This window comes from Arthrobacter sp. W4I7, from assembly GCF_030816215.1.
Lineage (GTDB): Bacteria > Actinomycetota > Actinomycetes > Actinomycetales > Micrococcaceae > Arthrobacter > Arthrobacter siccitolerans_A.
Genome location: NZ_JAUSXU010000001.1, coordinates 285032 through 515717, shown reverse-complemented (window position 1 = coordinate 515717; position 230686 = coordinate 285032). Strand labels below are relative to the sequence as shown.

The window sequence follows — 230686 nt, the reverse complement described above, 5'->3', positions numbered from 1 at the left end:
GCCGCGTTGACCAAGGCGCCGCTCCTTTTCCTCACGGCCAGGTCCGAGAACGACGACGTGCTGGCAGGCGTGGCCTCCGGCGCCGCCGCCTACCTCACCAAACCCTTCCGTCCCGGGGAACTGCGGGATCTGGCCGAACAGCTGTGTCCCGCTCCCGCTCCTCTTTCACAGCTTCCACACATACCCGGCAAATCCCTCTGCTAGTTTGCCTGCCTAGAAATGAGGCATGACTCCTCAGCAGAACAAACCCCGTAAAGGCAGCCGTTTCCGGCGTGCCGTGGTAGCAGGGGCCGTTGCCCTCACCCTTTCAGCCGGCGGCGCCACCGCCTGGGCCCTGGACCGTTTCGTCGTCCAGCATGTGGAGATCTCCGACGTCTCCGCCTACGAAGCCAGCCAGACGGGCACCTCCACGGGAACGTCCGCGGGCACTTCCACCAGCACGACGGCGGACACGGCCTCCGCCAGCGCCGTCACCACGGATACCTCCTTCGTATCCGGTTCCTCCAATATCAACATCTCCAAGGTGACCACCGGCAGCGGCAACAGCACCGTCAGCTACTATGTGGCCGACGTCGTGCTCGATGACGCCACCGCCCTGCAGTCAGCCTTCGCGAACGACAGTTTTGGTGAGAACATCACCGAAACCACCTCCGCCATCGCCGAAGCCCACAACGCGGTTTTCGCGATCAACGGCGACTATTACGGCTTCCGCGATACCGGCATCGTGATCCGCAACGGCGTGGTGTTCCGGGATGAGGGCGCCCGCCAGGGCCTGGCGTTCTACCGCGACGGAAGGGTGTTGGTCTACGACGAAACCACCACCACCGCCGAACAGCTGCTGGCCGACGGCGTCTGGAACACCCTCTCCTTCGGCCCCTCCCTGCTGGACAACGGCGGGGTGGCCGAGGGCATCGAGGACGTTGAGGTGGACACCAACTTCGGCAACCACTCCATCCAGGGCGAACAGCCGCGCACCGCCGTCGGAATCATTGATGAAAACCACCTGGTGTTCGTGGTGGTGGATGGCCGCAGCCCCGGTTACAGCGCCGGCGTCACCATGACAGGCCTCGCCGAAATCATGCAGGGCCTTGGTGCCACCACTGCCTACAACATCGACGGCGGCGGCTCGTCCACCATGTACTTCAACGGCGGCCTGGTGAACAACCCGCTGGGTGAAAACAAGGAACGCGGCACCTCCGACATCCTGTACATAGCGGAGTAGGAAAGGCCATGATCATCCTGATCCCGGCCTACGAGCCGGACCAGCAGCTGCCGGCTTTGATCCGCAGCATCCGCGACGCAGAACCGTGGGTTCCCATCCTGGTGGTGGACGACGGAAGCGGCCCGCAGTACCGGGACGTGTTCGACGGCGTCAGGGCACTGGGGTGCCATGTCATCAGTTACGGGCGCAACCGCGGAAAGGGCTTTGCCCTCAAGACCGGCTTTTGCTTTATCGCGGACAACCTCCCGGGCCATGATGTGGTCTGCGCCGACAGCGACGGCCAGCACACAGTGGTGGACATCCTACGGGTGGCGGAAACCCTCCGCCAGAACCGGGCAGGACAGCGTTGGGCCACCATGGTCCTGGGCAGCCGGTCCTTCACCGGCAACGTCCCCGCACTGAGCCGGCTCGGCAACAGCGCCACCAGGTCACTCTTCACCCTCGCCACCGGCGAGCGCATCCCCGATACCCAGACGGGCCTCCGCGGCTACCCCGGAGCAATGATCCCCTGGTTAAGGTCGGTCCGTGGCGACCGCTACGAGTATGAGCTGAACCTGCTGCTCGAAGCAAAGACCGGCGGCTATTCCATCCAGTCGGTGGAGATCTCCACTGTCTACCTGGACCACAACTCGGGCTCGCATTTCCGGCCCTTTGCGGATTCAGTGCGCATCTATGCTCCGCTGCTGAAGTTCCTTGCTTCCTCCTTTACGGCCTTCCTGCTGGACACCGTCCTGTTCCTGCTGCTCACGCTGGCCGTCGATTCGCTGCTCCTGGCAGTGCTGGGGGCCCGCGCCGTGAGCTCCGTCGTGAATTTCCTGGTCAACCGGAACGTTGTTTTCGAACACGGCAGGGACAAACCGGCCAGTGCTGCCGTGGTCCGCTATTTCAGCCTGGCTGCCGTGCTGCTGGCCGCGAATTTCGGCGTGATCTGGCTGCTCGAAGCCGCCGGGCTGCCCGCCCTGCCGGCCAAGATCCTGGCTGAGGTCCTCCTGCTGGCGGCCACCTTCGCCGCACAGCAGCGCTGGCTCTTCGCCGGCAAAACTTCCCTTGGGAAGGCCGGCAGCACGTCCAGCGAAGCACCAGCCCGCACTCATATATCCGGCTAGGTCTCCGCACAGCACCTGCACAGCTTGGGGCCCGAAAGTAAAGACAAGCCCACCGAAAACATCCCGGAGAATCCCATGAACTCACTGATCTTCATCCTCGCCGACCTGGCGGCCATCAGCATCCTGACCTTCGCCCTGTACCTCCGCCGGCACCGCCGCCGCGACCTGGTGGTGTCCTACCTGGGCATGAACGTCGGCGTCCTGGCAGTGGCCACCGCGTTGTCCGGGTCAGCTGCCAGCCTGGGACTTGGGCTGGGGCTCTTCGGCGTCCTGTCCATCATCCGGCTCCGCTCCACCGAGCTGGCCCAGCACGAAGTGGCCTACTACTTCTCAGCCCTGGCCCTGGGCCTCATCGCCGGCCTGGGCATCGAGCCCCTCTGGCTGACGGTATCCCTCATGGCCCTGATCCTGCTGGTGATGTTCGTGGGAGACCATCCCCGGGTCCTGCCGGCACACCGCCACCAGACCGTGATCCTGGACCGGGCAGTGGCCGAAGACGGCGAACTCTACGCCCGGCTGGAGGAAGTCCTGCACGGCAAGGTCCACTCCGCAACCATCCAGCAACTGGACCTGGTCAACGACAAAACCATCGTTGACGTCCGGTACGCCTACTCCCCCGCAGCTTTCCCCGCCCGGCTGGCCATCCCCGCGGTACCCGCACCGGCACCCCGGCCCGCCGAACCCATGCCCACCGAACACGCACACGCTGAGCCCGCTTCGATGGCCCACTCGCAGGCAGGTGCCGCATGAGCACCACCGGAACAGACGCCGTCGGCAACCTTCGCCACCTTCCACCCGTAGGCCTCGAAGAGCTCAACAACGAAGCCGCACTCCAGACCCGGGTTGACCGGAAGTACGTGGTTCCCGCAGGGCTCGCCCGCCAACTCCTGGGCTCGTTCAGTAAAGGCGTGCGGGTGCTCGAGATGGACGGCTCCCGCAGCTTCGCCTACGACTCCGTCTACTTCGACACCGCCAACCTCGACAGCTACCTGCTGGCCGCCCACGGCCGCCGGCGCCGCTACAAGATCCGCACCAGGACCTACGTGGACAGCGCCGTGAGCTTCCTGGAGGTCAAGACTGAAGGCGCCCGCGAGGCAACCGTCAAGGAACGGATCCCGTACCACCTCTCTGACCGAGCCCGCCTGACGGAGGAAGGCCTGGACTACGTCCGCGAAACGCTGACGGCATCCGTCGGCGCAATGCCTTCCGGCCGCCTCGAGCCGGTGCTGGAAACCAGGTACAACCGGAGCACCTTGTTCCTCCCGGAATCCGGCAGCCGGGCCACGATCGACACTGACGTGACCTGGCAGCGGCCCGGCCATCCGCCCTGGGTGCTGGACGAAGCGGTGATCCTGGAAACCAAGTCCGGCTCCACCGCCGGCCCGCTCGACCGGCATCTCTGGACCCACGGAGTCCGGCCCTCCCGGATCTCAAAATTCGCCACCGGGATGGCGGCGCTGTGCCCGGACCTGCCCGCCAACCGTTGGAACCGCACCCTGCGGCACAGCCTGTCACTTCGCCCCGCTGCCTGATCTCAGCCGCTCCGCTCAACTCCTTCCCGGTATTCCCCCACCAAAGCTTTCCAACTCCTTCAAAGGACCACTTGCCATGAAAAACCTCCGCACCTACCTCTCCGTCGCCGCCCTGGCCACCGCACTCGGACTCGCCGGCTGCTCCGTTGCCAGCACCACCCCCACCGGCGTTTCAGCCATCAGCAGCACCTCCTCCGCTGCCAGCTCGTCCTCTGCTGCCAGTTCGGGCGTCGCTTCCAGCACCACGCAGGCAGTTTCCCTGGACACGCTGGCCGAGGACACGCATTACGACGCCGACGACCTCACCTGGGATGCCGCCTCCGAAGTAGCCGTGACGCTGGCGGACGGTGCCAGCAAAGCCGCCACCGGCACGTCGTCGGACGCTGTAAAGGTCGACGGCGGTACCGTCACTATCACCGCCGCGGGCACCTACCGCCTCAGCGGGTCACTCTCCGACGGCCAGGTGGTGGTCGCCGCCGGCGAAGAGGACGTAGTGAGGATCATCCTGGACGGTGCCAGCATAACCAGCTCAACCGGTTCCCCGTTTGTGGTGCAGAGCGCCAACGAGGCCATCGTCTATCTCGAGGACGGCACCACCAACACCCTGGGCGATGCGGCCACGTATGCGGACCAGGGGACGGACGCGGCGAACGCAGCCCTGTACTCAATGGCTGACCTGACCATCGCCGGCAGCGGATCGTTGACCGTGGACGGCAACTACAACGACGGCATCTCCTCAAAGGACGGCCTGGTCCTCGCCGCGGGCACGGTGACCGTGGACGCCGCTGATGACGGCATCGTGGGCAAGGACTACGCCGTGCTGCTGTCCGGCGCGTACCAGGTGACCGCGGCCGGCGACGGCTTCAAGTCGGACAACGACGCGGACGAGGGCCGCGGCTGGCTCCTGATCAACGGCGGTACCATCAACGTCAGCGCCGGCGATGACGGCATCAAGGCGTACAACACGCTAAAAATCGCCGCAGGCACGGCCACGGTGGAGGAATCGGAGGAGGGCCTTGAGGCCCAGCACATCCTGATTGCCGGCGGAACCGCCACCGTCACCTCCAACGACGACGGCGTGAACGCGTCGGGCGGCAGCTCCACCTCCACCTCACAGGGCGGGGGCATGGGCGGCGGCAGCATGGCCGTCGGCGACTACACCGTGGAGGTCACGGGCGGCCTGCTGACGATCAATTCGAAGGGCGACGGCCTGGATTCCAACGGCAACGCCAGCATCTCGGGCGGCACCGTGGTGGTCAACGGGCCAACAGACAACGGCAACGGCGCACTGGATGTTAACGGCGAGCTCGCCGTCACCGGCGGAACCGTGGCCGCGGCCGGCAGCGCCGGCATGGCGGTCACCCCGTCCGATACCTCCACACAGTCCGGTGTCCAGGTGACCCTGGGCTCATCGGTTCCCGCCGGTACGGTCATCCAGGTCGCCGACCCGGCCGGCAAGGTAGTGGCGGCGTTTGTCACCACCAAGGCCACTGCATCCCTGGTGTTCTCCTCCGCAGCCGTCACCGACGGAGAGGAATACACGGTGTACACCGGAGGCACTGCTACTGTCAGCGCCGGGCTGGGCGAAGGCTCACTGGACGGCGCCAAGGAACAAGGCACCGTCACAGCCGGCGAGTACACCGCGGCGCAGGGTCCCGGAGGCGGCGGCGGACCGCGCTGGTAACCCCCGACGCCCCATCACTTAACGCAACGTTTGACCCAACGCCCCATCACTTTTCGCACCTTTCCCCGAAACGCCCCATCACTTCCGGCGACGGCGGACTCCCGCCGTCGCCGAAAGTTTTGCGTGAAGGGGGGCTACTTGGCGAGGAAACGCAGCAGCGCTTCGTTGACCTCAGCGGCGTGGGTCAGCAGCAGGCCGTGCGGCGCGCCCTCGATCTCCACGTACTCGGCGCCGGGCAACGCCTTGGTGAACTGCCGTCCCGTGGAATCGATGGGAAGGATGTTGTCGGCGGTGCCATGGAGGATCAGTGCAGGGACGTCGATCTTCGGGATGTCCCCGCGGAAGTCAGTGATCCAGGTTGCCTGCGCCGCAACGGATGCTGTGGCGCCGGCGCTGGAGGCTGTGTTCCAGCTGGCGTTGATGGCCTCCTGGCTGAGGCGGGGCGTACCGAGGAAAGTGTCGCTGTTGTAGAAGTTCTTGAAGAACTCGGTGAAGAAGGCGTACCGGTCTGCAGTGACAGCCTCTTTCAGTCCGTCGAAGACGTCCTGCGGAACACCATCCGGGTTGTCCTCGGTCTTCAGCAGGAACGGTTCCAAGGAGCCCAGGAATGCTGCCTTTGCAACCCGGGCGGATCCGTAATTGCCCAGGTACCGGGCCACTTCACCGGTGCCCATGGAGAAGCCCACCAGCACGGCGTCACTCAGGTCCAGGGTAGTCAGGAGGGTGTTGAGGTCCGCGGCGAAGGTGTCGTAGTCATATCCTTCGGTGGTCTTGCTCGATTTCCCGAAGCCGCGGCGGTCATAGGTGATCACGCGGTAGCCGGCATCCAGAAGGGCGGTGGTCTGTTTCTCCCAGGAAGCGCCGTCCAGGGGGTAGCCGTGGATCAGCACTACGGGTTGGCCCGAGCCGTGGTCCTCGTAGTAGAGCTCGATGTCAGTGCTGTTTTCGGTTCCAACGGTGATCAAAGCCATCGCGGCGGTCCTTTCGAGACTGTGGGATCGGAGCGGGCGGGGAGTCGCCCTGCCCGCGCAGTTCCTACTCTAGGGTGGTCCGCCGTGCCCTGGGCTACCGGGAAGGTTGCGGCAGCTCGCAGGATATTTGAGGGTTGGCGCCCATGTAGTTCAGCGGGCCTGCGGCAATAGTGATTGCTATGGTGCCCGCCTGGGCACAATTTCCCGGCGCTGAACCGAAGTAGCCGCGCTGCCAGGCGGCCACGCCGCCGATGATCAGCCAGATGACGATAAGTACTCCGAGAATCCGCATGATTCCTCCATAGGCCGCGGCGGCTGTGGGATCAATTATGCGGCGTCCATGCGAAAAGTGAGAGAGCGCCGGGGAAAACGTGCGGGAGCTGATGGAGCATCCCGGGAAAACGTGCGGGAGCTGATGGAGCGTCCGTCGTGGGGGAACAAAAAATGCACCTCCGGCCCCGGGGGTGGTTCCCGGCACCGGAGGTGCAGTCAGTGCTTCTATGAGGGCTGTGATCAGGCCTTGGCAGTCTTGCCCGGAAGGGCCAGCTTGAAGACCTTGGCCCAGGAGGAGCCCACCTGCTTCAGCAGCGGACCGGTGGTGTACTTCAGGCCGTAGCGCTGACAGATTTCGCGGACCCTCGGAGCAACCTCGGGATACCGGCTGGAGGGCAGGTCCGGGAACAGGTGGTGCTCAATCTGGTGCGACAGGTTGCCGGTCATGATGTGCATGAACTTCGAGCCAGAAATGTTGGCTGAGCCAATCATCTGGCGGACGTACCAGTCACCGCGGGTCTCCCCCTCAACCATTTCCTCGGTGAAGGTGTCGGTGCCTTCCGGGAAGTGGCCGCAGAAGATGACGGCGTGGGCCCAGACGTTGCGGACTGCGTTGGCGGTGAGGGTGCCGTAGAGCGCCTGCTTGCCGGAACCCGTGAGCATGGCAACGGCCGGGGTGGCGGCGTAGTCCTTCGTGAACTGCGTGACAACCTTCTTGCCCAGGGCCTTGAGGTCCTTGAGCAGAGCTTCCTTGGACTTGGTGCCTTCCTTGTACTCCGTGAGCTCAAGGTCGTAGATGGCGATGCCCCACTCGAAGACCGGTGCCAGGATGGCGTTGAACAACGGGTTGGCCAGGTTGATGGGCTTCCAAGGCTGTTGTTCGTCCATGCGCAGGAGGTTGTATCCGACGTCGTTGTCCTTGCCCACCACGTTGGTCCAGCGGTGGTGCAGGTCGTTGTGCGTGTGCTGCCAGGAGCGCGCCGGGGTGACGAAGTCCCACTCCCAGGTGGTGGAGTGGATGTCCGGGTCCCGCATCCAGTCCCACTGGCCATGCAGGATGTTGTGGCCCAGCTCCATGTTTTCGAGGATCTTGGCCAGGCTCAGCAAGGTGGTGCCCGTAACCCAGGCAGCCTTGTTCTTGCTGACCAGGAGTGCTGCACGGCCGGAGATCTCAAGGCCGCGCTGGATCTTGATCATCCGGCGGATGTAAGCGGCGTCTTCCGCGCCGCGCTTGGCCAGGACCTCGTCCCGGATCGCGTCGAGTTCGCGTCCGAGCTCGGCCACCTGCTCGTCAGTGAGGTGGGCGGCCGCCGGGGGACGCACAGTGGGACTGCCGGATTCCGCAAGCTTCCCGGGGCGCGTCCTTGAGCTTCCAGTGGAACTGCTTTCGGCAGGGGTGGCCTTGCTGGGTGTTATTACAGACATACCTGGTGCTCCTCAGATTTCGAGGTTGACGGGTCCGGCGGCTGCCGAGACACACGTTTGGATCAGTTGGCCGGGTTCGCCGTGGACTTCCCCGGTTCGGAGGTCGCGGACCTGCCCGGACAGCAGGGGCGTGAGGCAGCTGTGGCAGATGCCCATCCGGCAGCCGCTGGGCATCAGCACGCCGGCGTCCTCGCCCACGTCCAGGATAGGTGTGTCGCCGTCGGCTTCCACCTCCCGGTCGGACGCTTCAAAGGTGACCAGTCCGCCGTCGTGCCCGACGCCGCCTTCGAAGGTGGTGTTGAAGCGTTCGATCATGAGGTTTCCGGGGGCGCCGGCCAACGCAACATCCGTGCCGGACCCCGCTGTTGTGAGCGCGGCGCGCTTCCACAGCGCCTCGGCGTCGTCGAGGAAGCTGTCGGGGCCGCAAGCGTAGGCCGCGCGTTCCTTCCAGTCCGGGCAGATTTCGTCCAGCTGGTCCGTGTTGGTCAAATCCATCCGGCCCTGCTCGCCGGTAAACCAGTGGGCAAGGCGGAAGTTGGGGAACTGGTCCGCGAGTTCGGCCAGTTCCTCGCGGAAGAGGCTGTCGCCGGGCGTGCGGGCGGAGTGGACCAGGACGACGTCGGCATCCGGACGCCGAGGAACAAGGGTGCGGATCATGGACATGACCGGAGTAATGCCGCTGCCCGCCGTGACCATCAGCAGGGGGCGGGGGTGCTCAGGGAGCACAAAGTCGCCCTGCGGCGGGGCCAGGAACAGGACGTCACCTGGCTTGGTGGTGCGCACCAAAGTACCGGAGACGGCACCGACGTCGGTGACCGTGATGGCCGGATCCTTGCCGGCGGGGGCGCTGAGCGAGTAGGACCGCCAGTGGCGGACGCCGTCGAGTTCGACGCCGATGCGCGCCCACTGGCCGGCAAGGTGGGAGTGCCAGCCGCGGCCGGGCCGGAAGAAGATAGTGGCGGACTGCGCCGTCTCCTGGACCACCCGGGTGACGACGCCGCGAAGTTGCCGCGCAGAGTACACCGGGTTGAACAGCGCCAGGATGTCCTCGGGCGCCAAAGGAGTAGTAAGCACAGAGGCCGCCTGGGCCAGCTGACGTAGCCGGATCATGCGTTAAAGCCTAAAACGGCGCGGGCCATATTTCTCTCTCTCCGTCATATGACCGTTCCGCAGTCACGCTGTAAGGGGGGCGCTAAGCCCCCAAAGCCGCACTCTAAGAGTAACGGCTGCGATGTGCAGAAGGTTCCCAACTTCAGTAAGCATGCTTATCATACGCATCGAAACGGGTACGCGGACAAGTACTGAGGGAATGACGGCGGCGTTGCTGCCTGGGCTTTACCGGGTCAGGTCCGGGCCGCCTTCCAGCCGAGGGCGGGGGCGACGTAGCGGGCCACGGTGCCCAGCAGCTTGGCGTTGAATTCGACGCCGAGCTGGTTGGGGACCGTGAGCAGCAGGGTGTCCGCGGCCTGGACCGCGGTATCGGCAGCGAGCTCTTCGGCCAGGGCGTCCGGAGCGCCCACGTAGCTTTTCCCGAACCGTGCGGTCAGTCCGTCGATGATGCCCACCTGGTCGCGGCCGTCCCGCAGTGCACTGCCGGCAAAGTAGCGGCTGTCCTCCGCGTCAACGATGGGAAGGATGCTGCGGCTGACCGAAACCCGGGGTGCGTGGCGGTGGCCTGCTGCTGCCCAGGCATCCCTGAAGAGCTGGATCTGCTCTGCCTGGAGTTCGTGGAAGGGAACGCCGGTGTCCTCGGTCAGGAGGGTGGAGCTCATCAGGTTCATCCCCATTTCGGCTGCCCAGACGGCCGTCTTCCGGCTGCCGGCTCCCCACCAGATGCGTTCGGCCAGTCCCGGCGACTGCGGCTGGACGGGGAGCAACCCGGTGGCACCGCCGGCGTAGCGGGGGTCCGCTTCGGCCACTCCTGCACCCGCGATGGCTTTCCGGAAAAGTGCGGTGTGCCTGCGGGCCATGTCGGCGTCGGACTCCCCCGGCTCGGGCCGGTAGCCGAAGGCCGCCGCACCTTGCCGCGCCGGTTCGGGTGAGCCGCGGCTGATGCCGAGTTGAAGCCTGCCGCCGCTGATGAGGTCTGCTGCTGCCGCTTCCTCCGCCATGTACAGGGGATTTTCGTACCGCATGTCGATCACGCCGGTGCCGATTTCGATCCGGCTGGTCCGGGCGGCAATGGCAGACAGGAGCGGGAACGGCGAGGCTTGCTGCCGGGCGAAGTGGTGGACCCGGAAGAACGCTCCGTCCACCCCCAACTCTTCGGCGGCGACCGCAAGGTCAATGGCTTGGAGCAGGGCTTCCGCGGCCGTCCGCGTTTGTGAGCCGTGGCCTGGGCCCCAGTGGCCGAATGAAAGGAATCCGATGCGCTGCATACCTCCCCTAACTGCCCTGGCACCCGGGGAATTCCCGCGGCATGGCTGGCTGACCCGTGGCTAGACTGGCACGGTGACCAACAGCGAGCCGCGCGCCCATGCCGCCACCACGCCGTCGCGGGGGAAGATCGCTGTGCGGCTCCTGCCCGGAGGCGAGGAACCGGACCCGCGCTTCACCCTCGCCAACGAGCGCACGTTCCTGGCGTGGATCCGGACGTCCCTTGCGCTGCTGGCCGGCGGCATCGCCATCGAGGCGTTCACGTCAGACCTGTTCCTGGAGCCTGTCCGGAAGGGCCTGGCGGTGCTGCTGCTCCTCATGGGAATGCTGCTGAGCGCAGGCTCTGCTTTGCGGTGGCTGCGGGTGGAACGCAGTATGCGCAACAAAGCCCCGCTGCCGCTGCCGCTCATAGTCCCGCTACTGGCGGGGGCAGGTGCGCTGGCGGCTGCCGTCTTACTCATCTTTATCCTCTGGCGCTGAACCTGTGGCCGCTTTCCGCCCTGCCGGCAGCCACGGCGACCCCGGGCTGCAACCGGAGCGGACCACCCTCGCCTGGGGCAGGACCGTTCTGGCACTGGTGACGGTCAGCGCCATCTTCCTGCGCTGGCTCCCCCGGCACGGCCTCCCGATCCTTTTGCTGTTCGCCGTGTCGGCTGCCGCTGCGCTGGCCATTTACGTGACGCAGCGGCGCCGGTACAGGGCCAGCTCCCGCGGCCTTTTGAGGGAAAAGGTCGACGCCGACATCACCGCCGTGCTTTGGACGGCTTTTGCGGGCGTTGCGCTGGGCGGCCTGGGCATCGCGGTGGTCCTCACGGGCTAGTGCCCGCGGCCAAAACCCTAAAACATCGGCAGGACGAAACCTGCGAGCAGCGCCACGGCACCGATCGCGGTCAGGCAACGTCCCAGCACAGCAGCGGTTCTGCCCGGTTCTTCCGGCACCGCCGTTTGCCACTGCGTAGGCCGCTTGGGGTGGTAGTAGATGGGGAGGGTATCCCCCACGGCCATGTCCTTGATGTCGTGCGGCGACATCGGCGCGTGGTGCACCTGGTATTTGCGGTCGAACCACCGGAATCCGACCCCGGTGTTGTCCGAATAGACCACGGCTTCGGCTACATCCCATGGGTGGACAAAGCGGCGCAGGAAGCCTGTATAGAAGAGAAGGCCCAGCCCGACGGGCAGGCACAACCAGGTGAGCATTTCCAGGATTGGACCTGCCATATCAAGCACGGTGGGCATGAATTTGATGGTACAGGCGTACGCTGAGGGAAACGTTCCTGCGGAAGGGGTAAACATGAACGACGAAGATCTTTTGGCCCGCATCCAGGCCCTGGTGGAGGAGGAACACACCCTCCGCGAAGGATCCGGAGACGGCCAGGCGCCGGACCAGAACCGGCTCCGGCAGGTTGAAGAACGGCTGGACCAGTGCTGGGACCTGCTCCGCCAGCGCCGGGCTAAAGCGGAGTCCGGAGAAAACCCCAATGACGCGGAAGCCCGGCCCGTCAATGAAGTCGAGGGCTACAAGCAGTAGCCGCTGCCTGTTCCCTACACCTCTGGCGGTATCGTTGCCAGAGCGTGCAGCAGTGCGAACAGAAGGAGCTACCCATGCGTCTGGCAGTCGCCCAGATCATCAGCAGCGCAGACCTTGAGGCCAACCTGGAGCTGATCCGGGAATATGCCACCGAGGCCAAGGCAGCCGGGGCGGCCCTGGTGGTTTTCCCGGAAGCTGCTATGCGCGCCTTTGGCCACTCCTTGAGCGACATCGCGGAACCGCTGAACGGTCCGTGGGCTGAAAAGGTCCGCGCCCTCGCCAGCGAACTGGGCATAGCGATCGTGGTGGGGATGTTCACGCCCGGGAAGGACGGCCGGGTCCGCAACACCCTGCTGGTCACCGGCCCCGGTGTGGAAACGTCTTACGACAAGGTGCACCTCTTCGACGCTTTCGGGTTCCAGGAGTCCAGGACCGTGGACGCGGGAACTGACCCGGTGACCTTTGAAGTCAACGGCACGGTGTTTGGCCTGGCCACCTGTTACGACGTTCGCTTCCCTGCCCTGTTCACGGCCAATGCCCGTGCGGGGGCACAGGTGAACATCGTCTGCGCCTCATGGGGAGCAGGGGAAGGCAAAGCCGAACAGTGGGACCTCCTGGTGCGGGCCCGTGCACTGGACAGCACTTCCTTCGTGGTGGCCTGCGGCCAAGGTGACCCCGAAACCGTCGGAGCCGGCCCGGCGGGCGCAGCGCCGACCGGCATCGGCCACAGCGCCGTCATCACTCCCCTGGGTTCAGCGGTAGTTGCGCTGGGCGGGAAGCCCGAACTCGCCGTCGTCGATATTGATCCCTCAGCGGTGGACGAAGTACGCACCAGGCTTCCAGTGCTGGCCAACGCCCGCCAGTTCTGATCCGTCAGGGATATGTCCCGCAAAGCCTCTCCCTGGACACTGAACGACGACGGGGGTGAGCTTCCGTTCACGGCCCGGTAATCTGCGGGATTTTAGGTACGACGGCGTCATCTCACCGTTGGTTCCTCAACCCGCCGGGGTACAGCAGGGCTTCCCGCCACTGATCGCGCAGCTCACTCCCTCGCGGATGGCGGCTGTTTACATACCCGAAACATTGCCGACACGGAGACTTCACACACAGGCCATTTCTGTAACCTGAGCGCAACTTTGAGGCGCCTTTCCCGAAACACGGAACGCGAAAGATGGACTGCGGGGGAAATGCGAGGGCCGGATGAGCGCCCCGCTTCGAGGCGCAACGCGAAGGGACCTTCAGGTGGAGATTTCTGCCCAACAAGTCTGGCTGATGATCTCAGCGGCGATGGTACTGCTGATGACCCCCGGGCTTGGCCTCTTCTACGGCGGCATGACCCGTGCCAAGGCAGCCCTGAACATGATCATGATGAGCTTCATCTCCGCCGGGATCGTCGGCGTCATCTGGGTTCTGTGGGGCTACTCCATGACCACAGGCGACGGCGTGCTCGGCATCTTCGGCAATCCCTTCGCCAACTTCGGACTGCAGAACCTGATGGGCTCCCCGGACCTGATCAAGGCCGGCTACAGCGCCACGTTTGCGATCATCACCGTTGCCCTGATCAGCGGCGCCATTGCCGACCGCGCCAAGTTCAGCGCCTGGGCCGTTTTTGTGCCCATCTGGATCACCGTGGTGTACTGCCCGCTCGCCTACATGATCTGGGGCGGCGGCCTGATGAGCGGCGGAGCCATCAGCGCTGTTTTTGGCCAGGTCATCGACTTCGCCGGCGGCGCAGTGGTGGAGATCAGTTCCGGCACGGCGGCCCTTGTCCTTGCCGTGATCGTCGGCCAGCGCCACGGCTTCGCCAAGGACCCCAACCACCGCCCGCACAACATCCCCTTCATCATGCTGGGCGCTGCCATCCTCTGGTTCGGCTGGTTCGGCTTCAACGGCGGCGCCGCAACCTCCGCGGAACAGGCCGGCCTGATCTGGATCAACACACTGGTGACGCCCGCTGCCGCCATGCTCAGCTGGCTGGTCGCGGAAAAGATCCGCCATGGGCACCCCACCTCCCTTGGCGCAGCCTCCGGTGTTGTGGCCGGCCTGGTTGCCATTACCCCTTCCTGCGCCAACATCAGCCCGGTGGCTGCTATCGGCCTGGGCCTGGTGGCTGGAGCGGCCTGCGCCGTCTTCGTGGACCTCAAGTACCGCTTTGGCCTGGACGACTCCCTGGACGTGGTGGGAGTGCACCTGGGCGCCGGCCTTATTGGCACCTTGGCACTTGGCTTCATCGCCTTCCCGGTGGACGGCCAGGGCGGTGGGCTCTTCTATGGTGGCGGCGTACAGCAGCTCATTGCCCAGACCGCGGCCGTGGTCATCACACTGCTGCTTTCGGGCATCGGCACCTTGATCATTGGCCGCGCCATCAACAAGACCATCGGATTCCGGGTCAGCCGCGAGGCAGAGACCGCGGGTGTGGACCTGTCCGAGCACGCCGAGAGCGCGTACGCCTTCGGGGAAACCGGCAACGGTTTCCGTCCCCTGAGCCACGCCATTCCCCACGCCGCTGCCGCCTCGCACGCTCCGGCCGAATCCAGTTCTCCGGCCAACGGAAACACTGCACAGCGGCACGCCAAGGAAGACTCCTTCGCCTGAGTCCGGCTAGTCCGCCAGGATTTTGTAGAGCGCGCGGCGGGTCTCGTCCAGCTTTTCAATGGCAGCAGCCCGCTGTTCCTCGGTGACACCGCTCCGGAACTGATGGATAGCGGCCATCAGCTTCCCGATGCTCTGGTGGAAGTCCCGGTCCGGACTCTCCGGTCCGGTGTTCCAGGCGTTCTCCAACTCCTCGGCGTGCTCGTCCACCCACGCCCTTCCGGCGTCCGTGAGCGAGAACTCTGTCCCGCGGCCTTCGGTGAGGGGCGTGATGAGTTCCTCATCGACCAACTGCTGCAACGTGGGATAGATGGATCCGGGACTTGGGCGCCAGGCCCCGTTGGTCTTTTCGGCAATTGCCTTGATCAGCCCGTAACCATTGGAGGGCGCTTCGGCCAGGAGCGAGAGGATGGCAGACCGGACGTCGCCCCTGCTGGCCCTGCGTGGGCCGCGGCCAAAACCGGGCCCGAATCCAGGGCCAAAGCCTGGTCCGGGACCGCCGCCAAAACCGGGCCCGAATCCGGGACCGAAGCCGGGTCCGAAGCTGCCGCCCCTGTGCCCGTGCGGTCCGCGCCTTCCCCTGCCACGTTCAAACCGGCCCCCGCCGTGCTGCTGGCCGGGGAAATTTTCTTCTGAAATGCCTTTCATGATGGCATCTTCCTTTCATTTTCATGATTGTCGCCGGTCCTTCGGCGATAGTTAACGATATGTCGTTAACTATCGGTGAGTCAATAGGAGAATTGATCAAATCATGACCTTCCATCCTCTGGATCGTCCGTCCGGACCGACGTAGTCTTGTGCCATTCCTCAAAGTCGAGGGCTGGAAAATGGCGAAGAAAAAGAAGCGCAGGCGTCGTGCCGGTTCCGCCGTGGGAAGGATCCTGGGATTCCTCGCGGCGAGTGTTATGTGCGGTGTGCTGGCGGCCAGCCTGGTGGTCCCGGCAGTAGCAGCGGCGGGGTTCGGAGTCAGCACCTCCATCGGCTTTTTCGACAGCCTGCCGGAGGAACTCACAGTCCAGCCGCCGTCGCAATCCACCAGGATGCTGACCTCGGATGGCCAGCCCATCGCCACCTTCTATGCGGAGAACCGCGTCAGGATCCCCCTGGATCAGATGTCGCCTTACATCCGGGATGCTGTTGTTGCCATCGAGGACAGCCGGTTTTACGAACACGCAGGCCTTGATCCGCAAGGGATCCTTCGGGCGGTAGTGGCCAACCTGACCAAGGGCGACCAACAGGGCGCGTCCACCATCACCCAGCAATACGTCACCAACGTAGTCAACGAGGCGCGGCTGTCCCAGGACCGGCCGGATGAGGTGATTCTCAGCGGCCAAAAGGACATCGGCGACAAACTGCGGGAGATGAAACTCGCCGTCGCGCTCGAGAAGAAGTACACCAAGGACCAGATCCTTGAGGGCTACCTGAACATCGTCTTCTTCAACAGTGACGCGTACGGCGTGGAAGCTGCAGCCCGGTACTTCTTCAGTACCTCTGCCAAGGACCTGAACCTTCCGCAGTCTGCCCTCCTGGCCGGGCTTGTGAACAGCCCCACCTTCTACAACCCCGCAATTAACCCGGAGAACTCGCTAACCCGCCGCAACCAGGTGCTCGACGAGATGCTCCGTCTGAAGAAGATCAACCAGAAAGAGCATGATGAGGCCGCTGCCGCGCCTATCGAACTGAAGCTCAGCCCGGAGCGGCAGGGCTGTGCCAACGCCTCGATGGCGCCGTATTTCTGCGACTACATCTCGCATCTCATCCTGAACAACCCGGCGTTTGGTCCCAACCAGAGCGAACGCGAGCGGAAGCTCTACCGGGGCGGCCTCACCATCATCACCACCCTGGACAGCAGGCTTCAGGCCGCGGCCCAGGCGCAGGTGGATGGAACGGCGGGGCCCAACCCAGACCGCTGGGGTGCGGCCCTCACAACCATCCAGCCCGGCACGGGCAAGATCCTGGCGATGGCCCAAAACACAGTCTTCCTGCCGGAGCCGGGGAAGTTCGATACCCAATTGAATTTCAATGTGGATGCGAAGGACCCGCAAGGCAACGACCTGAACGGTGCCGGCGGGTTCCAGACAGGGTCCACCATGAAGCCGTTCACGTTCGCTGAGTGGTTGAACGAGGGCAAAACCATCACTGCCCAGGTGGACGCCTCCCGCCGGGTCTATCCCCTGGGCTTCCCGTGGCGCGACAGCTGCGGAAAGGTCTTGGGCGCCTACAGCACCGCGCAGAACAATCCTCAACTGGGCGCGGCCGATGACCTGCAAAACGCAGAAGAAGGCTTCTACCGGCCAATGCCCGTCAACTACGGCGTCTACAACTCCATCAACACAGCCACTTTTGCCTCGGCTGCCCAACTGGACTTCTGCGGGATCCAGAAGATGGTGGATGCAGTCGGTCTCCACAGCGGTTTGGACGGCTCTCCCATCAACATGCACCAACTCGGAAACCTGCTCGGCGCCACCGGAGTTGCTCCCCTCCATATGGCTAACGGGTTTGCCACTTTCGCCAACGATGGCCGCTACTGCAACCCCATTGCCCTGCTGGAAATTACCGATGCCAACGGCGGCAAGCTGCCGGCGCAGTCGACCGAGTGCCGGGACGCAGTAAAGCCGGATGTGGCACGCGGGGTCAACTCAGTGCTGCAGGACGTGCTGAAGAAGGGCTCGGGGGTCTATATCAACCCGAAGGTGCACGATAAGGTTCCTACGGCAGCCAAGACCGGAACATCGAACAACAACGGGTCCACGTGGGTGGTCGGTTACACCTCCGGACTGGCAACCGCTTCCTTCTTCGGCGACGCCCTGGAGGGCCAGAAGCGGGCCGGGCAGAACGTCACCATCAACGGAACCTTCTACCCACGCCTTGACGGCTTCATGATTGCCGGGCCGCAGTGGGCCAACTACATGGTTAACGTGGCTCCGCTCTACCCGGCTGCACCCTTCCCGCCGCCGCCTCCGGCCATGATGGGCTCGAATCCTTCGCCCACTCCCACCCGGTAACCACGCCCGAAGAACCACGCCCGAGGCCAAGGGGAACCAGGCAAGGGGCAATAAGGCAGGGGGCAGTCAGCCAAGGGGAAGCCACAGGTCAGGGACTATGGGCTGCAACCCGCTTTTCAGGGATGGAGTGGGTGTTCACGGCTCGTTCAAGCACCTGAACCGGCGGCTTCACCTGAACTCAAGCACCTGAACCGGCGGCTTCACCTGAACTGAGGGCTTTCCCCTGAACGGGTGGCCTCACCTGAACTGGGGACTTCACCTGGACGGATGGCCTCACCCGATCAGAGGGCATCCCTTGAGCAGTGGGACGTACTGCCGTTATGAAGGCGCTACCGGGGAGCGGCGGCGCGCTTGCCCTATAAGTGTGGCCGGTGGTTGTTCGTGTTTCGACGGCATGCCGTTGCCCTGGCCCGGAAACAGTTGTGGCGCCCCAGCCTGGTATTTCTTTGGTGTGGTTGCAGGCTTCGCAGAGGCCTTGGCCGTTGGCACTGGTGGTCGGCCCGTCGTTATGCCAGGGGATGACGTGGTCCAGGTGGCGGATGGGTGCGTCGCAGTAGGGGGTGCGGCAGGTGTCATCCCGGGCCTGAATAAACCGGCGGAGCCCTGGCGGGAAGAGCCGGGCCTTGGAGTCCATCGCGACGAGTTCACCGCTGGTTGGTGCGGTGTAGAGCCGGCGCAGCCAGACTTTGAGTTCGTTGCTTTCCACGGTTCCTGCTGGGGGCGCGGTTCCCGGGGCGCCAAAACCAACGGCCCGCGTGCCGTTGTTTGCTGAATCATCTGATCCCGGGCCCGCTGGTGCTGGACGAGCCGCCACAAAGCCGGTGGATCTTGGGCCAGCCATGAGCTTACCCAGGACGGCTTTCCTGGCCCATTCGCCTGGAACGATGCCGTAGCCGGTGAGGCAGGCGGGTTCGCTGTCGCCTTGGAAGAGGGTGCGGTCGGTCAGGACGAGCTGGAGGTCGATGCCGGTGTAACCACCCGGGGTGCCGGTGATGCACTCCACGAGCTGATCGGCCATGATCGCTCCCTTGGAACGCTCATCACCGGAAGATTTCTGGGTGTCGGCGTGGCGCGTGAGTGCTGCGTAGGCGGCCACACCCTGGGCTACCGGGAGCAGTGCCGTCAGGCGGGTCATCGTGTCAGGTGCCGGACGGAGGGTGACGGTACGTTCCGCCACGGCATGGGAAGCCCGTTTCGCGACCGACTGGGGGTCCCGCCGGTACGCTGCCGTTCGGACGCACGCGACAACGGCGCGGTCTCCGGCTCCGGTCAAGGTCCCGGTATCGGCTGCGATCTCCTCGTCCACTGCGCACCGGTCCTCGATGGACAGGCAGGCAGTTTCCTTCACCACCAAGGTGGCCCGCCACTCGTTCAACTGGCCCGATTCGAGCGCTGCCAGCGCGTGGGGCATCTCGGTGACCAGGGCTTTCCCCAAACCCAGCAGCCTGCCGCCCCGTGACGGCGACTCCCGCCGGGCGAGAGCGATTTCCGCGCCCACCCCGGCACCAAGCTCATCGGCGGGCACACCGGCTGCGGCCTGCTCCTGACGTGTTGCGAGGTCGTAGGCCACGGCGATCCGGGCCTGCTTCGCAGCTACCGCAGACTTCACGTCCTCCAACTCCCGCATCTGGTCAATCATTCTTTGCCGGTCAGCAGCCACAGGAATGGAAGCCAGCGATGCAAGGACGTCAGGGACGGAAGGGACAGCACGGTTCCCCACCGGGACCGCCCCTATCGATAACTGATCCGCTTCCATAAACAAAGTCTTCCAGCAGGGTCAGACAAAACCCCGCTACCAACCTGGCTATGTGGATAACGCGGATATCCTTCACGGGCGCCCGGGCAGAGTGGCAGGATGGCGGGGTGGAAAGCCTCGAAACCAAGCGGCTGATCCTCCGCCCATGGGAGCCGGAGGACGCCGACTTCGTGCTGGATCTCTACTCCCGCTGGGAGGTGCAGCGCTTTATCGGCAACCAACCACGCGTGATGAGGAAACGTGCTCAAGCTGAGGAACGGATCCTTACGTGGCGATCCATGGGCAACCCCTTCCACGGCGTCTGGGCCGTTCAGCTGAAAGAGCCAGCCCCTCTGCAGGACCCGGCCCTTCTGCAGGAGCCAGCCCAGCTGAAAGACCCAGCCCAGCCCCAGAACAGTCCGCCCCTGGCCGGCACCCTGCTCCTCAAGTCCATCCCGGCGTCGGGCGAAACGCTTCCGCTGCAGCCCTCGGGTGAGACCGAGATTGGTTGGCACTTCCACCCCGATCACTGGGGGCACGGTTACGCGTCGGAAGCAGCCAGCGCGGTCCTCGCCCACGCGTTCGACAACGGGCTGGACAGGATCCTGGCGGTCACGGCCCCGGCCAATACTGCATCACAGAGGGTCTGCCTGCGCATCGGAATGACCCACCGGGGACAAACCAACAGGTACCACAACGCAACCTGCGAGCTCTTCGAAGTCACATCACCCTAGCCCGGCCCCTTCCACAGACGCTGCCACCACGAGCGCGGCGGTTCCGGTTCCGGCGGCGGAAGCTCCTGGGCCCGGGCGGCACGGCGCTGACGCCACCGGTCCACCTCTTCGTCCACGTCCCGGGTCTTGGTGATCACCGGCGGGCCGCCCTGGAGCTGGCGCCGGGCGTCGATGACACGGCGGTTGAAGTCCTGCAGCATGTCCCTCACCTGTTGCTCGGTGTACTGCGCATCCAGTTTGGCGTCCAGTTCGGCATCCTCGGTGCGCAGCAGGAGGGCGGCCGGTCCGAGGCCACTGATGTTTTCCCGCTGGATGAGGCCTTTGACCCACCAGTCGGGGTCGTATGACTCCCCCAGGCCCGGGATCGGCTTGCCCGCATATTTGAGGTTGTCGAACTTTCCGTGCGCCATCGCATCCCGGACCAGGTATTCCGCCCGTGCGGCGTCGCTGACCTTTCGGCGCTTTTCACGCTCCTGCGCGTCAAGGGCGTCGAGCGCGGCTTCCTCCTCGGAACTGATGCCGGCTCCGCGGTAGGACCGGACCTCGGCGGCACGCTCCAGTCGCTTCCGGAAATCCTCCGCACCGCCGCTCATCGCCGCCACCACCCCTCGAAATGTTGCTTCCTTCCAGTATTCAGAAGCTTTTCGTCCGGTTCAACGCCCTCCCGCCAGCACGCATTCCAGGCGGTCCTGGACCTCCCGGCCGGGGGCGAAGGAAAGCGTACGACGGCGGGAGGTGCCGCCGTCGTACGCTTTCCTTGGATGCCGTGAAGGTCAGGCGTTGGCGTGCTCGGCGAGGATGGCGTCGATCTGGCCGACGGCCTCCCGCATGCCTTCCTCCATGCCCATCTGGACCATCTGCTCCATCTGTTCTTCGGATTCGAAGGTGGAAACGATGGTCATCCGGGTCCGCCCGCCGGTGTCCTCAAGGGTGACCGTGGCGTGGGTGGTGCCCATGGACTCGACCGGAGCCCCGTTTTCGTCCGCGAAACCGTCGTCGAACTCCAGCTTGCCGGGAGCCTCGATGGCAGTGAAGCGCCACCAGCCGCCGGCCTTTTCACCCTCGGGCCCGGTCATGTAGTAGCCGGCTTTTCCGCCGGACTCGAAATCGAACTGTTCAAAGGTGGCCGGCCAGGTGGGCGGACCCCACCAGCGCTCCAGCTGGCGTGGGTCTTCCCAGAGCTGCCAGACGCGTTCGACTCCAGCGTCGAACTCCGCAACGAGAATGAAGCTGAGCGCCTCAAGGTTCTTGGTGGAACTGATAACCGACATTGCAGAACCCTTTCCTTATCCTTCAGCCAGAATGTCAGCGATCCGGCCTACGCGCTGCCGCCAGATCGCCTCGTACTCATCGAGCAGCCGCCGGGCCTTTTGCAGCCCTTCGTGGTTACCGCGCACGATCTGCTCCCTTCCGCGCTTCTCCTTGGTGACCAGGGAGGCGCGCTCCAACACCGCCACGTGCTTTTGGACGGCAGCGAAACTCATGGCGTAAAGGCCCGCGAGGCCGGAGACCGAATACTCACCAACCATCACCCGCCGGACGATGTCCCGGCGTGTGGAATCGGCGAACGCCTGGAAAAGGCGGTCAAGTTCGGTTTCGCGGAGCTGATCTACAACCATTTGGTTGTACGATAGTCCTGGTGGGTACAGGTGTCAATGGGTTTCCTACAAGGAGCACCTGCGCAAGGAACGCCTGTACAACGAACACGCGGCCTGGATTGCCGTGGTGGCCGCCATGGCTGCGGATGAGGGTACGGCGCTTTTCCTGCCCGACGGCGGAGCCCCGGTCTTCGAGGTGAGAGGCAGCGGCAGCTGTTGGGACATCCGCAGGACCAGGGAAGGCTTGAGGGTGGCCGTCCGGACGGCAAGCGACAAGGTGCCTAAGCGTCGAAGTGTGTCTGGATGCTGGTGCCCTGCAGCTGTTCAATCAGTTCCGTGGCCACGTCCCGCAGCTTCCGGTTGCGGTTGCTGGAGACCTTGGTCAGGATCTCCATCGCTTCTGATTGCGAGCACCTGTTCTGCGCCATGATTACACCACACGCGAGGTTGATGGCGGTCCGGCTTTGCATTGCTGCTTCCAGGTCTTCCGCCCGGTTTTCCGCAGTTTTGATCCGGACCGACAGATGCAGCGTGCTGTGGGCGGCGGCGCCAAAACCCACGGCCTTGTCGTAGACGTTGGGGCTGAAGACGCCCGGCCTGGACGCGAAGAAGTTCAGTGCCGCGCTTGCTTCCTTGTTGATTTCCAGGGGCACACCCAGCGAGCTGTAGACGCCTGACTCGGCGAATCTTTTGGCCAGCTCTGGCCACCGGGAGTCCGAGGAAACATCGTCGATAATCACCGGTGACATCTCCTTCAGGGCCCTCATGCAGGGCCCATCACCGACGGCCTGCTCGATGCGGTCGAGCTCGATGGCCCGATTGCTGCTGCCGGCAACCGTAGACGGCCTGCGCCGCAGCTTGACGGTCACGGCGCACTCAACGGCATCCCCCGACGCTTCGGAAACCGCTGCAGCGGCCAGCCCGGAGAGCCCCGACAGGAACTGCAGGCCATCCTCCGCCCCCACCAGGATGTCTTGAAGCTGCGCGACCGATTCGTTGTCCGATGAATTCGACATAGGCCCATCTTATGTGCCACCCATAAAAGCGGGGGCGTTGGAGTATTAGAGCTAGGGACGGCTGTGTTCCAGGGCTGCCGCCTCGGGTTCGTCCGAGGGCTTGGGCATCATCCTTTCCGATGCGCGCCGGATCGCTTCCCGGGCATGTGCCAGTCTTCGACTATCGAGTCCTGCCCCGTGCAGCGCAGCTTCCAGTTCGGTCATGGCATTGTGCAGTGCCGGCGCATCCGGGTGCTGGATAACAGCCGGCATGCAGGCATCAATGGCGGTCTGGAAGCTTTCCATGTCGCTTGGGTGCAGCCTTGGTGCAAGCCGGGTGAACGAGCGGACCAGTTCGGCACAGGTTTGGACCTGGCGCGACTCCGCACTGGCAATAATGAGGTTGGAGAGGGCCGAAAGTCCGCGGGCCACCGCTCCGTCCGTATAGACAATGGGAAGCTCCTCCCGATCCTTTGAACGGTCCGACCGGTCCCGTTCACCACTGATCAGCCAGCGCCCGAGGAGATCTGAGAGCGACCGCACAGCCACTATGGCTGTGCTGGGACTCTGGCCTGCGCTGGTGGCCGTGGCCCAGGCAATGTTCTCAAGCTGGTCCAAGGCATAGCCCGATTCCGCGTCAACGTCCCGAACGTCGTCAATGCCAAAAGCGGAGAGGACGTCTGCGTCGTACGAATCGTCATCTGCGTCCACCCCCACAACCCGCGCCACCACTTCGGCGAAGACGAGGTACTCACCGAGCCTGCCCTCGATGAGGATCTCAGCGTTCCTGCCGACCCGGCGCGCCACTTCGGCCAGTTTGGGAAGGTCAATGGTCACCACGTATCCGCTGTCCAGCACCTTGACTGATCTTTCGGCTGCGCCCGGGAACGTCCGCCGTTCAACCCTGGTACTGCCCAACAGGCGCAGCTCGCTTTCCCTGGCCTCAAGGGCCAATTCATGGATAGAGCGCATCACGGACTCGGGCCGCATCTGGTCGATGGTGGCGTGGATCAACATCAACAGGACAACCAAGGCAACGATAGTCAAAAGCAAGGTTATACATGCGCCGTAAACAGGGGCCGGCCCCTCCTCCCGGGCAAGGCCGAGGACCAGGAAAGTGAAGGCGGAGGCGCCGACAAAAAAACCGAAGTAGGCCTGGTTCGGCTTGCGACGAAGAAACTGGTCCAGGACTACCGGAGTGAGGGAACTCGCTGTTTGCTGCACTGCAAGCAGCAGTACCGAGAACGTAATTGACGTGACGGTCAACAGGCTTGTTGCCACAGCGGACACGAAGTCGACCGCTCCGCCGCCAGGCACCAGGCTTTCAGCCGCGGCACGCAGCCCCGAGCGGCCGGTGGAGGAAGCATCCAGCACCGATACCACCACGCCGGCAACGCAAAAAGAGATTGTAACCATCAGTGGCAGCCGCAGAAACTCGGCAACTCCGCGCTGAAGCCGGCTCGCCTCATGCATGCCGCCCGAGCTGCGGAGAGGATCCCGGAGCGCTGCTTTCCGCACCGCAGGTTTCTCCCTGTTACTCACCCGCCCGCACCTCCGGATCTGTCCGTCCGTCCCCCATCCACGAATTAAGGCCGCCTGCCTGACCACTTCGAATAACTACAAATACTGAGGATCAATGTTTACTTACCCGGCCGTCCGGGCCTTATTCAACGGGCCCGGACAGCAACGGATTCTTTGGCGAACCAAGCGCCTATTCGGGAAGTTCCATCTGGAAACCGCACTGGCAGTGCAGTACCTGCGTGGTGAGGTAGACGTCCAAGGCGTCTTCAAACGGCCCGTCAGTGAAGGCCGGCATGCTGAGCCGGCGCAGTTCGGAGCCGGTTTTCCGCATGAGTTCCCCACAGTGGATGTAGTGCCTGCCGGAGGCAAGCACACCTTCGACGCGATTCCCGGGTCCCTCCGGATGAATGGACATTGCTATGCGGCGGCCGGGTAGCTGGACAGGATGTAGTCGGCCGCTGCCGGGCCCACCATCCGGAGTTTGGTGTCGTGGAGGTCGACGCCGGCCCGGTGCATCGCTGCGCGGAAGGCGACGTCCGTCTTGGCTTCCATCCCCTGGAGCAGGCACCAACTGACGTAAAGCCCATAAAGGCAATCCGCAGACATAGGGCAGTCAGTGTCGAATTCCGGGACGGTTGCTTCAGCAAGGAACTTTGTGAAATGCGAGTCAGCCACGATGGCCCTCTTTCGCCGGTGTGCATTTTTCCGCCGTCTTGCTACAGCGCTCACTCCTGAAAGGCCCTGCACATGGCCCGGAGGGGTAAGTCATCAAAATAAGTGACGCCTACCACTAAGAATTTACGCACTGGCCGTACTTCTGTCCAATCGCATTTGTGGCGTACCCGCTGAACTCAAGGCATTACTCATCGAAGTGTGTACGCAGCGCGGGGTCCGGCGAGACTGATTCGATGACCCCTGCCGCCACATCCCGCAGCTTGACGTTGCGGCTGTTGGAGGCCTTCCTCAAAATGGCCATCGCTGCGGCCTGGCTGCATCGGTTTTGAGCCATGATCACGCCCACGGCAATGTCGATGGCCGTCCGCGACTTCATGGCAGCCTCCAGGTCCTCCTTCGCATCCCTCAACTGGGCCAGGCGCAGTTCAAGCCGGAGCGTTTTGGAAGACTGCTCGCCAAAAAACTCGGCCTGTGCGATGTCCCCAGGTGAAAAACCCTGAGCTGCCGATGAATAGATATTCAGGGCAGCCGAGGAGTCCCCCTCGAGTTGCAGGGGCACACTGAGGATAGAGCCGACACCATAGGCTGAGACTGCCTGGGAATACTCCGGCCAGCGGTGTTCGCTGGCAACATCTGCCACGTAGATAGTCTTTCCGGTCCGCATGGCCGCCAGGCAGGGCCCGTCACCATAGGCGTACTGAAGCTCATCCATGACCCGGGCCCTGGGCGTACTGGAAGCGACGGTGATGGGGCGCTTCCGGCGCACCACCGTCACGTTGCAGTGGAGTTCTCCGCCGGGCGGGGCCAGGAGGGAGGCCGAGAAAACCGCGAGTTCCTCGAAGAAGTCCTGGGCGTCAGCGGTTTGCAGGACGAGGTCCTGCAAACGGGATACGATCCCGTCCTGAATTGCAGCGGCAGCGGGCAAAACGTCTGCTCTGATGGGCAAAGAGGCTGTGTTGGGCTGGGCGTCCATTTCGATGTCCCTGAAATTGGGCTTCAACCGCAGCGGTTTCCCACGCGGCCTTTAGACGCCCACTTCCAAACGCTTTCCCGAGACTACATCGAGTCGACGTTCTTACGGAAAGCCGCTGTGCCGAAGCCAGCGCGGCGGCATCTGCAGGGGCTATGCTGGTAATGGATCGAAAAAATTTTTCCGGTCCGGCCCAGCAGGGGGCATCCCACAGCAATGTCCGCCGCAGAAGGTTGGCTACCATGCCACAACAGCTCCCCCTGGATGATCTCACTCTCGCATTGGCCCGCATTAATGACCTGCTCCTGACCGAGGAGAAGGTAGACAGGGCCGTCCAGTTGCTTGCCGAAGGCATCCGTGATGCCTTTCCCGGAAGCTCCGGTGCCGGTGTATCGCTCCTGGACGAAAAGGGCACCAGAACCAGCACAGGAGCCACGGACCCCGTTGTCCTGGAAGCAGATTCTGCCCAGTACGAGCTCGGCCAAGGACCATGCCTTACCGCCTGGGCCAGCGAACGCACTGTATTGATCGACGACGTCTTCACCGACGACCGCTGGCCCTTGTGGTCGCAGGCGGTAAGGGACCTGTCAATCCGGTCCGTCATCAGTGCACCCCTCATGGCAGGCAGGCGTTGCCTGGGGGCATTGAAAATTTACTCATCCCAGCCCGGGGCCTTCGACACTTCCACCTCACGGCCGCTGGAAAAACTTGTGGTGCCGGCGGCTACCCTCCTGGACAACATCCAAAGCTCGGACTCCCCTCTTCGCTTTACCAGGGTCCTGACCTCTGCCCTGGACAGCCGGGATACCATCAACCGTGCCCAGGGCTTCCTGATGCGGCTGCACGGCTTGGACCAGGGCGAAGCCCTCAAGAAACTGGTGGAGCAGTCCAGGACCACCAGGCAGTCACTTCTCAGCGTCAGCAGAGAGATACTCAACGGGACGAAGAACCTCTCCGATGACGGAACATGACAGGAGCAGCCCCGATCCCTCGGCTGGAATTGAGCAGGAACAAAGCCGGCTCCTGCGCAAAGCCCTGCTCCGCTCCGGCCTGAAGCATGGGGATCTCTGGCTGCGCTACTTCAGCATCGGAGGCACGGTGGGTGAATACGAAGTGGATGCCTACATTCAGTCACTGCTGTCCCTGCCGCCGGGTCAACGGGACCTGCTGGCCCACGCAGCAAATGAACTCATCGACGAACTTCCACCATTGCCCCGCGCACCGTACTTGGAAGACCTCACCAAGTAAGAAGGAGCCCGCTTCATGAAAAGCCGCACCCGTCTGCCCAAGGCCACCGCGTTGGAGTCCGCCGCTTTTTTCCTTGCTGTGTTCCTGCCAACCACGGCTAAGGGCCCGATCATCCGCCGGCCAAAGGTGGAGGCAGGAGCGGAACGGCTAGGCCTGGATGACCGGGCAGTCCGCCGGATGGCCAAGCTCGCCCGCAAATACCCTAAGGGGCCGCTGATGCTCCGGCTCCCGGGGCGCAAGCAAGCCGTGGTGCTGCGGCCGGAACACCTGCATTACGTCCTTGCCAACTCACCGGAGCCTTTCTCCCCGGCGAGCAGCGAGAAGAAAGCGGCGCTTGCGCACTTCGAACCACGGTTTGTGCTCATCTCAGAAGGCCGGGAGAGGACCGCGCGAAGGGCGTTGCAGGAACAGGTCCTGGACGCGCACTGCCCTGTTCATCACCTTGCAGCATCCTTCATACCCATCGTCCGGGAAGAGGCGGACCAGCTGTTGCGGGGCATCAAGGACGGAAGCCCGGCGGGAAACATGGAATTGGGATGGGACCGCTTCGTCCAGTCCTGGGACCGCGTGGTGCGGCGAAGCATCTTCGGGGATCAAGCCCGTGATGACCACGAACTGACCGACATGCTGGCCAAGCTCCGGGAAAATGCGAACTGGTCTTTCCTCAAGCCCAAGGACAAGGGTTTACGGACGAAGTTCCTCAGCCGCGTTGAGGACCGGATGAAGGATGCTGAGCCGGGCAGCCTGGCATTTTCCATGGCAAAGATGCACCCCGGCCAGGACGCGGCGCCGGTAGATCAGATCCCCCAGTGGCTGTTCGCCCTTGAAACGACAGGTATGGCCACCTTCAGGACGCTGGCACTCCTGGCCACGCATCCGGAACACCTGGCCGCGGCCAAGGCGGAAGTGGAGCAGGACACAACGGAACGCCGGCACGTGCCCTTCCTGCGCGCTTGTGTCCTGGACTCTCTGCGGTTGTGGCCCACGACGCCCGTGATCCTCCGCCAGAGCACCAGGGAACTAGAGTGGCCCGATGGCGACATGCCAGCCCGTTGCGGTGTCCTGATCTACGTCCCCTACTTTCACCGGGACGAAGCCCGCGTCCCCCAGGCGCATTCCTTCACACCGGAGCGCTGGCTGGACAAGAACGGCGATGAGGGCTGGCCGCTGGTCCCCTTCAGCGATGGTCCGGTGTTCTGTCCCGGACGTCAACTCGCGCTGATGCTGAGCAGCGCCATGCTCGGCTCCCTTATTGAAAAGAGCTCTTTCGCATTGTCCTCCCCGCAGGCGCTTGGCCCGGAAAAACGCCTTCCCGGTGCGCTCAACAACTTCTCCCTGCGCTTCACCGTCTCCGGCAGCCAGCCGCATCCCAGCCGGGAGCCGAGTGCCTGAACGTGCGCGCCCGGGGGAGGGCGCCCGCCGTCGTCATCGTTTCGATGCCAGCCGAATCCCTGTGGGCCCAGGGGACGGCGGGAACGCCTTGGCCCTATGCTGGAACTATGGCGCAGCAACTTCCCCTCGACGAGCTCAGCACTGTGATCGCTCGAATCCAGGGGTTGCTGCTGACGGAAGAAAAGGTGAAAACGGCCGTCCGGCTCTTAGCCCAGGCGGCCAAGGAGTCGGTTCCGGGCACCATCGGAGCGGGGGTATCCCTCCTGGATGCCCGTGGGCGCCGGATCAGCAGTGGTTATACGGACAGGATCGTGGCTCAGACCGACGCCATGCAGTATGAATGCGGCGAAGGCCCCTGCCTGACCGCGTGGGCTACGGAAAAGCCGGTTCTGCTCGAGGACATCCGGGAGGAGTCCCGGTGGCCGGACTGGCGCAGGGCAGTGCAAGGGCTGCCAGTGCGCTCGGTGGTCAGCGCTCCCCTCATTGCAGGCAGGGAGTCCATTGGCGCACTGAAGTTGTATGCCGCGGCCCCCAACACTTTTGACGAATCCAGCACCGCCTTGCTTCAACTTTTTGCGGCGCCGGCCGCCACGCTGCTCTCGCACATCCAGGCCAGCGAGGCACCCCACAAAATGACCGAGGGCCTGCAGACATCCTTGTACAGCCGTGACCTTGTGAACCGTGCCTGCGGTGTTCTGATGGAGCGCCTGGGACTTGGCCACGAAGCGGCCCTGCAGTGGTTGATCAGGCAAGCGCGGGACGAGAACACAGCATTGCAGGACATCAGCGCGCACGTCCTGGCCGGGACGCCGGCGCCCGGGTCGTAGGAAGCGCCCATGGGCTTTGATCCTAACGAACCCGAACAACGGCGCAGGCTGCGTTCAGCCATGAGGGCCGCAGGCATCTCCGTATCCGAGTTGTGGCTGAAGTATTTCGGCATGTCCGGCGACGCCGGCGAATACGAGGTGGAGGCATATCTGCAAGGGCTGCTGTCGCTGCCACCGGTACAGCGTGACCTGCTCGCGTTGGCGGCCAACGAGCTCATTGATGACCTTCCCAGGCCACGGGCACCGTACTCCGACGATTTCGACGGCGGTCCAGGCCCCGGCCCAAGCACCTCCGATCCCGCCGCACAAGAGATCCGGAAAGATGGCACCGGCGGGCAATCGGAAGCGGACGAGTAGATCGAAGGACCGGGCGTATCAATAGGTCCGGCACCGGCGTAGTGTCGGTAGTAGGAGATTTCGGGATAGCCAACAGATCCAGAGGTTGAATGATCGGGTTCCCCGCGTAGAGAGCGGAGGCCGCCAGCCAGGGGCACGTGCCCACGGCGCACCCAGGGATCGAGGGCCGATGGCCCAGGACAGCAGCCTTACCACTTCGGACCAGATGCAGGATTTGCTCCTCGAAAGTCCCGGGTTCCCTGAGTTCCTGCTGGGTTTGGCCACTATCTCCGCCTCGTTGCTCGGCTCCGATGGCTCAGTCACCTGCACCATTACCGTGGAGCGCGAGGGAGGCCCTGCAACGGTTGCCAGCAGCACAGAGGAGGGGCGGCGGCTGGATGAAACGCAGTACGCGTTCGACGACGGACCCTGCCTGACTGCCGCACGGCAGCAGCGGCTGGTGTTAATTCCGGACCTGAAAAGCGACCAGCGCTGGAGCGATTATCTGGAAGCGGCGCTGCGGGAGGGCGTGCGCTCCGTACTCGCTGTCCCCATCCCCACAGACCCCTTTTCGCATGCCGGATTGAACTGCTATGCAAGCACGGTGGGCGCCTTCAACGAGGAGACGGTAGCGCTTCTCGGACAGCACGCGGCGGCCATGTCCCGTGTGCTCCGGATCGCTCTGCGGCTGCATGGGCCGGAAATCCATCCGGACCACCTCCGCGCCGCGCTGAAGTCGCGGGCCGTGGTGGACGCGGCCGTGTCGCTCATCATGCTCCAGCAGCACGGCGGACGGGAAGGCGCGCTGGAGGTGCTTCAACTGGCGGCGAAGTCCGGTAACCGCAGGATGCAGGACATCGCCACGGACATCGTCCGTGGAGGCGGATTCTCCGGAGCCCAGCGAGACGGAGGGCAGGAATGAATCCCTTTGAAACTGAAGGCCCGGAGCCAGCGGACCGGGCCTTCGAAGAACGGCGGGGCACAGCGGAGCGTTTCCGCAAGACCGACCTTCCGCTGGCCCAACTGTGGACGTACTACTACGGGCTGGGGGGCGGAATCGACGAGATGTCCCTGGATGCCTATCTTCACGAGGCAATCGACATCCCGGCCGGGCAAGTCGCGCTGATCGCCATGGCTTTGACGGAACTGATGGAAGGCGAAACCCCATGACGAACCACGAGCCCATGGCCGGAAACTTTGGCGCCTTGCCTCAGGCCGCCCCGGCCATCCAGGCATCCCCGGACATGGAAACGCGGCTGCAGGGACTGGTTCTGGCCAGCAAGGATGTCATCAGCTTCCTGACCGATCTGGCGGTGCTGGCCTCCTCCAGGCTGTCCTCCCCGGGCAACCGTATCCACACCGGCGTCACCGTTATCCGGCGCAAGAGGCCCGAAGCCCTTGCCAGCAGCGATGCGGCGGCCAGAGCACTGGATGAGCTGCAGAACGGGTTCGGCGACGGTCCGTGCCTGACGGCCCTTCGCAACGGAATCACCCTCCTGGTTCCCGACCTGACCGACGAGCGGCGGTGGGCTCCGTACGTCAAGGCCGCCCGGGAGCATGGTGTCTGCTCGATCCTTGCAGTACCAATGGATCTGGCCGGCGAGGCCGAAGGCGTGATGAACCTGTATTCCGGCTGCAGCAGCGGGTTCACTGCCGAGGATATTTCCACCGCGGAAGCGTTCGCCAGCCAGGCCGCCAGTTCGCTGCGGCTGGTCCTTCGCATCGCCCAGCTCAGTGAGGCCAGAAATGACCTCGCAATAGCGATGCAGTCCCGCACCGTGATCGATATGGCCATCGGAGCCATCATGGCCGAGAACAGGTGCACCCGGGACGTGGCCTTCAACATCCTGACCAAGGCCTCCAGTGCCCGTAATATCAAGCTGCGCGAAGTGGCGGCTGCCGTCATTTCATCCATTTCGGGCGAGAAGCAGATCGACACCTACTTCGACGAATAGACACGTGGCCGGCGCCGCCCTCCCTTGCCGACGTGATGAGTCTCACCTGCAACAATTGCCCGTTTCGGTTGTGGCGCTTCGCCGGCTCTGGGCACTATGGAAAAGCAGGGCAGCCGCCGCTGGGTTCACGCTCCCGGAGGCCTGGTGTGCTTGGTCACATCGGCCCTGTCCCGGTTGCTAATCCGAAAAGCAACCTGCAACATGGAAGTACGGGAATGCGCTTTCCCACCTGCAGTCCGTCCTCACCGACGAGGACACGGCCCGGGCAACGAAGACTCCGGACCGCCAACCGCATGAAATGGAAGTTGAATAATGACGTTCGATGCCAATAACTCCGTGACCCTCAAGATCTGGGACCGGTCAGCCCTCCACCACACGCTTGATGCTGCGGTGAGTGACCTCTCGGCCCGTCACAACACCACTTCGTGCCGCATTGCCGTCACCTGCAGCGGGCCCAACACGTTCACGTTGAGCGTCCGTGACGAGGGCGCCCTCGCATCGGCCTAACTTCCGGACAACAAAACTGCAGCGGACGACGGCGGGAGGTTTCCGCCGTCGTCCGCTGCAGTTAAATGCCGCCCGGGTAGGTGCTGCTCATGGCCGCTGGCCGGCACGATGGGGGTGATCAGCAGCAGTCCTGATCGTCGTCGCAGCAACCGGAGTCGCCGCAGCATCCTGTCGTCATTCCGCTCACCCCCTCCCCTGTTCCGGATCCTAGCTGTGGGTTGGTTCCTCAACCAGCGCGGTGGCGATGCTGTCCGCATCCTCCAGCGCCGCGAGGTAGCGTTCGGCGTCGAGGGCGGCCGCGCAGCCGGTGCCCGCGGCGGTAATCGCCTGGCGGTAGCGGTGGTCCACGGCGTCGCCGCAGGCGAAAACGCCGGAGAGGTTGGTGACGGTAGTGGGGGCGTCCACCTTGATGTAGCCGTCCCCGTCCAGGTCCACCTGGTCGGTCAGCAGTTCAGTGCGCGGCACATGCCCGATCGCGACAAAAATTCCGGTAGCCGAGTGTTTCCGTGCCTCCCCGGAGCGGGTGTCCGTCAGGGTGACGCCATTGACTTTCCCGTCACCGTGGATGGCGGTGACGGCGGAGTTCCAGGCGAACGTGATCTTGGGGTTGTCCTTGGCCCGCTGCGCCATGATGCGGGAGGCGCGGAGTTCGTTTTTCCGGACCACGACCGTGACTGACTTTCCGAACCGGGTCAGGAACATTGCTTCCTCCATGGCCGAGTCACCGCCGCCCACCACGATGATGTCCTGTTCGCGGAAGAAGAACCCGTCGCAGGTGGCGCACCAGGAAACACCGTGGCCGCTGAACTTCTTCTCCTCCGGCAGGCCGAGTTCCTTGTACGCCGAGCCGGTAGCCAGGATGACGGCCGGGGCGCGGTGGGTTTCGCCGCCGCCGGTGACCACCGTCTTAACGTGTCCCTTCAGCGACACCTCCGTGACGTCGTCGAAAACTACCTTGGCGCCGAACTTCTCAGCCTGCTCCTGCAGCCCGTCCATGAGTTCCGGCCCCTGGATGCCGCCGGGGAAGCCGGGGAAGTTTTCGACTTCGGTGGTGTTCATCAGCGCACCGCCGGCGGTGACGGATCCCGCAAGCACCAGCGGCGCAAGGCCCGCGCGGGCTGCGTAGATCGCGGCGGTGTAGCCGGCGGGGCCGGAACCGATGATAATCAGCTGTTCGGTTGCGGGATGCTGGTTGTTCGCGTCAATGGTCACGGCAGGCTTCCTTTTGCGTAGGGCGTTTGGGAACAGGCTACTGGGCGTCCGGGTGCTGCGCGGGCACCAGTTCAGTGATCAGGTTCTCGATCCGGGTCTTGATCTCATCGCGGATGGGCCGGACGGCGTCCACGCCCCGGCCGGCGGGATCCTCCAGGACCCAGTCCTCATAACGCTTTCCAGGGAAATACGGACATTCGTCGCCGCAGCCCATGGTGATCACCACGTCGGATTCCTTCACCGCCTCGGCGGTGAGGACCTTCGGCAATTCGGCGGACATGTCGATGCCCAGCTCTGCCATGGCTTCGACGGCGGCCGGGTTCACTTTGTCTGCGGGCCGGGAACCTGCCGAGCGCACCTCCACTGCGCCCTTGGCCATGGTAGTCAGGAACGCGGCGGCCATCTGGGAACGGCCCGCGTTGTGGACGCAGACGAACAGTACGGAGGGCTTCCTGGCGGTTTCGGGGATCATGGTCTCTCCTGGGATTCGGGGGTTCAGCGGGCGCCGGGAGCGGAGGCGAAGTAGCGCCTGCGCACCCACAGAGCCGCGTATACAAGTGCAACAAGTGCGGGCACTTCAATCAAGGGTCCGACGACGCCGGCGAGCGCCTGCCCGGACGTCACACCGAAGGTGCCAATCGCCACCGCGATGGCCAGTTCGAAGTTGTTGCCGGCGGCAGTGAACGCGAGGGTGGTGGTTTTGGCGTAGCCAAGGCCCAGCCGCTTCCCCACCAGCATGCCCGCCGCAAAGACCACCACGAAGTAGACCAGCAGCGGCAGCGCAATCCTTGCCACGTCAAGGGGCTTGGAGGTGATGCTGCCGCCCTGGAGGGCGAACAGCAGGGTGATGGTGAAGAGCAGGCCGTACAGCGCCCATGGCCCGATTTTGGGAAGAAAAACGGATTCATACCAGTCCCGGCCTTTTGCCTTTTCTCCGACGGTCCGGGTGAGGAAGCCGGCCAGCAGCGGGATTCCCAGGAAGATCAGTACCGAGGCTGTGATAGCTCCGAAGGCGAAGTCTGCGCTGGTGGCGGGCAGGCCCAGCCAGGACGGCAGGAGTTGGAGGTAGAACCAGCCCAGCGCTCCGAAGGCGAGCACCTGGAAGATGGAGTTGATGGCTACGAGGACGGCGGCAGCCTCACGGTCTCCGCAGGCGAGGTCGTTCCAGATCATCACCATGGCAATGCAGCGGGCCAGCCCAACGATGATGAGTCCGCTGCGGTACTCAGGCAGGTCTGCCAGGAACAGCCAGGCCAGGACGAACATAAAGGCCGGAGCCAGGAGCCAGTTGATCACCAGCGAGGAGACCAGCAGCTTCCTGTCCCCGATGATGCGCCCGGCCTGGTCGTAGCGGACTTTGGCGAGCACCGGATACATCATCACCAGCAGCCCGATGGCGATGGGGAGCGAGACCTCCCCCACCTTGACGGCTTCGAGCGCCGTGTCCAGGCCCGGGACCAGATTCCCTAGAGCGAGGCCCAGCAGCATCGCCGCAACGATCCAGACGGGAAGGAACCGGTCCAGCGTGGAGAGTTTTCCGACGACCGCGGCCTCTCCTGGAGCAGGTGGCGGCGGTTGGGTCTGGGTGCTCACGGTTCTCCTGGGAGGCTCAGCCGGGACTGAACAAGATTGATGGCTATCGATACGTGCAGTATGACCAGCTATATCGATGGATGTCAATCTGTTGCATAATGGGGTTCATGGCAGCCCAGCAGACCCTCGAACCCGTGGTTGACGACTCCTGCTGCGTTCCTTCCGGGAAGCCTGCCTTGGGCGCCGAGGATGCCCGGCAGAAGGCACAGGTCTTCAAGGCGTTGGCCGACCCCAACCGGCTGCGCCTGCTGTCCATTGTTAAAGCCGGGGAGTCCGGAGAGGCCTGCGTGTGCGACCTGACCGAGCCCTTGGACCTCGGGCAGCCCACTGTCTCACACCACTTGAAAGTCCTCGTGGACGCCGGGCTGCTTCACCGTGAGAAGCGGGGCACGTGGGCCTACTATTCCCTGGTTCCAGGTGCACTCGACGAGGTGGCCGGACTCCTGGGGACGCTGTGAATCAGCAACCCGAAGCGGAAGCCCGACTCCGCGGGGCGCGGCCCGCTGGGCTGAACCGTGCGTCACTGAACCGTGCATCAATGAACCTGGTCCCGGCGGGGCTCGTTTCGGCGTCGGGCTTTCTGCTGTTTGTCCGTGAGGACCGCCTGTCCGGCTTCCTGCTGCTCGGCGCCGCCCTCGTGCTGGCCGGGATCATCAGCCGGCAGTTGTTAGTTGACCTGGCCCTGGTTGCCGTGGGGTTGGCTGCAATGAGCCTGGTCCCCATCACCACGGACATCAGCACCGGGCACATGGCCGTGATGGGGACGGCGATGGTCCTGGCCGTCGGTGTCCCGTATGCCGTTTCGCGCTTCGCCACCAAGGACCACGCCATCCGGTTTCCCGTCCGGACCGGCCAGCCGTGGACCCGCGTCGAGAAGTGGTATCTGCCCGCGGTCCTGGTGATCGGGTATGCGCTGATGCCCGTCTACATGATCCGGACCGGCGTCTACAACAACTGGCCGGCCGTCAGTGACCCGGAGGGCATCGCCAGGCTTTTCCTCGGCACCAACGTGCTGGGCATCTGGGATGAGCTGTTCTTCATCTGCACCGCGTTCACGCTCCTGCGCCGGCATCTCCCGGACTGGCAGGCCAACCTGCTCCAGGCTGTGCTCTTCACGTCCTTCCTGTGGGAGCTTGGATTCCACGCCTGGGCGCCGTTCTTCATCTTCCCGTTTGCGCTGCTGCAGGCGCGGCTGTTCACCATCACCCGGTCGCTGTCCTACATCGTCAGCGTGCACCTGCTGTTCGACTTCGTGCTGTTCCTGGTCCTCATCCACGCGCACAACCGCGCATGGATCGACATCTTCCTGTACTGACTTCTTTCACTCTGGACGTGCACTGATGCGGCGCCCATAGTTGAAGCGTGCAGACACCTGACCCTGAACTTGAGGCCCTCCGGAAGCGCGCGAAGCACGGTGATTCCGATGCCGTCGATGAACTGGTGGAACGCGCCGCCGAGCGCGGGGATCTGGCCGAACTCCGCCGGCTTGCGGACTCCGGCAGCAGGGACGCTCTTGACCAGTTGGTCGAATCGGCCGGCGAGCAGGGCGACCTCGATGAGCTCCGGCGGCTGGCGGCCGGCGGAAACCGGGACGCCGCCGAGGTGCTGGCCGAGATTGAAGACGACGACGGCTCCTAGCCCGGGGGGAATCATGAGTGAAGTCATCGACAACTTGGCCGCCGCCTTGAATGCCCACGACTTGGAAGGGGCGGCAGCTCTTATTCACGAGGACTACCGCAGCGAGCAACCGGCCCACCCCGGCGCGGCCTTCGTCGGGCGCGCTCAAATGCACGCCAACTGGCAGGCAATGTTTGCCGGCATTCCCGATTTCCACGCCGCACTGATCCGCTCGGTTGATGACGGTGACACCACCTGGAGCGAGTGGTCCTGGTCCGGGACGCGCAGTGATGGCCAGGACTTCCAGGTGCGTGGCGTGACACTCTTTGAGCTCAGGAACGGCAAGATCACCGCCGGCAGGCTCTATATGGAGGAGGTGGACCGTCTAGCCGTGCGTGTCGAGCAGGCCGTGGAGAAGCTGTCGGGACAGCGGCCGGATACGGCGCCGAACCCACAGCAGTAACAACCAAATTTCCGGCCGGTCAGCAGAGAACACCCCAGGACAAGCCACTGGCTAGAAACGGATGGGAATATGCGCGTGGGGCCGAAAACGGCTATGCCCAGGGTGGCTGCCCGGCCCCCGTTTTGTTCCGAAGACGCCTTGAAGCCCTCGCGGTCCAGGTTCCCCAACCCCACAACGGACGTCAGGGCGGCCACGGAAAGTGCCACGCCAACCAGCGCCAGCAGGATCCGTGTTTTGTTGATCCTCAATTCCTGCCAGGCCTCCACAAGGGCAGAAACAACCCCGGTCACGCGCTGGCTCCCGCCGGGACGTCCGCGGCCATGAGGACGCCGGATTCGCGCCGGTAGCAGGCCGGGGCAAGGGCTGCGACATTCACGTCGTGGGTGATGGTGACCAGGGTGGCGCCGGATTCAGTGGCCACGGTATCCAAAAGTGCCATCACTGCCTGTCCGGTATCCAGGTCAAGGGCGCCTGTAGGTTCATCGGCCAGGATCAGCCGCGGACGGCGGACCAGGGCACGTGCGATGGCAACTCTTTTCCCCAGAGCGATCTGCGGGAGCCCACCCAGCATATACGGCGAGTATTCCCACCGTTGTCACAGGTATTCGCCTAGTTGTCAGACGGTGGGCAGTAGCGCCAAAAGTTGCCACCCGTCCGGACTCGGCTCGCCGGGAGGGGGTTGACAGGTTCCCGCTTATGTCTAATGCTTAGACGAAAGTTTGTGCAGTGGCGCACACTCGATTGGAGTAGTCAATGAAAGACATGTACTTCCAGCCCAAGCACGCCGCGATCTCCCGCAGAAGCCTTCTTTTGGCCGGACTGGGAACGGCCATGTCGGCCCCCTTCCTGGCTTCGTGCGCTGGCTTTGACACGAGTGGCGCGTCCGCCGGGGAAGGAACTGTGGGCTTCTTGTCCACCCAGTTCACTCCCGTGGAGGAGAAACAGCGATATGAGGCGGTGCTGAAGAAATTCGCTAAGGCACCCGTCGCTTACAACTCCGTGGATCCGGGTGTCTTCTCGTCCACCGTCAGCACCCAGGCTTCCGCCGGCAACGTCAAGACTTCCCTGCTCGGCGGGCTGCATGGCGAGCTTGCCCCGCTCGCGGAGTCCCTCGAGGATGTGGACAACCTGCTCCGCGATCTGTCCGGCCGTGGTTTCACCAAGGAGATGCTCGAGCTGACGAAAGTGGGCGGCTCTGCGTCCCGCTACGTCCCCTGGATGCAGGCCACGTACGTAGTGGCCGTGAACAAAAAGGCCCTCGAATGGCTGCCGTCGGGAGTGGACGTCAACGATTTGACCTACGAGGGTTACCTTGCGTGGGCGAAGGCGGCAAAACAGGGAGCCGGGCGTCCGGTCTTTGGCATGCCCGCCGGCCCCAAAGGTCTGCATCACCGTTTCTACCAGGGCTTCCTGTTGCCGAGCTTCACTGGTGGCCAGATCACCACATTCCGGAACGAGGACGCCGCCACGGCCTGGACCTACATGCAGGAACTGTGGTCCGCCCTGACACCTGCCTCCACCAACTACGACTACATGCAGGAGCCACTGGCACGCGGCGAAGTACTGGTGGCGTGGGACCACGTGGCACGGCTGGTCAACGCACCGGCCAACAACCCGGATGAGTGGATGATGGTCCCCGCGCCGCGGGGCCCCAAGGGCCGCGGTTACATGCTCATCATCGCCGGCCTCGCACTGCCGAAGAATGGCAAGGAAAGGGACCTGGCAGAGAAAGCCATCCGGGCTCTGTCCGAACCGTTGTCCCAGATTGAGACACTGCGAAGCAATGCCTTCTTCCCCGTTGTCCAGACGGAACTCCCTTCGGACCTGACAGGGGCCATTGCGCTGGAAGCCGCGGCAGTCCGCCGGCAGCAACGGTCAGCTGGTGCCCTTCTTGCCCTTCCCCCGGTGGGGCTGGGCCCGAAGGAAGGGGAAGTCTCCCAAATCTTCAAGAACTGCTTCCAGCAGATCTGCCTGGAAAACCGCCCGATCCGGCAAGTCCTTGACACCCAGGCGACACAGCTCAACACCATCTTGCAGGGCCTGAACGTGCCGTGCTGGGAACCCGATCCGATCTCAACGAAGTGCGAGGTAGCGTAATGGCCGTAGAGGCACCATCCACTCCCGCCGAAACGCTGACTCCACCCCGCCGGCGCAAGATACCTCCCGCGATCCTGCTGATCGCTCCTTCGGTGGTCTTTATGGCGCTTCTTCTTGGCTGGCCCGTGATCCAGGGAATCCTCCAGGCATTCCGCGATGAAAACGGCTTCACGCTGGATTTCGTCACGCGGATGGTCCAGGACCCCTACTTCTGGCCCGCGGTGCGGAATACCCTGCTGCTCATCGTGGTGATGATTCCGCTGCAGTTCGCGTTGGCGATCGGCATGGCGCTGATGCTGCGGACCAACCCCCGGCTGCACAAAGTCCACTTCTTCGTCTGGGCCATACCTCTGGCACTCAGTGACCTCGCGGCAGGGCTTGTCTGGCTGGCGATCTTCAACGACCGCGGCTACCTGAACTCGGCCCTGTCATGGTTCGGCATTGAAGGCGGCTCCTGGCTGGCCTATGACAACCAGGCGAGCATGTTCACGTGCGTCCTGATCGCTGAGCTCTGGCGGGCAACATCACTGGTGCTGATCATCGTGGTTGCAGGCCTCCAGGGCATACCCAAGGACTACGACGAAGCCGCCCAGGTCTTCGGCGCCACGTTCTGGCAGCGGCTGCGGCACATAACCCTGCCGCTGTTGAAGCCCAGCCTTCAGGTCGCCCTCATTCTCCGGACAATCCTGGCATTCCAGACCTTTGCAGTGGCCCAGGCCCTCACCGGGCAAAACTTCCCCCTCGTGGTGGGCGAGACCTACCGCTGGTACACCGGCCTGCAGAACCCCAACGTCGCCGCTGCGCTGGCCCTGGTCATCCTCGTCGTCTCCATGCTCACCTCGATCTTCTACCTGCGGGCACTCCGCGACAAAAACCAGGGAGGGCTCCGATGAGCACCGCAGTGGATACCACCCCCATCGCACGGCAGAAGCGCAACCGTTTCCTCCTCCAAGCCGCGTGCATCGCCGTCTCACTTTTTATGCTGGTCCCCATCTACCTGATCTCGCTGGCGGCATTGTCCACAAGGGAGTCCCTCAATGCGTTTCCGCTGTCGCTGCTTCCCAACAATCTGTCCGTGGAGACGCTCAACGCATTCCTCGGATCCACCGGCATCTTCGGCGCCCTGGGCAACTCCCTGATTGTTGGGCTGGGAACACTGATCTTCGCCGCGGTCCTCGGAGTCCCCGCCGGATACGCACTGGCCCGCTACAGCTTCAAGGGCAAGGACCCCTACCAACTGTTCCTGCTCTTCACCCGCGCCCTTCCCATCGTGGTCCTGTCCGTCCCGCTGGCCAGGCTCTTCCTGACGGTGGACGTCTACGACACGACGTACGCCGTGATCCTGCTACATACCGCCCTTGCCCTGCCAACCACCATCCTCATCTCGGCCAGCGTCTTCCTCAGTGTCCCTATCGACGTGGAGGAGGCGGCCAGGCTTTTCGGATGCACACCGCTTGGGGCCTTCACCAGGGTGGTCCTGCCCATGGCACTGCCGGGCCTCGCGGCGGCGTCAATCTTCACCTTCGTAATGTCCTGGAACGAGGTCCTGGGCGCCTCCATCCTGACCTTGGACCACCGCACGTTGCCTGCCCAGGTGCTTAGCTCATTGTCCGACTCGCCACTCGCGTACCGGTTTGCCGGCGGCTTTGCCCTGGTTATCCCGTCCATCATCTTCATTGCGCTGATGCGCCGCTACCTCACCAACATGTGGGGCTCAACCATCCGCTAGGTCCGCCCGACCTGCCACCGCACTTCAGAAGGAGCCGATCATGGCTGATATCCAGATCTCAAACCTCGTAAAGACCTATCCGGGCGGATCCGAACGGGCCACCGACGATGTATCCCTGCAGATCCAGGATGGCGAATTCACCGTCCTCCTGGGCCCCTCCGGCTGCGGCAAGACCACGCTGCTGCGCATGATCGCCGGCCTTGAACTACCTGACTCAGGCTCCATCTCTATCGGTGGCCGGGATGTGACTTACCTGCCGCCCAACAAGCGCAACCTCTCCATGGTGTTTCAGTCCTACGCTGTATTCCCCCACCGGAAGGTCCGCTACAACATCGGTTTCGGGCTGCGCATGGCAAAAGTCCCGGCAGAAGAAATCGAGCGGAAGGTCCAGTGGGCGGCGGACCTGCTGCAGCTTGGCCCGTACCTGGACCGGCTTCCCGCCAACCTGTCCGGCGGTCAGCGCCAGCGCGTCGCCGTCGCCAGGGCCATTGTGATGGATGCCGACGTCCTGCTCATGGATGAGCCGCTCTCCAACCTGGATGCCCTGCTGCGCCTGACCTTCCGCTCAGAACTTAAAAAGATCGTCCAGGATCTGGGCACCACCACCGTCTATGTCACGCACGACCAAAGCGAGGCCTTGTCCCTTGGCGACCAGGTGGCCGTGATGCGCAAGGGCCGGATCGCACAGCTCGGTGACCCGCTGGACGTTTACGATGCACCGGCGGACCGCTTCGTGGGCGGCTTCATCGGATCCCCGCCCATGAACTTCATGGACGCCGCAGTCAGCCACGACGGCGGCACCCTGGTCCTGGGCGAACAACAGCTCATGGCCCCGTCCATCCTGAGGTCCTTCGCCGGAAGGAACGTCCTGCTCGGCGTCCGAGCTGAAAACGTGACGGTCAGCAACGAACGTTCCTCGGGCGACGTCGCCGCCACCGTCCTGGTGGTTGAACCCATGGGCTCGACCATCCTCCTGACCGTGGAAGTGGACGGCCACACCCTCAAAGTCCAGGCGCCGCCGACTTTCCGGACGGCACCCCACAAGACAATCTGGCTGGGCTTCGCCCCCAACACCATGCGCGTTTACGACCGCGAAACCTCGATGGCACTGGAGGCCAATTGAACCCCGTCACTTCCGTTTCCAAGGAACAGCTCCGCGCCGCCGCCATCGAGGTCCTTCGCCTCAATGACCTCGGCACCATGACCAGTGCCGCACCAAACCTCTACCCGCACATGTGGAGTTGGGATGCCGCGTTCGTAGCCATTGGCCTGGCCCGGACCAGCGTGCCGCGCGCCGTCACCGAACTCCGGACCCTGCTCAACGCCCAATGGTCCACCGGAATGATCCCCCACATCGTGTTCAGCGATAACGACACCGGCTATTTTCCCGGCTTCGACCGCTGGGGAACGGCGAATGCGGCAGCCCTGCCCGCAGGTGTGAAAAGCAGCGGAATCTGCCAGCCGCCGGTGCACGCGATCGCTCTTCGCCACATCGTTGACCGCGGCCGGGAAAATGGCGGCGCGGACCAGGCAGCGGCCGAAGAATTTCTTGCCGAATCCTTTGACGGCTGGCTCGCGTGGCACCGTTGGCTCGCCACCGTGCGGGATCCCGACGGTGTGGGGCTCGTTGAGATCCATCACGGCTGGGAATCCGGCTTCGACAATTCCCCCCGCTGGGACGGCCCCTACGCGCGCGTGGTGCCCGGCGCCGTCGCGCCCTTCACGCGGCGCGACACCCTCCACGTGGCGGACATCAGCGAACGCCCGGACGATGCCGAATACACAAAGTACCTGTGGCTGGTTCAGCAGATGGCGGACGTCGCCTTCGACGACGACGCCGTCCAGCAAGTGGTTGATTTCCGGGTACGCGACGTGTTTTTCTCGGCCATCATGGCCGCTTCCAGCGCGGTGCTGGCCGACCTTGGTGATGAGATCGGAAGGGTCAAGGAAGCCGGGGAACTGCGGTTGATGGCGGCCCGGTTTCAGGCCGGGGTGGCATCAACAGTGGATCCTGCCACGGGCCTGGCGAGGGACTACGACGTGCTGGCCGGACAGTGGATCGGTACCGAAACAGTGTCCGGCTTCGCGCCGCTGGTATCCGGTGGAGACCCTGCCCTTCTGGCCGCCCAGCGCGAGCTGCTGCAGGGACCGCGGTGGATGGGCTTCCCGGACCTCCGGTTCCCGCTGCCGCCCTCGACCTCTCCTGCAAGCGACGCCTTCAGGCCCCGGACGTACTGGAGGGGTCCCGTATGGCCTTTCCTCAACCTCCTGCTTGGCTGGGCCGCCGCCAGGGACGGCGAAACCGGGCTCTATGGCCGGCTCAGGTCCGCTTCGCTTCAACAGTTGGCCGACCTGCAGTTCGGGGAGTACTACGAACCTTTCACTGGCGAACCTTTGGGCAGCCTCGCCCAGGCCTGGACTGCGGCTGCTGCGCTGGAGTGGATGGGAGCCGAGCCTGTCCCAGGACAATCCGAAACCCAAAAGGGCAACCAATGACCGCAGTTCCGATGCCGGCCGCGAGGGCCGACAGATCCCGCTCCAGGCCGGCACCGCAGGAAAAGATCATCGTTGGCCTGGACATCGGCGGCTCGAAAACCCGTGGTGTCAGGATCGACGGCGGCCGGGTCACCCGGGAAGAGGTTGCGGGGAGCGCCAACGTCCAGAACGTTGACAAGTCCATTGCCGGCCGGAACCTTGAAGCGCTTATGGCCGCCCTTGGCGGCGCACAGGCGGACGAGGTGTACATCGGAGCAGGCGGCATCGACACTGATGAGGACGCCGCCAGCCTCCGGAAGCTCGTTTCCCCACTTGCTCCGCGCGCCACGGTGGAAATTGTCCACGACACCAGGCTCGTCCTGGCAGCAGCAGGCCAGGACGTGGGGATAGCGCTGATCGCCGGCACAGGCTCCGCCGCGTGGGGCATCAACCCTGCAGGCGAAGAGGCCAGGAGCGGGGGCTGGGGTTACCTCCTCGGCGACGAAGGCAGCGGCTACTGGTTCGGCCGCGAGGCTGTACGCCACAGCCTCCGGCAGCTCAATCTGGGACTTGCGCCCGACGGGCTCACCGAATTGCTGCTGTCCGACTGCGGGCTGGACTGTCCCGAACACCTGATCAGCCAATTCCACACCAACCACGACCGACGCTACTGGGCCCAGCGGTCCAGAGTGGTTTTCGAGGCGGCAGCCCGCGGCCATGTGCTCAGTCAAGCCATCATCCGTGAAGGTGGATGGCATTTGGCAGAACAGGTCCTGCAGGTTGCCCGGCGCCTCGCCCTGGCTGGCCCGGTGATTGTTGGCGGCGGGCTCGGCCTCCACCAGCCTGCGCTTGTGGAAGCATTGAACGCCCATCTGGCCGGAGAAGGGCTGCCTGCCGCCCGGACCCTCGCCGTCGAGCCGGTTTTCGGTGCCCTTCACCTGGCCGGAGCCCTCCTCAACACCACTGCCGGGCCGGCCGCGGGAAGTCCGGAGCCCGAGAGGAAGTAGGCTTGTAAACCGGGAAAGGGGGCGGTGTGACAGTTGAAAGAATGCCTGCAAGCCTGGGCGGGGCAACCTCGCACGGGCATCTTCTGGAGCTGATTCGTTCAGCGGACGGGCTATCGCGCCAACAACTGCTTTCAACCACCGGCATGTCGCGTGCCACCCTTTATGAACGGCTGGATACCCTCACCCGCCGCGGCTACATCTACGAGGCAGAACCCCTCACTTCCACGGGCGGCCGGCCTTCCCGGAAGATCCGCTTCGAGGACCGCGGGCGCGTTGTCCTGGCGCTGACTCTGGGCCAGACTCACGGCACCGTGAGCATCACGGACACCACCGGCCGCCAGCTGCGTTCCGAGACCTTCGAACTGGAGATCAGCGCGCCGGCAGATTCGGTCCTGGCTCCCCTGGTGGACACAGGACGGAAACTGTTGGCGCAGGGCACCGGCGAGACCCTGCTGGGTATCGGCGTCAGCCTTCCAGCACCAGTGGAAGCCGGGACCGGGCACGTGAAGCACCAGACCACCATCCCCGGATGGTCCCCCGATTCAGTGGTGCAGGCAGTCAAAGCAACCTGGGACCTGCCCCTGGTCATTGAGAACGACGCCCGTGCCGCTGCTTTGGGCGAAAGGGCCAGCGATGCTGAGACCGTTGTCTACGTCAAGGTCGGAACCGGCATTGGCTGCGGCATTGTGGTGGAAGGCTCCATTCTCCGTGGTGCCCATGGATCTGCCGGGGACATCGGCCACATCCGTATGTCCGCCGACGGCCCCCTCTGCCGGTGCGGCCGTCACGGCTGCCTGGCCGCCTACAGTTCCGGGCGCGCGCTCAGGGACAGGCTGGGCCATCTGGGATTAACGAAGCTGGAGGACATCGGCGCTGCGTCCGCGACGGGAAACCCGGAGGTCCTGCAAGCCCTGACTGATGCTGCGGAGGTGCTTGGACGGGCTCTTGCAGCCACGGTCACGACGCTCAACCCTGACCGCCTGGTACTGGGCGGACAGATCGGTGGCCTGCCCTGGTTTGTGGAAAAGGTGTCCTCCCGCGTCCTCACCGACGTGGTGGAGCGGATCGCCGAAGGGATAGTGGTGGAGGCAGGCCATCCAGAGGACCTCGCCGCCTGCCACGGGATCACTACCCTCGTCATGCGTAAGATCTTCGCCCCGGAAGCCGTTGACCAGCTCTTTGCGGATGACGCGGAGAGCGCCGCAGGCTAGGGATCCACCGGCACCTCCCGCGCCCTGAGGTAGAGGGGGCTGGCCCCATCGTCTTTGTTTCACGCCCCCGTTTGCGGGAACACCCGCGCGGGGGCGGGTAGCGCCTGCGGGGATTGACCCGTGGGGGATTAAGATCGGACCAGGGCCGAACGAAAAGCCCTCTTCACAGGAGTGCTGCGATGCTTCTTGAGCGTATTTACGACGAAGACCTCGCCCAGGCCAGCTACCTGATCGGTTGCCAGGCCAACGGAACCGCGATGGTTATTGATGGCCGCCGCGACATCGCCGTGTACCAGCATCTCGCCCGGAAACACGGCATGAAAATCGTGGCCGTCACCGAGACCCACATCCACGCCGACTATCTTTCCGGCACCCGGGAACTGGCCGCAGCCACCGGCGCCACCATCTATGTCTCCGGCGAGGGCGGCCCGGACTGGCTGTACGGCTTCGACGGCGTGCGGCTGTTCGACGGCGCCACCATCACCTTGGGCAACATCACCGTCACGGCGGTCCACACCCCCGGGCACACCCCGGAGCATCTGTCCTTCCTGGTGACCGACGGTGCCTTCACCAACCAGCCGGGCTACCTGTTCACCGGTGATTTTGTTTTCTCCGGTGACCTCGGCCGGCCGGACCTGCTGGATGAAGCCGCAGGCGGCACCGAAACCCGGTTTGCGGGAGCCAGGCAGCTGTTCGCAAGCCTCCGCGACAAGTTCCTCCCCCTGCCCGACTACGTCCAGGTCCACCCGGCCCATGGTGCCGGCAGTGCCTGCGGCAAAGCCATCGGCGCCATTCCCTCCTCCACGGTGGGCTACGAGCGCCTTTACGCTTGGTGGAGTCCCTTTCTCGCGGCCAACGACGAACAGGGTTTCGTCACCGAACTCCTTGCCGGACAGCCGGATGCCCACGCCTACTTTGGGCGGATGAAGCGTGAGAACCGGGAAGGCCCGGCACTGCTGGGAGAGCGTCCACCGCTGAATGAACTGCATGCCGCGGACGTCGCTGCCGGCCTCGCCGCGGACCGATTGACCTTCATCGATACGCGTACCAGCCGGCACGTCCACCACGGCACAGTGCTGCGGTCCCTGAACATTCCTGCCGCAGCGATGGCCAGCTACGGCGCCTGGGTGGTGAATCCGGAGACGGATACAAACCCACTGGTGCTCCTGGCCAAGGACCGGGAACAGGCCCAGGACATGCGGGACCACCTGGTGCGGGTGGGCATCGACAACGTCACCGGTTACGTCACCAGTGTTGACGGGCTCCCCATGATTACTCCCGTCCTCATCCAGCCCTCATACCTGGCGGGTCTGGACGCCGCCGTGGTTCTGGACGTCCGCAACCGCGCTGAGCACGCCGCCGGGCACATCCCCGGCTCCCGGCAGCTCAGCGGCGGCCGCATCATGTGGCACCTCGATGAACTTCCCTCCGGGCGCAGCATCGTCGCCTACTGCCAGACCGGAACGCGGAGTTCGGTTGCGGCGAGCGCGCTGCGCCGCGCTGGCTACGACGTCGTAGAACTGGACGGCAGCTACGCCGGCTGGCATGCCTGGCAGCGGGCACGCGACTAAGTCTCCGAGAGTTAGGGCAAACGCGACGGCGGGCCGACCCCCGAAGGTGCCGGCCCGCCGTCGAACGCTTTTTGTTACTAGAGGGTGGCGGTGTCGATCACGAAGCGGTACCGGACGTCCGAGGCAAGGACGCGCTCGTAGGCGTCGTTGATCTTTTCGGCCGGGATGACCTCAATTTCGGCGCCAAGACCATGCTCGGCGCAGAAGTCCAGCATTTCCTGGGTTTCACGGATGCCGCCGATCATCGAACCGGCGAAGGAACGGCGTCCGCCGATCAGCGCGAAGGCGTTGACCGGGAGCGGCTCGGCGGGGGCGCCGACGTTCACCAGTGCGCCTTCGAGGGCCAGCAGCTGCAGGTAGGAGCTGATGTCGATCGAGGCGCTGACGGTGTTGATGATCAGGTCAAAGGTGCCGGCGAGCTCCTTGAAGGTGTTCTCGTCGCTCGTGGCGTAGTAGCTGTCCGCACCGAGGCGCAGCCCGTCCTCCTGCTTTTTCAGCGACTGGGACAGGACCGTCACGTCGGCACCCATGGCGTGGGCGAGTTTGACGGCCATGTGGCCGAGTCCGCCGAGGCCGACGACGGCGACCTTCTTGCCGGGGCCGGCGCCCCAGTGCCGCAGCGGGGAGTACGTGGTGATGCCGGCGCACAGCAGGGGTGCGGCGACGTCAAGGTCGATGCCCTCAGGGATGCGGACCACGAAGTCCTCGGTGACGACGACGTGGCTGGAGTAACCGCCCTGCGTGATGGTGCCGTCGCGGTCAACTGCCCCGTAAGTGCCCACCATGGAGTTGAGGCAGTACTGCTCCTCACCTTTCAGGCAGTTGGCGCATTCGCGGCAGGAGTTGACCATGCAGCCGACGCCGACGCGGTCGCCCACGGCGTGCTTGGTGACGGCCGAACCTACTTCAGTGACGATGCCGGCGATCTCGTGGCCGGGAACAAGCGGGTACTGCTGCGGGCCCCAGTCGCCGCGCACGGTGTGGATGTCCGAGTGGCAGATGCCGGCGAACTTGATCTCGATCAGGACGTCGTGGGGGCCCACTTCGCGGCGTTCGATGGTGGTTGCAATCAGGTCCTCCGTGGCGGACGGGGATGCGTAGGCTTTGACGGTAGTCATGGCTCTCCTGTGATTTTGGGGGTTCTCTAAAATGCTAGCGGGATCGAAGTCCGGCAAACCGGCATATCGGGCCGGCAGGGGTGGCCCTGTTGGTACTGGTTCTGGCAGTCCTACCCTTAGCGGCCTTCGTACTGGTCATCGCTGATGTGCTCTGCCCAGATGGTGGTTACGGCGGGGTCATCATCGTTCTCGAGGATGGCGATGTGCTCCATGAAGGTTCCGTTGGCCGATGCATGCCAGTGCTCTTCCCCGGGCGGGGTGTAGAGCGTCTGGCCGGGGTGCACTTCGATGATAGTGCCATCACGGCTGCCAAAGCGGGCAACGCCGGCGGTGACGTGCAGGTACTGGCCGCGGGCGTGGGAGTGCCAGGCGGTGCGTGCACCCGGGGCGAAGCGCACCTTGGCGACCACCGCGCGCTGTTCGGGCACATGCGGGACGGCGATCAGGTCCAGCCACACATCACCGGCGAACTGCTCGGGCGGGTTCTTCACGGTCTCGCGGGCAGGTTCGATAAACATGGTGTTTCCTTTCAGAGGGTGACTATTTGGCCAGGACGCGCTTGGCCAGCATGAGTGCGGACACGGCCTTGGGCCAGCCGGCGTAGAACGCGACGTGGGTGATGGCTTCCTTGACCTCGTCCTCGGTGAGGCCGTTGGTGATGCCCAGGGGGATGTGCGCTTCGAGCTGTTCGATGTTGCCGGCGGAGACGAGGCTGCTGATGGTGATCAGGCTGCGGTCCCGCGGCGAGAGTTCCGGCCGCGACCACACCTGCCCGAACAGCACGTCATCGGTCAGTGACACAAACGTGGGCGCGAAATCGCCCATCATCTTTTGCATGGGAGTCTGTTCAGCGTTTTCAGACATCTGCTTTTGCCTCCTGGAAGTGATTGGTTTTGGTATGGGGGCGGGCCAGGACAAGGAGCCCGAACAGGGACAGCAGCGCTCCGCCGATCATGAGCAGGGCCATGGGGACAGCCGTGTCGCTGCCGCCCAGGCCCGCGATCGGGGCGACGACGCCTGCGGTGGTCCACTGCACGAGTCCCAGGACCGCCGAACTGGTGCCGGGATGCTCGGGCACTTCTGCTGACGCGAGGGCGCCGCCGTTGGTGTTAATCAGGCCCTGCGCCACCATGAGGGCGAAGAAGCTGCCCATGGCCACCGGCAACGGAGTGGCCCACCACAGCGATCCTGCGAGCATGGCCGCGCCGGCGGCCAGGGCGATGAGCTGGCCCGCCAGGATGACCTTGCGGGTTGAAACGCGCCCCGCGAGCCTGGCGGAGACCAGTGCGGCGATGGTCATGCCGCCGGCGTTTGCGGCGAACACGATCGAATACATCACCGGCGACAGGCCGTTCATGTTCTGCAGGATGAACGCGGACGTTGCCACGTACGCGAACAGGGCAATAAAGGCCGACGACGCCACCACCACGTAGCCAACGAACCGGCGGTTGGAGAGCACGTCCTTCGCCGCGCGGCCGAATTCAGCCAGCCCGCCCGAGTGGCGTTTTCCGGCCGGGAGGGATTCCGGGACCACGAACAGGGCACAGAGGGTCATGAGGACGCCCAGGCCGGCGAGCGCCCAGAACGTCATCCGCCACCCGGTCAGCTGCAGGATGACCGCTCCGAGCAGCGGGCTGATGATCGGTGCCACGCCGCCGATGCCCATCACAATGTTGAGCACCCGGACCAGCTGTGACCCATGGGCCAGGTCGACGATGACGGCCCGGCCGATAACCATGGCCCAGCCGCCCCCAAAGCCCTGCAGGAAGCGGGCGATCATCAGGATCCCGATGTTCGGGGCAAGGGCGCAGGCCACCGATGCCGCCACCATCAGGACGGTGCCCGCCACCAACGGCAGCCGCCGCCCGCGCTGGTCGCTGAACGGTCCGCCCACAAGCTGTCCCAGCCCCATCCCGGCGAAGAACGTGGTCAGGGTCAGCTGCACCGCGGAGGCTGTGCTGCCGAACTCCTCGGACACGCGCGGAAAGGCCGGGACGTACATGTCGGTGGCCAGGGGTGCCACAGCCGTCAGGAAGATGACGGTGGCAACCAGCGTCGCGGAAACGGCGCCGGCCTCGGGGGCACGCGTTGCGGTTGGCAGCATGGAAAAGGACTCCATCTGGTTGATGACGAAAGGGGATAGTTCCATCAAAGCGCCTCCCGGAAGTCCTAGCGAGGGCCCTGCTGAAACGGGTTATGGCAGACCCTCCTTACGGGTTGGCCATTCGTCGTAACGTGTCCCTATGGATAACCGAGCCGAGGTACGGCAGTTCCTCTCCACCCGCCGTGCACGCATCACCCCCGAGCAGGCTGGTATCGAACCATACGGCGGGCGGCGCCGCGTGCCCGGGCTCCGGCGCGAAGAAGTGGCACGCCTCGCCGGCGTCAGCGTTGACTATTACACGCGGCTGGAACGCGGCAACCTCACGGGTGTCTCGGACAGCGTCCTCGACGCGATCGCCCGGGCCCTGGAACTGGGACCGGGCCGAACACGACCACCTCTACGACCTGGCACGCTCATCCAACACGTCCGGCCGCAAGCGTGCCGCGAGCGCCGTGCCGGCCCGCGTGCGCCCGGAACTCCAGTACCTCCTTGACACCATCACGGCAGCGCCGGCCTTCATCGGAAACAACCGCATGGACATCGTGGCCGCCAATACCCTGGGCTACGCGCTGTATTCGGACATGTACCGCGGCCCGTCCCGGCCGGCGAACCACTCACGCTTCATTTTCCTCGACCCCCGGGCCCACAACTTCTATGTGGACTGGGAGCGGGCAGCAGCCACCAACGTGGCCATCCTCCGCCGTGAGGCCGGGCGAAACCCGCACGACAAGGGCATCGCGGAGCTGGTGGGTGAACTGTCCATGCGCAGCGACGATTTCCGCACGCGCTGGGCAGCCCACAATGTCCGCCGGCACTACGCCGGGACAAAGTTCTTCCAGCACCCTGTGGTGGGACTGCTCGAACTGAATTACCAGGTCCTCGGGCTGGAAGAGGACCCGGGGCATTCACTCACGGTCTACCCCGCTACCCCGGGAACGTCCTCTGACGAAGCCCTCAAGCTCCTCGCCTCGTGGGCCGCAACCGAGAAAATCACAGAACTGGCGCAGGCCCACGCGGGCAGGGCGTAGAAGCCGCCGAGCGGGCACAACGCAACGATGGCGCCCCGGAATGGGCGCCATCGTTGTGCCTTATCCAAAGCCGCCTCTACACTGCCGCGTTGCCGCGCTCTCCAGTGCGCACGCGGACTACGTTGGATATCTCCTGCGTCCAGATCTTTCCGTCACCCAGGCTTCCGGTTCGTGCGGCCGCTACGATCGTCGCAATGACGCCGTCGGCATCTTCGTCGGTCACTATGAGTTCAATTCGGACTTTGGGCCGGAAATCGATGCGGAATTCATTGCCCCGGTAGACCTCGGAATGCCCTTTTTGCGCACCGTAGCCTTTGACCTCAGTCACCGTCAGTCCAGGGTGCTCGATGTCGTCCAACGCCCGCTTCACTTGTTCGAGCCTGTAGGGCTGGATAACGGCCGTGATGAGTTTCATGATGCTCCTCGTTTGGTGTGTCGTGAAGGTGTGGCCCTGGGTTATTCGGCCGCGGCGTAGGCCGACTCCGCATGGAGTGTTACATCAAGTCCCCGGTGTTCCGCCTCTTCGGCCACCCGGATGTTCATCGTTTTGTTCATGGTCCATGCGATGGCGTAAGTGGCAACGAAGGTGTAGGCACAGGTCGCCACAATGGCGGTCAATTCCCGCCAGAGGATGCTCCAGTCTCCTCCGAACAGCACCCCGGTCACCCCGGCTGGAGCAGATGATGCTCCAATGAGAACGACGCAGAGCGTGCCGACTATTCCGCCGATTCCATGGACAGCAAACGCGTCAAGCGTGTCGTCAACGCCCCACTTCTTTTTCCAAGTAATGGCCCAGCACACTGTTGCGCCCGAGGCGATCCCGACAAAGAGGGCCCCGAGGGGGCTCACCGCGTCCGCCGAGGGAGTGATGCCGACCAGCCCGGCGATCGCCCCCGTGACGAGGCCGAGCGTAGTGGGCCGTCCGTCCCGGAGCCTTTCGACGAGGAGGTAACCGACGATGCCGGCGCACCCTGAGAGGAACGTCGTCATGATCACGTACTGGGACAGAAAGTTCGCCCCTGCGGCGGAACCTCCGTTAAAGCCGAACCACCCGAACCAGAGGATGCCTGCTCCAAGGATGACGAACGGAAGATTGTGCGGTTTGGGTTGCGGTGCTTTGTGCTTCCCAAGGACAAGGGCCAGGGCCAGGGCTGCAACGCCCGCGGTCATGTGGACTGCGGTGCCTCCGGCGAAGTCATGGAGTTGAACCACGTTGCGGAGCCACCCTCCCACATAGCCCGTTTCTTCGTCCGTGTAGGTAAAGACCCAGTGGGCGATCGGGAAGTAGACCAAGGTCAGCCAGATTGCGCTGAAGACGATCCACGCTCCGAACTTCATGCGGCCCGCCGCCCCACTGGCGACGATTGCGATAGTGATCGCGGCGAACAGGATGAAAAAGGCAGCCCAGTAAATCGGCTGCGGTCCTCCGGTCCCGTCGTCAACTTCAAATCCGCTCATTCCGAAAAATTCGAGTGGATTACCGATAAGGCCGAGACCGCCAATTGAGTTTCCGGACACCATTCCGTATCCGTAAAGCACGTAGAGGACGGCTGTGACAGCGAGGGTGCTCAGCACCATCATGAACATATTGAGGACGTTGTTCGTCCCGAGAAGACCTCCATAGTAGAAGGCAAGGCCCGGGAACATCAGCGCAACGAGTGCGAAAGCGGCGAGGAGCCACGCGAGATCTGCCTGGGGCATGGAAATCTCCAATCAGGGTGTGGGTGCTGAATGCAGGGGTGTTGGAAGCTGCGTTTAGGGGTGAAGCAGCCAGGCGGCTGCTTCATGGCGGTAGTCGGCAATGCCTTTATAGGTTGCGATGTCCTCGGGGGTTGCGGACAAGATCCGGGCCAGTTGTTCGCGCCATGCGGGTATGGTCCTGATTTCCGCCAGGGAAGCCATGAACGTTCGGATGCTGAACGTCACTGCCCCTGACATTGGGAGGCGGATGAAGTGCTCCAGTTCGATGCGCAAGTGCAGGTTGCCGAAGTCTTTGTTCGCCAAGAGCCTTGGTATGTCCTGGCCCCACTCGGGCAGCTCTTCCAAGCTGATGTCGAGCTTTCGTGAGCCGGAGGCGGAGAGCGTCCAGTTTGCCCTTCGGTAGACTTTGTCCGGGGGCATGCGCATCAGGAACTGTTCCGCCCGCGAAGTGACGCCATCCCTGGTGAGCCCCGGTACTGGTGCGTGGATTTCGCGGAAGCTCATGCCGGCGTCGAAAGTTACCGACCAGGCGGCGGCGAACGTCACCAGACCCGCGTCGAAATACATCTGGCCGCCGCGCTCCTTTACCAGCAGGAGGTCGTCCGGAATCTCCCTGCCGAGGAAGGACATGGGGTCACAGGGCAGGGAATTCTCGTCTCCAACTGCAAATACCTGGTCCGTGAGCAGGACATCGTTCTTCCAGTGGACGCGGTCCCCATCCTCCTCGAGATGCATGATGTCGGGGTACGTGAGGGAAAGGTCCCGCAGGTAGTACATCAGCAGATCCCAGCAAGCGGGCATCATTCCGGGCAGGATCTGGACGCGCGAGGGATCCGCGTCCAGAATCCGCCGGCGTTCGTTCATGATGTGGACATAGTCCTCGCCACCCAAATCGACGATGCGGGTTCCCCACTCCCCTGCGGCTGTTTTCCTGGTAATGCGGGCCGGTTCAACATTGACTGAATACTGGAACTCCTGCTGGTCCTCTGCAAAAGGCCAGGGAAGATTGGCCGTGTAGCTAACGTCCGTGGTGTTTGTGCTCAAAGGTCTACCTCTATTTCCTCTCCCCGCGAGACGCAGCAGAGCATTTCTGTTTGGGCATTTTTCTCTTCGTCATTCAGGACGAGGTCGCGGTGGTGCACTCTCCCGGATCTGACTGGAATCCTGCACTCTCCGCAGACGCCTTGCCTGCACAGATTCGGGATGGCATGGCCTGCTTCGAGGAGCCTTTCGAGCAGGCTGATTCCCGGCGGGACCGTCACAAGCTCTCCCGTGGAGCTGACTTTCACTGTGAACTCGTTGCCGGGCTCCCGCTGGGGCGCCTCGAATCTTTCCAGATGGAGCCGTTCCTCGGGCCATCCTGCTTCCAGGCCCAGGGTGCGGTAGGCGTCCAGCATCGCCAGGGGGCCGCAGGCGTAAGCGTGGGTTCCGAAGGGTTGCAGCGGGAATCGCCGGCGCATCAGTTCGATGCCGGCCAACCGGCCGTGAGCCTCGTGGAGGTCGATGGCGCCGTCATAGGCCAGCTCCCTCAGGTCGTCCAGATGGGCTGCGAAGCCGGGACGATAGATGTAGATGACTTCTGCGGGTCTGTCCCACCGTGCAGCTGCCAACGCATGGGACAACACGGGGGTAATGCCGATGCCTGCCGCTACCAGCAGCAGCTTCTTGGCCGAGGGATCGGGTGAAAACATCGACCGCGGTCCTTCGATCTGCACGGTGCTCCCAGTGCGCAAATTCTCATGCAGCCAGTGCGAACCTCCTCCGGTACCTTGCCGCAGGACAGAGATTCGGTAGCTGCGGGGATTTATCCCGTCGCCGACCAGGGAGTAGGCGTTGCGCCTGTCTCCTGCATGAACGACCAAGTGGCTTCCCGGTTCGAAGCTGGTCAATGTGCGGCCGTCAGGATGGGCGAGAACAATGTGTATCACATCGGGGGTCAGCCGCTCGGCGGAGATCACGGCGAGTTCGCGGAGGTGGGTCTCGAAGGCGGAGTGGAGGTGTCCCGGCGCTGGAAGGTCCTGTTGTGCAGTGGCGCTCATGCCAGGGTCCTGGCATGAGCGTCCGACCCAAGATAGCTGCCCCGCGCTGCAGACATATGGGGGTGAACCTCCAGTGTTCTGGCGCATGCCGGGCACTCCACGAGATCACCTGCAGAGGCCGTCACCCGACTTGTCGCGCGGCAGTGTGCACAGTAGAGGGGCAAATCGCCGTTATCGCTGACCTGGCCCCTGACTTCCCCTTCCAGCGCCCCTTTACCGCGCAGCAAGGCGAAGGTCTGCAGGACATCGAATCGGGTCCCGACGACAGTGACGCGGAGCCCGGTGAGAGCCGAAGAGAGGGCCCGGGACAGGTGCCTCGCGGTATCGGCATTGAAATCGGGAAAGGTGAGCCATTGCACGGGCCCGAACGCGGCTGCCTCAGAAAGCCACGTCCTGGCTATGGCGGCATTTTCCCCCTCCCCATAAGAAACGATAAGGAAGGAAGTCCCGGTCTCATCGATGCTGACCGCAGTGCCTGGGTGTTGTGGAACATGGATTGTCTGTTCGGCGGTGACGGTCATCTCTTGCGCCCTTCAGATGTTGTTTTTTGGCAGGTTGGAGGGGCCCTGTTGAAAGCGCAGGGCGGACGCGTAGGGCTGTTGGTGCCGCGGCGGGATTCAGGCTCCGAGAAGCCAGGTGGAGGCGGCTCCGCGGTAGCGGTTAATCCCCTTGTACTCGGCCATGTCAGAGGGCAGTTCCTGGAGGACCTTTCCCAGACGCTCCCGCCAGGCTGGAACGGTGGCTATCTCGCGCAGTGACGCCAGGTATGTGCGAACAAGGAACAGAAGTGCTCCCGAGTTTGGCAGTCTGATCAGGTGCTGCACTTCCACGCGGAGGTGCAGCCGGTCAGGGAGCGCAGGGTCCGTGACCACAAGGCTGCGGTCCTGTGCCCAGTTGGGGTAGGTTTCGGTGGAGGTGTCCAGGCGGCGGTCAACTGTCATTGTCCAGTTCGTGCGCCGGTACTGTTCCCAGGGCTGCAGCCTGAGCAGGAACTGGTGGGCGCGGGTGATGATTTTCTCCTCATGTACCCGCGGGACGGGTCCGTGGACCTCAAGGAACCGCATACCGACGTCGAACCCCATGGACCAGTCAGCCGCGAAAGTGACGAATCCTGCATCCAGCCAGAGGGCGCCTTCGCGCTGGTCCAGGAGCACGATGTCATCCTGGATCTGGCTGCCAATAAAGTTCAGGGGCCCATTGGGAAGGGACTCGTCGTCGCCGAAGACGAACTCGATGTCCATGCCCTGCAGCTTGTTCCGCCATGTGCAGTTCCTTCCTTCCTGCTGGAAGTGCATGCTTTCGGGGTAGGTCGCCGCCATGTGCGGCAGGAGGACCGCTATCGCATCCCACGCGGCGGGGCGCATGTGATCCATCAGTTGCAACCTTGAGGAATCGGCCTCCAGCACCAACTCCCGTTCCCGGAGCTCATTCAAGTACTCCCTGTCGATGTCGATGATGCTTCCGCCCCATCCCCCGGCTTCAGTGGCCACATGTTGGAGGGCGGGTTCGACATTGGTGCTGTAGCGGTAGGTATCGTCCCGGAAGGGAAACGGAAAGCCGCTGAGCCGGGCGGAAACGGCGTCAGGTTCGAGTTGAGCAGGGATATTGCCGTAGTCCAAGGCAGGGGCATCTGCTGTGGTGGTGATACTCATAGGTCCAGTTCCAATTCATCATCTTGAGCCCGCGACACACAACACATCGCGGTATCGTTGGCTGCTTTTTCCTCGTCCGTCAGGTAAAGATCGCGGTGCTCCACGATGCCCTTGAGTACCGGGATGGCGCATTCTCCGCAGACGCCCTTCCGGCACATGTTAGGAACCGCGATGCCCGCGGCATCCAGGGTTTCCAGCAATGATTGGCCAGGGGGCACTGCGAGGGACTTTCCGCTCCGCACCAGCCTTGCGGTGAAGGGTTTTCCCGGGTCCTGTTCTGCGGAGCCGAACGGCTCGAAATGCAGCCGGTCCGCGGGCCAGCCCTGCTCCCCGGCACGAGAGAGGACGGCCTCCATAAATCCTGCCGGTCCACAAACGTACAAATGCGTGCCGATGGGCTGGTTCAAAAGGGCATCATCGATAGTTGCCAACGTTCTGGGCCGGTCCGTGCACTCCCACAAGCTCGAACCGGCAAGGGCACGGACATCATTGAGGTGTGAACCTGCACCTGGCCGGTATGAGTAGATGACTGAAAAGGACCTGTTCCACTCCTTCGCCGCCAGCACATGCGAGAGCACAGGCGTGATTCCTATCCCTGCGGCGATCAATAAATGATGCCGGGCTGTAGCCGCCGGGGCGAACGCGCTTCGGGGGCGGGATACCGTTACTGTGTCGCCCGCCCTGAGTGCGTGCATGGCCGCTGAGCCGCCGGCTCCATCCGCACGCCGGAGAACCGAGATGGTGTAAGCGGAAGGATTCAGCCCACTTCCAGTCAATGAATAGGCGTTCGTTCCCGTGGCCAGTTCGACGGCGATATGACTCCCTGGAACAAAGCCCGGCAGTGTTGCCCCGTCTGGGTCGGCAAAGGCAAAACTCTTGATCAGAGGCGTCTCTTCCGCCACAGAAGTGACCTCGAGGGTGAACTGCTTGTAGTTCCGTGGCCGAACGGCGACGGCGGTGGCTGTCATGAAACCTCCTCAGCGTTTGCCATGAATCCGAGATAGCTTGAGGTTCGACGTGAAAAGTGGTGGTAAACGACCAGTTGGCGAGCACATCCGCCGCAGCGGACCGTTGCCCCAATGCCGTTCCCTGTAGAAGTGGTTTCCTTGCAGTGGGCGCAATAGACGTGAAGATTCCCCACAACGCTCTCCAGGAGCGTGATTTCAGCGTCTATTGCGCCGTTGTCGATCGCCCGTGCCCGGGCTGTATAGATATCGGCCTGAGGACCGGAGAAGACGAAGTGCACACCCACTCTTGAGCTGCGCAAAAGATTCTCCAACTGCGTCATGGTCTCTCCATCGGCGCCGTTCGCCCGCATGTGGCGGCGAGGCGTTTCCGGGTTTGACTCCTCAAGCCAGACCTCGGCGATTTGCGCTCCGGCGGGGGTGAAGGACACAGCCACTATCTCCCGCGCCGTGGCCGGCGGGGGGATAATCCCCGCCGGCCCCGGCACGCTGGTATACCCCGAGGCCATGGCTTACGGGGCGAAGGAGCGGTGGCCGGTGTAAAAACCCAGCGCGTAATCGGCGGTTTCGAACTTGACAGTCGTGCCCTTGGGGAAGAACAGCACATCGCGTTCCTTGGCGCGGGTGACGTCCCCGGTCGACTGGTCGGTCAGGATGAACTCACCCTGGATGACTACCTTCATTTCGTCGTAGGTGTACGTATATATAAGAGGCTCTGAAGCCTTCAGTTCGAAGAAACCTGAACTGATCGCAGAGCCTCCCGGATTCGACAAGGAGTCCCCAATAAAAGCCTCGCAGTTCGGTTCATCCATGCTGGGAAGGTTCTTATACCCGTCCTCAACCTTATGAATAGCGCCGGCCTTGCTCAGGCTGCCAGTTAGAGTTTCCATTTTTCTCCTCGCGATCGGTTACTACTGTGAAATTGAGATTACTAGCAGTAAATCGCGATAGGTTTCTGGCCTGTTACGGATCGGTTAACCCTTGCCCCCGAACCACCGAAACTGGCAACTGTGCACGCAACTTCAGCCCACAGGGTGAATTGAAGGAACCGGCCATCCGAGGACCAGGAGGATCACATGCAGGGGTCGACGGCGGGACCTCCCGCCGTCGACCGTTTTGCGTCTCGTCCGCCGCTGCCCCAGCCGTCCAGTCACATTAACCTCCGTTGCGGATCATGGCGCAGGATTGCCCGGTTTGTCCTTCCGATGGCGCCATATGTAGCGCCGTTTCCTCACATTGAGTGTCTTTTGCAAGGTGCTGGCCAAGGCCTCGATAACCGTGCTTAGGTGTTTCCACGGCCTCAACCGGCTACACCAAACAGCAGTAGAACCAAGCAGAAACGAACAGGAGGACCCGATGCCGGAACCCATCATCCGCAGCCAAGGCACCCGCCCCTTCCGTTCCTTCTGTTGCGCCACGCACCGAATGTGCGCCATGCGCAGCGCCTTGCAGGGGCAGCTCCCCCGCTGCTGACTGCAGGCGGCTGACAGCGCGCAGCTCCCCCGGTTTCCCCAGTCCACTCCGGGCCCTCTTCGAGGGCCAGCTCGGCCGTGCCTTCCTTCCGCCTTCGCATGCCACTTTTCCCACGCCAATCCTCCGAAAGGCCACCCATGACCTTCGCAGCATCCTCCCCGCCGCCGTCCGCCATCAGTCCCACAACTTTCACCCGCCGCCGCGCCTTGGGCGCCTTCCTGGCACTGCCCGCACTCGGGCTCCTGACCGCCTGCGGCGGGTCTGCCACAGCTGGCAACCCGGCCGTTGACCAGGCGTCGCTGGCGCCCCTGGCCACGTCAGTTCCCGCCGGAACCACCATCAAAGTGGGCGACCCCACGGTGAAGGTGGCCTTGGAACTCTCTGGACTCAACAAGGAACTCGACGGCTTCAAGGTGGAGTTCGCAAACATTTCCGGCGGACCGCAGACCACCGAGGCCTTCCGTGCCAACGCCCTTGATGTTGGTTCGGTGGCGGACATCCCGCCCATCCACGCCACCTGGACCGGGCTCGATGTCCGCATCATTGCCAGCGCCTACCGCCAGGACGCCGTGAACCACCCGATCTACGAGCTGGGCATCGCCCCCGGAGCCGGCATTTCCTCCCTGCAGGAGCTGCGCGGAAAGAAGATTGCCTACAGCCCGGGCCAGGCGCAGGGCGCACTGGTGCTGCGGATCCTCGAAAAGGCAGGCCTTGCCCAGGACGACGTCAAACTCGTTGAACTGCCCAGCACTGGTGACACCTACTCCACCGCGCTGGCCAGCAAGCAGGTGGATGCGGCGCCGCTGGGCGGGGTACAGATCAAGCGTTACCTCGCCAAGTACAAGGCCGACGGCGGCACCACCCTCCGGCACGGCCTGCGGGATGATCCCGGGCACCTCTACTCGCCCGCCAAAGTCCTCGCCGACCCCGCCAAGGCCGCCGCGCTGGCCGCCTACGTGAAGGTGTGGGGCAAGGCCCAGCGCTGGATCGAGGACCACCCCGGGGAGTGGCTTGAGGGCTACTACGTCAAGGACCAGGGCCTGTCCCGCGAAGACGGCCAGTACCTGATCGACACCGCCGGCAAGCGGGATCTCCCCACGTCCTGGGCCGAGGGTATCCAACGCCACCAGCAGACCATCGACCTGCTCGCCCGTGAACAGAAGAAGCCGCAGCTTAAGGCCGGGGACCTCTACGACACGCGCTTCGAGGCCATCGCCGGCACTGCCTTTGCCGAAGCAGCGAAGGATGGTGCAGCATGAGCGCCGCCCCCGTACTGGAACGTCCCGCCGTCGAACCCCACCAGGACCCGGCCCTGGCTGGGCGCGAAGATGTGCGCCCCACCGGCCGCCGGCTTGGCCCGGGACGCCGGCGGCGGCTGGCGTGGCTGCTGGGCCCCTCGGCCCTGCTGACACTCTGGACCATCAGCTCGGCCACCGGCCTGCTGGATCCGAGGATCCTCTCTGAACCCTGGACCGTGGTGGCCACCGCCGGCGAACTCATTGCTGATGGCAGACTGCAGGAAAACCTCGCCATCTCGGCCCAGCGCGCCGGCCTGGGGCTCTTCTTCGGCATCGTCGTCGGCGCCCTGTTGGCCCTGCTGTCCGGGCTGAGCCGGGTGGGTGAGGCACTCATCGACGGGCCCGTGCAGATCAAGCGTGCCATCCCCGGCCTCGCCCTGATCCCGCTCCTCATCCTGTGGTTCGGCATCGACGAGACCATGAAGGTCCTCACCATCACCCTCGGCGTTTTCGTTCCCATCTACCTGCAGACCCATGCCGGCCTGCGCGGCATCGACCTGCGCTACGTGGAACTCGCCCAGACCGTGGGCCTGAGCCGCGCCGCCTTCATCCGCAAGGTGGTCCTCCCCGGCGCCCTGCCCGGCTTCTTCCTGGGCCTGCGCTTCGCCGTCACCGGAGCCTGGGTGTCCCTGGTGGTGGTGGAACAGATAAACGCCACCAGCGGCATCGGCTACATGATGGAGCTCGCCCGCACCTATGGCCAAACCAACATCATCGTCCTCGGACTGGCCGTCTACGGCATTCTCGGCCTGATTTCCGACGGCGCCGTCCGCTTCTTCGAACGAAAGGCCCTCTCATGGCAGCGCACCCTGGCGGGCTGACCGCCGTCGCCCCTTCCGGCACCGCAGCACCCGCCGTCGCAAACCCTGTCGGTAAGCCCTCCTCCGGCGCCAGCGGCGCGGTGTCCGTGCGCGACCTGATCCGCAGCTTCGGCCCCAAAGGCGTCCTGAACGGCGTGGACCTGGACATCGCACCGGGCGAATTCGTCGCCCTCCTCGGCCCCAGCGGCTGCGGCAAGAGCACCCTGCTGCGGGCACTGGCCGGGCTGGACCACGACGTGCGCGGAAGCGGCATCATCAACGTCCCCGAGCGGGTGTCGGTGGTCTTCCAGGATTCCCGGCTCCTGCCGTGGGACACAGTGCTGGGCAACGTCACCCTGGGTTTGCGGGAGCACGACGCCGAGACGCGGGCACGCAAGGCCCTCGCCGAAGTGGGACTCGCCGGCCGCGAGAAGTCCTGGCCGCACGAACTGTCCGGCGGCGAACAGCAGCGCGTGGCGCTGGCCCGGTCGCTGGTCCGCGAACCTCAACTGCTGCTGGCCGATGAACCGTTCGGCGCCCTCGATGCCCTGACCCGGATCAAGATGCACGGGCTGCTGCGCGATCTGGTGGCCGCCCACCGGCCCGCCGTCCTGCTGGTCACCCACGACGTGGACGAGGCCATCGCCCTCGCCGACCGGATTGTGGTGCTGGACAGCGGCCGTGTGGCCGCCGTCCACCCTGTTGCGCCGGACATTGGCACGGCAGCAGACGCCGCCGGGCACGAAGCACTGCGCCGCGGACTCCTGGCTGACCTCGGCGTCGTCGGCGCCTCCCACTAAGTTCCCCACCCAAAGGACAAATCCATGACTTCCGAACACCCTTCCGAGCAGCGCAGACTCCACCTCAACGCGTTCCTGATGAGCACCGGTCACCATGAGGCGTCGTGGCGGCTGCCGGAAAGCGACCCGCAGTCCAGCACGGACATTGAGCACTACAAGCACCTGGCCCGCACGGCCGAACGGGGCAAGCTGGACTCGATTTTCTTCGCCGATTCTCCCGTCCTCTTCGGCGAGGTGGGCCGCCGGCCGGCGGGCAAGCTTGAGCCCACCGTGCTGCTGACCGCCATCGCCGGCGCCACAGAGCACATCGGACTGATCGCCACGGCGTCCACCACGTACAACGAGCCGTTCAACCTGGCCCGCCGCTTCGCGTCCGTTGACTGGGTCAGCGGCGGCCGCGCAGGGTGGAACGTGGTGACCACCGCCGGGCCGGACGCCGCCCGAAACTTCGGTGTGGATGACCAGCCCGCCCACGCCGTCCGGTACGAGCGTGCCGCCGAGTTCATCGAGGTGGCGCAGAAGCTGTGGGACAGCTGGCAGGACGACGCCGTGCTGGCGGACAAGGCCGAAGGCGTGTGGGGCGATTCCGAAAAGATCCGAGTCATCGGCCACGAGGGCAAGCACTTCAAGGTCCGCGGCCCCCTTAACGTCCCCCGCTCCCCGCAGGGGCACCCGCTGATCGTCCAGGCCGGCTCGTCGGAGGACGGCAAGGACCTCGCCGCACGGTACGCGGACGCCGTCTTCACCGCCCACCAGACCCTCGCCGATGCGCAGGAGTTCTACCGCGATTTGAAGGCCCGCACCGCAGCTGCCGGCCGGGACCCGCAGACCATCAAGATCCTGCCCGGCATCGTGCCCGTCATTGGCGCCACCGAGGAGGAAGCCCTGGAGCTGGGGCGGGAACTGGACCGGCTGATCAAGCCCGAGTACGCCCGGATCCAGCTGGCCAAAACGCTGCGCGTGGCCCCGGAGGACCTGCCCCTGGACCGCCAGTTGCCTGAGGAACTGCCCAGCGAGGACGAGATCGAGGGTGCCAAGAGCCGCTATACCCTGATCGTCCAGCTCGCCCGGCGCGAACAGCTCACGGTCCGCCAGCTGATCGGCCGCCTGGGCGGCGGCCGCGGGCACCGCACCTTCACCGGAACGCCGGTCCAGGTGGCGGACGCCATCCAGGAATGGTTCGACGGCGGCGCGGCGGACGGTTTCAACATCATGCCGCCGGTGCTGCCCTCAGGGCTGGAAACGTTTGTGGACCAGGTAGTTCCGATCCTCCAGGAGCGCGGCCTGTTCCGCACCGAGTACACGGGCACCACGCTGCGGGAGCACTACGGCCTGGAACGCCCGGCCAACCGCTTCGCGGGCGACACCGCCCCGCAGCCGGCGTCGATCGGTTCGGCGTTCTGATGGGCAGGCAGCTCAAGCTCAACCTGTTTATCTACCCGGGCGGACACCACGAGGCCGCGTGGAGGCACCCGAAGTCCCACACTGACCGGCTGCTGGACATCCGCTTCTACCAGGAGCTGGCCCAGCGGGCGGAGGACGCGAAACTGGATGCCGTGTTCTACGCAGACGGTCCCGCGCTGGAGAACAACGTGCAGTACGCCACCAGGTTCCGGATCGAGCCGTTCACCTGGCTGTCCGCGATTGCCGTCGCCACGGAACGGATCGGCCTGATCGGCACCGCCAGCACCACCTACCTGGAGCCGTACAACGCCGCCCGGCTGTTCGCATCGCTGGACCACCTCAGCAACGGCCGCGCAGGCTGGAACATCGTGACCACCGGAGCGGAGCGGGCAGCCCGGAACTTCGGACTGGATGAGCACCCGCCGCATGCCGAGCGCTACTCCCGCGCGGACGAATTTGTCCGTGTGGCGGGCAAGCTGTGGGACAGCTGGGAGGACGATGCCGTGGTGGCCGACGCCGACAGCGGGGTTTTTGCGGACACGTCACGGATCCATCCGATCGAGCATGAGGGCGAGTACTTCCGTGTGGAAGGCGCGCTGAACACGCCGCGGTCCCCGCAGGGACGGCCAGTGTTTGTGCAGGCCGGGTCCTCGGCCGACGGCAAGGCCTTCGCCGCCAGGCACGCCGAGGCCGTATTCACGGCCCACCAGACCCTGGAGAGCGCGCAGGGTTTCTACGCCGACATCAAGGCGCGGGCCGCGGCGAACGGCCGGGACCCCGGACAGCTCCTGGTCCTGCCGGGCATCAGCCCCTATCTCGGCTCCACGGAGGCGGAGGCGCGGGCGCTCAAACAGGAGTTCGACGAGCTGATCCAGCCGGAGTACGGGCTGGGGATCCTGCGCAAGCTGCTGGGGGTTGACCTGGATGGCGTGAAACTGGACGAGTCCTTCCCGCCGGAACTTCTGGCCGCGGCGGGGCGGGCGGGCAGTCGCAGCCAGCTGCTTTTGGGCGTCATCCGCCGGGAGAACCCCACCGTCCGCCAGCTGCTGCACCGGTTCGCCGGGGCCCGCGGGCATTACGTTTTCGCCGGAACCCCGGTCCAGGTGGCCGACGAAATCCAGCGCTGGTTCGAAGACGGCGCAGCGGACGGATTCAACATCATGCCGCCCTGGCTGCCCGGCGGCTTCGAGGCCTTCGCCGATGAGGTGGTGCCCATCCTGCAGTCCCGCGGCCTCTTCCGCACTGAGTACACGGGCCGGACCCTGCGCGAGCACTTCGGCCTTGACCGTCCTGAAAGCCAGTACAGCGCGGACAGCAACCAACCCGCAAGCCAGTACAACAACCAACTCCTGGGAGTCTCCGCATGACCGAATACCGCAACCTTGGGTCCACCGGCCTCAAGGTCAGCCCGCTGACGCTGGGCACCATGATGTTCGGGGCCATCGGCAACCCGGACCACGAGGATTCCATCCGCATCATCCACCGTGCCCTGGACTCCGGCATCAACCTGGTGGACACCGCGGACGTCTACTCCAAAGGCGAGTCCGAAGTCATCGTGGGCAAGGCGCTCAAAGGCCGCCGGGATGAAGTGGTGCTGGCCACTAAGGTCCACGGCCGCCTCGGTGAGGAAGTGAACCAGGCGGGGAACTCACGCCGGTGGATCGTCCGCGAGGTGGAGGACAGCCTGCGCCGGCTGCAGACCGACTGGATCGACCTCTACCAGGTGCACCGGCCGGAACCGGACACGGACATCGACGAAACCCTCGGGGCGCTCACGGACCTGGTGCGGCAGGGCAAGATCCGGTACATCGGCACGTCCACGTTCGAGCCGGGGCAGATCGTGGAGGCCCAGTACGTGGCGCGGGAACGCCACCGCGAGCGGCCGGTCACTGAACAGCCGCCGTACTCCATCCTGGCCCGCGGCATTGAACGCGAAGTGCTGCCTCTGGCCCGGAAGCACCGGCTCGGCGTGCTGCCGTGGAGCCCCTTGGCAGGCGGCTGGCTATCCGGCAGGATCAGGCCCGACGGCGCCCACAGCACCTCCAGCAGGGCCGCGCGGCAGCCGGAACGGCACGACCCGTCGTCGTCCGAAAATGCCCGCAAGACCCAGGCGGTACTGGAGCTGACCGAACTCGCCGACCAGGCGGGCCTGTCCCTGATCCACCTGGCGCTCGGCTTTGTACTGGAGCACCCGGCTGTCACGTCCGCGATCATCGGGCCGCGGACGGTGGAGCACCTTGAAGGGGCGCTCGGCGCGGACAAGGTGAGCCTGTCCAAGGACGTGCTGGACCGGATCGACGAGATCGTCCCGCCCGGCACTACCCTGAACCAGGCCGACGCCGGCTACCGGCCGCCGTCGTTGACCGACCCGTTGCTGCGGCGCCGGAGCCGCTGAGGACCGGTGTTGCCGGGCGGCCGGACGACGGCGGGGAGCTCCCGCCGTCGTCCGGCCTGCTCACTGAAACGGCCCACAGCCCGGCGGGCCTCGGCCTCCAGGACGGGATCATCAGCGGTGGCGCGGGCGTAGGCCCCCACCGCGGTGAGCGCTTCCATCAGCTTCGCGGCGGCCGCCGCGGATCCAGCGTCCGGCTGCAGCAGGACCGCCTCCCGGTCCGCGGCCATCGTGGCCGCCAGGTCCTGCACGACGACGCGCTGCCGCAGGTCCCGGATGCGCTCCACCTCCACGAGCCTCTCGCGAAGCGGCCACAACCCGATGAAGCGGGTAAGCCATGCCCTGTGCCGTTTCTTGTGCAGACGCCCCTGCCAGTGCGGGTAATAGGTGAGTACCAACGTAACCGGGATCAGGAACAGCAGCACCCACACCACCCAGTCGGCGTCGCCAGGGTCAGGGCCTGCCCACGCATGCTCCAGCTCCCAATACAGCCCGCCGATGGCCAAGCACGCCAGGATCCAGCTGACACCCAGGATGTCACGGCGCCGCCTTTGGCCCTTCGTGGCGTACTGGACGGGGGCCGGTTCGGTGGCGGTCCGCACCTCAGCGGCGGTGAGGCCGGTGTTCAGGGCAGTGGAGGTCCCGGCATCGGGCAGTCCCGAGCGGTCCGGTACTTCCACAAAAACCGGCGGAAGCTCCGCCTGCTGTGCAGGCAGGTTGGATTGCTCGCCCATTATTCCCCCATCAACATCGCCCGGACTGGCCCCTCGAGTATAAGGTTCTGCGGGTTATTCCGATCAGGCCGGGTGCACCCGGGTGGTGAGGTAGAGGCGGTGGGCGGTGATGACCAGCGAGAGCCAGGCGGCTCCCAGCGCCCAGGCTCCCAGGACGTCCGTGAGCCAGTGGTGCCCGAGGTACACCCGGCTCAGCCCCATGGTGGCGGCGAAGATTGCTGCGGCCACCGCCGTGAGTGCGCGGGCGCGGGCAGATTTGAGGCGCAGGATGATCAGGTATGCCACGATCCCCGCGATCACCACGGAATTCAGGGAGTGGCCGCTGGGGAATGAAGCGGAGTATTCGTAGGGCGGCACTGCGTCGGCCAGGTCCGGCCGGGTCCTGCCCACCAGTTCCTTGCCGGCGATGGTCATCAACAGCGACCCGAGCCCGGCCACGAGCATCAGGATGACGGGAGTCCAGGACCGCCGCCGCCAGGCGAGAAAGGCCATAACGGCCAGGGCCAGTACGGGCATTCCGACTGTTCCGCCCACGTCCGTATAAGCGGTGAGCAGGAGATCCAGGGTTGGGGACCGGAGTGTTTTGGCACCGTCCAGGACGGGGTGGTCCAGCCCTGCCACGCCGTCGGCTTCCACCACGGACTCATACACCTGGGCGAAAACCGCCGCCAGCGAAACGGCCAGCACCGCGCCAACAATCAGGGTGAGGACCAGCGCGGTGTGGGAGCCCAGCAGGCTGCTGACTCGTTTAACTACTGACGCCAGGAACCGGCCCGGCTTGGTATCCCACCTGGTAAGGTCCTGCCCGCCGACGAAGCGGTCCTGCTGGACTTCACCGGTGACGCCGGTCTCGGCCGGGTTCTTGCCTGTAACCATTTCCTGGGTCCTCCCCTGCGGCAGATAGGAATTAGTAAGCAAGCTTACCTTGCCGCTGGGCGGGCTCCTCCTGCCCTTCGCCGTCCGGAGGCTGGGGTCCACTGTCCGGAGGACGGGGTTTGTAGACCCAGGCCACCAGCACCACCGAGATGATCATCAGCAGGAACCAGGAGACCAGCTTGTCCAATGGCACCGGGTGCCAGCCATTGACCTGGCTGGGGTACAGCCACGCGCCGGACCAGGTGGCGATGTTCTCGGCGATCCAGATGAACAGCGCCACCAGCAGGAAGGCGACGACCAGCGGCATCCGGTGGTGCTTCCGAAACACCCGGAAGTGCATCACGCACCGGCCGAAGATGATCACGACGGCGCCGAGCAGCACCCAGCGCAGGTCCCAGATGTAGTGGTGGCTGAAGAAGTTGACGTAAATGGCCGCTGCAACGATCGCCGTAGTCCAGCGGCGCGGGTAGCCGGCAAAGCGAAGGTCGAACAGCCGGTACACGCGGACCATGTACGAGCCTACGGCGGCGTACATAAACCCGCTGAAGAGCGGCACCGCGCCGATCCGCAGGACGCCCTCGGCCTCGTAGGACCAGGAGCCGACGCCGGTCTTGAACAGTTCCATCACCGTGCCCACCAGGTGGAACAGGATGATCACCCGGAGTTCCCGGAGGGTTTCCAGTTTGAACACGACCATCAGGGACCTGGATAAGGACAGCGGCGAGCGTCAGGAAGTCGTTGCGGGCCAGTCCTGCGCTGTCCGGGTACCAGAGCCGTGCGGCCATCAGCACCGCCAGGAGGGCTGCTCCGAAAATGCAGGCCCAGCCCTGCTTAAGGCCGAAGACCACGAATTCGGTCAGCCGGGGGCGGATGCGGCCGGCCGGGGCGCCGTCCAGAAACCGGCGTGCGCCGTCGTCCAGGCGCTGCTCCAGCGGGGTGGAATTACGCATTCATAGCCGGGCGCTTGCCGCGCGGCTACCTGCGCGAATTTCGGCGTCCAGGCTGCGCAGGCAGTAGTTCTTGAACCAGTGCCTGATTCCCTGCGGCAGCTTCGGATAAATCACAGCCGTGGTCCTCATGGTGCGGTTGAAGCGGCTCTCGTGGCGGTCGCTCCAAGGGAGGCCAAAGTCCTTCCTAATCTGGTCGGGAAGGAGGCCCGCGGTGAGGAACCTGGCGGACGGCATAATGGCGCGGTACCAGAGCGCTGTGTGCTTGGGATACAGCAGCCCCCGGCCGACGCGCACCCCGCCGCCCTCCGCGCGCAGCGTGGAGATGCGCCCGCTCCAGTAACGGCTGAATGACGCCCGGTCCCCCGGCCACATTCCGGGCGGAACCTGCAGGGCGGTGCCGAGCCTCGCATAGTCCTGGTACATGGCATCGGCCGATTCGTCGTCGAGCGGGCCGTAGATCTTCTCGATGATGGTGATCGCTGTGTCGTAAAGCGTGGCGACCACCCAGAGCTGCAGTTCGGGATCGTAGGCATTGTAGCCCGGGGACTTCCCCTCGGCTTCCCTGCGGACCGGAACGTGGGCGCGGTTCACCCTGCGGCGGACCTCTTTCACCTGCTCATCCGTGCCGTACACAATGGCGTAGACGTACGTGAGGGTGCCCTTGAGCCTGTTGACCGGGCGGCCAACGAACGTGCTGTGCTCGTCAACGCCCCGGCCCACCGCCGGATCGGCAAGCTGCAGGAGGAGAGCCCGTCCCGCACCGGCGAGCAGGATGCCTTCTGCGCCGAACTCGGCCATTCCTCGCACCATTTCAACAGGGTACCGGAGTCGCTGGCTGGCGACGACGGCGGGACCTCCCGCCGTCGTCCGTTTTCAGTTGTGCGCGCTGAATTGGACGCCGGTGCTAAGCCTTGGCTCCGGCTGTTGGCTTGCCATGGAGCATGTCCAGTTCCCCCACGATCCGGTCCACCAGCGAGGCGGGGTCCTGGTGGATGCCCACCGGCACGTGCACTTCATCCGAACCCAGCGGCTCAAGCGTGGCCAGCTGGGAGGCGAGCAGGCTGCCGGGCATGTACTCGTGCGTCCTGGTGCTCAGCCGCTCCGAGATGGTTGCTGTGTCGCCGGAGAGGTGGATGAACACCGTGTCCGGGGCAAAGCTGCGCAGCAGGTCACGGTAGCTGCGCTTCAGCGCGGAGCAGGCGATGATGCATGATGCCGCTCCCCCGGCCGGGTTCGCGAGGGCTGCACCGATTTCGGCGAGCCAGGGCGCCCTGTCGTCGTCGTTCAGTGGAACGCCACCGGCCATCTTGGCCTTGTTGGCGGCGGGATGGAAGTCATCGCCGTCGAAGAACGGAATGCCAAGCCGCTTCCCCAGCAGGGAACCGACCGTGGACTTTCCGCACCCCGAAACGCCCATCACCACCAGTGGCGGCCACGCGGTCATGATGCGCTCCCGGCGCCGAAGCTGAGCAGGACTTTTCCGGATTCTGCGGAGTTGCGTGCGACGTTGAAGGCTTCGAATGCCTGTTCCACGGGGTATTCGTGGGTGATGACGGGGTTGATGTGAAGCGAGCCGTCGGCGAGGGCGGCGATGACGTCGTCGATCTCGTCGTTGAACCGGAACGAGCCCTTGAGCTCCAGTTCCCGGGTGATGGCCAGGGAGATCAGCACCGGCTGCGGGCCGGTGGGCAGCAGCCCGACCATGACCACGGTGCCGCCGCGGGTTGCGCCCTTGATGGCAGAGGCGAGCCCGTGGTGGTTGCCCGAGGATTCAATCACGACGTCGGCCTCCACCGCGGCGATCGCCCCCGCATCGCCGGCGGTGATGACCTGGTCCGCGCCCACGGCCTTGGCGATTTCCAGCGGCTTGTTATGCATGTCGACGGCGGTAATCCGGCTCGCGCCGGCCCGTTTCAGGACCGCGACGGCCAGCGCGCCGATGGGACCGCTGCCGATCACCAGCGCCGTCTTGCCGGCCACGTCCCCCGCCCTGGCGACTGCGTGCCAGGCCACGGAAGCGGGCTCAATCAGCGCCGCGGTGCGCAGGTCAATCCTCGCCGGCAGGGGCCGGAGCATCCGGGTGGGCAGGTTCACGTACCGGCTGAACGCACCGTCCTGGTGCGGGAACCGCGCCGCGCTGCCCAGGTACGTGCAGCCCGGGGACAGGTTGGGCCGGTCCGCCGGGAACCGGGCAGCACCCGGGCCGGGCGTAGCCGGGTGGACCGCCACCGGGGTACCCGCCGCAGGCCCGGTCCCGTCGGCCGCGGCACCGACCACCGTCCCGGAAATCTCGTGGCCCAGCACCAGCGGCGCCTTCAGGATCGACTCACCGGCCGCGCCGTGCAGCCAGTAATGCAGGTCAGACCCGCAGATCCCGCCGTACTGCACCTCGATCACGGCCTCATCCGCGGCCGGAGCCGCAAGGGCCAGCTCGTCGATCCGGAGGTCGTTGGCGGCGTGGGCCACCACCGCCGGGCCGGAAACGGGGAAAGCTGTCCCGGCCGTGGCCGGCTGAACCTGCGTTTCATTCGTCGTCATCAGACCACCACCGTCATTCCGCCATCAATAAAAATCGTCTGCCCGTTCACGAAATCAGACCCGCTGGAGGCCAGCCACACCGCCGGCCCGGCGAGGTCCTGCACCGTCCCCCACCGGTTCGCCGGGGTCCGGCCCAGGATCCAGGAATTGAACTGCTCATCGTCCACCAGGTTCTGCGTCATCTCGGTATGGATGTACCCCGGCGCGATCCCATTGATCTGCAACCCGGACCCCGCCCACTCCGCGGTCATGGCACGGGTCAGGTTCCGCAGCCCGCCCTTCGCCGCAACATACGGGGCGATAGTGGGCCGGGCCAGGTCCGTCTGCACCGAACAGATATTGATGATCTTCCCGTGCCCGCGCGGAATCATGAACCGGGCCGCCTCCCGGCCCACCAGGAACGCACTGGTCAGGTCAGTGGAGATCACCCGCTCCCAGTCCTTCACATCCAACTCCAGCATCGGCACCCGGTGCTGGATCCCGGCATTGTTCACCAGGATCTCCAGCGGCCCCACCTGCTCCTCCACCCACGCGACACCCCGGGCCGCCGCGGCGTCGTCCGTGACATCGAAGGCGACACTGTGGATGCGGCCGGGGGCGAAGTCGACAGCCATCGCCGCCTCGGCGGACTTCAGCCGCTCCTCATTGATGCCGTTCAGCACCACTGTTGCACCGGCGTCGGCCAGCGCGCGGGCCAGCGCATTGCCGATCCCCCGGCTCGAACCCGTCACCAACGCAACCCGGCCCGTCAGGTCAAAAAGAGAACTCATGCGAACGGCCCTGTCTGCACCAGGTTGGCGGGAGCCTGCCCGGCGGCCAGCGCCTCGAGCTGCTTCCGGAGCAGCTTCAGGATCCGCGGCTGGAACGCCGACGCGTTGCCGCCCACGTGGGGCGTGATCAGGGCGTTGGTGGTGGACCACAGCGGGTGGTCCTGCGGCAGCGGCTCGGGATCGACGACGTCGATGGCGCACTGCAGGCGTCCGGACAGGACTTCCTTGGTCAGCGCTGCGGTGTCCACCACGGAGCCGCGGCCCACGTTCACCACCAGGGCGCCGTCCGGCAGTGCAGCCAGGACCTCTTCACCGATCAGCTGGTGCGTGTGCTCGTTCAGGGGCAGAACCGACACGAGGATGTCGTGCGTTGCGGCGAGCGCGGTCAGTTCCGAGGAAGCGTGGACCTCGCCGTGCTCATCCGTCCGGGCCGAGCTTCCCACCCGGGTGAGGGTGACTTCGAAGGGCTCCAGGCGCCGGGCGATCTCGTGCCCGATCCCGCCCACGCCCACCAGCAGGACCCGCCGGTCCGCCAGCGACTGCCGGCGCTCCGGCCGCCACAGGCCGTACTGCTGGTCCCGGACCGCCTGGTCGATGCCACGCAGCTTGGCCAGGATCAGGCCAATGGCAAGCTCCGCCGTTGCAGCCGCGTGGACTCCGGAGGCGTTGGCAACGCCGGCCTCCGGGCCTGCGGCCTCAATGACGCCGTCGTACCCGGTGGACTGGGTCTGGACAAACTTCAGCTGCTTCACCTTGGCGAGGGATCCCAGCACCGCGCCGGCGTTGATATAAGGCAGGATAACGCCGTCGATCTCAGCCAGCGTCCCGCCGTCGGGATCCTCCTTCAGGTCCCAGACCACTCCCCGCAGCCCTTGGGGCAGGGGTGAGAGATCGTCGAGGAGCTGCTGGTCGGGGAAGCTGACGGTGCGGACTGTTTGCATTGCGAAACCTATCAATCGGTGGAGCTGGCTGGCAGGGCTGGGGCTAGCGCCGGTCGAACGTGAGGCCGCCGGGGACCTGGAACGTGGGCATGAGTTCAAGCATGCCAACATTCACGTGCCGGGGTGTTTCGATGGCGTAATCCATGGCGTTGACGATGTCGTCGGTAGTCAGCGACTCGTAGCCCTCGTAGTAGGTCTTCCACGCCTCTTCCATGGCTTCCGGCGTGCCGCCCATGTTGCGTCCGAAGATCTCCGTTTCCACGCGGCCGGGGCAGATTTCAGTGACGCGGATGCGCTTGCCCACAGTGTCGTTGCGGAGCTGGCGGGAGATCTGGTGCACCGCCGCCTTGGTCGCGTGGTAAACCGTATGGCCGTAGAAGTTGTATGTGCCGGCAATGGAGCTGACGTTGATGACGTGCCCCCGGTCGCGTTCCACCATGCCCGGCAGCACCAGCCTGGTCAGCTGCAGCAGGCCGCGGAGGTTGACGTCAATGAGTTCATCGATGTCGCCCTCGCTGGAGTCCAGGATGTTGCCGGGCCGGGAGACGCCGGCGCAGTTCACCAGGACATCCACTTCAAGATTTCCGACGGCGGCAGCCAGCGCTGCGGTGTCCGTCAGGTCCACGATGTGGGGCACCGCGCCGGTCTTGTCCGCGAGTTCCTTCAGCCGGTCCTCGTTCCGGGCCAGGGCGTGGACAGTAAGTCCGCGCTTGGCCAGGCGTTCGGCGATGGCGGCTCCCATGCCGGTGGATGCCCCGGTGACGAGGGCGGTTGAGTAGTCAGAAAAGGACATGTAAATCTCCTGGTGGATGCAGCGAAAGTGCCGCTGTGTGAAGTGGAAGTTAGGCGTCGCGGAGGGGCTGGTGTGCCCGGTCCTTGACGGTGCTGACGGCGGCAAGGGTGCCCAGGGCTGTGATGACCGCGTAGAAGGCGGGCATGTAGATGTTGCCGGTAGAGGAAATCAGCCAGGTCATCAGCAGCGGTGCAGTGCCGCCGAAGAGTGCCGAAGAGATGTTGTAGCCCAGGCCGTAGGCGGAGTAGCGCACCCGGGTCGGGAAGAGTTCAACGATCAGGATGTGGATCACTGCCGTGTGGCCGGCGAAGACCACTGCCATGATGCAGGCGCCGAGGATGGCCAGCGCCATCTGGCCCGTGGCGATGAGGGCGTAGGAGGGAATTCCGAGGATGGCCATGGCGATGGCAGAGCCGGCAATGACTTTCTTGCGGCCGATGCGGTCCGAGAGGGCGCCCATGAAGGGGATCGCGATGCAGATGACCACCAGGCTGCAGGCCGTGACCAGAAGGGCTTCGCCGATGGTGAAGTTGAGCTGCTTGCCCTTGAGGAAGGTGGGCATGTAGGAGAAGAGGACGTAGTAGCCGGAGCCGTTCATGAGCGGGATGAAGAGGGCCAGGAGCATGGCGCGGCGGTGCTCTGCGGAGGCGAAGGCTTCCTTCAGCGGGTTCTTGGACAGGCCGCCCTCTTCCTTCAGCTTCACGAAGTTGGGGGTGTCGCTGATGGCCTTGCGGATGTACCAGCCGATGACGCCCATGGGGATGGCGACCAGGAACGGAATGCGCCATGCGAACGCGCCGAAGCCGCCGCCGTCGATCGCTGCCTGGCTGAGCCAGGGCGACATGGAGTAGGCAACCAGCGTGCCGGTGAGCAGCGCCGCGAAGGAGGCGATCTGGGCGTAGGAGGTTATGATGCCGCGCCTGCCTTCGGGGGCGTGCTCGGCGAGGAAGGTCATGGCGCCGGCTGCTTCGCCGCCCACGGAGAAGCCCTGGAGCAGCCGGAGCAGCACGAGCAGGACGGGTGCGGCGATGCCGATGGCCGCATAGTTGGGCAGGAGGCCGATGCCGGCCGTCGCAACGCTGATCAGCAGGATGACGAAGACCAGGAGTTTTTGCCGCCCGATCCGGTCACCGAGGTATCCGCAGACCACTGCACCCAGGGGCCGTACGAAGAAGGACACGGCGTAGCCGGCGAAGACGAACAACAGGGCATTGTCCGGGTTGCCGGGGGCCAGGAAGACAAGGGCAAGCGTTCCAGCCATGAAGGCGAAGATGCCGTTGTCATAGAGTTCCACGAATATGCCGACACAGCCGGCGGTGACCACCTTGCGGGCCTGCTTGCTGCTGAGCCGCTCTTTGTGCGGCTGGGCCGCGTGCGTAGAAGTTGACATGGCTTTCCTTACTAAGGGGATGGTAACAAGACTTGGATGCTGAGGGGAGGGTGGTTAGGTTCCGGCCGCCGGGGCGAGCGTTGGCCAGTCGGGCTGCCGGCTGATGCCGATGCCCAGGAGGCCGAAGATGGTGCTGACGGTGGACCGGAGGTTTTCCAGTTCCCGCAGGGCCGCCCGGTACTTCGCTGTAGCTTCGGGAACGGTGGTCCTGCGGAAGGTTATGGTGTGGCCCGGGCGAGCCTGGGCGAGGACGTCCAGGGAGCGGCTGGTGACCACGGCGAGCACCGGGTAACCGGCGGTGACCCCACGGCCCCGGTGCAGTACCAGGAGTTCCTCGCGGGACGGCACCTCGATGGCTCCCACCGGGACGCCGCGGGACAGTACTTCTCCCGTGGACTGACGTTCGGGAAGGGCTCCGCCGAGGCGCAGGCCGATGTGGTTGCTCCGGCCGCTGACGGTGTATTCGGTGTTGAAGAGCAGATCGGCTGTTTCGCCGAAGTCGTCCGCGTCGGGGCCGTCCGTGACCTCGACCAGAGCGTTGCTGCTGAATTCCGGACGGGTCAGTCCCAGCCGGAAGAGCGGCAGGTCGAAGTACGGCTGGCGGATGGGCGGGACGGTTCGTGTGGTCTTGAGTTCAGTGCCTTCCGCGAGCCGCAGGCCGAAGCCGACGACGGTGTCAGGGGCGCAGCTGCCGAGGAGGACGGGCGCCTCCACCGAGCCGTGAATGGCCAGGTAGGCACGCAGCCCTCCCGTGATGCCGCGGACTGCCACTGTTTCCCCGGCCCGGACGGACACCGGTTCCCACTGCTGGCATTCGCGCCCGCCCACGGTGAGGTGCAGGGGTGCGCCGGTAACCGCGATGAGGATGTCCGTGGTGGCACGCATCCGGAAGTCCAGGGCGGTGATCTCGAGCAGTGGAGTCTTATCGGCGTTGCCGGCGAGGATGTTTGCTGCCCGTGCCGAGAACTGGTCCAGCGCGCCGTTGACAGGCAGCCCGAACCGGGGACCCTGGAAGCGTCCCAGGTCCGTGACCACGGAATTGCCTGGCTGCTGGATGATCAGGGAGCCCGTCATCGTGCCGCCTCCAGCTTCCGGCCGGCATACTTTGCGAACTCTTCGGCCGGGATCTGGTGGAAGCGCAGGGTGTCGCCGGGGACGTAGGGAACCAGGGGTTCGCTGGCGGCGTCGAGGACCGCCAGCGGCGTCTGTCCGATGACGCACCAGCCGCCGGGCGCCGTTGCCGGGGCAATCACTGCTTGCCGTCCGGCGACGGCAACAGCTCCTGCAGGTACGGACAGCCGGGGATCCTTCAGGCGCGGCACGGGGAAGGGGAAGTCGGGGCCGTCCATCATGGGCGAACCTGCCGGGGCACCAAGGCAGCGGATGACGTAGGACTTGGCCGTGTGAAGCGTGATGATCTCCTGGACGGAGAGCTGCTGCTGTTCTGCCACGCGCTCCAGGTCGGGACCGTACTCGCCGCCGTAAACCACCGGGACGCTGAATTCGCGCGGTTCACGGGCGGGGGCGCCGGTAAATTCGAGCTGGCGCAGGCCGAGCAGGACGAATGCCCGGACCTGGCGCGCGGAGGTGACGCCGGGATCGAATTCCACGAGCAGCGAGTCATAGGTGGGCACTGCGCCGTGGACGCCGTCGGCACCGGCAGCATCCAGCCATCCGGCGAGGGCATGAACCGTGGCCCAGTTGGCCTCCCGGTCAGGAGAGGATGCGACGACGCGCAGTGCGGCGTCCCCGGATTCGAACACCTCCACGGGAGGTCGCGTTTGAGCCGGACTGATGGCCATGTCAGGCGGCTTTCACTTTGGCGGCAAGGACCTGGGTGAGCGGTGCGATGGTCACGCCGGCGCGTTCGAGTTCGGTGCGGACCTGTCGGGCCAGCTGGACGGCGCCCGGGGTATCCCCGTGCAGCAGGATGGTGTCGGCGATGATGGGCAGGTCGGTTCCGGACACGGTCTCGATGAGGCCTTCGCAGACCATGCGGATGGTGCGGTCCACGATGGTTGAAGGATCGTGGATGACTGCTCCGGGGCGGCTGCGCGGCACCAGGGTGCCGTCCGCTTCGTAGGCCCGGTCGGCGATGCCCACGATGCCGACAGGAAGCCGGCGGGCCGCGGCGGCATCGGCGAGCTCGCCGTCCTGCGCCAGGACGATCAGGTCCGGGTTGATGCGGGCTGCTGCATCTGCCACGGCTTCGGCGTAGTCGGGACGGGTGGCAACGAGGTTACCCAGCCGGCCGTGGGGTGCAAGATGGACGACGTCGGCGCCATGGTAGCTGGCGAAGGCACTCAGGGCTCCGAACTGGTACAGGACGTCGTTGCGGACTTCGTCCGCGGTGAGGTCCATGGCACGCCGGCCGAAGCCCCGCAGGTCCGGGAAGCTCGGGTGCGCTCCGATGCTGACGCCGCGGCGCACGCACTCGGTGACCGTGGCGCTCATAATGTCCGGGTCCCCGGCGTGGAAGCCGCAGGCGATGTTGGCGCTGGAAACCACTTCAAGCAGCGCTGCGTCGTCGCCCATTGAGTAGGCGCCGAAGCCTTCTCCGAGATCTGCCACGAGATCAACTGTGGGTCCCATGTGAGCCCTCCTTTGGGGTGGTGGCGCGGCGTTGGCCAGGGGCACAGCATCTGCTGCCGGAAGCGGAAGTGGTGTGGACCGGCCCGCGGGGCTTTGGTCCGGATGCCCGGGTCACCGGGCTTGTAGAAAAAAGTCTGACACCGGGACTTTGATCACACAAAGACGTAATCCATGTCACGGGATAGGCGGCGGTTATGACGGGCATACAGTCCTCATGTGTCGACTCGTTTCCAGAAAGGTGCATTGCCCCGAACCGCTGTTCGTGAACGCACTCAACGTAGAGGCTTTACATTTCCGGGTTGTTAAAAGAAATAGCCCTGGCGGGTAAAAGGACTGCCTATGCAAAATGCATCTGACGTCATCAGGAAATCGCATGATTGGCCGGGGGTAGAATGTACGACTAGTGAATTAGCGTTCTCGACAGAGACGTTCTGTACCGAGACGTTCCGGACACGGAGAGGGCGGCCATGGATACGCGAAAGCTTGCGTACTTTGTCCAGATCGTGGATTCGGGCAGCATCACCAAGGCTGCTGCAGCGCTCCATGTGGCCCAGCCGGCGTTGAGCCAGCAGGTCTCGGCGCTGGAGACGGACCTCAAGCAGCGCCTGTTGATCCGCAGCAAACAAGGCGTGGTGCCCACGGCCGCCGGGCATACGCTGTACCGGCACGCCCAGTCCATCCTGCGCCTTGTTGAGCAGGCCCGGCAGGACGTTGCCGCATCCGGCGCTGCGCCTTCCGGCCGGGTTTCCATTGCCATCGCTCCCTACAGCATGGCCTCGAGCCTGACTCCCAGGATCGTCAGTGAAGTCGCCCGCAGGTATCCGGACATCGTCCTGCACGTGACGGAGATTTATGGCGGCGTCCTCAGCGAAGCCATCAAGAATGGGCGCCTTGATATGGCCCTCATTTACGAGCCTGGGCCCATCCGTGGTGTCCAGTTCACCACCATGATCGTGGAGGACCTCCACTTTGTGGTCAACGCCAGCAGGGCCGGCGTGAACCACGCGGACGGCGAGATCTCCCTTGAGGAAGTGGCCCGGCACGGGCTCTTCCTACCTGAACAGATCCATACCCTGCGCCAGGCTGTGGAGGCAGGGCTCACCAGCAAGGGGCTTCAGCTGCGGCTGGTAGGCGAGGTGGAATCCGTCCCGTCCCTCGCCCGGCTGCTGCGCGCAGACCTCGGTGCCACCATCATGCCCAAGTCCGCCGCGGATGCCTTGTTCCATGAGGAGGACTTCCACGTCCTGCGGATCGTGGACCCGGCCCTCCAGTGCAAGATTGCCCTGTGCACGCCGGACCACGATCCTCTGTCAGAGGCAGCGTCCGCGGTTCTCCTGGTCCTGAAGGAAATGCTCCAGGAAATGCTGAACAATAAGTATGCGCGGTAGGCGCCCATAACACCCGCTTATTGGGGCACGCATCATTCGTCTTAGCGCCCTTGCCCTCCTGATCCTAAAATTAATTCATGGCCGGGGAATTGCGGCCGATTCATTCTTTGTAGGATTAATTGGAGCGAGTCGTGAAAAAGATAGACACTCTGAGGAGAATTACTGGAAAAGGCCTGAGCTTGATGGCCAAAACAGGTTTCCACTGCCCCGCAAATGGTTTTTGGCGTCCGGAGGACCGCTCGATGGACCCCATCTTCGTCTTCGAAGGCAGCCTCATGCCGGCTGGCCGTGGAGGGTCCACAGTCTGGCTCCTGGAGGACGCCGTGTTCGGTCCGCCGGAGTACCCGCTTCCAGCACGCTAGAAGTACCTCCGGGCGGTCCTTCCCCTTTCCGGACGCGGGCTGCATGTCCCTATCCAGCCCCGCCTCTTCCTGCATCCGGCTCTTGCCCGCTCCGGTGCTTGCTCCCAATCTGGCTCGCCCCCTCCGGCGCTTGCTCGCAATCTGGACAGTGATGCCCATCGGGTCAACCCGTCCCTGACCCTCCATCGAGGAATGTCGTACCCCCTTGTCATGATGGGTTTATGGGGAAAGCGGCGGTGGCTAAGGCGTTTGAGGACATCAAGGCGGCTCTTGCTGTTCTCAATGCCGAGGTGGATGAGTGTGGTTCGGAGCCGTTCTCGGTTGCTGATCCGCTGGCCGGACTGGCTGATGGGTGCCTGGACATTCTTGCCGGGGCGCGGGTGGTGGAGGCCGGGTTTGCGGGTTTGAAGGCGCGGGCTGCCGTGACGTATGCGGACACCGCCCAGGTCATAGCGGCGGACGCGCCGGTACAGGCGCAGGAAATGGCTGTCGCCGCGGAAATCGGCTGCCTCCTGGCCCTCGGTTCCCGGGCAGCCGGTGCGTTCCTGGCCGCGTCCCACGCCCTGTGCAAGGAGTTGCCGCCCACCCTTTCCGCATTGCAGTCCGGGACGATTACCTGGCAGCACGCCCTGGCCATGGTGGATGAAACGGCCACCCTTGACCCCGCCGGTGCGGCGGCACTGGAAGCGTATTTCCTGGATCCGGATGTGAACAGGCCGCCCGCGGCTGCGCCGATCGGGGAGATGCCGGCGTACCGGTTCAAAGCCAAGGCCAGGAACTGGCGGGAACGGCACCATGCCGAGTCCATCGAAAAGCGCCATGCCAAGGGCATCGCCGACCGGCGGGTCGAGTACCGGCCGGACCAGGACGGCATGGCCTGGCTCTCGGCCTACCTGCCTGCCCACCATGCCTTGGCGGGCTGGAACCGGCTCACGGCCATCGCCCGGGGGATGCAGGGACCGGACGAGCCCCGTACCCTGCCCCAATTGAAAGCCGATAATTTCTCCACAGCGATTCTCAGCAGCGGCAACACTACGGTAGGTGCCGATGAAAGTGTCGGTGGTGGCGACAGCGCCGGGGTCGTCGCAGGAACGGGTGGCCCGTCGTCGTCGATCCGCGCCCAAGTGCTGGTCACCGTTCCGGTTTTCTCCCTGATGGGCCTGACCGACGAACCGGCAATGCTGGACGGGCACGGCCCCATTCCACCCTCGATGGCACGTCAACTCGTCGCTGACGGGGCCGCTTCGCTTTACCGCGTTCTGGTGGACCCGAGGGACGGAGCGCCGCTGGAAATCGGCCGGACAAAGTACCGGATCAGTCAGGCCATGCGGAACTGGCTCAGGTTGCGGGACGGCAAATGCCCCTTTCCGGGATGCAGCAACAATTCGCTCGACAACGAAGCCGACCACATCCTCGCCTGGCATCAAGGTGGCACCACCGGGATATCGAATCTGGGACAGCCCTGCCCCAGACATCACCGGCTACGGCATACCAGCGGCTGGAAACCCACCCCGGCCACCAAAACCGCACCACCCGGCTGGACCTCACCCGCCGGCAGGCACTACAAAAGCGAACACCAGGACTGGGAACCACCAGAATGGCCTAGGCAACCACGGTCGACGATCGGTGATCCTCCGGACTTTGTCTACATCGGGCTATCCCCCGGAGAAGACGAACTCGAGCGGTTTCTCCATGCGCCGCCCGCCTGACTCACGGGGTTTCGACAAGCTCAACCACCGGGTTCTGACACGTCCGACCACCGGGTTTCGACAGGCCCAACCACCGGGTGAACCACTGGGGGCCCACACGTCCGACCACCGGATTTCGACAAGCTCAACCACCGGGTTCTGACACGCCCAACCACCGGGTTCGACAAGCTCAACCACCGGGTTTCGACACGCCAAACCACCGGGTCCTGACATGCTCAACCACCGGATCCTGATATGCCCAACCACGCGGGGGTCGAAGGCTCAACCACCGGGTTCTGGCTACGCCTGCTCGACCAGGAGTCCCTTCGCCTTCAGTACGTCCGTCAGGTTGCACAGGTCAATGGTGGTGCCGCCGGCCTTGTACAGGCTGATGAGCTCGCGCTCGGCGTCGTCGCGTTCCTGCGAGAGACGGATGACCTCCTCGATTTCGTCCTTGCGGACCACCACTACGCCGTCGGCGTCGCCGCGCAGGACGTCGCCGGGGTAGATGATTTCGTCGCCGAAGACCACCGGGTGGTTGATGGGGCCGATCGTTTCCTTGACGGTGCCCTTGATGGAGACGCTGCCGGAGAAGACGGGCAATCCGAGCTCAATGAGGTCCTGGGTGTCGCGGACACCGGAGTCCGTCACCAGGCCGGCCAGTCCCTTCGCTTTCATGGCGTTGCCGAGGACGTCGCCGAAGGTTCCGGCTTCCTCGTACTCCCCCGCCGCGGCCAGGATGACGTCACCGGGCTCGGCATAGTGGATGGCCACCTGCAGCATGAGGTTGTCCCGGGGCGCACAGCGCACTGTGGTGGCGGGGCCGCAGAAGGACATAGACCGGTCGATCGGCTTGATGCGGGAGCTGAGGGCGCCCTTGCGTCCCTGGGCCTCGTGGATGGTAGCGGACGAGAACTTCGCGAGCCGGCTGACGGCGTCGGCGCTGGGGCGGTCGACTGTGGTTTTAACGTGGATCATGGCGTTTTTCCTTCGGTGGGTTGGGTCAGTTGAGGGCTTGGACGGCCTTGTCGATGGCAGCGATGGATTCTTCGATGATGTCCAGGCTGGTGGCGTAGGAGATGCGGAAGTAGGGGCCCAGTCCGTAAGCGGATCCCTGGATGACGGCTACGGAGGCGGCCTCAAGGAGGTAGAGGGTGAAGTCCTGGTCGTTGCTGATGACGGCGCCGTCCGGTGTTGACTTCCCGATGACCCCCGCACAGTTGACGTAGGCGTAGAAGGCGCCTTCCGGCGTCGTGCATGACAAACCGTCGACGGCGTTCAGGGCGGCGACTGCCGTGTCCCGCCTCTTGCGGTACACCTCGAGGCTGTCCAGGACGAAGCCCTGGTCACCGGTGAGGGCGGCGACGGTGGCGGCCTGGCTGACCGAGGAGGGGCAGGACGAGATCTGGGACTGCAGCTTGTTGATGGCGGCAATCACCGGTGCCGGCCCGGCCGCATACCCGAGCCGCCAGCCCGTCATGGCGTAGGCCTTGGACACGCCGTTGACGGCGAGGATGCGGTCCTTCAGTTCGGGGGCCCCCTCCACCAGGCTGGTGAGCTTGCCGTCGCCGAAGTAGATCTGGTCGTAGATTTCGTCGGTGAGTACGTGGACGTGCGGGTAGCCTGCCAGGACATCGGCGAGCGCCCGCAGTTCCGCGCGGGAGTACACGGCGCCGGTGGGGTTGGACGGCGCGTTGAGGATGACCCATTTGGTGCGGTCAGTGATGGCACCGGCCAAGGCCTCTGGAGTGAGCTTGAAGCCCACATCCTCGCCGCAGGAAACCACCACGGGCGTGCCTTCGTTGGCCAGCACCATGTCCGGGTACGAGACCCAGTAGGGAGCGGGAACGATCACTTCGTCGCCGGCGTCGAGCGATGCCATGAAGGCGGTGAAAATAACTTGCTTGGCTCCGCCGCCGATGGTGATCTCGGCCGGGGTGTAGTGGAGCCCGGTGCGCTGCTCGAGGGTCTGGAGGATGGCCTTCTGCAGTTCGGGAGTACCGGTGACGGAGGTGTATTTGGTTTCACCGCGTCTGATCGCCTCGACGGCGGCGGCCTTGATGTGTTCAGGGGTGTCGAAGTCCGGCTCGCCGACCGTCAGGTCGAGGATGCGGCGCCCTTCAGCTTTCAGCTCCCGCACACGGGCCGCGGCAGCCACGCTGGCGGAAGACTTGATGCGGGACACCCGCGAGGCAGGTACGAATTCAGACATGGTCTCTTCCTAGGGAGTCAGGAGCGGGCGGTACTCGTTTCCATCGACACTATGGAAATCCGCCGGGTCTGGATAAGACCAATACTGCGTGGACGGATAAGCGTCCCTTATGGCTGGCAGACCCACAGTTTTCCGTTATGGGTCCAGTCACTATTGATATTTCCGCGGACCGCGCCTTACTGCCTAGCCTCGTAGGTGGCCCATCCGCGGAGTTGGCCCCTCAGGCAATATTCGAACCGAGGAGTGATCATGGCCGGGATGCACCAAGGAGATATCGGCTACTACCGTTACGGCGGAACGCCCAAGCCTGACAAGGCCGCCCTCGAAGCTGAAAAGATCCGGAAGCTGCTGAAAACGAACCGGCAGCGGCTTGCCTTCAACGCCAGCAGCAGCCGCCCCCTGTCCGCCCGGCTGAACCAACACATTGCTCAGGCGCTCCGGGACGGCATGAAGCTTACCCGCCTGGCCCAGGCTGCCGGGCTTTCACGCTGGACGGTCCGCACCATCGGGCTGACTTATGACGACCTGCTGCCATCCAGCCAGCCTGCGGAACAGCAGCTCGCCGATATTGCCGGGCTGAAGTCCGAGCTTGCCGAACTGGAGGAATCAAGGGCTGCCCTGGAAAAGCGGCGGCTCCACCTCCTGGCCGCTGCCCGCCGGCTCGGCCTGATGGACGACTTCGAGCTGGCGGCGCTGAGCGGCCTCCAAAGTGAGGCCATCCGCAAAATGACATGGGGACAACAGGTCCAAGTTCTCTAGACTGGCTTCTGAACGCCAAGTGACGGACACCAGAAAAGGAGCAAGGCATGAGCGGAGTAGTTGTTGTAGGTGTGGATGGCAGTGAGTCGGCACGAAAAGCCGCGGAGGCTGCGCGGGACCTGGCGGCCTCGCTGGGAGCTTCGCTCCACGTGGTGACCGCCTTCGAGACCGAGAGCGCCGAGACCTTCGGCGTAGGGTCGGACAAGGTGCGGATTTCCAACGCGGACAGCGCCGAAATCGTAGCGAACGGTTTGGGTACATCGGGACAACGTGTGGAGATCACCCACTCGGCCGCCCGCGGCAAACCGGCTGATGCCCTGATCAAGGAAGCCATCCGCCTGGACGCGAAGGTCATCGTGGTGGGCAACCGCAGGATGCGCGGCATCGGCCGGCTCCTGGGCAGCGTCGCCAACAGTGTGGCGCACAACGCCCCCTGCGACGTCTACATCGCCAACACCTACGACGACTAGCGGCCCGCGCGGCAAGCGGCTTTAGAGCCAAGCGGGCTTTTAAAGCAAGCGGCTTAAATAAAGCAAGCGGACGACGACGGCTTGAGTTCTAGCGGTCGTTGCAACACCCCGATATTTTTTGGGAGTTGCAACGACCGTGCCAGCTTTAACAGGGAAACCGCGTAGGAAATACACGCAGGGTGAGAAGGACCGCTTCTTCGAGGTGCTTGCCCGGGGTGGGACCGTCACGTCAGTGGCCGCTGAACTCGGGCTGGGCAGGATGGCCTGCTATCAGTGGACCCGGGCGGCTGGTGTACGGTTCCGGAAGCAGGAGGCCTCCCAGGAGGAGAAGGACGCTTTCTTTGCTCTGTTTGGCCGGCTTGGAAACGCCTCCGATGCCGCCGCGCAGCTCGGGCTGAACAGGAACACCTGCTACAAGTGGATCAGGAACGCAGGGCTGGCCCGTAAACGGGCAGACCAGCCCAGTCGAGAGGACTTCCGCCAACTGCGCGAGACAGGGCATTCCCGCCGCGAAGCAGCTCGCGTCCTGGGCATCCACCCCACGACCGCAGGCGAGTGGGACGCGGGCGTGCGCAAGACCGGCAGCGGACGCATTTACCCGGACGGGCGGGTCGTGGATTACAAACAAGGAGTGACTACCTTCGAGACGCCGTCGGGACGTATGGGACCAGTGCGCCCGGGTTTGGCTACCCTGGAGAAGGCCATCGACCCGCGGTATCTCTCGCTGCAAGAACGCGAAAGCATCCGGGATCTGCTGGCCGCCGGCGATTCTCTCCGCGTGATAGGGATCAAGCTGGGCCGCTCCGCCTCGAGCATCAGCCGTGAGATCGGTCGCAACAGCAGCCCGGGCGCCGGTTATCAGCCTTACGCCGCCCAGAGGTCCGCTGCGTCCCGCCGTCCTCGGCCCAAGGAGAGCAAACTGGCAGCCGAAGGGCGCCTGCGCGCTTACGTGGAAGAGAAGCTGCGCATACGCTGGTCTCCGGAACAAATCAGCCATGCACTCATCAAGGAATTCCCCAATGATCCGCATATGCGCGTGAGTTCGGAGACGATTTACCAGGGACTCTACGTCCAGGCCCGCGGCGGGTTACGACGTGAGATCCAGGCCGCCCTGCGCACCGGCCGGACCCGCCGCAAGGCCCACAACACCGGCGAGCAACGCATCTCCCGGTTCGCGGACCCTATGGTCAACATCTCCGAACGCCCACCCGAAATCGAGGACCGCGCCGTGCCCGGGCACTGGGAGGGCGACCTCATCACCGGCGCATACAACCAATCCGCAATCGCGACCCTGGTGGAGCGCACCACCCGCTACGTCATGCTCGTCCACCTGCCCGGGAACCACACCGCCGAAACGGTTGGAAACGGCCTCGTGAAGACCATGAGTTCCTTGCCAGCCCACCTCCGCGGCTCCCTGACCTGGGACCAAGGCGCGGAAATGGCCGCCCACAAGTCCTTCAGCATGTCCACGGACATGGCCGTCTACTTCTGCGACCCCGCCAGCCCTTGGCAACGCGGTACCAACGAGAACACCAACGGGTTGCTGCGCCAATACTTTCCCAAGGGCACCGACCTGTCCGTCTACGGGCCCGAGGACCTTGAACACGTCGCCCAAGAGCTTAACGCCCGACCACGCAAAACGCTCGGCTGGGATACCCCAGCCGAGCGTCTGCGTGATCTACTGGTGACTCACTAACACCAACGGTGTTGCAACGACCCCCTGAATTCGCCCGGGACCTCCCGCCGTCGTCCGCTTGCTTTAAGTAAGGGTGCGGGCCACCTGGATCATTGGTATTGCTCCCGCGCAGTTAAGGACGGGAGCCATGCGCCCAACACGGCCAGCGCACTGATCCAGGTTGTTGCCTGCCGTTTCCGGCCCGCACGGTCTTCTGGCCGGGCGGCGTCAGACGCTGGTTCTCCGCTTCAGCCAGCCCCATACAGCGGTGGCCACAAACAGGACCAGGCCGATGATCGCCAGCCACAGCAGGCCCTTGATCACGAAGCCCAGTACGGACAGAACGAGCCAAATGATAAGCAGTGTGATGATTAGTCCCATAGGGGAAGCTTAGGCCACCGAGGGGACAGCCCGCGCCAAGCGTTAGCTGGACACGTCCCGCTCAATTTCCTCGGCTAGGTCGTCCACGGCTTCGGGGCGCAGGTCGATGCCGGCCTCCTCGAACCGCTCCTCCAGCACATGGGTTACGTCGTCCTGCACGTGGCCCAGACGGATTTCATCCTTGACGTCCTCGGCAATACTTTCCGCGGTCTCCACGGCGTCAACCTCCTCCACGCCGTCGTCGTCAAAAGGGGCACCGGTATCAGCTGAGTCACTCATACTTCATCGTTGCCGGTCGGCGGCGGTCGGTCAATGGCGGGAACGGCTTAAAGGCAAGCCGCCGACGGCGGGACCTCCCGCCGTCGTCCGCTCCCCTTTCGAAATGCCTAGCCTTTGATCTCCACCTTGACGAAGTCCTGCCGGTGGAACATCCGCCGCTCAGGCCAGCCGTCCATGACCACCCAGATGACGGAGCCGTCAGGGGTGGCGCCGTCAACCACACCGCAGCCGAGGGGCTGGCCGTCCCGTGAAAGCCGCACCCACTGCCCGGGCGGCAAGGCGTTCCAGGAGACGCGCCGCCAGCTGTGCACTGCAGTCGGTTCCATTTGCGCCTACCGCAGGATGACCGTGCGGTTGCCCAGCAGCAGGATCCGTCCCTCGCAGTGCCAGCGGACAGCATTCCGGAGGGCCACGCACTCGGCGTCCCGGCCCACCGCCACCAGGTCATCGGCCGTGTATGTGTGGTCCACCTCGATGACCTGCTGCGAGATGATCGGGCCCTCATCGAGTTCGGCGTTGACATAGTGAGCCGTAGCGCCCACCGTCTTGACGCCGCGTTCGTAGGCCTGGTGGTAGGGCTTGGCGCCCTTGAAGCTGGGCAGGAACGAGTGGTGGATGTTGATGGTCCGGCCGGCAAGCTTGGCGGAGAGCTCGTCACTGAGCACCTGCATGTACCGGGCCAGGACCACGAGTTCCACGTCGAACGTATCCACGAGTTCCAGCAGCCGGGCCTCCGCGTCAGCTTTCGTGCCGGAGGTGACCGGAACATGGAAGAACGGAATGCCGTGCCACTGGACCAGGCCTTCCTGGTCCCGGTGGTTGGAGACGACGGCGACGATCTCCACCGGGATGTCGCCTGTGCGTGCACGGAACAGCAGATCGTTGAGGCAGTGCCCCATCCTGGACACCATCACCAGCACCCGGCGCTTCCGGCCGTGCGGCTCCAGCTGCCAGTTCATCTGCCACTTCTCCCCCACAGGCCCGAAGTCGCGGCGCAGGTCCTCGGTGCCGGGCTGCTGCCCGGTACCTGACGCGGACGGTTCCGAAGCGAAGTGCACCCGCATAAAGAAGTGCCCCTGCGCCTTGTCGCCATACTGCTTGATGTCGATGATGTCGCAGCCGCGTTCCAGCAGGAACGCCGAGACTGCGTGCACAATCCCCGGCGACTCCGCACAGTCAACCGTCAGGACATGCTCGACGGCGGCAACGGGCTCCGCCGTCGAGTCACCTGCCGCGGGGGCTGGCGTTTCGACTGCCGTGGTCACTTCTTCACCCCGTCTTTCACTGCACCGTCCAGGTCACGCCCGATAGCGGACGCCTCGGTGTCCATATCCTGCGCCAGCTCCGACTTGAACGTCTCGTAGCGGGCCACGTGCGCAGGCCGGCGGCGCAGCACCAGCGACGCGGCGCCGAGCAGGATGAACCACACAGGGGTGACCAGAAGGGCAACCAGCGTGTCCGGCTGCGTGGTCAGCGCCCACAGGACGAAGGCGAAGAACGCGAACACCGTCCAGACCATCGGGATCCCGCCGGGCATCCGGTACTTCGAGGCAGCGTGCAGGTGCGGGCGGCGGCGGCGGAACGCCAGGTAGCTGGCCAGGATGATAGACCAGACGAACACAAAGCAGACGGCGGACACGGTGGTCACCATGTCGAAGGCCTTGCCGATGTCCTGGCCTGCGTACATCAGCACCACGCCGGAGAGCAGCAGCACGCAGGAGAGGAACAACGCGTTCTGCGGCACCTTCCGGTTGGACAGCCGGCGGAAGACCGACGGCGCGTCCCCTTCCTGTGCCAGCCCGTAGACCATGCGGGAGGTGGAGTAGATGCCGGAGTTGGCCGAAGACATGGCCGAGCTGAGGACCACCAGGTTCACCACGGTGGCGGCGGCGCCGAGGCCGGCCAGGGAAAACATGGCGATGAACGGGCTGTGGCCGGCCTGGAACTGGGTCCACGGGGTGACGGACATCAGGATGATGAGGGCGCCCACGTAGAACAGGAGGACACGGATGGGAATGGAGTTGATGGCCTTGGGCAGGTTCTTTTCCGGGTCCTTCGCTTCGGCAGCCGTGGTACCCACCAGCTCAATGCCCACAAACGCGAACACAGCAATCTGGAAGCCGGCCACAAAACCCATGAACTCGTTCGGGAAGAATCCTCCGTGGCTCCACAGGTTCGTGAAGGAGGCAGGGCCGGCGTCGGACTGGAAGCCCGTGAAGATCATGAACAGGCCCACGATGATCAGCGCCGCGATGGCGATGATCTTTATCAGTGCGAACCAGAACTCGGTCTCGCCGAAGGCCTTGACGGTCACGAGGTTCAGGAACAGCAGGATGGCTATGGTGGCCAGGCCCGGGATCCAGAGCGGCAGTCCCGGCCAGAGTTCCTTGGAGTAGCCGGCGATCGCGATCACGTCGGCGATTCCGGTGATCACCCAGCAGAACCAGTAGGTCCAGCCGGTGAAAAAGCCCGCCCAGGGGCCCAGGAGGTCTGCGGCGAAGTCGCTGAAGGATTTGTAGTTCAGGTTGCTCAGCAGCAGTTCGCCCATGGCCCGCATGACGAAGAACAGCATGAAGCCGATGATCATGTAGACGAAAATGACAGACGGTCCGGCCGCGGAGATGGTTTTGCCAGAGCCCATGAACAGGCCCGTGCCGATGGCGCCGCCTATGGCGATCAGCTGGATGTGCCTGTTGGTGAGCTGCCGCTCAAGGTGCGGCTCCTGGCGGGAAATTACAGGTTTAGTTGTCACGTGCTGCTCCTCGAATCAATGCTGCCTGGAGTGCTGAAGTGGACGCCTGGTCCGGCCCGGCAGGAAAGGAATTGCCGGGCACGGAATCAAGGCTGTTGAAGCTGTAAAGATGGATACCAGCGATCTTGCCGGGCTGGCTTTCGAGGCCGGCGATCAGGCTGTCCGGCGAGTAGCGGTCGCCGGACAGGAGTTTGCGGGCCAGCGGGCCCTTGCGGCTGAGGAACTTGAGGGAACTTCCGACGCCGATCTGCCCGGCCAGTGCCACCAGTTTGGTCCGCGGGACGGACCCGGCCACGCCCGCCCACAGGGGCAGGTGGACGCCTTCACGGCGCAGGAGCGCCGCGAAGTCATGGATTTTCCCGGCGGAGAAGCACATCTGGGTGACCACGTGCATGGCCAGGTGCTGCTTAGCCAAAAGGTCGTCGAGCAGGTCCACCGGGCTAACCAGCGGATGGCCCTCCGGGTACCCCGCGACACCCACCCGCATCATCCCGCCGCTGTACTGCGCGATGTCCTCGAGGACCGGAAGCGCCGAGTCATAGACACCGGCAGGCTCTTTCCGGTCTCCCCCAATAACGAAGACTTCGCGGATACCCGCCGCATCGCAGAGGCGGACGATCTCGGTGAGCTCGGCGCGGCTGCGGAGGCTGCGGGCGGCGAGATGTGGCACCACGGTGTAGCCGGCGTCGCTCAGCTCCACCGCGGTGCGCATGGTCCGCTCGATGCCGTGGTGCGGCAGGGACGTCACGCTGAGCGTGGTGGTCTTGGGCACCAGGGCCTGGACCTGCTCAACGATTCCCTCTGTAGGGATGATTTCGATTCTGATGGGGAACATCATTGGTCCTGTCTGTTCATCAGGTATTGGTCATCAGATCTGGCCGGAGGCCGGGGCCATCACGCCGTTGCGGCCAAGAGGGAGCTGGCTTCCTGGCGGGTGCTGCCGGAGGACTCGATGTGGGCGAGTTCGGCGGGGATCACCCAGCCTTTCTTCCGCATCGCGGTGGCCCAGAGCCGGCCGGCGCGGTAGGAGGAACGGACCAGCGGGCCGGACATCACCCCGAGGAAGCCGATCTCGTCCGCTTCCTGCTGGAGGTCCACGAATTCCTGCGGCTTGACCCACCGGTCCACCGGCAGGTGCCGTTCACTCGGGCGCAGGTACTGGGTGATGGTGATCAGGTCGCACCCGGCCTCGTGCAGGTCCCGGAGCGCCTCGGAGATCTCTTCGCGGGTTTCGCCCATGCCCAGGATCAGGTTGGACTTGGTCACCATGCCCAGGTTCCGGCCCTGCGTGATCACATTCAGGGACCGGTCGTACCGGAACGCGGGCCGGATCCGCTTGAAAATCCTCGGCACCGTCTCGACGTTGTGGGCGAACACCTCGGGCTTGGAATCGCAGATCGCTGCGATGTGTTCGGGTTTGCCGGAGAAGTCCGGGATCAGCAGCTCCACCCCGGTGCCGGGGTTCAGTTCGTGGATCTTCCGGACGGTCTCTGCGTACAGCCACACGCCCTCGTCCTCGAGGTCGTCCCTGGCCACGCCGGTGACGGTGGCGTAGCGCAGCTGCATGGCCTGCACGGACCTGGCCACCTTGGTGGGTTCGAACCGGTCCACCGGGGAGGGTTTGCCGGTATCGATCTGGCAGAAATCACACCGCCGGGTGCATTCGGACCCGCCGATCAGGAAGGTGGCTTCCTTGTCCTCCCAGCATTCAAAGATGTTGGGGCAGCCGGCCTCCTCGCACACGGTATGCAGGCCTTCCTTCTTCACCAGGTTCTTCAACCCGACGAATTCGGGGCCCATCTGGACCTTGGCCTTGATCCACTCCGGCTTGCGCTCCACCGGGACAGCCGAGTTGCGCTGTTCAACGCGCAAAAGCTTCCGGCCTTCAGGTGCCAATGTCATGTGGTTCTCTTCTTTCAGCATTCGACGACGTTGACGGCGAGGCCGCCCATGGCCGTTTCCTTGTATTTGGAGCTCATGTCCTTGCCGGTCTCGCGCATGGTCACGATCACTTCATCGAGCGAGACCCGGTGGGAGCCGTCGCCCCAGAGGGCCATCTTCGCCGCGTTGATCGCCTTCGCCGCAGCGATCGCGTTCCGTTCGATGCAGGGCACCTGCACCAGCCCGCCGATCGGATCGCACGTCAGGCCCAGGTTGTGCTCCATCGCGATCTCCGCGGCGTTCTCCACCTGGGCAGGGGTTCCGCCCATCACCTCGGCCAGTCCGGCCGCTGCCATGGACGACGCCGAGCCCACCTCGCCCTGGCAGCCCACCTCGGCACCGGAAATGGACGCCTGCTCCTTGTAAAGCACCCCCACCGCGCCGGCAGCGAGCAGGAACCTGACCACCACGTCGTCGCGGTCCTCCTGGCTGGCATTCTCCATACCCGGGGCAAAGTGCAGCGCGTAGTACAGCACCGCCGGAATGATCCCAGCGGCCCCGTTCGTGGGTGCGGTGACCACCCGGCCGCCCGACGCGTTCTCCTCATTCACCGCCAGGGCGATCAAGTTGACCCACTCCTGCCAATACTTCGGGTCATGGAACTCCTGGTCCTGGCCCTCAGCGTCCGGCCGTGAACTTTCCTTCTTCAGCCGGTCGTACCAGTCCGGCGCACGACGGCGCACCTTCAGCCCGCCGGGCAGCACGCCTTCGCGCTTCAGGCTGGTCTGCACGCAGCCCTCCATCACCGAGTAGATGTGCAGCAGGCCCTCGCGGATTTCGTCCGGGGTGCGGCTGTCCTCCTCGTTGACACGCATCACGTCGCTGATACCCAGCCCGGTTTCCCGGCAGTGCTCCAGCAGTTCGGCGGCGGTGCGGAACGGGAGCGGCAGTTCCTTCTTCGATTCCTCCAGCTCCTGCTGCGCGGCGTCCTCCTCACCCTCACGGACGATAAACCCGCCGCCGACAGAGAAGTACGTGGCAGCGTGCAGCGCATTGCCACCGGCATCGGACACTGTGAAGGTCATGCCGTTGGTGTGCCGTGGCAGGACGGTCAGCGGCCGCAGCACCATATCCTTCACCCCATACGGCAGGGGCACGGCACCAGCGAGCTGCAGCATGCCGGTCTCGGCGATTGCGGCCAGCCGCTCCTCCACCTCCTCCGGCAGGATCTGCTCCGGGTGGAAGCCCTCCAGCCCCAGCAGGATGGCGGTCATGGTGCCGTGGCCATGGCCGGTCGCCGCGAGCGAGCCGTACAGGTCAACCCGCAGCGACGCCACGTCCGCGAGCTTGCCGAGGCCCTTGAGCTCCTCCGCAAAAACGGCAGCAGCCCGCATCGGCCCCACAGTGTGGGAACTAGAGGGCCCAATCCCGATTGAGAAAAGGTCAAAGACTCCAACAGCCATGTGCGTGGTTCCTAACTAGGAGGGGGTCGGTGGTTGAGGGCTTTCGACAGGTTCAACCACCGGTGGTTGAGCCTGTCGAAACCCTGCCGAATCAGCTGAGGTTCGCTACGCCTGGGTAGAGCGGGTGGGCTTTGGCTAAGGCCTCTACGCGGTGACGCAGGCCGGAAAGGTCTGCATCGGCGTCGGCCGTTAATGCCTCGGCGATGATGTCCGCAACCTCGCGGAAGGCGTCCTCACCAAACCCGCGCGTTGCCAGGGCCGGGGTGCCGATGCGCAGGCCGGAGGTGACCATCGGCGGACGCGGGTCGAAGGGGACGGCGTTGCGGTTGACCGTGATGTCGATGGCCGCGAGGCGGTCCTCGGCCTGCTGGCCGTCGAGTTCGCAGTTGCGCAGGTCCACCAGGACCAGGTGCACATCGGTGCCGCCGCCGAGATCACACTGATGCCCTTGCTGGTGACGTCCGGCTGGACCAGGCGCTCGGCCAGGATCCGGGCGCCGGCCAGGACGCGCTCCTGGCGTTCCTTGAACTCGGCGGACGCTGCGATCTTGAAGGCCACGGCCTTGCCGGCAATGACGTGCTCCAGCGGGCCGCCCTGCTGGCCCGGGAACACAGCCGAGTTGATCTTCTTGGCGATGTCGGCGTCGTTCGTCAGGATGATCCCGCCGCGCGGACCGGCGAGGGTCTTGTGCGTGGTGGACGTGGTGACGTGCGCGTGCGGCACCGGCGACGGGTGCAGGCCGGCGGCCACGAGGCCTGCGAAGTGGGCCATGTCCACCATCAGGTAGGCGCCAATGGAGTCCGCGATGCGGCGGAACTCGGCGAAGTCCAGCTGGCGGGCGTAGGCGGACCAGCCGGCAACGATCAGCGCGGGCTTGTGCTCCTGGGCCAGGCGCTCCACCTCGGCCATGTCCACAGTGTGGCTGTCCTCGCGGACGCCGTACGGCACAACGTTATAGAGCTTGCCCGAGAAGTTGATCTTCATCCCATGGGTGAGGTGGCCGCCGTGGGCCAGGTTCAGGCCCATGATGGTGTCGCCCGGCTTGATCAGCGCGTGCATCACCGAGGCGTTGGCCTGCGCGCCGGAGTGCGGCTGCACGTTGGCGAATTTCGCGCCGAAGAGCGCCTTGATCCGGTCAATGGCGAGCTGTTCGATGACGTCCACATGCTCGCAGCCGCCGTAGTAGCGCTTGCCGGGGTAGCCCTCGGCGTACTTGTTGGTCAGCACCGAACCCTGCGCCTGCATCACGGCGACGGCAGTGTGGTTCTCGGAGGCGATCATCTCCAGGCCATCGCGCTGGCGGCTGAGTTCGTCGTCGATCTTCGCGGCGATCTCCGCGTCCAGAGTGGACAAGTCCGCGTCCAGGGACGGGGAAACGACCTGCTCGAATGCGGTAACTGTGCTCATGCCTGCGGCCGCGGCGCTCACAGTTCGCCGCCGTTGGCTGCCGCGTACTCTTCAGCGGACATCAGCGGACCCTCTTCGGTGACGGCCACCTTGAAGAGCCAGCCGGCGCCGTAGGGGTCGTTGTTGATCAAGGCGGGGTCGGAGACCACTTCCTCGTTGATCTCCACCACTTCGCCGGTGACGGGGGCGTAGAGGTCCGAGACGGACTTAGTGGATTCCACCTCGCCGCAGGTCTCCCCCGCGGTCACCGTGGAGCCCACCTCAGGCAGGTCCACGTACACAATGTCGCCCAGCGCATCCGCGGCAACGGCCGAGATTCCGACGCCAGTAGGCCCGGATCCATCAGCAGCAACCCACTCATGCTCGGCGGAGTACTTCAGTTCAGCAACAACTTTTGCCATGTCTATTTCCTTACGTTTGAAAACTTGTCGTGGTCGGGTTGGGAGGCTGGTGACCGAATTCCTCCGCGTGCTGCTCCTTCGTCGCTCTGACGCACGCTTCCGGAATCCGCTCACCGCCACAGGTCAGTTACCAAGGTGACGTGCAAGGCCCCTCCGGACCCGGCCTCTGGCAGCATGCTCCCCACCGTCCCCCTGACCTCGCAAGCTCGGTCAGGGAACCCGGACGGCGTGGGCCCAGCACGCTGAGGAGGTCGGGTCCGGCGGGCCGGTAAACTTCGGCTATTTGGTGCGCTTGTAGAACGGGAGGTCGACGACTTCGAATGGCTCCGCCTTGCCGCGGAGGTCGATGTCCAGGGCGGTGCCGGGTTCGGTGAATTCGACGTCGACGTAGGCCAGGGCGATCGGGTAACCGAGGGTCGGGCTCGGCTGGCCGGAGGTCACCTCGCCTACGACGTTGCCGCCCTTGAGGACCGGGTAGTGGCTGCGTCCGGCGCGGCGGCCCAGGCCTTTGAGGCCCACGAGCTTGCGGCCGGAGGTGGAACCGGCGCCCAATTCCTTGAGCTCGGCAAGCACTGCCTTGCCCACGAAGTCCGATTCCTTCTTGAGCGAGACAACCGGGCCCAGGCCAGCGGCGTAGGGGTTGCCCTCGCGGGAGAGCTCGTTGCCGTAGAGCGGCATGCCGGCTTCGAGGCGGAGCGAGTCACGGCACGCGAGCCCGGCGGGGATGAGCCCGTGGCCGGAACCGACTTCCAGCAGGGCCTCCCACAGGCCCGCGGCTTCCTCGTTCGGGATGTAGATTTCGAAACCGTCTTCGCCGGTGTATCCGGTGCGGGCCAGCAGCAGTTCTTGGACAGTACCGTTGACGGCGATGCCTACCTCAACCGCGGCGTAGTACTTCAGCTCGGTCACCAGCACATGCTGTTCGGCGGGGACCAGCGTCAGGAGGATGGCTTCCGCGTTCGGTCCCTGGACTGCGATGAGGGAGGTCTCAGCGGACACGTCTTCCACGCGGACGTCGAAGTTGGCGGCCCGTTCGGCCAATGCGGCGGCAACCACCGCAGCGTTGCCGGCGTTAGGCACCACGAGGTACTTCTGTTCGCCCCGGCGGTAGGAGATGAGGTCGTCGATGATGCCGCCGTCTTCCTGGCAGATCAGCGAGTATTTGGCCTTGCCCACGGCCACGGCGGACAGCTTGCCGGTAAGGGCATAGTCCAGGAAAGCTCCGGCGTCGGGGCCAGTGACCCAGACTTCGCCCATGTGGGAGAGGTCGAACAGGCCGGCAGCGTTGCGGACGGCGTGATGTTCGGCCAGTTCGGAGCTGTACTTCAGCGGCATCTGCCAGCCACCGAAGTCGGTGAAGGAAGCACCGGCAATCTTGTGCTGCTCATAGAGCGCGGTGTAATTCTCAGTCATCGGAGGTCCTTAGTTTTCGAACTCAGAAAGCGGCGGGCAGGAGCAGACCAGGTTGCGGTCCCCCGCTGCGCCGTCGATGCGGCCCACGGGCGGGAAGTACTTGTCCTGCCGCAGCGAGGACACGGGGAAGGCCGCCTGCTCACGCGGGTAGTCGCGGTTCCAGTCGGAGGAAACCACGGCGGCTGCCGTGTGGGGTGCATTCCGCAGCGGGGAGTTCTCCACGGCGAAGTCGCCGGCGGCCACCTGGTCGATTTCCCGGCGGATGGTGATCATGGCTTCGATGAAGCGGTCGATCTCCGCGAGGTCCTCGGACTCGGTGGGCTCCACCATGAGGGTGCCCGCCACTGGGAAGGACAGCGTGGGGGCGTGGAAGCCGAAGTCGATCAGGCGCTTGGCCACGTCCTCGGCGGTGACACCGGTCTTGGCCGTGAGGTCGCGCAGGTCCAGGATGCACTCGTGCGCCACGAGCCCGCTCTCACCGGTGTAGAGGACCGGGAAGTGCTCGTCGAGGCGGGCGGCAACGTAGTTCGCGGCCAGCAGCGCGGACTTGGTGGCCTCCGTCAGGCCCTGGCCGCCCATGAGCTTTACGTAGGCCCAGGAAATCGGGAGCACACCGGCGGAGCCGAAGCGCGAAGCCGAAATGGCAACGCCATGCCCCGCTTCGTGCGCGGCCTTGTTGGCGTCGCCCGGCATGAACGGCGCCAGGTGTGCCTTCGCAGCAACCGGGCCGACGCCGGGTCCCCCGCCACCGTGCGGGATGCAAAACGTCTTGTGCAGGTTCAGGTGGGACACGTCGCCGCCAAACTTGCCCGGCTGGGCGAGGCCAACGAGGGCGTTCAGGTTCGCGCCGTCAACGTACACCTGGCCGCCGGCTGCGTGGATGGCGCCGCACACCTCGCGGACGTCGGAATCGTACACACCGTGGGTGGAGGGGTACGTGATCATGATGGCCGAGAGGACGTCCTTGTGGGCCTCGATCTTGGCCTGCAGGTCAGCGTGGTCAATCGTGCCGTCGGCAGCGGTAGCCACCACAACAACCTTCATGCCCGCGAGGACAGCCGAAGCAGCGTTGGTGCCGTGCGCCGAAGCCGGGATCAGGCAGACGTTGCGCTGCTGGTCGCCCCGGGAGTGGTGGTAGCCGCGGATCGCCAGGAGTCCCGCGAGCTCGCCCTGCGATCCGGCGTTGGGCTGGATGGACACCTGGTCGTAGCCGGTGATTTCGGCAAGGTCGGCTTCGAGTCCGGAAATGAGTTCACGCCAGCCGGCAGTCTGGGAATCCGGGGCGAACGGGTGGATGGACGCGAATTCCGGCCAGGAGATGGCTTCCATCTCGGCGGTGGCGTTGAGCTTCATGGTGCAGGAGCCGAGCGGGATCATGGTGCGGTCCAGCGCCAGGTCCCGGTCCGAGAGGCGGCGGATGTAGCGCAGGAGCTGCGTTTCGGAGCGGTGCGTGTTGAACACCGGGTGCTGCAGGTAAGTGGAGGTGCGCAGCACCGTCTCGGGCAGCTCGAACCCGGCGGCCTCCACAACGGGACCGGCGCCAAAGGCGACGACCACTGCGGAGAGGACCTCCGGCGTCGTGGTTTCATCGACTGACACGCCAACTGTGTCCGCATCGATGAGGCGCAGGTTGATGCCGCGGGCTTCGGCGGCGGTGATCACCTTGGCGGCCTTGCCGGGTACGCGGACAGTGATGGTGTCGAAGAAGGTGTCGGACACCAGTTCGCGGCCGGCGATCTTCAGCGTAGCGGCGAGGGCGCGGGCGTTGTTGTGGACGGTTTCGGCGATCGCCTTCAGCCCGTCAGGGCCGTGGTAAACGGCGTAGAAGGACGACACGATGGCCAGCAGTGCCTGCGCGGTGCAGATGTTGGACGTGGCCTTCTCTCGGCGGATGTGCTGCTCGCGGGTCTGGAGGGCAAGGCGGTAGGCGGGGACGCCGGCGTTGTCCTTGGAAACGCCCACGATGCGGCCGGGAAGGGTCCGTTCCATGCCGTCGCGGACGGCCATGTAGGCGGCGTGCGGTCCCCCAAAGAACAACGGCACGCCAAAACGCTGGGTGGAGCCGACGGCGATGTCCGCGCCCTGCTCGCCCGGCGGCGTGATCAGGGTGAGCGCCAGGAGGTCGGCGGCGACGGTGACCAGGGCGCCACGGTCCTTGGCCTCGGCGATGACGGCCGACTGGTCCCAGACCCGGCCGGAGACGCCCGGCTGCTGGAGGACCACACCGTTGATGTCGCCGTCGGGCAGTCCGTTGGTGAGGTCGGCGATTTCCACCTCGAAGCCCAGGGCTTCGGCGCGGCCCAGCACGATGGCGATGGTCTGCGGGAGGAGGTCGGCATCGAGGACAGTCTTGCCGTCTTTCGCCGTCTTGTTCTTGTTGGCGCGGCGCATCAGCAGCACGGCTTCGGCGACGGCGGTGGCTTCGTCCAGGAGGGACGCGTTGGCCACGGGGAGCGCGGTGAGGTCCTGGACCATGGTCTGGAAGTTCAGCAGCGCCTCGAGCCGGCCTTGGGAGATTTCCGGCTGGTAAGGGGTGTAGGCGGTGTACCAGGCGGGGGCTTCGAGGATGTTGCGGCGGATCACCGGCGGGGTCACGGTGTCGTAGTAGCCCTGGCCGATCATCTGCACGGCCATCTTGTTCTTGCCCGCCAGCTTGCGGAGCTCGGCGAGGACCTGGACTTCGCTCAGGGCGTTCTCGAGGGCGAGCGGCTTGTCCTGGCGGATGGAGTCGGGGACCGCGCTGTCGACCAGGCCGTCAAGTGTGTCGTAGCCGACGGCCTTGAGCATGGTGTCGATGTCCGACTGGCGGCGCGCGCCGATATGGCGGTCTGCGAAGGTGGTGGGGGACGATTGAACCGTCATAAGAGGAACTCCATAATTCAGGTGGCGCCTAAGCACCACGTTGATTCGGGTTCCTCCCCGCTCTGTATTGGACCTGAGAGTTTTGCGTTGCCCTGCTGTTTCGCAGGACGCCACTTGCACCGTCGGTGAGCCCGGTTGCCCGGACTGCTTTCCAGAGTTGCCTTGCCGCGGCGGTACGTGGGCCTGAGAGATTCCTGGGGAGGATTTGCTCCTACGGCGCCTGCAAAACGTACCGGCAGGACTCTCCCGCCGCAGATCATAAGCATGTGCCACTGGTGGGTGACACGGCTCACACCCTACAGGGTTGGGTGGCTGGATGCAAAATTACCGTCCGATAGGTCTGAAATCCTGCCCGCACCCGGGATGCTTCATTCGCGGACGGACGACGGCGCGCCGTGCCGCCGTCGCCGTCTCACCAAAGTGCCGCGAGGCTCCGCCCCCTCCTGTGCCTGCGCTCCTCGGGCCTGAGACAATGGCCGAATGGAAATCGCCCTGGGACTTCTGGTTCTCGTCGCGGTGGTCTGCGCGGGCAGCGCGCTGGGCCGGAAACTGAACATTTCGGTTCCGCTGCTGCTGGTGCTGGCGGGCGTGATCGGCTCCTTCCTCCCGTTCGTTCCGGACATTGAACTGAACCCGGAAGTGGTCCTGGTGGGACTGTTGCCGCCGCTGCTGTATGCCGCGGCGCTGCGGACTTCCCTGTTCGATTTCCGCTCCAACCGCCGGGCCATTGGACTGCTCTCGGTTGGTTACGTCATCTTCGGGACCATCACGGTGGGCCTGGTGGTCTGGTGGCTGTTCCCGGAGATTCCGCTGGCCGCCGCATTCGCCTTGGGTGCGGTCCTGGCACACGCCGGATGCCGTGGCTGCTACCTCCATCGCCCGGAAGGTGGGGATGCCGCGCAGGATTGTCACCATCCTGGAGGGCGAATCACTGGTCAATGACGCCACGGCATTGATTTGCCTCCGGGCCGCCATCGCCGCCATCGCGGGGTCCGTGTCCGCGGCGGAGATCGCCGGGGACTTCCTGCTCGCCGTGGGCGGCGGGCTGGTGGTGGGCATCGCCGCTGCCTACGTCCTGACTATGCTTCGCAAGCGCATCCGGAACGTCGCGATCAACACCTCCACGTCCCTGGTGGCCCCCTTGGTGGCATACCTCCCGGCGGAAGCGATCCACGCTTCGGGCGTCCTCGCCGTCGTCGTTACAGGGCTCGTGATGGGCACCAAAGCGCCTTCGATGCCCAACGGTGCCGCCCGGCTGAGCCAGCGCAGCAACTGGAACACCGTGCAGTTCCTGCTCGAGAACTCGGTTTTCCTGCTGATCGGGCTGCAGGTGCGGACGATCGTCGAGGGCGTCCAGGACGATTCCCTTGGTGCCGCAAGGATCTGGGCGGGTTGCGCTGTGATTCTGCTGGCGGTGCTGGTGCTCCGGCCGGTGTGGGTGTTCCCGGCGACGTACCTGCCCCGCCTGATTCCGGCCGTGCGGCGCAGCGATCCGTCGCCGCCCTGGCAGTTCCCGGCGATCGTTTCGTGGGCCGGGATGCGGGGGGTGGTCACCCTCGCGGCGGTGCTGGTGCTGCCCGAGGACCTGGAGCACCGTTCGGTGCTGATCCTCGCTGCCCTCGTGGTGGTCGGCGGCACGCTGACGCTGCAGGGCTTCACCCTCCCGGCGCTGGTCCGCGTCCTCAGGGTGCAGGGCCCGGACCAGCGCGAGGATGCGCTGAACAAGGCATCGCTGATGCAGCTCGCCACCGCCGCCGGTGTGGCCCGGCTGCAGGAACTGCGGACGGACGACGATCCGCCGGAGGTGGTGGCCATGCTGAAACGGCGCACCCAGGAGCGCGGGCTGGCGGCCTGGGAGCGGCTGGGGCGGCCCTCGGCGGAAACAGCGACGCCCAGCGAACGCTACGCCAGGCTGCGGCTTGCCATGCTGGAGGCGGAACGGGCCAAAGTGCTGGATCTGCGGCGCGGCGGCGAGTACGCCCAGGAGGTCCTCAGTGACGTCCTGGAGCGGCTGGACGTTGAGGAATCCATGCTGGATGCGGCGCTGGACGAGGTGGACACGTCCGGCGAGGGCGGCGGCGAAGGAATTGCCAGGCCCGGCGGAGTGTGCGGCCACCTCGAGTCGGCCCGGCCCCGAGAGGTCCCCCAGGATCCCTTCTGCGCGGACTGCCGCTTGGAAGGTACGACGCCGGTACACCTGCGGATGTGCCTGGGCTGCGGCAAAGTCGGATGCTGTGATTCCTCGCCCGCAACCCATGCATCCAGGCACTTTGCCGCCACCGGCCACCCGGTGATGCGGAGCATCGAGCCGGGCGAGGACTGGCTCTGGTGCTACCAGGACGACCTGCTGGGCTGACAGCCTGTTGGCATGGCTCAGGTGAGCGGACGACGACGGCGGAACGTCCCGCCGTCGTCCGCTGGTTTGCCTTGGCCATCCCCGGCGGCCATGAATTAGCCCTTTTCCTCTTCCAAGGCGAGATCCTTCAGGTGGCGGCGCAAACTCGTTGCAACCCTCCCAATGGCTTCAAGGTCTTCCGGCGCAAGGGCATCGACAAAGAACCGGCGTACCAGCCGGAGATGCGGCGCTGAGGAAGCACGGAAAGTCCGGGCCCCGTCGTCGGTCAATTCCACCTCGGCGCCACGGCTGTCGTTACCCGACTTGCGCCGTCGGATGAGCCCCCTGTTTTCCATCCGCCCCAGGTGATGGGACAGGCGGCTGCGTTCCCACCCAATCCCCTCGGCCAGTACTGAGGAACGCAACTTGTGCTCCGGGGCCTCGCTGAGGGCCAGGAGCACGGCATAGTCGCCCGGGGACACACCGGACGTGGACTGCAGACCCGCCGCCAAAGCCTGGCGCATCGCCTCGGCCGTCTCGATGTACTCGCGCCACACGGCCAGTTCGTTTGGAGTGGGACTCTGCCGGGCGCCCTTGCTGCTGTACTCCATGACCACCTTTTTCTACTTGACATGTCAACCATACCGGCGGATGATTGACACGTCAATTAAGTGATTGACACATCAACTAGAGGACGTGCCCATGAGCGAAGTGATTTTTGGTTTGGATACCTTTGGTGACGTCCCCACGGATGATGCGGGTGCGCCGGTAAGCCATGCGCGTGCCATCCGGCAACTGGTGGATGAGGCAGTCCTTGCCGATCAGTTGGGGGTGGATGCCTTCCTGGTCGGCGAGCATCACCGCCCGGAATACTCGGTGTCGGCCCCTGAGACAGTCCTGGCCGGCATGGCCACCCGCACCTCACGCATCCGCCTTGGATCCGGCGTGACCGTGCTCAGCTCCGACGATCCCGTCCGGGTATTCCAGCGCTTCGCCACCGTGGATGCGCTCTCCAACGGCCGTGCCGAGGTCATTCTGGGACGGGGTTCCTTCACCGAGTCTTTTCCGCTCTTCGGCTACGACCTCAAAGACTACGACGTGCTCTTTGAGGAGAAAATCGAACTGTTCGCGCAGCTTCTGGACGAGAAGCCGGTGACGTGGCGGGGCACGGTGCGTGCGCCGCTCGTTGAGGCGGATGTCTACCCCAAGACCGAGGGTGGCCTCAAAACGTGGGTGGGCGTTGGCGGCACACCCCAGTCGGTGGTCCGCACGGCGAGGTACGGGTTCCCCCTGATGCTCGCCATCATCGGCGGACAGCCGGAGAGGTTCAAGCCGTTCATCGACCTTTACAAGCGGGCAGCCGCAGAGTTCAACACAACGGCCTGGCCGGTAGGCATGCACTCCCCCGGGTTCATCGCCGACACCGATGACGAAGCCAAAGAGATCTTCTGGCCCCACTACAAGGTGGTCCGTGACCGCATCGGAGCACTCCGCGGCTGGCCTCCTGTCCGGCGCGAAGAATTTGAGGCCGAAATCCAGCACGGTTCGATGTACATCGGCTCGCCCGAGACGGTCGCCCGGAGAATCGCAGGTGCGGTGGCATCGCTGGACGTCGGCCGCTTCGACCTCATCTTCACCTCGGGAGCGCAGCCGATCAGCGCACGCCTCAAAGCCGTGGAACTCTACGGAAGCAAAGTGGTGCCGATGGTCCGCGACATACTCGCCGCCGGCGGCAGCGCTGGGGCAGCCGCATGACCCCCTCCGCCCCGATCAAGCCCTCCCAACCCGAAGGAAGAACATCGTGAACATCACCCTCTGGATCATCACCGCAATCCTCGCCCTAGCTTTCCTGGCGGCAGGAGCCATGAAAATCGCCCAGCCGAAGGCGAAGCTTGCGGCCGCCGGCCAAGGGTGGGTGGAGGACTTCTCGGACGCTACGGTCAAGCGCATCGGCGCCCTCGAGATCCTCGCGGCCCTGGGCCTCATCCTTCCGGCCCTCTTTGGCATAGCCACCGTGCTGGTGCCGGCTGCCGCCGTCGGGCTCGTCCTGCTCATGGCAGGCGCGGCCATCACCCACGGCCGGCGCCACGAGACGCCGAATGTCGTTATCAACGTGGTCCTGGCCATCCTTGCCGCGGGGGTGGCTATCGCCCGGTTTGGCCCCTTCGGCTTCTAAGCGGCTCGAGCCTGCCCTGGATGCCCGACGGCGGGACGTCCCGCCGTCGTCATCCGAACCGGGTGACAGGAGGCTAGCCTCCGGGCAGCTGGATCACGCCGAGCTGCTGCATCAGCCCGAGGTCGTCCCGGTCCGACCAGTGCTCCACGATCTTTCCGTTGTGGATCCGATGGATTGCCACTGCGGTCTCCCGCAGTTGGGCGCCTGTGGGAGGGAGCGGCCCGGGGAGTTCGCCCTCGTGCCTGCCGGTGGCGGTCAGCCTGGTGACCACCCTGTCCCCTTCGGCAACCTGGTCCTCGATTTCATGGGTGCCGGGCGTCGCCGTCGAGAAGATGCGGAAAGCCTGCTTCAGGCCTTCCCGGCCTGCCGGCAAGCCGGGGAATGGCGGGTGGTGGTCAAGATAGTCCTCAGCCACCAGCTCATCCATGGCATCAATATTCCCGGCGTCGATCTCGGCATAAAAGCGCCGCACGAGCTTTTTGTTGTCGTCAGTATCCACGGCCCGGCCTTCCATTTGTACACGGAATTTGTACTCGGACCGGATCAGCTGCTGCAGTTCAAGCGTGCCGTGGAGGGCTATTCTAAGCCCGCCCACCGACCTCCGGAAGAAGTCAGGAGACGCCGGCGAGGACCTCGTCGATCCGGGCCAGGAGGCCGGGCCAGCCGTTGCCCATGCCCTCGATGGCCTGCTTACCCATCGGCGTATCGAGGCGGAAGCCGGCGTGTTCGTGGTGAAGGACGGTGCCGCCGTCGACCGGCTCCAGACGCCAGGTGATGGTGGTGTCCAGGTTGCCTTCGGAGAACAGGAAGGTGATGGACTTGCCGGGGTCCACGGTGAGGACTTCGCACTCCTGCTGGCCCCACGCGCCCATATCCAGGGTGAAGCGGTGGCCGACCACCGGGGCGATATCCCCCGGCGCCCACCAGCGGGCCAGCAGTTCGGGGGTGGTCAGCGCAGCCCACACGGCGTCCGCGGGGTGCGAAAAGCGGCGTTCGAGCCTGATGGCGTTCTCGGTCATAACGGTTTCTCCTCGTCCAGAAGTTCTGCCAGCGCGTCCAGGCGCCGGTTCCAGTAGTGCTCAAAGTGCTGCACCCAGCCGCCGATCTCTTCGAGACCCGCGGGCTGGAGGTGGTACAGCCTGTTGCGGCCGTGCCGCTCTTCCCGGACCAGCCCGGCCTCGCGGAGGACGGCCAGGTGTTCGGACGCTGCCGAGCGGCTGAGCTCGAGCAGGCCGGTGAGTTCGCCCGCAGTCCTGGGCCCCTGGCGGAGCTCGTCGAGGATGACGCGCCTTGCCGGGTTGGAGACAGCACCGAACACATCAGGAAGCACAGGACCAGCATATGTCGGAATTTTCCGACGCATCAATGTCCGGTCCGGTGGTTGAGCAAGCACTAAGCGCTACTGCGGGGCTTCGGCTGCAAACGCTTGCAGCTGCCCGCGTTTATTTCTTCCGCACGTGCCTAACGGACGGGCACAAAATTGGTCCGCGGAAGGTATTGTCCTGCAAACGTTTGCATGCAAGAGTGGTCTGCATCACCTCCCAATCCTGCTTTCAAAGGAGAGAGCTATGCACGCACTCGACTGGATCGTTTTGTCCGGATACTTCCTTGTGATGGTCGGGATCGGCTGGTGGTCCCGGCGGAGGGTCCACAACGCGGCCGATTTCTTTACTGCCGGCGGCAAGATGCCGTGGTGGCTTGCCGGCATTTCGCATCACATGTCTGGCTACTCCGCCGCCGTCTTCGTCGGGTACGCAGCGCTCGCCTACACAACCGGATTTGCCGTCTACGTCTGGTGGGCCCTGAGCATCACGGTGGCCTGCGTAGTGGGATCATTCCTGTTCGCGCCACGGTGGCCACGGCTGCGTCAGCGACTGGGCATCATCTCGCCGCTGGAGTATCTCACCACCCGCTACAATCTCCCCGCCCAGCAGGTTCTGGCATGGTCGGGCACCGCGTTGAAGGTCTTTGATGTTGCCGCAAAATGGGCAGCCAGTGCCATCCTGCTCGAAACGTTCGCCGGAGTACCCCTGCCTGTCGGGATCGTCCTGGTGGGCGGCGTGACCATGGTTTACTCCACTATTGGCGGCCTCTGGGCAGACGCACTGACCGACTTTGGCCAGTTTGTCATTCAGTTCGTGGCGGCCATCGCCCTGCTGGTTGCCACGATGGCGAAGCTCGGCGGCATATCCTCAATCTTCGGTATGTGGGAGCAGCTGCCGCCTTCCCATTCCGCACCGTTCGGCGGAACCCTGACCATGGGATTCTTCCTGGCGTACATCGTCATCAGCACGGTTTCCTACAACGGAGGCACTTGGAACCTGGCCCAGCGGTTCATCGCCGCACCCACCGGATCTTCGGCCCGGAAGTCGATCCTCCTCTCGGGCGGACTCTACCTGGTGTGGCCGCTGGTCCTGTTCTTCCCCATGTGGGCAGCCCCGTTGCTTGTGCCCAATTTGGCGCAGCCGGAGCAGTCCTACGCGCTGGTGGCTCAGATGTTGCTGCCTGCGGGTCTGGTCGGGCTGGTTCTGGCCGGCATGTTCTCGCACACCATGGCCATGACATCATCGGACGCAAATGCGATCTCCGCAGTGATCACGCGTGACATTATTCCGGCGCTGCGGGGGTCTAGGCAGCCGCTTGCCTCGAAGACCGAACTGGCGGCAGGCCGTCTCTCCACGTTCCTGTTCATCGGACTTTCGATGGTGATCGCCCTGTCCGCGAATTCCTTCGGCGGCGTCCTGGGCCTTCTGATCCTGTGGTTCGGCGCCCTGGTGGGACCGATCGCCATTCCGATGCTGCTGGGCATGCTTCCCCCATTCAAGCGCTGCGGCCCGTCAGCTGCGCTGTTCTCGTGGGCCGCCGGTTTGATCGTGTTCGCTGTCAACAAGTACGTACTCACAGCGCAAATGGCCTCGCTGGGTGACCTTTCCCAGGCTGTTTCCGTCGCTGCTCCGATTCTCGCCTCCATCGTGGTCTACTGCCTCATGGGTGTCATTCGGCCATGGCGCAACGAGGAATCGGATGCCCTGGTCGATTCCCTCAGCGTCGATGCTCCAGAGGATGTGGACCAGGCGACGATCGCGGCCGGTGCCCGGGCATGACAGCAACGAAACCCGGTCCTACCGGCGCTGTGCGCGGCATGACAGCATCCGGCTTTTCTCCCCGCGACCACCTGCAGGAAGCCATCCTTCCCTGGTGGGACAGCAACGGCGCGGACGATCTTCACGGCGGCGTCATGACCTGCTTTTCCAACGCAGGCGTTCTGCAGTCCACTGATAAGTACACGTGGTCGCAAGGACGCTGGGCGTGGCTGTGCGCGGAGATCGGCGCCGATGCGCGTCAGGGCATCCTGGAAGTCGACGACGAAAAGTGGTCCAGGCGGGCGGTTCAAACTGCCGAGTTTGTCCGGACGCACGCCGTGCTGGAGGGCGGGTTCACCGCCTTCCGCACAGACCGGGCCGGCACCGCCCTGCCGTCGGGCCCCTATGGGGAAGTGGCAACCAGCGTCTTTGCCGATCTGTTCGCAGTCCTTGGCTTTGCAGGCGCAGCGAAAGTGCCCGGATATCCGGAGCCGGAAAAATCGCAGGCCGCGGCCACCGCTGACGACATTCTGGCCAGCGCGCTGGCGAGAATCAAGTCTCGGAATGCCATGTCTGCCCCCTATCCTGTCCGGTCAGGTTTCAGCGACCTCGCCGCCCCCATGACCCTGCTCCACGCTGGATCCGAGCTCTTCCGGTCAACAGGCTCACCAACCGCCCGGAGCGCCGTGTCCTATGCGCTTGGCCAGTTGCTTGAGGGTCAAGGCAGGGAACCGATGCTGCAGGAAACCCAGTGGTGGGAGTTCAGGCCGGACTCCGCCGGGGACACCGACTCCCTCTTGGCAAGGCACAGGACACCGGGACACCTCTTGGAGTGCCTGTGGATGCTGATTCACAGCCAGGAGGCGATGGGCGGTTCCGCATCAGCCCTCCCCGAGTGGCTTCCCGGGCTTGCGCTGCGAGCGCTGGAGCTCGGCTGGGATCAAGAGCACGGAGGGCTTTTCCGATACGTAGACAAGGACGGCGGCATGCCATCCGGGTCCCTTTTCCGCGGCGACCCCTATGAGGACCTCGTGCAATCCACCTGGAGCACCAAGTTGTGGTGGGTGCATGCGGAGGCCATGTATGCCACGAAGCTGCTCGCCCGGCACTACGGCGGTTACGGCTTCGAAGACTGGAATTCGAAGGTCACTGACTACACCCTTGCAACCTTCCCGGATCCGCACGGGAATGAATGGACACAAATCCGGGACAGACAGGGAGCGCCACTCGACAAGGTGGTGGCACTCCCGGTCAAGGATCCGTTCCACATCGTACGGACGGCGGTATTTCTCAATCGACTCGAAAAGGATGATTCACATGCAGCACAGTGACCTCGACGTCAGTCCGGCACAACACGGGACACTCGCGGTCCGCGCCTACCCAACCAAAGAGGAACTCGGCAAGGCGGCCGGCGAGCATGCTGCCCTCGTCATCGCTGATGCTATTGCCGTCAACGGGACGGCCAGGGTTATGTTCGCCGCGGCGCCAAGCCAGGAAGCCACCCTGGCCACGCTCATCGCGGAGCCCGGCGTCGACTGGTCACGCGTGGAGTGCTTCCACATGGACGACTACGTGGGGCTCCAACCGGATGCACCGCAGGGCTTCGGCAACTGGCTGCAGCGGCTGGTCTTCGATTCGGTCAGCCCCAAAGACTTCCACCGCATCAATACAGCGGGTGACGCGGCCCAGGGAGCGGAGGACTACGCCCGCATCATGGGCTCCGCGCCGTTCGATCTTGTGCTGTGCGGCCTTGGGGTCAACGGCCATCTGGCCTTCAATGACCCGCCGGCAGACTTCCACGACCAGAAAGCAGCCCGGGTGATTGCGTTGGATGATGTCTCGCGCCAGCAGCAGGTGGACGAGGGGCATTTCGAAGGGCTGGAAGACGTTCCTACGCAGGCCGTCACCGTGACCATCCCGCGTTTGCTTAACGCGGCAGTGATCATCGCCTCCGTGCCGGGGCAGGCGAAGAAGCAGGCAGTTGCAGATACCCTCGGCAAGCCCATCACGGGAGAACACCCCGGCACCATCCTTCGCACCCATCCCGAGTCGTCCCTCTACCTCGACAAGGAGTCTGACCCGCGATGAGTGACCCAGCAGATCTGGGCGCCGACTACCTGGCCCGCATCACCTCGCTCCTGGAACGCATCCATGCCGAGGAGCAGGCTTCCATCGCGAAAGCGGCGTCGGTCCTCGCCGAACAGATAGCCGCGGACCGCCTCATCCACATCTACGGACCCGGCGGCCATTCCAACCTCGCCAGCCAGGAAGTGTTCTTCCGTGCGGGAGGCCTGATGCACATCTCGGCGATCCTCGACGAGGGGACCATGCTCACCGGCGGAGCGCTGCGCTCAATGGCGATGGAACGGACGCCCGGCTATGGTCGCATCGTGATCGAAAACGCGGGCCTTGTGCCCGGCGACGTGCTGATCCTGGTGAACGCGTACGGAATCAATACCGCCTTGATCGACGCCGCACTGACAGCCAGCACGCTGGGTGTCAGGACTATCGGCGTCTCCTCCCGGGAGCACGCCGAAAAGAGCGCAGCCGACCATCCCGCGAGGCACCCCTCACGATCGAACCTGCACGACGTCGTCGACCTTCACATCGACACGAAAGTGCCGATCGGCGACGCCGTCGTGGAATTGCCCGGCGTCAGCGAAAAAGTCGGCGCTGTGTCCACCTTCGCCAACGCCTACACCCTCAATTGGCTCGTGCAATGCACCATCAGGGAACTGCGGGAGCGGAACATCGAGCCGCCCATCTGGCGGTCCGGCAACGCCCCCGGTGGCGACGAGGCAAACAGGAAGTTCCTGGACCGGTTCAAGGGTCGGGTGCATTCCTTATGACAAGGCAGTCCATCAAGGGCCGCGATGCCAGCCGCGGGGACGTTCTCACTGTTCATTTCGAAGACGGTTACATCGCCGCCGTCGAACGCAAACACGATCCGAACGCCTCGGACTTGCCGGTGCTGGCATCGGGTTTCGTCGACGCGCAGGTCAACGGCTACATGGGCATGGACGTCAACGCGCCCGACGCCGACAGCACAGTCATCGAGGGAATCACCGGGGAACTGGCGCGGATTGGCGTCACCACCTGGGTGCCGACCATTATCACCGCCAGCGAGGAAGCGATCAGCCATGCGCTGAGGTACGTGGAAAAGGCCCGGAACGCAGATGCCCGGGTGCGGGACGCCATCCCCTGCGTCCACGTTGAAGGCCCTTTCATTTCCGACCATGACGGGGCACGTGGAGTCCACGACGCCAGCCAGGTCCGGGCCATCGATCCGGAGGAGGTGCGGCGGTGGGCCGCCATCACCCGGATAGGCGTGGTCACTGTGTCCCCGCACTGGCCCGATACACCAAGGGCAATCGAGGAGATCTGTTCAATGGGAATCCGGGTTTCCATCGGGCACACCCATGCAGGTGCAGCCGAGGTACTCAGCGCCATCGACGCCGGTGCAAGCCTGTCCACCCACCTGGGCAACGGAATTGCCGCGATGATCCCGCGCCACCCAAACGCCATCTGGACGCAGCTGGCCGACGACCGCGTGACCTGCGGGCTCATAGCGGACGGCCATCATTTGCCCCCGGAAACCATCGAGGTCATGCTGCGGGCGAAAGGACCCCGCGGAGCATTTCTCGTTTCCGATACGACGGCGATTGCCGGCAACGCGCCGGGCCGGTACGAGACTCCTGTCGGCGGGAGTGTAGATCTCGATGAGCACGGACGGCTCTCGTATGTGGGAACGGAGCTGCTGGCCGGCGCGGCAGCCAGCCTTCCCGATGGCCTGCGCAACGTGGTGAGGTCAACCAGCGTGAGCCTGGGACAGGCGCTCAAACTCGTCACGGAAAATCCGGCGCGATCACTTCCGGGAGCCCGTCCCGGACTGGGAACGCTGCAGCCCGGGGCGCCTGCGGACATGGTCCTCGTCTCCGATTCCGGAGCGGTGCTCGAAGTCATCAGATCCTCGGCGAGGATGGAGAACATCCGCCCATGAGCTCCCCATCCATGACAACTGACGACGGCGGCACCAACCACCTGTCGGTGGGTGCCGCCACCGTTGAGGTTGCCGTACCGCCAGGCACCAGGATGTCCGGTTTTGCTGCCCGTGTGGAGCCGAGCACCGGAGTTCATGACCCCCTTACCGTGCGTGCACTTGTTATCGACAACTTCTGCTGGGTGACGGTGGATGTGTGCGGCCTTGACGGCCCCACCTGCCGGACCATAGCGGACCGGATCCCGTTCCGGGACGGCTACGCGGTGATCGGCGCCACCCACACACACGCCGGCCCCTGTGCAATGCGTGGAGGCTTAGGGGAATGCGACCCGGAAATCATCGAAGCCATCAGCGAAGCTGCAGCAGTTGCCGTCAAAGATGCTTCCAACTCACGGGAACCCTGCCGGGCCTATTACGAATCCTTCCAAGGTCTTGGCATCGCCAAAAACCGGCGGCACCCTGAGCGGGCAATAGATCCATCACTGCAGGTTGTGGCATTCAAGCGGGACGACGGGACAATCAGGACCTGGCTGGTGCAGTATCCCTGCCATCCCGTGGTGCTTGGCGCTGACAACCGGCTGATCTCCGGAGACTACCCTGCCTTTGTGCGCAGCCACCTCGAGCGCGAAGCCCCTGGATCCACTGCAGTCTTCCTGACGGGGGCGGCCGGTGATGTGAACACTGGCCATTCTGCCGAAAGTTCCTATTCCCAGGCATCCTCCCAGCACCGGACATTCACTGAGGCCCAACGGATAGGAGGCCTTCTCGGCAAGGCTGCTGCCCGGGCACGGACATCAGGCAAAGCGCTCGGCAGCGTCACCCGGGCCGCCGCGGCTCCCGTTGAGCTTTGCTTCGAAGTACTTGACGCCCGCAGCCCTGCGGAGTCAGCGGCGCACTGGACTAAGCTCATGGCGGGTGCGGTACCGGGTCAGCGGGCGTTGCTGCAGACCTGGATTGACTGGGCAGCCCGCGACCAACTACTGCGGGATATGAAATGGAGAGGGACGGTGACAGTTCTGCGGCTTGGCGGTTTGCTGGTGGTGGCGCTGCCGGGAGAACCCTTCCTCGAGTGCGCCGAGCGCATCCAGGAAGCCTTCGACTCTCCCGTTCTCGTAGCCGCATACAGCAACGGCTGCCCTGGGTACTTTCCCACCTCGGATGAGTACGACCACGGCGGATACGAGGTCACCGACGCCCACCGCTACTACGGCATGCCAGCCCCGTTCAAGCGGGGCAGCGCCGAGCAGTTGGTGGAAACTGCGGTTGGACTGGGACGGGAGTTGTTGTGAAGAGCAAGTCCACGATTGTCCAAGTCGCGAAGCGTATCGGCGTGGCGCCCTCCACCGTTTCCCGCGCATTCACTGATCCGGGGAAGCTGAAGCCGGAGACCGTCCAGCGGGTGATGGATGCGGCTGCAGAGATCGGTTATGTCCCCAACCATCACGCCCGCGCTCTGATCACCGGCCGCTCCGGCGCTATTGGGCTGGTGCTGCCTGACGTTGCCAACCCGTTCTTTCCGCCGCTGATCCGGTATGCGCAGTTGGCGGCAGAGGATTACGGGCTGGCAGTCTTCGTTGCCGACACCGCTGAGGACACCAAGCGGGAACTGCAGATGATCGAGCGGCTTTCACCGCAGGTGGAAGGGCTGATCATTGCGTCCTCGCGGCTTTCGGATCGGGTTCTTCAGACCATTGCCGAACGCCAACCAACGGTGTTGATCAACCGCGACGTGGCCGGCGTCCCGCGTGTCCTGATCAGCACTTCCAAGGCCCTCGCCGAAGGGCTCCATCACCTCGTGGAAGCCGGCCACACCCGCATTGCTTACGTTGGCGGGCCGGCGAGGTCCTGGTCCGATGCCCAGCGTCATGGCTGCGTACAGTCAACGCTGGAAAGCCTCGGACTGAAGCCGTTTTTCTTCCAGGCAAAGTCCGGAAACTACTCCGATGCCCTGGAAGTCAGCGGCGAGGTGGAAGCCGCCGGGGCCACGGCCGTGATCGCCTTTGACGACGTCGTTGCCCATGGCCTGATGTCCGGGTTCCGGGCACACGGCATGCGCGTCCCGGAGGACATCAACGTCCTGGGTTGTGACGACACCTTGGCTATAACAACGCATCCCCCGCTTTCGAGTATCTCGCTGGATCTGGCGTCCGCCGCCCGCAGCGCGGTCACAATCCTGCGCTCGGCCGGACGGCCTGGTGCGAGCAGTGACCAGCGGTTTGAGCTGGAAGGGTCCTTGGTGCTTCGCGGCACGACCATTTGACCTGGCCCTCGCATCCGTGCACGGCCCGGGTTTAGGCTGGGCGGATGTTGACCCTCGGCACCATAGTCCTCGGCGTCAACGACGTCGCGCTCGCTACCGAATTCTGGCATGCCGCCCTCGGCTACGTTCCCCGTGAGCGAGGTGACGAGACGTGGGTGACGCTTGCGCCGGCGTCGGGCCCCGGAGCGCAACTGTCACTCATGTTGAGTGAGACGCCAGTCCAGGAGCACCCGCGGATCCATCTGGACTTATACGCGGACGATCAGGACGCGGAGGTGGAGCGGCTCATCTCACTCGGCGCGCAGCGCGTGGACTGGGACCTGTACCCGGAGGATCCTGATTTCGTGGTCCTCGCCGATCCCGACGGGAACCGGTTCTGCGTCATCGACAAAAGCCCGCGGTAGCGCCGCCGTCGGACGCCTCCGGCAGTCCCTCTGCCGTCCGGGAACAACCGCGGCCGTCAGGTCGTTGGCATTCCTACGACCCGAGCCGCCTTTCATGTCAGCGGCACCTACGGAAGGAACCCACATGGTCAGGGCCATCTGGAACGGAAAAGTCATCGCCGAATCCACTGACACCGTGGTGGTGGAGGGCAACCACTACTTCCCGCGCGACGCCGTCAACGCCGGATACCTGCGGGACAGCGACCTCTATTCCATCTGCCCCTGGAAGGGCAAGGCCAGCTATCACACGCTGGAAGTGGACGGGAAGCTGAACGTGGACGCTGCGTGGTACTACCCGGAGACAAAGCCGCGCGCGAAGCAGATCGAGGACCGCATCGCCTTCTGGCGCGGCGTGACCGTCGAGGCGTAGAAGGCGGGCAACGGACGACGGCGGGACCTCCCGCCATCGTCCGTTGCCTTTTCGCAGCTGGGGACTTCCCGGCGCGGCTTTAGCAGTCCGATGCTGGCCCAAGCCGGTAGATTTAGCGGCGATGATTTCCATTGACCGGGACGATCCCACACGCGGTGATGTGCACCAGCTCCTTAGCGAACACCTGGCAGACATGTTCGCCACCTCGCCGGCCGAAAGCGTTCACGCCCTGGACCCCTCTGCACTGTCAGTACCGTCGATTACGCTCTGGACGGCCCGTGAGGACGGCGGCCTGCTGGGCTGCGGCGCGCTTAAGCTCCTGGAATCCCTCACCGGGCTCCCCCGACACGGCGAAATAAAGTCCATGCGGACCGCCGCGGCGGCACGGGGAAAGGGAGTGGCAACCCTCATGCTCGGGCATATCCTCGCCGACGCCCGCGCCCGGGACCTCGAGCGCATCTACCTTGAGACCGGCACCGAGGATTATTTCGCTCCCGCTCGCCGCCTGTATGTCCGGAACGGCTTCACCAAGTGCCCGCCTTTCGCGGACTATGCCCTGGATCCCAACAGCGTCTTTATGGAACTGCGGCTCTAAGTCCCGGGCTCGCGTCTCACATCTGGAAGAACGCCGGCATCACCGGGTGAAGGTCCCCAGCCCGGTCCTGTCGTAGAAGTCCAGGGTGACACTCGGCGAGGAGCCGCCGCCTGTTCCCGCAAAAAGTGCACCGGCCAAGCCGTTGGCGTTTTCGCCTATGGACTCAAAGCTGAAGGTATCCCCGTCGAAATGGGTGAGAAGGAAAGTCGTGGGTTTATCTGGCGGTCCCACTCTCATGGCCAGTTTTCCGCCCTCTTCGAGGACCACGAGCGGGCCATAGTAGGAGTTGTTGTAGGTGCCCGTATAGGCGCTGTTTGCCTTGGCAGGGGAAGGGGCAGGCGGAGCCTTGGTGTAATCGACCTCAGGTTTCTCGGACTCATCAATGCGCTTAAAGGCGCCTTCAGTGAATGCCAGCCAGTCCACCATGGGTGATCCGTGCTGGGCTGTGTCCAGGAAGCCGGCGGTGATTGCTTCAGGAATCCCCTGCGGGCGCCCGTTGGTCAGGGCCACAATGGCCAGTTGTTCACCGGGAAGCATGGCGACGGCGGTGGCGGCGCCAAGGTTGAACGCCCCGGAGTGTCCCAGCTGGACGCGGGCCTGGTCATCGTACGAGACGTTCCAGCCCAGCCCATAGAAACGCGAGCGGGCAGCGGGAGCCGAAGCCGGCCCGGAGACCGCATGGGGAACGTGGCTTGTTTGGAGGGCAGCCGCATCAATAACGGGCTTGCCCTCGTAACTGCCGTTGCCCAGCTGCAGCCGGAGCCATTGGGCCAGGTCCCGCACCGACGAACTCGCGCCCCCGGCCGGAGCCTCGGAATCGGCGTTGCGGCGGTATTTCGCTGCCCACTGCTTGTTCCCCAGGGGCACATGAATGGTGGCTTTGTTTGTGGCTCGCTCGTAGTCCGAGTAACGGTAACTGCTGGCGGACATGCCCAGAGGCCGGAATAAAACCTCGTCGGCCAGATCCTCCCAAGTCACTTTCAGGGCATCGGCTGCCGCCTGGCCGCCTTCCGTGTATCCGAAATTGCTGTAGTTATAGCTGGACCGGAACGTATCCAGGGGCTCCTGGTTGAGGTGGCTAAGGATGTACGCCCGATCGAAGCCGAGGTCCTCCAGCAGGTCACCCGAGGCTGTTCGCACCCCACTGCGGTGCGACAGCAGATCAGCAAAGGTGGCATTCCGCGTGACGTAGTCGTCCTTGAGCGCGAAGCTCCTGTTATGTTGGATAACGGGGTCCGTCCAGTTGATGACCTCCCGCCCCACCAGCCCTGCCACCACTGTGGATGCCAGGGGCTTGGACACAGAAGCCACCTGGAACACGGTGCCAGGACTAATTTCCTCGGGCTTTCCGACTTCCCGGACCCCAAAACCTTTGGAGTACACCACCTCATCCTGATACACCACGGCGACGGCCATACCCGGGAGCCCGGTGTGCTCCATGGCGTCCTGGATCTGTCCGTCGAGCTGGGCAAGGGCATGCTCGACTTTCGGCCGGTCCAGCAGTGGTTCGATCTGTCCCGGCGGGACCGGGAGCAGGGATGCCGGCACCGTCGCTGAGGATATAGACCCTGCCGATGCGCCGGTACAAGCGGACAGCAGCGGCAACGCGGCGACACTGGCCGCCCCAATCCCGGCTGTCTTCAGCAGCGTGCGCCGGTTCGGGAAAGCGGAACCATCATTCATCTCGAATCCTTGATCCGTAGGCGGTGGGCGTTTCAGTAGGCCCCAGCCTTCCCGACAGCCTTAATAGTGAACCCCACACTGTAAGCAGGCAATGGATGCTGCGGAAGTTGGGTAGGCCCGGGCGCCACACGGATCAGCGGGCATAAGCTGATACCAGCAGCTCCCTTCCAGCCCCCGGGAGGTCGCCATGGACGCTGAAACCGCCAATGTGGTGGGTCATGATGTCACCACAATCACCTGCGTGTGCGGCAACAGTGTCAGCCAGGACGGATTGATTCAGGCGAACTCACAGGGCGTGCCTGTTTATGCAGAGACCCCCGTACCCGAAGGGCTGGCGGCATGGCCCGCGGACGAGGACCTCTACACGCTGTGCCCCAGATGCGGCCGCGTGTACCGTGACACGGTAATTGAGGAGACGGGAACCGCGCCCGTTGCTTTACGCGTCGACGTCACCGCTGGCCCCATTGCTGAGGCAATCCAAGTCCACTGGGACCTCAGCCCCTAAGCGGTAACTGTAAGGACTCCGTCCTCCTGCCGTTGCACCTCTGCCGGCGCAGTCCTTGTCAGTGAGTGGTGGGCGGTCGACGGCGGGGCGCCTCCCGCCGTCGTACGCTCGCGTGTCGCACCCGGAGGGACAGCCGCTGCCGCACGTTGCTGGCACACTGGCCCAATGAACGCGGCACTCACACCTTCCCGCCGGCCCGGCATCCGGGCGGCGATGTTTGTTGATTTCGACAATGTCTTCACCGGACTCCAGGCTCTGGATCCGCAGGCGGCGAAGCGGTTTGCCGAAGACCCCAAGCATTGGGCCGACGCCTTGTCAGCCAGTGGTTCCGGCGAGGGGACGCGGCGCTTCCTGATCCGCAACTGCTACCTGAACCCCATGGTGTACTCGAAGTACCGCACCTACTGGACCCGCGCCGGATTCCGCGTCATCGACTGCCCGTCGCTGACCCAGCGCGGAAAGAGCAGCACGGACATCAACCTGGTGCTCGATGCCATGGACGCGCTCTCCGGCGGCGGTGGCATCGAAGAATTCTTCATCGCCTCGGCTGATGCCGACTTCACGTCCCTGATCCAGCGGTTCCGTGCCGCCGACCGGATGACCACCGTTATCGCGGCCGGCGCTGTGGCCTTCGCCTACCGGGAGATGGCGGACCACGTGGTGGAGTCCCATGATTTTGTTGCGATCCTCAACGGCACAACCGCTGAACCCGTCCATACAGCAGCTTCCGTGAAGCAACCGCAGGCACCTGACGCAGCCAAGGCAAAAGCAAAAGCCCACTCCCCCGCGATCCGTGAGGTGGCGGAGTTTGTCCGGACGGCACCCGGACCGGTCGTTGGCGCGATGGTGGCACACCGGGCGCTCACGGCCGATCCTTCCTTGAAGACGGACTGGGGCGGCTTCGGAAAGTTTGGGACGTGGGTTTCCCAGATCGGCAAGAACGTCGAGTATTCAGCGGCACAAGGCGGCTGGGTCTGGGACTCGAAGCGGTTCTCAAGCGAGGATCTTCCCCTGCCCGCCGACGTGCAGCCGGGGATCGAGGAGCGGGTTACCCGGGTGACGGACGTGCCTGCACTGTCCGCGGCCCAGTTCCGGCAGATTTTCCAGGCTATGGCCCCCCGGCTGCGGGAGCATCCGCCGCTCACGCGCGCTGAACTGTCGCGACAGGTGCGCGATGATTGCGTCAGTGCAGGCCAACCGGTCTCCCGCAGCGCGGTCAGCTTTGTCCTCCAGGGCCTGGCCTACGCCAACTTCCAGTTCAGCGACCAGTCGACGCCGGAGGAGCTGGCCGCAGCGTGGACCGGGAACGTGGAAGAACTGTGCCGGGTGGCGCTGCTGGAGTTCGACGCGGCGGAGAAGCTGGCGGTGCGGCGCTGGGCCAGCGGCGGGCTGCTGGATAAGTGACCCAAGGAGAGCGGACGACGGCGGGAGGTTCCCGCCGTCGTCCGCTTTCTGTTTGTCAGGCGTCCTGTTTGTCGGGCGTCGCTTCCCCAGCCGATCCCGCCGGCTCTTCTAGAACTGCCCGGTCGGGCCGGTGTCCTCGACTTCGCCACGCCAGCCACCGGTTTCGGTACCGCGCCATTCGATGAAGTCCTTGAACTTCCGCATGTCCGCCTTTACCTGCATCTCGTCGATCTTCAGGGCCGCGCCTGCTTTTTCGGTGACGGTTTCGGGCGCCCATTCGAAATGGACTTTGACCTTCGTGTGATTGGCATCCAGCGGCGTGAACCTGATGATTCCGGCGTGGGACTTGCCGTCGGTGCTGCGCCAGGCGATCCGGTCGTCAGGCTCCTGGTCGACTATTTCAGTATCGAACTCCCGCTGAACACCACCCACCTTGGTCACCCAGTGGTTGGTGGTGTCCGTCAGCTGGGTTACGGATTCCACACCGGACATGAACTGCGGAAAGGATTCGAACTGGGTCCACTGGTTGTACGCGGTCCGCACCGGGACAGCGACGTCAACGGTCTCTTCAACGTGTTCCATCTGCTTCCTCCTCGTGACGGACGGCCGCAACAGCGGACCGGCAGCACTGGCTATCCTGCCAGTCAGGCAGCCGCCACCTTTTCACCATAAATCCGGCAGCTACCGGGGTCCAGACCTTCGGAATTCCCGGTCCGCATGCGGGTGCAAGGTACGGCGGACGACGGCGGGGAGGCGCACGCCGTCGTCCGTTTCCGTTTGTCAGGCCTCGCTGAAGGCGAGGTTGCTCGAGAGGTCCCGGTGGGCATCTGCTTGGTCTTGAAGCAGCTTGGCCCGCGCCTCGAAAGTGTCCACGGCGTCGGCGCCCGCGGCGAAGCGCAACGGCGGCTCGTTCAGCTCGGCCAGCTGGATCAGCGCGCCGGCCAGCTTGGCCGGGTCTCCCCACTGCTGGCCGTCCATGCTCTTCCAGGTTTTGACGGTCTGCTCGGTGCGCTCGGCGTAGTCCTCGATGGCGGAGTCCGCATAGCTGGTGGATTCCGGGGTGAGCAGCTCGGTGCGGAAGAATCCGGGTTCCACAATCATGCTGCGAATGCCGAACGGAGCGACTTCCGGGGCCAGCGACTCGGCCCAGCCCTCCACGCCGAACTTGGACGCGGCATAGGCGGTGAGGAACTCGCCGCCTGCGATGCCGGCGGTCGAGGAGATGGTCACCAGCAGGCCTGAGCGCTGGCCGCGGAGGACCGGCAGGGCGGCGCGGGTGACGTTCATCGGCCCGAACATGGTGGTTTCGATCTGTGTCCGGAAGTCCGCCGGCGTGATTTCCTCGAAGAACCCGGCGTAGAAGTTGCCGGCGTTGTTCACGAGGACGTCGATCCGGCCGAAGCGGTCCACGGCTGCCTGGATGGCGGCCGTCGCCTCTGCGGGTTCGGTGACGTCGAGCTTCACGGCTAATAGATCCGCATGCTCACCGACGGCCTGGGTGACCTTTTCCGGGTTGCGGCCGGTAGCGACCACCGCGTGGCCGGCCGCCAGGGCTGCCTTCGCGATGTCAGTGCCCAGCCCGCGGCCTGCGCCGGTGATGAACCAGACCTTCTTGCCCTTCGTGGTTTCCTGCCCGTGTGTGGTGTTCTGCTCAGTCATGGGTTGGTTCTGTCTTTCCTGGGTTGCGGGTTCCTGGTTGCGCGGGGGCGCGCCCAGGGAGGGTGGATCCGCCGGCAGGATCGCCGGCGGTGGTTGTTTCTGGTGCTGAGTCCGTTGGCGTGGACGGCGCCGCCGCCCAGCTGGCGAGGAATGCCAGCGCGTTTTCGGAGGCGGAGCCCGGCTCCGCCGAGAAGGTGAAGACGGTCTGGCCTTCGTCGCCGGGGAGGTCCAGCGTCTCGAACTGCAGGGACAGGTCACCGGCCACCGGGTGGTGGAAGCGTTTGGTTCCCGTGGTGTGGATCCGCACATCGTGCCCGGCCCACAACCCGGCAAAGAGTCCGCTGCGCGTGGTCAGTTCGCCAATCAGCTCGTTCAGGGCCCTGTCGTGCGGGTCCCGGCCGGATTCAAGCCGGAGCATCGCCACGGTGGTGGCCGCTATCGCGTTCCAGTCGGGGTAGAAGTCCCCCGCGCCCAGATCGAGGAAGAGGTACCGTGCCTGGTTCGGGCGCCGGGTCGATCCTTCCGGGCCCAACGACGCAACGGAGGTGAACACCGGCCCGTAGAGGGCAAGGCCCAGCTGGTTGGCGGCGAGCAGGTCCGAACGGCCGTTCTGCACTATGGCCGCCACTCCCGTCATCCCGTCCAGCAGGCGCAGCACACCGGGACGGACCCGTTGCTGCGGCGGCCGGCGGGGCGTCCGGCGCGACGGCGCGTTGGCCGTCCGTGCCAGGTCCATCAGGTGTGCCCGCTCGGCGTCGTCCAGCTGGAGGGCTGAGGCCACCGCCTCGAGCACCGAGTCGGAGACGCCGCGGAGGCTGCCCCGTTCCAGCCGGGTGTAGTAGTCCGTGCTCACCCCGGCAAGCTCAGCCACTTCCTCACGGCGCAGCCCAGGCACCCGACGCAGCTCCCCGTAGTTGGGAATCCTGGCCTGGTCCGGGCTGATCTTCGCACGACGCGAGATCAGGAACTCACGAATCTCTTCTTTCCTGTCCACGGCTTCAACGCTACGCAGCCTGCTCCTTCAGTGGCAGTGCCTGTCAGACACCCCCACGAAAACCTGCTGATCGGCAGGGTGTCGCCGAGATCCCGGGAATCACGGCGTAAGGCGATGATTCAACCCGATGACTTGATGAGCCAGTCGTAGGCTACATAGGAGGCCGGACACTAAGCCGGCCGCAGGCCCCGAAGGGAACATCGAGTGGATAGTAATCCTGGTACCTGGTTCTTAAGTGGCAGTGAGCGTGGGAACGCGGCCACCGGCGTGCATGCCGGAAGTGACGGATCAGCGTCCTGGTCCGAGGGTAACCTCGTGCGGCCCCTGGTTCATGGGGCCGCCTACTTCGCCCGGCTGCATGAGGAGCTGTCGGCCCTTCAAGCCGGAGACCGGGTGTGGTTCACCGACTGGCGCGGCGACGCCGACGAGCGGCTCACGCCGGACGGACCGACGATCGGAGAGTTGCTGGCGCGGCTGGCCCGGGCGGGAGTGGAAGTCCGCGGCCTGATCTGGAGATCCCACGGTGAGCGCATTTCGGCCCCGATGAGTGGCCGGTCCAACGAGCTCCTCAGCCGCCAGGTCAACGATGCCGGCGGCGAGGTGCTGTTGGATCAGCGGGTGCGCCTCTTCGGCTGCCATCACCAGAAACTGGTCGTCATCCGCCGCCGCGACGACCCGTCACGGGACGTCGCGTTCGTGGGCGGGATCGACCTTTCCCACAGCCGTCGGGACGACGCCGATCACGCGGGAGACCCGCAGGCGGTGGCCATGGATTCCCGGTACGGGAAACAACCACCTTGGCACGATGCCGCCCTCGAACTGCGCGGCCCGGTGGTGGCGGATGTCCTGGAGCTGTTCGCGGAACGGTGGAATGACCCCCATCCCCTGGACCACCGCACGCCGTACCGGATGCTGCTGCAACGCCTGGCGGATATGCCCCGGCACCCCAAACCCCTGCCGGAGACAGCGCCGCCACCGCCGCCGGCTGGCCCCCACGCAGTACAGCTGCTGCGCACCTACGGCGTAAAGCACCCACCGTTCCCGTTCGCTCCCGGCGGTGAGCGGAGCGTTGCCCGGGCCTACACAAAAGCTTTCGCCCAGGCCCGCTCGCTGATCTACATCGAGGACCAATATCTGTGGTCCGCAGAGGTGGCCGATGGAATCGCAGCTGCCCTCCAACAGAACCCCGGGTTGAATGTGATCGCCGTGGTGCCGCGCTACCCGGACTCCGACGGTCCGCTCGGAGGGCCGCCCAAGCGGGTGGGGCAATTGCGTGCCATCGAAAGGATGCGCCGCGTTGCCCCCGAAAGATTCGGCGTCTTCAACCTGGAGAACAAGGCAGGGACTCCCATCTATGTCCACGCCAAGATCTGCATCATCGACGACACCTGGTTCACGATCGGGTCGGACAACTTCAACCGCCGGTCATGGACCACGGACAGCGAGCTTACCTGCGCGGTCGTCGACACCAGTGCCGGTTCTGAGGCTTCCCGCTCGTTGGCCCATTCGCTCCGGCTCCAACTTTGGGCCGAACACCTGGGCCTGGACCAGAATGACCCCCAGCTCCACGATCCGGCAGCCCGGCTGGGCCTGTGGAAAGCCACCGCCGACAGCCTGGACCAGTGGCACAAAAACGGGCACAGCTCGCCCCGCCCCAGGGGACAAGTGCGGCACCACCACCCGCAGCCGGTGCCGCCCCTCCAGCGCCTCTGGGCGAATCCCGTCAACCGCCTGCTGGTGGACCCGGACGGACGCCCCCGCAAGATGCGCGGCACCACCCGGTTCTAGGCAAGGACCCGAGCAAGAGAGGGAAGTGCGGCAGCTGAATGTCACGCTGCCCCCTCCCTACGGAAGCGGACGACGGCGGGAGGTTCCCGCCGTCGTCCGCTTCCTTGGTGCCTACTGGCTGAAGGGGACCTTTTCCCAGCTCAGGACGTCCGCACCGTCCGCACTGTTGCCGGCGACCGTGAACCGCACATAGTCGACAGCATTGTTGGCCCCGTCCACCGTGATGCGCTGCAGGTTGTCCGCGGCGGGCTGACCGTAGATGTCCAGCCAGGGCGAGCCCTCGGCGAGGGGCTCGTTCTGGGCGAACACGTGGCTGTCCCCGTTGATGAGGTAGACGGGCGCGTCGAACCGGTTGGTCTCCTCGGTGATGGTCTGCACGATCTCGCGGAAGCCGGAAACAGTGTCCGGGTCCGCGGACGCGCCGGCGAGCAGCGACGGATCGAACATGTCAGCCTGGGCCATCAGCACCACGGCCCTGTCGTTCCGGCGTTCGGCGTCCCGAAAGGTCTCGCGGATCTGGGCCAGGACGGCGTCTGTCCGGTGCTCCACTTCGGCCAGCTGCTCCGGAGTTGCGGCGGTCTTGCCCAGGCCGCTCCAGGGAAGGAGCGAGTTGTTGCTGCCCTGGATGTTCAACACGGAGAAGGCCACCCGGTTCTGGGTGAAGCGGACGTCTTCGGGAAGCCCCACGTTCTCCTGCGTCTTGACCGGCATGGTGGCGCCGAGCGTTTTGCCGGGTTCGTTGAAGAAGACTTCCCGCAGTTTGTCCAGCCGCTCCAGCGGGTTGTAGGCGCCATTGTTGGTGCGGTGGCAGTCCACCCACTCGTTGTCCCCGGGCGTGTACACCAGAGGATGCGTGAAGGTATCGAGCTGGGTGCGGATGTAGGAGAAGTACTCGTCGGAGCAGACGGAGGAGCCGTTCTTGATATCGCCCACGTGTGCTACAAACTTCAGCTCCCTGTCCGCGTTCAGGTCCTGGATGCGGGACGGGAACTTCGCGATCTCAGCCGCGCCGTAGGGGATGTCACCAATAACGCCGAAGGTGAAAGCCTGTTGGCTGTCCGGGGTGCTGCCGGAGGTATCCGCGGCTGTGGCGGGCTGGGACGCAAGGAGGCCGAGCGCCAGGGCGGCGGCCGCCGTCGTCATTTTGATGGTCTTGGAGGGCATGGGAGTAGTCCTGATTCTGCTCGGTAGTTACTGCGTGCGGGCGGTGAGGAACCGCTGCAACCCGGCGAGGTCGTCGGTGTTGATGTGGTCCACGCCCGCGTCGGCGAGTTCGGTCCAGACGGCGTCACGGGCTTCGCCTGACTGCTCCGGGGTGGCCCAGAAGCGGACGCGGTAACCGTTGGCATGGGCTGCAGCCACGAAAGTGCGCAGCTTGGCGCGCTCGGTTTCGGGCATGGGTCCCACACCCTGCCAGGTGAAGAGCTTGGTCCAGTTGTCGCTGACCAGCGGCATCAGTGCGGCGGGGAGGCTGGACGTGAGGTCCGCGGACCGGCCGTCGTAGAAGCTGGACCGCTTAGTCTGTGCCTGCATGGTGGCCAGCGGGCGGTTGCCGCTGATGACCGCGGTGACCGCGCCGGTTTTCACGTTGCCGCTGGTGTAGCGGCTCATGATGTCCCGGTGTTCGGACAGTTCCTGCTCGATGGCGGCGTAGGTGGCCTCGCCGTCGCTCTTGATGTCGATCAGGAGCTGGAGGCTGCCGTCCCATCGAGGGTAGACGCTGTGGCCGGGCTGGCTGCGGACCAGGTCCTCGAGCGGGTCAAGGTAGAGGCTCTCGAGCGTGACGCCTTGCTTGGCGTCGGCAAGGTCGTGGGCCACCCGCAGTTCGCCGTCCACCAGCCACACGTCTGCTTCGACGCTGGTGAAGCCGTGCTCCAGCGCGTCGAACAGGGGGCGGTCATGCTCATAGTCGTTGTGGGCATGTGTCCCGGCAAGGGGCTGGCCGACGACGACGGGCGCGGGCCTGGGTGCCTCCGCCTGGGCGGGAGCTGTGGCTGTCCCGGCCAGGGTGGCGAGGACGGCGACGGCGGCGAGGGTGCTTTTCACGAACACGGAGTACTCCTGGTACCTCGGGGATGTCCGCCCGGCTATGGGGTGTGCCGGGCAAGGGGTGCGTGAAAAGACTGCTGGTCCAGGAAGAACGGGTGGGGACCTGGTGGTTGCTGGCGGGTGAACCGGGAGGGACCAATTCCTCTTTCACCTCCAAATACAGCGGATTCTCTGAGACGGGTATTGCTGAGAAACCGCTTTCTCGGTAGTGTCCTTGTCAGCGCTCACAATGACCGGCGTCACAGTGGACTCCGGCCGAAGCGCAGTTCATTCCAATGACGGAAGAGAGAACATGCGAAAACGCAGTACCCGCTTATCCATGTCCGCAGCCATTGCCGTAGCAGGAGCACTGGCCATTTCGGCTCCTGCGGGAGCATCCCCCAACCCGGTGGCGGACCCTATCGCCCAGACGTCCCAAACCCCGCTGGAGCGCCAGGTACTTTCCGCAGGCGACGGTTGGGCATCCGAAGGAACCGGAACCACGGGAGGCTCAGCGGCAGCAGACGCCAACGTTTATGACGTCTCCAGCAAGGCCGAACTGCTGGCCGCCTTCGCAGCGGCCGGAAGCCAGCCCAAGATAGTCCGGATCCACGGCAGCATCGACGCCAACACTGCTGCGGACGGTTCCCCGCTCACCTGTGAAGACTACGCCGCTGGCACGGGCTACAGCCTGGAGCAGTACCTTCAGGACTTCGACCCCGCAACCTACGGCCGGGCCCAGGAGCCCACCGGCCCGCAGGAAAGCGCGAGGCGCCTCGCCGCAGCAAACCAGGCGAAGACCATCCGTTGGGACATCCCCAGCAACACCACCATCGTCGGCGCCGCTCCGGAGAGCAGCATCACCGGCGCCGCCCTCCGCGTCAATGGCGCCACCAACGTGATCGTCCGCAACCTCAGCGTGCGCGATGCCGCCGACTGCTTCCCCGCCTGGGACCCCACCGACGGTACCGAGGGGAACTGGAACAGCGAGTACGACCTGCTGCAGGTCATCAACAAGGCCACCCACGTTTGGATTGACCACTCCGAATTCACGGACGCCCCCAACCTGGACAGCGCCCAGCCACTCTACTTCGGCCGCCCCTACCAGGTGCATGATGGCGCCGTCGACGTCACCAACGGCTCTGACCTGGTGACGATGTCCTACAACCGGTTCTCGGACCATGACAAGCTGCTCCTGATCGGTTCCACCGATTCGGCCAACCGCGGAGACCCCGGCAAGCTGCGCGTCACCATCCACCACAACGTCTTCGAAAACGTCGGCCAGCGTGCCCCGCGCGTCCGTTTCGGTCAGGTGGACGTGTACAACAACCACTTCAAGGTGGCAGAGGACAGCGCAATTCCCTACGAATACAGCCTGGGCGCCGGATTCAGCTCCCACCTCTACGCTGAGGCGAACGCCTTCACGCTTCCGGCCGGAATCGGCGCCGCCGACATCATCGGCCGGTACAAGGGAACGGCCATCACCACCATCGCCAACGCGGTCAACGGCAAGATCACTGACATTCTCGCCGAGTACAACGCCGCGGCAGCACCGGCGGACCAGCTGGCAGCGGACACATCCTGGGCTCCCATCCTGCGTACACAGGTCCACCCGGCCCAGTCCGTGCCCGCACTGCTCCAGGACTCCACCGGGCCCATCTTCAGTGCAGGAGGGAACCTCTGATGGCCGCCATCCTGCCGAGCCGCCGCAGCGTCCTGGCCACCTTGGCGCTCACCGCCGGGGCCGCGGCCTTCTCGGGGACGGGCATAGCGGGCGCTGTCGCCCAGGCGGACCCCGATCCCACGAAACCCCGTACCAAACCGGTGCTCTTCGTCGTCGGTGACTCAACGTCGTCGGCCTATCAGCAGTCCGAACGCCCCCGCGCGGGCTGGGGACAGGCACTGCCGCTCCTGCTGGGACCGCAGGCAACCGTCTTTGACTACGCCTGGTCCGGCGCCTCCTCCAAGAGCTTTGCCGACGCCGGACTGCTGGACCGGGTGCTGGCACTGATGCAGCCGGGCGACTACCTGCTGATTTCGTTCGGCCACAACGACGAAAAAGTGACGGACCCCGCACGGGGAACGCTCCCGGACACCACCTTCAAGGAGTACCTGAGCCGGTACGTCGACGGTGCCAAAGCACGCGGGGGCAAGCCCGTGCTGGTCACCCCCGTGGAACGCCGCCGCTTCGATTCCTTCGGCAATGCGAAGGACTCCCACGGAGCGTATCCGCAGGCAGTGCGGGAACTCGCCGCAGCGTCCGGCACTCCCCTGGTGGACCTGACCGCGTCCTCGAAAGAGCTGTGGCAGCAGCTGGGGCCGGAAGGAACCAAGCAGAAGTTCCTTTTCCTCGCTCCCGGCGAGCACCCGCAGTATCCGCAGGGCTCGGAGGACAACACGCATTTCCAGGCCGCGGGCGCATTGGCGGTTGCCGGCCTGGTGGCGCGCGAACTGCAGTCCAAGGAGATCGTCCCGCCCGGCTACTTCCTGAACATCGACGCCGTCGCGGATCCCCTCCTGGAAATGTACTGGCCCGCGGAGCGGCCCATCGACATCCCGGTGACGCTCGACGTCGGACCGGGCCGGACGTTCGCAACGGTACAGGCCGCGGTTGACTCGGTGCGGACGGGAAGCCTCCAGCGGACCGTCATCAGGATCCAGCCCGGCACCTACCGGGAAGCCGTGCGGGTGCCCGCCGACAAACCGCGGATCAGCTTCATCGGCCAAGGCGCCCTGCCGGAGGATGTGGTGATCGTCTACAACAATGCGTCCGGGACGCCCAAGCCGGACGGCAGCGGCAACTTCGGCACGTCGGGCAGTGCGTCCGTCCGGATCGACGGGCCGGACTTCGCGGCCCGCAACCTGACCATCAGCAATGATTTCGACGAGGCCGCCAACATGGGGATCAAGGACCGTCAGGCCGTGGCGCTGCACATCACCGGTGACCGCTCTGTGCTGTCCAACGTCAGGCTGCTCGGCAACCAGGACACGCTGCTGGTCAACTCACCCGGTGCAGGCGTCCCGGCCCGGTTCTACTTCGACGGCTGCTACGTGGAGGGCGATGTGGACTTCATCTTCGGCCGCGGAACTGCTGTTTTCAACGGCTGCGAGATCAAGTCCCTGGACCGCGGCTCGACGACGAACAACGGCTACGTGACAGCAGGGAGCCTTGATCTGTCGATCAAGTACGGCTACCTCTTTGACCAGTGCCGGCTTGTCTCCGACGCTGCGCCAAACTCCGTCCACCTTGGCAGGCCGTGGCACTCCGGCGGTGACCCGAAAGCAGTTGCCCAGGTCCTGGTCCGGGACTCCTGGCTTGGTTCCCACATCTCCGGCACGCCCTGGACGGACATGAGCGGCTTCTCTTGGCGCGAGGCACGGTTCCACGAGTACAACAACCGCGGCCCCGGCGCGCAGATAACCGCCGACCGTCCGCAGTTGCCCGGGGCTGAGGCGGGCAACTACACGGCCAGGGACTACCTGCAGGGAACGGACGGCTGGGCACCCCAGCTCGCAGGCACGCCGGCGGACTGCAGCGTCGTGCCGTCGGAGGTGGCCGCCTAGCTTCTGGCGCACAGTGGTGGGCGGACGATGGCGGGAGGCCCCCGCCATCGTCCGCTCCTGTGTGGTGCCGCTCCACTACGCCGCGGCGGAAGCGTCAGTTTTTGGCGACATCGAGTTCAATCACTGCCCAGGACAGCGCCGGGAGTGTTGCCCGGAGTTCGGAGCCGCTCGCCTTGGCCTCTTCCAGTGGCTTGAGCCCCACCTGGTTCGGCCTGCTTTGGGTGTTGATGGTGAAACGGTCTCCGTCTTCGGGGATTTCCAGGACCTCCGCGCGGAGTACCTGGCGGGCATCGAACCCACGCAGTGAAACTTCGATGTCTGCCGCTTCCTCAAGGCCGCGGTTTGCGAAGAACAGCGCAATGCGGCCTGTTTCCTCGTTCCACGTGGCGCTGACATCCACGAGGTCGGTGTCACCGAAGCGGGCATTCTCGTACTTGTCCGAGTCCACGGACAAGCGCAGGATCTGGCCCTTGGCCAGCTCTGCCATGCGGGCGAACGGGTGGAAGATGGTCTGGCGCCACGCCGGGCCGTTTTCCTCGCTGAAGATCGGTGCGATCACGTTGACCAACTGTGCCTGGTTGGCGATTTTGACGCGGTCGCCGTGCCGGAGCAACGAGTTCAGCAGGGTTCCCACCACCACGGCATCCGTCACGTTGTACTTGTCCTCGATGACCCGGGGGTGCTCGCGCCAGCCCGCCTTGGCCACGTTGCGTGGCTGGTCTTCGGTGTCCAGACCGCGCTGGTACCAGACGTTCCACTCGTCGAAGGAAAGGTTGATGTGCTTCTTGTGCTTTCCCTTCGCGCGGACCGCATCCGCAGTCGCGATGACTGATTCGATGAAATAGTCGGTGTCCACTGCGCTGGCGAGGAAGCTGCCGGCGTCGCCGTTGTGTTCCTGGTAGTAGGCGTGGAGGGAGACGTAATCCACCTCGTCATACGCGTGCGTCAGGACAGTCTGCTCCCAGGCGCCGAACGTCGGCATGCCGGAGTTGGAACTTCCGCAGGCCACCAGTTCGATGTCCGGGTCAACGAAGCGCATGGCCTTGGCGGCTTCCTGCGCCAGGCGGCCGTATTCCTCTGCGGTCTTGTGGCCGATCTGCCACGGTCCGTCCATCTCGTTGCCCAGGCACCAGAGCTTGATATTGAACGGGTCCTTGTGGCCGTTCTTCGCGCGGAGGTCGGACCAATAGCTGCCGCCCGGATGGTTGGCATATTCCACGATCTCGCGGGCCGCATCCACTCCCTTGGTGCCCAGGTTGATGGCTTCCATGATTTCCGTACCGGCCTGGCGGGACCAATCCACGAATTCGTGCAGGCCGAAGGCGTTGGACTCCACGGTGTGCCAGGCGCCGTCCAGGCGGCTGGGCCGGTTCTCCCGCGGGCCGATGCCGTCCTCCCAGTTGTAGCCCGAGACGAAGTTGCCGCCAGGATAGCGGATGACGGTGGCGCCGAGTTCCTTGACGAGCTTGAGGACGTCAAGGCGGAAGCCGTTCTCATCCGCTTCAGGGTGGCCCGGCTCGTAGATGCCGGTGTAGACGCAGCGGCCCATGTGCTCCACGAAGGAGCCAAAGAGGCGGCGGGGTACTTCGCCGATAGTGAAGTCACGGTCGAGGGTAATCCGGGCGCGGGACATGGGCAGCAGCTCCTTGGTTGTGGTTCAGGTCTGTTTGTAAGCGTTGGTTGGTAGGCGGAAGGTGCCGGTTCAGGTACCGGCGAGGCCCGTCGTCGCGACGCCCTTGATGATCTGGCGCTGGAAGAAGAGGAATACGAGGATGAGCGGCAGCGCCGCGAGCAAAGCCGACGCCATGTTCTGTGCGTACTGGATGCCGTAGGCGCTCTTGATGGTCTGCAGGCCCACCGGCAAGGTAAGGAGTGCACCGTCGTTGGTGGCGATGAACGGCCACAGGAAGTTGTTCCAGGCCCCGATGAACACGAAGATGGCGACGGCGGCCAGGATGGGCCGGGACAGCGGCAGGATGATTTGGGTGAAGATCCGCATGCGGCTGGCGCCGTCCATCACCGCGGCTTCTTCAAGTTCGCGGGGAATCTGGTCGAAGAACTTCTTGAGCACGAACACCATGGCCGGGTGGATGACCTGCGGCAGGATGATCGCCCAGGAGGTATCGATCATGTGCAGGGCGAGCATTTGGTAGAACAGCGGGATGATCAGGACTGGCGGAGGGACAATGATGGAGGCGATGATCACGGTCATCAGCACCTTCTTGCCCTTGAAGTCGATCCGGGACAGGGCATAGGCCACCAGCGCGGAGATCACCAGGGTGATGGCCGTGATGGCCGCCGAGGTGTAGAGCGAATTCCACGTCCAGAGCGGGATGTTGCCGTCCTGGAAAACCTTCACGAAAGCTTCGGGAGTAAAGCCCGACGGGGGCAGCCAACTGACCTTCGGAGCTGCGGCGTCCGTCTCGGTCTTGAACGCGGTGGCGGTCGCCCACGCGAAGGGGATCAGCCACAGGACTGCGATAATCGCGGCGACCACGACGGCGGCGATCTTGCCTGCGGTCATCTTCTTGCGCGGTTGGCGGAGTTCCTGGCTGGTGCTGGTGCCTGACTCGGGGCGGTTAAGCGTCTGAATTGCCATGGTTATGCACTCCTGCGGCGGGTGATTACGAACTGCATGACCGAGACGAGCACTATCAGTCCGAAGAAGATGTAGGAGATGGCTGCGGAATAGCCCAGCCGGTAGCCGGTGAACCCGGTTTCAAAGATGTACTGCACCACGGGCCGGGTTGATCCTCCGGGGCCGCCGGCGGTCATCTGGTACACCTGGTCGAAGATCTTGAGCGAGGCCAGGATCTGGAGGAGCACGATCATCACGGTGGTGGGAGCCAGTTGCGGCAAGGTGATGGAGAAGAACTGGCGCCAGGCTCCGGCGCCGTCCAGGGATGCCGCCTCATAGTGCTGGTGGGGGATGTTCTGCATCGCCGCCAGGTACAGCAGGAAGTTGAAACCCACAGTCCACCACAGCGTGGCAATGACGATGGCCCACATGGCCACATTGGGGTCGTTTAGCCAGGCAACCTTGGGAATTCCGATCTTGGAAAGGGAATCGTTGATAAGGCCAAGCTGCGGGTTGTACATCCACGTGAAGAACAGTGAGACCACAGTGGACGCGAGCAGGTACGGGGCGAAGTAGGAGAGCCGCCACAGCCATTGCGCCGGCAATCCGACGTTGAGCAGTGCCGCCATCACCAGGGCCACCAAGACCAGCGGAACCGTGCTGATGACCGTGAAGTAGAGGGTGTTGCCGAGTGAGCGCCACATGCCGGCGTCGGCCAGGGCTTCGGCGTAGTTCGCAAAGCCGATCAGGCTGTCATTGGCTCCGGTAAGGGACTTGCCGGTGAGGCTCATGTAGAGGCCATAAAGAAGGGGCCACACGAGGAACACGAGGAAGAAGACCAGGAAAGGCGTGGCGAACCCCCAGCCACTGAGGTTGCTCCTGGTGAGGCTCCCGGGGCTCCGCCGGGCTGTTAGTGAAGAACTCATGAAGGACTCCTTTGTCACTCGTGCGGTTAGACCGGGTTGGGCCGGGAAAGAAGGTTGTTGGTGCGCTCTTCGAAGGCGTCCCAACCTGCAACTGCCTTGTCGCGTCCCAGGAGGACGTTCTGTACGTTCTCCGCGAAGTAGGTCTGCCAGTCGGAGCCTGAGCCGCTGAACCAGGCTTCGGGATCGTAGGCAATGACATCGGCTGCATTGGCGTAATGCACCTGCGGCGTAAGGTCCTTGTAGGCCTGCGACTGGACCACGGGCTGGTAGGCAGGAATATGGCCCGCTTCTGCCCAGGAGAGTGATCCTTTGAGGACATCGCTGACGAACTTGTAGACGTCGCGGCGCTTCGCTTCATCCACATTCAGTTGCCGTGGAAGGACGAAGGAATGCGAGTCCGCGTAGGCTGCTGGCGTGCCATAGAGCGTGGGAATGGTCGCGGCGTCCACCGGCAGTCCTGCCTTCTTGAGCGTCGGCAGTTCCCAAACGCCGCTAAAGAGCATGCCCGAGTCGCCGCGGGCGAATTCCGCGATGCCGGTGCTGATGTCGCCGCTCTTGGCCGCGATGGTGTCATCAAAAAGCGATGCCATGAATTCCAGCGACTCAATGGCTGCGTCCCGGTCAACCTTCATCGGCTGGCCCGGTGTCAGTTCCATGTCAGCGCCGTGCTGCTTGTAGAGGGTGTAGAAGAGCCGCCACATCTGGGATCCACTGCCAAGGTAGCCGAAGGACAGTCCATGGGCTTGAGTGACGTTCTGCATTTCCCTGGCCATGGCCATGAATTCCTGCGGGGAAGCCACTTCCTGCAGTTGCCCGTTGCTGGCCAGGACTCCTGCCTTGCGGGCGATGTCGGTGTTGTAGAACATGACGAAGGGATGTGAATCCAGGGCGATGGAGAACACCTTGCCGTTCTGCTGGCTCTTCTCCCAGATTCGCGGGGCGAAGTCAGCACCGGAAACTCCGTGCTCTGCCAGCAGCGAGAGGTCCCACGGGTCGATCAGGCCGCCTGGAGCGTAACCCGGAACCCGGCTGGCATGCATGATGGCTACCTCAGGCGGGCGTCCTCCTGCCGAGGCCATGGCCAGTTTGGTGTAGTAAGGGGGTCCCCAGGCCAGCACGGTGGGATGCACCTTGAAGTCCGGATTGGCCTGGTTGGCGCCGTTGATCATCGCCTGCATCTTGATACCGTCGCCACCTGACAGCAGATGCCAGAAGCCGATATCCCGCACCGTGGAGGCCTGGGCGTTCCCGCCGCAGCCGGTCAAGGCGCCTGCTGCCAGGACGCTGCCCAGGGCGGCCGTTCCTGTCAGTAACTGCCTACGGGACAACTGCTTCCCGGGAAAAAATTCAAACTGCTTCACCAATCACTCCTTTGGATGGGTCCGCTGAAAGGGCACTTCTTCTTGCTCAAGACTTCCGGTTCCGGCGCGCTGCGTTCCCCGCCAATGTTGCACTGAGGGTGACGCGGGTCTCACATTACATCGATGTAATAGCTGCGGCAAGAGAAAATTGTTAGCGCCAACAATTTGATCGACTGTTCTCGTTTCAGCCGCGGCTGCTGTCCCGTTCCACAATGCTGTAGTCGATGGAAACCACGCGCTGCTCCTGGCCCCTGTCCGCCATCCGTTCCGTCAGGAGGCGCAGGGCTTCGCTGGCAATGGCGCGCTTGTCAAAGGACACGGTGGTCAAGGAAGGCACGGCATAGCGGCCGTCGGCGATGTCGTCGAAGCCCGCCACTGCAATATCGTCCGGTATCCGCAGGCCCCTCTTCCAGAGCACGCTCAGGGCGCCGATGGCCATGGAATCCGTGAAGCAGAACAGGGCCTCGGGAAGGGGATGCGAGTCCAGGTAGGTGCTGAGTGCATCGGCGGCAGTCTGCGGCGTCCATTTTTCACAGGGAACCAGCAGTGACTCGTCCCGGGCGATGCCCAGGATCTCCAGTGCCTGTTCATAGCCTTGAGTTCTCGCGATCGCCGCGGCCGATCCCCGGCCCTGGGTGGTTCCCAGGACGGCGAGTCTGCGGCGCCCGGACTTCGCCAGGGCCAGTGTCATGTCCCGCGCGGCCGCGACGCTGTCCACGAAGACGCGGTCGGCGAGCTTTTGGGTGACCTCACCCAGCAGGACAACGGGCGGAAGGGCAACGCCCACCTGGACGGCGCTCTCATCCAGCACCACAGGGTTGAGGATCAGCCCGTCGATCAGATTGGTGCGGGCACGCACCATGAGTTCATGTTCGCGCTGGGGGTCGGAGCCGGTTTCCTCGATCTGCACAACCCAGCCCTGCTCATGCGCCACCTCGACGATGTTGTGGGCAATCTCCGCCGAGTAGGGCGTAGCAAGGTCAGGCAAGGCCAGCGCAATGACACCGGACCTCCCGTTCCGCAGTCCACGGGCGGAGAGATTGGGCACGTAATCCAGATCGAGAATGGCCTGCTCCACCTTCAGCCTGGTGGCTTCACTTACCGGAACGATGCCGTTCATCACGTTCGAGACAGTCTTGGGTGAAACACCTGCGCGGCGCGCGACGTCCTTGACTGTTGCGCGCACTGCTCCCCTTTCAGACCCACGACGCCTACTCAGCAGGCAGTGGCGTACGCTGCAGATGACTTTGCTGACGATGTTACCTCCCGTCCCGGGCAACGCCGGAGGCGTGTTGATGCATCACTACCGAAGGGTCGTGCCGCGTCTTGAGGGCAGCTCCGTCGGATCGGGGGTGCCGACAAGGGAGGGTCTGCCAGTCCCCGTTTCAGCAGGGACTCCCTTGCGCGTCCGCGAAGGCGTTGACTGGAGGTAAGCCCGGCACATGGGCGTCGGCAGGACGATACCAGCAAAGGGAGATTCTATGCATACACGGACACTTGGGCAGGGCCTGCAGGTCTCGGCTATCGGCCTTGGCTGCATGGGCATGTCCCAGAGCTACGGCCCCAACCCCGGGGACCGCCAGGCGATGATCGGTGTGTTGCGGGACGCGGCCGGGATCGGAATCAATTTCTTTGACACGGCCGAGGTGTACGGACCCTTCGTCAATGAGGAACTCGTGGGGGAAGCACTCGCGCCGGTCCGGGAACAGGTAGTCATCGCCACGAAGTTCGGGTGGCGGATCGAGGACGGGAAATCCGTGGGGCTGGACAGTTCGCCTGAGCGGATAAAGCGCGTTGGGGAGGAGTCACTGCGCCGGTTGCGCGTTGACACGCTCGACCTCTTCTACCAGCACCGCGTTGATCCCGATGTGCCCATCGAAGAGGTGGCCGGCGCGGTGGGCGAACTCGTCCAGGCCGGGAAAGTCCGCCACTTCGGGTTGTCAGAGGCTTCGGCAGCGACCATCCGCGCCGCCCACGCCGTCTTTCCCGTGACGGCTGTCCAGAGCGAGTACTCGCTGTGGACCCGGGATCCGGAGCCGGAAGTGCTGCCAACGCTGGCGGAACTGGGGATCGGTTTCGTGCCCTTCAGCCCGCTGGGCAAGGGGTTCCTCACCGGAACCGTGGATACGTCCACGAAATTCTCGGAGGGTGACGTTCGGGGCACCATCCCCCGCTTCACGCCCGAGAACCGCGCCGCCAACCAGGCACTGGTGCAGCACGTCGCCGGCCTCGCCGCTGCCAAGAACGCCACCCCAGGACAGATCGCACTTGCCTGGCTCCTCGCGCAGCAACCGTGGATTGTGCCGATCCCCGGGACGCGCCGCCGCGAGCGCCTGGAGGAGAACGCGGGCGCCACCGCCGTTGCGTTGTCCGCCGATGAAGTGGCCGACCTCGATGCAGTCGCCGCCCGGATCGGCGTGCAGGGGAACCGCTACAACGATCTGCATATGGGCCTTGTCGGGCGATGACCTTCATAACTGCGTAATTTTCAAACAGAAGCGGACGACGCCGGGAGGCCCCCGCCGTCGTCCGCTTCCCTGTGTGCCTACTCGCTTCCCTAGAGCGCGGACCAGCCGCCGTCGGAGGCAAGGATGGCGCCGTTAATGTTGGTGCCGTCGTCGCTGAGCAGGAAGGTGATGGATGCGGCGAGCTGCGCTGCGGTGGCGGGCGCGGGGACAGTGGCCTGCATAAGCGGGCCAAGGCGTTCGGCGGCCAGCTGGGACCCCCTGTCGGCAACGATGTTGGTGATCGTGGCACCCGGAGCCACGGCGTTGAAGCGCAGACCCTTGGGTCCATACATCACGGCCGAGTTCTTGGTGAGGCCTACCACTGCGTGCTTCGACGCGGTGTAGGCCGCGCCGGCAGCGGAACCTCGCAGGCCCGCTTCGGAGGCGACGTTAACCACGGAACCGGTCCCTGCCTGGAGCATCAGCGGCACCAAGGCGGTCGAACGGACTGATGGTGGTTCGCGGGCATCTCACCCGCTGCGATGACAGACCGGGCGTCACACAACACGACGGCCTCCAAATCCGGGCCACCAACGCCCTACCCTTGACAGGTGACTTTGACTAAGATCCGCACCGCCGCCGCGAGCTCCCTCGCCGCCGCCGGTCTCCTGTTTACCCTCGCAGCCTGCTCCGCGCCGGCTACCACCCAGCCCGCTGCCTCCGAATCGGCTTCCACAGCAGCCACTTCTGCCAGCGCCTCCGACGGACCCTGCGCTGGCGTGAAAGTCATCATCGATTCGGGCGCGCTGAAGCAGGCCGCCGCCGACACCTCCGTTTGCGTGCCCGTGGACGCGCCCACCGTCGCTTCCGCGGTGCTCGACAAGGCAAAGGTGAAAACCGAGGGCACCACCCAGTATCCAACTGAACTGGTGTGCCGTGTGAACGGCGTGCCTGCCGCGGACCTGGACATCGTCCACAAGGGCGGCACCTACCGGGAAGAGTGCAAAGGCATGCCCGCCGCGTTTGCCTACTGGGCTTTCTGGGTCAAGCCGGCCTCCGGTGACTGGGCATACGCCCAGGAGGGCCTCGCCACCCAGAAGGTGAGCCCCGGAGAGAGCCTGGAACTGCTCTTCACCGTCGACGGCGAACCGGCCGCCCCCAAGGCATGACCTTTCGACCCGCGCCGCTGCGCGCCGGCATTGCTCTCGCCGTCGTGTTCATCGCGGCGCGGGTCATCTACCGCGTCCTCTTCAACGGCGCGGGCATTGGCTCGCCCATCCTGCTCGATCTGCCAGCCATGCGTCTGCCTGCCCCCTACGCCCATGTGGTCTTCCTCGGTCCGGTCTCCGGTCCCGGGCTGTGGGCGGCGGTCCTGTCCGCCCTGCCCATTGCCGGTATGTTCCTCGGGTTCGGCCTGCTCAACGCCTGGGTGGACGTGGCCCGCGGCTTCGTGCACCTGGCCCGCCGCGGTCCCATGCAGGGCACTGCCCGGATGCTGGTGGTGGCGTGGGCGGCACTCCCTGCACTGTCCGACGCCGTGACCTCCGTACGCCTGGCGTTCCGGTTGCGGGGTGAACGCTTCGGACCGCGCGCCCTGGTGCCCGTGCTCGAGCGCACCCTGGAGCACGCCAGCAGGGTGGCAGCGGCCCTGGAACTGCGTGGCTTCGGGAGCCGGGCACCAAACCAGTCTGGCTCCCATTCCGAAGCGCCGGTCTTCATCCGGGACGCACAATTCCGCATCGGTGATGCCACCGTCCGTGTTGCCGGGTTCACCCCCGCCAGTGGCTCTATTTCCGTCATTACCGGGCCCACCGGTTCCGGCAAATCCACCATCCTGCGGGGTATCGCCGGCCTCCTCTCCCACGTCGACGGCGGGGACATCTTGGGCACCGTGCGCATTGCCGGGGCGGACCGCGCCACCACTCCGCCGCGCGATACCGCCCGTCACGTAGGCGTCGTCCTGCAGAATCCCCGGGCCGCCTTCGCCAGCACCCGGGTCCGGGATGAAATCTCCCTCGCCCTTGAGCTGCGCGGCATGCCATCCGCGTCCACCAAGGCCCGCGTGCAGGAGGTTTCCGAGCGGATTGGCGTGGCCGCGCTGCTGGACCGGAATCTCACCACCCTCTCGGCAGGGGAGGCAACACTAGTGGCCATCGCCGCCGCAGTGGTGGACCATCCGGCCCTGCTCCTGGTGGACGAGCCACTCGCCGACCTCGACACCGCAGCCCGCGCACGCGTCATCGCCGTACTTCATGCACTCGCCCGCGACACAGGTGTCTGTGTCATCGTGGCCGAGCATCGGGCGGAAGCGCTCGTCCCCGTTGCCGACTCATGGTGGACCATCGACGACGGCGCCCTGCTGCCAAGTGCCCCGCCAGCCGCGTCTTCGCACCCAATCGCTGTCCCCGACTCGCCAGCAGAGCGCCTGGACGTCCCGCCCGTGCTGACGGCGACCAACCTCGCGGTACACCGCAAGGGCAAGCCGCTGGTGCGCGACGCGTCCCTGACCCTGCACCGCGGCGAAGTGGTGGCCCTCGTAGGGCCGAACGGCGCCGGGAAGTCGTCCCTCCTGGTGGCGCTTGCCCTCGGTGAAGGAGCGGTGAGTGAAGGAACGGTCGACGGCGGCACGGGCGACGGCGGCCGGGTCGCCCTGGTGCCGGACGCCTCGGACGACCTCTTCACCAGGGATACCGTCGCGGGAGAGCTTCGCGCCGCCGAGCGGCGACAGGCCCGCCGAAAAGGCGGAGTCCACCCTGCACCCGGCTCCGCAGCGTCCCGCCTCGCCCGTTTGCGCGGAGACGTCACCATTCCCATCGGGCATGAGCATCCCCGGGACCTTTCCGCCGGAGAGCGCAGAGTCCTTGCCATCGCCCTGCAGACCATGGACGATCCTCAAGTACTCCTGATCGACGAGCCCACCCGCGGCCTCGATCCCGCGGCGCGCACGGCAGTTTCGGCGGCGCTGCGGGCCGCAGCGAACTCCGGTGCGGCGGTCCTGATCGCCACGCACGACCTCAACTTTGCCCACGGCCTCGGCGCCCGGATCCTCTCGATGCGTGACGGAGTCGCGCCCTCTGCCGAAACGGAAGCCGCTCGGGCTGATGCCGTCTCCGGGCAGCCTGCAACAGCACCTCAAATCCCAGCACGAAAGTTCACCGACGAACCAACCGACGAATCAACCGACGCTCACAGCGCGAGGAAGCACCACCGCGTCCGGATGCCGCGGCCCGTCGAGCTCGCCGTCCTCGCCGCCGCAAACCTCTTGGCTCTCGGTGCCTTCTGCTGGCCGCTGCTCGCTGCGGCCCTGCCGCAGGATGCCGCCGCGGCACTCCCGTACGCGGCGCTGGCCATGGCACCCATCGCCGTCGTGGCTATCGTGGTGTCCCTTGACGGATCCGTCCGCTCCGCACACACGGTGGCATTGCTCGGTGTCCTGGCCGCGGTAGGTTCCGCGGTGCGGGTGGCGAGCACCGGCGTCGGGGGTGTGGAGGCAGTCTTTATTCTGCTGATCCTGGCCGGCCGGGCTTTTGGCGCCCGTTTCGGCATGCTCCTCGGCGCGGCCACCATCGCCGTCTCAAGTGCTTTGTGGGGTGGGATCGGGCCGTGGACACCGTTCCAGATCTTCGCCTGCGCGTGGGTGGGCGCGGGTGCCGGCCTGCTCCCCCGCCGGGTGCGCGGGAAGGCAGAACTGTGGATGCTGTGCGGCTACGGCGTGGTGGCGTCCTACCTGTTCGGCCTGCTGACCAACCTGTGGTTCTGGCCCTTCGCGGTGGGCGCCGGCACGGGCATCTCTTACGAGCCGGGCGCGCCGCTGGACACCAACCTCAGCAGCTTCCTGCTGTACTCGCTGGTGACGTCGACGGCGGGGTGGGACACCCTGCGCGCCACCACCACGATCATCGGCATCGCGGTGGTAGGCCGGGCCATCCTCGCCGCGCTGCGGCGCGTGAAGCCGGTCTCCAGCGCGGGCGGGCAGGCTGGGAAGGTCCAGCCCGCCCAGGCCAAGGATCCACTACAACTCAAGGCCTGAGGACCCCACCGAAAAATAGTGTGCAGGACCAACCCCTTTTGATGATGTGCTTCAGGCACCTGCGTACTGAGCAGGGGCATTGGCTTCGACTGCGGCGTTCAGTTCCTCAAGGGTCGGTGGGTTTGCTCCGGGGCGCTGTACTGTGATGGCCGCGGCTGCGGCTGCGGTGTGTCCAAGCTGCTCCAGGACAGCTGGGGCCAAGCCTTCGGTTCCTCGGGTGAGGAACCCCAGGATAAGGGCGGACATGTAGGAGTCCCCGGCGCCGATGGTGTCTGCAACTGTCGTTTTCACGGCGGGGATGCTGATGGTGGCGGCGGCTGTGGTGAACTGGGAACCTTCAGCGCCTTTAGTAATGACGGTCAACCGGGTGCCCAGTCCGAGGATGTGTGCTGCGGTTTCGTCCAGGCTTTTCCGGGGGTACAGCCACTGGGCGTCCTCATCGCTGAGTTTGACCACGTCGGTGAGGGCCACGAGCTCTTCGAAGATGGCCTTCGCTTCCGTGTGGCTGCCGAGGAGGGCTGGCCGAATGTTGGGGTCATAGGTGATCATGCAGTGCCGGTGGGCCTGTTCCAGCAGGGCTTTTACGCCGCTGGCACCTGGGCTAAGGAAAGTGGCGATGGATCCCGTGTGCAGGATTTTGGGGAAGTACGCCGGCGGTGTGGGGGCCAGGTCCCAGGAGATATCGAACTCGTACGTGGCAGAGCCGTCCGGAGCGAGGGTTGCTGTTGCGGATGCCGTCCGGGAGAGGGATTTCGAGCCGGGCAGGAGTACCACTCCTGCGGTGCGGAGATGGTTTTCGATGGCGGTCCCCCGGGCGTCCGGCGCGATGGCCGTTAGCAGGCCTGTGGTCACGCCGAGGCGGCCGAGTCCGTAGGCTACATTGGCCGGCGAGCCGCCCGGGTGTTCCACCTGGCCGTGTGACGTTGTGACCACGTCGATCAGCGCTTCGCCCACGACCGTAACGTCAAGTGTCGGGTGAATGTCCTGCCGGGCTGTTGTGAGGTAATCCATGGTCTGTCTCTCGTGGGGAGCTGTGGTGGGGGCTGTTCAAGCGACGTCAGTCCGCGGACCGGTAACCTGGTCCGCGGACTGACGTCGGGGGGCAAACAGTTGATCAGGCGGTGGCTGCACCGGTCATGATTGCCACTGCATCGGTCATATTGTGGGATTGCGGGGTGATGGTGGCCGCGCATTTGCCGAGGCGCTGGATGTGGATGCGATCTGCCACGTCGAACACGTGGGGCATGTTGTGGCTGATCAGGATGACCGGCAGGCCGCGGTCCCGGAGGTCCCGGACCAGCTGCAGGACCTGGTTGGACTCGCGCACGCCCAGCGCCGCCGTCGGCTCATCCAGCACCACAACCTTTGAACCGAACGCCGCGGCACGGGCGACCGCCACGGCCTGGCGCTGGCCGCCGGAGAGGTTCTCGACCGGGACGGTGACGTCCTGAAGGGTGGAGATGCCGAGCCGCGTGAGCTCGTCCTTGGCTTTGCGGCGCATTCCCTTGGTGTCCAGGACGCGGAAGAGCTTGCCCACCGGGCCGGGGACCCGCTCTTCACGCCCGAGGAACAGGTTTGACGCCACATCGAGTGCCGGCGATACCGCCAGGTTCTGGTACACGGTCTCGATCCCGTGGGCGCGGGCATCCTGCGGCCGCTTGAAATGTACCGGCTGTCCTGAGACGAAGAGTTCGCCGGAATCCGGGACTTCCGCTCCGGTAAGGCATTTGATCAGGGTTGATTTGCCTGCACCGTTGTCGCCGATGATGGCCAGGACTTCGCCGGGGTAGAGGTCCAGGCTGACGCCGTCCAGGCCGACCACGCGGCCGAAGGTCTTGACGAGGTTCCTGGCTGACAGGATTGGCTCGCGGGTGGCGGTGTGGGGGGCTGCTGATTCTGTCATGGTCATGACTTGACCTTTCGGATCCACTGGTCGATGGACACAGCGAGGATGATCAGGACGCCTACGGCGAGGGTCTGGTACAGAACGTCCAGCCCGGCGAGCGAGAGTCCGTTGCGGAAGACGCCGACGATCAGGGCGCCGAGGAGTGTTCCCCAGACGGAGCCGCGGCCGCCGAAGAGGCTGGTTCCGCCGATCACGACGGCGGTGATGGAGTCGAGGTTCAGGTCCACACCGGCGTTGGGGCTGGCTGCGTTGGTGCGGCCGATCTGGATCCAGGCGCCGATGGCCAGGACGGCGCCGGCGGCGAGGTAGACGCTCATGAGGACTTTGTTCACGGCGATGCCGGCCAGGCGGGCGGCTTCCTTGTCATCGCCCACGGCGTAGACGTGCCGGCCCCAGGCCGTCTTGCCGAGGATGAAGGCGATGGCGATGTAGAGCAGGAGCATCACGACGACGCCGGTGGAGATCCTGACGGCGCCCACCGGGAAGGTCGTCCCGGTCCAGGTCAGCAGGCCCGGCATTGCCGAGCCACGCACTGTTGCTCCGTTGGAGTAAAGCAGCGTCAGGGCGATGAAGATATTCAGGGTGCCGAGGGTGACGATGAACGGAGGGAGCCGGAACCTGGTGACCAGGAATCCGTTCACGGCTCCGGCGGCGAGTCCCACGATCAGGCCTGCAAGCAGGGCAACGGGCGCGGGGAGCCCGTTGTTGACGGCGAGCTGGGCCACGACCATGGAGGACAGGATCATCACGGCTCCGACGGACAGGTCAATCCCGGCCGTGAGGATGATGAGTGTCTGGGCGATGGCCAGGGTGCCGACGACGGAAACCTGCTGGGTAATCAGCGAGAGGTTTTCAACCCGCAGGAACCTGTCATTAAGCAGGCCGAACACAACCACCGCGATGAGAAGTACGAGGGCCGGGCTGAGGGCGGGGTAGCGGTGGAGGATGTTGCGTATCCGGCTGAGCGGGGTCTGGCGGTCAAGGAATTCCTCCGCCAGGTCGGCATGCCCGGCGCTGGGCGGGCCGGCGGTCTGTTGCTGGGTCACGATGGGTCCTGATCTTCGATGATGGTTTGCTAGGGCGGAGCTAGCGCGGAATTGGTGCTCCGGGGAGGCCGTAGCGGTGCGCGACCTCCCCGGGCGCATGGCTGCGGGGTTCTATTTGCCCCAGCAGATATCGGAAGCTTCAGTGGTGGTGATGCTCTTGATGCCGTCGGCCGGCTTGTCGGTGACGAGTTCGACACCGGTGTTGTAGAAGTCCAGGCCCGGCGAGTTGGCAGGCTTGTTACCGGTCTTGGCCAGATCCACGATGGCCTTCACGCCAAGTTCGGCCATCTTGACCGGGTACTGCTGGGCGGTGGCGCCGATAACGCCGGACTTGACGTTGTTCACGCCGCTACAGCCGCCATCAACCGAAACCACGAGCACGTCCTTCTCCTTGCCCGCGGACTTCAGTGCCTCGAAGGCACCGGCGGCGGCGGGTTCGTTGATGGTGTAGACGACGTTGACATTCGGGTTCTTGGCGAGGAGGGTTTCCATCGCCGTGCGCCCGCCGTCCTCGGCGCCCTGGGAGGCCTGGCTGCCTACGATTTCGTACTCACCGCCCTTGCCGCCGGTGTACTTGCCGGTCTTGGCCTCATCACCGTTCTTCTTCTTGTCAGCGGTGTCGATGCCCAGCCCGGTCAGGAAGCCCTGGTCACGGTTATAGTCCACTGAGACGACCTTGTCGTCGAAGAGGTCCAGCAGGGCGATGGTCGCTTTTTTCCCGCCAAGCTGGGCTGCGGTCCATTTGCCGATCAACTGCCCGGCGGCGAAGTTGTCGGTGGCGAACGTGATGTCCGCGGCGTCGGCCGGGTCCGGCGGGGTGTCCAGGGCGATGACGAACAGGCCTGCATCCTTCGCCTTCTTCAGGGCGTCAACCACGGAGGGGCCGTTGGGCGTGATCAGGATCCCCTTATCCCCCTTGGAGATAGCGTTTTCGATCGCCTGGATCTGCGTTTCCTCATCGCCGTCGGCCTTGCCGGCGGCCAGCTTCAGGTCAACCCCGTCTGTTTCGGCGGCTTTCTTTGCACCGTCCTGCATGGAAACGAAGAACGGGTTGGTGGTGGTCTTCACGATCAGGGAGACGCCCACCTTCTCATCAGCGGAGCCTCCGCTGGCTGAGGGGCCACTGGAACTGCCGCCGCAGGCAGAAAGACTGACCGCTCCCAACGTCAGGACCGCTCCTGCCGCGAACAGGCGGGTGGCCATTGAACGGGGTGCTTTGGAACTCAACATTGAATCTCCTGGTGTTTGAGGCCTTAGCTGGCCTCGACAACGATGTCATAACGAGGTAAGCAGGATCACACGCTAGAGTCAATAGGAAAAGAACGAGAAGGAGCGACTTTCTTGACAACGATGTCCGATCGTTACCAACCACCCCTATCCCCGACGCGACCCACGATGCGCCATGTGGCGGCACTCGCGGGTGTCGGAATCAAAACCGTTTCCCGGGTGATCAACGACGAGGCCGGGGTATCTGAGGCCACTCGCCAAAAGGTGCTCGATGCCATCGCGCAGCTCAACTACCAGCTGGACGTCACAGCCGGCAGCCTCCGCCGGGCGGGCAGAAGGACCCTCTCGGTTGGCCTCCTGCTGCCCAGCGTCTCCAACCCGTTCAGTGGTGAGATACACCGGGCCATGGAGGATGCGCTTGGCGCCCGGGGAATAGCCGTTTTCGCCGCCAGCCTCGACGACGACCCTAAACGGGAGCAGGCCATCATCGCAGCTTTCCTGGGCAGGCGGGTCGACGGCCTTGTCCTGACACCGATCGCTAAAAACCAGGCCTACATGATTCCGGAGCACTCCAGAAACCTGCCAATGGTCTTTATTGACCGGGAGCCGGTAGGGGTTGACGCTGATGCTGTGGTTACTGACAACGCCGTGGGTGCGGGCAAAGCGGCCGCACACCTGCTGATGCACGGACACACCAAATTGGCCTACCTGGGCGACCGCACAGACATCCAAACCGCGCGGGAGCGCCGGCGGGGCTTCCTCGAGGAGGTCAGTGGGGCAGGAATTCCCACCTCCGCACTACCCGTCATCGACGATCTTCATGATGAGGAAGCAGCGAGGCGGGCGGCCCTTGAACTGTTGAATTCCGAGGATCCTCCGACGGCAATCTTCTCCAGCCAGAACCTCGTCACCTTCGGAACGATGCGCGCCCTGAAGGAGCTTGGCGCACACAAGCGTGTGGCACTTGTCGGTTTTGACGACTTTACGCTTGCCGACATGATGGACCCCGGGGTTACTGTCATCGCTCAACACCCGGAGCGGATTGGCGTTAAGTCCGCCGAACGGCTTCTGGCCAGAATCGATGGCGACGATCAACCTCCGCGGACCTACGTTGTCCCCTCCGAGCTCATCCAAAGAGGCTCCGGCGAAATCCGCCCGCCGGCATAACCCTTTCCCAAGAAGAACTGCACCTCTGCAGCCAAATAAAGAGAGAGATCATGACCAAAACCTTGTATGCCGAATTCACCGTCAAAGCCGGCAGTGAGGCCCGCGTTGCCGAAATGATGGCCGAATTGACCCAGCACGTCCGCAACGAACCAGGCAACGAACTGTTTCTTCCCTACACCCGCGAAGAGAATCCCCGGGAATACTTCGTCTTCGAGGTCTACCGGGATGAAGCCGCGTTCCAAGAGCACATCACCGCAGACTACGGAGCCAGGTTCAACGAGGAATTGGCCCGCCACATCGAAGGTGACGCCTCGGAGCTGACCTGGCTCAACCCGGTCCTTTAGCCCGGCTGGAGACAGCGGCCATAGGGTAGGCGCCGCCCAGGGTTTCCCCTCAAGGACCGCTCCTTCGCACGCCTCAGCCCCCGTCCTGTGGACGCGGGGCCAGTCGTCGTTGCCTGGCCCGGCAACGTATTCAGACGCAGGAAATCAGCCACAAAATGGCCGTTGACTTGTCCGATAGACATCTTTTAGAGTCCATCGCGTTGACTGACAACGTTGTCTACTGGCTAGACACGCGCGATGAAGGGCGATACAAGCAACATGAAACAATCCACAATGCGGGGCGCGCGCAGCGTCTCTGCACTGACACTGGCCGGCCTCTCGCTCGCCACTGCATTGGCTGGTGCCATGCCCGCGTCCGCCGTCGAACTCGGGGATGAGCTGCACCGCCCGGCCATCCATTACACGCCGGAAAAGAACTGGATGAACGACCCCAACGGGCTCGTATTCCACAAGGGCGTTTACCACATGTACTACCAGCACAACCCCTCCGGGAACACCTGGGGGAACATGTCCTGGGGCCACGCCACGTCCAAGGACCTCGTCCACTGGGAAGAGCAGCCGTTGGCCATCTCCACCGATGCCCAGGAAGATGTTTTCTCCGGCAGCGTCGTCGTCGACAAAAACAACACGTCCGGACTGGGCACGGTGGAAAACCCGCCCCTGATCGCGATCTACACCAGTGCCTACAAGGAAGCGTCCCCGCACCGCGGCCTGCAGGCCCAGTCCCTGGCCTACAGTTTGGACGACGGCCAGACATGGACCAAGTACGACGGCAATCCTGTCCTGAGCCGGAACTCAGCCAATTTCCGTGACCCGAAGGTGTTCTGGTACGACAACCCGGCCGGCGGAGGCTACTGGGTCATGACCGCGGTGGAATCGCAGGAGCACAAGGTTGTCCTGTACAAGTCCGACAACCTCAAGGACTGGACCGCACTGAGCGACTTCGGGCCCGCCAACGCCACCGGCGGGCAGTGGGAGTGCCCCGACCTGTTCCCCCTGGCCGTTGACGGCGACACGAAGAACATCAAATGGGTCATGGTCGTCAATATCAACCCCGGAGGCGTCGCAGGAGGCTCCGCCGGGCAGTACTTCGTGGGCAACTTCGACGGCACCACGTTCACCTCCGAAACCACCAAACCAGCCACCGCCGCGCCGGCCGGAACAGTCCTGGCCGGATTCAACGACGGAGCCTACAACGGCTGGACTGTGAACAACGAACCGGGCAACTGGAAGAATGGGCCCTTCGGTGAGGCCCCGGCCGCCGGTTCCCTGCCCGGTCAGAGCCCCGTGACAGGATTCGGCGGCAGCGGGCTGATCAACTCTTTCAATGATGGGGACTGGCCACTCGGTTCCATGCAGTCACCCACATTCACCGTGACGGACGACTACTTGAACTTCCTCGTGGGCGGAGGCAAGCACCCCCATGTCTCGGACAAGCTGGACAATAACCCGCCCGAGGGCGAGCTCAAGTTTGACGGCTTCGAAGTTACCGAGGGGACGACGCTGGCCGATGCCGGCTGGACCGGCACAGGAGACCTGACCCCCAATTTCCAGCCAGCCACCAGCGGTGGGGACTATTACATTGGCGCCAAACGGATCAACACATTCGAAACCGGCACCGTACCCGGTGATGACCGCCAAGGTACCCTGACATCACCCGAGTTCCCCATCACGAAGAATTTCATGAGCATGTTGGTCGGAGGCGGCAACCGCTCCGCCGACTCCGGACAGACCCTGGCCGTCCAGTTGCTCGTTAATGGCAACGTGGTCCGCTCCCTGGCCGGTGACAACGGCGGGTTGCTGAACTGGAAAGGCTGGGACGTCTCCGAGTTCGCCGGGCAAAACGCCCGGCTGCGTATTGTCGACCAAGCGACCGGCGGGTGGGGACACCTGACCCTTGACCACGTCATGCTCACCGACGCTGCCGCTGTTCCCAGGTCCGATGAGGAAACGGTGAACCTGGTGGTCAACGGGAAGGTGGTACGTACGGCCACCGGCAACGACAGCGAAACCCTGGACTGGGCCTCCTGGGATGTCAAGGAATTCGTTGGCCAGCAGGCACACATCAAGGTTGTCGACGACAACCGGTTCGGCTGGGGGCACATACTCGCGGACGAATTCACAGCAAGCCCCGCCCCAGCGACGACCCGGCTGGAGTCCTATGACTGGCTGGATTACGGACGGGACTACTACGCCGCTGTGTCCTTCGGCAACATGCCCGAGGACAAGCGGATCATGCTGGGCTGGATGAATAACTGGGACTACGCCAACAACATCCCCACCAGCCCCTGGCGCAGCGCCATGGCCCTTCCCCGCGAAGTGAAACTCACCCAAACCCCTGACGGCCCCCGCCTCACCCAGAGCGCCGTGAAGCAAGTGGAAAAACTGGGAGGGAAAGTCAGCTATAACGACAAGAAGGGCGGCCCGATTTCCGCTGGCACGCACCCGCTGCCTGCACAGTTGGCAGGCCAGGTGCAGCAGGTGGACATCAGCTTCGCCCCCGGTACTGCAACAAAATCCGGCATCACCGTCCTTGGCGACGGAGAGTCGTCCACCGTCATCGGCTACGATGCCACGACCGGCAAGATGTTTGTTGACCGCACAAAATCCGGCAACACCACATTCCACCCGGCCTTTGCATCCATCGAGGACGCCGCCGTCACGCTGGACAAGAACGGCAACGTCACCATGCGGATCTACCTCGACCGCTCCTCCGTGGAGGTGTTCGCCCAGAACGGCCTGAAGACCATTACAGATCAGGTCTTCCCCAACCCGGGAGCCGACAAGATGGCCCTCTTCGCCGAGGGCGGTACCGCCCAGCTCAAGTCACTCAAGGTGACACCGCTGGAAGAGGCAATGTTCCTCCCCGGAACGAAATAACACTCACGATGTGACCGGCTCAGCTCCGAGCTGGAGCTGAAGGGACTGGGTCCGGTGATGCACCGGGCCCAGTCCCTTCAGCTTTTACCCTACGCACGCGTCGCGAGGTGAACCGCGATTAATCATGCATTCATTCCGCATGGTTATCTTCAAAATCTTGCGCTTTCATTGCAGGTCTTGTGACCCTAGTCTCATCAGTACAGGCTCGTCGACCGTCTGTCCCGTGCCCGTGAAGGGTGCTTCGGTGGCTTGAAACCTGGGGAGGTATCCTCATCGAAGCATTCTTCACGGGTCATGGGGCAGTGCCTGCAACTTTGCCGGACCAGTGCAAGGCCATCCCAATGGAAGGCCTGGCACCAAATACCCCTACCAAAAGGAGTGTCCATGTCAGGAAACAGAGCCGTTGCCTACAAAGAACCCGGTGTCGTCGAAATCATCGACACCGACTACCCGACGTTCGAGCTCAAAGATGGGCCTGGCGTCAATCCCGCCAATGTGGGCCGGAAAGTACCCCACGGCGCGATCCTGCGCACGGTGACCACCAATATCTGCGGCTCGGACCAGCACATGGTCAGGGGCCGGACCACGGCCCCCAAGGACCTCGTCCTGGGCCATGAAATCACCGGCGAAGTGGTGGAAGTCGGTCCGGACGTGGAGTTCATCAAGGTGGGAGACATTGTCTCTGTACCTTTCAACATCTCCTGCGGCCGTTGCCGGAACTGCAAGGAGCGCAAGACGGGCATCTGCCTGAACGTCAACCCTGACCGCCCGGGAAGCGCCTATGGTTATGTGGATATGGGCGGCTGGGTGGGCGGCCAAGCCGAATACGTGCTGGTCCCCTATGCTGACTGGAACCTGCTCAGGTTCCCGGACCGCGACCAGGCCCTGGAAAAGATCATGGACCTGACCATGCTTTCCGATATCTTCCCCACGGGCTTTCACGGCGCCGTCACCGCCGGAGTGGGCGTGGGATCAACCGTCTACATTGCCGGTGCCGGCCCGGTGGGCCTCGCGGCCGCCGTCGGCGCGCAGCTGCTCGGTGCCGCCGTCGTGATTGTCGGTGACATGAACGAAGACCGCCTGGCTCAGGCCCGCTCCTTCGGCTGCGAAACGGTGAACGTCACCAACGGCGATCCGAAGGACCAGATCGAGCAGATCCTTGGCGTCCCCGAAGTGGACTGCGGCGTCGACGCGGTAGGGTTCGAAGCCCGTGGCCACGGCAAGGACGCCTCCCATGAGGCGCCCGCCACCGTACTGAACTCGCTCATGGACATCACCGCTGCAGGCGGGGCCCTTGGCATTCCCGGCCTGTACGTCACCGGCGACCCTGGTGGAATTGACGAGGCAGCAAAGCACGGCTCCCTGTCGCTGTCCTTGGGCACCGGATGGGCAAAGTCCCTGTCGTTTACCACTGGACAGTGCCCCGTCATGTCGTACAACCGCCAGCTGATGATGGCCATCCTGCACGACAAGGTCCAGATCGCCAAGGCAGTAAACGCCACAGCGATCCCACTTGAGGACGCACCGCGGGGCTACGCCGAATTTGACGCCGGTTCGGCAACGAAATTCGTGCTGAATCCGAACGGATACGTCAAGGCGTAGAACCGCAGCCGGTGGGGCAACGTCAGATTGCGAAGCAATCACCACCTGGTGCAAGCTCACGGCCCCGGGCCGCCTCCCGCCGGCAAATCCCGGCATGTAGCCGGGACAGTCAGTAGCCGTTCACCCTAAGTAGCAACCCGCCCCGGTGGCACGGGCCTTCCTGGCCCGTGCCACCGGCGCGCATCCACTCTCCCGGCATAAGCAAAGGTAATCACATGACCTATAGCACCGATCAAGAATCAATTCTCCGCCTTAGCAGCAACGGGAAGGAGCATGTTGACATCCGGCTAGAAGCATCGAGTCCGGTGACCGTACGGCTGCAGCTGGATGGTGGCTGCAATTGCCAGCGTGGCACTGAACACCGCCCGGGTTCGTATATTGACAGCGACCTCGGCGTCCGCTGACACAGTATGACCGGTTGGCCCGAAACCTTGAAGATCAGCCGGTGAGGCTTACTTTTTCCGCTTCCGCTCCGCCCGTTCCGTCAAGCGCCAGGACTCAGCGACTTCCGCAGTTGTTGCAGCGCGACACCAACGACGGTCTCGGATCGGTGAATGTCCCTTACATTCATTCCGGTAAATTCTTTCACTGCACGGCGCATGCTTTGCACATTGGTGAATCCGGAGGATGCCGCGATTTCTGAGTAGGTGATCCTTTTGATATCGGCCTCAAGGAGGAGCTCAAGCGCTTTCCGCGTTCGCAAGGCACGTATGCGCTCCCCCAAACGGAGTTCTTCATTCTCGAAAAAGTAGAACAAAGAGCGACGGGAGAGGTTGAACCTCTCGGCAACCATGGCCACGTCCAGATCGGGGTTGTCATAACTGGCATCAAGGTATTTCCTTATAGCCCGGCTTAGTGCGGGTTTCTGCGCCTCATCATCGACTGCCGTTTCGAGCAGGGAAGCCACAAGGGTTGCCATCACGGATTGGAGGATTTCTGCGGTTCCCGGTGCTTCGCGGTCGATGCCCGGCCGCTTCCAGCTCATCAGCGTGGGGATTACGAAAGTGCCCACAATTGGATGTTTTGCGAGGTCAGGCAGTCGAAGCAGGGAGTGCAGCGCGGCCTCACTCACATTCAGGCTGCTGCGGTCAATGTTGAGCTGCAAAGCGTGAAATCCTTCGGGGGCATCGAAACTTCCACCACGCGAGGCATCGATGAATCTAACGGAACCTGGTGATACTGGCTCAGGAACGCCGTTGTGGGCGAGTGTTAGGCCGGGCGCTTTGCGGAAGTAGGCCAAGCGTAGATCCCTGTTGTCGGGATTAGGCGTCCATAAGCCGCGGGCAGGGGCGTTGTGTATTTCTATGAGGCTGAAGCCCGGCCCGGCAAGATTAATGGCTGTGGGATTGAAGGACACCGGCGTCTTAGGTGTCGACTTTTCCAATCGCATTGGGGTTTCGACGGCACTGCCGTACCACACTCGCCAATGCTCAAACCTTTGTTCAGGATTGAGCCCCTCCGGCACTTTATAGAGTCGCAGACGGCCGCTGTTCTCGTTATCAGATTGAGGCATGCCATCCTCCTTGACCACCTGACCTTCACGGCGGCCTTGAGAGTTGCCGCGACATTGCGGTGGCTCATAAGACCGGCCGGAAAAGAGTTCAGCTGTCAGGACCATTTTACCCGCGTCCACCTCTGCTTGGTCGTTGCGCGTATGGTCTCGGCGCCTGGCACGACGCGTACTGGCGCGGCTCATGCCCGAATAAGGAGGCACTTCAATGGGCTGTCTGGGCGACATGCTCCAGTTTCTGCAGATCGTGGGTATCGTCATGTCCGGCCACATGCAGGGTGTTCGCCAGCTCATTGACCCGGTGAGGGGCGAGGGCATATTCGACGGCCATAATGCTTGCCCCAATCACCCCAGCTTCCGGCCCGGTTTCGGATCGGGTGATATGGAGATGCTGGGTCGCCAACGGTGTTGAGCGTGCATAGACCGTTTCCCGTATTCCGGCGATCAGATGTTCTCCGGATTGTGAAAGCGATCCCCCCACCACAATGAGCGCCGGGTTGATGAAGCTCACGCACATGTTCAGCATTTCCCCGATGTCGCGCCCGGCCTGTCTGACGGCTTGAATAGCAGCCATATCGCCGGAACGAACGAGCGAGACGACGTCATTTCCGGTGATTGCCTCGAGTCCGTTCCCGCGGAGCTTCGCCGCGATGGCCGGAGTGCCCGCGATGGCCTCCAGGCAGCCACTCTTGCCGCAGCGACAGAGAATTCCTGCTCCGCTGGAAACGGCGATATGGCCGACGTCTCCAGCGACACCTGCCGCGCCTCGCTGCAACATCCCGCCACTTACCACCCCCGAGCCGATACCTGTGGCGACTTTAACGAAGATCATGTGGTCCTCGTTAGGCCAGCGCGCCGCCCGTTCGCCGAGGGCCATGAGATTGACGTCGTTATCGACGAGGACAGGAACATCAAAGGTCTGCCGCACGTAGGCGGGGACATCAAATCCGTCCCACCCCGGCATTATCGGCGGGCTGATCGGCTTTCCGGTGAAGTGTTCAACGGGACCAGGCAACCCGATACCGACGGCGATAATGTCCGCCGTTGAACACTCCATCACTTGCAAATGACCCTTCAGCGTCATCAGTAGCCAGTCCAGAACAGCTTCCGGTCCGCACGAAATTTCAAGTTGTTCCGTGGCTTCCACCAGGACCGTTCCCGACAGGTCCGTCAGCGCAACAGTGGCGTGCGTGGCGCCAACGTCAGCGGCAGCGGCCAACTTTGCACCCGGGTTGAATGCTAGTCGTGCCGAGGGGCGGCCTCCGGTGGAAGGCGCATCCGATACGGGGACAACCAATCCAAGTTTTAGGAGCGGCTCAAGGCGGGAACTGATCGCAGCCCTACCCAAGCCTGTTATCCCGGCCAGCTCTGCCCTGGTTCGCGGACGTCCGCCCCGAAGGATTTGTAAAAGTTCGCCAGGGCCGCCGTTGTCCATGTCTCTCCGTTTCGGGGGCTCAAAGGATGTGAATGCTGAGACTGAGGACGTGACAACAGGCTCACAGGACCCCGAGAGGGGCCGCTTCTCACCCAGTGTCAAGCTGCCCGCTCGTGTCCGTCCACTCATCGATGCCCGCAGCATCAAAAAGTGCAACTTTGCCGCGCATTCCCGCTCCCAAGCGTCAAAAGGTGCAGACTTTTGCTGATGGCCTGACTAAAGCCATGTGGTGGATGTCACTGTTTTGGTCATGGAAAACAACCGAACCACGACAACCTCCTCCCGGTTACGGGCCGGGTTCGTCGGCGCCGGGTTCATGGCTGAGGTGCACAGCAGAGCCGCTCGTATGTCAGGTGCAGAAATCGCCGGCATCGCGTCCTCGAGTCCTGCCAGTGCCGCCCGCGCCAAGGACCTCTTGGGCGTCGAACAGGCATACGCATCCGTCGGAGACCTCCTCCAGGACGACACGATTGATGTCGTCCACGTGTGCACCCCGAACTCAACGCATCACGCACTGGCCGAGGCCGCGCTCAAAGCAGGTAAGCACGTTGTCTGCGAGAAGCCACTGGCGACGAACGTGCGGGATGCGGCCAAGCTCGCTGAGCTGGCTGATACGGCCGGAATGGTTGCAACCGTTCCCTTCATCTACCGGTTCCACCCAATGGTCCGGGAAGCCCGGGAACGCATCGCGTCCGGCCAAATGGGACAGATCTTCACCATTCAGGGTTCCTATCTTCAGGATTGGCTCCTGCGCCAGGAGGACGATAACTGGCGGGTGGACGCCGGTGTTGGTGGCCCTTCACGGGCGTTCGCCGACATCGGTTCCCACTTGTGCGACCTCCTCGAATTCGTGAGCGGCGAACGGATATCACGGGTCGGGGCCTTGAGCCGCACAGTTTTCTCCGGCCGGGCAAACAATAGAAACGTTCAGACGGAGGACCTGGTTGCGGCTGTCTTCACCACTGAAAGCGGCACCGTGGGAAACCTCCTGGTCAGCCAGGTTGCGCCTGGACGGAAGAACCGCCTGATGATCGAGATTTCGGGCGCGGAGAGCACGGTCCAGTTCGACCAGGAAGCCCCGGAGACGTTGTGGCTTGGCAAACGGTCCGGTTCCCAGTTGCTTGTCCGCGACCCGGACGCACTCAGCCCCGAAGCTGCCCGGCTCAGTGTCCTGCCGGCAGGGCACCCTCAGGGTTATCAGGATGCTTTCAATGCATTTGTCGCGGATACCTACGCCGCAATCCATGGAGAGATCCGCGATGGCCTACCCACTTTCCGGGACGGCCTCAGGTCAGCCGTCCTCACCGAAAGCATCATCGAATCCAGCAAGGGCGGCGAGTGGGTCGACGTCCCATACCTGAAAGAACTAGAAGGAGTGCAGTAATGAAAATCATCCAAGTGGGCCTCGGCGCGTGGGGCGCTTCATGGCTGAACGTGATCCACCAAAGCAAAACCTGGGAGCTCGCCGGCGTCGTCGACGTCAACCCAGAGGCCGCACGGGCCGCAGGTGAACAATACGGAATCCCTGCCTACGCCACTATCCAGGAAGCGCTGGACCACAAGGAAACGTTCGACGCTGTCCTGGTCATCGTTCCGCCCGAGTACCATGCAGCCGTGGCTGTTCCGGCCCTTGAAGCCGGAGTGCACACACTGATCGAGAAGCCCCTCGCCCACAACCTTGAGGACGGCATCCGCATCATCGAGGCGGCAGAAAAATCCGGCAAACAGGCCATGGTGTCGCAGAACTACCGTTTCAAGCGCGCCGCGCGCACTGTTCAGCGCCTGATCCATGAAGGGGTCATCGGAGACCTCGAGCACGTCTTCATCGACTACAAGAAAAACCCGCCGTTCGAAGGGTTCCGGCTCGAAATGGACGAACCCCTCATCGTGGACGCCATGATCCACCACCTTGACCAGCTCCGCGGCATCGTCGGTATTGAACCCACCACTGTCCGGGCACGCTCGTGGAACACTGGCACTTCCAGGTTCAAGGGCAACGCCTCCGCGGTGGTGCAATTCGACTGCAGCAATGGTGCCCGCGTCGTATACACCGGTTCATGGAGCTCCTACGGCCCGCAAACCAGCTGGGATGGCGACTGGGAAATCCAAGGCAGCAAGGGCGCCATCACCTGGAAGAACAACGAAGTCACCATCAACTTCGCCTCACTGTTCGACACCGTTTTCCTCGCCGGAGCGGTGGAACGCTCCGGCGTTATGCACGTCGACCTGGACCCGCTGCCGGTCGAGGAACGCCTGGGGACCCTCGCGGCATTCCGCGGCGCCATCGAAACGGGGCATAAGGCTGAGACGGACGTCACCGACAACATCCAGAGCCTGCAGCTCGTCATGGCCACGGCCGACTCCGCCCGCCAGGATGGTGCGGCCATTTCGTTGAAAACCAACGCCGAACTCTTCGGCAACCACTAGCACTTTCCGACCCGAGGAAGTGTCGAATTGACTGGAGATACAACAATGCAGCCACAAACAGCCACCGGCCTCGCCGGTCCGGTTTCCGGGAAGGCTGGCCCCGGAAAATCCCAAGACAGCTCGCGTTCACGGCTATCCGGTGTTGGCGACTTCATCGGTGCCCAGGGCCTGCTCGTCGTCGTCCTGCTCTTCGGTGTACTGCTGACGTTCCTCAGCCCGGTATTCCTGACCACGGTCAACCTGGTAAACCTGCTCTACCAGTGCACGATCCTAGGTGTGTTCGCCATTGGAATGACCTTCGTGATCCTTACCGGCGGCATCGACGTCTCGGTGGGCTCGACCGCTGCCCTGTCCTCCGTGCTCTCCATGGGCGTGATCGTCAACATGAACATGCCGCCGGCAATCGGACTCCTGACCGGCCTCATGGTGGGCGCCGGAGTCGGAGCCCTCAACGGGCTGATGGTCACGAAGCTGGGCATATCCCCGCTCATCGCGACGCTGGCAACACTGTCCGCCGGGTCGGGCATCGCCTTCGCCTACTCCGACGGCGGCAACATCACCCCCGTACCGAAGATGCTCACCGGCCTGGTCAGCGCGAAAATCGCAGGGATCCCTCTGCTCATACCGGCCGTTCTGGTGCTGGCCTTACTGGCCCACCTGGCCCTGACCCGCACCACCTACGGACGGTCGATCTACGCCGTCGGCGGCAACAAGGAAGCAGCCCTGCTCGCAGGGATCCGCGTCGACCGCGTGACGATGAATGCCTACATCATCGCCGGTCTCTCCGCGGGAATGGCCGGGCTCCTGCTCACGGGTCGGCTGGCCTCCGGAAGCCCCCGTGCCGGCGACGGTATCGAACTAACCGTCATCGCCGCGGTGGTCATCGGCGGAACCAGCCTCTTCGGCGGCCAGGGAAACATCAAGGGCACCCTGCTCGGTGTGCTGTTGATCGCCATGGTCTCCAACGCCGTAAACCTGCTCGGTATCCCCTCGTCCTACGACCGGATTGTCCAAGGCGTCGTCATCTTCGCGGCCGCCGCCCTGGACGTGTACCGCTACAAGTACGTCCAGAAGAACCTGTCACGGAAACGCAAGATCGGGCCGCCGCCGGCGACAGACCCGAAGACGGCCGGCACCACAGCCAGCGGGCCCGTCACAACCCGCACCGGTACGCCGGCCTGACACGTCACCTGCTACCACCCCGGCCTCACCCGGCACAGCTAAGCAACCAACAGAAAGAGTAAGTCAATGAAGACCTCACCCAAACTTGCGGTCCTTGCGGCAATCTCCGCCGCTGCCATCGCCCTGAGCGGCTGCGGCGCACCGAGCGCCGCACAGGAAGGAGACGACGGAAACAAGACAAAGAAAATCGCCGTCCTGCTCTACAGCCAGAGTTTTGAATTCATGGTTGCCCTCGGGCAAGGCGTCAAGGATAAAGCGGAGGAACTCGGCGTGGAGGTCACAGTCCTTGACGCAAAAGGTGACTCCAACACCCAGATCAGCCAAATCCAGGACCAGCTCGCCCAAGGCGTAGACGGCATCGTCCTCAGCCCGAACAACTCTGCAGAACTGGTTCCCGGAGTCCAGATGATCCACGACGCCGGAAAGACCGTCACCACGGTCGACTCGGTGATCCCGGGTGACATCGCCGACGCCGCCGTCGCATTCGACAACGAAAAAGCCGGCAAACTCGGGGCTGAAGCCTTGGCCAAACTCATGGGCAACAAGGGAACCGTCCTTGAATACCAAGGAGCCAAGGGCGCCTACCACGCCATTCTGCGCGGCAAGGGCTTCACCGAGGGCATCAAGCAGTCCCCCGACATCAAGGTCATCGGCCGTGATGCCCAGTGGACTGCAGATAATGCCCTGTCCCTGACCGTCGACAACTTCACGGCCGACTCCAGCATTAACGGCCTGTTCAGCCACAACGACGAAATGGTGCGTGGCATCGTCTCCGGCCTCTCACAAATCAACAAAGACGCTCCGGTCGGAGCCGCAAACCACATCCCGCTCGTCGGAGTCGACGGCACTCCGCTCGCCCTGGACCGCATCCGCAAGGGCGTCCAGGACGCCACGATGGACCAGAACCCGTTCGAGATGGGAGCACTGGCCCTTCAGGCCGAGGTTGATCTGCTGGACGGCAAGCAGGTGCCCAAGATGCAGCTGACCGACACCAAGCTCATCACCAAAGAGAACGTCGATGATCCCACGCTCTGGGGCAACATCTTCAAGGACTAGACCCCAGCGCAGCGACGGCCGGGCCGAGGTTAGTCCCTTGGCCCGGCAGCAACAAACCAATTCCAACTCAAGGAGAAACATGTCCCGCTTCAAGTATTCCTACAACGCCATCGTCTACTACCAGGAAGACATCGCCAAGGGCATCGACCGCGTCGCCCGCTACGGCTACGACGCGATCGAACTCGTAGGAGAACCGGCAACGCACAACGTCGAAGAAATCAACCGCCTCACCAAGGACGCAGGCATCGATGTCAGCTCCATTTGCAGCATTTGGTTCGGCGAGGAACGCGACCTGATCAACCCCAGCGCCGCCAACCGGCAGAAGGCCCTGGACTACGGCAAGTCGGTAGCCGACTTCGCCGCCGCCGTCGGAGCTCCGACCATCATCGTCGGCCCGTCCCCGGTGGGTAAGACCGAGGCCCTGGCCAGCGACGAACAGGAATGGGAATGGGCTGTGGAGAACGTCCGCACCCTCGGCGAATATGCAGCCAGTGTTGGCGTCAACATCACCCTCGAAGCGTGGAACCGCTACGAGACGCATTTCCTGAACCGGCTCGACCGCGCCGTTGAACTTCTGGACGCTACCGGTCTGAAAAACGGGGGCGTGCACGGCGACCTCTTCCACATGAACATCGAAGAAGACAGCATTCATGGCGCCTTCGCCCGTGCCGGCAGCAAGGTCAACCACGTCCACCTCGCCGATTCAACCCGTGCAGCCCCTGGCGTAGGACACACCGACTTCCGCCCGACCCTGCAGACGTTGAAAGACATCAACTTCGACGGCTACCTGACGTTCGAGCTCCTGCCCGCCGCGTCGAACCCCTTCGCCATGATGGCACGCAACGGCCACCTGGAATTCCTGGACTCCTATACCGAAAAGGCTATTAACGAAATGAAGAAGCTGGAACAGGAGCTGTGGCCCAATGAGTAAATACGAGTTCGGCGTCAGCACTTTCATCCTCGTCTCCCCGTTCACCGACAACGATGTCGATCAGTTCGATGTCGCCAAGGAGATGGGCTACGACCTGATCGAGGTTTGCATTGAAGATCCCGCAGTGGTCAGCGCGGAAGCACTGAAGGAGGCCTCAGAACGAACCGGACTGCCTGTGTCAATCTGCGGTGCGTTTGGACCGGACCGCGACGTCTCGCACGAGGACCCGCAGAAGCGGCGGCAGGGCATCGACTACCTGAAAGTGTGTGTCGACATCGCCCAGGCGGTCGGGTCACCCCACGTGGCCGGCCCGATGTACTCCGCTACCGGCAAAGCCCGGCTGCTTCCCCACGGGGAACGCCAGCAGCAGCGCCAGTGGGCGGCCGACAGCCTGCGTGAAGTGGCCGATTACGCCGCAGAACGCGGCGTCACCCTGGCCATAGAACCCCTCAACCGGTTCGAAACCGACCTGGTCAACACGGTCGAACAGGGTCTGGAACTGTGCGAGCTGATCGGCCGGGACAACGTCGGCCTGATGCTCGACACGTTCCACATGAACATCGAAGAGAAGAACATCGGCGCGGCTATCACTGCCGCCGGTGACAAGGTCTTCCACTTCCAGGTGTCAGAAAACGACCGCGGAACGCCCGGCAGCGGGCACGTGCCGTGGTCCGAGACGTTCGACGCACTGAAAACGATCAACTACCAAGGTTCCATTGTGGTCGAATCATTCCTTCCCACTGTCGAGGAAATCGCCAAGGCCGTTTCGCTCTGGCGGCCGGTGGCGCCATCCATGGACGCGCTGGCCCGCGACGGACTCACCTTCCTGAGGAGGGAACTGGCATGACCGAGAAGCCCGGACGTGCGTCAGCAATCGTTGAAGCACGCAATCTCGTAAAACTGTTTCCGGGCGTAGTCGCCCTCTCCGGCATGAACTTTGAGCTTCATGCCGGAGAGGTGCACTGCGTCTGCGGCGAAAACGGAGCTGGAAAATCAACGCTGATCAAGACACTCAGCGGGTTCTACACTCCGGACGAAGGCGGCGTGTACGTGGACGGCGAGCTCATGCCCTCCAGCACGGTGGCCTCCAAGGCCGCCGGCATCGCCACCATCTACCAGGAGCACAACCTGGTCCCGGATCTGTCCGTGGCTGAGAATGTTCTTTTGGGAAACTGGGGCGGACAGAACGGCATCCTCTCCCGCCGGGAGATCCGCAAGCGGGCTCGCAAGGCCCTGGACCAGGTCGCACCCCACCTCAATCTCGACACCCCTGCCATGGCACTCTCAACCGTGGACGGTCAAATGGTGGAAATCGCACGCGCCATAGCCCAGGACGCCAGGGTCATCATCATGGATGAACCCACCACGGCCCTGACCGAGCAAGACGTTGAAAAACTGTACAAGCTCGTCGACGAGCTGCGGAGCAAGGGCCTCGCGATCATGTACGTTTCGCACAAACTGGAGGAAGTCTTCACACTGGCCGACCGGATCACCGTCATCCGCGAAGGCAAAACGGTGGCCTCCTCCGTCCCGGCGGATGAACTCGACGCCCGTTCAGTGGTGCAGCTGATGGTGGGCAAGGACGTTGACCTCTACGAGCACATTCCCCGCGAACGCGGTGAACTTGTCCTTGAAGCTCGGGGCCTAAGCCTTGCCGGTGCCTTTGAGGACGTGGACCTCCAGCTGCACGCAGGAGAGATTGTTGGACTCGCTGGGCTCGTCGGTGCGGGCCGGACCGAGGTCGCCCGATGCATCTACGGGGCAGACAAAGCCGACGCGGGAACGGTCAAGGTAAACGGCCGGAAACTTAATCTCCATGGCGCCTCGGCCGGCATCGCCGCCGGCATTGCCCTTGTCCCGGAAGAGCGAAAGCTGCAGGCCATCATTCCAATGCTGTCCATCCGCGAAAACACCACCCTGACGCTCCTCAAGCAGGTCAGCAAATGGGGCATCCTGCAGCGGGGCTATGAAAAGAACATGGTCAACGGCTACATCAAGGAACTCGATGTCAGGACCCCGTCCGCTGAAACCCCGATACAGTCCCTGTCCGGCGGCAACCAGCAAAAGGTCATCATCGCCCGCTGCCTGGCAAGCAATCCCAAGGTCCTCATCCTGGACGAGCCAACAAAGGGCATCGACATCGGCGCGAAGGCCGAGATCCACCGTTTGATCGAACAGCTGGCCCGCAAAGGCGTGGCCGTGCTCGTGATCTCCAGCGAGCTCCCCGAGCTGCTCGAGCTCTCGGACCGAGTGATGGTTATGCGGGCTGGCCGAGTGGTGGCCGAACTGGACAAAGCCCAAGCAACCAAAGAAAACGTCATCGCTTACGCCGCTGCGTAAGCGATCCCACCAGAACGGAAACAATCATGACCTATCAAGAGCCCCGGTCGTTTACCTTGTTCACCGGCCAGTGGGCCGACCTTCCCTTCGAGGAAGTCGCCCGGCTTGCCTCCGGGTGGGGCTATGACGGCCTGGAAATTGCCGTCTCCGGCGACCACCTGGACGCCTGGCGCTGGGACGAACCCGGCTACGTCGAATCCAAACTCGCCGTGCTGGAGAAGTACAACCTCAAGGTGTGGGCCATCTCCAACCACCTCAAGGGCCAGGCCGTGTGCGATGACCCCATCGACTTCCGCCACGAAGCCATCGTCGGATCCAAGGTCTGGGGCGACGGCGACCCCGAAGGCGTCCGCCAACGCGCCGCCGAGGAAATGAAACACACCGCCCGGCTCGCCAAGGCACTGGGCGTGGACACCGTCGTCGGGTTCACCGGCTCCTCCATCTGGCAGTACGTCGCCATGTTCCCGCCCGTCCCCGACAAGGTCATCGACGCCGGCTACCAGGACTTCGCCGACCGCTGGAACCCCATCCTGGACGTCTTCGACGAATGCGGTGTCCGCTTCGCCCACGAAGTCCACCCCTCCGAAATCGCCTACGACTACTGGACCACCGTCCGCACCCTCGAAGCCATCGGGCACCGGGAAGCGTTCGGTCTGAACTGGGACCCGTCGCACATGATGTGGCAGGGTATCGACCCCGTCTCCTTCATCTGGGACTTCAAGGACCGGATCTACCACGTGGACTGCAAGGACACCAAGGTCCGCCAGACCGGCCGGAACACCGTCCTGGGCTCCCACCTGGCCTGGGGCGACCCCCGCCGCGGGTGGGACTTCGTCTCCGCCGGCCGCGGCGACGTCCCCTGGGAAGCGTCCTTCCGGGCCCTGTCAGCGATCGGCTACAACGGCCCCATCTCCGTCGAGTGGGAAGACGCCGGCATGGACCGCCTCCACGGCGCCCCCGAAGCCCTCGCCGCCCTCAAGAAGTTCGACTTCCCGCCGTCGAACACCTCCTTCGACGCCGCCTTCAAGCAGTAAGGGCTGACATTCCGTCATTGGTGTTCTCCGGCACGGACTCACGCTCCTGTACCTGTGGTCCACTGGCAGATGCTCGCCCAAGATTCTTGCCAGTCCTACGTGTGGGGCTGGCAAGAATCTTTTTCACACCCGTCGGCGTTGCGCGCTAACGAGCCTCGCGACCCCAGTGATTACTCCTATGGAAGTCCGCATCCCGGGCAAGAATTTGTGGTGTTGGAAATCGTTGCCTAGGGTACTAAGCACGCTTAGCATTTCCGGTTACCGGCCGAGGACTGCCAGTTTGCCCATCCTGAGGAGAAAAATCGTGCCAGAAGAGCGCAACATCAACATCCCCGGCGTCCCCGCAAGCGAACCTGCCAGTCTGGAAGAACCCACAACAGTGCGGGAGCCCCTGCCGCCCAAGCCGGACCAGCGAGGACCTGAGGCCGTTTCACCCACTGGAAGCCCAACAGGGGCACCAGCCACATCGCGCGCCCAGTCCGGCCAGTACCTGACCACTGCCCAGGGGCTGCGCCTTGGCGATACCGACCACTCCCTGAAGGCCGGTTCGCGCGGGCCGATTCTCCTGCAGGACCACCACCTGCGGGAGAAGATCACGCACTTTGACCACGAGCGAATTCCGGAGCGCGTGGTTCACGCCCGTGGCGCCGGAGCCCACGGCGTGTTCCGCTCCTACGGCACCGCGGCCAAAATCACCCGCGCCGGCTTCCTGGCCAAAGACGTTGAGACTCCGGTCTTCGTTCGATTTTCGACCGTACTGGGGTCGCGCGGCTCTGCCGATACTGTCCGTGACACCCGCGGGTTCTCCACGAAGTTCTACACCGACGAGGGTACCTATGACCTGGTGGGCAACAACATCCCGGTCTTCTTCGTTCAGGACGGCATAAAGTTTCCGGACATCGTGCACGCAGCCAAGCCGCATCCGGACCGGGAGATTCCCCAGGCGCAGAGTGCGCACGACACATTCTGGGACTTCGTATCCCTCCACACCGAGGCCCAGGCGCACACCATGTGGAACATGTCAGACCGGGGAATTCCGCGCTCTTACCGGACAATGGAAGGCTTCGGGGTCCACACCTTCCGGTTCGTCAGCGCGGAAGGCCAAACCACCCTGGTGAAGTTCCACTGGAAGCCAAAGCAGGGCGTCCACTCGTTGGTATGGGAAGAAGCGCAGATCATCAATGGCATGGATCCGGACTTCCACCGCCGGGACCTGGCCGACGCCATCGAAGCCGGCGCCTACCCGGAGTGGGAGCTCGGGGTCCAGACCTTCCCGGACACCGAAGACCAGATGTTTGAGGGCATCGACCTGCTCGATCCCACCAAATTCGTACCGGAGGAATTGGCTCCGGTCCAGCCCATCGGTCTCATGACCCTCAACGCCAATCCCACCAACTTCTTCGCCGAAACCGAACAGGTGGCGTTCCACCCCGGCCACTTGGTCCCCGGGATCGACGTCACCAACGATCCCCTGCTCCAGGTACGCCTGTTTTCGTACCTGGACACCCAGATCTCCCGCCTGGGAGGTCCCAACTTCGGCCAGATCCCCATCAACCGTCCGCAGGCCCCGGTGAACGACATGCTGCGGGACGGGATGCACCAGCAGGCAGTCCACGGCGGAGTCGCTCCTTACCAGCCCAACTCGCTCGACGGCGGCTGCCCGTTCCTGGCCGGACAGGATGTCGGGTCATTTATTGATGTGCCGGAGGAACTCGCTGCTTCCATCAAGGTGCGCACGAACCCGGCTTCCTTTGACGACCACTACAGCCAGGTGGGCCTCTTTTTCCGCAGCCTGAGCCCTGTTGAACAGGACCATGTGATCCAGGCTTACACGTTCGAGTTGGGCAAGTGCTACGAAAAGTCCATCCGGGAACGGCAGCTTGCGGTTCTGGCCAACGTGGACGCCGGACTGTGCGCTGCAGTAGCTAAGGGCCTTGGCCTCCCCGCCCCCGCCGCGACAGAAAAAGTGCCGGAGTCCGACCCCAGCCCTGCCTTGTCCCAGGTTGGCAAGACGTGGCCTGTTGCCGGCCGGATCGTTGGAATTTTGGCCGATGAGGGCAGCGACCTAGCCGCCGTGAACGCGGCACGGCAGGCCTTGGACGCGGAGGGCATTGTCCCGCTGGTCATCGCTCCGGCAGGCGGCTTCCTGGGATCAGAGAACGACGGCGGGGTCCCCGTGCAGCGTACGTATCTCACCGCACGCTCCACAGAGTTTGACGCCGTCATCGTTGCAGCGAGTGCCGCTCCGGCTCCCGACGCCGCGCCCGGGCTTGACGCCAAGGCCGGGGCTCCCGGGGGCGCTTTGGATCCGCGGGCCGTTCTGTTGCTGACCGAGGCGTTCCGGCACGCAAAGGCCATTGCCTCCTTGGACAGCGGCTCGGGGGCTTTGACGGCGGCAGGCATACCAGAGGATGCTCCGGGTGTTATTTCGGGCGAGGAGGTTGAAGCCTTGGTCAAGGAATTGGCCGGCCTGCTGGCAGCCCACCGGGTGTGGGAAAGGTTCCCGGCAGCATCGGCCTAGGGGTTCGCCGGCGGGGTCGTCACTCTTGCGGTTCTATGGTAATTTGCCGGGATGAAGCCGATTCAGGTCGGCCTGGTGGCCGACCCTGCCGCGCCCACGGATATCGCGCACCAGCTCAGTGACCTCGGGCCGCCGGGCGGCGGGGATCGCGAAGCGTGGGACATCGAGATCGTGAGCGAGCCATTCAGCATGGATTGCGAGGACGTCGACACTGCGTTGGCACGGCTTCGGGATCACTCCCGTCAGCACGAATGGGACGTCGTCATCGGGCTGACTGAGCTTCCGTTCCGTGACGAGGATGACGGCCGGTACCTGCTGGCCGAGACCGACGCGCAGCGCCGCATGGCTGTCTTGTCGCTACCGGCGCTCGGGGGGATCGGCATGCAGGCGCGGGCCCGGCATGCGGTGCGCGCCCTCATCAGCGGCCTGGCCGGCAATACGCGGGACGGGCACGGGGAGCCACTCCCCCGTTTCACCAACCGCTGGCGCCTGCTCGTGGGCATGGTGCTCGCGAACCGCCCGTGGCTCCTCGTGCCCGGGCTCAAGTCCGCCCTCGTGGCAGCGCTGACAACAGGGGCGATCGCCACGATCAACTCCACGGTTTGGCTGCTGGCTGGCTCCCTGTCGCCGTGGCGCCTCATAGTCGCAACCATTGCCTCCATTGCCCTCGTTGTTGGCTGGCTCGTAATCGACGGCGAACTGTGGGACCGGCCCGACGACAACTCTCCGGAGGCCAGGGAAAAATCCCGTCTCTACAACACCTCCACGCTGGTGACCCTGACCATCGGAGTGATCATCTGCTATCTGGCGCTCTACGTCGTGAACCTGGCCTGGGCGCTGTTCGTGCTTGACCCGGCTGTGATGGGCGGCTACCTCGGCGTGGCGCTCGGCTATGGTGACCTCTTCGTGCTGGCCTGGTTCGTTGCATCGGCGGCGACCGTTGGCGGCGCCCTTGGCTCCGGACTGGAGTCAGACGAAGCAATCCGCGCGGCCGCCTACTCCAAGCGCGAAGAGGAGCGCCGCAGCCGGCTCGCACACGAGCGGACCTAGGCTGTTGCTCCAGAAAAGTCCGGCCTTGGCCGGAGGCAGACCCCTGACGGGGTATGGTCTCCCCACATTTTTCCGGTGACCCCTCGACACCGTTACTAAGGTTGCTTAGCATGAGGGTTCGAGCAGTTTCTCTTTTGCGTACAGCCGTCAGGCGGGATTTTTTCCCGGACAGCCTGGCGGTCTGAAAACCTTTTGGCCTACGAGCCTTGGGTGGGCTCAGGGCCTCGATCCTTGTTTCCCCATTCCTTCGCCAGCTCCAATACGCGTATCGGGTGACACTCCGCCCCTTTTTCCGGGTCGCCGGCCTGCCGGCCCTTGCTTTGCTGTGCCCGGAAGCTACCAGTACTGGACCAACGATCGGGATGGGATAGAAGAAAAGAGCGGAAAAGTGAAGGCAGTAGTTTACAAAGGACCGAACAACGTCAGCGTGGAGGACGTACCGGACGCCAAAATCGAGCACCCCGCCGACGTATTGGTGAGGATTACCGCTGCGAATATCTGCGGCTCGGACCTGCACATGTACGAGGGCCGGACCAGCTTCGAACCCGGACGCACCTTTGGTCACGAGAACCTGGGCGAAGTGGTTGAGACCGGCCCGGCGGTCAGCAAAGTAAAGGTGGGCGAACGCGTGGTGCTGCCGTTCAACATCGCCTGCGGATTCTGTAAGAACTGCGATCGGGGTTTCACCAATTACTGCCTCACCATGCAGCCGGAACCCCAGCTCGCAGGCGCGGCCTATGGTTTCGCGGACATGGGCCCGTACCAGGGTGGACAGGCCGAGTACCTGCGCGTGCCGTACGGGGACTTCAACTGCCTGCGCCTGGGCGAGGACTCCGTGGAGAAGGAGCTCGACTATGTCATGGTCGCCGACATCTTCCCCACCGGCTGGCACGCCACCGAGCTGGCGGGGGTGTACCCGGGAGACTCCGTCGTCATTTACGGCGCAGGACCCGTGGGCCTCATGGCAGCCTACTCGGCCATTATCAAAGGCGCCGGCAAAGTCATGGTCGTGGACCGCCAAAAGGACCGCCTGAAGCTCGCGGAACAGATCGGCGCCATCCCCGTGGATGATTCGGAAGTGGACCCGGTCGAATTCGTCAAGGACCAGACCATGGGATTCGGGGCCGACCGGGGGTGCGAATGCGTCGGCTACCAGGCGCACGACCCGGGCGGAAACGAACACCCCAACATGACCCTGAACCGGCTCGTGGACTCCGTGCGGTTCGTCGGCGGCCTCGGCGTTGTAGGCGTGTTCCTGCCCCAGGACCCTGGAGGCCCGGACAAACTTGAGCAACAGGGCCAGGTGGCCTTCGACTACGGAAACTACTGGTTCAAAGGACAGACGATGGGATCAGGCCAGTGCCCGGTCAAAAAGTACAACCGCGCCCTGCGCGACCTCATCGCCGGCGGAAAGGCCAGCCCCTCCTTCATCGTCAGCCACGAGCTGCCGCTGGATCAGGCCCCTGAGGGCTACAGGAACTTTGACAGCCGCGAAGACGGCTGGACCAAAGTCGTCCTCCACCCGGCCAGCGCCTGAGAAAGCCCGGACAGGAGAACGTTCGATGTCAAGACGAGCAATCCACAGGAGGCGGTACTGATGCGGGCAATGGTTTACCGCGGACCGTACAAAGTACGGGTCGAAGAGAAAGACATTCCGAAGATCGAGCACCCGAACGACGCGATCGTGAGGGTGAGCAGGGGCGCGATTTGCGGCTCGGACCTGCACCTGTATCACGGCATGATGCCGGACACCCGGGTGGGCATGACGTTCGGGCACGAGTTCGTGGGCACCGTCCACGAGGTGGGTTCCTCCGTGCAGAACGTAGCGGTCGGGGACCGGGTGATGGTGCCGTTCAACGTGTACTGCGGTTCCTGCTACTTCTGCTCCCGCGGCCTGTACTCCAACTGCCACAACGTCAACCCGAACGCGACGGCGGTGGGCGGCATCTATGGCTACTCCCACACCTGCGGCGGGTACGACGGCGGGCAGGCAGAATTCGTGCGCGTCCCCTTCGCAGACGTGGGGCCGTCCAAGATTCCTGACTGGATGGACGAAGAGGACGCGGTGCTGCTCACCGACGCCTGCCCCACCGGCTACTTCGGCGCCCAACTCGGAGACATCGCAGAAGGCGACACCGTGGTGGTGTTCGGGGCCGGGCCGGTCGGCCTGTTCGCCGCCAAGTCCGCCTGGCTGATGGGCGCCGGGCGCGTGATCGTCGTCGACCACCTGGAGTACCGGCTGGAAAAAGCACGCACCTTCGCACACGCCGAGACGTACAACTTCGCCGAGTACGACGACATTGTGGTGCACCTGAAAAAGGAAACCGACTACCTGGGCGCCGACGTCGTCATTGACGCCGTGGGGGCCGAAGCGGACGGCAACTTCCTCCAGCACGTCACCGCCTCAAAGCTCAAGTTGCAGGGCGGTTCCCCCACTGCCCTGAACTGGGCCATCGATTCGGTCCGCAAGGGCGGGACGGTGTCCGTGGTGGGCGCGTACGGGCCGATCTTCAGCGCCGTGAAGTTCGGCGACGCCATGAACAAGGGCCTGACCCTGCGGATGAACCAGTGCCCCGTCAAACGCCAATGGCCGCGCCTGTTCGAGCACATCCGCAACGGCTACCTCAAACCCAGCGACATCGTCACCCACCGCATCCCGCTGGAACACATCGCCGAGGGCTACCACATGTTCTCCGCGAAACTGGACAACATCATCAAACCGCTCGTCGTCGCCGGTTAGTCCTGAAAGGAGACCTGCACCATGACCGAGATAGCAACGCCATACATCGCCAACAAACGCATCCCACCCAGGTCCGCCGAAGACCTCCGGGCCCAGATCCCGGGATGGGGCGCAGACCTGGACCCGGCCGACAGGCCCTCCTACCCCCGCGAACAACCAGGCATCGAAACCGGCGCGCACTGGGACTTCCCCGAACGCCAACCCGAGAAATACCCCCGGGAACGCTCCGTCGAACACGCATTCCTGACCCCGGTCTTCGGGACCTCCACCCCTCCCGCAGGGCTCTCCGGCGCCATCCGCAAATACGCCTACAAATACAGTGAAGGCCGGGCCGCGCACTGGCTCCTGCTGATCGCCGCCGACCGCGTGGACGCCACCGAACACCACCTGAAGTCTCTGGCGACCCTGCACCCGGACAACCCCATCACCGAAACCGGAGTGCTCAGCGAGTTCTCCCACCACCCCATCCAATCCCGATACGGACAAAAACGCGCGGACACCAACCACCAGTGGATGGACCCGATCATCGTGGCCGGACCCTGGGTGCTGGCGGCTGTAGGGCTCGCAGCGTCCTATAGGACGCTGCGAAAGGAGCGCACACAGCCCGACGCCCGTTCCGCCACGGCGGCTGAAATCCAGCGCTAACAGCACCAATGTGCGCCGCAATTCCTGCCGCGGTGACCCACGCAAAGTGGGCACCGCGGCTGGAATCCCTGCGCCGGGTATTGCCCTGCAGGACACCGGCGGCAACTTGGGTCAGCGCCTATGACTAACAACCAGATCTCCCGGTTCTTTGTGAATGCCAAGGACTCCGTAGGTCCTGAGATATCCCGTGATATTGAGAAATCTAGTCTGGAGGGCAGCTTCTGCAATGTCGCACATTGATCGCAAGGCTTTATTTTCGGTCATTATTGGTCTAGTTGTCGCACTCGTTCCGGCGCTGCTCGGTGCTCCCGAACTCGCGCCCTTGATCGGATGGTCTGTCGCTGGCGGCGTCTTCCTGATCTGGGCATGGACAAAGGCATGGCACGCTGGTCCGGAAGCTACGGGTGAACTCGCCCGCCATGAAGGTCAATCTCGACGGCTCGTTGACTCCCTCATCATCGGCGCGACGTTCGTCAGTCTCGTGGCGGTCGTCTTTGCATTGATGCGCAGCCAGCAGAAGGATGTCATCGGCGTGGCCGCCGCGATCCTGGCAGCTCTCGGCGTGGTGCTCGCATGGGCTCTCGTTAACACTGTCTACGCCTTCAAGTACGCCCGGATGTACTACCACGACGACCGCCATCGCTTCCGTTTCAACCAGGACGAGGACCCGTCGTACAGCGACTTCGCCTACGCAGCATTCTCAATCGGCATGTCATACAACGCGAGCAATGTGAACGAGTCATCCACTCCCTCCCGCAGGATCGCCCTGGGGCACGCTCTGCTCTCCTACTTCTTCGCCACCTTCGTCGTCGCAGTGGCGATCAACCTTGTAGTCAGCCTCGGCCAGTCCAGTTAACTAGGACAAGGACTGTCTGTCAGTCCATACTGACGTAACCCCTTCTGCCGCGCCGGCCGGGTTTCACCGCTCCAGGTCAGGGAGCCTTTTGGGCTGAGGTCCGGCGACGTCCGTTACTGACGATGTTTCCCCGCGGGGATCAAATATTTCCTCTACTGGCTGCCGGAAGTAGCGGGCTATGGTGATGGCCAAGCGAAGGGAAGGAAGGTAGCGGCCAACCTCTATGGATTGGATCGTTTGCCGCGAAACCTCAAGGGCGGCGGCCAGTTCCCCCTGCGACATTCCGGCTGCGATGCGGAGATCGCGGACTTTGTTCTGCACAAGAATCCTGCATCTAGCGTTTAGGGTGAGAGTACGGGGATAAATGGCGCATTTTTTGGCGGGCTAAATGGGGCCATCGTGAAACAAGCGAGGATGAGCGGCGCCCGTTATGTCCTCGATCGCCCAGCGAAGGATCTGTAGTTCGAAGCTGTCGTATTGAGTCAGGCCGTACAGATAGGCCTCGAACTCGGTTGAGCCGGCGCTTCCGCCGTTGGCCCAGTAGTGTAGCCACAGTTCGTCCAGGTATCTCTTGTCCTGTCGGATAAGATCCAGTGCCGTGAAGCGCGGATCTTGCATCATGGATGGCCCCCGATTGTTGCGACCGCCCTTTCGGAACGGCGTTCATTTCCTTCGCTGTTGCCGCCGCTTCTGGAGCCATTCCCCATGCTGCATAGCTGAAACCGCCAGTGTCCAGTGATATGCACGCGATGTTCCATCTTCAGGCCGAGGTCTGCACGAAATGGCCTCTGAGCTTGAAATTCGGTGCGTCCGGTCAGTCGGTCCGCCCAGCGGACGCGATCTCTGGGGTTTTTACAGTCCGGTCAGCTTCCTGAGCTCGGCGGCCTTGATCTGGGATAGGTCCGGATTTTCTTGCGCGTCTCTGAGGGAGAGTCCGGTTGACTCCCTGACGGCGCGGCGCATGGCTGTCAGGTTTGCGAATCCACTGGCGTCGGCTATGTCGCCAAGGGATCGCTTCCACGAGTTTTGGTCAGAGAGGAGCTCGAGGGCCTCCAGGGTTCTGAGTGCGCGGATGTATCCGTTCACCTGGAGAGGTTCGTGTTCAAAGAGGTAGTAGAGGGCTCGGCGTGAAAGGAATGAGTACGCCACGACCTCGTTAACATCGAGTGCGGGGTTTCTGTAGTTCTCGCGCACGAATTTCTTGATGGCGGCGATGCGCGCGAGTTTTATGTTCCTTTCATCAACGGGGGTCTCCAGCAGTGAGCCGATCAGTGCGGTCATCATGGACCGGAAAACCGGTTCGAGACGCGGTATGTCCCGGTCTATGCCTGCCTGCTGCCAGCTGGACATTGCGGGAAGGATTAGTCCGCGCACCAAGGGATTTTCCCGAATGTCACCCAGGCCCTGCAGCCGTTTCATGCGATTGTCGTCCAGGCCAAGCAGGTGCCGGTCGAATTGGATCCTTACGGCGCTAAGGCCGGCAGGGGCGTAGAAGGTACCTGGGGACGAAAGGTCGAGGAACCTGACAGTTCCGGGGGAAATTTCTTCGGGTTGTCCCGAGAAGCTGAACCCGGCACAGGAACTTCGGAAGTACAGCAGCCAGTTCTGGGTAATGGCAGGAGCGGTCCAACGGCAGCTGGCTGGTTCATTGTTGACATCAACAAGGCTGAAACCAAGGCCTTCCAAGCTTAGGGCGGTTGGATTGAAGCCGGGACCCACTGGTTGTTCGGTCTTTTCCAACCGGGCTGGGGCTTCGATGGCGCTTCCGTACCAGCACCGCCAGTATTCAAATTTTTCGCCCAGGTTCAGCCCGGCCGGAACGCTGAAGCGTCTGATTCCGCCCGGCCCGGAGTCCGACGCGTCCGGGCTGGAAGCGCTGGTGCTGGAGCGAGGCGTGTAGTTCATGGGTTGGGACCTTTTGGCTGGTTAACAACCGCGATTCATTGACAGCGCCGCTGCGGCAGCAGGAGGCACGGTACGTTTACGACCATATAAGTTTAGGCGTTGGCAGGGAACGCTCCTATGTGAGTGAATTACCGCTCATGCTGTGATCGGGCTTACACTACCTTTTCATGACTTCCGGGCAATCCCGCGGCGCGAAGGCGCTGAGATTCTCCACCGACGGCATCCCGTCAAACAACCGGGTGCATTTGTGGGAGCACCACAACGCCAGGGCGCTTATCGCGCTCGACATCCGCACCATGGATGAACAACCGCTGCGGGCGGCCGAAATCAACCTCCATTTGCCCTCGCTGAAGTTCGCCTCCGTTAGGGGTAGCGCCCAAGTGGTGGAGCGTAGCGAGGCGTTCATCCGGCGGCATCCGATGAACTCCGTGGCCGTGTTCTTCGCCCTTGAAGGCGAGGCATTCTTTTACTACCAGGGTGGCTTTGAAGCGCTAAGGCCGGGGCAAGCCGTCATCTACGACGTGGATCGCCCCTTCATGCGTGGCTTTAGTAGCGGGCTGCGGGAAATGGTGCTGACCATCCCGCATGAGGACTACCTCGAAATCACCGGCGGACGCGCGCTGACCAAGCCCATCGTCTTTGACTTCCGGCAGGAGCAAAGCGCCAGTCGACGGGCCTTCACCCTGGCCCGACTGGTGTCTGACGCACTGGCCGGCTCGGCAGACGCGGAGACCACCGAGGCCGCAGCGCTCGAGCTTCTGTCCGCGATCCTCGTGGGTGACCGCAGCGGCACCGGCGCCTGCCACCTCGCCGCCGCCCGCTGCTACATCGCCGGGCATCTGGCAGATGTCGAACTTGATGTGGCAAAAGTGGCCGCCGCCACGGGCATCAGCGAAAGGCACCTCGCCCGCCTCTTCAATGAAGCGGGCAGCTCGCCGAGTGCCTACATCCTTGAGCTCAGGCTTGAGCTCGCCCGGCGCCTGCTCACGGATCAGGCCGAGGCGGAGTCGCCTATAGCGGCGGTTGCCCGCCGCTGCGGGTTCTCATCGCAGGCCTATTTCGCGCGCGCGTACAAGACGCGCTACGCGGTCACACCGTCGGCTGAACGTAAGGCCGCCCTCGCCCAATGCGGTGAGCGGCTCGTTTTGCACTGACTATTTGCACTGACCGGACATCTTTTTGCACCTGGCGGACATCATGTGACCGGCGACACCCGTCGCCTCGTGGTGTGCACCACGCTGAAGGGGAACAACACGCCCAACAGCACCAGGAGTACACGATGTCTGCACCATCCACGATCGATCCGCGGGACCTGCGCCATGCGTTCGGCCGGTTTGGGACCGGCGTTACGGTAGTGACGACCACGTCCGAGGACGGACAGGCGCACGGTGCGACCGTGAGCGCGTTCACCTCGGTGTCCCTTGACCCGCCACTGGCCCAGGTCACGCTGATGCGCAGCTCAAAGCTGGCCACCTTGGTGAAGGACCGGCCGTTCGCGATCAATGTCATGTCTTTGGGACAGCTTGGGACTTGCCTTCATTTCGCCGGAAAGCCGATGAAGGGAGGTCCCGCCTGGGGACAAAGCGCTACGGGTGTTCCGGTGCTTGCAGGCAACGCTGCCACCCTCGAATGCCGGCCGTGGCGCATCTACGATGGCGGCGACCACCTGATTGTCATCGGCGAGGTCGAGCACCTCGAAATCACCCCCCTCGAACCCTTGATATTTTTCGGCGGCAAGTTTCACCACCTGGGCAGCCTGGTCGGCGGAACGCCGTGGGAGCAGTGCGGCGACGGCCATGAGGCTGGCTGGGTCACCGGTGCCGCGGCCTTCGGCCGCGTCCCTGCCGCCGTTTAGCCCGGGCACACAGCCCTGCCACACCGGCGTCGTGCCTTCCCTCCGCTTTACATTCCTCACTGTTTCATCCCTGCCAGTTCGGCGAAGACGCCGACGAACCACCGAAAGGAACCGGCCATGACCGAGACCATCGAAACCCCCGAAGCCACTGCTTTGCCGGACATGTCTGCCCGGACAGCCCCGGCGAATCCGCTCAAACCACAAACCGGTGACGAATACATTGAGTCCCTGCGCGATAACCGCGAGGTCTGGATTTACGGTGAACGGGTCAAGGACGTCACCACACACCCGGCCTTCCGCAACTCGGTACGTATGGCCGCCCGCCTCTACGACGGCTTCCACAACCCGGACACCGCCTCAAAGCTGCTGGTTCCCACCGACACCGGCTCCGGCGGCCTGACCCACCCGTTCTTCAAGGCCGCCCGCAGCGTGGAGGACCTGAAGGCTGCGCGTACGGCGATCGAAACCTGGGCGCGGATGTCCTATGGCTGGATGGGCCGCTCCCCGGACTACAAAGGGGCTTTCCTCGGCACCTTGGGCGGGATGCCGGACTTCTACGAGCCGTTCAAGGACAACGCGATTCGCTGGTACAACGAGTCCCAGGAAAAGGTCCTCTACTGGAACCACGCCATCATCAACCCCCCGGTCGACCGGCATCTCCCGCCCGACCAGGTTGGCGACGTATTCATGAAAGTCGAGAAGGAGACCGACGCCGGGCTGGTCGTCTCGGGCGCGAAGGTCGTCGCCACAGGCTCGGCCATCACCCAGTACAACTTCATCGCCCATTACGGCCTGCCGATCAAGAAAAAGGAATTCGCCCTGATCTGCACGGTGCCGATGGACGCACCGGGTGTGAAGCTGATCTCCCGGGCCTCGTACTCCCACCAAGCCGCGGTAATGGGCACCCCGTTCGATTACCCGCTTTCAAGCCGACTGGACGAGAACGACTCGGTCTTCGTGTTTGACAAGGTCCTGATCCCGTGGGAGAACGTCTTCGCTTACGGAGACGTCGAGAAGATCAACAATTTCTTCCCGCAGACAGGTTTCCTCAACCGCTTCACCTTCCAGGGAGTCATCCGGCTGGCCGTCAAGCTCGACTTCATCGCCGGCCTACTGCTCAAGGCCCTCGAAATTGCCGGAACCAAGGACTTCCGCGGCGTCCAGGCCCGGGCCGGCGAAGTCATCGGCTGGCGGAACATGTTCTACGCCCTCGCCGACGCCATGGCACTGAACCCGGATGCCGGCCCCGACGGCACGGTGCTGCCGAAGCTCGACTATGGCCTCGCCTACCGCATGTTCATGGCCACCGGCTACCCGCGGATCAAGGAAATCATTGAACAGGACGTCGCCTCAGGCCTGATCTATCTCAACTCCTCCGCGCTGGACTTCAAGACCCCGGAAATCCGGCCTTACCTGGACAAGTACGTCCGTGGCTCTGACGGCATCCAGGCTGTGGACCGGGTCAAGTTGATGAAACTGCTCTGGGACGCCATCGGCACCGAATTCGGCGGCCGCCACGAACTGTACGAGCGCAACTACTCCGGTAACCACGAAAACGTGAAGGCCGAACTGCTCTTCGCGGCCCAGGCCCAAGGGACCACATCCATGATGACCGGCTTTGCGGACCAGTGCATGAGCGAATACGACCTAGACGGTTGGACTGTTCCGGACCTGATCAACAACGACGACGTCAGCATCTTCCTCAAGCGCCACTAGTCGATCCGTTGGGCTGCCCGCCTCAGGGGCGCATCGTGGCCTTCTTTCCGCAAAAAACGTAAATCAAACAACAGCTATTCAGGAGATCGCAATGACCATGGAATTCCAAGCCACCGCTGCCGCTTCGGGCGCGAACGCCACGGAGCGCTTCCGTGAGAACAAGAAGACAGCCGCGTCGTCCAGCCAGGAGCGGGTGAGCCTTCTGGCCTCCCGGCTAATCAAGGCCATTAACGACACTGTGATCGAAGAGAAGGTCACGTACGACGAATACAATGCCCTGAAAGCGTGGCTCATCCAGGTCGGCGAGGACGGCGAGTGGCCCCTGTTCCTGGACGTCTGGGTGGAGCACTCGGTCGAACAGGTCGCCAACGAGTACCGCGAAGGCACGAAGGGATCCATTGAAGGTCCGTACTACGTGCCCGACTCCCCGCGGTACGAGTCGCCGGCCACGCTGCCGATGCGCGAAGACGAGCAGGGCACCCCGCTGCTCTTCCAGGGCCGCATCACCAACCTCGCCGGTGAAAAGCTGCCCGGGGCCTCAGTGGAGATCTGGCACGCCGACGACGAGGGGTTCTATTCCCAGTTCGCTCCAGGCCTGCCCGAGTGGAACCTGCGGGGCACCGTCATCGCAGACGCAGACGGCCGCTACGAGATCAACACCATGCAACCCGCCCCTTACCAAATCCCGACGGATGGATCCTGCGGGAAGCTCATCGCGGCGGCCGGTTGGCACGCTTGGCGCCCGGCGCACCTGCACCTGAAGATCTCCGCGCCCGGCTACCAGCTAATCACCTCGCAGCTCTACTTCAAGGGCGACTCCCACGTGGGCGATGACATCGCCTCGGCAGTGAAGCCCGAGCTGATACTCGACCCCACTCCGCGTGCCGATGGCAACGGCCGCGAAGTCTCCTACGACTTCGTTCTGGACCCTGCATAAACACGCCCACCGTGATCCCAAGCGACCCGCTGCTGGCGCAAGTACCAGCAGCGGGTCGCCCGTTGATGCCGAACGTTATCTGAGTCTTCAGCACGCCCGTCGGTCTGCTTTGGAAGGACCCGCCCCGTGAAAATCGAACGGATCGAAACGATCCCTTACGCCATCGCTTACACGCACCCCCTCAAGTTCGCCAGCGGGGAAGTCACCAGCGCCGACCACGTCCTCGTGCGCGTTTACACCGACGACGGCGTAGTGGGCCTTGCAGATGCCCCTCCCCGCCCTTACACATACGGGGAGACGCAGGAATCCATCGTGGCGATCATCGACAAGATCTTCGCCCCGCAGTTGGCTGGCATTGAAATCGTGGACCGGGAGAGGATTCACGCCGTGCTGCGGCGAACGGTCAACAACCAGGTGGCGAAGGGCGCCATCGATGTTGCCGTGTGGGATGCAATCGGCAAAGCCCTTGGTACCCCGGTGCACAAGTTGTTGGGCGGGTACACCGACCGGATGCGGGTGAGTCACATGCTCGGCTTCCGGCCGGCGGACGAGCTGCTCGACGAAGCCCAGCGCTTCCGTGAGCAGTATGGCATCACCACCTTCAAGCTGAAGGTGGGCCGCCGGCCACTGTCACTGGACGTGGAAGCGTGCCACGTTCTGCGGGAGGGGCTGGGCGACGACGTGGAAATCTATCTGGACGCGAACCGCGGCTGGACGGCGAATGAGGCCCTGGAAGTACTCCGACGCACGCAGGATCTCGGGCTAAGCCTGCTCGAGGAGCCGTGCGACGCCAAGGAAGCCATGGGCCGCCGCCGCCTGGTCGAAAAGTCGCCGATCCCGGTGGTCGGCGACGAATCCGTCCCCACAGCAGGGGACGCCTCCCGCGAACTGATCTCGGGCGGCTGCAACGCCATCTGCATCAAAACCGCGCGCTCCGGCTTCACCGAGGCCACCGAGATCCTGGGCCTGTGCACGGGACTCGGCGTAGACGTGACCATGGGCAACCAGATCGACACCCAGATCGGCTCGCTGGCCACGGTCACCTTCGGCGCCGCTCATGAGGCCACGAGCCGCCGCGCCGGGGAGCTGTCCAACTTCCTGGACATGTCCGACGACCTCCTGGCTGACCCGATCCGCATCGTCGACGGGACGATCGCTGTGCGCGACCTGCCCGGAGTTGGAGCCGAGATCGACGAGGACAAGCTCGCCGCCTACCGCCTGACCTAGCCTGTCCCGGCAGTACACCTTCCCCGCCAACCGAAAGAGAAAAACATGCTGTTCCTTGCCCGCATGGACGTCCAATTCCCGCCGCACCTCGACGCCGGAGAGGTTGCCCGCCTGCAGAGCCTCGAAAAAGAATATTCCCGAACCCTGCAGCAGGACGGCCGGCTAACCGCTATCTGGCGGGTGGTCGGTGAGTACGCGAACTACTCAATCTTCGAAGTCGCGTCCAACGACGAACTGCACCAAATCCTCAGCAGCTTCCCCATGTACCCGTACATGAGGATCAAAGTAACGCCGCTGGCCAAACATCCCAACTCCCTCCTATGACCACATTTTCGCATTGCAGAACCCCCGGCATTTACAGGGCATTGCCGAAGGCATCAAGGAAGGCCTGATCACGCCAATGTCTTTCGAAATCTTCGACTGGAAAGGGATCAGACCCGGTGATGAGATTGAGGTGCTGGATGACGGCTTTGTCATTGCACGTGGAGTAATCGAAGACCTGGCACCAGATCAAAGCCTCATCCGGCTCAAGCTCTCCTATGGGAGAGGTGGACAAACGTACTGCCGCCAGGACGGCTGGCAGGTCCGTACCCTCCGCCGGGAATCGTAACTCGGTCGCCAGGCCACGGACTGGCTTCAACTCACACCTTGAAGTACTTCGCCTCCGGAACCGCTGGCGCACTACCGCTGAAGCCGCCGTGCACCGTGGAGTTTTGCAGCATTTAGCACGAACCCTCGACATCCTTACTAAGGGTACTTAGCATGAAGGCTCGGTCGGTGCTATTTCGTGAACGGCCGGCCAGCCGGGTTTTCCGGGGACAGCCGGTCGCCTTTTATCCAGGGGGCCTCCCGCCCAGAGTGGGTGGACTGAGCGGTCCCATCCATTTCCCACTCCGTTGCAATTCATGTATACGCACCTGGGTGACGTGCGCCCTGAACGGCCCTTGTACACGGCTCGCAGGGTGGACAGAGGAAGAGAGCGGAAGAGGTATGTGATGACTGATCAGGCGCGGGAGCTTCCCGTGGAGCAGCCGCTGGGCCAGCTCGAGGCGGTGGCCCACTTTTATGGGGCGATGCCAACGGGCGTCACGGTATCGCACGAGGGCCGGATCTTTGTGAACTTTCCCAAGTGGGGCGACGACGTGAAGTACACAGTTGCCGAAGTGGTGGATGGGGACACGGTTGCCTATCCCAATGAGGAGATTAACCGCAGTGATGCGGATAATCTGGCGGGCACCCTGATCTCGGTGCAAAGCGTGGTGGTTGATCCGGCAAACAGGTTATGGATCCTTGACACCGGCAGTCCCTTGTTCCAACCCACGGAATACGGGGGGCCGAAGCTGGTTTGCGTCGATCTGGCCACTGACACAGTGGTTAAGACCATCCTGTTTCCGCAGGACGTCGCCCTGCCCACGAGCTATCTCAACGATGTCCGTTTCGATCTGAGGCGCGGGCAGGAGGGTATTGCATACATCACCGATTCCTCAGACCAAGGACCGAACGGAATCGTGGTTGCCGACCTGGCCACGGGCGAAAGCTGGCGGCGGCTGCATGACCATCCCTAGACGAAGGCAGAAGAATTGTCCGGGTTCGTGCCGGTAGTCGAGGGGCGGCCTTTGCTCGACCGGCAACCGGACGGCTCGGTCCGGCGGGCGATAGCGATGGGCTCCGATGGTATTGCCATCAGCAGCGACGGCGCCCGGCTGTACTACTGTCCCCTCGTGAGCCGGCGACTTTACAGCGTGGCCACTGACGCGCTCCTGGATCGGTCAGCCGACGATGCTGCCGCGGCTGCCACAGTCACCGAGGAAGGGGACAAAGGCGGCGCCGGTGATGGGCTCGAATCGGATGCCGCAGGGTATATCTACGCGACGAACTACGAGCACAATGCCGTCCTCCGTTGGGCTTCCGGTTCTGAAGGAGCCTGGGAGACGGTGGCACACGATCCCCGGCTGCTGTGGCCGGACACGCTCTCGGTGGCCCGCGACGGACATCTCTATGTCACCGCCAACCAGCTGCACCGGCAGGCGGATTACCAAGGCGGCAAAGACCAGCGGGTTAAGCCCTACACACTGTTCCGGATTCGGATCGATGCCGGGCCGGTGCTACTGCGCTGACTCAATCCTCCGAAGTCCAGCTCACACCTTGAAGTACTTCGCCTCCGGGTGGTGGAACACAAACGCGTCCGTGGACTGCTCAGGGTGCAGCATCAGCTCGTCGCTGAGGACCACGCCCATCCGCTCAGGCTTCAGCAGTTCCGTCACCTTGCGGCGGTCCTCCATTTCCGGGCAGGCAGGGTAGCCGAGCGAGAACCGCGCACCGCGGTACTCGAGCTTGAAGTACCCTGCCGTGTCTTTCGGCTCCTCGGCGCCGAATCCCAGCTCCTTGCGGATCCGGGCATGCCAGAACTCGGCCAGCGCCTCGGTGAGCTGCATGACCAGGCCGTTGAGCTCGTAGTAGTCGCGGTACTGGTTGGCAGCGAACATCTTGGACGTGAACTCCTCGATCTTCGAGCCGGCGGTGACCAGCTGCACCGGCAGCACGTCGATCTGTCCCGATTCGCGGGACTTCACGAAGTCGGCCAGGCACAGGTGCCGGTCGCGGCGCTGGCGCGGGAAGTCGAAACGCAAACGGTCGGTGCCGATCGGGCCGCCTGAACCACCGTCGGGGGCGAGGAGGCCTGCGGTGCCGAGGACGCCGTCGTGATCCTCCCCGTGGTGCAGCACCACCACCTGCTCCCCCTCGGAGACCACCGGGAAGTAGCCGTAGGCGACGGACGCGTCAAGCATTCCCTCGGCGAGGATGCGGTCCAGCCAGTAGCGCAGGCGCGGCCGGCCCTCGCGTTCCACCAGTTCCTCGTAGGAGGCGCCGTCATCGCCGCGGCCGGGCTTGAGCCCCCACTGGCCCATGAACGTGGCGCGCTCGTCGAGCAAGGCCGCGTAGTCGTGGAGTGCCACGCCGCGCACAATGCGCGTGCCCCAGAACGGCGGCGAAGGAACCGGGTTGTCGGAGACGACGTCGGACCGGCCGGGCATTGCCTCGGGCTCGGTGACCGTGAGCTTGGCACCGCCCTTGTGGATGCGCTTCTTCAAAGGCGGCAGGCCGACGTCGTCCGGCGATTCGCCGCGGGCAACGCGCACCAGCGGCTCCATGAGGGCAAGGCCCTCGAAGGCGTCCTTGGCGTACCGGACCACGCCATCAAACTGCTCCGCCAGGTCCTGCTCCACGTAGGCGCGGGTCAGGGCGGCGCCGCCGAGGATGACCGGCCACTTCTTCGCGAGGCCGCGGGACTGCAGCTCGGCGAGGTTCTCCTTCATCACCACGGTGGATTTCACGAGGAGCCCGGACATGCCGATCACGTCGGCGTTGTGCTCCTCCGCCGCGGCCATGATCTCGGCGATGCCCTGCTTGATGCCGATGTTGATGACCTTGTAGCCGTTGTTGGTGAGGATGATGTCCACCAGGTTCTTGCCGATGTCGTGCACGTCGCCGCGCACGGTGGCGATCACCATGGTGCCCTTGCCTGACGAATCGGACTTCTCCATGTGCGGCTCGAGCAGGGCGACGGCGTTCTTCATCACCTCGGCGGACTGCAGCACGAACGGCAGCTGCATCTCGCCGGCGCCGAAGCGTTCACCGACCACCTTCATGCCCTCGAGCAGGTGGTCGTTGATGATGCCGAGCGGGGTCATGCCCTCGCTGCGCGCGAGGTCAAGGTCCTCTTCAAGGCCCTTGCCCTCGCCGTCGATAATGCGCCGTTCCAGGCGCGCGCCGGTAGGCAGCGCCGCGAGTTCCGCGGCGCGCTGGTCCTTGAGTGCTGCGGTGTCGACGCCGGCGAACAGGTCCAGCATGATGGCCAGGGGGTCGTAGGTGGTGTTGCCGTCGGCGTCGTATTCGCGGCGGTCATAGACGAGGTCCAGGGCCACTTTGCGCTGATCTTCCGGCAGGGAGGCGAGCGGGACGATCTTGGCGGCGTCGATGATGCCGCTGGTCAAGCCTGCCTGCACGGCCTCGTGCAGGAACACCGAGTTCAGCACCATACGCGCCGCAGGGTTGAGGCCGAAGGACACGTTCGAGAGACGCCGAGCGTGGTGTTGATGCCGGGGTACTTGGTGGTGATCTGGCGGATGGCCTCGATGGTTTCGATGCCGTCGCGGCGGGTTTCTTCCTGGCCGGTGGCGACGGGGAAGGTCAGGGCGTCGACGATGATGTCCTCGACGCGCATCCCCCATTCGCCCACCAGGGCGTCGACGAGGCGGGAGGCGATGGCCACCTTGCCTTCGGTGGTCCGGGCCTGGCCCTGTTCGTCGATGGTCAGGGCGATCACGGCAGTGCCGTGTTCCTTCACCAGCGGCATGATGCGCGCGAAGCGGCTGTCCGGGCCGTCGCCGTCCTCATAGTTGACGGAGTTGACCACCGGGCGGCCGCCGATGAGTTCGAGCCCGGCCTGCAGCACGGGCGGTTCCGTTGAGTCGATGACCAGCGGGAGGGTGGAAGCCGAGGCGAAACGTGAGACGACCTCCTTGATGTCGGCCACGCCGTCGCGCCCCACATAGTCGATGCAGACGTCCAGCAGGTGCGCGCCGACGCGGACCTGCTCGCGGGCAATATCCACGCAGTCGTCCCAGCGTTCTTCCAGCATCGCCTGGCGGAACGCCTTCGAACCGTTCGCGTTGGTGCGCTCACCGATAGCGAGGTAGGCGGATTCCTGGTCGAAATTCACGTGATGGTAGAGGGAAGCGATACCGGCTTCGCGTTCGGTGGGGACGCGGGCGGCGCCGTTGCCGTTGCTCGCTTTCGCCTCTGAGGTGACGGGGGCGGCGGTGCGGAAGGGCGCAAGACGTTCGACGACGGCGGCCATGTGCTCCGGCGTCGTACCGCAGCAGCCGCCCACCAGGCCCAGGCCGAATTCGCGGACGAACTGCTCGTGCGCGGTGGCGAGTTCGGTGGGTGAGAGCGGGTAGTGCGCGCCGTTTGCGCCGAGGACGGGCAGGCCGGCGTTGGGCATGCAGGCGATGGCCACCGAGGACTGCTTGGAGAGGTGGCGGAGGTGCTCGCTCATCTCATCGGGCCCGGTGGCGCAGTTCAGGCCGATGGCGTCGACGCCGAGCGGCTCGAGGGCGGTGAGGGCTGCGCCGATTTCGGAGCCCATCAGCATGGTACCGGTGGTTTCGACGGTCACCTCGACGAAGATGGGAAGCCGGATGCCGCGGGACACGATGGCCTGCTTGCAGCCGTTGACCGCGGCTTTGGTCTGCAGGAGGTCCTGGCTGGTTTCGATGAGGAAGGCGTCCGCTCCCCCGTCGATGAGGCCCTCGGCCTGCAGGGCGAAGGTCTGCTTGAGGTAGTCGTAGCTGGTGTGGCCGAGGCTGGGGAGCTTGGTGCCCGGCCCCATGGAACCGAGGACCCAGCGCATACGTCCGTCTGTTTTTTCTGCCGCTTCAGCGCGTTCGCGGGCGATCTCGGCACCCTTGCGGGCGAGTTCCTCGATCCGGTCGTCGATGCCGTAGTCGGAGAGGTTGGACCAGTTGGCACCGAAGGTGTTGGTTTCGACGGCGTCGATGCCCGTGGCGAAGTACGCGTCATGGATGTCCGCGAGGACATCCGGGCGCGTGTCATTGAGGATCTCGTTGCAGCCCTCCAGCCCTAGGAAGTCATCCTCGAGCGACAGTTCCCGGCCCTGCAGCATGGTGCCCATCGCGCCGTCGGCGATGACGACCCGGTGGTTCACCGCGTCCAGGAGTTCCTGTGAACGGACGGGACGGGCGACGGAGTCTATATCAAGAGCAAAACGAGGCATCTAAACAGGTTACGGGCGACACGCCGAAACATTGCTTCGTATGTCCGTGTACTACGACGGGGCTGGTTCTGGCTAGAGCCGGGCCCTGCAGTTACTCTCGTTTGGTTGCGAGAATTTCGAGTATCAGTTGCAGCCGTTTTTTCGCTCTTACACTAGACCCACCCGCGACAACCCACTCCTCAAGCCGATCCGCTTCCAGGGCTGCCTCAGCGTCTTTAAGTTCTAGAGCAGCCTTCTCGGCATCTTTGCGAATCTTCCTGTAAACAGATTCACGAATAAACGCCCCGGGCACCCAGCTGGGAAGAATCCAACGACCATCACCTCCTAGTCTCAACAACCCGAGCAAGGGCAAGAGCGTTGGCAAGCCTAGAAGTACAACTTGGTGCAGGATCGCATCGTGCCGGTCCATTGCGGCTATTACGAAACCCGATGGCACCAGAATCATTAGCGAGCCAATAGGGGCAGCGATACGGGAAAACAAACTGGGCTTGTGCCACTGCACACCTGCATAGCGCACCAAGGGCAAAAGAAGTGCGGTGATAACCAGACTGCCTAAGATATAGACTGGCGCATTCTCCAACCTCGCAGTCGTCAGGACGGCGTCCATAATCCCTGCAACTGCCCCTAGCGCAAGTGCCTGCCAAAGACATTTTAGAGTACGGCGCCATCGGGAAAGTATAAATTTAGGATAGGGCTTCAGCTTGTTGTAATGCTGGCTCACATGCCTAGCCTCAATCACCCGAATCGTCGGGTTCTTGAATTCGACTAGCACTATTCGCCCGGGCGGCGTCGGCGGCAACCAATGAGTTCATGGCTGCTAAGAGAACGACCACGAGAAGGTAACTGAGATTCCGCTCAACACCGTCAAGAAGTACCGCTACCAAAGAGGACAGGGCCAGGGTGCAACTTGCTGCTGTACCCCCAACAGCAAGGTATGCGATGAGCATCCGATGGTTGTAGTCCGCCATAGTGGCTGCTCGAGACGAAGTGCTACTTTGTGCCATCACCTGAAGGGCAATAGTCCCAGCGGCAACGGCAGCCAATGCAGCTAGGACATCAGATTCCTTGAGATCCATCGGAACGAACGGCCGTGCGTAATCGCCCTCGGTCCAGTACAACAGAAGTTCAACGGCAACCATGTACGTGGCCAAGAACGATCCCAGGCCAATTATGGACCAAAAAGACATTCTCGGCACGACATCTCGATCCTCAACGGATCTCCTGGTTACTGATTCCCTCACCACATTTACCAAATCGCCTTCCCCAATATGCAGTCGTTTTCACGTCTGAATATAAGCACACAAGGGAAAGCCGTTGATGTGTGTCGACGTCAACCCGTCCAAGGACCAAGGCTTTGTCACCCTCCTGCGAGACGGCCTACCGGGCAGATGGCTCAATGGAGCTGCTTTTAGGTCCCCGGATACTTTGCTCAAGTGCGTCGAAGATCGGGAGGGCATGCTCATAGTCTGTGATACCACGACCGCTGCGGATGAACCTGCACAGGCTGCGGTACATCCACCTGCCGTTGCTTCATGCTTGTTTGGCGTCGTTCGCATGTTCCACGAGCTTCGCAAACTCCTCACTACGCCCTAGGAGGGCCGCCATCTCATTTTCAACCTTGTATAGCTCAAGCGTGTCCTGTTTAGATCGATTATCAAGAGCCCTTAGGGTTTCGGCGTAGATCTGCAGCTTTTTGTACTGGTTCTGCAGTCCGGCACTTGCTCCCGTTCGTTCCGGCCGCTGCACCTGAGAAGCGCCCACTAGGGTCGCTTCAATTCTGGAAAGCCGGTCTAAGACCTGCTCTAACACGTCGGCTACGGCGTCGGCACTGTCAGAAGTATCCGCTCTGATCTGGCTGAACATTTCAAAACTGGTTAGAGGGGTTACGAGGTCTTGGGTGTTACTAATGGCATATTCTGCGTACTCGCGGAGTTGCTTCACCGCTTCCTCAACAGAGGCAAGGTCGGTGATATCGTAAAAAATAGTTCTCTGATCGACGATGTCGAATGGCACCGTTTCACCTTTACTGATCAAATGAACTACCGGTTTTCGCCAGCCGTGAGCAATAGCTAACTCATAAAAAACGTTCGGATTGTGTCCCGTCAGATCCGCTACAACAAGATCCGCTTCATACAGCTTTCTAATAACGTGCTGGCCAATGGAGTCCGGGCTTTTGCCTTCATCAGCACGATGAACCTCCCACTCATCACCCTTCAAGGCCTCCCGAAATATGTACTTCAAGGCGTACATTGCCTTTCGATAGACCTCTGAACCTGGAACTCCGATCGGCGAAACTATGAATACCGATTTGCGTACCGGCTGAACCTTCTCAGGGTTCGTTACTCGGGCGTAATTGGGCATGGTCCGATGTTACGGCAACTCCAAAGCTCGTTTGACTATAGGTCCCACATTGCCCCGCACCACCTTGCGGAACCGCGCGTGACAGTATCTCCGCTCAGGAGCAGCATGCCACCGCTGATAGCGCATGCTTCAGTGCTAAAGCGACTAAGATCCCTGGCTTCGCCCCTCCAGAGTGGGCCTAGCAAATTGCCGGGCACTGGACAGTTCCAATCCCGCCGGGAAACCACAAGGAGGGGAAAGGCGGTCTCCCCTCCTTGTGCCTCGTTGGCTCAGGGTGGCCAGTGGGCTGCCATTACCCCAGCGCCGCACGTCCATATAGTTTCCAACATGTAGTGGTAGTAACTTCTAGACTTGACCTCTATGGCTTGAACTTGCCTGTGCTCACCTCTCGGCATACACCACCTCTTTCCTGACCGACGCTCCGCCCACATTCCGAATCCGAAGAATCTTTCACTGAGCAGACGTACGACCGCTAGGAGGAGCAACCCAACGAGGACACCCGTGATGACGCCCCAAGATCCGAGTCCTGGGACCACTGGCACCCTCAACCAACGATGTATTGAATATATAAGAATGCGAAAAGTCATCAAAATTGATAACTAGTTGCTTCCTGACGAACTGAAACCCCCTTTATCAAGTCAAATCGCAGGAACCCGCCCTTCGGCTTTCGCTAGTAATTAAGCTGCACTCCACTGGCATCACCCCCGCAACAACAGCTTGCGTTTCCGATAGGGGTCCATCCAACGGAGATAAGCAATGCCTGAAACAGCTGCGCCTAATCCGTACCCCTAAACCTCCGCCGCCGGAGCCGCAAACTGCGCCTCGTACAACCGCGCATAAGCCCCGCCCGCCGCCAACAGTGAAGCGTGCGTCCCCTGCTCCACGATCTGGCCGGCCTCCATCACCAGGATGAGGTCGGCATCGCGGATCGTGGACAAGCGGTGGGCAATCACGAAGGACGTCCGGTCGGACCGCAACGCACTCATGGCCTTCTGCACCAGCACCTCGGTCCGGGTGTCCACTGAAGACGTCGCCTCGTCCAAAATCAAAACAGAAGGCCGCGCCAGGAACGCCCGCGCAATCGTCAGCAGTTGCTTCTCCCCCGCAGACACGTTGGAGCCCTCGTCCTCCAGCACCGTGTCGTACCCATCAGGCAAGGACCGCACGAACCGGTCCACATAGGTCGCCCGCGCCGCCTCCAAGACCTCCTCCGGAGTAGCCGAAGGCCGCCCATAAGCAATGTTGTCCCGGATGGTCCCGCCGAACAGCCACGTATCCTGCAGCACCATCCCCAGCCGCGAGCGCAGCTCGCGCCGCGGCACGGAGGTGACGTCCACGCCGTCGAGCGTTATCCGCCCGGCGTCCAGCTCGTAGAACCGCATCATCAGGTTCACCAGCGTGGTTTTTCCGGCCCCCGTTGGCCCCACGATCGCCACCGTCTGCCCCGGCTCGGCCACCAACGAAAGCCCACTAATCAGCGGCTTGTCCGGCGAGTACGAGAAGGAAACATCCTCGAACACCAGCCGCCCCCGCCCAAAAACAGGCGAAGCAGAAGCAGCGGGCTCCGCGGACTCCTCGTCCTCGTCCAAGAGCGCAAACACCCGCTCAGCCGACGCCACCCCGGACTGCAGCAGGTTGGCCATGGACCCCAGCTGCGCCAGCGGCATGGTGAACTGCCGCGAGTACTGGATGAACGCCTGCACGTCACCCAGCTGCATCGCCCCGGACGCCACCTGCAGGCCGCCCACCACGGCGATCCCCACGTACACCAGGTTCCCGATGAACGTCATGGCCGGCATGATCAGCCCGGAAATGAACTGCGCGCCGAAGCTCGCCTCATACAGCTCCACGTTCTTCTGCCGGAACCGCTCCCCCACCTCCTGCTGCCGGCCGAACACCTTCACCAGCGCATGCCCGGTGTACGTCTCCTCGATCTGCCCGTTCAGCTCCCCCGTATGCTTCCACTGCGCCACGAACAGCTTCTGCGAGCGCTTGGCAATCAGCGCCGTGATCCCCAGCGTCAGCGGAATGGTCACCAGCGCAATCAGCGCCAGCGTGGGCGAGAGGATCACCATCATCACCAGCACGCCCACCACGGACAGGACCGACGTGACCGTCTGGCTGATGCTCTGCTGCAGGCTTTGCGAGATGTTGTCCACGTCGTTGGTGACCCGGCTCAGCAGCTCGCCGCGCTGGATCGAGTCGAAATACCGCAGCGGCAGCCGGTGGATCTTCGCCTCGATCTCCTCGCGCAGCCCGAACACCGTCCGCTGCACCACCCCGTTCAGCACATACGCCTGCACCCACATGAACCCCGACGCCAGCACATACAGCACCAGCGCCCACGTCAGCACACTGCCCAGCGCGCCGAAGTCGATCCCCTGCCCCGGCGTCAGCGCCATCGGCGTCAGCATGTCCGCCTTCTGGTTCTCCCCCGCGGCCCGCAGCTGCGCGATCAGCTGCTCCTTGCTCACCCCCGCGGGCAGCTGCTTGGACACCACCCCGGAGAAAATCAGGTTGGTGCCCTCCCCCAGCAGCCGCGGCCCGATCACCTGCAGCGTCACGCTGGCCACCGCCGTGGCCAGCACCAGCATCAGCCACGCCCGTTCCGGCCGGAGCTTGCCCAGCAGCCGCTTGGCCGACGGCCCGAAGTTCATCGCCTTCTCCGCCGGCACGTTCATCCCGCCGAAAGGTCCGCCGCGCCCCGGCCCGCCTGCCGGACGGGGAATGCGTACGACGTCGGCACTTGCAGTTTTGGACGCGGGCGCGGCCTTGGTGCCGGCTTCGGAAGTGGGTTCCGGGCTCATACCGTCTCCTCCGCCGCCAGCTGGGAGGACACAATCTCGCGGTACGTCTCCGACGTCTCCAGCAGCTCGCGGTGCGTTCCGCGCCCCACGATCCTGCCGTCGTCGAGCACCAGTATCTGGTCCGCATCCATGATGCTGGACACGCGCTGGGCGATGATCACCAGCGTGGCCCCGGCCGTGCTGCGCTTGAGCGCCTGCCGAAGCCGGGCGTCGGTGCCGGTGTCCAGGGACGAGAACGAGTCGTCGAAAATGTACAGTTCGGGCCGTTTCACCAGGGCCCGGGCGATGGCCAGCCGCTGACGCTGCCCGCCGGAAACGTTCGTGCCGCCCTGCGAGATGGGTGCATCCAGCCCGCCCTCCATCTCCTCCACGAAGCCGCGCGCCTGGGCGATCTCCAGCGCTTCCCAGCACTCGTCCTCGGTGGCATCCGGCTTGCCGTACTGCAGGTTGCTGCGGACGGTTCCGCTGAACAGGTACGGCCTCTGCGGGACCAGGCCGATGTGCCCCCAGAGCAGATCCGGGTGCAGCTCGCGCACGTCCACACCGTCGATCCGGACTGAGCCGGTGGTCGCGTCGAACAGCCGGGGCATGAGGTTCACCAGGGTGGTCTTGCCGGCGCCGGTGCTGCCGATGATTGCCGTCGTCTGCCCCGCCCTGGCGGTGAAGCTGATCCCGGAGAGGACCGGCTGGTCGGCACCCGGGTAGGCGAATCCGGCGTCGGCCATCTCCAGCTCGCCGCGCCGCACATTGCTGCTCAGGGGCGTCCGCGGCGGCCGCACGCTCGACTCCGTCCCCAGCACCTCGCCGATCCGGTCCGCGGAGACGGAGGCACGCGGGATCATCACAGCCATGAAGGTGGCCATCATGACGGACATCAGGATCTGCATCAGGTAGCTCAGGAACGCGATCAGGGTGCCCACCTGCATGGAGCCGTCCTCGATCCGGAACGAGCCGAACCAGATCACCGCCACGCTGGACACGTTCAGCACCAGCATCACCACGGGGAACGCGAGCGCCATCAGCCGGCCGGCCCGGAGCGCGGTGTCCGTGACGTCCTCGTTGGCCTGGGCGAAGCGCGCGCTCTCAATGTCCTCGCGGACGAAAGCGCGGACCACCCGGATGCCGGTGAGCTGCTCGCGGAGGACCCGGTTCACGGTGTCGATCCGCTTCTGCATCTTCCGGAACAGCGGCACCATCCGGATGATGATGAGCCCCACGCTAATGAGCAGCACGGGCACGGCCACCGCGATCAGCCAGGACAGCTGCACGTCCTGCCGGATGGCCATGATCACGCCGCCGATGGCGAGCATGGGTGCGGCCACCATCATGGTGGAGCCCATCAGCACCAGCTGCTGAACCTGCTGGACGTCATTGGTGGACCGGGTGATCAGGCTGGGCGCGCCGAACTTGGTGACTTCCTGCTCCGAGAACTCCCCCACTCTGGCAAAGATGGCGCCTCTGAGGTCCCGCCCGGTGCCCATGGCCGCCTTCGCCCCGAAGTACACGGCGATCACGGCGCAGGCGATCTGCAGCAGCGTGATCCCCAGCATCAGGCCACCGAGGTTGAGGATGACACCGGTATCCCCCTTGGCCACGCCCTCATCAATGATGTCCGCGTTCAGCGTGGGCAGGTACAGCGACGCGATGGACTGCGCCAGCTGGAAGATGACGACGGCGATCAGCAGCTGCCGGTGCGGCCGCAGGTATTCAACAAGCAGTTTCCAGAGCAATGCCGGCTCCAACCTGACACAGTGTCCACAAGGGGTGGTGCGAAGGTCAGTTTACGTCCGGAGGCTGGCACTTTGGCCGGGGTTTTCGAGGAAGTTGGAGCGGTTCTCGCAGGGCGTATTCCGGGCTCGGCTCGAAGGCTCCCACCCCTCCGTCACCGCCTAAATCAGGGAATGAGGTTCTCGGCCCGGTAACGGTCGAAGAGCGCGATGAAGGCATCCAGCGTCCGCCGGTAGCCGGTGAATCCGGCATCGCGGCTCTTACCCATGTCCGTCACTACCTCAATGCCGCGTCCCAGGTCACTGTCCGTGTGCCACCAGGATGCAAGGCGGCCCAGGTCCGGTTCGCGGAGGTTGTGGCGCGCGGCAAGCTGCCTCCACTGTTCCTCCCGCCCGGCCATGGACCTCTCCAGCGGACGGGGCTCGTTCTGGTACCCCTCCCACTCCACGCCGAAATAGGCTGCGAGTTGAGGCCACATCCAGCGCCAGCGGAACACATCGCCGTTGACGATGTTGAAGGCCTCGTTGGCAGCCCCCGGTGTGGTGGACGCCCAGAGCATGTGCTCGGCGAGCAGGCCCGCGTCCGTCATGTCGGTCAGGCCGTTCCACTGGATTTCGGATCCCGGAAAGACGAACGGCTCCCCGTTCTCCCGGCAGAGTGCCGCCTGGGCCGCGAGCGTAAGGCCCATGTTCATGGCATTGCCCACCGCGTGCCCTATCACGGTGTGTGCCCGGTGCACGGACCAGGTGAACCCCTGCTCCGCCGCTGCGGCCCAGAGTTCGTCCTCCTGGGCATAGTAGAAGTTCGGCACCGGCAGGCGCGGCTCCTCCTCGTGGAAGGGCGTGTCCGCCATCTCTCCGGCTGCATACGCTTCGAAGGGCCCAAGGTAGTGCTTGAGGCCGGTCATCAGCGCAACGTGTGCCACGTCCTTGCCCCGAAGCGCAAAGAGGAGGTCACGCACCATGCCGGCATTGACGGCGATGTTCTCCTCCTCGGTATCGCGCCGGGACCACGCCGTGAAAAAGACATGCGAAGGATTCTCCGGGCCAAGGACCTTGGCGAGGGAGTCAGCCGAGGTCAGGTCTGCGGAGAGCCACCGGACGCCGGGACGTTCAGCACCGGGGTTCCTGGACAAGGCAAGAACGGCCCATCCCCCGCCAGCCAAGGTATCGACGAGGGCGGACCCCGCAATACCGGTGGCTCCTACAACCAGGGCCGTCCGGTCCTTGCCCGCTGCTGTTCCTGCGCCAATGGTCATGGTGCTCCTTCATGTTGCTTAACTAATGTCCGCGCCCGCCGGCAGGCTTCCGCTGTGACAGGCCTGCCCGCAAGGTGCGGTTGGAAAATGATGCCGACGGCGGCCCCTTAGCGACAAGCCCGGGCGCCCGGCAGATATTCCGCACGCAGCGGTCTCCTCACGTTGACGTAACCGGCGTCACCTTCTATGATTAATGAATCGATTCAAGGGAAAGGGCTTTCCAAAGCCCTGGAACCGTCAAGATCACCTTGACCATCCGGAACAGAACAGATCCGGTTCCTTGCCAATGACGACGAAGGAATTCATCGAATGAGCACCATCCCCGGTGAAAGCCGCTCCATCCCGGAAGTAAGCGCCGGCCGGCGGGACCCGAAGAAGGCCGCCATGAGCGGCTGGATCGGCAGTGCACTTGAGTACTACGATTTCGCGCTGTACTCCCTGGCCGCGACGCTGATCTTTCCGGCCATCTTCTTCCCGTCCGAGAACAAGACGGTGGCCATCATCGCCTCGCTGGCCACGTACGCCGTCGGCTACGTTTCCCGTCCGGTGGGCGCGGTTGTCCTGGGCGCCTACGGTGACCGGCACGGCCGCAAGAAGGTGCTCGTCTTTGCCATGCTGCTGATGGGCTTCGCGACCTTCGCCGTCGGGCTCCTGCCCACGTACGGACAGGTCGGCGCCCTGGCCCCGATCCTTTTGGTGATCCTCCGCCTGATCCAGGGGTTCGCCGTCGCCGGTGAACTCGGCGGAGCCAGCGCGATGATTGTGGAGCACTCCCCTGACGCCAAGCGCGGCTTCTTCGCAAGCTTCAGCCTGCAGGGCACACAGGTGGGCTCCATCCTGGCCACGGCCGTCCTGCTTCCCCTGTCGGCCATTCTCCCCGCCGAGCAGTTCCAGGCCTGGGGCTGGCGCATCCCGTTCCTGCTCAGCGCCTTCGTGATCCTGGCTGGCTACCTTATCCGCCGCCGCGTGCAGGAGCCGCCCGCATACCTGGCGCGGACGGAAGAGGGTAAGGCAAAACCCCGGTTCCCGATCGTTGACCTCGTGCGCAGCCACCCCTGGGTCATGGTCCGCTGCGTCATCATGACGTTCACCAACGTGGTGGGCATGGCAACGCTCATCTTCGGTGTCTCCTACGCCACCCAGAAGGGCTACGGCAACGGCTTCACCAGCAGCGAATTCCTCTGGGTGACCCTCGTGGCCAACGTGGCCGCCGTCCTGACCATCCCGCTGTTCGGCGCACTGTCCGACAGGATTGGCCGGCGGATGCTGATGGTGGCTGGCGGCATCGGCGGCGGCGTGCTGGCCGGCGGATACCTGTGGGCCATCGAGCAGGGAAGCCTCGCACTGGTCTTCGTCTGCATCGTGGTCGTCCAGGGCATCTTCTTCCAGATGTGGAACGCCACCTTCGCAACGTTCTTCCAGGAGCAGTTCCCCATGCGGATCCGCGTCACCGGGTTCGCGGTGTCGCAGAATCTCGGCCTCATGATCGCATCGTTCTTCCCCAGCATCTTCACCGCGATCGCCCCGCCGGGATCCACCAACGTCCCCATGGTCATCGGGCTGACCACGTTCGGCATCTGCGCCGTCGCGGCGCTGGCCACCCTCCTGTCCCGCGACACCAAGGGCAAGTCCCTTGATGACCTCGAAGCGAACAAGGCTGGCGCGGAATCGCCAAAGCCCGCGATCGCCCGCGAGAGCGTGACGGCGAGCTAACTCATACCGTCCTGGGGGCTGACGTGAGTGGCACCCAGGGCAGAGAGGACGACGGCGGACTTCCCGCCGTCGTCCTCTTCCGTTAAGCACCGGCAAGCATGTGAGAGGCCCCTCCCCCGGGCTTCCCGCTCATGGTTACATAGGAGGGTTGAACCGGCCGCCCGAGTCCGACCACGGCCTCGGCCAGATGGAAGGAAGCACATTGACCGATCCCCAGGAACATCCCCCGGTTCGCACTCCCGGAAGCGCCCAGGGCCTGGACAGCAAGGCTGAGGGCGGATGCCCTGTGGCCCACGACAGCGTCACTTCGCACGGCAGCGAGAGTGAGAACCCGGCGATCGATTCGCCGCAACCCAAGGGGCACCGCCCGCGGACTGTCGCCGACTGGTGGCCCAACCAGCTGGATCTCTCAGTGCTCCACACGCATGGTCAAGCGAGCAACCCGCTGGGCCCCACGTTCAGCTACAGCGAGGAATTCCAGAAGCTCGACGTCGAGGCGCTCAAGCAGGACATCACGCAGGTCCTCACCACCTCCCAGGACTGGTGGCCCGCGGACTTCGGCCACTACGGCGGCCTGATGATCCGGCTGAGCTGGCACGCCGCCGGCACCTACCGCGTCCACGACGGCCGCGGCGGTGCAGGGGACGGCAGCCAGCGGTTCGCGCCGCTGAACAGCTGGCCGGACAACGCCAACCTGGACAAGGCCAGGCGGCTGCTGTGGCCGGTCAAGCAGAAGTACGGCCAGAAACTCTCCTGGGCGGACCTGCTGGTCCTCGCAGGCAACGTCTCCCTGGAGTCGATGGGCTTCAAGACCTTTGGCTTCGCCTTCGGCCGTGAGGATGTGTGGGAGCCCGAGGAGATTTTCTGGGGACCTGAGGACACCTGGCTCGGCGACGAGCGCTACATCGGCGAAGGCCAGATGTCGGACGAGGTGGGCTCCACGGAGATGGGCCTGATCTACGTCAACCCGGAGGGGCCGATGGGCAACGCGGACCCGCTCGCGGCCGCGACGTTTATCCGCGAAACCTTCAAGCGCATGGCCATGAATGACGAGGAGACCGTGGCGCTGATCGCCGGCGGCCACACCTTCGGCAAGACGCACGGCGCCAGCGACGCCGACGCCCATGTGGGCCCCGAGCCGGAGGGCGCCGACCTCGAGGCGCAGGGCCTGGGCTGGCTCAGCACGTACGGCAGCGGCAAGGGGCCGGACACCATCACCTCGGGCCTGGAGGTAACCTGGACCGACCGGCCCACGCAGTGGAGCAACCGCTTCTTCGAGATCCTGTTCGGGCACGAATGGGAGCTGGTCCAGAGCCCCGCGGGCGCCAAGCAGTGGGTGGCCAAGGACGCCGAGAAGATCATTCCGGACGCACACGACCCGGAGAAGAAGCACCGGCCCACGATGCTCACCACGCGATCTCTCGCTGCGCGTCGACCCGGTCTACGGGGAGATCTCGCGGCGCTTCCTGGAGAACCCGGACGAGTTCGCCCTCGCGTTCGCCAAGGCCTGGTACAAGCTGCTGCACCGCGATATGGGTCCGGTGGGCCCGCACCTGCTGGGGCCGTGGGTCCCGGAGGCCCAGCTCTGGCAGGACCCCATCCCTGCCGTGGACCACGAGCTGATCGGTGAGCAGGACATTGCCTCGCTTAAGGCCAAGTTGCTGGACTCCGGGCTGTCTGTTTCGCAGCTCGCCAGTACCGCGTGGGCGGCAGCGTCCACCTACCGCAAGACCGATAAGCGCGGCGGCGCCAACGGCGGGCGGATCCGGCTGGAGCCCCAGCGCGGCTGGGAGGCCAACGAGCCTGAGCAGCTGTCCACCGCTTTGCAGGCGATCGAGAGGGTGCAGCAGGAGTTCAACTCCGCCCAGGCCAACGGCAAGAAGGTTTCGCTGGCGGACCTGATCGTCCTCGGCGGCTGTGCCGCGGTCGAGAAGGCGGCGAACGACGGCGGGTTCCCCGTCACAGTGCCGTTCCGGCCCGGCCGGACCGACGCCGCCCAGGACCAGACCGACGTCGAGTCCTTCCAGTACCTGCAGCCGCGGGCGGACGGGTTCCGCAACTACGTCCGCCCCGGCGGAAAGCTCCCGCCGGAGACTCTCCTGCTGGACAAGGCGTACCTGCTGGACCTCTCCGCGCCGGAAATGACAGCGCTGGTTGGCGGCATGCGCGCCCTCGGCACCAACGTGGGCGGTTCCAACCACGGCGTCCTCACCGACCGGCCTCAGGTCCTGACGAACGACTTCTTCGTCAACCTGCTCTCCCCCGGCACCAAGTGGAAAGCCTCCGAGGCGGAGGAGAACGTCTACGAGATCACCGACGTCTCCACCGGCGAACTGAAGTGGACCGCCACACCCGTGGACCTGGTCTTCGGCTCCAACTCCCAGCTCCGGGCGTTGGCCGAGGTCTACGCCAGCGACGACGCCAAAGAGAAGTTCGTCAACGACTTCGTGGCGGCCTGGGTCAAGGTCATGGAGCTGGACCGCTTCGACCTGAGCTGAGTTCGGTTTACTGAAGACTGCGTCCGGGCCGGCTGCTTCCTGCGGCCGGCCCGGATTGCTCATCATGCCGTTTCAAGTAGGGTGATTGCCCGCAAAATAGGGGAGGTTGCCCGAATTGTGGGGGGTTATTGCCCTTTAATAGGGGTGATTCTCCGTTGAGGACACACAGTTCCCTATGCCAGAATGGGCGTGGTTTCGCTTGTCCGCGATGGGAAATTCGTCGAAAAGCAGAGTCGTGTCTGGCCGTGTGACTCAGCTCTTACGCGGCCGGTTCGGTCCCCGCGATACCTGGGGACGTGCCGGGTTGTGGGTGGCAACTCAGCATTCTCCTACAGCCATGGCGCCCGTGAGCCTGAACAAGGCCTCCCAGTAATCGGAACTGGCGGTGGAGCCGTTCCGATCAATGATGGGAACGGCGATCATGACCCGGTTCCTCCGCCCAGGCTTTGATGTTGGCTCGAAGAAGAACCGCACCGGAATAACCGGAGTGATTCTGCGCCCAGGATGCCAGCCCGATGCTTACTGATCCGTCTGTCCCCGCCAACGGGACCAGGGACGGGGTCCTCCGCAAGGTGGAACCGCCGGAGGGCGCTTTCACTGCCCCGGCCCTTACGCTGCAACGGGTGCTCTTCGCCAGCGCCGAAGCGTACCCGTTCATGAAGGTGGGCGGACTGGCTGATGTCAGCAGCGCTCTGCCGAAGAGATTATCCCGGCTGGGCTTTGACGTCCGTCTGGTGATCCCGGCTTACAGGGGCCTCGGAGGCAGCCCGGTGCTGACGATCGATGTGCCGTTGGGTCCGATCGCCGAGCGCGTCATTGTCCGCCGGCTCCCGTCCTTGGGCGGAGTGGACGTACTCGCACTTGACGCTCCGGGCTGGTTCGACCGGGAGTTACCGTACAGCTATCAGGACAACGACGTCATGCCGTTTGTGCTGTTCTCCAAAGCAGTCACAGCGCTGGCTGCCCAGGGAGAGTGGCTTCCGGACATCATTCACTGCAACGACTGGCATTGCGGGCTCGTGGCTCAGGAAGTCCGGCAGGGACTGCACAGGCAGGCGCTAGCAGGAACCGGGATCGTCTTCACCATCCACAACATCGCCTATCAGGGGCCTGTAGGGGCCGCGACCGACCAGCTGATAGGACTGCCGCAGAGCGGAAGCTTGCTCGAACGGGGCATCGCATTCGCAGACCGGATAAACACCGTTAGTCCCCGTTACATGGAGGAGATCCTCACCCCGGCCCAGGGAGCGGGTTTGGACGGGCTGCTGCGGGCCCGCAGGGGCGCCGCCCGCGGCATCCTTAATGGCGTCGACTACGACGAGTTCAGCCCCGGGGTGGACCCGTGGATTGACACCCGCTACAACGGCGATTTCATCGCAGGCAAGAGCGCGAACAAGAAAGTCCTGCAGAAGCTCAGCAACCTGGAGCCCGCTCCAGACCGACCGGTCTTCGGCATGGTGGCCCGGCTGGTATCCCAGAAAGGGATTAGCCTGCTGACTTCCGCTTTGGAGCAGTTCGTCGCCCGGGGAGCCCAGGTGGTGGTGCTGGGTGAGGGTGCGCCCCGGTACCGGCGCCAACTGCAGGCGGCCACCCGGAGTTACCCCGGAAGCGTGAGCTACCATCCCACGTCGAGTGAATCCCTGGCCCGGCAGGTCTACGCCGGCAGTGACTTCTTCCTTGCGCCATCCGTTTTCGAGCCGTGCGGGCTGACGCCGCTGATCGCCCTGAAATACGGCACCATCCCCATCGTGCGCCGCACCGGCGGCCTCGCCGACACCGTGACCGATTACGTCGAGGATCCGGCCGAAGGCCTGGGGTTCGTCTTCGTGCAACGCCGCGTCGTATCCATGCTGTCGGCTGTGGACAACGCGCTGGCACTCTACTCACGGACGCCCGAAATGAACCATCTCCAGCGGAGGGCAATGAGGGCAGACTTCTCCTGGCGGGTGCCTGCGCGTGAGTATGTGGCCGTGTACGAGGAGGCTCTGCACTCACGCAACACCATGGAGGTCAGCCGGAACACCGAACAGACCAGCCAAGCGGAACCGCTGCCGAGGCCGGCTTCCGCTCCGCTTCCCTTGGCGCTCGTCCACCATGCCAATCAGTTCCTGATTACCGACGGCTATCAGGACCGGGAGGGCCTGACCTCGCTCGTTAGGGGGTACAGTGCACTGCTGCGGCTGCACGAAAAGTACCGCGTCCCGCTGAACCTCCACTTGTCCGGGACACTGATTGAAGCCGCAGCCTGGCATCACCCTTGGTTCCTGGCGGAGGTCCGCCGGCTTCGCGACGTCGGCCTGGTCTCACTCACGGGCGGGACATACTCCGAAAACGTCCTTACCGCCTTCAGCAGGGAATACAACCGGCGGCAACTGCAGGAGTTGTTTTGGCTCTACCGGCACCACCTCGGGTGCGCACCGGGCGATCTGGAGATCTGCTGGGTCCCTGAGCGGGTGTGGGATACGGACCGCCTTGCCAAGGTCCTGACCGACCCTCGGCTGCCAAATGGCGGATATCGTTACGTCCTGCTCGATGACCGGCTGCTGTATCCCTCCGATGCTACCCACGGAGTCAGCGACAGGCTTGAATTTGACGGCGCTGACCCGGCCAGCCCTCCTCCTTCGGATGCCCTCCGCCCATACCGCATCAAGGGCGGCAAGGGCCTGCAGGTCGTGCCGATGTCGACCCGGCTGCGCTACTGGATTCCTCCTGATGACAAGAGCCACTGGCGCAGCCTGTCCCGGGCCGCCGAGCTTCCCATGGCTCCCGGTGATGACAGCATCCTGGTCTACGCGGACGACATGGAAAAGAGCGCGGGAGTGGGGCCGTGGCATCCCAGTGCCCTCGGCCGGTATGAGGAGTTCCTGCGCTGGCTTGCCACCCAGCCCAAGCTTTTACCTGTGGACCTGTCATCGTGGCTTCGCCAGCGCCGGAGGAGCCCGGGTGTCCGGGTTGTGGAACGCGGGACCTTCGTGGAGCTGGCCAAGGATTGGCACGCGGGCGAAGACTACAGCGGCTGGGGCAAGGACGAAGCGTGGGCCCCTTACCAGGAGCACCTCGCCCGGGCCCGCCGTGTAGTGGCCGACGCAGAGCGGGCGGGCGCAGAACCCCGGCTGACGGCGCTGGCCTGGAAGCACGTGCTTGCTTCCGGGTATGAGACGGCATGGCACGACATTGACCACCCCGACCGGCTGCCCGCCCCTTGGGCCAAGGCTGTGGCCAGCCATGTGCGGGCCGCCTGTGTGTTGGCCGCCGCCGCCGGATGGTTCGGCCGGCAGGTCCGCCCGCTGGAGGCCGAAATGATTGACATTGACGACGACGGCGTCGAGGAGCTGGTGCTGCGAAGCGAGCACCTGTTCGCGGTGCTCGCCCCGGAGCATGGCGGCCGGCTGGTCTACCTGGCGTACCGGGGCCCTAACGGGGGTGTTTTAGCAATCGGCAACCCTACCGACGACTGGAACCGCCAGGAGGAGCTGAACACTTACATGGACGTGCCGGCCAACCACCCCGGCGGCCTGGCAGATGGCGGAGGCCTCCACGACCGATACGAAGTCAGCATCCACTGGGGGGACGGAATCATCGTGTCGGAGCTGAGGAACGTGCAGGAGGACAGCCCTCTGTTCGGGTTGTGCAAAAGGGCGGTCCTTGATGACGCTGCCCCTGCCCTGCTAGTGGCCTACGACCTGCCTGCGGGGGCAGACGGAATCAGCATCCATACGTGCCTGTCGCCGGACTACTACCGTTTGCTCCGCCATGGCGTGGCAGAGCTGCAGCGTACTGGAGGAACCAGTTGGCAGGGCGCCTCCAGCAGGGCAACCCAGGTATGGGTAGCGCTGGCCGACGACGAAGACACCGCGTGGTGCGACCCGGAAGCACCGGACCCGGGGCATGGAGTCCTCATCAGCGTGCGTGCGCAAGCAGGATCCTTCCACCTGCTCATCGGTCTCGGCGAGATTGACGAGGAGGCCGCCCAGGAAACGGTGAAGTCGGGCCGGGAACGGCTCGCCACCCTGGCCGCAGGCGAGCTGACGGGAGACCGGGCGTGAGCGCACCAAACCCTGACATTGATGCACGTGCGCAGCGGCAAGCGATTGCCGAGTCCCTGCTCGCTTCGCCGCCACCGCTTGATGCCCTGCCTCCGGGACGGGCGCAAGTGCTCACACGCTCGGTTGTGCATGCCTCCCGGAGCCGGCCCGTTGTCCGGTGGACCGTAGCCCTTGACTCCGGGTCCGGCACCTCCACTCTGCTCGCAGTGATCGGCAAGGGCTACCGTGCCGGCGGCGGCGAGCAGGCATGGCGGCTGCTCAGGAGCCTGCGTCAGGCCGGCTTCGATGAGGCAGAGCTCAGGGTTCCTGAGCCATACGGGTTTGACCCGTCGCGTCAGCTTCTCGCGCAGGAGGAGGCCCCAAGCACCACGCTGCATTCACTCTTGGACGGCGACCCACGATCCGCCGCGCCCGAAGCCGGCCGGGCAGGGCGCTGGCTGGCCCGCCTGCATCACGTCAGAGGCGTTCATGCGCCCGACCTGGCGGCAGACTTCGAGCGGCTCAAGCTGGGCCAGTATGCCGAGGCGTTGGCCGGGCTCTTGCCCAAGGCCGCCGCGAGAGTGGCAGAGCTCACCGCAGCCACCATTGAGGAGCTGGCCAGGACCGACGGGCCCCGCGTGCTCACACACGGCGACTTCCAACCCAAGAACATCCACTTGGACCGGTACCGTTTCGTGGTCATCGACTTCGATCGCGCCGCATGGGCCCCTGCCGGGCGGGACCTCGGCCATTTCATCGGGCAGACCCTGACCATGGGCGCCTCCCGGCACGGAAACCTGACGGCCGCCGTGCCCTGGGTGGACGCGTTCCTGGAAGACTACTCGGCTGCCGGCGGCGATGAAGGTGCAGTCCGGTCCGTCCCCGCCTACGTTGCCCGCACCTTCGCCGAGGTCCTTTTCTACCGCCTCGTAGTTCGCCCGGTCAGGGACTCCTCGTTCGTCCCTGACTGGTTGGACGCCTGGGAACGGGCCGTGAGCGCCGCCGCGGGAGGGAGGTCCCGGTGAGACGAACCAGCAGGCGCCTGATTCCCATCGCTGCCGCAGGCACTCCTATTCCGGTCATGCAGGCCCACATGATCCTGCGTACCTTCGGACCGTTCCTGCGCCCGCAATGGCCCGGCTGCCTGCTGGCCGCGCTGCTCGCGGTCGCCGGGACGGGCATCGCGCTGCTCAAACCATGGCCGCTGAAGTATCTCTTCGACGAAGTGCTGTTACCCACTGGGAACCCCACCAGCCAGGACATCCAGTACATCCTCGTCCTGGTCGTCGCGGCGCTGGCCGGCATCGCCGTCCTGGACTCCTTGGTCGGCGCAGCCCGAAGCTATATCCTCACCGTGGTCGGCGAACGCGTCTCGGCATCAATCCGGACCAAGCTCTACGATCACCTGCAGCGGCTGCCCCTTGCGTATCACGAAGGGACACCAACAGGTGAACTGACCACCCGCCTGACCGGAGACGTCGACAAGGTGCGGGCACTGCTTACCGTGACGCTCGTTGACGCCTCAACGCACGTGCTCACACTGGCCGGCATGGCCGGGGTGCTGCTGGTCATGGACTGGCAACTCAGCCTGGCACTGCTGTTGGTGCTGCCACTTTTGCTCCTCACGGTGTCCAGCTTTCGAGCCCGCATCCGCACAGTGGAGGAAAACGCGCGCGACAGCGAGGGCGACCTGGCGGCGGTAGCGCAGGAGTCACTGGTAGCGATCAAGCTGGTCAAGGCCGCAGGACGGGAAGATGACGAGTCCAAGCGCTTCCGTCGCCACTCCGATGCCGCAGTCACTGCTGTGCTGCGCTCGGCGCGGACAAGCGCCGCATTTGGCGCCGCTGTGGACGCTGTGGTGGCTGTAGCCACCACAGGTCTGATCTGGCTTGGAGCCCAGCGTGTGCTCAAAGGCGCGCTGACACCAGGAGACCTGGTCATCTTCACCTCCTACCTGCGTGACTTCTTCGGCCCAACACGCGCCCTGTCCAAGCTGCCCGCCCAGCTGGCCCGAGCCGGCGTGCGCGCGGCCCGCATCGCCGACACCCTCCGGCGCAGCCCTGACATCCAGGACAAACCCGGTGCCCTTCCCGCCGGCCCACCCCGGAAGCAGCTGAGCCTGCACGGGGTCGGATTTGCCTACACCCAGGACCGCCCCGTCCTGCGGGATGTGGACCTGACGGTCCCAGTGGGCAGCACTTTGGCAGTTGTCGGACCCACCGGGGCCGGGAAGTCCACAATCGCTGCCCTAATGTGCCGGCTGCAGGACCCCACCAGCGGCCGGGTCCTCCTGGACGGCACGGACCTGCGTGACCTGACTGGCGCCAGCCTGCACACCCAAGTGGGGCTGGTTACCCAGGACGCCGTGCTGTTTCGGGCATCCGTGCGGGAGAACATTGCGTACGGCCGGCCCGATGCCTCGCTGGAAGAGGTCCAGGACGCAGCCCGCGCGGCCCAGGCCCACAACTTCGTGCAGGCGCTGCCCCGCGGCTACGACACCGTGCTGGCTGAGCGCGGGGCAACGCTGTCCGGAGGCCAGAAACAGCGGTTGGCACTGGCGCGCGGATTGCTGCAGGGCTGCCCGGTCCTCGTGCTCGACGAACCGACGACGGGTCTGGATGCCCAATCCGAGCACGCGCTGCTGGAGGCCCTCCTGCGCGTGGCATCCGGGCGGACCACAGTGATCATCACGCATCGCATGGCCGCCGCCATGGCAGCGGACGAGATCGTTGTCCTTGATGCGGGCCGGGTAGTGGAACGCGGCACCCACCACCGGCTCATTGCCCGCGGCGGCCTCTACAGCGAGATGTGCCGTCTGCAGGGCATCGCCGGCTCACGCCCCACGTGGAACGGCAGCCACGGCAATGGACGCCATCCCTCACCACAGTCCGAAGTCGAAGCTGACCAGCCCGCTACCTACCTGAGAGGAAGCCGACCGTGACCGGGCACAGCACCCAGCCGGACCCCACCAACTTGATAGCTGGCGTCACCGGTAGCAGGACGCATGTACTGTCCGGCGCACGAGTTCACTGGATTACCCATAACCCCTTCCGAGTAAAGGAGGACGCATGAACCGCACCCAAATCCCGTCCCAACACCGCGATATCAAGGAGCAGCAGGTCAATCGTGCCGAACGGGTCTGTGCACCGGAGTTCCTCAACCGCTATGTCCGCCCACACTTGATTCCGGCTGTTCCGGGCGCCTCGGACGGAGGCACGTGGACAACAAAGGTGATTCAGCTGGACGGATCGGGGGCCGCCACTGTAGAGATCAATCTCGACGGCGGCCCCCCTGTTTTCGCCAAGCTGTTCCCCTTCGAGGATGGCCCTGCCGTGCACGCAAAATTGCAGGCCATGCGCAATGCCGGGCTGGGGGCCGGCTCCCCGTTCCAGGCTGTCGAGCCGTTGGCGTGGTGCGGGGACGAAAAGGTCCTGCTGTGCCGGGGAGCCCCGGGCAAAGCACTGTCGGAAGTGCTCGACGACGGCGCTGAACTCACCGAGGGCTGCGCCCGCGCGGGATCATGGCTGGCCCACCTGCATAAGGTGGATCTCCGGGTCGGGGCCCCACACTCCCTACTGGTGACAGGGGAGCTGACGAGCCTGGCCAAACGCCTTGTCAGAGTGGCGACTGACCGTCCTGGCTACGCTGAGGTGGCATTGGGCATGCTCGAACGGTTGGACGACCTCACCCATGACACCGTGGACAGCGTCCATGCCCAAAGCCACGGGCAGTACCGGCCGATCCACGTCTTTCTGACCGAGGAAACCGTTACAGTGATTGACCTCGACCGCAGCGCCCCGGCGGACCCCGCCCGCGATGTGGCCGAGTTCCTCCACCGGCTGCGCCAAGGCGTTCACTCAGCCACCGGCGACATTTCCCGCGCCGACCAGCCGTGCGACGCTTTCCTCGGCGCGTATCGGGAGGCAGCCGGCGTCGAACGGCTGCGAAACCTGCGGTTCCACTGGTGCCGGTATATATTCCACAGCCTCAACCGCGACGTGAAAAACGGGGCCGCCGACTGGCACAACGGTGCAAACGATGTCTTCCGACGTTACCGGGAGGAGTTCTACAGGGTGGCAGAAGGGCGGGCAGGCGCATGACGTCGACCATGGGCGTCCTGCTGGACCGTGCCGGGGCGGAGCTCCCGCTGTCCGAGCTCGCGAGTCTGTGGCCACTGGGTGGTTGGAACTCAGTTGCCCCGGTGGCAGGCGGCAAAAACGAGCACCTGCGCGTTGAAGCCACGGATGGTGTCCACTACCTGCGCCGCTCGTACCGGTCCAAACCGCATGAGGAACTCGCCCGCCAACTCCGCCTCATGCGGCTGCTCCGGGAGCGGGGATTCCCCGCACCGGAGGTGGCCCCGGCCAGCTCCGGCAAGGACCATGCCGAGCTGGACGGCCGGTTATGGATCGCAACGCGGGGAGTTCAAGGGACACCGTTCATCGATGCATCGCCGGCGCACGTGCAGGCTATGGGACGAACACTTGCCCGGTACCACCAGACCGTGGCCGACCTTCCAGCGGCAGTGGCCGAACCCGCCGTGCTGCTTGAGTTGCGCACGCGGGCAAATGACGAAGGGGTAGATGCGGCCGTGAGAACCCGGACCGCGCACCTGGTCGCACAATTAACCGCAGTCCTGCCGCACCTGCCCCGGGTGGTGGTGCACGGCGGCGCCCGACGAGGCAGCCTGGTATTCAACGGCAGCGAGGTGGCGGGCGTCCTGGACTTCGACAGTGCCCACGCGGACGTGCGCGTCCTGGACCTTGCCGTCGCCGTCCACGACGTCGGCAAGGTCTACACCCGTCCAGGTGAAGCCGACAATAAGGTCGCCCTCGACCTCGGCCGGGTCTCTGAGCTGCTGGCCGCTTACAGCCGGGACTTGCGGCCGAACGAGGCAGAGATCGAGGCGCTGCCGCTGCTGCTGGAGGCCAAACGGTTGAAGCGCGGCCTGGGGCGGCTCAGCCGGTCACGCCACGGCGAGAGGCTCTCCGAGAATGACTACACGAAGATCCGGTTGGAAGACCAGCGGATCGCTTGGCTGGAGGAGCACCGCAGCGCATTGGCGGCCGCTTTCCGGAAAGCCCTGGCGTAGCTGTGAACCCTGAAGGTTGGAGCCGGACCGCTTCGACCTGAGCTAAGTTCATCTGATGAAGACGCGTCCGGGCCGGCTGCGGTTTGCGGCCGGCCCGGAGCGCTGCTCGTGTCAGGCCCAGAAGTCGGCGGCCACGGCGGTGTCCTCCTGGAACTCGCTGACTTCCGTGACTTTCCCGTCTCTCAGCGTGAACACGAGGACGCCGTTCTGTTTCATCGACTTCCCGTTCCGCTCTGCTTGAGCGGTTTGCAGGGCCACCGTGTGACGCTCCCCGGGGATAACGTCCTGCAGGTCAACTTTGACCGTGCCGTCTGACCGGGAAAACAATTCACCGAAATAGCCCATGATGGCCTGTTGGCCCTGTTTATCGCCGGAGAGGCCGCTGGTGCCGCCCACACGGTAGACCGCATCGTCGGCGAAGAGGCCCCGGAGGCCCTCCACATCGCCGGCGTTGAAGGCCTCATAACCGCGCCGCACCACTGCGGCGTCTTCCTGAATTCCCATCTCGAACCCTTTCCGTCGTTGTCGTCCGGGTCCCAGCGCAGTCAGCATAGGCCTGCCCAGTGCGGTTGTCCACGGGTGCGAGTACGCCTCGAATTACCCCACCGGTGGCAAGGTTTTGGGGTCTAAGGGAGCAAGCTGGATCGGCGCCTTTGTGCAGTTGATTACTCGGCGATGTCCTCCGCCCACAGTTCAGGGTGTTCATTCTGGAACGTGCGCATCATGTCAACGCACCGGTCATCGTTCAAGACCACTACTTCGACCCCACGTGATCGCAGAAGGTCGAATTCGCCGGGGGAACGTCTCTGCCTCGCCCACCACCACGCGCGGAATCTTGAACTGGATGATGGTCCCGGTACACATCGCACAAGGTGCCAGGGTGGTGTAAAGGGTCATGTCCCGGTAGCTCTTCTGGCGGCCGGCAACGCGCAGTGCAGACATCTCGCCGTGGGCGATCGGGTCACCATTCTGGACACGCTCGTTGTGCCCGCTGGCTATCACTTCCCCGCCGCGGGCCAAGGCAGCGCCGATCGGGATGCCGCCCTCCCGGAGGCTCTTTTGCGCGGCTTCGTAGGCAGCTTCGAAAACCGGATCTACGGTGACTCGTTCAGTTTCAGTCATGGGTGCAGTCTAAGTGGCCGGGTTTAGTTGTGTTGATGGCTGGGAGGACAAGCGCTGAGCTCTCGCAAGCATCCCGTTAAAGCCTGCGGAACCGGGCCGTTGACCACGTGCAACGGCGTGAGTACTGTGGGTCAACTATCGAACCTTGCCCTGGAGGCAACAATGGCCGGCAAGTCGAAAAGCAGCAACGACTACGAGTTCCTGACCGTCTGGCGCGTGGCCGGTACCCCGCACGAGGTGGTGGACATTCTTGGTGATGCCGGAACCTTGGCCCGCTGGTGGCCCTCCGTGTATTTGGAGGTTGTGCCGCTGGATCCCGGCAACCCGGATGGGACTGGCAAGGCGTTCTCCCTGCGCACCAAGGGCTGGCTGCCCTACACCCTCAAATGGCAGCTCACCGTCACCGAGCCCGTCACGGAACAAGGACTCGCCCTCTCCGCCCACGGTGACCTCAACGGCACCGGACGCTGGACGTTCGAACAGGACGGGCCGGAAACGGTGGTCACCTACGACTGGCGGGTCAGTACGTCGAAACCGCTGCTGCGCCGGCTGAGCTGGCTGCTCAAGCCCGCTTTCTCCGCGAACCACCGTTGGGCCATGGCCCGCGGGCAGGAAGCACTCGCCCTGGAACTACGACGACGACGTCCCGGCGCGGATCCCGCCAAAATCCCCCAGCCTGCGCCTCCCACGTTTGCAGGCCGGCACCGCCGGCCCACGAGTACAACGCACGCCTGACAAGAACTGCGGGGAACTCTGCGGGTTGCCCAACCCGGGCTGACTGCCCCAAAGGGAGCAGCTTGGGCTAGCCTGACGTTCATGGCCCGGTCAGGCTCTCCCGCACGCGCATGGATCGGAACGATCGTGTTCCTGTTCCTCGCGTCGGGTATCGTCGCAGGCTTCATCCCGTGGCTCATTTCCGGTTGGCGGCCGTATGACTGGGGAGGCGCGGCCTGGGTGGTGCCGGTTGCCTGGATCGCCATCGCCCTCGGAGTGGCCTTCCTCCTGCACGCATTCGCGCTGTTCGCCCAGCACCGCGGAACGCCGGCTCCGGTCGCTCCGACCGAGACGCTCGTGGTCACCGGGGTGTACCGATTCGTGCGCAATCCGATGTACCTCGCGGTACTCACGATCATCCTCGGCCAGGCGCTGCTGTTCGCCAGCTGGGGGCTCGTGCTCTACGCCGCAATCGCACTCATCGCGGTGGTCGCGTTTGTGAAAGGCTACGAGGAGCCCACCCTCACCGGCACCTACGGCGAGCAGTACCGCAACTACCGGCGTAATGTCCCGGGATGGTGGCCGCGGCTCAGGCCGTGGCGGGGGTGACAAAGCCGGACGGTCTGGCACTCATTGGTCCTTCTCCGAGTCAATGAAACCTGGCTGCCCGCCGTCTGGATCGGTGCCGTGCTCGGAGGTGTTGGTTTCGGTGGCTCATTCGGCGGCCAGCTTCGGCTGATCGGCCCGCACATCCAGCCGCACCAACGCGCCGGCGTCTTCTCAGGTATCTATGCCGCCGCGTATCTGGCATTCAGCGTCCCCGTGATCATCGCGGGCCAACTCGTGCCCCTTCTCGGACTGGTCCCCACCCTGCAGTCCTACGCAGGCGCCATCATCGCCTTTGCCGCTTTGGCCATCGTCATCCAGGCGGCACGGCTGCGGCAGGACATCGCGCTTAAGCCAGCAACCGCCAGTTCTGCCGCCTGACACGAAGTCCCGGCTTTCATTGACAGTCTCCTGCTCCCTCTTTAGGCTCCTGCCATCGCGGATACGGAACCGAAGGAGCAGTGCGTGGACCAGGACAGCAGGCAGTTACGGGAGCAGCTTGGCCGGCTCGGCTTTGGCGGTACGGGAGTAGGCAACCTGTACCGCGCCATCTCCGACGAGCAGGCGGCGGATACCTTGGAGGCAGCCTGGGACGCGGGCATCCGCTACTTCGACACCGCACCGCACTACGGGCTGGGCCTCTCGGAGCGGCGGATGGGCGAAGTCCTGGGCAAGAAACCCCGGCAAGAATTTGTCCTCTCCACCAAGGTGGGCAGGGTCCTGGTGCCGTCGCCTGCAATGGAGGATGCCCGGGACCCGGAGGGATTTGACGTGCCCGCTGCGCTGCGGCGCGAGTGGGACCCCTCCGAGGCCGGGGTAAGGCGAAGCATCGAAGACTCGCTGGAACGGTTGGGCCTGGACTACATCGATATCGCCTACCTGCACGATCCCGATGTCTACAGCATGGAAGATGCGGTGAGTTCCGCCCTTCCCGCCCTGGAGAAAGTCCGGGCGGAAGGACTGGTGCGGGCCATCGGCGTCGGGACCAACACCGCCGGAGCCGCCCTCCAGTGCGTCGAGGCGGCAAACCTGGATTTCCTCATGCTGGCCGGCAGGTTCACCATGCTGGAACAGCCCGGCTCGGACGGCCGCCCAGGCGAGGGGCTGCTGGACCGATGCCTTGAGCTGGGCACAGGGGTGGTGAGCGTCGGCGTTTACAACTCCGGCATCCTCGCCAAACCCGAGCTGCCTTCCGATGCCCATTACAACTACTCCCAAGCCAGCGAAGAGATCCTGGAACGGGCCAGGCTGCTGGCCGGGATCTGCAAAGAACACGACGTCGAGCTTCCCACCGCCGCCATCCAGTTCCCCTTCCGCCACCCCGCCGTCGTCAACGTCACCGTGGGAGCCAGCAACCCGGAACAGATCAGCCAAAGCGCCGAGCGCATGTCCGCTGAGGTCCCCGGGGAATTGTGGCAGGACCTGCAGGAGCGCGGACTGATCCCGGCCTGACCCGAAATCCAGCCCGCGCGTTACTGAAGCTGGTCCTGCCCTTTACTGGATCTGTCAAAATCTTGTCGAATCCCTCCAAAATGGGGCCGCCAAGGGAGAACTAGCGTCTGCTGTGAGGAACTTCCACGGCAAGCGCAAAGGACCAATCAATGACGATCCAGGAAAATGTACGGACAAGCCCGAAGTCCGCGAGCGTCGGCAAGGACTATCAGAGCAAGGGCCATCACATCCTGGAGATCGCCCGCCAGCAGGTTCTCGAGGACGGCATCGGCCTGACCCAGGCTCAGCTCGAAGAGGTCCTTCGCCTCCCGGACGAGGCACTTCCCGCCGCCTTGGACTTGGCGCACCAGGTCCGGCTCCGGCACTGCGGCGAGGACGTGGAGGTGGAAGGCATCATCTCCATCAAAACGGGCGGCTGCCCTGAAGACTGCCATTTCTGCGGCCAATCCGGGCTCTTCGACTCCCCCGTCCGCGGCGTCTGGCTGGACATCCCCGAACTGGTCAAGGCCGCCAAGGAAACCGCCGCCACCGGAGCCACCGAGTTCTGCATCGTTGCCGCCGTCCGCGGACCCGACATCAAGCTGATGAACCAGATCAAATTCGCCATTGACCGCATCAACGAAGAAGTGGACATCAACATCGCCTGCTCGCTGGGCATGCTGACCCGGCGCCAGGTGGACCAGCTCAAGGACTGGGGCGTCCACCGCTACAACCACAACCTTGAAACAGCGCGCAGCTACTTCCCCGAAGTCGTCACCACCCACACCTATGAGGAACGGCTGGAGACCTGCAATATGGTCAAGGACGCCGGCATGGAATTGTGCTGCGGCGCCCTGATCGGCATGGGCGAAAGCGTGGAGCAGCGGGCAGAACTCGCCGCCCAGCTCGCAGCCCTGGAACCCCACGAAGTCCCGCTGAACTTCCTCAACCCCCGCCCCGGAACCCCGCTGGAAAACCAGGGCATCATGGACGGCAAGGACGCCCTCCGCGCCATCGCCGCCTTCCGCCTTGCCATGCCCAAAACCGTCCTCCGTTACGCCGGCGGACGCGAACTCACCCTGGGCGACCTCGGCACGCGCGACGGCCTGCTCGGCGGAATCAACGCCGTCATCGTCGGCAACTACCTCACCACTCTCGGCCGCCCCGCCACCGCAGACCTGAACCTCCTCGTGGACCTCAACATGCCTATCAAGGAACTCCAGAAGACGCTATGAGCGGAGTTTCGCTCGGGGTTTCGACAGGCTCAACCACCGGAGTTTCGACAGGCTCAACCACCGGAGTTTCGCTCGGGGTTTCGCTCCCCAACCGCCCCCTCCCCTCGCAAGCTCGGCCAGGGAACCCGGCGGTCGTGGGCCCCGGCTCAACCACCGGGGACTATTGCGGGCACTGCGGGGAGCCGTCCGACGGCGGCGGCGGTCCGCCGTCGGACGTTCACCAACGCTGCGGCGAGCGCCTGGCGATGGAGCCGCCACGGTATTGCGCCACGTGCCGGCGCCGGATGAAAGTCCAGGTGGCACCGCTGGGCTGGACGGCAGAGTGCTCCAGGCACGGGGTGATTGCCTCGTGACGGATGGCAGGGACCATAGGATCTTGTGATGGCCCAACTCGTGCGCCCGAACAAACTTCCACTCGTCCTGGCTGGAAGCATCCGCCGAGTTCGCCGGTGCCCGCCAGGACGGACCGGGGGGCAGACGGCTGGTCCCCCGACGAGCTTAAAGACCCGCAGGCGGCGGCGTGTATGAGGACACCCGCAACCGCAAGCGCCACTATTGGATCAAGACGGCGCCGTAAACGCCTGGGCGTGGCCCGCTGACGCTGGATACACCTCTCTAAAACGACTTTGCTTGTTTAAAAGCCTTGCGCCTTCTAAAATTAGAAAATCTACTTTTAGAAGGAGTCCACAATGCAGTGGCGGGATCCGGCGCTGATGTTCCGGCGCTTCCAGCACCTAGGCGCCAGGACCAGGTGACGTGGAATGGACTGGCAAGGCTGGGCCGTGTTCGGGCTGCTGGCAACCTCCGCGCTGACCGCGGTGATGATCGCCGCCCAGATGGCGGGGCTGACCAGGCTGGACCTCCCGCTGGTGCTGGGAACTTTGGTAACGCCTGACCCGGACAAGGCCAGGGTGGCGGGATTCTTTATCCATCTCGCCGCGGGGCAGGGTTTCGCCCTGGGCTACGCCGCCGTGTTCGCGCTCCTGGGGCAGGCAACCTGGTGGCTCGGTGCCCTGCTGGGACTGCTCCACGTAGCGGTGGCACTCACGGTCATCCTGCCCCTGCTGCCCGGCGTCCACCCGAGAATGGCAACCACCAGGGCGGGGCTCAGTACGACGGCGGCGCTGGAGCCACCCGGCCTGCTAGGCCTGAACTACGGCATTCAGACTCCGGCCGTGGCCGGGGTGGCCCACGTGATCTACGGTGCAGTGCTTGGACTTCTTCTGGGGGCACGATGAGCGTCAATCACCTGGACCCCGCCCCCCACCAGCTTGACCGGACCGTCCCCCTCCGGGCGCAGGAAAGGCCCACCCCCATCGCGGATTATGGGCTCCTTGGCGATACTCGGACCGCCGCCCTTGTCTCCAGTGCCGGGTCAGTGGACTGGCTTTGCGCCCCCGCGTTCGACGGCGAGTCACTCTTTGGTGCCTTGCTGGGAGGACCGGAGGCGGGCAGGTTCCTCGCAGGTCCCGCAGGTCCGGCCACCGTGGTTTCCCGCGAATACCGAGAAAATACGGCGACGCTGGAAACGGTGTGGGCGGCCGGGAAGGGCCGGCTCGTTCTCACCGAGGCCATGATCGCCGAAGTGGCCGGCGAGCTGCTGCCCACCACCATCCTGGTCAGGCGCCTGTCCGCGGAAGGGTCACCGGTACCCGTCACGGTACTTTTCGACCCGCGGGTCGGCGAAAACCACCGCCTGCCGCGGGTGCGGCGGGGGCACGACGTCGTCTGCAACTGGGGTCCCCTGGCAGCTTCCCTTGGAGCGAGCCCCCGCCTCGGACTCGAGCCCGGGCGCCCCCTTACCTTCGACGTCACTCCGGGAAAACCCCTGACACTTGTCCTGGCATTGGCCTTCGGCGAACCCCTGATCCACCTGGATCCGGCGGCAGCGTGGGACCTCGTTGCAAGGGACGAAGCCAGCTGGCGGGCATGGACCGAGGAGATTGACGAAACCATCCCCTACCGCCAGGAGGTGGTGCGGAGCCTGCTCACACTCCGGCTCCTCACCTACTCCCCCTCGGGAGCTCCGGTGGCCGCCCCCACCACATCCCTGCCCGAGGACCCTGGCGGCATACGCAACTGGGACTACAGGTACGCCTGGCCCCGGGACGCCAGCATCGGCGTCGGCGCTTTCCTCCGCGCTGGCAAGACGCAGGAAGCAGAGAACTTCCTTGGCTGGCTCCTCCATGCCAGCCGCCTGCAGCGGCCCCACCTGCCTGCCCTCCTCACGCTGACTGGAGGACTCGTTCCGGCGGAGCGGCAGCTGGCCCACTGGTCCGGCTACGGCGGCAGCAGCCCGGTGCGGACCGGCAACCTCGCTGCCTCACAGCACCAGCTCGACGGTTACGGCTGGGTCATTGACGCCGCCTGGGCGTTCGTGGAGAGCGGCCGCAGGCTGACGTCGGAAACGTGGCGGGCCATGAGGGGCTTCGCGGATCTGGTGGCCGCCACGTGGGAGAAGCCCGACGCCGGCATCTGGGAAGTACGCGGTGACCCTGCCCAGCACGTGCACTCCAAAGTCATGGCCTGGCTCGCGCTGGACCGTGCCCTGCGCATCGCGGCCACGGACCGGCTCAGCACGCGGCGCCGGCTCCGCTGGGAAACTGAACGGACCCGGATCGCGGCGGAGCTCCGCACGAACGGCTACAACGAAGCCATGAACTCGTACACCCGCACTTACGGTTCCCAGGACATTGACGCAGCCCTGCTGGTCCTGCCGCTCACGGGCCTGGAAAGGCCGGATTCGCCCCGCCTAACGGGGACCATCGACGCCATCCGCAGGGACTTGTCCGCCGGATTCCCGCTGCTCTATCGCTATCCGCCGGGACAGGATGGCCTCCCGGGGACGGAGGGGGCGTTCCTGCCCTGTTCCTTCTGGCTGGTGCAGGCCCTGGCCAATACCGCCCAGCACGAGGAAGCCTCCGCCCTGTTCGAGGCGCTGCTGGAGAAGGGCTCACCGCTGGGACTCTTCAGCGAGGAGATGGACCCGACCTCCGGCTTGTTTCTCGGCAACTTTCCGCAAGCCCTCACGCATTCCGCGCTGGTGCAGGCCGCACTTGCCCTCCGCGACAACCCGCCCGTCCTCAACCCAACGAACAACCCCCGGAATAAGGAGCAATGATGGAAAATCCCACGGCCCACCAATTGTCCAAGCACCCCAAGACCCCACTGGCGGGACCCTACGGGCACCCGCTCCACCCCACCCTGGTAACCATCCCCATCGGGGCGTGGACGGCGAGCCTTGTTTTCGACGTCGTGGCTCTGCTGGGAAGCGACGACGCACCCTTCCTGACCGGTGCACAGTGGCTGGTGGGAATCGGCATCATCGGGGCACTTGCCGCCGCCGTCTTTGGCCTCATGGATTTCATGACGCTCACGGGCGGAACAGCCGCCCACCGCACAGCACTCGTCCACATGTCGCTGAACCTGACCGCCGTCGCCCTCTTTGCCATCAGCTTTTTCCTCCGGCTGGGGAGCGACAAGCAGGACTTCAGCTTCCTTCCCTTCGTTCTCAGCGTGGTGGGCTACCTGATCGTCGGCGCCTCCGGTTACCTTGGCGGGAAGCTTGCCTACCACTACGGGGTGAGGGTTGCCGATGAGAAAACCCAGAGCGAAGGGTTCAGGCAAGGGTCGGAGAAGAACCTGAACTCACGGTGATGGCGAGGCGACCTGCCAGCTTGCTGAATCACCCAGCGACGAGGAACGCGACGATCCCGATGAGAGGCAGCGATGCTTGACCGATCGCACTCCGCCACAGGCGGTGCTCGGTCACCCACAGCCACGGGCCGAGGATGAGGTGTGCGGCGAGCGCGACGAGGACGATCCAATTCCTGCAGCCCGGGCCTCACCGCCCGAGTTGGCAAGCCAGATCCCGACCCCGATCCCAAGCGCGGTCAGGATGTTGTACATGCCAACATTCATCGCCCACATGCGGACGGCACCTTCGGTTCCCGGTTTCACGTAGAAGATGGAACGGAATCGTTGATCCCCGTGGAAGAAGATTTCCAGCGTCCCGACGGCTACGAGGCTAACAGCGTAGACCCCTGCCGCTATCTGAGTGACAAGGTTCATGCCGGCCTCCTAGTTAGCGCCACCGCGCAGATTACCCGCGTCATTCCACGCGATGGTGTGCCATCGCGTTTGGTCCGGCCGTCCCGGTGCGATCCGGACCACCGGGGGCGCGGTCAGCAGGAACTCGGCTGCGCAAAAGGTCTCGGCCGGCCGCGCGGGCGTGGGCAGCACGCAGAGACCGTTATCGGTCGCGCTGAGAAGCCTCTGCATGTCGCCCAAGCTTCTGATCTGGTCCAGACCGCCCTGCAGGCCGGACATCCGGGTATGGGTCCCATGGGCTTCAAAAGCGTGCAGGCCCTGGTTGGCATCGTCCTCATACGGCGACCACAGAATATGGTTCGTGTGGAGAAGGTTCCTGCTGGCGGGGCCGGCAACACATCCTTCTGAGGAGCACTCGTAACCCCGGATGCCCATAGGGTCCCCCAGGGTGTAATGCTGGCCAGAGGCGTGCGGAATCGATGCAAGATAATCCGAAGCAGCCGCAGCATCCCGGCGTAACAGCAGTTCCCGGATGACAAATGCGACAGGAAGGCCTTCCGTGGCTGCCGGAAGTGCCCGCAAGGTGTTAACGCAGACTGCCAGGCCTGCAGCATTCACGCCCAGAAGTCCGATCATGCCTGCGCCTGAAAGGACAATCTGGTCCGGGCCGTCCCCACTTTCAATCTGCAGAACAATCTGTGATCCACCCATCGCGGCAGGCAGGTCCATGTTCTGTCCCAGCACGGCAGTGGCAGTGTTCTTGCCGCCGTCCTGAATGAATGTGCCGATGGTGCTGCACCCGATGTTGGGATCCCTCTCGTAGCGCCATTCCTCATCCATCAGGTTGTACACAAGAACGTCGTGGAAAGGCTGGCCGCTGCCTGCCGCAATTCCTTCGACCTCCCCGAAGAGATCAGGGCTTAACTCCTTGGCGCTGGCCGCGAATCCGGTGGAGGACAGAAAATCCTCGATGTACTCTTTGGCCGCCATGTTCTCGCGGAGGGCCAGAGATTCCCGCCACCGCTCCATCGCGTCACCGATGAGATCCCGGAACTCCTCTCCATGGGCGTTTCCACGGGCAACCCCGTCACCCTCCACCCGGAGGAGGCGCAGGCCGCCGGCGCTGCCAGGGCCTGAATCAGGTTTGGGAGGGCCGCTGAAATTGCGTGAATCCATGCTCTCTTCCAGTGGTGAATGACGGAAAGCCCCCGCGCGAGTCGCGCTCCAGCGCGGGGGCTTCCCTTGTGCTTCCGCTTTGGGGAAAAACTGGAAGCAGACAGAAATCTACCGGCTGGTAACCTGGCCGGCGGTCAATATTGCCCCTATCGGCCGATTCTTGATTGAACCTTGAGCCGGGGCCGTTTCCGGCAGCTGGAATGGCGCTGGTTCAGTCGGCCTCGGGGTCGCTGGTTGCGTCCGGATCCTCTTCGGGCTCGAAGGTGTTGGGTTCCCCATCGGCGCCGATGCCCACGCCATCCGCGCCGCCGGGAACACCGCCGTCGTTCTTGCCTTTGGAACCCTGTTCACCGCCCTGCAGCTCGTCGTCAGGAAGGGAGTCGGGTGAGTTGATCGTCATTGTTCCTCCTTCAATGGCTGGGCCTCCACGCTAACAGCCCCCGGCGCGAAAGGCGCCGGGACAGCACGAAAATTTGTTCCGTCGGCAGGCAATCCGGGCTACATTCTGGAACAAAAAGGCACATGAAACTACCAAAATCTCTTGACTTCACCTGTTTCGAGCTGTTACAAATTTTGTAAAGCAGCTATGGATGGCTTCGATATCCGCGCACCCCATTCCAACGCAACGGGCTGCTTTGCCCCCTCTTTGAATCGACACAACAACACGACGTCGTGGCCTCGCTTCCACCCGTCATCAAAGGAGATGAACGTGACCGAACCCAATTCGCCCCACCCCTCCCATCAACCGCTCCTGAAGGTTCTGGCCTGCTGCCTCGCCACCGCCGCCCTGGCCACCGGCGCAGGCCTGACCCTCAACGCGCCCGCTGCCTACGCGGAGCCGAGCAACTACAAATTCGATTTCGGCGGCGGTCCGGTCGAACCGGGCTACATCGGCGTCAGCGCGACAGACTCGTACAGCCCGGAAATCCGCTACGGCTTCAACACTCCCGAGCACATGGCGAACGTACCGGCGAAAGGCACCGGAGCCGGGAGCGACGCCGTCCGCTTCCTTGAGTTCGGCACCAAGAGCACCAACACGTTCAACGTGGACCTCAAGGAGGGCCTGTACAAGGTATCGGTCACACTGGGCGACACTTCACGGGCCAGCATCGCGGCCGAGGGCGTGTTCCAGGAGATGAACCTGACGGGCAACGGGGCCACGGCTTCCTTCGAGATTCCCGTGACGGATGGCCAGTTGAACCTGCTGGTCACCGAAGGCAAGGTTGGCACGGCCTTTACGCTGAGCTCGGTGGAGATCGAGAAGGTTTCGCGCCATCCTGAAATGGACCCAACTATCTGGGTTGGCGGTGACTCCACGGTCGCCAGCTACTACCCGCTGGAAACAAGCGTCCAGGGCGGCTGGGGCCAGATGCTGCCGCAGTTTGTGGATCCTGAAGCTTTCAACGTGCGGAACATCGCGACCGGCGGACAGATCGCCCGCGGCTTCCGTAACGACGGCCAGCTTGAGGCGATCCTGCAGTACAGCAAGCCAGGCGACCTGTTCCTGCTGGAAATGGGCATCAACGACACCGCCGCCAAGAACGCCACCACCGAGGCGGAGTTCAAGGAGATCATGCGGGACATGGTCCGGCAGGTTGCAGCCACCGGGGCCACTCCCGTCCTGGTCACGCCGCAGGGCCGGGCCACCGACTTTGTAGACGGCGTCCACTCCTCCGTGGACCGCTGGTACCGCCACTCCACCGTGGCCTTGGCCCAGGAGGAAGGCGTGCATCTGGTGGACCTTAATGTCCTGGCCTCCGAGTACTTCACCGGGATCGGTCCGGAGGCAACACTGGCCCTGTTCATGACCGGCGATACGCTGCACCCCAACCGCGCCGGTGCCACCGAACTGGCACGCCTCGTGGCGGAGGACCTGGCCCGGCAGGGCCTCTGACCAAAGCAATGACGACGGCGGGACGCGCACTGTGCCGCGTCCCGCCGTCGTCCTATCCCCCGAGGTGGTGAACGGTGAAGGCGGTCAGGAAGCCTACCGACGCCGTGAGCCCTGTGAGGTTATGGTGTTCCTCGAAAGCCTCCGGGATCATGGTGTCCGCCAGCATGGCCAGGATTCCCCCGGCAGCCACAGCGGTAATGAACGCCACCAGCTCGCCCGGCGCGTTCTCCAGGGCTGTGTAGCCAATGAGTGAGGCCACCCCGCTGAGCAGGGCGATGCCTCCCCAGAGGCCAAAGACGTAACCGGCGCCCCTGCCGGCTTTCTTCATTCCCGCGGTTCCGGACAGCCCCTCGGGGACGTTGGAGATGAACACGGCCACCATCATTGCCGGGCTCACCGCGCCGCCCGCCAGCATCCCCACGCCAAGAACCACCGATTCCGGTACCCCATCCAGCAGTGCGCCCACCGCAATGGCAGTGCCGCTGCCGGGATCATCGGCCTCGGACGGCTGCTGGTCCCCGGAGCGTTTGCGGTGCTTGGCGCCTGCCCGCGCCAGCAGCATGTTGGCCCCGACGTACACCACCGCTCCCGCCAGGAAGCCCACGGCCGTCGGCCAGAGCCCGCCGCCCTGCACGGCCTCGTCCACCAGTTCGAACGCAAGGGCGGAAATCAGCACCCCGGCGCCGAACGACATGATCGAGGACACCAGCTTGGGCGGCAGCTTCCACCGCCAGGACAACGCCGCGCCCAGGACCAGTGCAGCCCCGGCGGCCGTGCCCCACAACAGTGCCTGCACCCATACCGGCATGTTCCCGCTTCCCGGCCCCAGCAGGGGTCTGTCTCGTCACGGCTGCCGGCACCCCAAGCCGGCCAACCCTCAAAAAGCCCAGCGTAGTACAGGCTCCGGCCCGGTACGGCAGCCAGCTGAGTTGAGGCAGGACCCGTTGAAAACGACAACCGGAGCCACGGCCGGCCATCGGAAGCGGGAATGGCCCCGCTTGCAATGGTGCACACAATCCGTGCGGCCCGTCCGCCGCGCAGAATTGATGCGATCTTGAGGGAAACCTTGCTGCCCATTGACCTTGCAGGTCCACGCTGGAGGCATCGGACCAAATCAGCTTGTGGGGAGCAGGGAGTCATGGGAAACGAAGTAGATTCTGATCAAGTAACCGCCGAGGGAGGCTTGCTCACGGATCAGCATCCGCTCGACTTCTACGCTTTGGGGCTGGCCGGCTGCATCGACCGGCTCACCGGGCCCCTCCGCCAGCGCGGGACCGCCATCCGCTGGGATACCCCGCACTGGGGCATCGAGATCCCTTCAGATTGCGCCACCCTTCTCTACCAGTCGGCCCGCGAAGCGCTCAGCAACGCCTTCAAATATGCCCAGGCCTCGCAGCTCAACCTGCAGCTCGCCGCTGTGGACCACGGAATCCGCCTGGTGGTGTCCGACGACGGCAACGGCTTTGACAGCGACCTCGCCAAATGCGGCCGGCACCACGGCTACGGCCTGCGGCTGATGTCCGTGGCCGTTCATGAGGCCGGCGGAACCATAGACATCTGCTCCGCCCCCGGGCAGGGCACCAGCGTCACGGTAACCATGCCGCTGGACTAAAAGCTCGGATGCCCGCCGTTGCTGGGACGGCGGGCATCCGTACGCCTGGCTGCCTGAGGCAGGAAGCGCCGACTTACCTGGACAACTTCTCCGCGTCGGGTTCGAGGTCGCCGATGTGGCCGGGTGCGTTGGCGGCCAGGACGCGGGCCACGAAGGCGCCGTATTCGTCCATGAAGTGGCGCAGGAACTTCGCGGTCCCCTCGTCCTTGACCTCGCCGTTCTCGCCGAACACCTCAGGGATGAAGTGGATATAGGCTTCCGGGGCGTTCAACTGCGGAGCGTCCAGGAAGCTGAGGACGCTGCGGAACGAGGACTGCATCACTGCAGTGCCGATGCTGCCCACCGAGGCACCAATAATGCCGGTGGGCTTGCGGGCGAACGAATTGCTCCCCCACGGACGCGAGGCCCAGTCGATAGCGTTTTTGAGGGCGCCGGGAATGGAACGGTTGTACTCCGGGGACACGATCAGGATTCCGTCGGAAGCTTCAATTGCCTCCTTGAGGGCGCGGCCTTCCGGCGGAAAGTCGGCGTCGTAGTCGTAGCTGTAGAGGGGTAGGTCCTTGATGGGGATCTCCGTGAACTCCAGGTCCTCGGGAGCCAGTTTGATCAATGCCTGGGAGAGAACCCGGTTGATGGAGCCGGTAGCGAGGCTCCCCACGAAGTAACCGATCTTGAACGGTGCCATGAGTGTTCCTTCCAAGGGCCGGGCAGCGCCCGGCCGTCCATGTTCTGTTTGGAAAAGGTGCCGCCCGTGGCTGGACGGCGCTTGGTGCCACTGCACCACCAGTCCAGCACAGAAGACGGGCCCCGGCCAGAGCAGGGAAGATCCTTGACAGGCCGGGCCGGGGAGCGCTGAATGATCTGTAGCGGAGTTCACGGCCCGGTCAGGAGCAGTCATGAGCGAGAATCCAATGCAGGATGAGCGGGTCCATACGGAGGCACCCGCCGAGGGCGACCCGGATGCGGACGTCTCGGAAATCAGGGTCCACACCCAGGATCCGGCCGAAGGGGCAGATTTGCCGGACGTGCCGGACGTTCCGGCTGCGGGCAAGACCGAATAGCCGCGCGCCCATGGCGGCACCGCCGTACATTTGCCACATCCCGGCTACCCCTTGCATGCGCACCGTCACGCACACTAGGTTTTAACCCGCACTGAGAAAGCGCTTTCCCGCCACGGGCGGCGATTACTGGCGCATCAATCACCAGCGGAATTGGATCACATGACGGACAAGACCCTCATCAGGTGGATCGACGGCGAGGCACCTGCGGAGATCAGCGGCGGAACGACGTGGGGCATGCCTTTTGCCCGCGGAACGGTAGCGGATTCAGGCGGGATTTCGGTCCGGGACGGCGACGGAGAAATTGTGGCCAGCCAGGCCTGGCCCCTGGCCACCTGGCCCGACGGCTCACTCAAGTGGGCAGGAATCGCCCTCCCCGCCACGGATGCACCTTCCCAGGCCTACGCAGTGACGGCCGACGGCGGTGCGTCACCCCGCGAAGGCAGCGTCCCGCCGTCGGGCGCCACCAGAGTCACCGTCACCGAAACTGCCGAGGCGCTCACTGTGGACACCGGCACACTGCAGATGGTGATCGACCGCGGCGGCTCGCACCTCTTTACCAGCCTCACCCGCGGCGGCATCGAGGTAGCACGGAACGCGCGCCTGGTCAGCCTCCTGCAGGACAACGTTACGGAGGGCGCCGGGACGGCAAGCCGCGAGGCCTTCACCGGCGAGGTCACCGCCGTTGTGCTTGAACAGGACGGTCCCGTACGCGCCGTGGTGCGGCTGGAGGGGCACCACCGCCCGGACGCAGCGGGCAGCGGCAAACAGAGCTGGCTGCCGTTCGTGGTCCGGTTCTATTTCTACGCCAACGCCCGCAGCGTCAGGATGGTGCATTCGTTCATCTGGGATGGCGATGCGGAGCAGGACTTCCTGGCCGGGCTCGGCGTCCGGTTCAGCGTGCCGCTTGAGGCTGAGCTCCATGACCGGCACGTCCGGATTGCCGGTGCGGACGGCGGATTCCTGCTCGAAGGTGTCCGCGGGCTGACAGGCCTCCGCCGGGACCCGGGCGGGGAGGTCCGCCGCGCGCAGCTGGACGGCCGTGCCACCCCTCCCCTGGCCGAGTGGAACCCCGAGGTGTCAGAACGCCTGCACCTGATCCCCGCCTGGAACGACTACACGCTAACCCAGCTCAGCGCGGACGGCTTCGAACTGCGCAAACGCACCGCAACGGGCCATGCCTGGGTGGGCATCTCCGGCGGGACCAGGTCGGCCGGATTCTGTTCCCTGACGGATGCCCGCGGCGGGTTCGGGGTGGGCGTCAAGAACTTCTGGCAATCCCATCCGGGCCAGCTGGACATCCGCAACGCGGCCACGGCGGAAGCTTCCCTTACGGCCTGGCTGTACTCCCCGGAGGCGCAGCCAATGGACCTGCGCTTCTACCACGACGGGCTGGGCCAGGACACCTTCGAGGAACAGCTCGAGGGGCTTGAGATCACCTACGAGGACTACGAGCCGGGCTTCGGCAACGCAACCGGCATCGCCCGCACACATGAGTTGACCCTCTTCGCGTACGAATCCACCCCGGCCACGGAAAGCCTCGCCGCCGACGCCGCCGCGGCTTCCGCCCCCGCCCTGCTGCAGGCCACCCCCGGGTACCTGCATTCCGTGGGCGTCTTCGGCGACTGGGACCCTGTGGACCGCAGCACACCTGCCCGCGCCGAGCTGGAAGACCATCTGGATTTCCTCTTCGACTTCTATGCCGGCCAAGTGGAGCAGCGGCGCTGGTACGGCTTCTGGAACTACGGCGACGTGATGCACACCTACGACCACGACCGCCACGTGTGGCGGTACGACGTAGGGGGCTACGCATGGGACAACTCCGAGCTCTCCCCGGACCTTTGGCTTTGGTACTCGTACCTGCGCTCGGGCCGGGCGGACATCTTCCGCTTTGCCGAGGCCATGACCCGGCACACCGGCGAGGTGGACGTCTACCATCTCGGACCGTGGCGCGGCCTCGGCTCCCGGCACAACGTCCAGCACTGGGGCTGCAGCGCCAAGCAGCTCCGGATCAGCACGCCCGCCTACCGCCGCTTCTACTACTACCTGACGGCGGACGAGCGCACGGGAGACCTGCTCACCGAACTGGTGGACAGCGACCAGAACTTCCTGGGGCTGGATCCAGTACGGAAGGTTCGGCCGGACGCTGACACCTACCGGCCGAACCGGAACGCCCTGGGCGTGGGGCTCGGCACGGACTGGGGATCTCTTGCAGCCACCTGGCTCACAGACTGGGAGCGCACCGGGAACCCGCGCTCCCGCGACCGGCTCCTGGGCACCATGGCAGACATCGGCGCCCTCAAGTACGGCTTCCTCACGGGCGAGGCCCTGTACGACCTGGACATGGGACGGTTCGATACCGGCCGCGAACTGATCCAGGTGTCCCATCTGAGCGCCGTGTTCGGCCTGGTGGAAATCTGCAGCGAACTGGTGGACCTGGTCCCGGACCCGGACTTTGAACGGGCGTGGCTGCAGTACTGCCGGCTCTTCCTGGCTACAAAGGAGGAGCAGGTGGAGGCAGTGGGCCAGCCGCTGGCGGGCGTCTACCTCACCCAGGCGCACAGCCGGCTGACTGCGTACGCGGCCGCGCGGCTGGACGATCCGGACCTGGCCGCCCGAGCGTGGGAAAGCTTTGCCGAAGGCGGGGAGCACCTGAACCACGAGTCGGCCTTCACGCTGCGGACCATTGAACCGCCGCATGTGCTGCTGCCCGTGGACGAGGCACCCACCGTGTCCACCAACGACACGTCCCAGTTCGGCCTCGCCGTGATCCAGAACCTGGCGCTGATCGGCAAGCACCTGCGCTAGCTCTAACATCCGCATTCCGCCGCCAAGTTCCGCGGTCCTACTTTCGACTCTGGAAACCCGCCCGCCCAAAAGGTATGTTGGTAAGCATGCTGATGATTTTTACCGACTCATCAGCTTCCGGTAAGAAAGCGAAGGAGACGTTATGAGCACGAAGGTGGAAAAACGCATTCTGGTGAACGTACCGGTAAGCACCGCTTACAACCAGTGGACCCAGTTCGAGGAATTCCCGCACTTTATGGGCGGCGTCAAGAGCGTTACGCAGCTCAGTGACGACCGGCTGGAGTGGGTGGCCGAGATCGGCGGCGTCCGCAGGCAGTGGGAAGCCAAGATTTTGGAACAGATTCCGGACCGCAAAGTAGCTTGGGCGGCCACGGAAGGCGCCACGAACGCAGGCGCCGTGGACTTCGAGGACGTGGGCGGCGGCCAGACCTCCATCCAACTGACGCTCGAATACGAGCCCGAAGGACTGATCGAAAAGGTGGGCGACAAGCTCAACGTGGTGGACCGCCAGGCCGAGGCAGACCTGAAGCGGTTCAAGGAATTCATTGAGGACGAGGGCTATGCCAGCGGCGCGTGGCGCGGCAGCGTCAGCTCCGGAGCCCCTGTCGGCACGCCGGGCGTCGAGGATGCGGCAGGATCGCGCGGCGACTCCGGCAAGGCCGGCGTATCCGGCAAGGTTGCTGCAGGCGTTGGCGTTGCCGCGGTGGCAGGCGCAGCCGCCGCCATGGCTGCCGGCACCAACAAGGGCACAACGGAGGCGGCCGACGAAACGGTAACTCCCGTGGTTCCCGGAGAGCCCGTCACCGTCACGCCGCTTACGACCGACACAACCGCCACCGATGCCGCAGCCACCGGCACCACCGGGACGGGCACCTCAACAATGGGCGCCACCGGAACGGGCACCCCAGCAACAGGCACGACGTCGGCAGCCGGCTCCACCGGTTCAGTCGCGGACCTGGGCGATGACAGGATCGGACACGCCTTCGACCAGACGAATGGCCTGGTGGACACCACCGGCGAGTCGGACGAGACGCTTGAGGGCGAGAACCTGAGCGCCGGCGAACGGGCCGAAAACGAGCGCCGGCCCGACGGCGGCCTGCCGCCTCTTGGCGGCAACCTCGGCCAGCACTGACCGGAACCCGACCGCCTGAGGAACATCCCGGCGTCGAACGTTTCGGCGTCGGACGTTCCTCGACAACGGCCGCCCAAGGAAAAGCAAAGCGCCGTCCGCCCCTCCCCCGGGGCGGGCGGCGCTTTGCCGTTGCTGCTTGTTGCTACTTCTCGTCAGCGCCGGCGTAGAAGACTGACGGCGCGGCCGGAGTCTCCATGCCCTCACCGATGAAGAAGCTCGGGTGCGGCGGCTGGTTGTAGGCAACGCTCTCGCGGGCCACACCCGTCCGGTACATGGGATCGTGCATCAGGGTGCGGAGCCGGACCTCAGTGGGCGAGGTGCTGGTGTAGATCCGCAGCTCAGTGCTGTCCGACGACGGGTAGGCCAGCTCCTCCCGCCAGTCACCCAGGAGGTCCGCCTGCACGGACGGGTTGCCCTTGGTGCCGTTGTTGGTCCTTGCACCGGTGGCGGTCAGGAGCCGGTCGCTGGATTCGGTTTCCCAGTTCCACTTCGAGACGGTGGGAACGCCCACCTGCGTGGCGGCGTCGAAGTCGTGGTCAACGATTTCGCGGAGCAGGTCGCCGTCCCACCAGGCCATAAAGTTGGCGGCCGGGATCTTCTCGGAAATCCGTTCCCCCTTCGCGGACATCAGGTATCCAACCGGGGAGTTCCAGGCAGCGTCGCCGCCAACGGCCCATGCTTCGGCCCCTGCGTGGCGGGGATCGATGTCACCGACCGCCCCGCGGCCCGTGTCGCGGGTGGCAGGAATGCTCCAAAGGATTTCACCCGTGGCGGCGTCGCGGAAGGTGGCGCCGCGGTTGCCGCTCTGGCTCATGCTCTCGTGCACGGCGAAGGTCTCCAGGCCCGGGCGGGACGGATCCCAATCGCTCGTGTGGATGGCGTCGCCGTGGCCGAGGCCAGTGTTGTAGAGGGCCTTGCCGTTGTCGTCGATGGTCATGGAGCCAAAGACGAACTCGTCCTTGCCGTCCTGGTCTACGTCAGCCACTGAGAGATTGTGGTTGCCCTGGCCCTTGTACTGGGCTCCCTCAACGTCCGAGTCAAAGGTCCAGCGCTTCACCAGCTTGCCGTCCACCAGGTCATAGGTGACCAGGACCGCGCGGGTGTAGTAGCCACGGCTGAACATCATGGAGGGGTGTTCGCCGTCAAGGTAGGCGACGCCGGCCAAAAAGCGGTCCACCCGGTTGCCGTAGTTATCGCCCCAGGCCGCCACCGAACCGCGCGGCGGGTCGTAAGGCACCGTGTCCATGGCGGCACCGGTGGAACCGTTGAACACGGTGAGGAATTCCGGTCCGGACAGGACGTAGCCGGCGCTGTTCCGGTAGTCCGCCGCCGGGTCGCCGATCACGGTCCCTGCTCCGTCCGTGGTGCCGTCCGCCGTCTTCAGGGACACCTCAGCCTTGCCATCGCCGTCAAAGTCGTACGCGAGGATCTGGGTGTAGTGGGCGCCGGCGCGGATGTTGCGGCCCAGGTCGATGCGCCACAGCTTGGTACCGTCCATCTTGTAGGCGTCCACGTACACGTTGCCGGTGTAGCCGGACTTCGAGTTGTCCTGCGCATTGGTGGGGTTCCAGAGCTGGATGATTTCGTAGGTGCCGTCGCCGTCCAGGTCTGCGACGCTCGAGTCGTTGGCCGTGTAGCTGTAGGGCTTTCCATTCTTGCTGACGCCGTCGGCCGGCTTGTCCAGCTTGATGGCAAGGTAGTTCTGGGCGAGCGGCGTGAACTCGGCGCTGAGCTTGTCCTGCCCGTTGCCGTTGCCCACCGTTTTGATGACGTACTTCGACGTTGCCGTACCCGCAGGGTCAACGTAAGTGGTGGTATCGCGGATGGGCTCATCGGTGAGCTGGACGCCGTCCCGGATCACATGGAAGCCAACGCTGTCCTTGTCCAGGCCCAGCATCCGCCAGCCCAGGGTAACGCCCTGGTCCGTCAGCACCGCCACAGGAGCGCGGTCCAGGTTCTCCATCTGACGCTTGAGTTCTGTGCCCGACTGAGCGGGCGCAGTGCCGGGGTTTGCCTGGGCCAGGGGGAGGCCGGTAAAAGCGAGTGCGGCGGCCGTCAGCGATGCTGCTGCGGCAAGGGGAGCCGCTTTCCAGGCACGGCCGGCCCGGGATGCGGGGGAACATTTCGAGTGGTAAGGCAAAAGGACATCTCCTTTGATGCGTCGGCAGCTGAGTCTGCGGCACGACAGTTGGAACGTTTCACTCCCCGTCGCAATCGAACCTTTCTGGGTGGTTCGAGCGGTGTGAAGCAGGAGGGAAAGCGCTTTCTGCCCTTTAGGTTTATCAGCGTGCTGAGCTTCGGGTCAAGGCCTTTCCGTTCCTAACTGGGAGTATTTGTTCTATTGCGTTTCGGTATTGGCAGGTCACCGCGCCCACCGGCTGGCGGAACCACGACGGCCTCCTGCCGGCACGCGCAGTGGCGGCAGGACGCCGTCGTACGTCTTTTCAACGTCTTTTATTCCCGGAACGCCCCTGAAATATCTGCGGCGTAGCAGCTGTTGGCGCCCATATGACAACAATTGGAATCATTGGTGCAGGACACATTGGAAGCGCAGTTGCCCGGAAGGCGGTGGAGCTGGGTTACGACGTGGTCATCAGCAACTCCCGCGGCCCGGAGACCCTGGCCGGGCTGGTAGCGGAACTCGGACCGAAGGCGCGTGCGGCCACGGCAACGGAAGCGGCTGCCGCCGGGGATTTCGCCGTGGTCACCGTGCCGCTCAAGAACTACAAGGACATCCCGGTGGAGCCGCTGGCCGGCAAGATCGTGATCGACACCAACAACTACTACTGGGAGCGTGACGGCCGCATCCCGGCGCTGGACAACGGCGAGACCACCACCTCCGGCCTGCTGCAGGAGCACCTGCCCGACTCAAAGGTGGCCAAGGGCTTCAACCACATCATGGCCTCCCAGATCACCACTGACGGAACCCCTTCCGGCACCGACAACCGGCGGGCGCTGGCAACAGCAAGCGATTACCCGGAAGCGGCCGAACTGGTCACCCGCCTGTACGACGAATTCGGCTTCGACACCGTAAACATCGGCGACCTGGAGGACAGTTGGCGTGTGGAGCGGGACCGGCCGGCCTACGTGGTGCGGCAGAACGCCCAGGAGCTGAAGGACAACCTGGCCAAGGCGCAGCGGACCGTTTAGCACCGCAGTCCTGGAGGCCCGGAGTCCCAGAGCCCAGGAAACTGGCTGGCAGCTGACGAGTGCAAAACCGCGTTTTGACGACGTTAACTGCCAGCCAGTCGGGGGCTAGCCTAATCCCAGGCCGGGACCAGGACTACCTCGTAGCGGGCCGCCTGCCTGCCGAACTTCGCATTGACCGCGGCGAGGGTGTCCCCAAACTTGGCCACCGTCGTCGGGATGTCGAAGTTCTTGCTCTTGATTACGTCCTCAACCTTGAAAGAGGACAAGTCATCGGAAAGCTCCACCCGGCTGATCTGGTTGTCCATGTTCTGGACGGCCCATAGCGTGTGGCCTTTCACCAGGATCCCGTCGATGAACTCCAGGTCCCTGCCTTTGATTCTGTCGCTCTTTCCCGTCTCAGGATCCACGGCGTAGAGGGCCTCATCCCTGGTGTGGGCAACAATCAGCGTGTCTCCATCTTCAGCTACTGCGATGCCATTCATGCCGAAGTCGTTGGGGCCCAAGGCAGATGCCGCGTCGCCCTTCACAGTCAGGGTCCTGACGGCCTTGCGCACCTCACCCGAGTGGCTGACCTTCACCAGGTAGAGCTCGCCATATTTTGAGTTGGTGAACCACGCGCCATCGTCGGTGAGGGTCACATCATTGATGAACGAACCAGTCTTCGTGGTCAGCGTGACCTCGGCCACCGTCTTGCGGGTTTCGGTGTTGTAGACGTAGGCCTTGCCCGTGGCACCGCCCGCCACAAACAGCAGGTCGTTGCTGACATCCGCCTTCATTCCGACGGCCATCCGGCCCTCGGGTGCGTCGATAATACGCTTGGCCTTGCCTTCACGGATGTCGCCGCGGAAGATGTCTCCGGTATTCAGTTCCCCGGCGAAGAACGTTGTCCCTTCTCCTGCCGCGATGCCCTCGGCGGACTTGGCACCCTGGAGGACAATGACGTCGTCGTCACCGGAAGACTCCGATGCCGCTGCCGGCAGGGCTAAAGGTAAGAACAGGGCCAGAAGAGCGATGAAACCAACGGCTGTACGGCGTTGCACTGTTCGGCGCATAATGCTTCCTAGATATGGATTGATGCGCGGGGCCAAAACTGCGCCAACTCCGGGCGATGGTGCTGTCAGCCTAAGCACCTGCAGGAAGCCCCGCCAGAGCCTGGTGCCCCCTTCATAGAAGAGGGGGCACCGCACCCGGGACGGCATTCGCCTCCGGGTTCTGCTTACAATCGAAACCTCAATCAACTACTGAGGGACCCATGAAGAAACTCGCCACAGCCTTGATCGCCGCCGGACTCGTAGTCTCGGCCACGGCCTGCACCGCCTCGAACCAGCTCACCACCGCCGAAACGTGCGAGCGGATCCAGAGCGTGGTGTCCAACCCGGCCAACAACGCAGGCAAGACGGGCATGAACCGCCTCGCCAACCAGATCCGTCCCATTCACGAGGTTGCCTCCGATGACCTCAAGCCCGCCCTCGAGTCCATCCTTGAATACACGGATGAGCAGGCCAAGGAAACGCCGGACGAAGCCAGGCTCGCGGAGTTGCAGGCCGGGTACCAGGAAGCCGGCAGCACCTACAGCAAGTTCTGCAGCTAGCCTTCACTTTCTGCTGGCCGGACCCGGTTGCCTACAAGGTGGCCGGGTCCGTGTTTGCCCCGCAGAGAATGACCGCCAGGCGCTCCCCCGCTTTTGGCACGAAGCCGCCAGAGGTCAGGGCAGCGAACGCTGCGGCGGCACCATGCTCCACCACCAGCCGGTAGTCGTTCCACAGGAGCGAGCGTGCCGCGATGATGTCGTCGTCGGACACCAGGACACTTTCGACGCCGGTGCGGACCGCAACGGCGAAACCAATGTCGCCGATGCGGCGGGCACCCAGCGAGTCCGCGGCGACGCCAGATACTGCAACGTCGACGGGTTCGCCCGCTGCCAGGGCGGGATGAAGCGTCGGGGCGTTCCAGGGTTCCACGCCCACTACCTGGGCACGGCCTTCCACCGCGGCCGCGATTCCAGCCATCAGTCCGCCGCCGCCCACCGCCACCAGCACTGTGTCCACCCCGGCGATCTGTTCCAGCAGTTCAGTCCCCACCGTTCCGGCGCCGGCGGCGATCTCGGGTTGATCATAGGCGTGGCAGTAAACAGCTCCGGCGCGCTGGGCATGTTCCACGGCGGCCTGGTACGCCTCGGCATATTCAGCCCCGCCCTGGACCACGGTGGCACCGATCGCCTCGAGCTTCCGAACCTTCACGGCCGGAGCCGCAGCCGGCACGAACACCGTTGCCGGCACTCCCAGCTGGGCTGCGGCATAGGCGTTGGCCAGCCCCGCGTTGCCGCCCGAAGCAACCACCACACCCGCGGTGGAATCCAGCTCACCGCGCTCTTTGCTGGCCAGGATGCGGTTCAGCGCGCCACGTGCCTTGAACGTGCCGGTGTGCTGCATGAACTCGCACTTAAACCACACCTCAGCGGGGAACGCGTCCGCCTTTAACACCGGTGTCAAGCGGGTAAGCCCGGCAATCCGCCGGGCCGCGTCATCAACATCGGCGCGGGCAATCATGTCAGCCTTCGTCGTCCCAGTTTCGCGGCTCATCAAGGGCTTCCTCAGGCTTGTGCTCCTGCGGGGGCGCGCCACTTCCGGAGTACGACGCCGGCACGGTTCCGGCTGCATGGGCTTGCTGCTCCTCGCGGATGTTGCTGGCGCCCGGTAGCTCCGGATGCTGGCCGCTTTGTGGCGCCTGCACTGCCTGCTTGGCTTCGTCGGGGTCACCCGGGCCGCGAAGGTCGGCGGTGTTCCGGGGCTCTTCATTGGACGTGGTCATGGTGTCCTGCCTTTCACCTGGATACAGGCTGCACTATGCCCGGGCAAGTGCCCTGGTCACGTGTCCAGCCTACGTTTACTGCTGTCACAATCGGTTATTTAGCCGCGGTCCGCTCACCGCTCCTGAATAGCCGGCAAACCAGGCAGAAAGGCGGGCGGGACCATCAGGTCCCGCCCGCCTTTCTGTTCCCCCGGAACTAGCGCGAAGCGGTCGGTGACGCAGACGACGTTTCGGTGTCTTCCGTCTCCGTTGCCGTTGAGGTCGCCGTAGGTGATGCTGAACGGCTCGTGGACGACGTGCCCGCTGACCCGGACGTGCTGGCGGACGTGGGGCTGGAAGTTCCGCTGCCGGCGTCGGCCTTCTTCAGCACTTCATTGATCAGGTCCTCGAGCTCCTTCTGGTCAGGGTCCCCCAGGTTGGCGCCGCTCTTGGTGGCCACCACCAGCAGCCTGCCTTCGGCCGCGGAGACCTGCATCAGCTTCTGCTGGTTTTCCCCGCTGCGCGTGCTGAGGGTGCCGAAGGTCTTTTCGGCGTCGGTATCAGCCTGGAGCTCCTCGCTGTTGACCTCATACTTCTGGCCGAGCGCGGTCACCGAGAACTTGGCGCACTGGTCCATCTTGCCGCTGATCCCATCGAGGACCTCGACGGCGTCCGGACCGTCGCTGCCGGACTGTGCGGACAGGGTGCGCGGCTGGTCGCCCTCGGAAAGTGCGACGGCGACTTCGCCGCTTTCCACCTTGTCCAGCAGTCCCGCCGTGGCAATGTCCTTGCAATCCGCGGGGTCCACCGTTGCCGTGCTCAGGAGCAGGTTGGCGATGTTGCCGCCCTGATCCACCTGTTCCTTGGAGTAGAGCTTCAGTTCGTTGCCGTCGTCATCCTTCATTCCGGAGATCAGTTCGCGGAGCTCATCCTCGGTATAGACCTTGGCTTCAGCCGTCTTGCTCGGAGTGGCCGTCTGGCTCGTAGAGGGAGTCGCCGTGCCCCCGCCGCCGCCCGTGCATCCCGCCAGGGCAATCATCGCCGCCGCCATCACTCCAAGTGCAGGAACTTTTCGCATCAAGTACAACCCCTTCTAAAGATAGAAAGCATGCTTAGTGTTTCCAGCCTAAGCCTATGTCCGCGGCTTGGGAAATAACTAAGCCTGACTTTCTACTTTGATTGCTGTTGCAGTTGGCCGCCGTCAGGCCGGCAGGGCTCCGGCCTCCCGGGAGGGATGCCGCCACGCCCCGCTGGCGGTCGGCTGATGGCCCAGGCTGCGGGAGATGGCGCGGGCAGCGGCCCGCACCAGGGGAACCAGTTCATGGGCCGGCGTCACCGCATCCGGAACCACGATGGACAGGGCGGCAAGGACGTCACCTCCGGCCGAATAAATGGGCGCCGCAACCGAGACGGTCCGGGATGGCTGTGTTCTCCGGACCACTGCCGCGCCGGACTGCTTGACGCCGGCAAGCACCGCTCGAAGGTCAGCCGCCGACAGTTCCCCGGCCCCGCGCTCGGCCTCCGGTTCCGTCCCTTGTTCGGCCCCTTGTTCGGCCCCGGCAGGCTGCGCCAGCAGCTCCTCCAGCACGTCGGGAGCGGAGTAGGCCAGCAGGACCTGCCCGACAGCTGTGGTGCGCAGGGGCATCCGGCCTCCCACCCGGTAGGCGACTTCGGTGGCATGCCGCGACGAGAGCCGGTCGATGAGTACCGCATCCCTGCCTTCGCGGACGGAGAGCAGCACATGGTGGCGCGTCACTTCGTACAGATCTTCCAGGTACGGAAGCGCTATCTGCCGGACGCCATGGCCGCGCGGCGAGAGCGAGGCGATTTCCCACAAGCGCACCCCCACCACGTACCGGCCATCCTCCAGCCGCTCCAAGGCACCCCATTCGGTCAGGTGCCTCACCAGCCGGAGGGCTGTGGCC

213 protein-coding genes, 9 pseudogenes and 1 riboswitch (2 of these 223 cut by a window edge) are annotated in these 230686 nt (G+C 64.3%); of the genes and pseudogenes, 117 read left to right on the top strand and 105 right to left on the bottom strand.

What is annotated here, in order from left to right; all coding sequences use genetic code 11:
- From QF047_RS02410 to QF047_RS02385, 6 genes are all read left to right on the top strand, one after another.
- Positions 1-204: the end of a response regulator transcription factor gene (locus QF047_RS02410; protein WP_307273525.1), read on the top strand. Its footprint begins 210 nt before the window's first position; only the last 204 of its 414 coding nucleotides appear in the window; the start codon falls outside the window, past its left edge; it ends in the stop codon at positions 202-204.
- A gap of 22 nt (positions 205-226) precedes the next feature.
- Positions 227-1222, top strand: a complete 996-nt coding sequence (locus tag QF047_RS02405) for a phosphodiester glycosidase family protein (protein ID WP_307273523.1) — start codon at positions 227-229, stop codon at positions 1220-1222.
- Positions 1223-1230: 8 nt separating this feature from the next.
- Positions 1231-2328 carry a bifunctional glycosyltransferase family 2/GtrA family protein gene (locus tag QF047_RS02400; RefSeq protein WP_307273520.1) on the top strand — a complete coding sequence of 366 codons (1098 nt, stop codon included), beginning with the start codon at positions 1231-1233 and terminating at the stop codon, positions 2326-2328.
- Positions 2329-2403: 75 nt separating this feature from the next.
- Positions 2404-3078, top strand: a complete 675-nt coding sequence (locus tag QF047_RS02395; protein WP_307273518.1) for a DUF4956 domain-containing protein — start codon at positions 2404-2406, stop codon at positions 3076-3078.
- Entirely contained in the window at positions 3075-3860 is a 786-nt protein-coding gene (locus tag QF047_RS02390; protein ID WP_307273515.1) for a polyphosphate polymerase domain-containing protein, read from the top strand. Before QF047_RS02395 ends, QF047_RS02390 begins: the two co-directional genes overlap by 4 nt.
- A gap of 76 nt (positions 3861-3936) precedes the next feature.
- A complete protein-coding gene (locus QF047_RS02385; protein ID WP_307273513.1) occupies positions 3937-5544 on the top strand; it encodes a carbohydrate-binding domain-containing protein in 1608 nt (535 codons plus the stop codon).
- Between the two features lie 134 nt (positions 5545-5678).
- On the opposite strand, the gene QF047_RS02380 is transcribed toward QF047_RS02385, so the two are convergent.
- From QF047_RS02380 to QF047_RS02360, 5 genes are all read right to left on the bottom strand, one after another.
- A complete protein-coding gene (locus QF047_RS02380; RefSeq protein WP_306635773.1) occupies positions 5679-6515 on the bottom strand; it encodes an alpha/beta fold hydrolase in 837 nt (278 codons plus the stop codon).
- 94 nt (positions 6516-6609) lie between these two features.
- Positions 6610-6807 (bottom strand): hypothetical protein, encoded by a 198-nt coding sequence (locus tag QF047_RS02375; protein ID WP_306635775.1) that lies wholly within the window; start codon positions 6805-6807, stop codon positions 6610-6612.
- A gap of 221 nt (positions 6808-7028) precedes the next feature.
- Positions 7029-8213 (bottom strand): acyl-CoA desaturase, encoded by a 1185-nt coding sequence (locus QF047_RS02370; protein ID WP_307273508.1) that lies wholly within the window; start codon positions 8211-8213, stop codon positions 7029-7031.
- Between the two features lie 12 nt (positions 8214-8225).
- Complete coding sequence (locus QF047_RS02365; protein ID WP_307273505.1) at positions 8226-9323, bottom strand: ferredoxin reductase; 1098 nt, start codon at positions 9321-9323, stop codon at positions 8226-8228.
- A gap of 233 nt (positions 9324-9556) precedes the next feature.
- Positions 9557-10591 carry an LLM class flavin-dependent oxidoreductase gene (locus QF047_RS02360; protein ID WP_307273502.1) on the bottom strand — a complete coding sequence of 345 codons (1035 nt, stop codon included), beginning with the start codon at positions 10589-10591 and terminating at the stop codon, positions 9557-9559.
- 73 nt (positions 10592-10664) lie between these two features.
- On the opposite strand from QF047_RS02360, the gene QF047_RS02355 reads away from it, so the two are divergent.
- Positions 10665-11069 (top strand): YidH family protein, encoded by a 405-nt coding sequence (locus QF047_RS02355; RefSeq protein ID WP_307273499.1) that lies wholly within the window; start codon positions 10665-10667, stop codon positions 11067-11069.
- Between the two features lie 4 nt (positions 11070-11073).
- Positions 11074-11409 (top strand): DUF202 domain-containing protein, encoded by a 336-nt coding sequence (locus tag QF047_RS02350; protein ID WP_306635783.1) that lies wholly within the window; start codon positions 11074-11076, stop codon positions 11407-11409.
- Between the two features lie 17 nt (positions 11410-11426).
- Here QF047_RS02350 and QF047_RS02345 read toward each other — a convergent pair whose 3' ends face one another.
- A complete protein-coding gene (locus QF047_RS02345) occupies positions 11427-11825 on the bottom strand; it encodes a hypothetical protein (RefSeq protein ID WP_307273495.1) in 399 nt (132 codons plus the stop codon).
- Positions 11826-11880: 55 nt separating this feature from the next.
- Between QF047_RS02345 and QF047_RS02340 the strand changes: the two genes are divergently transcribed.
- From QF047_RS02340 to QF047_RS02330, 3 genes are all read left to right on the top strand, one after another.
- The gene (locus tag QF047_RS02340) at positions 11881-12117 is read left to right on the top strand and encodes a DUF2630 family protein (protein ID WP_306635785.1); all 237 of its coding nucleotides are present in this window, start codon (positions 11881-11883) and stop codon (positions 12115-12117) included.
- A 74-nt stretch (positions 12118-12191) separates the two neighbouring features.
- Positions 12192-12986 (top strand): carbon-nitrogen hydrolase family protein, encoded by a 795-nt coding sequence (locus QF047_RS02335; protein WP_307273491.1) that lies wholly within the window; start codon positions 12192-12194, stop codon positions 12984-12986.
- Positions 12987-13359: 373 nt separating this feature from the next.
- A complete protein-coding gene (locus QF047_RS02330) occupies positions 13360-14712 on the top strand; it encodes an ammonium transporter (protein ID WP_306635789.1) in 1353 nt (450 codons plus the stop codon).
- Between the two features lie 6 nt (positions 14713-14718).
- Here the strand turns inward: QF047_RS02330 and QF047_RS02325 are convergent, their stop codons facing one another.
- Positions 14719-15357, bottom strand: a complete 639-nt coding sequence (locus QF047_RS02325) for a PadR family transcriptional regulator (protein ID WP_306635790.1) — start codon at positions 15355-15357, stop codon at positions 14719-14721.
- 179 nt (positions 15358-15536) lie between these two features.
- Between QF047_RS02325 and QF047_RS02320 the strand changes: the two genes are divergently transcribed.
- On the top strand, positions 15537-17714 hold the full coding sequence (locus QF047_RS02320) for a transglycosylase domain-containing protein (protein WP_307273485.1): 2178 nt from the start codon (positions 15537-15539) through the stop codon (positions 17712-17714).
- Between the two features lie 178 nt (positions 17715-17892).
- Here the strand turns inward: QF047_RS02320 and QF047_RS02315 are convergent, their stop codons facing one another.
- Positions 17893-19470: an HNH endonuclease signature motif containing protein gene (locus QF047_RS02315; protein ID WP_307273484.1), complete on the bottom strand. Its 1578-nt coding sequence runs from the start codon at positions 19468-19470 to the stop codon at positions 17893-17895.
- Positions 19471-19577: 107 nt separating this feature from the next.
- Here QF047_RS02315 and QF047_RS02310 point away from each other — a divergent pair, with 107 nt between their 5' ends.
- Positions 19578-20183, top strand: a complete 606-nt coding sequence (locus QF047_RS02310) for a GNAT family N-acetyltransferase (protein ID WP_307273482.1) — start codon at positions 19578-19580, stop codon at positions 20181-20183.
- Here the strand turns inward: QF047_RS02310 and QF047_RS02305 are convergent.
- The 8 genes from QF047_RS02305 to QF047_RS02270 all read right to left on the bottom strand — a co-directional run bounded on the left by QF047_RS02305 (position 20180) and on the right by QF047_RS02270 (position 25918).
- Complete coding sequence (locus QF047_RS02305) at positions 20180-20776, bottom strand: DUF1992 domain-containing protein (protein ID WP_307273479.1); 597 nt, start codon at positions 20774-20776, stop codon at positions 20180-20182. The genes QF047_RS02310 and QF047_RS02305 overlap by 4 nt on opposite strands.
- Before the next feature lie 180 nt (positions 20777-20956).
- A complete protein-coding gene (locus QF047_RS02300) occupies positions 20957-21454 on the bottom strand; it encodes an SRPBCC domain-containing protein (protein ID WP_307273477.1) in 498 nt (165 codons plus the stop codon).
- Positions 21455-21469: 15 nt separating this feature from the next.
- Positions 21470-21802 (bottom strand): helix-turn-helix transcriptional regulator, encoded by a 333-nt coding sequence (locus tag QF047_RS02295; protein WP_306635797.1) that lies wholly within the window; start codon positions 21800-21802, stop codon positions 21470-21472.
- Positions 21803-22062: 260 nt separating this feature from the next.
- Positions 22063-22797, bottom strand: coding sequence for a GAF and ANTAR domain-containing protein (locus QF047_RS02290; protein WP_307273472.1), 735 nt, complete (start codon positions 22795-22797; stop codon positions 22063-22065).
- A gap of 51 nt (positions 22798-22848) precedes the next feature.
- Positions 22849-24249, bottom strand: a complete 1401-nt coding sequence (locus tag QF047_RS02285; RefSeq protein ID WP_307281712.1) for a DUF2254 family protein — start codon at positions 24247-24249, stop codon at positions 22849-22851.
- 238 nt (positions 24250-24487) lie between these two features.
- Complete coding sequence (locus tag QF047_RS02280; protein ID WP_306635802.1) at positions 24488-24628, bottom strand: hypothetical protein; 141 nt, start codon at positions 24626-24628, stop codon at positions 24488-24490.
- A gap of 86 nt (positions 24629-24714) precedes the next feature.
- Positions 24715-24972, bottom strand: coding sequence for a hypothetical protein (locus tag QF047_RS02275; RefSeq protein ID WP_307273468.1), 258 nt, complete (start codon positions 24970-24972; stop codon positions 24715-24717).
- A 184-nt stretch (positions 24973-25156) separates the two neighbouring features.
- A complete protein-coding gene (locus tag QF047_RS02270) occupies positions 25157-25918 on the bottom strand; it encodes a GAF and ANTAR domain-containing protein (protein ID WP_307273465.1) in 762 nt (253 codons plus the stop codon).
- Positions 25919-26184: 266 nt separating this feature from the next.
- On the opposite strand from QF047_RS02270, the gene QF047_RS02265 reads away from it, so the two are divergent.
- The 9 genes from QF047_RS02265 to QF047_RS02225 all read left to right on the top strand — a co-directional run bounded on the left by QF047_RS02265 (position 26185) and on the right by QF047_RS02225 (position 32207).
- Positions 26185-26913 (top strand): GAF and ANTAR domain-containing protein, encoded by a 729-nt coding sequence (locus QF047_RS02265; RefSeq protein ID WP_307273464.1) that lies wholly within the window; start codon positions 26185-26187, stop codon positions 26911-26913.
- Entirely contained in the window at positions 26900-27190 is a 291-nt protein-coding gene (locus QF047_RS02260; protein ID WP_306635809.1) for a hypothetical protein, read from the top strand. The genes QF047_RS02265 and QF047_RS02260 overlap by 14 nt, the downstream gene beginning before the upstream one ends.
- Positions 27191-27205: 15 nt before the next feature.
- Positions 27206-28582, top strand: coding sequence for a cytochrome P450 (locus QF047_RS02255; protein ID WP_307273462.1), 1377 nt, complete (start codon positions 27206-27208; stop codon positions 28580-28582).
- Between the two features lie 107 nt (positions 28583-28689).
- Complete coding sequence (locus QF047_RS02250; RefSeq protein WP_307273459.1) at positions 28690-29409, top strand: GAF and ANTAR domain-containing protein; 720 nt, start codon at positions 28690-28692, stop codon at positions 29407-29409.
- A gap of 9 nt (positions 29410-29418) precedes the next feature.
- Positions 29419-29766, top strand: a complete 348-nt coding sequence (locus QF047_RS02245) for a hypothetical protein (protein WP_307273457.1) — start codon at positions 29419-29421, stop codon at positions 29764-29766.
- Between the two features lie 169 nt (positions 29767-29935).
- Positions 29936-30667, top strand: a complete 732-nt coding sequence (locus QF047_RS02240) for a GAF and ANTAR domain-containing protein (protein WP_307273455.1) — start codon at positions 29936-29938, stop codon at positions 30665-30667.
- The gene (locus tag QF047_RS02235; protein ID WP_307273452.1) at positions 30664-30915 is read left to right on the top strand and encodes a hypothetical protein; all 252 of its coding nucleotides are present in this window, start codon (positions 30664-30666) and stop codon (positions 30913-30915) included. Before QF047_RS02240 ends, QF047_RS02235 begins: the two co-directional genes overlap by 4 nt.
- A complete protein-coding gene (locus tag QF047_RS02230; protein ID WP_307273450.1) occupies positions 30912-31700 on the top strand; it encodes a GAF and ANTAR domain-containing protein in 789 nt (262 codons plus the stop codon). Before QF047_RS02235 ends, QF047_RS02230 begins: the two co-directional genes overlap by 4 nt.
- A 312-nt stretch (positions 31701-32012) precedes the next feature.
- Positions 32013-32207, top strand: coding sequence for a hypothetical protein (locus tag QF047_RS02225; RefSeq protein WP_306635821.1), 195 nt, complete (start codon positions 32013-32015; stop codon positions 32205-32207).
- Between the two features lie 207 nt (positions 32208-32414).
- Here QF047_RS02225 and trxB read toward each other — a convergent pair whose 3' ends face one another.
- The 3 genes from trxB to arsB are packed head-to-tail and all read right to left on the bottom strand — an operon-like array spanning position 32415 to position 35012.
- The gene (gene trxB, locus QF047_RS02220) at positions 32415-33419 is read right to left on the bottom strand and encodes a thioredoxin-disulfide reductase (protein WP_307273446.1); all 1005 of its coding nucleotides are present in this window, start codon (positions 33417-33419) and stop codon (positions 32415-32417) included.
- 37 nt (positions 33420-33456) lie between these two features.
- Complete coding sequence (locus tag QF047_RS02215; RefSeq protein ID WP_307273443.1) at positions 33457-33891, bottom strand: arsenate reductase ArsC; 435 nt, start codon at positions 33889-33891, stop codon at positions 33457-33459.
- A gap of 23 nt (positions 33892-33914) precedes the next feature.
- Positions 33915-35012, bottom strand: a complete 1098-nt coding sequence (gene arsB / locus QF047_RS02210) for an ACR3 family arsenite efflux transporter (protein WP_373427736.1) — start codon at positions 35010-35012, stop codon at positions 33915-33917.
- 107 nt (positions 35013-35119) lie between these two features.
- On the opposite strand from arsB, the gene QF047_RS02205 reads away from it, so the two are divergent.
- The 4 genes from QF047_RS02205 (at position 35120) to QF047_RS02190 (ending at position 37092) form a co-directional block, all read left to right on the top strand.
- Positions 35120-35470, top strand: coding sequence for a metalloregulator ArsR/SmtB family transcription factor (locus tag QF047_RS02205; protein ID WP_306635827.1), 351 nt, complete (start codon positions 35120-35122; stop codon positions 35468-35470).
- 80 nt (positions 35471-35550) lie between these two features.
- A complete protein-coding gene (locus QF047_RS02200; protein ID WP_307273438.1) occupies positions 35551-36327 on the top strand; it encodes a type II CAAX prenyl endopeptidase Rce1 family protein in 777 nt (258 codons plus the stop codon).
- A gap of 47 nt (positions 36328-36374) precedes the next feature.
- Entirely contained in the window at positions 36375-36650 is a 276-nt protein-coding gene (locus tag QF047_RS02195) for a hypothetical protein (RefSeq protein WP_307273435.1), read from the top strand.
- A 13-nt stretch (positions 36651-36663) separates the two neighbouring features.
- Positions 36664-37092 carry a nuclear transport factor 2 family protein gene (locus QF047_RS02190; RefSeq protein WP_307273432.1) on the top strand — a complete coding sequence of 143 codons (429 nt, stop codon included), beginning with the start codon at positions 36664-36666 and terminating at the stop codon, positions 37090-37092.
- A gap of 286 nt (positions 37093-37378) precedes the next feature.
- On the opposite strand, the gene QF047_RS02185 is transcribed toward QF047_RS02190, so the two are convergent.
- On the bottom strand, positions 37379-37663 hold the full coding sequence (locus tag QF047_RS02185) for a hypothetical protein (RefSeq protein WP_373427735.1): 285 nt from the start codon (positions 37661-37663) through the stop codon (positions 37379-37381).
- A gap of 182 nt (positions 37664-37845) precedes the next feature.
- Between QF047_RS02185 and QF047_RS02180 the strand changes: the two genes are divergently transcribed.
- From QF047_RS02180 to QF047_RS02145, 8 genes are all read left to right on the top strand, one after another.
- Entirely contained in the window at positions 37846-39189 is a 1344-nt protein-coding gene (locus tag QF047_RS02180; RefSeq protein WP_307273430.1) for an ABC transporter substrate-binding protein, read from the top strand.
- Positions 39189-40082 carry a carbohydrate ABC transporter permease gene (locus QF047_RS02175; RefSeq protein WP_306635836.1) on the top strand — a complete coding sequence of 298 codons (894 nt, stop codon included), beginning with the start codon at positions 39189-39191 and terminating at the stop codon, positions 40080-40082. The genes QF047_RS02180 and QF047_RS02175 overlap by 1 nt, the downstream gene beginning before the upstream one ends.
- Complete coding sequence (locus tag QF047_RS02170) at positions 40079-40918, top strand: carbohydrate ABC transporter permease (RefSeq protein ID WP_306635837.1); 840 nt, start codon at positions 40079-40081, stop codon at positions 40916-40918. The genes QF047_RS02175 and QF047_RS02170 overlap by 4 nt, the downstream gene beginning before the upstream one ends.
- Before the next feature lie 40 nt (positions 40919-40958).
- On the top strand, positions 40959-42041 hold the full coding sequence (locus QF047_RS02165) for an ABC transporter ATP-binding protein (RefSeq protein WP_307273427.1): 1083 nt from the start codon (positions 40959-40961) through the stop codon (positions 42039-42041).
- Complete coding sequence (locus tag QF047_RS02160; RefSeq protein ID WP_307273425.1) at positions 42038-43414, top strand: glycogen debranching protein; 1377 nt, start codon at positions 42038-42040, stop codon at positions 43412-43414. The genes QF047_RS02165 and QF047_RS02160 overlap by 4 nt, the downstream gene beginning before the upstream one ends.
- Positions 43411-44400, top strand: coding sequence for an N-acetylglucosamine kinase (locus QF047_RS02155; RefSeq protein ID WP_307273422.1), 990 nt, complete (start codon positions 43411-43413; stop codon positions 44398-44400). Before QF047_RS02160 ends, QF047_RS02155 begins: the two co-directional genes overlap by 4 nt.
- Before the next feature lie 26 nt (positions 44401-44426).
- Positions 44427-45611, top strand: coding sequence for an ROK family transcriptional regulator (locus QF047_RS02150; RefSeq protein ID WP_307273420.1), 1185 nt, complete (start codon positions 44427-44429; stop codon positions 45609-45611).
- Between the two features lie 179 nt (positions 45612-45790).
- The gene (locus QF047_RS02145) at positions 45791-47182 is read left to right on the top strand and encodes a rhodanese-like domain-containing protein (protein ID WP_307273418.1); all 1392 of its coding nucleotides are present in this window, start codon (positions 45791-45793) and stop codon (positions 47180-47182) included.
- Between the two features lie 77 nt (positions 47183-47259).
- On the opposite strand, the gene QF047_RS02140 is transcribed toward QF047_RS02145, so the two are convergent.
- The 4 genes from QF047_RS02140 to QF047_RS02125 form a co-directional block, all read right to left on the bottom strand.
- Entirely contained in the window at positions 47260-48300 is a 1041-nt protein-coding gene (locus QF047_RS02140) for an NAD(P)-dependent alcohol dehydrogenase (protein WP_307273415.1), read from the bottom strand.
- 116 nt (positions 48301-48416) lie between these two features.
- Positions 48417-48818: a cupin domain-containing protein gene (locus QF047_RS02135; RefSeq protein ID WP_307273412.1), complete on the bottom strand. Its 402-nt coding sequence runs from the start codon at positions 48816-48818 to the stop codon at positions 48417-48419.
- 22 nt (positions 48819-48840) lie between these two features.
- Positions 48841-49164 (bottom strand): carboxymuconolactone decarboxylase family protein, encoded by a 324-nt coding sequence (locus tag QF047_RS02130; protein WP_306635849.1) that lies wholly within the window; start codon positions 49162-49164, stop codon positions 48841-48843.
- The gene (locus QF047_RS02125; protein ID WP_307273409.1) at positions 49157-50449 is read right to left on the bottom strand and encodes a multidrug effflux MFS transporter; all 1293 of its coding nucleotides are present in this window, start codon (positions 50447-50449) and stop codon (positions 49157-49159) included. Before QF047_RS02125 ends, QF047_RS02130 begins: the two co-directional genes overlap by 8 nt.
- 94 nt (positions 50450-50543) lie before the next feature.
- Between QF047_RS02125 and QF047_RS02120 the strand changes: the two are divergent.
- Positions 50544-51432: pseudogene (locus QF047_RS02120) on the top strand (helix-turn-helix transcriptional regulator).
- Positions 51433-51508: 76 nt separating this feature from the next.
- Here the strand turns inward: QF047_RS02120 and QF047_RS02115 are convergent.
- The 9 genes from QF047_RS02115 to QF047_RS02075 form a co-directional block, all read right to left on the bottom strand.
- A complete protein-coding gene (locus QF047_RS02115; RefSeq protein WP_307273407.1) occupies positions 51509-51847 on the bottom strand; it encodes a P-II family nitrogen regulator in 339 nt (112 codons plus the stop codon).
- A 41-nt stretch (positions 51848-51888) separates the two neighbouring features.
- Positions 51889-53133: an ammonium transporter gene (locus QF047_RS02110; RefSeq protein ID WP_307273404.1), complete on the bottom strand. Its 1245-nt coding sequence runs from the start codon at positions 53131-53133 to the stop codon at positions 51889-51891.
- 54 nt (positions 53134-53187) lie between these two features.
- The gene (locus tag QF047_RS02105) at positions 53188-54177 is read right to left on the bottom strand and encodes a DUF3445 domain-containing protein (RefSeq protein ID WP_307273402.1); all 990 of its coding nucleotides are present in this window, start codon (positions 54175-54177) and stop codon (positions 53188-53190) included.
- Complete coding sequence (locus tag QF047_RS02100) at positions 54174-55172, bottom strand: PDR/VanB family oxidoreductase (protein ID WP_307273401.1); 999 nt, start codon at positions 55170-55172, stop codon at positions 54174-54176. Before QF047_RS02100 ends, QF047_RS02105 begins: the two co-directional genes overlap by 4 nt.
- Complete coding sequence (locus tag QF047_RS02095) at positions 55169-55693, bottom strand: dimethylamine monooxygenase subunit DmmA family protein (RefSeq protein WP_307273397.1); 525 nt, start codon at positions 55691-55693, stop codon at positions 55169-55171. The genes QF047_RS02100 and QF047_RS02095 overlap by 4 nt, the downstream gene beginning before the upstream one ends.
- A gap of 96 nt (positions 55694-55789) precedes the next feature.
- The gene (locus tag QF047_RS02090; RefSeq protein WP_307273394.1) at positions 55790-56824 is read right to left on the bottom strand and encodes a DUF3445 domain-containing protein; all 1035 of its coding nucleotides are present in this window, start codon (positions 56822-56824) and stop codon (positions 55790-55792) included.
- Positions 56821-57792, bottom strand: coding sequence for a PDR/VanB family oxidoreductase (locus QF047_RS02085; RefSeq protein ID WP_307273391.1), 972 nt, complete (start codon positions 57790-57792; stop codon positions 56821-56823). Before QF047_RS02085 ends, QF047_RS02090 begins: the two co-directional genes overlap by 4 nt.
- Positions 57789-58220 (bottom strand): dimethylamine monooxygenase subunit DmmA family protein, encoded by a 432-nt coding sequence (locus QF047_RS02080; RefSeq protein ID WP_307273389.1) that lies wholly within the window; start codon positions 58218-58220, stop codon positions 57789-57791. Before QF047_RS02080 ends, QF047_RS02085 begins: the two co-directional genes overlap by 4 nt.
- An 81-nt stretch (positions 58221-58301) precedes the next feature.
- The gene (locus tag QF047_RS02075) at positions 58302-58679 is read right to left on the bottom strand and encodes a cupin domain-containing protein (RefSeq protein WP_307273387.1); all 378 of its coding nucleotides are present in this window, start codon (positions 58677-58679) and stop codon (positions 58302-58304) included.
- A 720-nt stretch (positions 58680-59399) separates the two neighbouring features.
- On the opposite strand from QF047_RS02075, the gene QF047_RS02070 reads away from it, so the two are divergent.
- The 6 genes from QF047_RS02070 to QF047_RS02045 are packed head-to-tail and all read left to right on the top strand — an operon-like array spanning position 59400 to position 65959.
- Positions 59400-60521 carry an ABC transporter substrate-binding protein gene (locus QF047_RS02070; RefSeq protein ID WP_307273385.1) on the top strand — a complete coding sequence of 374 codons (1122 nt, stop codon included), beginning with the start codon at positions 59400-59402 and terminating at the stop codon, positions 60519-60521.
- Positions 60518-61381 carry an ABC transporter permease gene (locus QF047_RS02065; RefSeq protein WP_306635855.1) on the top strand — a complete coding sequence of 288 codons (864 nt, stop codon included), beginning with the start codon at positions 60518-60520 and terminating at the stop codon, positions 61379-61381. The genes QF047_RS02070 and QF047_RS02065 overlap by 4 nt, the downstream gene beginning before the upstream one ends.
- Entirely contained in the window at positions 61357-62160 is an 804-nt protein-coding gene (locus QF047_RS02060) for an ABC transporter ATP-binding protein (protein WP_307273377.1), read from the top strand. Before QF047_RS02065 ends, QF047_RS02060 begins: the two co-directional genes overlap by 25 nt.
- 24 nt (positions 62161-62184) lie before the next feature.
- A complete protein-coding gene (locus QF047_RS02055; RefSeq protein ID WP_307273373.1) occupies positions 62185-63564 on the top strand; it encodes an LLM class flavin-dependent oxidoreductase in 1380 nt (459 codons plus the stop codon).
- Positions 63564-64931, top strand: a complete 1368-nt coding sequence (locus tag QF047_RS02050; protein WP_307273370.1) for an LLM class flavin-dependent oxidoreductase — start codon at positions 63564-63566, stop codon at positions 64929-64931. The genes QF047_RS02055 and QF047_RS02050 overlap by 1 nt, the downstream gene beginning before the upstream one ends.
- On the top strand, positions 64928-65959 hold the full coding sequence (locus QF047_RS02045; protein WP_307273368.1) for an aldo/keto reductase: 1032 nt from the start codon (positions 64928-64930) through the stop codon (positions 65957-65959). Before QF047_RS02050 ends, QF047_RS02045 begins: the two co-directional genes overlap by 4 nt.
- Here the strand turns inward: QF047_RS02045 and QF047_RS02040 are convergent.
- The 13 genes and pseudogenes from QF047_RS02040 to QF047_RS01980 all read right to left on the bottom strand — a co-directional run bounded on the left by QF047_RS02040 (position 65908) and on the right by QF047_RS01980 (position 77540).
- Complete coding sequence (locus QF047_RS02040; protein ID WP_307273366.1) at positions 65908-66690, bottom strand: hypothetical protein; 783 nt, start codon at positions 66688-66690, stop codon at positions 65908-65910. The genes QF047_RS02045 and QF047_RS02040 overlap by 52 nt on opposite strands.
- A 63-nt stretch (positions 66691-66753) precedes the next feature.
- On the bottom strand, positions 66754-67566 hold the full coding sequence (locus tag QF047_RS02035) for a phosphatase PAP2 family protein (RefSeq protein ID WP_306635866.1): 813 nt from the start codon (positions 67564-67566) through the stop codon (positions 66754-66756).
- Positions 67567-67597: 31 nt separating this feature from the next.
- Positions 67598-68516, bottom strand: a pseudogene (locus tag QF047_RS02030) (DUF817 domain-containing protein).
- Positions 68517-69326, bottom strand: a complete 810-nt coding sequence (locus QF047_RS02025; protein ID WP_307273363.1) for an oxygenase MpaB family protein — start codon at positions 69324-69326, stop codon at positions 68517-68519.
- A 94-nt stretch (positions 69327-69420) separates the two neighbouring features.
- Positions 69421-69960 (bottom strand): gluconokinase, encoded by a 540-nt coding sequence (locus QF047_RS02020; protein ID WP_307273361.1) that lies wholly within the window; start codon positions 69958-69960, stop codon positions 69421-69423.
- Positions 69957-71054 (bottom strand): L-idonate 5-dehydrogenase, encoded by a 1098-nt coding sequence (locus QF047_RS02015; RefSeq protein ID WP_307273359.1) that lies wholly within the window; start codon positions 71052-71054, stop codon positions 69957-69959. The genes QF047_RS02020 and QF047_RS02015 overlap by 4 nt, the downstream gene beginning before the upstream one ends.
- On the bottom strand, positions 71054-71824 hold the full coding sequence (locus QF047_RS02010) for an SDR family oxidoreductase (RefSeq protein WP_307273357.1): 771 nt from the start codon (positions 71822-71824) through the stop codon (positions 71054-71056). Before QF047_RS02010 ends, QF047_RS02015 begins: the two co-directional genes overlap by 1 nt.
- A complete protein-coding gene (locus QF047_RS02005) occupies positions 71821-72765 on the bottom strand; it encodes a 2-hydroxyacid dehydrogenase (RefSeq protein WP_306635875.1) in 945 nt (314 codons plus the stop codon). The genes QF047_RS02010 and QF047_RS02005 overlap by 4 nt, the downstream gene beginning before the upstream one ends.
- Positions 72766-72808: 43 nt before the next feature.
- Complete coding sequence (locus tag QF047_RS02000; RefSeq protein ID WP_307273354.1) at positions 72809-73558, bottom strand: SDR family oxidoreductase; 750 nt, start codon at positions 73556-73558, stop codon at positions 72809-72811.
- Between the two features lie 49 nt (positions 73559-73607).
- Complete coding sequence (locus QF047_RS01995; RefSeq protein WP_307273352.1) at positions 73608-74948, bottom strand: MFS transporter; 1341 nt, start codon at positions 74946-74948, stop codon at positions 73608-73610.
- Positions 74949-75002: 54 nt separating this feature from the next.
- Positions 75003-76022, bottom strand: coding sequence for a biotin-dependent carboxyltransferase family protein (locus tag QF047_RS01990; RefSeq protein ID WP_307273349.1), 1020 nt, complete (start codon positions 76020-76022; stop codon positions 75003-75005).
- The gene (locus QF047_RS01985) at positions 76019-76750 is read right to left on the bottom strand and encodes an allophanate hydrolase subunit 1 (protein WP_307273347.1); all 732 of its coding nucleotides are present in this window, start codon (positions 76748-76750) and stop codon (positions 76019-76021) included. Before QF047_RS01985 ends, QF047_RS01990 begins: the two co-directional genes overlap by 4 nt.
- 1 nt (position 76751) lies before the next feature.
- Positions 76752-77540: a LamB/YcsF family protein gene (locus QF047_RS01980; protein WP_307273344.1), complete on the bottom strand. Its 789-nt coding sequence runs from the start codon at positions 77538-77540 to the stop codon at positions 76752-76754.
- A 467-nt stretch (positions 77541-78007) separates the two neighbouring features.
- On the opposite strand from QF047_RS01980, the gene QF047_RS01975 reads away from it, so the two are divergent.
- The 3 genes from QF047_RS01975 (at position 78008) to QF047_RS01965 (ending at position 80999) form a co-directional block, all read left to right on the top strand.
- On the top strand, positions 78008-78928 hold the full coding sequence (locus QF047_RS01975) for a LysR substrate-binding domain-containing protein (RefSeq protein ID WP_307273341.1): 921 nt from the start codon (positions 78008-78010) through the stop codon (positions 78926-78928).
- 182 nt (positions 78929-79110) lie between these two features.
- Positions 79111-79290 (top strand): hypothetical protein, encoded by a 180-nt coding sequence (locus tag QF047_RS01970; protein ID WP_307273338.1) that lies wholly within the window; start codon positions 79111-79113, stop codon positions 79288-79290.
- A gap of 221 nt (positions 79291-79511) precedes the next feature.
- A complete protein-coding gene (locus QF047_RS01965) occupies positions 79512-80999 on the top strand; it encodes an HNH endonuclease signature motif containing protein (protein ID WP_307273335.1) in 1488 nt (495 codons plus the stop codon).
- 279 nt (positions 81000-81278) lie between these two features.
- Here the strand turns inward: QF047_RS01965 and QF047_RS01960 are convergent, their stop codons facing one another.
- Together QF047_RS01960 and QF047_RS01955 are read right to left on the bottom strand one after the other, a co-directional pair.
- On the bottom strand, positions 81279-81956 hold the full coding sequence (locus QF047_RS01960; protein ID WP_307273333.1) for a 4-carboxy-4-hydroxy-2-oxoadipate aldolase/oxaloacetate decarboxylase: 678 nt from the start codon (positions 81954-81956) through the stop codon (positions 81279-81281).
- Positions 81957-81981: 25 nt separating this feature from the next.
- Positions 81982-83190 (bottom strand): aspartate transaminase, encoded by a 1209-nt coding sequence (locus QF047_RS01955; protein WP_307273331.1) that lies wholly within the window; start codon positions 83188-83190, stop codon positions 81982-81984.
- A gap of 249 nt (positions 83191-83439) precedes the next feature.
- Between QF047_RS01955 and QF047_RS01950 the strand changes: the two genes are divergently transcribed.
- The 3 genes from QF047_RS01950 (at position 83440) to QF047_RS01940 (ending at position 86115) form a co-directional block, all read left to right on the top strand.
- On the top strand, positions 83440-83949 hold the full coding sequence (locus QF047_RS01950) for a hypothetical protein (protein WP_307273328.1): 510 nt from the start codon (positions 83440-83442) through the stop codon (positions 83947-83949).
- Between the two features lie 47 nt (positions 83950-83996).
- Positions 83997-84419 (top strand): universal stress protein, encoded by a 423-nt coding sequence (locus tag QF047_RS01945; protein ID WP_306635896.1) that lies wholly within the window; start codon positions 83997-83999, stop codon positions 84417-84419.
- Positions 84420-85050: 631 nt separating this feature from the next.
- Complete coding sequence (locus QF047_RS01940; RefSeq protein WP_373427790.1) at positions 85051-86115, top strand: IS30 family transposase; 1065 nt, start codon at positions 85051-85053, stop codon at positions 86113-86115.
- A gap of 207 nt (positions 86116-86322) precedes the next feature.
- Here QF047_RS01940 and QF047_RS01935 read toward each other — a convergent pair whose 3' ends face one another.
- The 12 genes and pseudogenes from QF047_RS01935 to gcvP form a co-directional block, all read right to left on the bottom strand.
- The gene (locus tag QF047_RS01935) at positions 86323-86475 is read right to left on the bottom strand and encodes a hypothetical protein (RefSeq protein ID WP_306635897.1); all 153 of its coding nucleotides are present in this window, start codon (positions 86473-86475) and stop codon (positions 86323-86325) included.
- Between the two features lie 42 nt (positions 86476-86517).
- Positions 86518-86754, bottom strand: a complete 237-nt coding sequence (locus QF047_RS01930) for a hypothetical protein (protein ID WP_307273325.1) — start codon at positions 86752-86754, stop codon at positions 86518-86520.
- A 107-nt stretch (positions 86755-86861) separates the two neighbouring features.
- Positions 86862-87080 carry a hypothetical protein gene (locus QF047_RS01925; protein ID WP_306635899.1) on the bottom strand — a complete coding sequence of 73 codons (219 nt, stop codon included), beginning with the start codon at positions 87078-87080 and terminating at the stop codon, positions 86862-86864.
- 6 nt (positions 87081-87086) lie between these two features.
- On the bottom strand, positions 87087-88019 hold the full coding sequence (gene purU / locus QF047_RS01920; RefSeq protein ID WP_373427734.1) for a formyltetrahydrofolate deformylase: 933 nt from the start codon (positions 88017-88019) through the stop codon (positions 87087-87089).
- Complete coding sequence (gene cycA, locus QF047_RS01915; RefSeq protein ID WP_307273322.1) at positions 88016-89506, bottom strand: D-serine/D-alanine/glycine transporter; 1491 nt, start codon at positions 89504-89506, stop codon at positions 88016-88018. Before cycA ends, purU begins: the two co-directional genes overlap by 4 nt.
- Positions 89496-90344, bottom strand: coding sequence for a methylenetetrahydrofolate reductase (locus QF047_RS01910; RefSeq protein ID WP_307273320.1), 849 nt, complete (start codon positions 90342-90344; stop codon positions 89496-89498). Before QF047_RS01910 ends, cycA begins: the two co-directional genes overlap by 11 nt.
- A 56-nt stretch (positions 90345-90400) precedes the next feature.
- Positions 90401-91408 (bottom strand): lipoyl synthase, encoded by a 1008-nt coding sequence (lipA, locus tag QF047_RS01905; RefSeq protein WP_307273317.1) that lies wholly within the window; start codon positions 91406-91408, stop codon positions 90401-90403.
- A 14-nt stretch (positions 91409-91422) separates the two neighbouring features.
- Positions 91423-92850, bottom strand: a complete 1428-nt coding sequence (locus tag QF047_RS01900; RefSeq protein WP_307273315.1) for an L-serine ammonia-lyase — start codon at positions 92848-92850, stop codon at positions 91423-91425.
- Between the two features lie 91 nt (positions 92851-92941).
- A pseudogene (glyA, locus tag QF047_RS01895) lies at positions 92942-94257 on the bottom strand (serine hydroxymethyltransferase).
- A 17-nt stretch (positions 94258-94274) separates the two neighbouring features.
- Positions 94275-94658 (bottom strand): glycine cleavage system protein GcvH, encoded by a 384-nt coding sequence (gene gcvH, locus QF047_RS01890; protein WP_307273313.1) that lies wholly within the window; start codon positions 94656-94658, stop codon positions 94275-94277.
- Between the two features lie 279 nt (positions 94659-94937).
- Entirely contained in the window at positions 94938-96071 is a 1134-nt protein-coding gene (gene gcvT, locus QF047_RS01885) for a glycine cleavage system aminomethyltransferase GcvT (protein WP_307273311.1), read from the bottom strand.
- 9 nt (positions 96072-96080) lie between these two features.
- Complete coding sequence (gcvP, locus tag QF047_RS01880) at positions 96081-98933, bottom strand: aminomethyl-transferring glycine dehydrogenase (RefSeq protein ID WP_307273309.1); 2853 nt, start codon at positions 98931-98933, stop codon at positions 96081-96083.
- Between the two features lie 161 nt (positions 98934-99094).
- A riboswitch (glycine riboswitch) is annotated at positions 99095-99192 on the bottom strand.
- A 221-nt stretch (positions 99193-99413) separates the two neighbouring features.
- On the opposite strand from gcvP, the pseudogene QF047_RS01875 reads away from it, so the two are divergent.
- A pseudogene (locus tag QF047_RS01875) lies at positions 99414-101289 on the top strand (Na+/H+ antiporter).
- 95 nt (positions 101290-101384) lie between these two features.
- On the opposite strand, the gene QF047_RS01870 reads toward QF047_RS01875, so the two are convergent.
- Positions 101385-101879, bottom strand: a complete 495-nt coding sequence (locus tag QF047_RS01870) for a MarR family winged helix-turn-helix transcriptional regulator (protein WP_307273306.1) — start codon at positions 101877-101879, stop codon at positions 101385-101387.
- Positions 101880-101970: 91 nt separating this feature from the next.
- Between QF047_RS01870 and QF047_RS01865 the strand changes: the two genes are divergently transcribed.
- Both QF047_RS01865 and QF047_RS01860 read left to right on the top strand, forming a co-directional pair.
- Positions 101971-103023 (top strand): LLM class flavin-dependent oxidoreductase, encoded by a 1053-nt coding sequence (locus QF047_RS01865; RefSeq protein WP_307273304.1) that lies wholly within the window; start codon positions 101971-101973, stop codon positions 103021-103023.
- Between the two features lie 46 nt (positions 103024-103069).
- Entirely contained in the window at positions 103070-103444 is a 375-nt protein-coding gene (locus QF047_RS01860; protein WP_307273300.1) for a DoxX family protein, read from the top strand.
- 73 nt (positions 103445-103517) lie between these two features.
- On the opposite strand, the gene QF047_RS01855 is transcribed toward QF047_RS01860, so the two are convergent.
- The 3 genes from QF047_RS01855 to QF047_RS01845 all read right to left on the bottom strand — a co-directional run bounded on the left by QF047_RS01855 (position 103518) and on the right by QF047_RS01845 (position 104774).
- A complete protein-coding gene (locus QF047_RS01855; RefSeq protein ID WP_307273298.1) occupies positions 103518-103943 on the bottom strand; it encodes an ester cyclase in 426 nt (141 codons plus the stop codon).
- Between the two features lie 112 nt (positions 103944-104055).
- Positions 104056-104463, bottom strand: a complete 408-nt coding sequence (locus QF047_RS01850; protein WP_307273295.1) for an SRPBCC domain-containing protein — start codon at positions 104461-104463, stop codon at positions 104056-104058.
- Entirely contained in the window at positions 104460-104774 is a 315-nt protein-coding gene (locus tag QF047_RS01845; protein ID WP_307273292.1) for a helix-turn-helix transcriptional regulator, read from the bottom strand. Before QF047_RS01845 ends, QF047_RS01850 begins: the two co-directional genes overlap by 4 nt.
- Positions 104775-105012: 238 nt before the next feature.
- On the opposite strand from QF047_RS01845, the gene QF047_RS01840 reads away from it, so the two are divergent.
- From QF047_RS01840 to QF047_RS01795, 10 genes are all read left to right on the top strand, one after another.
- The gene (locus tag QF047_RS01840; RefSeq protein ID WP_307273290.1) at positions 105013-106548 is read left to right on the top strand and encodes a sodium:solute symporter family protein; all 1536 of its coding nucleotides are present in this window, start codon (positions 105013-105015) and stop codon (positions 106546-106548) included.
- A complete protein-coding gene (locus tag QF047_RS01835; RefSeq protein ID WP_307273287.1) occupies positions 106545-107858 on the top strand; it encodes an AGE family epimerase/isomerase in 1314 nt (437 codons plus the stop codon). The genes QF047_RS01840 and QF047_RS01835 overlap by 4 nt, the downstream gene beginning before the upstream one ends.
- The gene (locus tag QF047_RS01830; protein WP_307273285.1) at positions 107845-108615 is read left to right on the top strand and encodes a 6-phosphogluconolactonase; all 771 of its coding nucleotides are present in this window, start codon (positions 107845-107847) and stop codon (positions 108613-108615) included. The genes QF047_RS01835 and QF047_RS01830 overlap by 14 nt, the downstream gene beginning before the upstream one ends.
- On the top strand, positions 108612-109376 hold the full coding sequence (locus QF047_RS01825) for an SIS domain-containing protein (RefSeq protein ID WP_307273282.1): 765 nt from the start codon (positions 108612-108614) through the stop codon (positions 109374-109376). The genes QF047_RS01830 and QF047_RS01825 overlap by 4 nt, the downstream gene beginning before the upstream one ends.
- The gene (locus QF047_RS01820) at positions 109373-110527 is read left to right on the top strand and encodes an N-acetylglucosamine-6-phosphate deacetylase (protein WP_307273279.1); all 1155 of its coding nucleotides are present in this window, start codon (positions 109373-109375) and stop codon (positions 110525-110527) included. Before QF047_RS01825 ends, QF047_RS01820 begins: the two co-directional genes overlap by 4 nt.
- On the top strand, positions 110524-111816 hold the full coding sequence (locus QF047_RS01815) for a hypothetical protein (protein WP_307273276.1): 1293 nt from the start codon (positions 110524-110526) through the stop codon (positions 111814-111816). Before QF047_RS01820 ends, QF047_RS01815 begins: the two co-directional genes overlap by 4 nt.
- Positions 111813-112787, top strand: coding sequence for a LacI family DNA-binding transcriptional regulator (locus QF047_RS01810; protein WP_306635936.1), 975 nt, complete (start codon positions 111813-111815; stop codon positions 112785-112787). Before QF047_RS01815 ends, QF047_RS01810 begins: the two co-directional genes overlap by 4 nt.
- Positions 112788-112831: 44 nt before the next feature.
- The gene (locus QF047_RS01805) at positions 112832-113191 is read left to right on the top strand and encodes a VOC family protein (protein ID WP_307273272.1); all 360 of its coding nucleotides are present in this window, start codon (positions 112832-112834) and stop codon (positions 113189-113191) included.
- A 124-nt stretch (positions 113192-113315) separates the two neighbouring features.
- Positions 113316-113600 carry a DUF427 domain-containing protein gene (locus QF047_RS01800; RefSeq protein ID WP_307273270.1) on the top strand — a complete coding sequence of 95 codons (285 nt, stop codon included), beginning with the start codon at positions 113316-113318 and terminating at the stop codon, positions 113598-113600.
- Positions 113601-113721: 121 nt separating this feature from the next.
- Complete coding sequence (locus tag QF047_RS01795) at positions 113722-114195, top strand: GNAT family N-acetyltransferase (protein ID WP_307273267.1); 474 nt, start codon at positions 113722-113724, stop codon at positions 114193-114195.
- A 39-nt stretch (positions 114196-114234) separates the two neighbouring features.
- On the opposite strand, the gene QF047_RS01790 is transcribed toward QF047_RS01795, so the two are convergent.
- The gene (locus tag QF047_RS01790) at positions 114235-115878 is read right to left on the bottom strand and encodes a serine hydrolase (RefSeq protein ID WP_307273264.1); all 1644 of its coding nucleotides are present in this window, start codon (positions 115876-115878) and stop codon (positions 114235-114237) included.
- A gap of 187 nt (positions 115879-116065) precedes the next feature.
- Between QF047_RS01790 and QF047_RS01785 the strand changes: the two genes are divergently transcribed.
- Both QF047_RS01785 and QF047_RS01780 read left to right on the top strand, forming a co-directional pair.
- Entirely contained in the window at positions 116066-116383 is a 318-nt protein-coding gene (locus QF047_RS01785; protein WP_306635948.1) for a hypothetical protein, read from the top strand.
- A 165-nt stretch (positions 116384-116548) separates the two neighbouring features.
- Positions 116549-117787, top strand: coding sequence for an NYN domain-containing protein (locus QF047_RS01780; protein WP_307273258.1), 1239 nt, complete (start codon positions 116549-116551; stop codon positions 117785-117787).
- A 108-nt stretch (positions 117788-117895) separates the two neighbouring features.
- Here the strand turns inward: QF047_RS01780 and QF047_RS01775 are convergent, their stop codons facing one another.
- From QF047_RS01775 to QF047_RS01765, 3 genes are all read right to left on the bottom strand, one after another.
- Positions 117896-118369, bottom strand: a complete 474-nt coding sequence (locus QF047_RS01775) for an SRPBCC family protein (RefSeq protein ID WP_307273256.1) — start codon at positions 118367-118369, stop codon at positions 117896-117898.
- 198 nt (positions 118370-118567) lie between these two features.
- The gene (locus tag QF047_RS01770) at positions 118568-119446 is read right to left on the bottom strand and encodes an SDR family oxidoreductase (protein ID WP_307273254.1); all 879 of its coding nucleotides are present in this window, start codon (positions 119444-119446) and stop codon (positions 118568-118570) included.
- Positions 119439-120440: a helix-turn-helix transcriptional regulator gene (locus QF047_RS01765; protein ID WP_307273252.1), complete on the bottom strand. Its 1002-nt coding sequence runs from the start codon at positions 120438-120440 to the stop codon at positions 119439-119441. Before QF047_RS01765 ends, QF047_RS01770 begins: the two co-directional genes overlap by 8 nt.
- Positions 120441-120755: 315 nt before the next feature.
- On the opposite strand from QF047_RS01765, the gene QF047_RS01760 reads away from it, so the two are divergent.
- The gene (locus QF047_RS01760) at positions 120756-122228 is read left to right on the top strand and encodes a phospholipase D-like domain-containing protein (protein WP_307273250.1); all 1473 of its coding nucleotides are present in this window, start codon (positions 120756-120758) and stop codon (positions 122226-122228) included.
- Positions 122229-122339: 111 nt separating this feature from the next.
- On the opposite strand, the gene QF047_RS01755 is transcribed toward QF047_RS01760, so the two are convergent.
- Together QF047_RS01755 and QF047_RS01750 are read right to left on the bottom strand one after the other, a co-directional pair.
- Positions 122340-123392 carry a hypothetical protein gene (locus tag QF047_RS01755; protein WP_307273248.1) on the bottom strand — a complete coding sequence of 351 codons (1053 nt, stop codon included), beginning with the start codon at positions 123390-123392 and terminating at the stop codon, positions 122340-122342.
- A gap of 27 nt (positions 123393-123419) precedes the next feature.
- Positions 123420-124280, bottom strand: a complete 861-nt coding sequence (locus QF047_RS01750) for a phosphatidylinositol-specific phospholipase C/glycerophosphodiester phosphodiesterase family protein (RefSeq protein WP_307273245.1) — start codon at positions 124278-124280, stop codon at positions 123420-123422.
- A gap of 316 nt (positions 124281-124596) precedes the next feature.
- Here QF047_RS01750 and QF047_RS01745 point away from each other — a divergent pair, with 316 nt between their 5' ends.
- On the top strand, positions 124597-125940 hold the full coding sequence (locus QF047_RS01745; protein ID WP_307273243.1) for a polysaccharide lyase family 1 protein: 1344 nt from the start codon (positions 124597-124599) through the stop codon (positions 125938-125940).
- Positions 125940-127820 carry a pectinesterase family protein gene (locus QF047_RS01740; protein ID WP_307273241.1) on the top strand — a complete coding sequence of 627 codons (1881 nt, stop codon included), beginning with the start codon at positions 125940-125942 and terminating at the stop codon, positions 127818-127820. Before QF047_RS01745 ends, QF047_RS01740 begins: the two co-directional genes overlap by 1 nt.
- Before the next feature lie 94 nt (positions 127821-127914).
- Here QF047_RS01740 and QF047_RS01735 read toward each other — a convergent pair whose 3' ends face one another.
- From QF047_RS01735 to QF047_RS01715, 5 genes are all read right to left on the bottom strand, one after another.
- Positions 127915-129453 carry an alpha-N-arabinofuranosidase gene (locus QF047_RS01735; RefSeq protein WP_307273239.1) on the bottom strand — a complete coding sequence of 513 codons (1539 nt, stop codon included), beginning with the start codon at positions 129451-129453 and terminating at the stop codon, positions 127915-127917.
- Positions 129454-129522: 69 nt separating this feature from the next.
- Entirely contained in the window at positions 129523-130419 is an 897-nt protein-coding gene (locus QF047_RS01730; protein WP_307273237.1) for a carbohydrate ABC transporter permease, read from the bottom strand.
- A gap of 2 nt (positions 130420-130421) precedes the next feature.
- The gene (locus QF047_RS01725) at positions 130422-131324 is read right to left on the bottom strand and encodes a carbohydrate ABC transporter permease (RefSeq protein WP_307273235.1); all 903 of its coding nucleotides are present in this window, start codon (positions 131322-131324) and stop codon (positions 130422-130424) included.
- A 26-nt stretch (positions 131325-131350) separates the two neighbouring features.
- Entirely contained in the window at positions 131351-132685 is a 1335-nt protein-coding gene (locus tag QF047_RS01720) for an extracellular solute-binding protein (RefSeq protein WP_307273232.1), read from the bottom strand.
- A gap of 184 nt (positions 132686-132869) precedes the next feature.
- On the bottom strand, positions 132870-133871 hold the full coding sequence (locus QF047_RS01715; protein WP_307273230.1) for a LacI family DNA-binding transcriptional regulator: 1002 nt from the start codon (positions 133869-133871) through the stop codon (positions 132870-132872).
- A 295-nt stretch (positions 133872-134166) separates the two neighbouring features.
- Between QF047_RS01715 and QF047_RS01710 the strand changes: the two genes are divergently transcribed.
- Positions 134167-135153 (top strand): aldo/keto reductase, encoded by a 987-nt coding sequence (locus QF047_RS01710; protein WP_307273228.1) that lies wholly within the window; start codon positions 134167-134169, stop codon positions 135151-135153.
- Positions 135154-135242: 89 nt separating this feature from the next.
- On the opposite strand, the pseudogene QF047_RS01705 reads toward QF047_RS01710, so the two are convergent.
- Positions 135243-135629, bottom strand: a pseudogene (locus QF047_RS01705) (SDR family oxidoreductase); the annotation flags it as partial.
- 114 nt (positions 135630-135743) lie between these two features.
- Here QF047_RS01705 and QF047_RS01700 point away from each other — a divergent pair.
- Together QF047_RS01700 and QF047_RS01695 are read left to right on the top strand one after the other, a co-directional pair.
- Positions 135744-136301, top strand: a complete 558-nt coding sequence (locus QF047_RS01700) for a hypothetical protein (protein WP_307273225.1) — start codon at positions 135744-135746, stop codon at positions 136299-136301.
- Positions 136298-139162, top strand: coding sequence for an ATP-binding cassette domain-containing protein (locus QF047_RS01695; protein WP_307273224.1), 2865 nt, complete (start codon positions 136298-136300; stop codon positions 139160-139162). The genes QF047_RS01700 and QF047_RS01695 overlap by 4 nt, the downstream gene beginning before the upstream one ends.
- A gap of 51 nt (positions 139163-139213) precedes the next feature.
- On the opposite strand, the gene QF047_RS01690 is transcribed toward QF047_RS01695, so the two are convergent.
- From QF047_RS01690 to QF047_RS01675, 4 genes are all read right to left on the bottom strand, one after another.
- Complete coding sequence (locus QF047_RS01690) at positions 139214-140173, bottom strand: carbohydrate kinase (RefSeq protein WP_307273221.1); 960 nt, start codon at positions 140171-140173, stop codon at positions 139214-139216.
- 103 nt (positions 140174-140276) lie between these two features.
- A complete protein-coding gene (locus QF047_RS01685; protein WP_306635981.1) occupies positions 140277-141071 on the bottom strand; it encodes an ATP-binding cassette domain-containing protein in 795 nt (264 codons plus the stop codon).
- Positions 141068-142114 (bottom strand): ABC transporter permease, encoded by a 1047-nt coding sequence (locus QF047_RS01680; protein ID WP_307273218.1) that lies wholly within the window; start codon positions 142112-142114, stop codon positions 141068-141070. The genes QF047_RS01685 and QF047_RS01680 overlap by 4 nt, the downstream gene beginning before the upstream one ends.
- 111 nt (positions 142115-142225) lie before the next feature.
- Positions 142226-143344, bottom strand: a complete 1119-nt coding sequence (locus QF047_RS01675; protein ID WP_307273216.1) for a substrate-binding domain-containing protein — start codon at positions 143342-143344, stop codon at positions 142226-142228.
- A gap of 165 nt (positions 143345-143509) precedes the next feature.
- On the opposite strand from QF047_RS01675, the gene QF047_RS01670 reads away from it, so the two are divergent.
- The 4 genes from QF047_RS01670 (at position 143510) to fdhA (ending at position 149334) form a co-directional block, all read left to right on the top strand.
- The gene (locus QF047_RS01670; RefSeq protein ID WP_307273214.1) at positions 143510-144508 is read left to right on the top strand and encodes a LacI family DNA-binding transcriptional regulator; all 999 of its coding nucleotides are present in this window, start codon (positions 143510-143512) and stop codon (positions 144506-144508) included.
- A 50-nt stretch (positions 144509-144558) separates the two neighbouring features.
- The gene (locus QF047_RS01665; RefSeq protein WP_307273212.1) at positions 144559-144852 is read left to right on the top strand and encodes a putative quinol monooxygenase; all 294 of its coding nucleotides are present in this window, start codon (positions 144559-144561) and stop codon (positions 144850-144852) included.
- 258 nt (positions 144853-145110) lie between these two features.
- Positions 145111-147732, top strand: a complete 2622-nt coding sequence (locus QF047_RS01660) for a GH32 C-terminal domain-containing protein (protein ID WP_307273210.1) — start codon at positions 145111-145113, stop codon at positions 147730-147732.
- Positions 147733-148116: 384 nt separating this feature from the next.
- The gene (gene fdhA / locus QF047_RS01655) at positions 148117-149334 is read left to right on the top strand and encodes a formaldehyde dehydrogenase, glutathione-independent (RefSeq protein WP_307273209.1); all 1218 of its coding nucleotides are present in this window, start codon (positions 148117-148119) and stop codon (positions 149332-149334) included.
- 484 nt (positions 149335-149818) lie between these two features.
- On the opposite strand, the gene QF047_RS01650 is transcribed toward fdhA, so the two are convergent.
- Both QF047_RS01650 and QF047_RS01645 read right to left on the bottom strand, forming a co-directional pair.
- A complete protein-coding gene (locus QF047_RS01650) occupies positions 149819-150952 on the bottom strand; it encodes a helix-turn-helix domain-containing protein (protein WP_307273207.1) in 1134 nt (377 codons plus the stop codon).
- A 97-nt stretch (positions 150953-151049) separates the two neighbouring features.
- Positions 151050-152279: an ROK family transcriptional regulator gene (locus QF047_RS01645; protein WP_307273205.1), complete on the bottom strand. Its 1230-nt coding sequence runs from the start codon at positions 152277-152279 to the stop codon at positions 151050-151052.
- 250 nt (positions 152280-152529) lie between these two features.
- On the opposite strand from QF047_RS01645, the gene QF047_RS01640 reads away from it, so the two are divergent.
- From QF047_RS01640 to QF047_RS01575, 14 genes are all read left to right on the top strand, one after another.
- Positions 152530-153663, top strand: a complete 1134-nt coding sequence (locus tag QF047_RS01640) for a Gfo/Idh/MocA family protein (RefSeq protein ID WP_307273203.1) — start codon at positions 152530-152532, stop codon at positions 153661-153663.
- Entirely contained in the window at positions 153663-154706 is a 1044-nt protein-coding gene (locus QF047_RS01635) for a Gfo/Idh/MocA family protein (RefSeq protein WP_307273202.1), read from the top strand. The genes QF047_RS01640 and QF047_RS01635 overlap by 1 nt, the downstream gene beginning before the upstream one ends.
- Positions 154707-154751: 45 nt before the next feature.
- Entirely contained in the window at positions 154752-155888 is a 1137-nt protein-coding gene (locus tag QF047_RS01630; RefSeq protein ID WP_307273200.1) for an ABC transporter permease, read from the top strand.
- A 66-nt stretch (positions 155889-155954) separates the two neighbouring features.
- Positions 155955-156944, top strand: coding sequence for a sugar ABC transporter substrate-binding protein (locus tag QF047_RS01625; RefSeq protein WP_307273198.1), 990 nt, complete (start codon positions 155955-155957; stop codon positions 156942-156944).
- Positions 156945-157023: 79 nt separating this feature from the next.
- Entirely contained in the window at positions 157024-157875 is an 852-nt protein-coding gene (locus tag QF047_RS01620) for a sugar phosphate isomerase/epimerase family protein (RefSeq protein ID WP_091423883.1), read from the top strand.
- A complete protein-coding gene (locus QF047_RS01615) occupies positions 157868-158722 on the top strand; it encodes a sugar phosphate isomerase/epimerase (protein WP_307273195.1) in 855 nt (284 codons plus the stop codon). The genes QF047_RS01620 and QF047_RS01615 overlap by 8 nt, the downstream gene beginning before the upstream one ends.
- Complete coding sequence (locus tag QF047_RS01610; RefSeq protein WP_307273193.1) at positions 158719-160215, top strand: sugar ABC transporter ATP-binding protein; 1497 nt, start codon at positions 158719-158721, stop codon at positions 160213-160215. Before QF047_RS01615 ends, QF047_RS01610 begins: the two co-directional genes overlap by 4 nt.
- A 26-nt stretch (positions 160216-160241) precedes the next feature.
- A complete protein-coding gene (locus tag QF047_RS01605; protein WP_307273191.1) occupies positions 160242-161249 on the top strand; it encodes a sugar phosphate isomerase/epimerase in 1008 nt (335 codons plus the stop codon).
- A gap of 304 nt (positions 161250-161553) precedes the next feature.
- Positions 161554-163770 carry a catalase gene (locus QF047_RS01600; RefSeq protein ID WP_307273189.1) on the top strand — a complete coding sequence of 739 codons (2217 nt, stop codon included), beginning with the start codon at positions 161554-161556 and terminating at the stop codon, positions 163768-163770.
- Between the two features lie 51 nt (positions 163771-163821).
- Positions 163822-164820: a hypothetical protein gene (locus QF047_RS01595; RefSeq protein WP_307273187.1), complete on the top strand. Its 999-nt coding sequence runs from the start codon at positions 163822-163824 to the stop codon at positions 164818-164820.
- Positions 164821-165208: 388 nt separating this feature from the next.
- Positions 165209-166357, top strand: a complete 1149-nt coding sequence (locus QF047_RS01590) for a glutathione-independent formaldehyde dehydrogenase (protein ID WP_307273185.1) — start codon at positions 165209-165211, stop codon at positions 166355-166357.
- 60 nt (positions 166358-166417) lie between these two features.
- On the top strand, positions 166418-167560 hold the full coding sequence (locus QF047_RS01585) for a zinc-dependent alcohol dehydrogenase (RefSeq protein WP_307273184.1): 1143 nt from the start codon (positions 166418-166420) through the stop codon (positions 167558-167560).
- 21 nt (positions 167561-167581) lie between these two features.
- Positions 167582-168205: a hypothetical protein gene (locus QF047_RS01580; protein WP_307273183.1), complete on the top strand. Its 624-nt coding sequence runs from the start codon at positions 167582-167584 to the stop codon at positions 168203-168205.
- Between the two features lie 226 nt (positions 168206-168431).
- Complete coding sequence (locus QF047_RS01575) at positions 168432-169061, top strand: DUF1345 domain-containing protein (RefSeq protein ID WP_307273182.1); 630 nt, start codon at positions 168432-168434, stop codon at positions 169059-169061.
- 63 nt (positions 169062-169124) lie between these two features.
- Here QF047_RS01575 and QF047_RS01570 read toward each other — a convergent pair whose 3' ends face one another.
- The 3 genes from QF047_RS01570 to QF047_RS01560 form a co-directional block, all read right to left on the bottom strand.
- Positions 169125-169382, bottom strand: coding sequence for a helix-turn-helix transcriptional regulator (locus QF047_RS01570; protein ID WP_307273181.1), 258 nt, complete (start codon positions 169380-169382; stop codon positions 169125-169127).
- Between the two features lie 63 nt (positions 169383-169445).
- Complete coding sequence (locus QF047_RS01565; RefSeq protein ID WP_307273180.1) at positions 169446-169682, bottom strand: hypothetical protein; 237 nt, start codon at positions 169680-169682, stop codon at positions 169446-169448.
- 231 nt (positions 169683-169913) lie between these two features.
- Positions 169914-170411 carry a helix-turn-helix domain-containing protein gene (locus QF047_RS01560; protein WP_307273179.1) on the bottom strand — a complete coding sequence of 166 codons (498 nt, stop codon included), beginning with the start codon at positions 170409-170411 and terminating at the stop codon, positions 169914-169916.
- 406 nt (positions 170412-170817) lie between these two features.
- Here QF047_RS01560 and QF047_RS01555 point away from each other — a divergent pair, with 406 nt between their 5' ends.
- The 9 genes and pseudogenes from QF047_RS01555 (at position 170818) to QF047_RS01515 (ending at position 178818) form a co-directional block, all read left to right on the top strand.
- Positions 170818-170961, top strand: a complete 144-nt coding sequence (locus QF047_RS01555) for a hypothetical protein (RefSeq protein ID WP_307273178.1) — start codon at positions 170818-170820, stop codon at positions 170959-170961.
- 172 nt (positions 170962-171133) lie between these two features.
- A complete protein-coding gene (locus QF047_RS01550) occupies positions 171134-172120 on the top strand; it encodes an AraC family transcriptional regulator (RefSeq protein WP_307273176.1) in 987 nt (328 codons plus the stop codon).
- Between the two features lie 125 nt (positions 172121-172245).
- Positions 172246-172821, top strand: coding sequence for a flavin reductase family protein (locus QF047_RS01545; RefSeq protein ID WP_307273174.1), 576 nt, complete (start codon positions 172246-172248; stop codon positions 172819-172821).
- A 117-nt stretch (positions 172822-172938) separates the two neighbouring features.
- The gene (locus QF047_RS01540) at positions 172939-174537 is read left to right on the top strand and encodes a 4-hydroxyphenylacetate 3-hydroxylase family protein (RefSeq protein ID WP_307273172.1); all 1599 of its coding nucleotides are present in this window, start codon (positions 172939-172941) and stop codon (positions 174535-174537) included.
- A gap of 91 nt (positions 174538-174628) precedes the next feature.
- Positions 174629-175474: a catechol 1,2-dioxygenase gene (gene catA / locus QF047_RS01535; protein WP_307273169.1), complete on the top strand. Its 846-nt coding sequence runs from the start codon at positions 174629-174631 to the stop codon at positions 175472-175474.
- 126 nt (positions 175475-175600) lie between these two features.
- Complete coding sequence (locus QF047_RS01530; RefSeq protein WP_307273167.1) at positions 175601-176701, top strand: mandelate racemase/muconate lactonizing enzyme family protein; 1101 nt, start codon at positions 175601-175603, stop codon at positions 176699-176701.
- A 45-nt stretch (positions 176702-176746) separates the two neighbouring features.
- Positions 176747-177025: a muconolactone Delta-isomerase gene (gene catC, locus QF047_RS01525; protein WP_307273165.1), complete on the top strand. Its 279-nt coding sequence runs from the start codon at positions 176747-176749 to the stop codon at positions 177023-177025.
- A gap of 13 nt (positions 177026-177038) precedes the next feature.
- A complete protein-coding gene (locus tag QF047_RS01520) occupies positions 177039-177311 on the top strand; it encodes a hypothetical protein (RefSeq protein WP_307273163.1) in 273 nt (90 codons plus the stop codon).
- 295 nt (positions 177312-177606) lie between these two features.
- Positions 177607-178818 (top strand): annotated as a pseudogene (locus tag QF047_RS01515) (L-dopachrome tautomerase-related protein).
- A gap of 21 nt (positions 178819-178839) precedes the next feature.
- On the opposite strand, the pseudogene metH reads toward QF047_RS01515, so the two are convergent.
- From metH to QF047_RS01480, 7 genes and pseudogenes are all read right to left on the bottom strand, one after another.
- Positions 178840-182501, bottom strand: a pseudogene (gene metH / locus QF047_RS01510) (methionine synthase).
- Positions 182502-182592: 91 nt separating this feature from the next.
- Positions 182593-183222, bottom strand: a complete 630-nt coding sequence (locus QF047_RS01505; protein ID WP_307273161.1) for a hypothetical protein — start codon at positions 183220-183222, stop codon at positions 182593-182595.
- A 10-nt stretch (positions 183223-183232) separates the two neighbouring features.
- Positions 183233-183652 carry a hypothetical protein gene (locus tag QF047_RS01500; protein ID WP_307273159.1) on the bottom strand — a complete coding sequence of 140 codons (420 nt, stop codon included), beginning with the start codon at positions 183650-183652 and terminating at the stop codon, positions 183233-183235.
- A gap of 379 nt (positions 183653-184031) precedes the next feature.
- Positions 184032-184862 (bottom strand): hypothetical protein, encoded by an 831-nt coding sequence (locus QF047_RS01495; RefSeq protein WP_306636001.1) that lies wholly within the window; start codon positions 184860-184862, stop codon positions 184032-184034.
- 788 nt (positions 184863-185650) lie between these two features.
- On the bottom strand, positions 185651-187669 hold the full coding sequence (locus tag QF047_RS01490; protein WP_307273154.1) for an ABC transporter ATP-binding protein: 2019 nt from the start codon (positions 187667-187669) through the stop codon (positions 185651-185653).
- A complete protein-coding gene (locus tag QF047_RS01485) occupies positions 187666-189399 on the bottom strand; it encodes an ABC transporter ATP-binding protein (RefSeq protein ID WP_307273152.1) in 1734 nt (577 codons plus the stop codon). The genes QF047_RS01490 and QF047_RS01485 overlap by 4 nt, the downstream gene beginning before the upstream one ends.
- A 164-nt stretch (positions 189400-189563) precedes the next feature.
- Positions 189564-190655 carry an SDR family oxidoreductase gene (locus QF047_RS01480; RefSeq protein WP_307273150.1) on the bottom strand — a complete coding sequence of 364 codons (1092 nt, stop codon included), beginning with the start codon at positions 190653-190655 and terminating at the stop codon, positions 189564-189566.
- 309 nt (positions 190656-190964) lie between these two features.
- Between QF047_RS01480 and QF047_RS01475 the strand changes: the two genes are divergently transcribed.
- The 7 genes and pseudogenes from QF047_RS01475 (at position 190965) to QF047_RS01445 (ending at position 203983) form a co-directional block, all read left to right on the top strand.
- A complete protein-coding gene (locus QF047_RS01475) occupies positions 190965-192368 on the top strand; it encodes an MFS transporter (protein ID WP_307273148.1) in 1404 nt (467 codons plus the stop codon).
- A 187-nt stretch (positions 192369-192555) separates the two neighbouring features.
- Positions 192556-194866 (top strand): annotated as a pseudogene (gene katG / locus QF047_RS01470) (catalase/peroxidase HPI).
- A gap of 515 nt (positions 194867-195381) precedes the next feature.
- A complete protein-coding gene (locus tag QF047_RS01465) occupies positions 195382-198912 on the top strand; it encodes a glycogen/starch synthase (RefSeq protein WP_307273146.1) in 3531 nt (1176 codons plus the stop codon).
- Positions 198909-199916 carry an aminoglycoside phosphotransferase family protein gene (locus QF047_RS01460; protein WP_307273144.1) on the top strand — a complete coding sequence of 336 codons (1008 nt, stop codon included), beginning with the start codon at positions 198909-198911 and terminating at the stop codon, positions 199914-199916. The genes QF047_RS01465 and QF047_RS01460 overlap by 4 nt, the downstream gene beginning before the upstream one ends.
- Positions 199913-201832, top strand: a complete 1920-nt coding sequence (locus tag QF047_RS01455; RefSeq protein WP_307273142.1) for an ABC transporter ATP-binding protein — start codon at positions 199913-199915, stop codon at positions 201830-201832. The genes QF047_RS01460 and QF047_RS01455 overlap by 4 nt, the downstream gene beginning before the upstream one ends.
- Before the next feature lie 127 nt (positions 201833-201959).
- A complete protein-coding gene (locus QF047_RS01450; RefSeq protein WP_307273140.1) occupies positions 201960-202991 on the top strand; it encodes a phosphotransferase family protein in 1032 nt (343 codons plus the stop codon).
- Positions 202988-203983, top strand: a complete 996-nt coding sequence (locus QF047_RS01445; protein ID WP_307273139.1) for a phosphotransferase enzyme family protein — start codon at positions 202988-202990, stop codon at positions 203981-203983. The genes QF047_RS01450 and QF047_RS01445 overlap by 4 nt, the downstream gene beginning before the upstream one ends.
- A gap of 111 nt (positions 203984-204094) precedes the next feature.
- Here the strand turns inward: QF047_RS01445 and QF047_RS01440 are convergent, their stop codons facing one another.
- A complete protein-coding gene (locus QF047_RS01440) occupies positions 204095-204487 on the bottom strand; it encodes a nuclear transport factor 2 family protein (RefSeq protein ID WP_307273137.1) in 393 nt (130 codons plus the stop codon).
- Between the two features lie 161 nt (positions 204488-204648).
- Positions 204649-205105: pseudogene (locus tag QF047_RS01435) on the bottom strand (nucleoside deaminase).
- 162 nt (positions 205106-205267) lie between these two features.
- Here QF047_RS01435 and QF047_RS01430 point away from each other — a divergent pair.
- From QF047_RS01430 to QF047_RS01395, 8 genes are all read left to right on the top strand, one after another.
- Positions 205268-205840 carry an SRPBCC family protein gene (locus QF047_RS01430; RefSeq protein WP_307273135.1) on the top strand — a complete coding sequence of 191 codons (573 nt, stop codon included), beginning with the start codon at positions 205268-205270 and terminating at the stop codon, positions 205838-205840.
- 81 nt (positions 205841-205921) lie between these two features.
- Positions 205922-206428, top strand: coding sequence for an isoprenylcysteine carboxylmethyltransferase family protein (locus tag QF047_RS01425; protein WP_307273133.1), 507 nt, complete (start codon positions 205922-205924; stop codon positions 206426-206428).
- A 24-nt stretch (positions 206429-206452) separates the two neighbouring features.
- Entirely contained in the window at positions 206453-206806 is a 354-nt protein-coding gene (locus QF047_RS01420; RefSeq protein WP_307273131.1) for a hypothetical protein, read from the top strand.
- An 84-nt stretch (positions 206807-206890) separates the two neighbouring features.
- Positions 206891-207877, top strand: coding sequence for an aldo/keto reductase (locus QF047_RS01415; RefSeq protein WP_307273129.1), 987 nt, complete (start codon positions 206891-206893; stop codon positions 207875-207877).
- A gap of 149 nt (positions 207878-208026) precedes the next feature.
- Positions 208027-209091 carry a biotin synthase BioB gene (bioB, locus tag QF047_RS01410; RefSeq protein WP_307273127.1) on the top strand — a complete coding sequence of 355 codons (1065 nt, stop codon included), beginning with the start codon at positions 208027-208029 and terminating at the stop codon, positions 209089-209091.
- A gap of 761 nt (positions 209092-209852) precedes the next feature.
- A complete protein-coding gene (locus QF047_RS01405) occupies positions 209853-210329 on the top strand; it encodes a hypothetical protein (protein ID WP_307273124.1) in 477 nt (158 codons plus the stop codon).
- The gene (locus tag QF047_RS01400; RefSeq protein WP_307273122.1) at positions 210326-212212 is read left to right on the top strand and encodes a glycoside hydrolase family 15 protein; all 1887 of its coding nucleotides are present in this window, start codon (positions 210326-210328) and stop codon (positions 212210-212212) included. Before QF047_RS01405 ends, QF047_RS01400 begins: the two co-directional genes overlap by 4 nt.
- The gene (locus tag QF047_RS01395) at positions 212212-212748 is read left to right on the top strand and encodes a DUF2231 domain-containing protein (RefSeq protein ID WP_307273120.1); all 537 of its coding nucleotides are present in this window, start codon (positions 212212-212214) and stop codon (positions 212746-212748) included. The genes QF047_RS01400 and QF047_RS01395 overlap by 1 nt, the downstream gene beginning before the upstream one ends.
- Positions 212749-212859: 111 nt before the next feature.
- On the opposite strand, the gene QF047_RS01390 is transcribed toward QF047_RS01395, so the two are convergent.
- From QF047_RS01390 to QF047_RS01380, 3 genes are all read right to left on the bottom strand, one after another.
- Positions 212860-213162, bottom strand: coding sequence for a DUF1304 family protein (locus tag QF047_RS01390; protein ID WP_307273118.1), 303 nt, complete (start codon positions 213160-213162; stop codon positions 212860-212862).
- Between the two features lie 9 nt (positions 213163-213171).
- Positions 213172-214317: a C45 family peptidase gene (locus QF047_RS01385; RefSeq protein ID WP_307273116.1), complete on the bottom strand. Its 1146-nt coding sequence runs from the start codon at positions 214315-214317 to the stop codon at positions 213172-213174.
- Positions 214318-214528: 211 nt separating this feature from the next.
- Positions 214529-214717 carry a hypothetical protein gene (locus tag QF047_RS01380; RefSeq protein ID WP_306636069.1) on the bottom strand — a complete coding sequence of 63 codons (189 nt, stop codon included), beginning with the start codon at positions 214715-214717 and terminating at the stop codon, positions 214529-214531.
- Between the two features lie 309 nt (positions 214718-215026).
- Between QF047_RS01380 and QF047_RS01375 the strand changes: the two genes are divergently transcribed.
- Positions 215027-216211, top strand: a complete 1185-nt coding sequence (locus QF047_RS01375) for a rhamnogalacturonan acetylesterase (RefSeq protein ID WP_307273113.1) — start codon at positions 215027-215029, stop codon at positions 216209-216211.
- Between the two features lie 52 nt (positions 216212-216263).
- On the opposite strand, the gene QF047_RS01370 is transcribed toward QF047_RS01375, so the two are convergent.
- Positions 216264-217019: a ZIP family metal transporter gene (locus tag QF047_RS01370; protein WP_306636073.1), complete on the bottom strand. Its 756-nt coding sequence runs from the start codon at positions 217017-217019 to the stop codon at positions 216264-216266.
- A 330-nt stretch (positions 217020-217349) separates the two neighbouring features.
- Between QF047_RS01370 and QF047_RS01365 the strand changes: the two genes are divergently transcribed.
- The gene (locus tag QF047_RS01365) at positions 217350-217823 is read left to right on the top strand and encodes a sensor histidine kinase (RefSeq protein WP_306636075.1); all 474 of its coding nucleotides are present in this window, start codon (positions 217350-217352) and stop codon (positions 217821-217823) included.
- A 73-nt stretch (positions 217824-217896) separates the two neighbouring features.
- Here QF047_RS01365 and QF047_RS01360 read toward each other — a convergent pair whose 3' ends face one another.
- Positions 217897-218508, bottom strand: a complete 612-nt coding sequence (locus tag QF047_RS01360; protein WP_307273106.1) for an NADPH-dependent FMN reductase — start codon at positions 218506-218508, stop codon at positions 217897-217899.
- Positions 218509-218719: 211 nt separating this feature from the next.
- Here QF047_RS01360 and QF047_RS01355 point away from each other — a divergent pair, with 211 nt between their 5' ends.
- The 3 genes from QF047_RS01355 (at position 218720) to QF047_RS01345 (ending at position 222821) form a co-directional block, all read left to right on the top strand.
- Positions 218720-218884 carry a hypothetical protein gene (locus QF047_RS01355; protein ID WP_307273103.1) on the top strand — a complete coding sequence of 55 codons (165 nt, stop codon included), beginning with the start codon at positions 218720-218722 and terminating at the stop codon, positions 218882-218884.
- 159 nt (positions 218885-219043) lie between these two features.
- The gene (locus QF047_RS01350; protein WP_307273100.1) at positions 219044-221689 is read left to right on the top strand and encodes a Tat pathway signal sequence domain protein; all 2646 of its coding nucleotides are present in this window, start codon (positions 219044-219046) and stop codon (positions 221687-221689) included.
- 142 nt (positions 221690-221831) lie between these two features.
- On the top strand, positions 221832-222821 hold the full coding sequence (locus QF047_RS01345; protein ID WP_307273097.1) for an SRPBCC family protein: 990 nt from the start codon (positions 221832-221834) through the stop codon (positions 222819-222821).
- Positions 222822-222963: 142 nt separating this feature from the next.
- On the opposite strand, the gene QF047_RS01340 is transcribed toward QF047_RS01345, so the two are convergent.
- Complete coding sequence (locus QF047_RS01340; protein ID WP_307273095.1) at positions 222964-224961, bottom strand: rhamnogalacturonan lyase; 1998 nt, start codon at positions 224959-224961, stop codon at positions 222964-222966.
- Between the two features lie 368 nt (positions 224962-225329).
- Here QF047_RS01340 and QF047_RS01335 point away from each other — a divergent pair, with 368 nt between their 5' ends.
- Positions 225330-225971: an NADPH-dependent F420 reductase gene (locus QF047_RS01335; protein ID WP_307273092.1), complete on the top strand. Its 642-nt coding sequence runs from the start codon at positions 225330-225332 to the stop codon at positions 225969-225971.
- A 110-nt stretch (positions 225972-226081) separates the two neighbouring features.
- On the opposite strand, the gene QF047_RS01330 is transcribed toward QF047_RS01335, so the two are convergent.
- Complete coding sequence (locus QF047_RS01330; RefSeq protein WP_307273090.1) at positions 226082-227023, bottom strand: SMP-30/gluconolactonase/LRE family protein; 942 nt, start codon at positions 227021-227023, stop codon at positions 226082-226084.
- A 200-nt stretch (positions 227024-227223) separates the two neighbouring features.
- Between QF047_RS01330 and QF047_RS01325 the strand changes: the two genes are divergently transcribed.
- Positions 227224-227562: a hypothetical protein gene (locus QF047_RS01325; protein ID WP_306636091.1), complete on the top strand. Its 339-nt coding sequence runs from the start codon at positions 227224-227226 to the stop codon at positions 227560-227562.
- A gap of 31 nt (positions 227563-227593) precedes the next feature.
- Here the strand turns inward: QF047_RS01325 and QF047_RS01320 are convergent, their stop codons facing one another.
- From QF047_RS01320 to QF047_RS01305, 4 genes are all read right to left on the bottom strand, one after another.
- Positions 227594-228520, bottom strand: coding sequence for a threonine/serine dehydratase (locus QF047_RS01320; RefSeq protein ID WP_307281702.1), 927 nt, complete (start codon positions 228518-228520; stop codon positions 227594-227596).
- 1 nt (position 228521) lies between these two features.
- Positions 228522-228782: a hypothetical protein gene (locus QF047_RS01315; protein WP_306636093.1), complete on the bottom strand. Its 261-nt coding sequence runs from the start codon at positions 228780-228782 to the stop codon at positions 228522-228524.
- 196 nt (positions 228783-228978) lie between these two features.
- Positions 228979-229839, bottom strand: coding sequence for a hypothetical protein (locus QF047_RS01310; RefSeq protein WP_306636095.1), 861 nt, complete (start codon positions 229837-229839; stop codon positions 228979-228981).
- Between the two features lie 123 nt (positions 229840-229962).
- Positions 229963-230686 carry the 3' portion of an IclR family transcriptional regulator gene (locus QF047_RS01305; protein WP_307273084.1) on the bottom strand. It continues 146 nt past the right edge of the window, so only the last 724 of its 870 coding nucleotides appear in the window; the start codon falls outside the window, past its right edge; the stop codon is at positions 229963-229965.

Coding starts and splice junctions, on each gene's coding strand:
- bioB (WP_307273127.1), top strand. CDS start 208,027: ATGACGATCCAGGAAAATGTACGGACAAGCCCGAAGTCCGCGAGCGTC.
- QF047_RS01910 (WP_307273320.1), bottom strand. CDS start 90,344: ATGATGTTCCCCATCAGAATCGAAATCATCCCTACAGAGGGAATCGTT.
- QF047_RS02015 (WP_307273359.1), bottom strand. CDS start 71,054: ATGACGACGAATGAAACGCAGGTTCAGCCGGCCACGGCCGGGACAGCT.
- QF047_RS01960 (WP_307273333.1), bottom strand. CDS start 81,956: ATGATCCACGTTAAAACCACAGTCGACCGCCCCAGCGCCGACGCCGTC.
- QF047_RS02165 (WP_307273427.1), top strand. CDS start 40,959: ATGGCTGATATCCAGATCTCAAACCTCGTAAAGACCTATCCGGGCGGA.
- QF047_RS01950 (WP_307273328.1), top strand. CDS start 83,440: ATGGCCGGGATGCACCAAGGAGATATCGGCTACTACCGTTACGGCGGA.
- QF047_RS02325 (WP_306635790.1), bottom strand. CDS start 15,357: ATGAAAGGCATTTCAGAAGAAAATTTCCCCGGCCAGCAGCACGGCGGG.
- QF047_RS01800 (WP_307273270.1), top strand. CDS start 113,316: ATGGTCAGGGCCATCTGGAACGGAAAAGTCATCGCCGAATCCACTGAC.
- QF047_RS01690 (WP_307273221.1), bottom strand. CDS start 140,173: ATGGATTACCTCACAACAGCCCGGCAGGACATTCACCCGACACTTGAC.
- QF047_RS01795 (WP_307273267.1), top strand. CDS start 113,722: ATGATTTCCATTGACCGGGACGATCCCACACGCGGTGATGTGCACCAG.
- QF047_RS02300 (WP_307273477.1), bottom strand. CDS start 21,454: ATGTCGGTTATCAGTTCCACCAAGAACCTTGAGGCGCTCAGCTTCATT.
- QF047_RS02390 (WP_307273515.1), top strand. CDS start 3,075: ATGAGCACCACCGGAACAGACGCCGTCGGCAACCTTCGCCACCTTCCA.
- catC (WP_307273165.1), top strand. CDS start 176,747: ATGCTGTTCCTTGCCCGCATGGACGTCCAATTCCCGCCGCACCTCGAC.
- QF047_RS02265 (WP_307273464.1), top strand. CDS start 26,185: ATGCCACAACAGCTCCCCCTGGATGATCTCACTCTCGCATTGGCCCGC.
- QF047_RS01325 (WP_306636091.1), top strand. CDS start 227,224: ATGAAGAAACTCGCCACAGCCTTGATCGCCGCCGGACTCGTAGTCTCG.
- QF047_RS02245 (WP_307273457.1), top strand. CDS start 29,419: ATGGGCTTTGATCCTAACGAACCCGAACAACGGCGCAGGCTGCGTTCA.
- QF047_RS02180 (WP_307273430.1), top strand. CDS start 37,846: ATGAAAGACATGTACTTCCAGCCCAAGCACGCCGCGATCTCCCGCAGA.
- QF047_RS02365 (WP_307273505.1), bottom strand. CDS start 9,323: ATGATCCGGCTACGTCAGCTGGCCCAGGCGGCCTCTGTGCTTACTACT.
- QF047_RS02205 (WP_306635827.1), top strand. CDS start 35,120: ATGGCAGCCCAGCAGACCCTCGAACCCGTGGTTGACGACTCCTGCTGC.
- QF047_RS01315 (WP_306636093.1), bottom strand. CDS start 228,782: ATGACCACGTCCAATGAAGAGCCCCGGAACACCGCCGACCTTCGCGGC.
- QF047_RS01635 (WP_307273202.1), top strand. CDS start 153,663: ATGAAAATCATCCAAGTGGGCCTCGGCGCGTGGGGCGCTTCATGGCTG.
- QF047_RS02250 (WP_307273459.1), top strand. CDS start 28,690: ATGGCGCAGCAACTTCCCCTCGACGAGCTCAGCACTGTGATCGCTCGA.
- QF047_RS02140 (WP_307273415.1), bottom strand. CDS start 48,300: ATGACTACCGTCAAAGCCTACGCATCCCCGTCCGCCACGGAGGACCTG.
- QF047_RS02100 (WP_307273401.1), bottom strand. CDS start 55,172: ATGAGCGCCACTGCACAACAGGACCTTCCAGCGCCGGGACACCTCCAC.
- QF047_RS01550 (WP_307273176.1), top strand. CDS start 171,134: ATGACTTCCGGGCAATCCCGCGGCGCGAAGGCGCTGAGATTCTCCACC.
- QF047_RS02170 (WP_306635837.1), top strand. CDS start 40,079: ATGAGCACCGCAGTGGATACCACCCCCATCGCACGGCAGAAGCGCAAC.
- QF047_RS01320 (WP_307281702.1), bottom strand. CDS start 228,520: ATGATTGCCCGCGCCGATGTTGATGACGCGGCCCGGCGGATTGCCGGG.
- QF047_RS01740 (WP_307273241.1), top strand. CDS start 125,940: ATGGCCGCCATCCTGCCGAGCCGCCGCAGCGTCCTGGCCACCTTGGCG.
- QF047_RS01480 (WP_307273150.1), bottom strand. CDS start 190,655: ATGACCATTGGCGCAGGAACAGCAGCGGGCAAGGACCGGACGGCCCTG.
- QF047_RS02090 (WP_307273394.1), bottom strand. CDS start 56,824: ATGAGTATCACCACCACAGCAGATGCCCCTGCCTTGGACTACGGCAAT.
- QF047_RS01870 (WP_307273306.1), bottom strand. CDS start 101,879: ATGGAGTACAGCAGCAAGGGCGCCCGGCAGAGTCCCACTCCAAACGAA.
- QF047_RS02280 (WP_306635802.1), bottom strand. CDS start 24,628: ATGCGGAAAACCGGCTCCGAACTGCGCCGGCTCAGCATGCCGGCCTTC.
- QF047_RS02000 (WP_307273354.1), bottom strand. CDS start 73,558: ATGTCCTTTTCTGACTACTCAACCGCCCTCGTCACCGGGGCATCCACC.
- QF047_RS02025 (WP_307273363.1), bottom strand. CDS start 69,326: ATGGTGCGAGGAATGGCCGAGTTCGGCGCAGAAGGCATCCTGCTCGCC.
- QF047_RS02085 (WP_307273391.1), bottom strand. CDS start 57,792: ATGACAGCCACCGCCGTCGCCGTTCGGCCACGGAACTACAAGCAGTTC.
- QF047_RS01935 (WP_306635897.1), bottom strand. CDS start 86,475: ATGGGACTAATCATCACACTGCTTATCATTTGGCTCGTTCTGTCCGTA.
- QF047_RS01580 (WP_307273183.1), top strand. CDS start 167,582: ATGACCGAGATAGCAACGCCATACATCGCCAACAAACGCATCCCACCC.
- QF047_RS01390 (WP_307273118.1), bottom strand. CDS start 213,162: ATGAACCTTGTCACTCAGATAGCGGCAGGGGTCTACGCTGTTAGCCTC.
- QF047_RS02125 (WP_307273409.1), bottom strand. CDS start 50,449: ATGGAACTATCCCCTTTCGTCATCAACCAGATGGAGTCCTTTTCCATG.
- QF047_RS01645 (WP_307273205.1), bottom strand. CDS start 152,279: ATGGACAACGGCGGCCCTGGCGAACTTTTACAAATCCTTCGGGGCGGA.
- QF047_RS01395 (WP_307273120.1), top strand. CDS start 212,212: ATGGAAAATCCCACGGCCCACCAATTGTCCAAGCACCCCAAGACCCCA.
- QF047_RS01970 (WP_307273338.1), top strand. CDS start 79,111: ATGGCCAAAACAGGTTTCCACTGCCCCGCAAATGGTTTTTGGCGTCCG.
- QF047_RS02130 (WP_306635849.1), bottom strand. CDS start 49,164: ATGTCTGAAAACGCTGAACAGACTCCCATGCAAAAGATGATGGGCGAT.
- QF047_RS01900 (WP_307273315.1), bottom strand. CDS start 92,850: ATGGCTGTTGGAGTCTTTGACCTTTTCTCAATCGGGATTGGGCCCTCT.
- QF047_RS01445 (WP_307273139.1), top strand. CDS start 202,988: ATGACGTCGACCATGGGCGTCCTGCTGGACCGTGCCGGGGCGGAGCTC.
- QF047_RS02110 (WP_307273404.1), bottom strand. CDS start 53,133: ATGCCCCAGGCAGATCTCGCGTGGCTCCTCGCCGCTTTCGCACTCGTT.
- QF047_RS01685 (WP_306635981.1), bottom strand. CDS start 141,071: ATGACCATGACAGAATCAGCAGCCCCCCACACCGCCACCCGCGAGCCA.
- QF047_RS01330 (WP_307273090.1), bottom strand. CDS start 227,023: ATGCGCCGAACAGTGCAACGCCGTACAGCCGTTGGTTTCATCGCTCTT.
- QF047_RS02020 (WP_307273361.1), bottom strand. CDS start 69,960: ATGACCGCGTGGCCGCCACTGGTGGTGATGGGCGTTTCGGGGTGCGGA.
- QF047_RS01605 (WP_307273191.1), top strand. CDS start 160,242: ATGACCTATCAAGAGCCCCGGTCGTTTACCTTGTTCACCGGCCAGTGG.
- QF047_RS01815 (WP_307273276.1), top strand. CDS start 110,524: ATGAGCTCCCCATCCATGACAACTGACGACGGCGGCACCAACCACCTG.
- QF047_RS02155 (WP_307273422.1), top strand. CDS start 43,411: ATGACCGCAGTTCCGATGCCGGCCGCGAGGGCCGACAGATCCCGCTCC.
- QF047_RS01785 (WP_306635948.1), top strand. CDS start 116,066: ATGGACGCTGAAACCGCCAATGTGGTGGGTCATGATGTCACCACAATC.
- QF047_RS02060 (WP_307273377.1), top strand. CDS start 61,357: ATGGCAGCGCACCCTGGCGGGCTGACCGCCGTCGCCCCTTCCGGCACC.
- QF047_RS01495 (WP_306636001.1), bottom strand. CDS start 184,862: ATGCCCAATTACGCCCGAGTAACGAACCCTGAGAAGGTTCAGCCGGTA.
- QF047_RS01650 (WP_307273207.1), bottom strand. CDS start 150,952: ATGGTCCTGACAGCTGAACTCTTTTCCGGCCGGTCTTATGAGCCACCG.
- gcvH (WP_307273313.1), bottom strand. CDS start 94,658: ATGGCAAAAGTTGTTGCTGAACTGAAGTACTCCGCCGAGCATGAGTGG.
- QF047_RS02370 (WP_307273508.1), bottom strand. CDS start 8,213: ATGTCTGTAATAACACCCAGCAAGGCCACCCCTGCCGAAAGCAGTTCC.
- QF047_RS02190 (WP_307273432.1), top strand. CDS start 36,664: ATGAGTGAAGTCATCGACAACTTGGCCGCCGCCTTGAATGCCCACGAC.
- QF047_RS01440 (WP_307273137.1), bottom strand. CDS start 204,487: ATGGGAATTCAGGAAGACGCCGCAGTGGTGCGGCGCGGTTATGAGGCC.
- QF047_RS01335 (WP_307273092.1), top strand. CDS start 225,330: ATGACAACAATTGGAATCATTGGTGCAGGACACATTGGAAGCGCAGTT.
- QF047_RS01850 (WP_307273295.1), bottom strand. CDS start 104,463: ATGACCGAGAACGCCATCAGGCTCGAACGCCGCTTTTCGCACCCCGCG.
- QF047_RS02005 (WP_306635875.1), bottom strand. CDS start 72,765: ATGCAAACAGTCCGCACCGTCAGCTTCCCCGACCAGCAGCTCCTCGAC.
- QF047_RS02320 (WP_307273485.1), top strand. CDS start 15,537: ATGGCGAAGAAAAAGAAGCGCAGGCGTCGTGCCGGTTCCGCCGTGGGA.
- QF047_RS01830 (WP_307273285.1), top strand. CDS start 107,845: ATGCAGCACAGTGACCTCGACGTCAGTCCGGCACAACACGGGACACTC.
- QF047_RS01475 (WP_307273148.1), top strand. CDS start 190,965: ATGAGCACCATCCCCGGTGAAAGCCGCTCCATCCCGGAAGTAAGCGCC.
- QF047_RS02405 (WP_307273523.1), top strand. CDS start 227: ATGACTCCTCAGCAGAACAAACCCCGTAAAGGCAGCCGTTTCCGGCGT.
- QF047_RS01490 (WP_307273154.1), bottom strand. CDS start 187,669: ATGAGCCCGGAACCCACTTCCGAAGCCGGCACCAAGGCCGCGCCCGCG.
- QF047_RS02185 (WP_373427735.1), bottom strand. CDS start 37,663: ATGCTGGGTGGGCTCCCGCAGATCGCTCTGGGGAAAAGAGTTGCCATC.
- QF047_RS01790 (WP_307273264.1), bottom strand. CDS start 115,878: ATGAATGATGGTTCCGCTTTCCCGAACCGGCGCACGCTGCTGAAGACA.
- QF047_RS01585 (WP_307273184.1), top strand. CDS start 166,418: ATGCGGGCAATGGTTTACCGCGGACCGTACAAAGTACGGGTCGAAGAG.
- QF047_RS02335 (WP_307273491.1), top strand. CDS start 12,192: ATGCGTCTGGCAGTCGCCCAGATCATCAGCAGCGCAGACCTTGAGGCC.
- QF047_RS01540 (WP_307273172.1), top strand. CDS start 172,939: ATGACCGAGACCATCGAAACCCCCGAAGCCACTGCTTTGCCGGACATG.
- QF047_RS01450 (WP_307273140.1), top strand. CDS start 201,960: ATGAACCGCACCCAAATCCCGTCCCAACACCGCGATATCAAGGAGCAG.
- QF047_RS02075 (WP_307273387.1), bottom strand. CDS start 58,679: ATGGAAACTCTAACTGGCAGCCTGAGCAAGGCCGGCGCTATTCATAAG.
- QF047_RS01980 (WP_307273344.1), bottom strand. CDS start 77,540: ATGGGACCCACAGTTGATCTCGTGGCAGATCTCGGAGAAGGCTTCGGC.
- lipA (WP_307273317.1), bottom strand. CDS start 91,408: ATGACATTGGCACCTGAAGGCCGGAAGCTTTTGCGCGTTGAACAGCGC.
- QF047_RS01665 (WP_307273212.1), top strand. CDS start 144,559: ATGACCAAAACCTTGTATGCCGAATTCACCGTCAAAGCCGGCAGTGAG.
- QF047_RS02400 (WP_307273520.1), top strand. CDS start 1,231: ATGATCATCCTGATCCCGGCCTACGAGCCGGACCAGCAGCTGCCGGCT.
- QF047_RS02240 (WP_307273455.1), top strand. CDS start 29,936: ATGGCCCAGGACAGCAGCCTTACCACTTCGGACCAGATGCAGGATTTG.
- QF047_RS02230 (WP_307273450.1), top strand. CDS start 30,912: ATGACGAACCACGAGCCCATGGCCGGAAACTTTGGCGCCTTGCCTCAG.
- QF047_RS01380 (WP_306636069.1), bottom strand. CDS start 214,717: ATGACGATCAACTCACCCGACTCCCTTCCTGACGACGAGCTGCAGGGC.
- catA (WP_307273169.1), top strand. CDS start 174,629: ATGACCATGGAATTCCAAGCCACCGCTGCCGCTTCGGGCGCGAACGCC.
- QF047_RS01405 (WP_307273124.1), top strand. CDS start 209,853: ATGGACTGGCAAGGCTGGGCCGTGTTCGGGCTGCTGGCAACCTCCGCG.
- QF047_RS01345 (WP_307273097.1), top strand. CDS start 221,832: ATGAGCACGAAGGTGGAAAAACGCATTCTGGTGAACGTACCGGTAAGC.
- QF047_RS01805 (WP_307273272.1), top strand. CDS start 112,832: ATGTTGACCCTCGGCACCATAGTCCTCGGCGTCAACGACGTCGCGCTC.
- QF047_RS01780 (WP_307273258.1), top strand. CDS start 116,549: ATGAACGCGGCACTCACACCTTCCCGCCGGCCCGGCATCCGGGCGGCG.
- QF047_RS01430 (WP_307273135.1), top strand. CDS start 205,268: ATGGCCGGCAAGTCGAAAAGCAGCAACGACTACGAGTTCCTGACCGTC.
- QF047_RS02040 (WP_307273366.1), bottom strand. CDS start 66,690: ATGGGCGAGCAATCCAACCTGCCTGCACAGCAGGCGGAGCTTCCGCCG.
- QF047_RS01400 (WP_307273122.1), top strand. CDS start 210,326: ATGAGCGTCAATCACCTGGACCCCGCCCCCCACCAGCTTGACCGGACC.
- QF047_RS01465 (WP_307273146.1), top strand. CDS start 195,382: ATGCTTACTGATCCGTCTGTCCCCGCCAACGGGACCAGGGACGGGGTC.
- QF047_RS01945 (WP_306635896.1), top strand. CDS start 83,997: ATGAGCGGAGTAGTTGTTGTAGGTGTGGATGGCAGTGAGTCGGCACGA.
- QF047_RS01350 (WP_307273100.1), top strand. CDS start 219,044: ATGACGGACAAGACCCTCATCAGGTGGATCGACGGCGAGGCACCTGCG.
- QF047_RS01775 (WP_307273256.1), bottom strand. CDS start 118,369: ATGGAACACGTTGAAGAGACCGTTGACGTCGCTGTCCCGGTGCGGACC.
- QF047_RS02045 (WP_307273368.1), top strand. CDS start 64,928: ATGACCGAATACCGCAACCTTGGGTCCACCGGCCTCAAGGTCAGCCCG.
- QF047_RS02255 (WP_307273462.1), top strand. CDS start 27,206: ATGAAAAGCCGCACCCGTCTGCCCAAGGCCACCGCGTTGGAGTCCGCC.
- QF047_RS01555 (WP_307273178.1), top strand. CDS start 170,818: ATGGCGCTTCCGTACCAGCACCGCCAGTATTCAAATTTTTCGCCCAGG.
- QF047_RS01610 (WP_307273193.1), top strand. CDS start 158,719: ATGACCGAGAAGCCCGGACGTGCGTCAGCAATCGTTGAAGCACGCAAT.
- QF047_RS02360 (WP_307273502.1), bottom strand. CDS start 10,591: ATGCAGCGCATCGGATTCCTTTCATTCGGCCACTGGGGCCCAGGCCAC.
- QF047_RS01575 (WP_307273182.1), top strand. CDS start 168,432: ATGTCGCACATTGATCGCAAGGCTTTATTTTCGGTCATTATTGGTCTA.
- QF047_RS02050 (WP_307273370.1), top strand. CDS start 63,564: ATGGGCAGGCAGCTCAAGCTCAACCTGTTTATCTACCCGGGCGGACAC.
- QF047_RS01745 (WP_307273243.1), top strand. CDS start 124,597: ATGTCCGCAGCCATTGCCGTAGCAGGAGCACTGGCCATTTCGGCTCCT.
- QF047_RS02035 (WP_306635866.1), bottom strand. CDS start 67,566: ATGGTTACAGGCAAGAACCCGGCCGAGACCGGCGTCACCGGTGAAGTC.
- QF047_RS01385 (WP_307273116.1), bottom strand. CDS start 214,317: ATGGATTCACGCAATTTCAGCGGCCCTCCCAAACCTGATTCAGGCCCT.
- QF047_RS01755 (WP_307273248.1), bottom strand. CDS start 123,392: ATGCCCTCCAAGACCATCAAAATGACGACGGCGGCCGCCGCCCTGGCG.
- QF047_RS01670 (WP_307273214.1), top strand. CDS start 143,510: ATGCGCCATGTGGCGGCACTCGCGGGTGTCGGAATCAAAACCGTTTCC.
- QF047_RS02290 (WP_307273472.1), bottom strand. CDS start 22,797: ATGTCGAATTCATCGGACAACGAATCGGTCGCGCAGCTTCAAGACATC.
- QF047_RS02225 (WP_306635821.1), top strand. CDS start 32,013: ATGACGTTCGATGCCAATAACTCCGTGACCCTCAAGATCTGGGACCGG.
- QF047_RS02115 (WP_307273407.1), bottom strand. CDS start 51,847: ATGAAACTCATCACGGCCGTTATCCAGCCCTACAGGCTCGAACAAGTG.
- QF047_RS02175 (WP_306635836.1), top strand. CDS start 39,189: ATGGCCGTAGAGGCACCATCCACTCCCGCCGAAACGCTGACTCCACCC.
- QF047_RS01595 (WP_307273187.1), top strand. CDS start 163,822: ATGAAGCCGATTCAGGTCGGCCTGGTGGCCGACCCTGCCGCGCCCACG.
- QF047_RS01820 (WP_307273279.1), top strand. CDS start 109,373: ATGACAAGGCAGTCCATCAAGGGCCGCGATGCCAGCCGCGGGGACGTT.
- QF047_RS02385 (WP_307273513.1), top strand. CDS start 3,937: ATGAAAAACCTCCGCACCTACCTCTCCGTCGCCGCCCTGGCCACCGCA.
- QF047_RS01640 (WP_307273203.1), top strand. CDS start 152,530: ATGGAAAACAACCGAACCACGACAACCTCCTCCCGGTTACGGGCCGGG.
- QF047_RS01545 (WP_307273174.1), top strand. CDS start 172,246: ATGTCTGCACCATCCACGATCGATCCGCGGGACCTGCGCCATGCGTTC.
- QF047_RS02285 (WP_307281712.1), bottom strand. CDS start 24,249: ATGCATGAGGCGAGCCGGCTTCAGCGCGGAGTTGCCGAGTTTCTGCGG.
- QF047_RS01425 (WP_307273133.1), top strand. CDS start 205,922: ATGGCCCGGTCAGGCTCTCCCGCACGCGCATGGATCGGAACGATCGTG.
- QF047_RS01985 (WP_307273347.1), bottom strand. CDS start 76,750: ATGGCCATCAGTCCGGCTCAAACGCGACCTCCCGTGGAGGTGTTCGAA.
- QF047_RS02345 (WP_307273495.1), bottom strand. CDS start 11,825: ATGCCCACCGTGCTTGATATGGCAGGTCCAATCCTGGAAATGCTCACC.
- QF047_RS01660 (WP_307273210.1), top strand. CDS start 145,111: ATGAAACAATCCACAATGCGGGGCGCGCGCAGCGTCTCTGCACTGACA.
- QF047_RS01365 (WP_306636075.1), top strand. CDS start 217,350: ATGGGAAACGAAGTAGATTCTGATCAAGTAACCGCCGAGGGAGGCTTG.
- QF047_RS02200 (WP_307273438.1), top strand. CDS start 35,551: ATGAACCTGGTCCCGGCGGGGCTCGTTTCGGCGTCGGGCTTTCTGCTG.
- QF047_RS01865 (WP_307273304.1), top strand. CDS start 101,971: ATGAGCGAAGTGATTTTTGGTTTGGATACCTTTGGTGACGTCCCCACG.
- QF047_RS01310 (WP_306636095.1), bottom strand. CDS start 229,839: ATGCGAAAAGTTCCTGCACTTGGAGTGATGGCGGCGGCGATGATTGCC.
- QF047_RS02215 (WP_307273443.1), bottom strand. CDS start 33,891: ATGATCCCCGAAACCGCCAGGAAGCCCTCCGTACTGTTCGTCTGCGTC.
- QF047_RS01360 (WP_307273106.1), bottom strand. CDS start 218,508: ATGGCACCGTTCAAGATCGGTTACTTCGTGGGGAGCCTCGCTACCGGC.
- QF047_RS01835 (WP_307273287.1), top strand. CDS start 106,545: ATGACAGCAACGAAACCCGGTCCTACCGGCGCTGTGCGCGGCATGACA.
- QF047_RS02070 (WP_307273385.1), top strand. CDS start 59,400: ATGACCTTCGCAGCATCCTCCCCGCCGCCGTCCGCCATCAGTCCCACA.
- QF047_RS02340 (WP_306635785.1), top strand. CDS start 11,881: ATGAACGACGAAGATCTTTTGGCCCGCATCCAGGCCCTGGTGGAGGAG.
- QF047_RS01735 (WP_307273239.1), bottom strand. CDS start 129,453: ATGTCCCGCGCCCGGATTACCCTCGACCGTGACTTCACTATCGGCGAA.
- QF047_RS01990 (WP_307273349.1), bottom strand. CDS start 76,022: ATGACGGGCTCCCTGATCATCCAGCAGCCAGGCAATTCCGTGGTCACG.
- QF047_RS02235 (WP_307273452.1), top strand. CDS start 30,664: ATGAATCCCTTTGAAACTGAAGGCCCGGAGCCAGCGGACCGGGCCTTC.
- QF047_RS01625 (WP_307273198.1), top strand. CDS start 155,955: ATGAAGACCTCACCCAAACTTGCGGTCCTTGCGGCAATCTCCGCCGCT.
- QF047_RS01725 (WP_307273235.1), bottom strand. CDS start 131,324: ATGAGTTCTTCACTAACAGCCCGGCGGAGCCCCGGGAGCCTCACCAGG.
- QF047_RS01925 (WP_306635899.1), bottom strand. CDS start 87,080: ATGGAACCGACTGCAGTGCACAGCTGGCGGCGCGTCTCCTGGAACGCC.
- QF047_RS02305 (WP_307273479.1), bottom strand. CDS start 20,776: ATGAGCGGCGGTGCGGAGGATTTCCGGAAGCGACTGGAGCGTGCCGCC.
- gcvT (WP_307273311.1), bottom strand. CDS start 96,071: ATGACTGAGAATTACACCGCGCTCTATGAGCAGCACAAGATTGCCGGT.
- gcvP (WP_307273309.1), bottom strand. CDS start 98,933: ATGACGGTTCAATCGTCCCCCACCACCTTCGCAGACCGCCATATCGGC.
- QF047_RS02295 (WP_306635797.1), bottom strand. CDS start 21,802: ATGGTTGTAGATCAGCTCCGCGAAACCGAACTTGACCGCCTTTTCCAG.
- QF047_RS02095 (WP_307273397.1), bottom strand. CDS start 55,693: ATGACCGTCACCGCCGAACAGACAATCCATGTTCCACAACACCCAGGC.
- QF047_RS01370 (WP_306636073.1), bottom strand. CDS start 217,019: ATGCCGGTATGGGTGCAGGCACTGTTGTGGGGCACGGCCGCCGGGGCT.
- QF047_RS01975 (WP_307273341.1), top strand. CDS start 78,008: ATGGATACGCGAAAGCTTGCGTACTTTGTCCAGATCGTGGATTCGGGC.
- QF047_RS01965 (WP_307273335.1), top strand. CDS start 79,512: ATGGGGAAAGCGGCGGTGGCTAAGGCGTTTGAGGACATCAAGGCGGCT.
- QF047_RS02315 (WP_307273484.1), bottom strand. CDS start 19,470: ATGGAAGCGGATCAGTTATCGATAGGGGCGGTCCCGGTGGGGAACCGT.
- QF047_RS02055 (WP_307273373.1), top strand. CDS start 62,185: ATGACTTCCGAACACCCTTCCGAGCAGCGCAGACTCCACCTCAACGCG.
- QF047_RS01730 (WP_307273237.1), bottom strand. CDS start 130,419: ATGGCAATTCAGACGCTTAACCGCCCCGAGTCAGGCACCAGCACCAGC.
- QF047_RS02010 (WP_307273357.1), bottom strand. CDS start 71,824: ATGAGTTCTCTTTTTGACCTGACGGGCCGGGTTGCGTTGGTGACGGGT.
- QF047_RS01930 (WP_307273325.1), bottom strand. CDS start 86,754: ATGAGTGACTCAGCTGATACCGGTGCCCCTTTTGACGACGACGGCGTG.
- QF047_RS02135 (WP_307273412.1), bottom strand. CDS start 48,818: ATGTTTATCGAACCTGCCCGCGAGACCGTGAAGAACCCGCCCGAGCAG.
- QF047_RS01695 (WP_307273224.1), top strand. CDS start 136,298: ATGACCTTTCGACCCGCGCCGCTGCGCGCCGGCATTGCTCTCGCCGTC.
- QF047_RS02065 (WP_306635855.1), top strand. CDS start 60,518: ATGAGCGCCGCCCCCGTACTGGAACGTCCCGCCGTCGAACCCCACCAG.
- QF047_RS02380 (WP_306635773.1), bottom strand. CDS start 6,515: ATGGCTTTGATCACCGTTGGAACCGAAAACAGCACTGACATCGAGCTC.
- QF047_RS01840 (WP_307273290.1), top strand. CDS start 105,013: ATGCACGCACTCGACTGGATCGTTTTGTCCGGATACTTCCTTGTGATG.
- QF047_RS01355 (WP_307273103.1), top strand. CDS start 218,720: ATGAGCGAGAATCCAATGCAGGATGAGCGGGTCCATACGGAGGCACCC.
- QF047_RS01565 (WP_307273180.1), bottom strand. CDS start 169,682: ATGATGCAAGATCCGCGCTTCACGGCACTGGATCTTATCCGACAGGAC.
- QF047_RS02145 (WP_307273418.1), top strand. CDS start 45,791: ATGCTTCTTGAGCGTATTTACGACGAAGACCTCGCCCAGGCCAGCTAC.
- fdhA (WP_307273209.1), top strand. CDS start 148,117: ATGTCAGGAAACAGAGCCGTTGCCTACAAAGAACCCGGTGTCGTCGAA.
- QF047_RS01825 (WP_307273282.1), top strand. CDS start 108,612: ATGAGTGACCCAGCAGATCTGGGCGCCGACTACCTGGCCCGCATCACC.
- QF047_RS01955 (WP_307273331.1), bottom strand. CDS start 83,190: ATGTCTGAATTCGTACCTGCCTCGCGGGTGTCCCGCATCAAGTCTTCC.
- QF047_RS02260 (WP_306635809.1), top strand. CDS start 26,900: ATGACGGAACATGACAGGAGCAGCCCCGATCCCTCGGCTGGAATTGAG.
- QF047_RS02375 (WP_306635775.1), bottom strand. CDS start 6,807: ATGCGGATTCTCGGAGTACTTATCGTCATCTGGCTGATCATCGGCGGC.
- QF047_RS01615 (WP_307273195.1), top strand. CDS start 157,868: ATGAGTAAATACGAGTTCGGCGTCAGCACTTTCATCCTCGTCTCCCCG.
- QF047_RS02395 (WP_307273518.1), top strand. CDS start 2,404: ATGAACTCACTGATCTTCATCCTCGCCGACCTGGCGGCCATCAGCATC.
- QF047_RS01630 (WP_307273200.1), top strand. CDS start 154,752: ATGCAGCCACAAACAGCCACCGGCCTCGCCGGTCCGGTTTCCGGGAAG.
- QF047_RS01620 (WP_091423883.1), top strand. CDS start 157,024: ATGTCCCGCTTCAAGTATTCCTACAACGCCATCGTCTACTACCAGGAA.
- QF047_RS01560 (WP_307273179.1), bottom strand. CDS start 170,411: ATGTCCAGCTGGCAGCAGGCAGGCATAGACCGGGACATACCGCGTCTC.
- QF047_RS01710 (WP_307273228.1), top strand. CDS start 134,167: ATGCATACACGGACACTTGGGCAGGGCCTGCAGGTCTCGGCTATCGGC.
- QF047_RS01770 (WP_307273254.1), bottom strand. CDS start 119,446: ATGACTGAGCAGAACACCACACACGGGCAGGAAACCACGAAGGGCAAG.
- QF047_RS01675 (WP_307273216.1), bottom strand. CDS start 143,344: ATGTTGAGTTCCAAAGCACCCCGTTCAATGGCCACCCGCCTGTTCGCG.
- QF047_RS01995 (WP_307273352.1), bottom strand. CDS start 74,948: ATGTCAACTTCTACGCACGCGGCCCAGCCGCACAAAGAGCGGCTCAGC.